128 protein-coding genes, 1 tRNA gene, 1 pseudogene and 1 riboswitch are annotated in these 168,041 nt (G+C 49.3%); of the genes and pseudogenes, 86 read left to right on the plus strand and 44 right to left on the minus strand.

All coding sequences use genetic code 11. From position 1 onward, the window contains the following. From L9G74_RS11555 to L9G74_RS11675, 25 genes are all read left to right on the plus strand, one after another. Positions 1-76, plus strand: a tRNA-Gly gene (locus tag L9G74_RS11555). A 235-nt stretch (positions 77-311) separates the two neighbouring features. Beyond that, entirely contained in the window at positions 312-767 is a 456-nt protein-coding gene (locus L9G74_RS11560) for a hypothetical protein (RefSeq protein WP_238896552.1), read from the plus strand. A gap of 283 nt (positions 768-1,050) precedes the next feature. Continuing rightward, entirely contained in the window at positions 1,051-2,529 is a 1,479-nt protein-coding gene (locus tag L9G74_RS11565) for an NAD(P)H-hydrate dehydratase (RefSeq protein ID WP_238896553.1), read from the plus strand. A 33-nt stretch (positions 2,530-2,562) separates the two neighbouring features. Then, positions 2,563-3,042, plus strand: coding sequence for a tRNA (adenosine(37)-N6)-threonylcarbamoyltransferase complex ATPase subunit type 1 TsaE (tsaE, locus tag L9G74_RS11570; RefSeq protein WP_238896555.1), 480 nt, complete (start codon positions 2,563-2,565; stop codon positions 3,040-3,042). Then, on the plus strand, positions 3,029-4,366 hold the full coding sequence (locus L9G74_RS11575) for an N-acetylmuramoyl-L-alanine amidase (RefSeq protein WP_238896557.1): 1,338 nt from the start codon (positions 3,029-3,031) through the stop codon (positions 4,364-4,366). The genes tsaE and L9G74_RS11575 overlap by 14 nt, the downstream gene beginning before the upstream one ends. Positions 4,367-4,373: 7 nt before the next feature. Then, positions 4,374-6,191 carry a DNA mismatch repair endonuclease MutL gene (gene mutL, locus L9G74_RS11580; RefSeq protein WP_238896559.1) on the plus strand — a complete coding sequence of 606 codons (1,818 nt, stop codon included), beginning with the start codon at positions 4,374-4,376 and terminating at the stop codon, positions 6,189-6,191. Continuing rightward, a complete protein-coding gene (gene miaA / locus L9G74_RS11585; RefSeq protein ID WP_238896683.1) occupies positions 6,170-7,114 on the plus strand; it encodes a tRNA (adenosine(37)-N6)-dimethylallyltransferase MiaA in 945 nt (314 codons plus the stop codon). Before mutL ends, miaA begins: the two co-directional genes overlap by 22 nt. 83 nt (positions 7,115-7,197) lie before the next feature. After that, a complete protein-coding gene (hfq, locus tag L9G74_RS11590; protein WP_238896560.1) occupies positions 7,198-7,476 on the plus strand; it encodes an RNA chaperone Hfq in 279 nt (92 codons plus the stop codon). 21 nt (positions 7,477-7,497) lie between these two features. Beyond that, a complete protein-coding gene (hflX, locus tag L9G74_RS11595) occupies positions 7,498-8,817 on the plus strand; it encodes a ribosome rescue GTPase HflX (RefSeq protein WP_238896562.1) in 1,320 nt (439 codons plus the stop codon). A gap of 32 nt (positions 8,818-8,849) precedes the next feature. Then, positions 8,850-10,010, plus strand: a complete 1,161-nt coding sequence (gene hflK, locus L9G74_RS11600; RefSeq protein ID WP_238896564.1) for an FtsH protease activity modulator HflK — start codon at positions 8,850-8,852, stop codon at positions 10,008-10,010. Between the two features lie 3 nt (positions 10,011-10,013). Continuing rightward, positions 10,014-10,928: a protease modulator HflC gene (gene hflC, locus L9G74_RS11605; protein WP_238896565.1), complete on the plus strand. Its 915-nt coding sequence runs from the start codon at positions 10,014-10,016 to the stop codon at positions 10,926-10,928. 184 nt (positions 10,929-11,112) lie between these two features. Continuing rightward, positions 11,113-11,700 (plus strand): ubiquinol-cytochrome c reductase iron-sulfur subunit, encoded by a 588-nt coding sequence (petA, locus tag L9G74_RS11610; protein WP_238896567.1) that lies wholly within the window; start codon positions 11,113-11,115, stop codon positions 11,698-11,700. Beyond that, a complete protein-coding gene (locus tag L9G74_RS11615; RefSeq protein ID WP_238896569.1) occupies positions 11,700-12,914 on the plus strand; it encodes a cytochrome b in 1,215 nt (404 codons plus the stop codon). The genes petA and L9G74_RS11615 overlap by 1 nt, the downstream gene beginning before the upstream one ends. After that, positions 12,911-13,624, plus strand: coding sequence for a cytochrome c1 (locus L9G74_RS11620; RefSeq protein ID WP_238896571.1), 714 nt, complete (start codon positions 12,911-12,913; stop codon positions 13,622-13,624). Before L9G74_RS11615 ends, L9G74_RS11620 begins: the two co-directional genes overlap by 4 nt. A 98-nt stretch (positions 13,625-13,722) precedes the next feature. Continuing rightward, the gene (gene sspA / locus L9G74_RS11625; RefSeq protein WP_238896573.1) at positions 13,723-14,352 is read left to right on the plus strand and encodes a stringent starvation protein SspA; all 630 of its coding nucleotides are present in this window, start codon (positions 13,723-13,725) and stop codon (positions 14,350-14,352) included. After that, positions 14,352-14,807, plus strand: a complete 456-nt coding sequence (locus L9G74_RS11630) for a ClpXP protease specificity-enhancing factor (RefSeq protein ID WP_238896575.1) — start codon at positions 14,352-14,354, stop codon at positions 14,805-14,807. Before sspA ends, L9G74_RS11630 begins: the two co-directional genes overlap by 1 nt. A gap of 180 nt (positions 14,808-14,987) precedes the next feature. Then, positions 14,988-15,395 carry a hypothetical protein gene (locus L9G74_RS11635; protein ID WP_238896576.1) on the plus strand — a complete coding sequence of 136 codons (408 nt, stop codon included), beginning with the start codon at positions 14,988-14,990 and terminating at the stop codon, positions 15,393-15,395. Continuing rightward, positions 15,395-16,066, plus strand: coding sequence for a glutathione S-transferase N-terminal domain-containing protein (locus tag L9G74_RS11640; protein WP_238896577.1), 672 nt, complete (start codon positions 15,395-15,397; stop codon positions 16,064-16,066). The genes L9G74_RS11635 and L9G74_RS11640 overlap by 1 nt, the downstream gene beginning before the upstream one ends. A gap of 71 nt (positions 16,067-16,137) precedes the next feature. Continuing rightward, a complete protein-coding gene (locus L9G74_RS11645; protein ID WP_238896684.1) occupies positions 16,138-16,707 on the plus strand; it encodes an anthranilate synthase component II in 570 nt (189 codons plus the stop codon). A gap of 278 nt (positions 16,708-16,985) precedes the next feature. Continuing rightward, a complete protein-coding gene (locus L9G74_RS11650) occupies positions 16,986-19,481 on the plus strand; it encodes a S9 family peptidase (protein WP_238896579.1) in 2,496 nt (831 codons plus the stop codon). Between the two features lie 211 nt (positions 19,482-19,692). Continuing rightward, complete coding sequence (locus tag L9G74_RS11655) at positions 19,693-20,829, plus strand: HDOD domain-containing protein (RefSeq protein WP_238896581.1); 1,137 nt, start codon at positions 19,693-19,695, stop codon at positions 20,827-20,829. Between the two features lie 395 nt (positions 20,830-21,224). Next, on the plus strand, positions 21,225-22,442 hold the full coding sequence (locus tag L9G74_RS11660; RefSeq protein ID WP_238896582.1) for an aspartate aminotransferase family protein: 1,218 nt from the start codon (positions 21,225-21,227) through the stop codon (positions 22,440-22,442). A 98-nt stretch (positions 22,443-22,540) separates the two neighbouring features. Next, positions 22,541-23,566, plus strand: coding sequence for an arginine N-succinyltransferase (astA, locus tag L9G74_RS11665; RefSeq protein ID WP_238896583.1), 1,026 nt, complete (start codon positions 22,541-22,543; stop codon positions 23,564-23,566). Between the two features lie 8 nt (positions 23,567-23,574). Continuing rightward, positions 23,575-25,035 carry a succinylglutamate-semialdehyde dehydrogenase gene (gene astD, locus L9G74_RS11670; RefSeq protein ID WP_238896584.1) on the plus strand — a complete coding sequence of 487 codons (1,461 nt, stop codon included), beginning with the start codon at positions 23,575-23,577 and terminating at the stop codon, positions 25,033-25,035. Between the two features lie 56 nt (positions 25,036-25,091). Continuing rightward, positions 25,092-25,898, plus strand: a complete 807-nt coding sequence (locus L9G74_RS11675) for a DUF1338 domain-containing protein (protein WP_238896585.1) — start codon at positions 25,092-25,094, stop codon at positions 25,896-25,898. Between the two features lie 51 nt (positions 25,899-25,949). On the opposite strand, the gene L9G74_RS11680 is transcribed toward L9G74_RS11675, so the two are convergent. Next, complete coding sequence (locus tag L9G74_RS11680) at positions 25,950-26,549, minus strand: TetR/AcrR family transcriptional regulator (RefSeq protein WP_238896586.1); 600 nt, start codon at positions 26,547-26,549, stop codon at positions 25,950-25,952. 100 nt (positions 26,550-26,649) lie between these two features. Between L9G74_RS11680 and L9G74_RS11685 the strand changes: the two genes are divergently transcribed. From L9G74_RS11685 to L9G74_RS11695, 3 genes are read left to right on the plus strand one after another with little or no spacing between them, the layout of a single operon-like run. Then, entirely contained in the window at positions 26,650-28,095 is a 1,446-nt protein-coding gene (locus L9G74_RS11685) for an efflux transporter outer membrane subunit (protein WP_326521516.1), read from the plus strand. A 16-nt stretch (positions 28,096-28,111) separates the two neighbouring features. Continuing rightward, positions 28,112-29,362: an HlyD family secretion protein gene (locus L9G74_RS11690; RefSeq protein WP_275297380.1), complete on the plus strand. Its 1,251-nt coding sequence runs from the start codon at positions 28,112-28,114 to the stop codon at positions 29,360-29,362. A 5-nt stretch (positions 29,363-29,367) separates the two neighbouring features. Beyond that, entirely contained in the window at positions 29,368-30,903 is a 1,536-nt protein-coding gene (locus tag L9G74_RS11695; RefSeq protein ID WP_238896587.1) for a DHA2 family efflux MFS transporter permease subunit, read from the plus strand. A gap of 24 nt (positions 30,904-30,927) precedes the next feature. Here the strand turns inward: L9G74_RS11695 and L9G74_RS11700 are convergent, their stop codons facing one another. Both L9G74_RS11700 and L9G74_RS11705 read right to left on the minus strand, forming a co-directional pair. Continuing rightward, the gene (locus L9G74_RS11700; RefSeq protein WP_238896588.1) at positions 30,928-31,866 is read right to left on the minus strand and encodes a GlxA family transcriptional regulator; all 939 of its coding nucleotides are present in this window, start codon (positions 31,864-31,866) and stop codon (positions 30,928-30,930) included. 32 nt (positions 31,867-31,898) lie between these two features. Continuing rightward, entirely contained in the window at positions 31,899-32,090 is a 192-nt protein-coding gene (locus L9G74_RS11705) for a hypothetical protein (protein ID WP_238896589.1), read from the minus strand. Between the two features lie 20 nt (positions 32,091-32,110). Between L9G74_RS11705 and L9G74_RS11710 the strand changes: the two genes are divergently transcribed. Beyond that, positions 32,111-32,977 carry a DJ-1/PfpI family protein gene (locus L9G74_RS11710; protein ID WP_238896590.1) on the plus strand — a complete coding sequence of 289 codons (867 nt, stop codon included), beginning with the start codon at positions 32,111-32,113 and terminating at the stop codon, positions 32,975-32,977. A gap of 390 nt (positions 32,978-33,367) precedes the next feature. Continuing rightward, entirely contained in the window at positions 33,368-33,811 is a 444-nt protein-coding gene (locus L9G74_RS11715) for a hypothetical protein (protein WP_238896591.1), read from the plus strand. A 90-nt stretch (positions 33,812-33,901) separates the two neighbouring features. Here L9G74_RS11715 and rimK read toward each other — a convergent pair whose 3' ends face one another. The 3 genes and pseudogenes from rimK to metH form a co-directional block, all read right to left on the minus strand. Continuing rightward, a complete protein-coding gene (gene rimK, locus L9G74_RS11720) occupies positions 33,902-34,798 on the minus strand; it encodes a 30S ribosomal protein S6--L-glutamate ligase (protein ID WP_238896686.1) in 897 nt (298 codons plus the stop codon). 135 nt (positions 34,799-34,933) lie between these two features. Next, positions 34,934-35,293 (minus strand): annotated as a pseudogene (locus L9G74_RS11725) (ATP-dependent zinc protease family protein); the annotation flags it as partial. Positions 35,294-35,578: 285 nt separating this feature from the next. Then, complete coding sequence (metH, locus tag L9G74_RS11730) at positions 35,579-39,301, minus strand: methionine synthase (RefSeq protein WP_238896592.1); 3,723 nt, start codon at positions 39,299-39,301, stop codon at positions 35,579-35,581. Between the two features lie 277 nt (positions 39,302-39,578). On the opposite strand from metH, the gene L9G74_RS11735 reads away from it, so the two are divergent. The 8 genes from L9G74_RS11735 to L9G74_RS11770 all read left to right on the plus strand — a co-directional run bounded on the left by L9G74_RS11735 (position 39,579) and on the right by L9G74_RS11770 (position 46,617). Continuing rightward, positions 39,579-40,241 carry a histidine phosphatase family protein gene (locus tag L9G74_RS11735; protein WP_238896593.1) on the plus strand — a complete coding sequence of 221 codons (663 nt, stop codon included), beginning with the start codon at positions 39,579-39,581 and terminating at the stop codon, positions 40,239-40,241. 109 nt (positions 40,242-40,350) lie between these two features. After that, entirely contained in the window at positions 40,351-41,166 is an 816-nt protein-coding gene (locus L9G74_RS11740; protein ID WP_238896594.1) for an ABC transporter ATP-binding protein, read from the plus strand. Then, the gene (locus L9G74_RS11745) at positions 41,153-42,184 is read left to right on the plus strand and encodes a FecCD family ABC transporter permease (protein ID WP_238896595.1); all 1,032 of its coding nucleotides are present in this window, start codon (positions 41,153-41,155) and stop codon (positions 42,182-42,184) included. Before L9G74_RS11740 ends, L9G74_RS11745 begins: the two co-directional genes overlap by 14 nt. A 26-nt stretch (positions 42,185-42,210) precedes the next feature. Then, a complete protein-coding gene (gene cobT / locus L9G74_RS11750) occupies positions 42,211-43,278 on the plus strand; it encodes a nicotinate-nucleotide--dimethylbenzimidazole phosphoribosyltransferase (RefSeq protein WP_238896596.1) in 1,068 nt (355 codons plus the stop codon). After that, positions 43,278-44,063 carry an adenosylcobinamide-GDP ribazoletransferase gene (locus L9G74_RS11755; protein WP_238896597.1) on the plus strand — a complete coding sequence of 262 codons (786 nt, stop codon included), beginning with the start codon at positions 43,278-43,280 and terminating at the stop codon, positions 44,061-44,063. Before cobT ends, L9G74_RS11755 begins: the two co-directional genes overlap by 1 nt. Beyond that, a complete protein-coding gene (gene cobU, locus L9G74_RS11760; RefSeq protein ID WP_238896598.1) occupies positions 44,060-44,596 on the plus strand; it encodes a bifunctional adenosylcobinamide kinase/adenosylcobinamide-phosphate guanylyltransferase in 537 nt (178 codons plus the stop codon). The genes L9G74_RS11755 and cobU overlap by 4 nt, the downstream gene beginning before the upstream one ends. Positions 44,597-44,693: 97 nt before the next feature. Beyond that, positions 44,694-45,329, plus strand: a complete 636-nt coding sequence (gene cobO, locus L9G74_RS11765; RefSeq protein ID WP_238896599.1) for a cob(I)yrinic acid a,c-diamide adenosyltransferase — start codon at positions 44,694-44,696, stop codon at positions 45,327-45,329. Between the two features lie 166 nt (positions 45,330-45,495). Further along, positions 45,496-46,617 carry a tetratricopeptide repeat protein gene (locus L9G74_RS11770; protein ID WP_238896600.1) on the plus strand — a complete coding sequence of 374 codons (1,122 nt, stop codon included), beginning with the start codon at positions 45,496-45,498 and terminating at the stop codon, positions 46,615-46,617. Between the two features lie 70 nt (positions 46,618-46,687). Here the strand turns inward: L9G74_RS11770 and L9G74_RS11775 are convergent, their stop codons facing one another. Next, positions 46,688-47,230, minus strand: a complete 543-nt coding sequence (locus tag L9G74_RS11775; RefSeq protein WP_238896601.1) for a glutathione peroxidase — start codon at positions 47,228-47,230, stop codon at positions 46,688-46,690. Between the two features lie 123 nt (positions 47,231-47,353). Beyond that, positions 47,354-49,270 (minus strand): methyl-accepting chemotaxis protein, encoded by a 1,917-nt coding sequence (locus tag L9G74_RS11780; protein WP_238896602.1) that lies wholly within the window; start codon positions 49,268-49,270, stop codon positions 47,354-47,356. Between the two features lie 550 nt (positions 49,271-49,820). Between L9G74_RS11780 and L9G74_RS11785 the strand changes: the two genes are divergently transcribed. Next, positions 49,821-51,614: a flavocytochrome c gene (locus L9G74_RS11785; RefSeq protein WP_238896603.1), complete on the plus strand. Its 1,794-nt coding sequence runs from the start codon at positions 49,821-49,823 to the stop codon at positions 51,612-51,614. Between the two features lie 170 nt (positions 51,615-51,784). Then, the gene (locus L9G74_RS11790) at positions 51,785-52,780 is read left to right on the plus strand and encodes a 2-hydroxyacid dehydrogenase (protein WP_238896604.1); all 996 of its coding nucleotides are present in this window, start codon (positions 51,785-51,787) and stop codon (positions 52,778-52,780) included. Positions 52,781-52,795: 15 nt separating this feature from the next. Here L9G74_RS11790 and L9G74_RS11795 read toward each other — a convergent pair whose 3' ends face one another. Next, complete coding sequence (locus L9G74_RS11795; protein WP_238896605.1) at positions 52,796-53,362, minus strand: mechanosensitive ion channel domain-containing protein; 567 nt, start codon at positions 53,360-53,362, stop codon at positions 52,796-52,798. Positions 53,363-53,446: 84 nt separating this feature from the next. Here L9G74_RS11795 and L9G74_RS11800 point away from each other — a divergent pair, with 84 nt between their 5' ends. The 3 genes from L9G74_RS11800 to ahpF all read left to right on the plus strand — a co-directional run bounded on the left by L9G74_RS11800 (position 53,447) and on the right by ahpF (position 56,666). Next, positions 53,447-54,190 (plus strand): spermidine synthase, encoded by a 744-nt coding sequence (locus tag L9G74_RS11800; protein WP_238896606.1) that lies wholly within the window; start codon positions 53,447-53,449, stop codon positions 54,188-54,190. Positions 54,191-54,452: 262 nt separating this feature from the next. Continuing rightward, positions 54,453-55,019 (plus strand): alkyl hydroperoxide reductase subunit C, encoded by a 567-nt coding sequence (gene ahpC / locus L9G74_RS11805; protein ID WP_238896607.1) that lies wholly within the window; start codon positions 54,453-54,455, stop codon positions 55,017-55,019. Between the two features lie 99 nt (positions 55,020-55,118). Then, on the plus strand, positions 55,119-56,666 hold the full coding sequence (gene ahpF / locus L9G74_RS11810) for an alkyl hydroperoxide reductase subunit F (RefSeq protein ID WP_238896608.1): 1,548 nt from the start codon (positions 55,119-55,121) through the stop codon (positions 56,664-56,666). Between the two features lie 78 nt (positions 56,667-56,744). Here the strand turns inward: ahpF and L9G74_RS11815 are convergent, their stop codons facing one another. Together L9G74_RS11815 and L9G74_RS11820 are read right to left on the minus strand one after the other, a co-directional pair. Beyond that, positions 56,745-56,945, minus strand: a complete 201-nt coding sequence (locus L9G74_RS11815; RefSeq protein ID WP_238896609.1) for a cytoplasmic protein — start codon at positions 56,943-56,945, stop codon at positions 56,745-56,747. Positions 56,946-57,051: 106 nt separating this feature from the next. Continuing rightward, positions 57,052-58,452 (minus strand): cytochrome C biosynthesis protein, encoded by a 1,401-nt coding sequence (locus L9G74_RS11820; protein ID WP_238896610.1) that lies wholly within the window; start codon positions 58,450-58,452, stop codon positions 57,052-57,054. A 214-nt stretch (positions 58,453-58,666) separates the two neighbouring features. Here L9G74_RS11820 and L9G74_RS11825 point away from each other — a divergent pair, with 214 nt between their 5' ends. After that, positions 58,667-60,559, plus strand: a complete 1,893-nt coding sequence (locus tag L9G74_RS11825; protein ID WP_500142657.1) for a methyl-accepting chemotaxis protein — start codon at positions 58,667-58,669, stop codon at positions 60,557-60,559. Between the two features lie 50 nt (positions 60,560-60,609). Here the strand turns inward: L9G74_RS11825 and L9G74_RS11830 are convergent, their stop codons facing one another. Together L9G74_RS11830 and L9G74_RS11835 are read right to left on the minus strand one after the other, a co-directional pair. Next, positions 60,610-61,044 (minus strand): hypothetical protein, encoded by a 435-nt coding sequence (locus tag L9G74_RS11830; RefSeq protein ID WP_238896612.1) that lies wholly within the window; start codon positions 61,042-61,044, stop codon positions 60,610-60,612. Positions 61,045-61,231: 187 nt separating this feature from the next. After that, complete coding sequence (locus tag L9G74_RS11835) at positions 61,232-61,648, minus strand: organic hydroperoxide resistance protein (RefSeq protein ID WP_238896613.1); 417 nt, start codon at positions 61,646-61,648, stop codon at positions 61,232-61,234. Between the two features lie 113 nt (positions 61,649-61,761). Here L9G74_RS11835 and ohrR point away from each other — a divergent pair, with 113 nt between their 5' ends. The 5 genes from ohrR to L9G74_RS11860 all read left to right on the plus strand — a co-directional run bounded on the left by ohrR (position 61,762) and on the right by L9G74_RS11860 (position 69,004). After that, positions 61,762-62,208 carry a transcriptional regulator OhrR gene (gene ohrR / locus L9G74_RS11840; protein ID WP_238896614.1) on the plus strand — a complete coding sequence of 149 codons (447 nt, stop codon included), beginning with the start codon at positions 61,762-61,764 and terminating at the stop codon, positions 62,206-62,208. 100 nt (positions 62,209-62,308) lie between these two features. Next, positions 62,309-63,490 carry a 23S rRNA (uracil(747)-C(5))-methyltransferase RlmC gene (gene rlmC, locus L9G74_RS11845; protein WP_438944564.1) on the plus strand — a complete coding sequence of 394 codons (1,182 nt, stop codon included), beginning with the start codon at positions 62,309-62,311 and terminating at the stop codon, positions 63,488-63,490. Between the two features lie 183 nt (positions 63,491-63,673). Next, complete coding sequence (locus tag L9G74_RS11850) at positions 63,674-65,332, plus strand: methyl-accepting chemotaxis protein (protein ID WP_238896616.1); 1,659 nt, start codon at positions 63,674-63,676, stop codon at positions 65,330-65,332. 476 nt (positions 65,333-65,808) lie between these two features. Continuing rightward, on the plus strand, positions 65,809-67,896 hold the full coding sequence (gene fusA / locus L9G74_RS11855) for an elongation factor G (RefSeq protein ID WP_238896617.1): 2,088 nt from the start codon (positions 65,809-65,811) through the stop codon (positions 67,894-67,896). A gap of 601 nt (positions 67,897-68,497) precedes the next feature. Beyond that, positions 68,498-69,004 (plus strand): hypothetical protein, encoded by a 507-nt coding sequence (locus tag L9G74_RS11860; protein ID WP_238896618.1) that lies wholly within the window; start codon positions 68,498-68,500, stop codon positions 69,002-69,004. A gap of 178 nt (positions 69,005-69,182) precedes the next feature. Here the strand turns inward: L9G74_RS11860 and arcA are convergent, their stop codons facing one another. Further along, on the minus strand, positions 69,183-69,899 hold the full coding sequence (gene arcA / locus L9G74_RS11865; protein ID WP_238896619.1) for a two-component system response regulator ArcA: 717 nt from the start codon (positions 69,897-69,899) through the stop codon (positions 69,183-69,185). Between the two features lie 515 nt (positions 69,900-70,414). On the opposite strand from arcA, the gene L9G74_RS11870 reads away from it, so the two are divergent. Beyond that, positions 70,415-70,849: a DUF3293 domain-containing protein gene (locus tag L9G74_RS11870; protein WP_238896620.1), complete on the plus strand. Its 435-nt coding sequence runs from the start codon at positions 70,415-70,417 to the stop codon at positions 70,847-70,849. Positions 70,850-70,934: 85 nt separating this feature from the next. After that, positions 70,935-71,110, plus strand: a riboswitch (Lysine riboswitch). A 132-nt stretch (positions 71,111-71,242) separates the two neighbouring features. After that, positions 71,243-72,595 carry a lysine-sensitive aspartokinase 3 gene (gene lysC / locus L9G74_RS11875; protein WP_238896621.1) on the plus strand — a complete coding sequence of 451 codons (1,353 nt, stop codon included), beginning with the start codon at positions 71,243-71,245 and terminating at the stop codon, positions 72,593-72,595. A gap of 60 nt (positions 72,596-72,655) precedes the next feature. Here lysC and asnC read toward each other — a convergent pair whose 3' ends face one another. Together asnC and rluA are read right to left on the minus strand one after the other, a co-directional pair. Next, positions 72,656-73,117 carry a transcriptional regulator AsnC gene (gene asnC / locus L9G74_RS11880; RefSeq protein WP_238896622.1) on the minus strand — a complete coding sequence of 154 codons (462 nt, stop codon included), beginning with the start codon at positions 73,115-73,117 and terminating at the stop codon, positions 72,656-72,658. Between the two features lie 171 nt (positions 73,118-73,288). Beyond that, positions 73,289-73,966, minus strand: a complete 678-nt coding sequence (rluA, locus tag L9G74_RS11885; RefSeq protein ID WP_238896623.1) for a bifunctional tRNA pseudouridine(32) synthase/23S rRNA pseudouridine(746) synthase RluA — start codon at positions 73,964-73,966, stop codon at positions 73,289-73,291. A gap of 274 nt (positions 73,967-74,240) precedes the next feature. Here rluA and L9G74_RS11890 point away from each other — a divergent pair, with 274 nt between their 5' ends. Beyond that, on the plus strand, positions 74,241-76,292 hold the full coding sequence (locus L9G74_RS11890; RefSeq protein WP_275297381.1) for a winged helix-turn-helix domain-containing protein: 2,052 nt from the start codon (positions 74,241-74,243) through the stop codon (positions 76,290-76,292). A 116-nt stretch (positions 76,293-76,408) separates the two neighbouring features. Then, positions 76,409-76,609 (plus strand): hypothetical protein, encoded by a 201-nt coding sequence (locus L9G74_RS11895; protein ID WP_238896624.1) that lies wholly within the window; start codon positions 76,409-76,411, stop codon positions 76,607-76,609. A 344-nt stretch (positions 76,610-76,953) separates the two neighbouring features. Here L9G74_RS11895 and L9G74_RS11900 read toward each other — a convergent pair whose 3' ends face one another. After that, positions 76,954-77,244: a hypothetical protein gene (locus tag L9G74_RS11900; protein ID WP_238896625.1), complete on the minus strand. Its 291-nt coding sequence runs from the start codon at positions 77,242-77,244 to the stop codon at positions 76,954-76,956. 294 nt (positions 77,245-77,538) lie between these two features. Between L9G74_RS11900 and L9G74_RS11905 the strand changes: the two genes are divergently transcribed. The 11 genes from L9G74_RS11905 (at position 77,539) to L9G74_RS11955 (ending at position 91,177) form a co-directional block, all read left to right on the plus strand. Then, a complete protein-coding gene (locus L9G74_RS11905) occupies positions 77,539-78,387 on the plus strand; it encodes an EamA family transporter (RefSeq protein WP_238896626.1) in 849 nt (282 codons plus the stop codon). A 171-nt stretch (positions 78,388-78,558) separates the two neighbouring features. Next, positions 78,559-79,827: an efflux RND transporter periplasmic adaptor subunit gene (locus L9G74_RS11910; protein ID WP_238896627.1), complete on the plus strand. Its 1,269-nt coding sequence runs from the start codon at positions 78,559-78,561 to the stop codon at positions 79,825-79,827. A gap of 135 nt (positions 79,828-79,962) precedes the next feature. Further along, on the plus strand, positions 79,963-80,646 hold the full coding sequence (locus L9G74_RS11915; protein WP_238896628.1) for an ABC transporter ATP-binding protein: 684 nt from the start codon (positions 79,963-79,965) through the stop codon (positions 80,644-80,646). Between the two features lie 10 nt (positions 80,647-80,656). Beyond that, positions 80,657-82,027, plus strand: a complete 1,371-nt coding sequence (locus tag L9G74_RS11920; RefSeq protein ID WP_238896629.1) for an ABC transporter permease — start codon at positions 80,657-80,659, stop codon at positions 82,025-82,027. 10 nt (positions 82,028-82,037) lie between these two features. Continuing rightward, positions 82,038-83,252: an ABC transporter permease gene (locus tag L9G74_RS11925; protein WP_238896630.1), complete on the plus strand. Its 1,215-nt coding sequence runs from the start codon at positions 82,038-82,040 to the stop codon at positions 83,250-83,252. Between the two features lie 13 nt (positions 83,253-83,265). After that, entirely contained in the window at positions 83,266-84,633 is a 1,368-nt protein-coding gene (locus L9G74_RS11930) for an ABC transporter permease (protein ID WP_238896631.1), read from the plus strand. 10 nt (positions 84,634-84,643) lie between these two features. Next, positions 84,644-85,879, plus strand: coding sequence for an ABC transporter permease (locus L9G74_RS11935; protein ID WP_238896632.1), 1,236 nt, complete (start codon positions 84,644-84,646; stop codon positions 85,877-85,879). A 27-nt stretch (positions 85,880-85,906) separates the two neighbouring features. After that, positions 85,907-87,262, plus strand: a complete 1,356-nt coding sequence (locus L9G74_RS11940; RefSeq protein ID WP_238896633.1) for an ABC transporter permease — start codon at positions 85,907-85,909, stop codon at positions 87,260-87,262. 12 nt (positions 87,263-87,274) lie between these two features. Continuing rightward, positions 87,275-88,480, plus strand: coding sequence for an ABC transporter permease (locus tag L9G74_RS11945; protein WP_238896634.1), 1,206 nt, complete (start codon positions 87,275-87,277; stop codon positions 88,478-88,480). 34 nt (positions 88,481-88,514) lie between these two features. Beyond that, a complete protein-coding gene (locus L9G74_RS11950) occupies positions 88,515-89,846 on the plus strand; it encodes a sigma-54-dependent transcriptional regulator (RefSeq protein ID WP_238896635.1) in 1,332 nt (443 codons plus the stop codon). Positions 89,847-89,848: 2 nt separating this feature from the next. Beyond that, positions 89,849-91,177 (plus strand): sensor histidine kinase, encoded by a 1,329-nt coding sequence (locus tag L9G74_RS11955; RefSeq protein WP_238896688.1) that lies wholly within the window; start codon positions 89,849-89,851, stop codon positions 91,175-91,177. A 99-nt stretch (positions 91,178-91,276) separates the two neighbouring features. Here the strand turns inward: L9G74_RS11955 and L9G74_RS11960 are convergent, their stop codons facing one another. After that, positions 91,277-93,187, minus strand: coding sequence for a phytase (locus L9G74_RS11960; protein WP_238896636.1), 1,911 nt, complete (start codon positions 93,185-93,187; stop codon positions 91,277-91,279). Between the two features lie 2 nt (positions 93,188-93,189). Next, the gene (locus L9G74_RS11965; protein ID WP_238896637.1) at positions 93,190-95,973 is read right to left on the minus strand and encodes a TonB-dependent receptor; all 2,784 of its coding nucleotides are present in this window, start codon (positions 95,971-95,973) and stop codon (positions 93,190-93,192) included. A 350-nt stretch (positions 95,974-96,323) separates the two neighbouring features. Between L9G74_RS11965 and L9G74_RS11970 the strand changes: the two genes are divergently transcribed. From L9G74_RS11970 to L9G74_RS11980, 3 genes are all read left to right on the plus strand, one after another. Further along, positions 96,324-97,259 carry a GGDEF domain-containing protein gene (locus L9G74_RS11970; RefSeq protein WP_238896638.1) on the plus strand — a complete coding sequence of 312 codons (936 nt, stop codon included), beginning with the start codon at positions 96,324-96,326 and terminating at the stop codon, positions 97,257-97,259. Next, complete coding sequence (locus L9G74_RS11975; protein WP_238896639.1) at positions 97,259-98,275, plus strand: AraC family transcriptional regulator; 1,017 nt, start codon at positions 97,259-97,261, stop codon at positions 98,273-98,275. The genes L9G74_RS11970 and L9G74_RS11975 overlap by 1 nt, the downstream gene beginning before the upstream one ends. Positions 98,276-98,652: 377 nt before the next feature. Then, positions 98,653-100,557, plus strand: coding sequence for a methyl-accepting chemotaxis protein (locus L9G74_RS11980; RefSeq protein WP_238896640.1), 1,905 nt, complete (start codon positions 98,653-98,655; stop codon positions 100,555-100,557). A 618-nt stretch (positions 100,558-101,175) separates the two neighbouring features. On the opposite strand, the gene L9G74_RS11985 is transcribed toward L9G74_RS11980, so the two are convergent. The 6 genes from L9G74_RS11985 to L9G74_RS12010 form a co-directional block, all read right to left on the minus strand. Continuing rightward, on the minus strand, positions 101,176-102,033 hold the full coding sequence (locus tag L9G74_RS11985; protein ID WP_238896641.1) for a hypothetical protein: 858 nt from the start codon (positions 102,031-102,033) through the stop codon (positions 101,176-101,178). Between the two features lie 34 nt (positions 102,034-102,067). After that, positions 102,068-102,523, minus strand: a complete 456-nt coding sequence (locus tag L9G74_RS11990; protein ID WP_238896642.1) for a hypothetical protein — start codon at positions 102,521-102,523, stop codon at positions 102,068-102,070. Between the two features lie 79 nt (positions 102,524-102,602). Next, positions 102,603-103,340 (minus strand): hypothetical protein, encoded by a 738-nt coding sequence (locus L9G74_RS11995; RefSeq protein WP_238896643.1) that lies wholly within the window; start codon positions 103,338-103,340, stop codon positions 102,603-102,605. A 957-nt stretch (positions 103,341-104,297) separates the two neighbouring features. Then, positions 104,298-105,839: an alpha-N-arabinofuranosidase gene (locus L9G74_RS12000; RefSeq protein ID WP_238896644.1), complete on the minus strand. Its 1,542-nt coding sequence runs from the start codon at positions 105,837-105,839 to the stop codon at positions 104,298-104,300. A gap of 17 nt (positions 105,840-105,856) precedes the next feature. After that, the gene (locus tag L9G74_RS12005) at positions 105,857-106,810 is read right to left on the minus strand and encodes a glycoside hydrolase family 43 protein (RefSeq protein ID WP_238896645.1); all 954 of its coding nucleotides are present in this window, start codon (positions 106,808-106,810) and stop codon (positions 105,857-105,859) included. Between the two features lie 258 nt (positions 106,811-107,068). Further along, on the minus strand, positions 107,069-110,449 hold the full coding sequence (locus tag L9G74_RS12010) for a LamG-like jellyroll fold domain-containing protein (protein ID WP_238896646.1): 3,381 nt from the start codon (positions 110,447-110,449) through the stop codon (positions 107,069-107,071). 558 nt (positions 110,450-111,007) lie between these two features. Between L9G74_RS12010 and L9G74_RS12015 the strand changes: the two genes are divergently transcribed. The 5 genes from L9G74_RS12015 (at position 111,008) to L9G74_RS12035 (ending at position 125,468) form a co-directional block, all read left to right on the plus strand. After that, positions 111,008-113,851, plus strand: coding sequence for a TonB-dependent receptor (locus L9G74_RS12015; protein WP_238896647.1), 2,844 nt, complete (start codon positions 111,008-111,010; stop codon positions 113,849-113,851). Positions 113,852-114,781: 930 nt separating this feature from the next. Further along, positions 114,782-117,622: a TonB-dependent receptor gene (locus L9G74_RS12020; protein ID WP_238896648.1), complete on the plus strand. Its 2,841-nt coding sequence runs from the start codon at positions 114,782-114,784 to the stop codon at positions 117,620-117,622. A gap of 813 nt (positions 117,623-118,435) precedes the next feature. Beyond that, complete coding sequence (locus L9G74_RS12025) at positions 118,436-121,231, plus strand: TonB-dependent receptor (RefSeq protein ID WP_238896649.1); 2,796 nt, start codon at positions 118,436-118,438, stop codon at positions 121,229-121,231. 314 nt (positions 121,232-121,545) lie between these two features. After that, entirely contained in the window at positions 121,546-122,955 is a 1,410-nt protein-coding gene (locus tag L9G74_RS12030) for an MFS transporter (protein WP_238896650.1), read from the plus strand. Positions 122,956-123,065: 110 nt separating this feature from the next. Next, positions 123,066-125,468 (plus strand): beta-L-arabinofuranosidase domain-containing protein, encoded by a 2,403-nt coding sequence (locus L9G74_RS12035; RefSeq protein ID WP_238896651.1) that lies wholly within the window; start codon positions 123,066-123,068, stop codon positions 125,466-125,468. Between the two features lie 369 nt (positions 125,469-125,837). Here the strand turns inward: L9G74_RS12035 and L9G74_RS12040 are convergent, their stop codons facing one another. Next, positions 125,838-126,854, minus strand: coding sequence for an arabinan endo-1,5-alpha-L-arabinosidase (locus L9G74_RS12040; RefSeq protein ID WP_238896652.1), 1,017 nt, complete (start codon positions 126,852-126,854; stop codon positions 125,838-125,840). A gap of 245 nt (positions 126,855-127,099) precedes the next feature. After that, complete coding sequence (locus L9G74_RS12045) at positions 127,100-128,749, minus strand: sodium:solute symporter (protein ID WP_238896653.1); 1,650 nt, start codon at positions 128,747-128,749, stop codon at positions 127,100-127,102. A gap of 412 nt (positions 128,750-129,161) precedes the next feature. On the opposite strand from L9G74_RS12045, the gene L9G74_RS12050 reads away from it, so the two are divergent. The 5 genes from L9G74_RS12050 to L9G74_RS12070 all read left to right on the plus strand — a co-directional run bounded on the left by L9G74_RS12050 (position 129,162) and on the right by L9G74_RS12070 (position 133,952). Then, on the plus strand, positions 129,162-129,881 hold the full coding sequence (locus L9G74_RS12050; protein ID WP_238896654.1) for a FadR/GntR family transcriptional regulator: 720 nt from the start codon (positions 129,162-129,164) through the stop codon (positions 129,879-129,881). Positions 129,882-129,929: 48 nt separating this feature from the next. Beyond that, the gene (locus L9G74_RS12055; RefSeq protein WP_238896655.1) at positions 129,930-130,709 is read left to right on the plus strand and encodes an SDR family NAD(P)-dependent oxidoreductase; all 780 of its coding nucleotides are present in this window, start codon (positions 129,930-129,932) and stop codon (positions 130,707-130,709) included. 185 nt (positions 130,710-130,894) lie between these two features. Beyond that, entirely contained in the window at positions 130,895-131,563 is a 669-nt protein-coding gene (locus L9G74_RS12060) for a sulfite exporter TauE/SafE family protein (RefSeq protein ID WP_238896689.1), read from the plus strand. A gap of 331 nt (positions 131,564-131,894) precedes the next feature. After that, positions 131,895-132,884, plus strand: a complete 990-nt coding sequence (locus tag L9G74_RS12065) for an SMP-30/gluconolactonase/LRE family protein (RefSeq protein ID WP_238896656.1) — start codon at positions 131,895-131,897, stop codon at positions 132,882-132,884. 222 nt (positions 132,885-133,106) lie between these two features. After that, entirely contained in the window at positions 133,107-133,952 is an 846-nt protein-coding gene (locus L9G74_RS12070; RefSeq protein ID WP_238896657.1) for a pirin family protein, read from the plus strand. A gap of 28 nt (positions 133,953-133,980) precedes the next feature. On the opposite strand, the gene L9G74_RS12075 is transcribed toward L9G74_RS12070, so the two are convergent. The 11 genes from L9G74_RS12075 to L9G74_RS12125 all read right to left on the minus strand — a co-directional run bounded on the left by L9G74_RS12075 (position 133,981) and on the right by L9G74_RS12125 (position 145,481). Further along, positions 133,981-135,069: a metalloprotease gene (locus L9G74_RS12075; protein ID WP_238896658.1), complete on the minus strand. Its 1,089-nt coding sequence runs from the start codon at positions 135,067-135,069 to the stop codon at positions 133,981-133,983. 62 nt (positions 135,070-135,131) lie between these two features. Continuing rightward, on the minus strand, positions 135,132-135,467 hold the full coding sequence (locus tag L9G74_RS12080; protein WP_238896690.1) for a DUF4144 family protein: 336 nt from the start codon (positions 135,465-135,467) through the stop codon (positions 135,132-135,134). After that, positions 135,454-137,124 carry a flagellar assembly protein A gene (locus tag L9G74_RS12085; protein ID WP_238896659.1) on the minus strand — a complete coding sequence of 557 codons (1,671 nt, stop codon included), beginning with the start codon at positions 137,122-137,124 and terminating at the stop codon, positions 135,454-135,456. The genes L9G74_RS12080 and L9G74_RS12085 overlap by 14 nt, the downstream gene beginning before the upstream one ends. Before the next feature lie 147 nt (positions 137,125-137,271). Further along, positions 137,272-138,300 (minus strand): methyltransferase, encoded by a 1,029-nt coding sequence (locus L9G74_RS12090; protein WP_238896660.1) that lies wholly within the window; start codon positions 138,298-138,300, stop codon positions 137,272-137,274. Between the two features lie 103 nt (positions 138,301-138,403). Further along, the gene (locus tag L9G74_RS12095; protein ID WP_238896661.1) at positions 138,404-139,717 is read right to left on the minus strand and encodes an alkaline phosphatase; all 1,314 of its coding nucleotides are present in this window, start codon (positions 139,715-139,717) and stop codon (positions 138,404-138,406) included. 3 nt (positions 139,718-139,720) lie between these two features. Beyond that, positions 139,721-140,677, minus strand: a complete 957-nt coding sequence (gene gshB / locus L9G74_RS12100) for a glutathione synthase (RefSeq protein ID WP_238896662.1) — start codon at positions 140,675-140,677, stop codon at positions 139,721-139,723. A gap of 25 nt (positions 140,678-140,702) precedes the next feature. After that, a complete protein-coding gene (gene rsmE / locus L9G74_RS12105) occupies positions 140,703-141,434 on the minus strand; it encodes a 16S rRNA (uracil(1498)-N(3))-methyltransferase (protein ID WP_238896663.1) in 732 nt (243 codons plus the stop codon). A 94-nt stretch (positions 141,435-141,528) separates the two neighbouring features. Continuing rightward, positions 141,529-142,542 (minus strand): hypothetical protein, encoded by a 1,014-nt coding sequence (locus L9G74_RS12110; RefSeq protein ID WP_238896664.1) that lies wholly within the window; start codon positions 142,540-142,542, stop codon positions 141,529-141,531. Positions 142,543-142,702: 160 nt separating this feature from the next. Further along, the gene (locus tag L9G74_RS12115; protein WP_238896665.1) at positions 142,703-143,263 is read right to left on the minus strand and encodes a SprT family zinc-dependent metalloprotease; all 561 of its coding nucleotides are present in this window, start codon (positions 143,261-143,263) and stop codon (positions 142,703-142,705) included. 53 nt (positions 143,264-143,316) lie between these two features. Continuing rightward, positions 143,317-144,465, minus strand: a complete 1,149-nt coding sequence (locus L9G74_RS12120) for a PA0049 C-terminal domain-containing protein (protein ID WP_238896666.1) — start codon at positions 144,463-144,465, stop codon at positions 143,317-143,319. Positions 144,466-144,569: 104 nt separating this feature from the next. Then, entirely contained in the window at positions 144,570-145,481 is a 912-nt protein-coding gene (locus L9G74_RS12125; protein ID WP_238896667.1) for a LysR family transcriptional regulator, read from the minus strand. A 125-nt stretch (positions 145,482-145,606) separates the two neighbouring features. On the opposite strand from L9G74_RS12125, the gene L9G74_RS12130 reads away from it, so the two are divergent. From L9G74_RS12130 to lysS, 3 genes are all read left to right on the plus strand, one after another. Further along, entirely contained in the window at positions 145,607-150,166 is a 4,560-nt protein-coding gene (locus L9G74_RS12130) for an ATP-binding protein (protein WP_238896668.1), read from the plus strand. 244 nt (positions 150,167-150,410) lie between these two features. After that, a protein-coding gene (gene prfB / locus L9G74_RS12135; protein ID WP_238896669.1) for a peptide chain release factor 2 occupies positions 150,411-151,509 on the plus strand; the annotation gives its coding sequence in 2 pieces (ribosomal slippage) (positions 150,411-150,485 and positions 150,487-151,509; 1,098 coding nt in all). A 17-nt stretch (positions 151,510-151,526) separates the two neighbouring features. Further along, a complete protein-coding gene (lysS, locus tag L9G74_RS12140) occupies positions 151,527-153,029 on the plus strand; it encodes a lysine--tRNA ligase (RefSeq protein WP_238896670.1) in 1,503 nt (500 codons plus the stop codon). A gap of 103 nt (positions 153,030-153,132) precedes the next feature. Here lysS and L9G74_RS12145 read toward each other — a convergent pair whose 3' ends face one another. The 4 genes from L9G74_RS12145 to L9G74_RS12160 form a co-directional block, all read right to left on the minus strand. Then, positions 153,133-154,617 (minus strand): SEL1-like repeat protein, encoded by a 1,485-nt coding sequence (locus tag L9G74_RS12145; RefSeq protein WP_238896671.1) that lies wholly within the window; start codon positions 154,615-154,617, stop codon positions 153,133-153,135. 238 nt (positions 154,618-154,855) lie between these two features. Then, positions 154,856-155,746, minus strand: coding sequence for a GGDEF domain-containing protein (locus L9G74_RS12150; protein WP_238896672.1), 891 nt, complete (start codon positions 155,744-155,746; stop codon positions 154,856-154,858). An 88-nt stretch (positions 155,747-155,834) separates the two neighbouring features. After that, on the minus strand, positions 155,835-156,719 hold the full coding sequence (locus L9G74_RS12155) for a DUF72 domain-containing protein (protein WP_238896673.1): 885 nt from the start codon (positions 156,717-156,719) through the stop codon (positions 155,835-155,837). Then, positions 156,703-157,596 (minus strand): LysR family transcriptional regulator, encoded by an 894-nt coding sequence (locus L9G74_RS12160; RefSeq protein WP_238896674.1) that lies wholly within the window; start codon positions 157,594-157,596, stop codon positions 156,703-156,705. Before L9G74_RS12160 ends, L9G74_RS12155 begins: the two co-directional genes overlap by 17 nt. 100 nt (positions 157,597-157,696) lie before the next feature. Between L9G74_RS12160 and L9G74_RS12165 the strand changes: the two genes are divergently transcribed. Further along, positions 157,697-158,182: a CidA/LrgA family protein gene (locus L9G74_RS12165; RefSeq protein ID WP_238896675.1), complete on the plus strand. Its 486-nt coding sequence runs from the start codon at positions 157,697-157,699 to the stop codon at positions 158,180-158,182. Further along, positions 158,182-158,874 carry an LrgB family protein gene (locus L9G74_RS12170; RefSeq protein ID WP_238896676.1) on the plus strand — a complete coding sequence of 231 codons (693 nt, stop codon included), beginning with the start codon at positions 158,182-158,184 and terminating at the stop codon, positions 158,872-158,874. Before L9G74_RS12165 ends, L9G74_RS12170 begins: the two co-directional genes overlap by 1 nt. A gap of 243 nt (positions 158,875-159,117) precedes the next feature. Here L9G74_RS12170 and L9G74_RS12175 read toward each other — a convergent pair whose 3' ends face one another. Next, positions 159,118-159,657, minus strand: coding sequence for a hypothetical protein (locus L9G74_RS12175; protein ID WP_238896677.1), 540 nt, complete (start codon positions 159,655-159,657; stop codon positions 159,118-159,120). 244 nt (positions 159,658-159,901) lie between these two features. Here L9G74_RS12175 and L9G74_RS12180 point away from each other — a divergent pair, with 244 nt between their 5' ends. Continuing rightward, complete coding sequence (locus L9G74_RS12180; protein ID WP_238896678.1) at positions 159,902-161,236, plus strand: leucine-rich repeat-containing protein kinase family protein; 1,335 nt, start codon at positions 159,902-159,904, stop codon at positions 161,234-161,236. A 30-nt stretch (positions 161,237-161,266) separates the two neighbouring features. On the opposite strand, the gene L9G74_RS12185 is transcribed toward L9G74_RS12180, so the two are convergent. Then, positions 161,267-162,451, minus strand: a complete 1,185-nt coding sequence (locus L9G74_RS12185) for a BaiN/RdsA family NAD(P)/FAD-dependent oxidoreductase (RefSeq protein WP_238896679.1) — start codon at positions 162,449-162,451, stop codon at positions 161,267-161,269. 345 nt (positions 162,452-162,796) lie between these two features. On the opposite strand from L9G74_RS12185, the gene L9G74_RS12190 reads away from it, so the two are divergent. The 3 genes from L9G74_RS12190 to L9G74_RS12200 all read left to right on the plus strand — a co-directional run bounded on the left by L9G74_RS12190 (position 162,797) and on the right by L9G74_RS12200 (position 167,924). After that, the gene (locus L9G74_RS12190) at positions 162,797-165,097 is read left to right on the plus strand and encodes a toxin-antitoxin system YwqK family antitoxin (RefSeq protein WP_238896680.1); all 2,301 of its coding nucleotides are present in this window, start codon (positions 162,797-162,799) and stop codon (positions 165,095-165,097) included. Positions 165,098-166,060: 963 nt separating this feature from the next. After that, entirely contained in the window at positions 166,061-167,185 is a 1,125-nt protein-coding gene (locus L9G74_RS12195) for an AAA family ATPase (RefSeq protein WP_238896681.1), read from the plus strand. Position 167,186: 1 nt separating this feature from the next. Then, on the plus strand, positions 167,187-167,924 hold the full coding sequence (locus L9G74_RS12200; protein WP_238896682.1) for a hypothetical protein: 738 nt from the start codon (positions 167,187-167,189) through the stop codon (positions 167,922-167,924). Positions 167,925-168,041: the final 117 nt, after the last annotated feature.

A 168,041-nucleotide genomic window follows, 5' to 3' on the forward strand; every position in this document is an offset into this window, starting at 1 on the left:
GCGACATTAGCTCAGTTGGTAGAGCGATACCTTGCCAAGGTATAGGTCATCGGTTCGAACCCGATATGTCGCTCCAATTTCTCCTCGTTTTTTCTTCCCTCAATAAGCTGTTATTTTTATCTGTAAATTCAGTCGCTAGACGCTGTAATTCCGTGATCTGCCGCTAGTTTCTTGCGCTTTCTCTAATATAGTGGTTATTTTGACCAACGAAATATGACCGCCGTCATGTATTCCTGCGGCAGTAACTTACATAATGGACACAGAATAACTGCATCTACAGCAATTACCGCTGCCAATATGGAGGGTGCCGAATGCGTATCCAACAACTGCGTGAACTACTCGATTTTGTGGCCGAATGTCATCTCGACATGGCCCAGTTGTACCATAGATTAAACGACCAAGCTGACTCCACCCGCACCAAAATGTTGTTAGATTATTTTGAACAACACCAAAAAGGTGTGGCGCGTCATTTAGAAGATTACATTGAGGCGGCGCCGAAACGTGTGCTGGAAAGTTGGTACAAAGATTTTGTGTTTGAGGATTTCAAAACCCACTGCCAGAACACCATGTTGCCACCATCAATGACTGAAGACGATGTGTTGGAACTGCATCTTGAGTTAGATAATTTGCTCATTGGGTTATTAGAGAAAACCGCTAACTCCTCCTCATCTGCTGAAGTGAAAAGCGCGTTGGAAGATCTGGTGCGAGTGCAGAAAATCCATCAGCAACGGTTGGTACATAGCACTATGCGCATGGAAGATATTTAGTAAACGTGCTGATATATCTGTCAATTTGCCCAGCCTAGCTGGGCTTTTTGTTTTATTCAGCAGTAATATGATTAACTGCTTAAATGATATACGTCATAAATCGTACTCAATAAACTTGCTAGGCTGCGAAGGAGCTGTTGCCGCAGCATGACTACAAGGCGCATTACCTGCTGTTAGCTGTAGCCAATGACTAGAACCGCTTAACAACGCTTATAAACTTCGTCGATTTTCGTGATGCAATGCAGCGACTTACGCTGCATTGGCTAGTAACAAAGGAGCCAACATGGCCCAAGACTTGTCACATCTGCCCAGCGCGTTATATCTCACCACCCAAGTGCGCCAAGCTGAGTTGGATTGGGCGCAACAGCATCAACAACCGTTATATGCGTTGGTCGAAAGTGCAGGTTTGGCGGCCTGCGATGTGCTGATGCCACATCTGGCTGCAGGAGCGCGCGTGCTGGTGGTCGCAGGGCAAGGCAATAATGGTGCTGATGCCTTGATTTGTTACTTTTGGCTGCGGCAGCGTGGCATTAATGCCACGTTATTCATCTTGCCCGCTAGCAAAGCCAGTGATGAGTGGCAACAGGCGTGGCAATTGTTAGGGCAACATGATTATTCCGCGGTTTATGAATTACCTGACGTTAGCCACTATGATGTTATCGTTGATGGTTTGCTAGGAACTGGGGTTTCCGGCGAATTACGACCAAATTGCGCTGATGTCATCGCCCGCATTAATGGCGCAAACGCTTGGGTGCTGAGTCTCGATGTACCCTCCGGTATCAATGCTGATACGGGCGCGATGGCTGGTGGTGCGGTGATTGCTGATATGACCCTGTGCATGGGGGCTCTGAAGCAAGGGCTGCTGACAGGCGATGCGCGTAACTGCGCTGGCGAGCTAGTATTTGCTGAGTTGGGACTCAGCGAATTTTTGCCCGCGAGTGATGTGCAGCGTGTTGGCCGCGACTATCTTGCTAAGGTGTTGCCCGCCAGAGCGCGTAACGCCCATAAGGGCAGTAATGGCCGCGTGACGCTCATTGGCGGCGATGTCGGTATGGCGGGTGCCATCTGCCTTGCTAGTGAAGCTTGTTTACGCAGCGGTGCAGGGCTAGTGGCCGTGGTGAGTCGACCAGAGCATCAGTTGCTGCTCAACAGTCATCGCGCCGAGTTGATGTTTTGCGGTTGCGAGTTAGTGGATATGGAAGTGTATTCCCGTCTTGGTTGGGCCAATGTGTTAGTGCTTGGTCCCGGTCTAGGTAAACAGGACTGGGGCTACAACCTATTCAAAGCGGTGGCGTTGAGTGAAAAACCGGTAGTGGTTGATGCCGATGCGCTCAATCTGCTCAGTGAGGAACCGCGGCGTGATAACCAATGGGTGCTGACACCACATCCCGGTGAAGCATCACGTTTGCTCGGCTGTGATATCAAAACGGTTGAAGCCGACCGCTTTGCCGCCGTGCGCCAGTTACAGCAACGATACGGTGGCGTCGTGTTGCTCAAAGGTGCTGGTACGCTGATTTACGACGGTCAAAGCTTGTATGTCGCGCCAGTGGGAAATCCAGGCTTAGCCAGTGGTGGGTGCGGCGATGTGTTATCTGGTATAATCGGCGCGCTAATGGCGCAGGGGCTAACTCATACTCAAGCCACTGTTGCCGGCGTTATTATTCATGGCGAAGCTGCTGATAAGGCAGCCGTTGATGGTGAACGGGGCATGCTGGCGAGCGACCTGTTCCCGTGGATCCGCCGCTTGGTCAATACTGTGTAATCGGCAGCATAGCTGCCACTATGGATGTAATAAATGTCGACTGAAATACGTGTTTTGCAGCTAGCAGATGAAACAGCCACCGTAGCGTTAGGCCGCCAATTAGCAGCAGCGATAGAAGCGCCGTTAGTGATTTATCTGACCGGCGAACTCGGTGCTGGCAAAACCACCTTCAGCCGTGGTTTGATTCAAGCATTGGGACATCAAGGCGCGGTTAAGAGTCCGACTTATACACTGGTGGAACCGTATGAACTGCCAGATCTTGACGTGTATCATTTTGATTTGTATCGATTAAGTGACCCAGAAGAGTTAGAATTTATGGGCATTCGTGACTATTTCTCTGAGCGCAGCTTATGTTTGGTGGAGTGGCCAGAGCAAGGACACGGTTGCTTACCGCCTGCTGATATACATATACACATTAAATATGTTAATACTGGCAGAGAAATAACCCTAGAAGCCTCGTCTCCTGCTGGCAAGGTGCTATTAGATAACATAAATAACAATGCCGAAAACTAATAACATCTCGTTGTTTGCCATAGCGCTGGCGCTGCTGTCATGTATCAGCACCTCGGCTTTGGCAGCCAATACCCTAAATAGTGTCCGTATCTGGGCCGCACCAGACTCTACGCGTGTGGTTTTCGATTTGGGCAGTAAACCCGATTATCAATCATTTACACTCACTAATCCCGAGCGTTTGGTGATCGACCTCGATCAAACCGTGCAAGGCAGCAAGGTCTCGTTAGATAAACTCGAAAACAACAGTGCCTTGGTTAAACGCGTGCGTTTCAGTAAACCGCCCAAAAAAGGCACCCTGCGTTTAGTGGTCGATTTAAAGCAGGCCGCGCAAGCTAACCTATTTTCATTACCGCCGACGGGGCCTTATGGCGATCGTCTGGTACTCGATTTTGAACAAGGCTCTGGCGGTCAAAGCAGTGTTAAGCAGGATCTCAATCGTAATCAGTCTACTGAACGCGACGTTATCATTGCCGTTGATGCTGGACATGGCGGTGATGATCCAGGCTCCATCGGGCCCTCTGGAACTTATGAAAAAGGGATTGCTTTAGCTATTGCAACAAAGCTGGCGGATAAACTGAATGCGGTTGATGGCATCACCGCTATCATGATTCGCAAAGGCGATTATTTTGTCGATCTTAACCATCGGTCTGAATTAGCGCGAAAGGCCAAAGCCGATTTATTGGTATCTGTGCACGCCGATGCATTTACCTCACCGCAACCGCGTGGTGCCTCGGTATGGGTGCTATCCAACCGCCGCGCTAACTCTGAGATGGGGCGCTTGTTAGAAAAAGGTGATCAAGTTTCACAGTTACTTGGTGGTGTAGGTGAAATTGTGCAAAACACAGATAGTGAACAGTATCTGATGCGCACCTTGATTGATATGTCGATGGACAACTCACGTTCAGCGGGCTACCAAGTGGCCAGCAATGTGCTGAGCCAACTAGGTAAGGTGACTGAACTGCATAAGAGTCGTCCTGAGTATGCGAGTTTAGCGGTGTTAAAAGCGCCTGATATCCCCTCTTTGTTGGTAGAGACTGGTTACATTTCTAATCCGCAAGAAGAGAAATTATTGCGTAGCTCATCGCATCAGCAGCGAGTTGCCAATGCCATTTTTAATGGCATTTCTCACTATTTCCACAGTTACCCGCCAGAAGGAACATTACTTGCGAAACGCTCATCAGTGAAACATAAAGTGAAGAGTGGCGAGTCCTTATCCATAATTTCAGCACGTTATAACGTGTCAATTGATGCAATCAAAAAGGCCAATAACCTCAAGTCAGATGTCGTGCGCATTGGCCAGCAACTCATCATACCAAGAGCCTGAGGTCGGTATGGCAATTCGCATATTACCGCCGCAACTTGCTAACCAGATTGCGGCGGGAGAGGTGGTGGAACGTCCCGCTTCTGTGGTCAAAGAGCTGGTAGAGAACAGCCTCGATGCCGGCGCAACGCGTGTCGACATTGATATCGAAAAGGGCGGCGCTAAGCTGATCCGCATCCAAGACAACGGCGGCGGTATTGCCAAGGATGAACTGGCATTGGCGTTATCGCGTCATGCCACGTCGAAACTCGGCAGCATTGATGACCTTGAAGCGATCTTAAGTTTCGGGTTCCGTGGTGAGGCACTGGCAAGTATCAGCTCCGTATCACGTTTAACGTTGACCTCCAAAACGGCTGAGCAAACCGAAGCTTGGCTGGCCTATGCCGAAGGTTCAGAAATGGCCGTTAAAGTCATGCCTGCCGCGCATCCACAAGGCACCACCATTGAAGTGGCCGACCTGTTTTTTAACACGCCAGCACGGCGGCGTTTCCTTAAAAGCGATAAAACAGAGTTTACCCATATCGATGAGTGGCTCAAACGCATCGCCATCGCGCGGCCTGAAATCCACTTAACGCTCAAACATAACGGTAAGCAGGTGCGTAATTATCGCCCCGCGCATACTGAATCACAGCTATTGCAACGGTTGACTCAAGTGTGTGGCCGCGCCTTTGCTGAGCAAGCGGTTAGCGTGAGTTGCGAGCATGACGGCCTGCGTCTTACCGGTTATTTGCAGTCACCGATGCAGCAAGACTTGGTCGATGCTCACTATTTTTATGTCAACGGCCGCCATGTGCGTGATCGTTTAGTCACTCATGCGGTGAAACAGGCATTTGCTGGACAGACCGAAGTCGAACAACCCGGTTATGTATTGATGCTACAGCTTGACCCGCACCAAGTGGATGTCAACGTGCATCCCGCCAAACATGAAGTGCGGTTTCACGAAGCACGTATGGTGCATGATTTTGTGTTGCAGGGATTGTCTTCCGCATTGGAACAATGCTGGTCATTGTCAGTGGACCAACAAGTGGTTGAGCCACAACCAATTAAGTCGCAGTTAAGCCAGCCTCCTTATCATCGCCCGCCTGAAAGTCATGGTGTGCCAGCGGCAAATCAAGCGGCGGATATCGACTATGAAACCGGTGAGTATCGACCAAGCCGCGCTAATCAGGGCTCGTTCAACAGCGGTTCAGCTGGGCGTCAATATGGTGCTAGTTCGCCTTCACGCACGGCAGTGAGAAATTACGGTGCGTTGATCAGCACGCCGATGCCATTGCATGAAGCCAAAGCGGATATGGTGGCCCCGGCGGTGAGTGATATGCCACCGCTACTTGACGGCGATTTTTGGGTGTTGGTGGATGGCTATCAACTGAGTTTGTTGGCGGTCAAGCAGGTAGCTAAACAACTGTCGCAGGCCGAGATATTAGCTAAGTTGGCCGATGGCTTGCCGATGCAACCGTTACTGATGCCAGTAGCGGTGAGCTTACAGAGCCACTGGCGACCACTGTTGCAAAAACAAGCAGAACAGTTGGAAAAACTCGGTTTATCGCTCAACCCACATCAACGGCAGTTGATAATTAAGAAAGTGCCCCCATATCTTCGGGAAACACAGTTAGCGCAAGTCATCCCCGAGTTACTGGATTGGATGGTTGAGGCAGAACGTAGTAGCAGTGAATTAGCTGCGTGGATCGCCGAACAATACGCTAAAGGTTATGTTGCTGCCCCAAGAGTTTGGCAGCAGTTTTCTCAAGCTGACGCAGCATTGCAGCAGCAAATATTGAAGTTTGTTAAGGTGCTACCTTGGCAACAATGGATGAGTACATCAGATTGACGGTTGCAGAAACGCCAAGCGTAATCACCCTAATGGGGCCAACGGCATCAGGTAAAACCGATTTAGCCATTGCGTTAGCTGAGCAGCACAATTGTGAAATTGTCTCAGTTGATTCGGCACTGATTTACCGTGAGATGGATATTGGTACCGCTAAGCCTTCTGCCGCTGAGCTAGCACGTGCTCCCCATCGATTGATTGATATTTTAGATCCAAAAGAGAGCTACTCAGCCGCCGATTTTCGGGCCGATTGTTTAGCTGAGATTGAAGCTATCATCAGTAAAGGCAAAACGCCGTTATTGGTGGGTGGCACCATGATGTACTTCAAGGCGTTACTGGAAGGTTTATCTCCGTTGCCAAGTGCTGATGACGACATCCGTGCTGACATCCAAGCCGAGGCTGACGCGATGGGTTGGCAAGCGCTGCATGAGCAACTGGCTAAAATTGACCCGGTATCCGCTGCCAGAATTCATCCCAACGATCCGCAGCGATTATCGCGGGCGTTAGAAGTTTACCGCATCAGCGGTCAATCATTGACTGAACTGACGCAAACAAAGGCAGCAGCCTTTCCCTATAAAACTGTGCAGTTTGCCATTGCACCAAGTGACCGAAAAGTACTACACGAGCGAATTGCGCTGCGATTCAAGCAGATGCTCTCACTCGGTTTTATTGAAGAAGTTGAGCGTTTACGCGCCAGAGATGATTTACACTTAGAGCTACCGTCGATGCGTTGTGTAGGATATCGACAGTGTTGGCAGTATCTCGACGGTGAATTTGACCGTGAAAATATGACAGAAAAAGCCATTGCTGCTACTAGGCAATTGGCTAAGCGTCAATTAACATGGTTGCGGGGGTGGCCAGAGTTACATTGGCTCGAAAGCGGTGAAAAAAGTAATTTAGTTACAGTGATACACCAAAGCCGCTAGCTTAATGGCCCTTGCTGTATAATACTAAAACTAAATAAGAAAGTGTCACTGTTGGATTAATATAAAGCAAAAAGGATATAAAAATGGCTAAGGGGCAATCATTACAAGACCCATTCTTGAATGCGTTACGCCGTGAGCGCGTTCCTGTTTCTATCTACCTAGTGAACGGTATTAAATTACAAGGACAGGTAGAGTCTTTTGATCAATTTGTTATTTTGTTGAAAAACACCGTTAGTCAAATGGTGTACAAGCACGCTATCTCAACAGTAGTACCTTCGCGTCCATTCAATATGGGCAGCGGAAGTCATCAAGGCGGTCAAGCTGGATATAACGGCCAGCAAGACGATAGCAGCGAACAGTAAAAGTATTAAGGAGTCCACTTCTTGTTTGAACGCTATGAGGCGGGGGAGACAGCCGTTCTGGTTCATCTGGATTTTTCCGATGAAGACAGCAGAGAAGATCTCCTTGAATTGCAACTGTTGGTTGAATCGGCAGGGGCACGTTCAGTCGGTGTTATAACAGGAAGTCGTAAAACGCCTGATCGCAAATATTTTGTTGGCACAGGTAAAGCTGAAGAGTTGGCCGCATTCGTGGCTGCCACCGAAGCTAATGTGGTGATTTTTAACCACGCATTGTCGCCAGCGCAAGAACGTAACTTGGAAGCTTTGTGCCATTGCCGGGTACTTGATCGCACCACGTTGATTCTTGATATTTTCGCTCAGCGCGCGAGAACGCACGAAGGGAAGCTACAGGTGGAGCTAGCGCAGCTTCGTCACATGTCGACGCGTTTGATTCGTGGTTGGACTCACCTTGAACGTCAGAAGGGCGGTATTGGTCTGCGTGGTCCTGGGGAAACTCAGCTGGAGACCGACCGCCGTCTGTTGCGTGGCCGCATCAAGTACATTAACCGACGCCTTGAAAAAGTCGATAAACAACGTGAACAGAGTCGTCGTGCGCGCAAGCGTAGCGATATGGCAACGGTATCGTTAGTGGGTTATACCAATGCGGGTAAATCTACGCTATTTAATACCTTAACCTCTTCTACTGTTTACGCGGCGGATCAGCTGTTTGCGACATTGGATCCAACCTTACGTAAACTCGACTTAGCACACCAATCGGTGTTTTTGGCCGATACGGTGGGCTTTATTCGCCATCTGCCGCACGAATTGGTGGCAGCATTTAAAGCCACATTGCAGGAGACGCGGCAAGCCGACCTGTTGTTACATGTGGTCGATTGTGCCGATGACAATATGGATGACAATTTCGCCCAAGTGCAACACGTGTTGCAAGAGATTGATGCAGGCGATATTCCACAACTCATTGTGTGCAACAAGATTGATTTGCTCGAAGAAGCTCAGCCAAAAATTGATGTTGACGGTGAAGGCAAACCTTACCGGGTTTGGGTGTCGGCACAGCAGCAATTAGGGTTAGATTCGCTGCTAGAGGCGGTCGAGCAACTCATTGGTCAGCATATTGTTGATCTTGATTTGAAACTACCTGCAGCGGCAGGTAAATATGTCAGTCAGTTTTTCCGTTTAGAGGCGATACAACAGCAGTCCTATGACGATGAAGGCAACTGTTTGCTGAATGTGAAATTACCAGAAGCAGATTGGAACCGCATGGTCAAACAAAGTGATGGTGAGTTGGACAGTTTTGTGGTGGAAACTGTCGCCGATGATGAAACGGATACTATTATTCAATAACCCTGTGTATTCATTCTGTTATGGAGTGTTCAATGGCTTGGAATGAGCCCGGTAACAAGGGTAAAGATCCTTGGGGAAATAAAGGTGGGAATGATAAAGGACCACCAGATGTCGATGAAGTGTTTCGCAAACTGTCGAAGCGCTTTGGTGGTTCAGGTGGCGGTAGCGGCTTTAGCTTTGGTGCGCTCGCCATTGTCGTTGTCATCGCCGTAGTTGTTTGGGGCTTGTCTGGCTTCTACACCATTAAAGAAGCACAACGTGGCGTAGTGATGCGCTTCGGACAGCACATTGGTGAAGTTGGCCCAGGTTTGCACTGGAAAGCGACGTTCGTCGATTCGGTACTGCCGGTTGATGTGTCAACCGTACGCTCAATTCCTGCGTCTGGCAGCATGCTTACTGCTGACGAAAACGTGGTGCAGGTTGAGTTGGATGTGCAGTTCAAAGTCAATAACGCCTACAACTATCTGTTTAGCGCGGTTGATCCACAATCTAGCTTAAGTGAAGCGACCGATAGTGCGCTGCGCTATGTGGTTGGTCATTCTCGTATGGATGATATTCTGACTACCGGCCGTGCCACCATTCGTGACAATACTTGGGCGGAAATCGAACGCATTATCGAACCTTATAAACTGGGTTTGACGATTGTCGACGTTAACTTCTTACCAGCGCGCCCGCCGGAAGAAGTGAAAGAAGCTTTTGATGATGCGATTTCGGCACAGGAAGACGAGCAACGCTTTATTCGTGAAGCGGAAGCTTATGAGCGTGAAATTGAGCCGAAAGCGCGTGGTCAGGTACAACGTATCAGCCAAGATGCGCGTGCTTACAAAGAGCGTGTAGTACAGGATGCAGAAGGTGCAGTAGCGCGTTTCGACAAGTTGTTGCCGGAATACAAACAAGCGCCAGAAGTGACCCGTAAACGTCTCTATTTAGACGCAATGCAAGAGGTGTTTAGCGGTACTGATAAAGTGTTGGTTGATAGTAAAAACAGCAACAACATGATGTACTTGCCGCTGGATAAAATGATGAACAAACGTGCTGCGTCAAATGCTGACAGTAACGGTCAAGTCCCCGTGACTCAGTATAACAACAGCACATCGCTCGATAGTTCATCTGGTAACAGCTCAAGCAGCTATTCAGTGAATGATGGTCGTATTCCGCGTGAAGCGCGTGTCCGTCAGGCAAGAGGAGAATAATCGATGAGAACACTTTTGATTATTGTCGCCATTGTCATTGGCGTCGGACTGTCATCATTGATGGTAGTGACTGAAGGCGAACGCGCCATTGTGTCTCGCTTTGGCGAAGTACTGAAAGATAATGTCGATGGTAAGCCTGTAACCCGCGTTTATGGTCCAGGTTTGCACGTAAAAATTCCAATGATCGATAAAATTCGTTATTTGGATGCGCGCATTCAAACCTTGGACGGTGCGGCGGATCGTTTCGTGACTTCTGAGAAAAAAGACCTGATGGTTGATTCTTATGTGAAGTGGCGTATTCAAGATTACGAAAAGTTCTACCTGTCTACCAATGGTGGTCTGAAATCTAATGCAGAAGCCTTGCTGCAACGTAAGATCAACAGCGACCTGCGTACAGAGTTTGGTAAACGCACCATTAAAGAGATCGTTTCTGGTATCAGCGAAGATCGTAATACCGAAGGTTCGAGCCGCGATGAATTGCAACGTTTAGCACTGCAAAACGCTGCGAAGAGCGCGCAAGACCTTGGTATTCAAGTGGTTGACGTACGTGTTAAGCAGATCAATCTGCCAAACAACGTTAGTAACAGTATCTTCCAACGTATGCGTGCTGAACGCCAAGCAGTAGCGAAAGAACATCGCGCCAAAGGTAAAGAGGAAGCGGAGAAAATCCGCGCTCGTACCGATGCTAACGTGGTGGTGACATTGGCTAACGCACGTCGCCAAGCGGAAGCTATTAAAGGTCAAGGTGATGCCACCGCCGCTAAGATTTATGCGGATGCATTTAATAAAGACCCAGAGTTCTACAGCTTTCTGCGTAGCTTAGATGCGTACAAAGCAAGCTTCAGCGGCCACTCTGATGTCATGGTGTTGTCACCTGACAGTGAATTCTTTAAATACTTTAAAGAAGGCGCTAAGTAAGGTTAGCTTATCTAGCAAAAGCCCAGCACAGGTTGCTGGGCTTTTTGTTTTTGTCGCTAATATGCTGTGATTTTTATCACTTTTCCTCATGAATTATTAAGTAATTTTTCTTATAATGCCGAGCCAAATATAAGCTAAGTCACCCACTGCACCGATTGAGCCGTGCAGCATTGGAGATGAATGGATGAGCAGTTCGGCAGATCTTGGGCGTAGACGCATTCTAGCGATCACCACCATTGCGGTGGGAGGTGCAGGTATTGCCACTGCAACTTTGCCTTTTATCAAATCTTGGAATCCCAGTGTTAAAGCGCAGGCTGCGGCTGTTCCCGTTGAGGTCAACATCAGCAAGCTTGATGAAGGACAACTGATCAAGGTGATGTGGCGTGGTAAGCCAATTTGGGTGGTAAAGCGCTCTGCTGCCACCTTAGCCGTGCTTGGTGCCCATGACGATAAATTGCGGGATCCGCAGTCAGAGGAACCGCAACAGCCTAAATATGCCAAAAACCCTTGGCGCTCAATTCGGCCTGAGATTTTTGTTGCCGTGGGAATCTGCACCCATTTGGGCTGCTCTCCAACGTATCAACCCGATAATTTCTCCGACCATGTCGACGGTGTCACCTCAGGCTTTTTTTGCCCTTGCCATGGCTCGGGTTTCGATATGGCGGGCCGCGTGTTTCAGGGCGTTCCTGCGCCACTCAACTTGGTGGTCCCACCACACCATTACCTCGATGACGGTCGGCTGGTGATTGGTACTGAGCGGGAGTCAAGCTAATGAAAGGTTTAGTCCGCTGGCTCGATGATCGCATTCCGATGACGGCGACCTACAAACGTCATATCGGCCAATATCCCGCACCGAAGAACTTCAACATCTGGTATCTGTTTGGTTCGTTAGCCATTCTGGTGCTGTTTAACCAGTTACTCACCGGCGTGTGGTTGACCATGAGTTATGTGCCCACCACGGATGGGGCTTTCGCTTCAATCGAGTATCTGATGCGTGATGTCGAGTACGGCTGGCTGCTGCGCTATATGCACTCCACCGGTGCCTCGGCGTTTTTTGTGGTGATCTATCTGCATATGTTCCGTGGTTTACTGTACGGTTCGTACCAAAAGCCGCGTGAATTGCTGTGGATATTCGGCATGCTGATCTTCGTCGTGGTAATGGCGGAAGCCTTTATGGGCTACCTGTTGCCGTGGGGACAGATGTCCTATTGGGGCGCGCAGGTGATTATCTCCTTGTTTGGTGCCATCCCGGTGATCGGCGATGATCTTACGCTTTGGATCCGTGGTGACTATGTGGTTTCTGGTGCCACACTGAATCGCTTCTTCGCACTACATGTGATTGCGTTGCCGTTGATTATGGTGGTGCTGATCTTTCTGCATCTTATCGCGCTGCACGAAGTGGGCTCTAATAATCCTGATGGTGTCGAAATTAAAAAACATAAAGATGAAGATGGCTGGCCGCTTGATGGTATTCCGTTTCACCCTTACTACACGGTGAAAGATCTTGTCGGCATTGCAGGTTTTTTGATGGTGTTCTGCTTCTTTGTCTTTTTCATGCCGGAAGGCGGTGGCTTGTTATTGGAAAGCCCGAATTTTGAAGCCGCTAATCCAATGAAAACGCCGGAACATATTTCACCTGTATGGTACTTCACGCCGTTCTACGCCATGTTGCGTGCGGTGCCAGATAAACTGGGTGGCATTGTGGTGATGGGAATGTCAATTGCCTTGCTGTTTGTGTTGCCTTGGTTAGATCGCTGCAAAGTGAAGTCAGTGCGTTACCGCAGCCTAGGTCACCGGATTAATCTGGCGCAATTTGCTATCTCGTTTGTCGCCTTAGGCGTGTTAGGCCTGCTGCCGGAAACCACGATACTGAAGTGGTGCGCGCGGGTGTTTACCGTGGGCTATTTTGGTTTCTTTATCGCCTTGTGGTGTTACAGCAAACGTGAGCCAACGAAGCCAGTGCCAGAGAGGGTGACATTTAAATGAGACGATTACTCACCTTGCTACTCTGCTGCATTCCGTTATGCGGCATCGCAGCCGATGTTGAATTGCAACAGGCCGATATTGCCCCTGATGATATCGCGGCACAGCAACGTGGTTTTAAAGCCTTTCAAATGCACTGCGCCTCGTGTCATAGCACCCATTTTCAACGTTATCAGCGTGTTGCTGATGATTTGGCATTGTCTGAAGCTGAACTTGAGCAATACATGTTCACGGGGGCCAAGGTCAATGATCTGATTGAAAGTGCCATGAGTGAAGAAGAAGCTGCCCGTTGGTTTGGTATGGCGCCGCCCGATTTAACCTTAGTCAGCCGCGTACGTGGCGATGATTGGGTGTACACCTTTTTGATGTCGTTTTATCAAGACGACAAACGTCGTTTCGGTGTTAACAATCTGCTATTGCCATACACCGCCATGCCACATGTATTGCAGCACGAACAGGGCCTTGCGACGGCCAACTATGTTGAAAAGAACGGCAAGACCGTTGTCGCCAGTTTAAACCCACCGCAACACGGCAGTATGACTGAGGCTGAGTATGCCGCGATGGTCAAAGACATTACCGCCTATCTAAGTTATGCCGCAGATCCAGTACAGGCGAAGCGCGAAGCGATTGGCTGGTGGGTGATGGGTTATTTAGCCCTATTTTTCCTGCTGGCGTGGTGGTTAAAGAAAGAATATTGGAAGGATGTACACTAAAGCCCACAAAAAGTGCTAAAATGCGGCATCCAAAGAACGCGAACTGAGGTATTTCACCTAGCAGTTTGCGTTTATTTTATGAAATCTGGAGGGGATCAATGGCTCTGGCTGCCAATAAACGCTCTATTATGACCCTGTTTTCCGGGGCTGATGATTTGTACAGCCATCAGGTTCGTATTGTACTGGCTGAAAAAGGGGTAACAGTGGATGTGCTGCAGGTAGACCCTAATGACTTGCCTGAAGATCTACTCGAACTGAATCCTTATAACTCAGTGCCAACGCTGGTTGACCGTGAATTAGTGCTGTATGAAAGCCGCATTATCATGGAATATCTGGATGAGCGTTTCCCTCATCCACCGTTGATGCCAGTGTATCCTGTATCTCGCGGTCAAACCCGCCTGATGATGCACCGCATTGAGAAAGACTGGTACAGCTTAGTTGAGCGTATCCGCACTGGTGACCGTGCTGATCAAGCACGTAAAGAACTGCTGGAAAGCATTCTGGCTATCGCGCCAGTATTCGCTGAAATGCCGTATTTTATGAGCGAAGAGTTTGGTTTGGCAGATTGCTATTTTGGTCCGCTGTTGTGGCGTTTGCCAGCCTTGGGCATTGAGCTTGAAGGCAAAGCGTCGAAAGAGATCAAAGCTTACATGACACGAGTGTTTGAACGTGAATCTTTCAAAGCCTCGTTGACTGAAGCCGAACGCGAAATGCGCATGGGGCTGTAATGAAAGGAATGACGCCAAGTCGCCCGTATTTGCTGCAGGCTTACTTCCAATGGTTACTGGATAACAATCTCACCCCGCATTTGGTGGTAGATGCAACCGTACCAGGAACACAAGTGCCAGTGCAGTACGTGAAAGACGGGCAGATTGTATTGAACATCGCTCCTTCGGCGGTGGGCAATTTACAGTTAGGCAATGAGTTTGTGGAATTCAGCGCTCGCTTTGGCGGTGTGCCACAACAACTGATCCTGCCAATGCAGTCTGTAGTGGCAATCTACGCACGTGAGAACGGCGCAGGTACCGTGTTTGATATGGAAGATGCCTATCTGCTCGAAGATGGCGAAGAAACCATGTTGAACGTCGTTGAGTCTGAGCCGTCAGCCACCGCTGAAGCAACACCAGCAGCAACGACTGATGACAAAGCGAAACGCCGCGCGCATTTAACCGTCGTGAAGTAATCACTACGGTACTTCAAGAAACCAGTCTTCGGACTGGTTTTTTTATGGCTAAATTTTATAGCGGAAATGGCCGGTTAACTGTTTGAATAATCAAAAAGTAGCGCTATTTTTAAGCGTGATTGTTCCGCCCAGTACTGTTGGGTAGAATGCAGCTGTATTTTTTAATCAAAGGATAGATATATGAACGGTGCAGGCGGCACAAGTGGTGGTATTGGTCAGTTTTTTCTTGGGTTAGCGATGATCTGTGGTGGCGGTTATCTGCTGCTGAATGCTATCAGTGTGACCTCCAGTTTTGGCTTCGGTACCCGTTTATATGGTGTCGGCATGATGGGCAGTCAGTGGGGTATCACTGGTGGCATGATCATGATCCCGTTTATTTTTGGCGTCGGTATGGTGTTTTACAACGCCCGCAACGTGCTTGGTTGGCTGTTGGCAGGCGGTTCATTGGTCGCAATGATCATCGGTGTGATCTCATCTATCCATTTCCACCTGCGCAATATGAGCAGTTTTGATCTGATTGTTATTCTGGTGCTGTTTGTCGGCGGCATTGGTTTGTTTTTGCGCTCACTAAAATCGATGGAAGGCTGATGTCAGACGAGCCGCAACTACCACTGTTATATAACTTTCGCCGTTGTCCTTACGCTATTCGCGCGCGCTTAGCGATTATTGCCAGTGGCATAGTGGTGAATGTGCGTGACATCGTGCTCAAACATAAACCTGAGCCGATGTTAGCTATCTCGCCGAAAGGTACGGTGCCGGTGCTGCAGTTGCCCAATGGTGTGGTGATTGATGAAAGTGCCGATATCGCGCTGTGGGCGCTGACGCAGCGTGACCCACAGCAACTCTTCAAGTTATCCACGACTGAGCAGCAGTGGACCATGGCGCAACTTGCGCGCAATGATGGCGAGTTCAAACACTGGCTTGACCGTTACAAATACTTTGACCGTTTCCCTGAGCAGTCACAAACCGAGTATTTCACTGCCGCGCTTGCCAGTTTGCAGCCGTTGGAGCAACAGCTCGCTAGTCACGCAGATGACTTTTTGCTGCAACGTTTGACTCTAGTCGATTTGCTGTTGCTGCCGTTTGTGCGGCAGTTTGCTCTGGTTGACGATGCCGCGTTTGCGGCGGCACCGTTGCCAAGAGTGCAGCAGTGGTTAGCACACGGTCTGGCACAACCTTGGTTTATTTATGCCATGCAAAAGCGGCCGATTTGGCTGGAAACCGGCACGGAATATCCGTTGTTGCTGCCGATGCACTAAGCTTGGATTGGCTCGCCCCACCGAATGGCATACAATGCGTGCCGTTTTCTGCTAACCGATATTGCCTCACTATGTTGCTGCTGATTGATAACTACGATTCGTTTACCTACAACCTAGTGCAGTATTTTCAGCAGTTGGGGCAGCAACCTGTGGTGCGACGTAATGATCAGCTGTCGTTGCAAGACATTGCCGCGTTGCAGCCCACCCATCTGGTGATTTCTCCCGGCCCCTGTACCCCTAATGAAGCAGGCATCTCGCTGGCAGCGATTGAACAATGTGCTGGCAAGTTACCCATTTTGGGCGTGTGCCTTGGGCATCAAGCGATTGCGCAAGTATTTGGTGCCAACGTGGTTCGCGCTGAGCGCGTGATGCACGGTAAAACGTCAGCCATTCGCCATAACGGTCAGCGATTATTTAAAGACTTACCCGATCCGCTCACCGTTACTCGTTACCATTCATTATTAGTGGAGCAACTGCCGCAAGGTTTTGTCGAAGATGCGTGGTTTGATGATCCAGTTCACGGCCATGAGATCATGGCACTGAGCCATACCGAGTTGCAGCTTTACGGCGTGCAGTTCCATCCAGAATCCATTTTGACCCAAGCCGGTCACCAGCTATTAAACAACTTCCTTACGTTGTAGCTGCTGGTCGATATCTCCTGTTGCCTCGTATGGGCTAATCACGCCTAACACGCTCTTACAAGTTTCTACCACGCTGTATCGCCGCAAACGGCGTTGGCTGTGGTATAAACTGCTGTTGTCGCAAACTCTCCATTCTTAGGAGCTGTTGATCTTTGTTGCGGCCAGTTTGCTTAGCTGACTAAGCGTCACTGAGTGCGGCTCGTTCATCACGTGTTTAACTTGAACAAAAAATCAAACACTAAAGGTCAACGGCGTCTAGAACAATTAAAGGATAAGGAATGAACCATTACCTTCGCCAACTTGGGCTAAGTGCCATTGCTGTGGCCGTATTATCTGGTTGTGCTGCCACGAGTGCCGAACAGACATCAGCAAGTGCCAGCAATGCCGCTGTGGTCAGCGCACCGCAGTTAGTCGCACCGCCGACCGTTAATCAACCACTGACATTAAACCAAATCATGGCCGATCCTGATTGGATGGGGCTGGCACCGTTTGGTGCTTACTGGAGTGATGATGGACAGTCAGTGTTGTTTGCGCGTAAAAAGAGTGCTTCCCCCATCGTTGATTACTACCGCCTTGGTGTGACTGGCGGCGAAGCGCAGCAACTGAGCTTGGCGCAGTTGCATTCTGCCTCACAGCAACAAGGCGTACTTAGTGCCGATAAACAGCGCAAAGCATATATCTATCAAAACAACCTGTTTGTTAAAGACCTGCGCACTGGCGACATTCAACAACTGACACGCCAAAGTGATGCTATCGGCGGCGTGCGTTTCCTCAATAATGGCGATCTGGCTTACTGGCAAGCAAATAAGGTGTACCAGATCCACCAAGCGAGCGGCATGGTCGATGTGTTGGCTGACCTGCGTTTTGAAAAGGCGCCAGAAGGTGTACAAGCGCCAACAAGCTTCCTCGCGAAACAGCAGGCTCGCTTGATCAAATATGTAGCGCAGCAGCATGACAACGCCAAAGCGCGCGAAGATTATCAGCAAGCGCTGCAAGCGGCTGATCCCACCTTAGCAGCGGAACCGTTCTACTTAGGCGAGCAAGATGCGCTGCAAGAAGTGAGTGTCTCACCTGATGGTCAATACCTGTTCTTGGTACTACAAGACAAGAATTACACCGGCCGCAGCAAAACCGACATCATGCCGAACTATGTGACCGCCGAAGGTCATATCGACCCGGTGCCAGTGCGCGCTCGCGTAGCTGAAGATGACGTGCCAGCGCAGCGTTTCGTTGTGATTGACCTTGCTAAACATGCACAGAAAAATGTCACCATCGAAGGCTTAACTGGCTACGATGAAGACGTACTAGCGAGCGTTAAAGCGGAAAATGCCAAAGCCGAAGGCAAGCGCTATAACAGCGAGAAAAAGCCGCGTAACATCCGCTTGATTGAAGATTGGGGCTGGACCCAAAGTGCCATCCAATGGCAAGCCGATAAACCGGTATTAGCGGTAATGCTGGAAGCCACCGATAACAAAGATCGCTGGATTGCCACCGTCGATCTGCAAAACGGTAAATTCCACACTGAACATCGTTTGCATGACGATGCGTGGATCAACTACGACTACAACCAGTTCGGGTGGTTACCTAACAGCAATCAACTGTACTTCCTGTCAGAGCAAACCGGTTATTCACAACTGTATCTACAAACCTTAGGTGGCAAAGCCAAAGCGCTGACTCAAGGTAACTACGTGGTGAGTGACATCACCCTCAGCCCAGATGCGAAGTACATCTACTACAAAGCTAACAAAGATCATCCAGGTAAATACAACGTTTACCGCGTGGAATTGGCGACGGGTAAAAATGAGCAACTGACGCAGTGGACTGGCACGCTGGACTACGTGTTGAATCCAACTGGTGATGCCCTGCTGCTGACTGCCTCACAACTGACTAAGCCGGATGAGCTGTATCTGCAACCGATTGGCGGCGAGCTGAAACAGCTGACCAACTACACCAGCAAAGCCTTTGCCGATTACGCATGGCAAGCCCCTGAAATTGTTGAAGTGCCATCATCACACGGCGCTGGCAAAGTGTATGCGCGCCTGTATCTGCCAGAAGGTTTTGATAAGAGTCGCGCAGATAAATACCCAGCGGTGATTTTCAACCACGGTGCCGGTTACCTACAAGAAGTGCACTACGGCTTTTCAGGTTACTTCCGTGAGTTTATGTTCAATAACCTGCTGGCGCAGCAAGGTTATGTGGTACTGGACATGGACTACCGTGGCTCTAAAGGTTACGGCCGTGACTGGCGTACTGCGATTTACCGCAACATGGGGCATCCAGAAGTGGAAGATCTGCTAGATGGTGTTAACTGGATGGTACAGAACACCAATATCGACGCAAAACGCGTGGGTACCTATGGCGGTTCTTACGGTGGCTTCTTGACCTTTATGTCCATGTTCCGCGCGCCTGATCTGTTTAAAGCCGGTGCCGCGCTGCGTCCAGTAGCGGATTGGGCGCACTACAACACTGGTTATACCTCCAACATCCTCAACCTGCCGGATGATGATGCGATTGCGTACAACCGCAGCTCGCCAATTGAACACGCCGCTGGTTTGAAAAACCATCTGCTGATCATGGGCGGTGTGGTGGATAACAACGTCTTCTTCCAAGACAGTGTGCGTTTGGTACAACACCTGATTGAGTTAGAAAACCCTAACTTTGATATGGCGTACTACCCGGTGGAATCCCACGGTTTCCGTCAGCCTTCCAGCTGGTTAGATGAGTATCGTCGTATCTTCCGTCTGTTTGAGACTGAAGTAAAACCGCAGCAGTAAGCCGTTACTGTGAATTTGAAGGCGCCCAAGTGGCGCCTTTTTGCTGGCTAAAACTCATGGGGTTCTGATAAAAGCGTCACATCCCAGCAGCAAAACGACATAACGGCTGCTGCATAAGCAACAAAATGATGAAAAATCTGCGCTGAGTTGCGGCTAAGCAGTTAGAATATAAATTGATTTTGATTATTTCTTATCTGTGCAGGAATTAACATTGGTTGCTTCTGTGGCAGGAGGGGTGAAACCCGCCTCGATTATCGACATTGAACAGCGTTTTTATCGCCAACTGATTGCTGGTCAGCAGCGTGAGCAGGGGAGCATGCCGCTTGCCGCCGAGCTAGAAGAGCTAGTGTTCAAGCTCGAAGTGGAGCGCGAAGCCGCCATGCAACGCTTAGAGAAAAAGCAACAAGCGCAAGCGTTAATCGATAATATCCGTAACCAACTGGTCAAGACCTTGCTCGGTGAATTAGATAATCATATCGCTATGCCGCAGCTGTTTTTAAAAGACAGCGCCATTTCCAATAAACAGCTGTTGTTGTTGGAGTTGATCAGCTCATCACAGCTTGATCTGAATCGGCTGCGTCCGGTCGTTGCCGATATTCCATGGCTGGGGCGCGATCTGATCACTATCGTCAACAGCCCAGCTTTTGTCGCCAAACGGCCTCAGGGGAGTGATATTCAAGTCAACGATCTCAAGCTGGTGCTCAATTACATCGGCATGGATCAACTCAGGCTATACATTCCTTATTACTTGTGCCGTCACTGGTTGTCGGCCAACCCCAGCTTAGTGTGGGTGAATCGTAAGGTATGGCGTTACCTGCAATTACAAGCTGTGGCAGCGCGCGCTTTGGCGCAGCTACATCAGCAAGATGGTATTTTGCTGTACAGCGTGGCGTTGATGCAGCAATTGGGCATGTCGTTGTTGCTTGGCGTGGCGGCCAATATCTATGAACGCTTGCGCCATACTTGGCGACGAGAAGCGATGGCGCAACGCGATGGTGAGTTGCATGATGCGGTGTCGGTGTGTCAATTCCCGTTGGAACAGTTATGGCCCATTATCGCCACACACAGCGCTAACCTCTGTTGGCAAGTGCCGAGTGCCTTAGGTTTTGCCGATGCGGCACCGATCAAATTGTTACGTGAGCGGGCTAGCTCGGTGGCATTTTCATCTCTGTCCGATACTGCAAAAATATTAGATAAATCGGCCTGTTATGCCAAATGTTTGTTGCTGGAAGAACTGCAGCAATTGAGTTTTAGTGACAAAAAATTGCTGTTCACATATTACGAATTGAGTGAGCAGGAACAGATCCGCCTTAGCGGTCAGAATTTCCGAAAAACAGAACCGGTTTAGCTGTACAGCATGCTTGCCATCATGACGCCAAAATCCTGTGGATTCTTGCGCCTCACACATCTTCTCAGCGTCAGCATACACTGCTAAAATCTGGTTAATTATTCTCTTATTGTGAATATTTAACCATCTGCGGCTGGTTGCGATTTTTTTATGACTATTTATGCCTCTAAAGTGATTCAAACTGATTTTTTAACGCACTAATTGAGTTTGTTATTCAATCTCAGCAAGTTATGGATTGGTGACAACTGTTTCAATCTGGCGTTTTGATCACAATATTGCTAATAATGTCACACAAACAAAACGCGCTCATGCAGATTCTTTTGTGCAACCACTTTACATACACTGCAACAGAAGCGCATATAAAGCCACCTTCTGCGAAGAAAGGATTAGCAATAATGACTGTAGAAATGAATTTAGATCGGGCTCAATTTGATGAAGTCATGGTGCCTAATTATGCACCATCACCGGTTATCCCTGTTAAAGGCCAAGGTAGCCGAGTGTGGGATCAACAAGGTGCGGAATATATCGACTTTGCTGGCGGCATTGCAGTAACCGCCTTGGGCCACTGTCATCCAGCTTTAGTCGCAGCACTGAAAGAACAGGGCGAAAAACTGTGGCACCTGTCGAACGTAATGACTAACGAACCGGCGCTGGCATTAGCGACTAAATTGGTTAACGCGACTTTTGCCGAAAAAGTGTTCTTTGCTAACTCTGGCGCAGAAGCCAACGAAGCGGCACTGAAACTGGCTCGCCGTTATGCGTTTGATAAATATGGTGCGGGTAAAGAGCAGATTGTCGCCTTTGATAAAGCGTTCCACGGCCGTACTTTCTTCACTGTCAGTGTTGGTGGTCAAGCGACTTACTCTGATGGTTTTGGACCAAAACCGCAGGGCATTACCCATATTCCTTTCAACGATATCGCGGCATTGGAAGCCACCATTTCTGATGCTACTTGCGCCATCATGATTGAGCCATTGCAAGGCGAGGGCGGCATTATCAGCCCAGAGCCAGAGTTTTTGAGCAAAGTGCGTGAGTTGGCTGACAAGTACAACGCTTTGGTTATTTTCGATGAAGTACAAACGGGTGTGGGCCGTACTGGCGACCTGTATGCCTACATGGGCACCGATGTTACTCCAGATATTTTGACCTCAGCCAAAGCGATTGGTGGCGGCTTCCCGCTGGCCGCAATGTTAACCACTACCGAAATTGCAGCGCACTTTAAAGTGGGCACACATGGTTCAACTTACGGCGGTAACCCGCTGGCATGTGCAATCGGTAACGCGGTACTCGATATTGTTAACACCCCTGAGGTGCTCAATGGCGTGAAACAACGTGAACAACTGTTCCGCGACGGTTTGAATGCCATTAACGACAAATACCATGTGTTCTCCCAAGTGCGCGGCAAAGGTTTGCTGCTCGGTGGCGTACTCAATGAAAAATACCAAGGCCGCAGCCGCGACTTCCTGTTAGCGGCAATCGACAACGGTTTGATGACCTTGGTGGCTGGTGCTAATGTGGTGCGTTTTGCGCCATCGCTAATTATTCCTGAAGCGGATATCGCTGAAGGCTTGAAACGCTTCGAAGCGGCAGTTGCACAAGTGGTAGCAGGTTAAACGTATTTCAACGTTTGCTCGTTCGAATTACGTATATTTCGATCCCGTCGGGGGCGTTGTCGCCCCCATGTTGTGGCTGGGGTTAGGGAGAATTAACCATGTTAGTCATTAGGCCAATTCGTCAATCCGACTTCTCTGCGCTGTATACCATTGCCGTTGAATCCGGCCATGGCTTCACTTCATTACCGGTAAACGATGAGTTATTGGCGGGCAAGATTGCTCGCTCAGTGGATTCTTTTGCCAAAACGGTCGAACAGCCGAGTAATGAAGGTTACTTGATGGTGCTAGAAGACACCGACACTGGCGAAGTGGTTGGTACTTGCGGCATCGAAGCCGCCGTTGGTCAAACCGACGCGTTTTATCATTATCGACTCGGCACCGAGGTGTATTACTCGGGCCAGATCGGCGTACGTAACGAAGTCGAAACCCTGACCTTATGCCACGACTATACCGGCTCCGCCGAGCTGTGCACCCTGTTTTTACGGCAAAATTACCGTAAAGGCCTCAATGGCCGTTTGTTATCGCGCGTTCGATTTATGCTGTTGGCGCAATTCCCTGAACGTTTTGGTGAAACCGTGATTGCCGAAATGCGCGGCATCAGCGATGAACACGGTAATTCGCCATTTTACGGCTGGCTACAACAGCACTTTCTTGGCATCGAATTCTCGCAAGCGGATTATCTCTCTGGTCTCGGCCAGAAGGCCTTTATGGCGGAGATGATGCCGCGCAGCACCGTTTATGTGTGTTTGTTGCCCGAAGCGGCACAACGCGTGATCGGCGAGGTGCATACCAATACCCGCCCGGCGTTAAGCATGTTGCAAGCCGAAGGATTTCGTTGGCGCAACTATATCGATATTTTTGATGCTGGCCCGACGGTCGAATGTGCGCGTGAGGACATTCGCTCGGTCAAAGACAGCCGCTTGCTGACGGTCAACATTGTCGATGCCCCCGCTGACAGCTGCGATACCAGCTTCATTGTGGCTAACACCCATCTGGCCGACTTCCGCGCCACCTTAGCTAAACTCAATATTACCGACGACAGTACCAGCGTGAATATCTCTTCCGAACTGGCAGAGGCTTTGCTGCTTAAAGCGGGCGAGCCACTGCGCGTAATCGCAATATAGGACCTCTTATGACACAGCTGATTAACGGAACATGGCAAGTAGGTGAAGGCGCCGCAATGGCGTCGTTTAACCCAGCCAATGGCGAGCAAATTTGGCACGGTAATGCTGCTACCGCAGCGCAGGTAGATAGTGCCGTCAGCGCTGCTGCGAGTGCCCAATTTGACTGGTTTATGCTGGGCTTTGATAAACGGTTGGCGCTGGTGGAAGCTTATAAAGCGCAGTTAGAGCAGCATCGCGATGCGTTAGCCAATTTGATTGCTGAAGAAACCGGTAAACCCTTGTGGGAAACTGCCACCGAAGCCGCGGCGATGATTGGTAAAGTGGCACTGTCTGCCAAGGCCTATCAACAACGCACTGGCACCACCACTAGCGATTTACCCGCGGCACGGGCGGTATTGCGCCATAAACCGCATGGCGTGGTGGCGGTGTTTGGCCCGTACAATTTCCCCGGCCATCTGCCTAATGGGCACATTGTGCCAGCGTTACTGGCAGGTAATACCGTGGTGTTTAAACCGTCGGAGCAAACCCCGGCAGTGGCGGAGTTGATGCTCAAGCTGTGGCAACAAGCGGGTTTGCCCGCCGGTGTGCTTAACTTAGTGCAGGGGGAAGTCGATACCGGCAAAGCGTTGGCATCGCATGCTCGCATCGACGGTTTATTCTTTACCGGCAGCTCGCGCACTGGGCAGATGTTGCATCAACAGTTTGGTGGGCGTCCGGGCAAGATTTTGGCGCTGGAGATGGGTGGTAACAATCCGTTGATCGTGCGTGATGTGGCCGACAGCAAAGCAGCTGTGCATGAAATAATCCAATCGGCGTACATCTCAGCCGGTCAGCGTTGCACCTGTGCGCGGCGTTTATTGGTGCCGCAAGGCGAACGGGGTGATGCGCTGATTGCCGAGTTAATTACGGCTATCACTCAGATCCGCGTCGCACCGTGGAACGCTGAGCCGCAACCGTTTATGGGGGCGATGATTTCCAGTAACGCTGCCAAGGCGATGCTTAAGGCGCAAACGCAACTGCAACAGTTGGGGGGCACCAGTTTGGTGACCATGACCTCACTGGCAGCAGACACTGGTTTAGTCTCGCCCGGTTTGATTGATGTAACGGCGGTGGCTGAGTTGCCCGATGAAGAATACTTCGGCCCGTTGCTGCAACTGATCCGTTATCGCGACTTTGATGAAGCGATTAACATTGCCAACAACACTCGCTATGGTTTATCCGCGGGGTTGCTGTCTGACAGCCGTGACGAGTTTGATTATTTCCTTGCCCGCAGCCGCGCTGGCATTGTGAACTGGAATAAGCAGATCACTGGTGCCGCAGGCTCGGCGCCATTTGGTGGGATCGGCGACTCAGGCAACCATCGCCCAAGCGCCTTCTACGCCGCCGACTATTGCGCCTATCCGGTGGCATCAATGGAGGCTGACAGCTTGAGTCTGCCAGCGCAGTTGAGCCCAGGTTTAACCCTATAATTTTGTGCGCATCGGCGTTGAGCTGTACCGATGCGGTGGATCTTCAAGGAGTTGCTATGCATCAGAATATCGATTCACTGTTCACCGCGATGTGGCAAGACTATCTGCGCATGACCCCGTCAGCCGCCAAAGTGCATGAGCTGTTGGCCAAAGACGGTGAGATCATCAACGATCATATTGCGCTGCGTACCTTTAACTTGCCGAAAGTGGGCTTGCCAGTATTGGCGGCTCACTTTGAAGCGCTCGGGTATCGGGCGGCGGGGGATTACGAGTTTAAACAGAAAAAGCTCAAAGCGAAGCATTATGAGCATCCTGATCCGACTCAACCTAAAGTGTTTATCTCTGAGTTGCTGGTGGAGCAGTTCAGCCCGTGGTTGCAGCAAACCGTGGCTGGCTTGGTCGAGCAAGTGACTGCGGCCGATGTGGTGGATGACGCGTTTTTGTATTCTGGCCGCCATTGGCAGTTGGACTTTGCCACCTATGAGCAACTGCTGGCTGAGAGTGAGTACGCGGCATGGTTAGCGGCATTTGGTTACCGCGCTAATCACTTTACTGTGTCAATCAATCACCTTGATGGCTATGAAACCATAGTGGCGGTGAACGATACCTTGAAACACGCGGGCATTGTGCTTAACAGTGCCGGTGGCGAGATCAAAGGCTCGCCAGCGGTGATGTTAGAGCAATCGTCCACCATGGCCGATCAAATTCCGGTCGCGTTTAGTGATGGCGGCCATACCATTCCGAGCTGTTTTTATGAATTTGCGCTGCGTTATCCGCAAGCGGACGGCACGCTCTATCGCGGTTTTGTTGAGGCGTCAGCCGATAAGATTTTTGAGAGCACTAACGCCAAGCCGATGAGCTAACGCTCTCGCGACATAATAACGCGCCCATTGGCGCGTTTTTTATGGTGGGTGCTACTGATTCAGGACGAGAAACGCTGCCACGGCGCTTTCCACGATCTCGCGAATACGCTTAGCGGCAGGTTTAGCGATCGCGCCCAAGGAGTAGGGCATCACCAACTCGGCTTCGAGCAAGCCTTTGAGTTGCATAGTGGCGTGCCATGCATCGATGTCGTGGCGTAATTCTTTGCTTTCAATCCGAGCTGACATAAAACGGCACACATCATCCCAGCCGCGTTTGGGGCCTTTTTCATAAAACTTTTTACCTAAATCACTCTTGCCTGCTTCTGCCATCACCATGCGTTGGATCGCCATGATCTCTGGTGTGAGAATCGAATCTAGGTAGTTAATGCCAAAAGCCACTAGGCTGTCACGCACGCTTTTGGCGCTGCTGAGCGAATGAAAAGCATTGGCGATCTGTTCGGTGGCGGAAGACTCCATCACCGCGTAAAAAATTTCATCTTTAGAGGAAAAATAGTTATACAGCGTGGCTTTAGAGCCGCCCACTTGCTGCGAAATATAGGACATTGAGGTTTTTTCAAATCCTTGGCTAAAAAAAGCTTCCTTGGCTATCTCTATGATTGCTTGACGTTTTTCTTCTGTCTTAACGCGCATATTCCCATCCCTTCACCCCATATGGAGCTTGAGTTTCGCTTGACTTGCTAACCCTGTCAAGAATATAACTGTACTGTTCAGTTTAATTATGGAGATCGAAGTGAACTATCGCATGGAGCCCAAGTTGCCAATGTTGGCACTCGCCGTGGTTACGGTGTTGGGGGCAATGGGGTTAAACGGCTGTGCCTTGCATGATGTCGATGGCCAAGTGCAAGCGATGCAAAGCGATAATGCGCCTGCATTTGCCGCGACATTTGCAGGGCAAACGCCGATCAGCTGGCCAACGGCCGCGTGGTGGCAACGTTATCAAGACCCGCAATTAAACGCGCTGATTGATACTGCATTACAACAAGCGCCGAGCATTAACATGGCCGCTGCGCGGGTACGGCAAGCACAGGCTCTGGCGCAGCAGGTTGGGGCAACGCGGTTGCCCGATGTTGGCATGGCCGCCTCGGTGTCGGAGTCTAAAGTCAGCTATCGTTATCAAGCCTACAACCCGCCGCGTAACTGGAATGACTACGGTTCGTTAACGCTGAATTTTAGCTATGACATCGATTTCTGGAGCAAAAACAAAAGTGCGGTCGCTGCTGCCTCTTCACAATTAGCGGCGGCTGAAGCGGAGCAAGCCGCAGCGCGTTTGATGCTGACCACGGCGATTGCCAATGCCTACGCCGAACTGGCGAGGCTGTATGCCAATTTAGACACCGTGACGGCGGCACTCGATGTGCGCCAACAAACCGTGGATTTGTTGACGCAACGCTTTGATAACGGGTTAGAAAACCGTGGCACCGTAAGCCAAGCACAAGCAGTAGCCAACAGTGCGAAAGCGGAAGTGCTGGCGGTGCAGGAGTCGATCGGCCTGCAACAACACGCGCTTGCGGCGCTGCTCGGTGCTGGGCCCGATCGCGGCTTGAGCATTCAACGTCCTCATATCCAACTGCAACAAGTGTTTGGTTTACCGGAACACGCGGGTGTCGGCTTGCTAGCGCATCGTCCCGACGTTACCGCCGCGCGTTGGCGCGCCGAAGCAGCCGCTTACCAAATTGGTGTCGCCAAGGCGCAGTTCTATCCCGATGTGAGTTTGTCCGCGTTTATCGGCGTACAGGCTTTTGGTCTCAATAGCCTGTTTGATAGTGGTAATGATGCGGGCAGTATTGGCCCAGCAATCTACTTACCGCTATTTTCTGGCGGCCGACTCGAAGGCCAACTCAGCGCCGCCGAAGCCGGATTTGACCAAGCCGCTGCCAGTTATCAGCAAACCCTCAGCAATGCCCTCAATGAGGTGGCCGATGTGCTCACCAGCACGCAAGCACTGGATGCGCAGATCGCGCAAACCCAAGCTGCCGTCGATGCCGCTGCACTGGCGCATCAAATTGCCAGCAATCGCTACAAGGGCGGTTTAGCCACTTACTTAGAAGTGCTGTCGGCAGAAGACCGCTTGCTGGGCAGTCAACGGGCACTGGTCAATCTGCAATCGCGCGCCTTCTCGCTCGACTTAGCGCTGATCCATGCGCTGGGTGGCGGTTATCAATCACAGCAGTCTTAATTCACAGGATAGATTCATGAGTTCGCAACAGGATTTAGCACAGCAGTTTGATGCTGCCAAAGCGCAGACCTCGCGCAAAAAGGGCTTCACCGTATTGTTGGCGGTGATCGTATTGGCGGTGATTGCCGCCGTGGCTTACTGGTTTTTTATCGGCTCGCGTTATATCTCAACCGATAACGCCTACGCCGCTACCGAAGTGGCGGCGGTAACGCCCGCGGTCGGTGGTATTGTCGCCCAAGTGAAGGTGGTTGATACCCAATGGGTTAACCAAGGCGATGTGTTGGTGGTGATTGATGATAGTGACGCCAAGTTAGCCTTTGAACGCGCCAAGGCTAACTTAGCCTTAGCGAAGCGCCGCGTGCAGGCGTACATCGCCAGTGATGAAGGCTTAGCCGCAATGGTGGCGGCCAGTGAAGCCGAACAACAGCGTGCCGCAGCCCAGTTAGCCATTGCCGAAGCGGATTTTGCGCGGGCGCAACTCGACCTGACACGCCGCGAGAATCTGATCCAATCCGGTTCAGTCTCTGGCGAAGAGATGAGTAATGCCAAAACCGCCTTTGCCCAAGCGCAAGCCAACTTGAATGTCGCCAAAGCGGCAGCGGCACAAGCGAAAGCTAACCGCTTATCTAGCATAGGTAACAAGAAGGCTAACGCGGTACATATTATTGATACTACGGTAGAAACTAACCCAGAAGTGCTGCAAGCCAAGGCCAATTTTGAGCAAGTGAAAATCGACTTAGCACGCACCGTCATTCACGCGCCTGTCAGCGGCATTGTGGCGCAGCGCAGTGTGCAAGTCGGCCGTCGTGTGCAAGTGGGGGAACCACTGATGGCGGTCGTGCCAGTGCAAAATATGCATGTGGATGCCAACTTCAAAGAGGTGGAATTAGGCAAACTGCAGGTGGGTCAGCCAGTGGAGATCACCGCCGATTTATATGGTGATGACATTGTTTACCACGGTGTGGTCACTGGCGTTTCCGGCGGCACGGGTTCGGCGTTCTCGGCGATTCCGGCGCAAAACGCTACCGGTAACTGGATTAAAGTGGTGCAACGTCTCCCCGTGCGCATCGGCTTAGATGCAGAAGAGTTGAGCAAACATCCACTGCATGTGGGCTTGTCGATGGAAGTGACTATCGACACCAGCGCGCCGTTAAATAAAGACGCCATTGCTGCCGTGGCCGACCGTCAGGCGGCGCCGCAAGCGGCTCAACAAACTGAGCAGGCCAATCGCCCCGCTACTGATAACCAAACTCACACTGAAGGTTAGCCGCAATGACTACAACCGATGTAGCTGAGCCGCAACCGCTCACGGGGTTGGCGCTATTTGGTGGCGTGCTGTGTTTGGCGATGGCGAACTTTCTGGCGATTTTGGATACCACTATCGCCAACGTGTCGGTGGCGAATATTGCCGGTAGCCTTGGTACCTCAACCAGCCAAGGCACCTATGTGATCACCTCCTACGCGGTCGCGGAGGCGATCTCTGTGCCGCTAACCGGCTGGTTATCACGCCGCTTTGGTTCGGTGCGGGTGTTCGTCACTTGTCTCATCATGTTTGGGGTGTTTTCTGCCTTGTGTGGCATGGCGACCAGCATGACCATGTTGGTGGCGTGCCGAGTATTTTTGGGCTTGTCTGGCGGCCCGATGATGCCACTGTCGCAAACGTTGATGATCCGTATCTTCCCCAAAGATAAAAGCCATGCGGCGATTGGTATATGGAGTATGACCACCTTGGTAGCACCGATCATGGGGCCGATCCTCGGCGGCGTGTTGTGCGATCAGTTTTCGTGGCCGTACATCTTCTACTTCAAAGTGCCGTTTGCCATTTTGGCTGGCTTAGCTTGCTGGAAAATCATCGGTGGCTTTGAAACCAAAGCGGTCAAAGCCGCCATTGATAAAATGGGGTTATTGCTGCTGGTGGTGTGGGTCGGGGCATTGCAGATCATGCTCGATGAAGGCAAAGACCACGACTGGTTCGCCTCAACCCGCATTACGGTATTGGCGATTGTGGCGCTGATTGGCTTTATCTCATTTTTGATTTGGGAGCTGACCGAGCGCAATCCAATCGTGGATTTGCGGGTGTTTCGCCATCGTGGCTTTTCCGCCAGTATGCTTACCTTGAGCTTAGGCTTTGGCGCTTTTTTTGGCATCACGGTGATCACGCCGCTGTGGCTACAGATCTACATGGGCTACACCGCCACTGAATCGGGTTATGCCACCGCCACCATGGGGATTATTGCGGTGTTTATCGCGCCAGCGATTGCCGCCGCAGTCAGCAAGTTTGATCCGCGGCCATTCGTGTTCTTTGGGGTGTTGTGGCTTGGTTTGTGGACTTGGCTGCGCGCCAGCAACAACATGGATATGACCTTCTGGCAGATCAGTATGCCGATGTTTTTCCAAGGGATTGGCATGCCGCTATTCTTTGTGCCGTTGACGGCGATCGCGCTCGGGTGTGTCAAACCAGCCGAGATGGATTCCGCCGCGGGTTTGTTCAACTTTATTCGGACCCTGTCAGGCGCGTTTGCTACTTCGATGGTGAATACCGCCTGGGAAAATGAAACCACCTATGTGCATTCAGAGCTGTCGGGGTTAACCGATCGCGTGGGTGTGGCTGCGCAGCAGATGCAGGCAAGCGGCATGACCCACGAGCAAACGCTCAACTCGCTCAATTGGATGCTACAGCAGCAAAGTTCGATGATCGCCACCAACCAGATCTTTATGTGGATAGCGGCCATTTTTGCTATCGGCGCGTTTGCGATCTGGCTATCGCCCAAACCGCTGCATGCGGTCGACCCCGGCGCCAGTCATTAGTTTCTATTTGCAAGTTTTAGCTCCTCAATTGAGGAGCTTTTTTTCGTGCGGTTGGTGAGTATGCCGCCATGCACTTGGGCTACAACCCACATGGCGTTGAAAGGTATGGCGCAGTCCCGCTGCGCTGCTATAACCACAGCTATTGGCTATTTGCTCGATCGACATATTGCTGCTTTCTAACAAGGCTTGAGCGCGGCGAATACGCAGTTGTTGCAGCCAACTCAGTGGCGATAGACCAAATTGCTGCTGCACGTGACGGGTTAAACTGCGCACGCTTAAACACACACGCTCGGCCATCATTTCCAAGGTGATGGCGCTGTGCAGTTGCTCAGTCAGCCACAGTTGCAGTTCGGCCATGCGCTCTGCGCTGGCGGGCAGTTGCTGTAACTGTTGCACTTGGCTGCCGATCCGCGCTTGCGGCATTACTAAATAGTCGGCAAGCGCTAGCGCCGCACGGGTGCCGAGATCTAGCTCCACCAGATGCAGACACAAATCCAGCCCAGCAGATAAACCGGCGGAGGTGAGCAACTGGCCGTTATCGATAAAGAGCACGTTCGGTTCTACGTGAATTTGCGGATAACGCTGCGCTAACTCGGCGGCCATCAGCCAGTGGGTGGTGGCGCGTTTACCATTAAGTAAGCCACTAGCGGCCAGCACCCAGGCGCCGCTACAGATGGAAGCAATACGGATACCTCTCGCTGCCGCCCGCTGTAAATAATCCATCACCTCGGCATCGTGAAACGTCATCGCATGGTTAATGCCGGGAATCACAATGGTGTCGGCCTCAAGCAATTGGCTCAGCGGCGCTAACCGCTGAATGACGACCGCATCACTCTGGACACTTTCCTCTTTGCCACAATAACTCAGCTGATATGCCGGTTCGCCACGGTTATGTTTGGCCGAGGTGAAACTTTGTTGCACTAAGCTGACGTCGTAATTGACGAAGTCGGGCAGCAGTAACATAGCAACCTTATGTTTAGGCGTTGTTTGTTGATTCATGGCGGCGTAGGCAGATGTGCAGCAGTTGAGAGAATGTTCTTTTTACGAGGATTGATGGGATGGCGCAAGCCACTTGTCTCAACCACAGCCGACGGCGGTAACACTTTGGCAAGAATGGCTAGATTATTGCGCTCATTGGCTGCTTGATTGCGGCGCGTTGGTGGTGTCAGTCGTAAGCTAGCTGCCATTAATCTCGAGGAGACTTGTTATGAATCGCCGCCAATTTACGCTGTCATGTTTAGCCACCGCCGCTGCCTCTAGCAGTGTGTTACTGCCCAGCGTTGCCAGTGCTAACGCGCCGGTCGCATCCTTGCCTGTTGCATCCGTGCATAGTCGCTTCGCCGAGGTGCCGCGCTCAACCAATAAACCGCATATTGCGTTTCTGGTGTATGACGGTATGACCTTGCTCGATCTGGTGGGACCGATGGAGATCCTGTCCAACAACAATTTCGATGTGGACTTTGTCGCCGCCAGTTTGGCGCCAGTGTATGCCGAGAGTAATAGCAACAAGCGGTTGGGCGTGCTGCCAACAGCAACGTTTGCGGATGTGAGCCACACCGATATTTTATTTGCCCCCGGCAGTACCAACCCACTACAGGCTGTCAAACAGCCTGAATTACTGGCGTGGGTGGCGCAAGTGGGCGCTAAGGCGACCTGGGTGACCAGCGTGTGTAGCGGCGCGATCATTCTTGGTGCGGCGGGCTTGCTCAAGGGCTATCAAGCCACTAGCCATTGGGGCTGGTTAGATAAATTGCGTTACTTTGGCGCCGTGCCAACGCAGCAACGGGTGGTGCACGATGGCAACCGCGTGACTGGTGCGGGCGTGACCTCTGGTATCGATTTTGGCTTAGTATTGTTGTCGCTGCTGCTCGGCGAAGATGTGGCGCGTGCGCGGCAACTGGGGTTGGAATACGACCCTAAACCGCCATTTACTGGCGGCTCGGTGGATACCGCACCAGTGGCGTTGGTTGAGCGTTCACGCGATGCCTATCAAGCCTTTCTCGACAAGGTGGAGCCACAGCGAATGCAGTTATTGCAGCAGTTTGCTCAACGTTTAAATGTTCAGTTGCCTTGAGCACCGCTGCAACGATATTAAATGCGTGTTTGTTGCTGCTTTCATAAACAAAATCATGGCATTATTAGCATTAGGGAAGGTGCGAATAAGTCCCGTGCGTGCTCTGCGTGAGCATACAGCTTTCAGATGCAAGGCGCAGTTTGCCGTGAATGGTGAGCCCTTTGCAAAAACTGCAACGTAGCAGATGAAGCTGTAGGCCACGCCCTACGGGGATTTGTAAGCTCATGCATTTCTTCGTTAGCCAACTTTGCCATGCTCCAGCATGCCCGCAGTTAGCTGCCTTGAACTGCTATGGCTTACCAATCCAGAGCGTCGCGAAGACTTGTTCCCACCTTCCCTTGCAAATGATTGATGCGGCGCCACTGATGCGCGCGGAATGCAAGGAATGCCATGAGTATTTGGAAAGAGCTTTACGACATTGTGGAAAAGGAGTTTGGCCGTTGGCAAAACCGTCAGCACAAGCAGCAAGCGTTACTGTTTGAAGTGCAAAGTAATCTGCTGTTTTTGGCAGAAGCGATTAAGGCCCAACTGCCCGCCAGTAAGATTGTGGCAGGATTGGAGCGCAAAGCATTCGATAAAGCGTTAGAGCAGGGGCTGGAATTGGAGCGGCGCACTGTCACTCAAGCCACCATTGGCGAGTTTGTCGAGTTCAACAAATACCTCGGCAAAGACAGCCACTACATGGTGAAAAATGCCTACGCCAAGATGAATGCGCTCAGCAAATTGGTGCAGGCGGACAGCGAACAAGACTACGACCTGAAGCTCAAATCGTTGTTTCGATTTATGGTGTTACTGGCGGCGCATTTAGAGCAGAAGCCGTTAACGCGGGCGTGATAACACTTTGTTTCACAAATAAAAATGCCACCGACAGGTGGCATCTCTTTCAATACTGCTTGTACTCAATGATGAAGACGCCTAGCGCACTCAGTTAGCAGTTTTTTTTACCGCTACTTGTTTCTCAATCGCCATAATCATCCGCGCCGCGATATCGGCGTTGGTGGCGGTTTCAATGCCTTCCAGACCCGGTGACGAGTTCACTTCCAGCAGCAACGGCCCTTTGTTGGAGCGGATCAAATCCACCCCAGCCACTTTTAGCTCCATCGCTTTGGCGGCCTTAATGGCGATACGGCGTTCTTCAGGCGTGATCTTAATCAGCTCAGCGCGGCCACCTTGGTGGATGTTGGCACGAAACTCGCCCGGCGCCGCCACGCGTTGGATCGACGCTACCACTTTGCCATCGACCACAAAGCAGCGCAGATCTTTGCCGCTCGATTCTTTAATAAATTCCTGCACCAGAATGTTGGCGTTGAGGCTCTTGAAGGCGTTGATCACGCTCTCCGCCGCCTTACGTGTTTCTGCCAACACCACGCCTTTACCTTGGGTGCCTTCCAGCAACTTGATGATCAGCGGTGCGCCGCCAACCATGTTGATCAAATCGCCAGTATCCAGCGGTGAATTAGCAAAACCGGTGGTGGGAATATCGAGGCCGTTATCCAGCAGCAGTTGCAGCGCCCGCAGTTTATCGCGCGATTGCGCAATGGCGACCGAGCTGTTTAAACAGTAGATGCCTAATGATTCAAACTGACGCAGCAGGGTACAAGCATAAAAGGTCATGCTCGGACGAATACGCGGGATCACTGCGTCCAGATCGTTCAGCACTAAACCGCCGCGATAGTGGATTTCTGGCTTAGTGGCGTCCAACTTCATGTAGCAGTTTTTAATGTTGAAAAACTGGATTTCATGGCCGCGACTTTCCGCTGCTTCAATAATGCGGCGGTTGCTGTACAAGTTTGGGTTGCTCGCTAACAAGCCGATCTTCAATCCGGTCGGGCGGATCTCTGGTGCCTTATATAAGGTTGCCAATGAGGTCGCGGGTTGTTCGCCCAGCAAACATTGACCGGCAGGATCGACCAACGTGCGGCCGTGCATCGCTTCGCGGCCGAGCAACATGCGATAGCCCATGCTATCGCGGTTGGTTAGGGTAACTTCGACATCCCAACTCAGTTCACCCAGCACCAACGGCACACGGATCACCAAGCGTTTTTCACGGTCACCGCTAGAGCTTTTGATGATGCGTTGGTCGATCACTTGCGCTTCGCAGTGCACCATCACTTTACGGTTGTCTTGCAATGGGTGGACTTCAAATGTCACCCAAGGCTCGCCGTTGCGTGAGAAAGGCTGAATATTGATGGCATGAAGTGACGAGGTTTTTGCGCCAGAATCGACCCGCGCCTTAATGGCCGGGATATTCAGCGTTGGAAACGCGCACCACTCATCGCTGCCGATAACAATTTTCGGCTCGTTGCTGTGTTTCATGTTGGGATTGTGCTCAGAAAAGTAAGGTGGAATCTTAGCTGGACGTTTGGCTGGTTGCCGACGTCAGCAAATTGGCGAGCTTTATAGCCGAAAAGCTGACATTGGCAAAGCGATTTTAGTGGGCTGACTTCAAAATTTAATCTATTCGACACATTCGCACGCCGAATGTCCAGCAAGCAGCCACTAACACTGCTGCTGGTGACGTGCTTGCTGCCCCTAGCCGAGTTAATCGGTTATGGAAAAATAAACAAGGCGCCAAGCGGCGCCTTTGCATCAGTAACCTGCTTATTGCTCCGGATCGTAATCCAGCACCGGCGCGAGCCATTTCTCAGTTTCAACAATGCTCATGCCTTTTCGGCGCGCGTAATCTTCTACCTGATCGCGGCCAATGTTAGTCACACCAAAGTAGCGCGATTGTGGATGAGCAAAGTACCAGCCAGATACCGCAGCAGTCGGATACATGGCAAAGCTTTCGGTGATGTTGAGATCGATACATTCATTCGGTTTCAGCAAATCCCACAGCAGGCCTTTCTCGGTGTGATCGGGGCAAGCAGGGTAGCCAGGTGCAGGGCGAATACCTTTGTATTTCTCGCGGATCAGCGCTTCGTTATCCAAGTTCTCATCGGCGGCATAACCCCAAAACTCTTTACGCACTCGTTCGTGCATCCGCTCAGCAAATGCTTCTGCCAAACGATCCGCCAAACACTTGAGCATGATGGAGCTGTAGTCATCGTGCGCCGCTTCAAAACGTTCAAGATGGGCATCAATGCCGTGGCCTGCGGTCACTGCAAAGCCGCCCATGTAATCGGCCACGCCGGTTTCTTTTGGCGCAACAAAGTCTGACAAACAGAAGTTGTGGTTGCCGACCCGTTCAATCTGCATCCGCAGATGGTGGGTGGTCATCAACACCTCGCTGCGGCTGTCATCGGTGTACAGTTCGATATCATCAAAGTTGACGCTGTTGGCAGGGAACAAGCCAATCACCGCTTTGGCGGTGAGCCATTTTTCGTCGATGATTTTTTGCAGCATCGCTTTGCCGTCGGCGAATACTTTCTGCGCTTCTTCACCAACAATCTTATCTTCCAAAATCTCAGGATAATGGCCGTGCAGTTCCCACGCGCGGAAGAACGGCGTCCAGTCGATACGATCAACTAAGTCTGTCAGCGGATAATCATCAAACACTTGAATGCCGAGCTGCTTCGGTTTGATCGGTGGATTTGCTGCCCAATCTTGAGTTACGCGGTTTTCCCGCGCCGCTTCAAGGCTGGCGATCTGTTTACGCTTGGTTTGCGACAGGCGTTTTTCACGCATCACCGCATATTCTTCGTATGTCGCATCAATAGTCGCTTGGCGCGTGTCGTCGTTAATGAGCTTGCTCACCATCGGCACTGCGCGCGATGCGTCGGCAATGTAGATCGCGCCGTGTGGATAATGCGGAGCGATCTTCACGGCAGTATGGATTTTCGAGCACGTGGCGCCGCCGATAATCGCTGGAATGGTCAGGCCTTCACGCTCAAAGGTTTTGACGTTGTGCACCATCTCATCAAGGCTTGGGGTAATCAGCCCCGACATGCCGATGATGTCGACTTTTTCTTTGCGGGCGGTTTCGACGATCTTTTCTACTGGCACCATCACGCCAAGATCGATCACCTCATAGCCGTTACAAGCCAGCACTACGCCGACGATGTTTTTGCCGATATCGTGCACGTCACCTTTCACGGTCACCATCAGCACTTTACCGTTGCTTTGGCCTTCGATTTTTTCCGCTTCAATGAACGGGTTGAGGTAGGCCACCGCTTTTTTCATCACGCGGGCGGATTTCACCACTTGCGGCAGGAACATCTTGCCTTCGCCGAACAGATCGCCGACCACGTTCATGCCATCCATCAACGGCCCTTCAATCACATCCAGCGGCCGGGTGGCGGCCAAGCGTGCTTCTTCGGTGTCTTCGTCGATAAATTCGGTAATGCCTTTGACCAGCGCGTGTTCGAGGCGTTTGTTCACCGGCCAGTGACGCCACTCTTGTTCTTCTGGTTTGGCTGCGCCGGCGCCATTGCCGCGATAGTTTTCGGCAATCTCCAATAGCTGTTCAGTGTTGCTGGAATCCGCGACCGGGCAGGGCAGGTTGAGCACCACCGCTTCTACGCGCTCTTTTAATGGCGGGTCGATGTCATCGTAAATCGCCAACTGACCGGCGTTAACAATGCCCATGTCCATTCCCGCTTTAATGGCGTGATAGAGGAACACCGCGTGGATCGCTTCACGCACTGGATTGTTGCCACGGAACGAGAACGACACGTTCGACACGCCGCCAGAGATCATCGCGTGCGGCAATGTCGCTTTAATATCTTTGATGGCTTCGATGAAATCGACCGCGTAGTTATCGTGCTCGTCGATACCGGTAGCCACCGCAAAAATGTTCGGGTCGAAGATGATGTCTTCCGGCGGGAAGCCGACTTGATCGACCAGAATGCGATAGGCGCGAGTACAGATCTCGGTTTTACGCGCGCGGGTATCGGCTTGGCCGGTTTCATCAAACGCCATGATGATTGCTGCTGCGCCGTAGCGTTTAACTAAAGTGGCTTGCTCGATAAACTTGGCTTCGCCCTCTTTGAGCGAAATCGAGTTAACAATGCCTTTGCCTTGAATACATTTGAGGCCAGCTTCAATCACTTCCCATTTGGACGAGTCGATCATGATCGGCACTTTACAGATATCGGGCTCAGAGGCGACCAGATAGAGGAAGCGTGTCATCACTTCCACGCCATCGAGCATGCCTTCATCCATGTTGATGTCGATGATCTGCGCGCCGCTTTCTACCTGCTCGCGGGCGACATCGAGCGCGGTTTCATAATCGCCTTCTTTGATGAGGCGCAAAAAGCGCGCCGAGCCGGTCACGTTGGTACGTTCGCCAACGTTAATAAACAGCGAGTTACTGTCGATAGTGAGTGGTTCCAAACCGGATAAGCGGCTGGCAACCGGAATATCTGGCAGTGCGCGCGGTGGATGCTGCTCTACTGCTTCACGAATCGCTTTAATATGCGCTGGCGTGGTGCCGCAGCAGCCGCCAACCAAGTTGAGCAGGCCTTCTTTGGCCCACTGGCCGATAACCTCGGCCATCTCTTCTGGCGTTTCATCGTAGCCACCAAACTCGTTCGGCAGGCCAGCGTTGGGGTGCGCCGACACAAAGGTCTCGCTGATACGCGCCAATTCTTCCACATACGGGCGCAGCTCTTTTGGCCCCAAGGCGCAGTTCAAACCGAAAGAAATCGGTTTGATGTGGCGCAGCGAGTTATAGAAGGCTTCAGTGGTTTGACCAGTCAGGGTGCGGCCCGAGGCATCGGTAATGGTGCCAGAGATCATCACTGGCAGTTGTTGGCCCAGCTTTTCAAACACTTGATCGATGGCGAACAGCGCCGCTTTGGCGTTGAGCGTATCAAAGATGGTTTCCACCATAATGATATCGGCGCCGCCGTTGATCAGCGCTTCAGTGGCTTGCATGTAAGCAGTTACTAACTGATCAAAGTGGATATTACGGAAACCTGGGTCATTCACGTCTGGGCTGATAGAGCAGGTGCGGTTGGTCGGACCAAGTACACCCGCCACATAACGCGGAATACCAGTCGCTGCCGCCACTTCATCGGCGGCTTGGCGGGCGAGTTTGGCGGCTTCGAAGTTAATCTCAGTCACCAGTTCCTGCATGTCGTAATCAGCCATCGCTACCGTGGTGGCGTTGAAGCTGTTGGTTTCGACAATATCTGCCCCCGCTTCAAGGTATTGGCGGTGAATAGTTTTGATGATGTCAGGTTGAGTTAACACAAGTAAGTCATTGTTACCTTTGACATCACAATGCCAGTCTTGGAAGCGTTCGCCGCGGTAATCTTCCTCTTCCAGCTTGTATGCTTGGATCATCGTGCCCATGGCGCCATCAATAATCAGAATGCGCTGTGAAAGTGCAGATTCGAGCTGTTGTCGAACCGGCGATGATGGGGTTTTGCAAGTTGCCATCGTTAAAAACCTTTTCTTCATGCCATGAACACAAATGTCTGCAATTGTTGTATGATCCAGATCACACTATAGGCTATCGCCAATGAGTGACTGCATAAGTATGGCTGCAGACGTTAAAACAGGGTAGTTTTGGACATATAAACGTATAGACGTCCATGATACGGATTCGTGGTAACTGCGGCAAGGTGAAATTAGTCGCTCTAACTCGTCTAGAAGAAGCCCTAGCCCCGTGCAAAGTAGGCATGAGTGTGATTCAAGTTTGAGCTTAGGAATCGAGATGACACGAACCCGTAAACTGACCATTTATCTGATGCGCCATGGCCACTGTGAAGGTGGTGAGTTGCTGCGTGGCCGTACCGATGTGCCGCTTAGCCCTGCGGGTCTTGAGCAGATGTGGGAAGCGTGGCGCTCCATCTCCGATGACATCGATGGTGCGCGCTTGACGTTGCTCAGTTCGCCGTTACGTCGTTGCACTAAGTTTGCCCAAGGCATCGCCGATGATATGGGCGAGTTTTTTGAGATGCCGCTGCAAATTGCACCTTGGCTGGCGGAACTCAATTTTGGCGAATGGGATGGTTTGCCGTTTGCGGAGCTGGAAGCGTGTCACGGCGAAGAGCTGATGGCGTTCTGGCAAGATCCACTCGATATTACCCCGCCCGGGGGCGAACCGGTCCGTGAGTTTCACCAACGTGTGGTTGCTGGCTGGCATAGTTTGCATCAACGCATGCTTAAATCCGACAAAGACACCGCGCTACTGGTGACGCACGGCGGCGTGATCCGCTCGCTGATGAATGAAGTGCTGTGCCCTGATACCCTTCCTGCCGCTGGCTTATTTACCGCGTTTGATCTGCCGTACGGTTCGATCATGAAAATCAGCGTCTTCGCCAACGAGATCGACGGCGAATGGCAGTGCAGCAGCCGCCTGCATTGGACTTTCTAAGTCATTGCCGATCAAATAATTAGCCATTTTTATTGCTTATCAGTGACTCTTTAGCCAAAACTGGTAGCCTTAGCCGTTTTTGAATGGGTCAATAAGGCGGAGGACGCGCATGAACCCTGTACTCAGGGCTGAACAACTGAGCTGGCATGCTGATGGCAAACAGATCCTCAACGATGTCAGTTTCTTACTGCAACCGGGCAAAATGCTGGGCTTAATCGGCCCCAACGGCGCTGGTAAGTCCAGTTTGTTACGCTGCCTCTACCGCTATGTGCAACCAGATAGCGGAAAAATCCTACTTAATAATAAAGAAATCAAAAGCATAGACCATAAAACCTTTGCGCAAATGGTCGCGGTCGTCCTACAGGACACACCAACCGAAATGCACAGCACTGTGCAGCAAATTGTGGCCACCGGTCTGACCCCTTACAAAGGCCTTTTCCAAGGCAATAACAAGGAGGATAATGACGCTATTCAATCAGCGTTATGCCAAGTTGGTTTGGCCGATAAAGCGGATGCCTCTTTTAGTCACCTTTCTGGCGGTGAAAAACAGCGAGCGTTAATCGCCCGAGCGATAGTGCAGCGACCCTCTTTGTTGATTTTAGATGAGCCGACGAACCATCTGGATATCCGTTATCAAATTCAAATTCTTGAGCTAGTGCGTAGTTTGGGAATAACGGTTGTCACTTCGATTCACGACTTAAACTTAGCGTCAGCATTGTGTGACGAATTGCTGCTATTAGCCGACGGACGCTGTGTCGCCGCTGGTTCGGCTGACGAGGTGCTGACCGAAGCCAGAATTTCGCAAGTGTTTGGCGTGTGCTGCCAAGTGGCTAAGCACCCGCAGCACGGCAAACCGCTGATCCATTATTACTATGGTTATACCGCTGCGGAACATCGGGGAGAGATCGCCAATGATGCGCCGTGATAATCAAGCCAGAACAGTGTTATGGCGTAGTGTGGGCTGGAGCGGATTGCTGCTGTTGCTGCTAGTTACGCCATTGCTGGCAAGCAGTTTTGGCGCGGCGCAGATTGGCGTATTCGATGTGGCGCAACTGTTGTGGCATCACCTTGTCGATGCGGAGCAGAGCAGTAGCATTAATGCACGGATCATTTGGGAACTGCGCTTACCGCGCGTGTTATTAGCGTTTACCGCGGGGGCAGGGCTGGCGCTGAGCGGTTTTGTACTGCAGAGCGTGACCCGTAATCCGCTCGCCGATCCGTACCTGTTTGGTATTAGCTCCGGCGCTTCTTTTGGTGCGGTGCTGGTAGTGACCTTAGCCGGTACCAGCGTGGTGGCCGGGTTATCTTTGCCGACAGGCGCGTTTTTAGGCGCGTGTTTATCTGTGCTGTTGGTGCTGAGTTTGTCGGGACAAAGGGTGACGACGCAAGTTGAGCGCATGTTGTTATCTGGCGTGGCTGTGTCCTTTATGTTTGGCGCGTTAACCAGCTTGTTGTTGTATTTTTCTAGCCCGTTGGCGGCGCAGTCGTTGTTGTTTTGGACCATGGGCAGTTTTGCTCAAGCCAAATGGGCTGAACTGTGGTTACCGATGGGAATTGTTGCAATAGCGCTTGCGCTAGTGATAGGGCAAAAGCGGCAACTGTTAGCGATGCAGGGCGGCGATGAGACCGCACACACTCTGGGGGTCAGGGTAGTGAAACTGCGGCTGCTGATGTTGCTGTTGTGCTCGCTGATCACCGCTACTTTGGTGGCTCATTGTGGTGGGATTGGTTTTGTGGGGCTGATGGTGCCCCATGTGGTGCGGTTACTGGTGCCGCAACGTCAGTCAATTATGCTGACGGCACTGGTAGGCGGACTGTTTATGGTGTGGGTGGATGTGCTCGCTAGAAGCGCACTACCAACGCAGGAACTGCCAGTGGGGGTGATTACCTCGGCGCTCGGCAGTGTGTTTTTCTTGTTCGTGTTGCGTAAGCGCGGGCAATAAATAAATGAAATCAGGATGGAATCGAAATGTACACAGTATCTCCAGTGAATCACACGCTTGATAGTGAGATCCACTCGCGTATTGATCATAAAACTAAGCCGTTAGGTGCGTTGGGCGAACTTGAAACGCTGGCGTTGCAACTGGCGCGTATTCAGTTAACCAAAGCCTCCGACAAGCTGGCGCTCAACAAGCCAACCATGTTGGTATTTGCTGGTGACCACGGTGTGGCTGACTACGGCGTGTCTATCGGTGGTAGTGAAATTACCGCGCAGATGGTGCAAAACTTCATCAACGGTGGAGCCGCGATCAATGTTTTCTGTCGCCAAAATAACATGGCGCTAGAAGTGATTGATTGTGGTATGAAAACGCAGTTGGACGACCCGCGTATCATCAATCAACGTCTGGGCAATGGCACTAAAGCCATGCACAAAGAGGCGGCGATGAGCATCAACACTGTGCATCAAGGTTTTGCTTTTGCGCGTGAATTAGTGCAACGCCATGTCAACAACGGCTGCAATCTGTTGGCAATCGGTGAAATGGGCATAGGTAACACCACCGCCGCCGCCGCCGTCATGGCCGCACTGACCGGTATTCCGGTGGCCGAATGTACTGGTAAAGGCACTGGTATTGATATCGTGGCATTGAAACGCAAACGTATCATCATCGAACAAGCGTTGCTGGAGCACTATTCTCACCTGACTAACCCCATTCAAATTCTGGCCTGTCTTGGTGGTTTTGAGATCGTGCAGATGACCGGCACCATCTTGGCCGCAGCTGAATTTGGCGTGCCCGTGCTGGTGGATGGCTTTATTGCATCGGTTGCGGCATTGGCGGCGGTGGAATTAGCACCAGCCGTGCGCGATTATCTGATCTTTTCGCATGAATCTGATGAAAATGGTCATCGACGCCTATTGCTGCGTTTGAACGCTCGGCCTATGCTACGTCTTGGTTTGCGCTTGGGTGAAGGTACTGGCGCAGCCTTAGCTCTGCCGCTACTGCAAGCTGCTGTGGCATTTTATAATGACATGGCGAGTTTTGCTGAAGCTGGCGTGACTTCTGTGGTTGAACCTGTGGTGAATTCTGGAGCTGCTTAATGGCCAATCGGGCTGTCTTGCTGGAACAATTTCGGCTATTGCTAATAGCTATCGGTTTTTTTACTCGTATTCCAGTGCCGTCGCAGATCAATGTCGACAGTGACAGCCTAAATCATGCCAGCCGCTATTTTGGCGTGGTCGGCACCTTGGTGGGTGCTATCGCCGCGCTGGTGATGTGGTTGGTGTCGTTGGTGATGCCGATGTCGGTGGCAATTGTGATGGCGATGTTTACCAGCGTCATCCTCACCGGCGGTTTTCATGAAGATGGCCTTGCCGACACCGCCGATGGCTTTGGTGGTGGTTGGAGTGTTGCTGACAAGCTCAGCATCATGAAAGACAGCCGTATCGGCAGTTATGGCGCGATTGCGCTAGTGCTGGTACTGCTGCTCAAATTCTGTTTGCTCACTGAGTTGGCGTTGTACGATCCGGTCTCGGCTTTGGGCGCCTTAGTGTTGGCACATACGCTTAGCCGCGTGATTGCTGCCAGCCTGATCTACACCGAAACCTATGTGCGTGATGAAGGCAAAAGCAAGCCGTTAGCCAATCAGCAAAGTTTTCACGATCTGCTGATTCTGGTTATCTCTGGCATGCTGTTAGTGCTGCTGATTTCACCTACCGCCATGCTGACTTTTATCATCTGTGGTTTCATCATCCGCACCATGCTGTGCTTCTGCTTCCGTCGCCAAATTGGTGGTTACACCGGTGATACCTTGGGCGCGGCGCAGCAGGTGAGTGAGTTGGCTATCTACATGTTGTTGCTGGTTGGGCGGACCAACGGCGCATGATGCAACTGGTGCTCGGTGGTGCCCGTAGCGGTAAAAGTCGCTTTGCCGAGCAGCAAGTCGCGGCAGTTTTACAACAACGCTCGGCAAACTCGGCGTCGGCTATCTACATTGCAACAGCTACCGCTGAAGATGATGAGATGCGCCAGCGTATCGGCCATCACCGCCAACAGCGCGATAACAGCAGCATCGACTGGCAATTGATTGAATCCCCGCTGGCATTAGCCGAAACCTTAACCGTACTCTCCGGTCGCAATCACGTGGTATTAGTCGATTGCCTCACGTTGTGGCTGACCAATCAACTATTGGCTGACGCCGACATGGCGCAGTGTCGTCAAGCCCTGTGCCAAGCGGTGCAGCAATTTGAAGGTGACTTAGTGCTGGTGAGCAACGAAGTCGGCTCCGGCATTGTGCCGCTAGGTGAACTAAGCCGCCGTTTTGTCGATGAGGCGGGTTGGCTCAATCAGCAGTTGGCGACCATCGCCGCTAAAGTCACGTTAGTTGTGGCCGGTTTGCCGTTGAATCTTAAAGGCTGAGCGCGCGTAAATTTGCTATTGTGTAGCACACATGCCGCCAACGACCATTAATCGCTGGCGCATCCTACCTATTCACTTACTGCTATGAGATGTGATTGTGACTGACGAACTGACTCCACAACCCCAGCCCGCCAACGAACAACAAAAAGCTGAACGCCATAAAGCGCGCCAGCAAAAGCTCAAACAAGCGGTTGATGCCCGCGTGGCCGCAGCTAGCGATGAAAAGGGCATCCTGTTGGTGCTGACTGGCAACGGCAAAGGGAAATCGACGGCGGGTTTTGGTACCGTCGCCCGCGCAGTCGGCCATGGGAAAAATGCCGCCGTGGTGCAATTTATCAAAGGCACTTGGGAATGCGGCGAGCGTAAACTGCTAGAAAACGCTGGCGTGCAATTTGAAGTGATGGGCACCGGTTTTACCTGGGACACCCAAGACCGCGCCAAAGACACGGCGGCGGCAGAGAAAGCGTGGCAAGTGGCTGAGCAGTGGCTACAAGATGAAACTATCGATGTGCTGTTGCTGGATGAGCTGACCTACATGGTGAGCTTTCACTACCTCGATTTGGAGCGGGTCGTTACCGCGCTGCAACAACGGCCAGCGATGCAACATGTGATTATCACTGGCCGCAATTGCCATCGGCAGTTGATAGATCTGGCTGATACCGTCAGTGAAATCAATAACGTTAAACATGCCTTTGACCACGGCATCAAAGCCCAACCTGGGTTTGATTATTGAGTTTATCCTCCCTGTTTTAGCGGAAATTTGGCGATTTACCGCAGATTTCCGCTAAATTCGATTCGTCTCACATCTATGATTTAAAAGCGTAATTTTTGGTTTCTTCGCTCGGTTTTCACCGTATGATCGCCTCAGTTTAAATGTCGTCTGTTTGCTGGGTACTGAAATGAAACGCTGGGCATTGCGAGTGTTTGCCGTCATGTTATTACTACTGTTCGTGGCGTCTGGGTTGCTGTTGATGCAGCCTGCGGGGAATCGCTTGCAACAGCTGCAATGGCAAGATTTTTATGTGTTGTCAGCCGATAAACAATTGGCCTTGGCGCAGCAATATTACGCACAAAATAGCGCACAATTTTCGGTGAAATTAGCGGAAAAATGGTTTGTGCGAGCCGCCAAAAATGGCGAGCAGGAAGCACATTACCAACTGGCGCATCTCTATTATGTTTATCCCGATATCTCTGGTTTAGGCTGGGAAGCCAACGTGGCGATGGCGACAGATGAACTTGAGCAGGCCGCGGATGCTGGCATGCTCAAAGCACAAACCGAATTGGCGGATATTCTGTTTAAACACAACAACAAAGCCGACAAAATTCGTGGTTTAGATTACCTCGCGCGCGCCGCAGATCAGCAGGATATTAAAGCCATGCTGCAATTGGGACAGCGTTATTGCACAGACAGTGACATCGTTAATCATGAGTTGGGACAAAGCTATTTTGAGCTGGCGGCTAACGCTGGCGATCAGCGCGCACCGTTGATCCTTGCTAGCTTGTTCCGCCAAGGTTCTTGCGGGCCAGCCAATAATGAACGGTATTATTATTGGGTGGAAAAGGCGGCCGCTGCCGGTATTGTAGAAGCGCAGCAATGGTTAGCGGATATCTATCTGCAGGGCGAGGGGCGTCCGGTTGATCAACTCAAGGGCGCGTTATTACTGTACCGTTCGGCTCAAGCCGATGCCTTGTATAAACTCGGCGTGCTGTTACAGCAACAGCCGGCGCTGTTTACGCAATTGCAGGCGCAAGTGACTGACGGTTTTATCCTTGATAATGATTATATTGGGACTATCGCCACCTGTTTTTATAACGCGGCGCAGCAGGGGCACCCCAAAGCGGCTTTTGCCTACGGCTTACTCAATCTGCAACACAACGACCGCGATATGGCGTTACAGGCATTTGCCATCGCGCGTGATGCGGGTTACCCCAAATATGCGGCTGACTTAGGTGATGTGCAGGCCAAGCGTGATATGGCAAGTATCAAAGCCGAAGGGCTGAGTGGCTTTTTTGGTTGGTAAGGTTCTCTGGTACTAAATAACAAAGGATGGCAAATGCCATCCTTTGGTTTTTATGTCGCGGGTATAGCGCTTATTTGAATGCTTGGTCGAATACGCTAGTGAACTCAGCAGACGTAACGGTCACGTCTGGTGCGAAGCGCGCTAACACTTGGCCATCGGCACTCACTAAGAATTTTTCAAAGTTCCACATGATGTCGCTAGCGTTTTTTGGCAACAGTTCCATCTCACCCAGTTTCTTGGCAAGGCCACCTTCCGCGGTTTTAATCGCTTCAGGTTGAGCGGCAATCAGCGTTTGATACAGCGGATGGCGGTTAGCGCCATTCACTTCCACTTTGGCAAACATGGGGAAAGTCACATCGTAGGTTAATGAGCAGAATTGTTGAATCTCCGCTTCCGTGCCGGGTTCTTGGCCCAGAAACTGATTACAAGGGAAACCCAACACTTCAAAGCCAGCTGCAGCCTTTTCTTTATACAGTGCTTCTAGCTGTTCATATTGCGGTGTTAAACCGCATTTTGATGCCACGTTAACGATCAGCAGCACTTTACCTTGATAAGCTGCCAAACTCGTTTTTTCGCCGGTGATGCTGTTGACTTCAATGTCGTAAATACTCATTGCGTTAAACCTCTATGTTTATATGACGCGGATCACACTGCCTCAGACCTTTTCTATCGTCAAGAGGCGAGAGGGCTTTGTGAACAACAGTTCATACAAATGCTGTGCAGTGGCATGTCAGCATTAAGTGCGAAACCCCTTAATGGCGTTATCGAGCTGATCCCCCAATCCTGCCAGCCGTTCGGTGGCCGCCGCTGTCTCGTTAGACGATGCCGATGTTTGGCTGGCGATTTCACTGACTTGCGAGATGCGGCGGTTGATTTCCTCCGCGACCAAGCTTTGCTCCTCGGCTGCGGCGGCGATTTGATGATTCATCTGTTGCACATGCGACACGGCTTGGGCAATCTGGCTAAATAGTTCGCCAACCTCTTGTGAGGCTTTGGCGTTAGCATTGGCGCGTTCGCGGCTGCTTTGCATCATCTGTAGCGATTGACGGGCGCCACTTTGCAGCTGTGACACAATATTTTCAATTTCTGCGGTGGACTCTTGGGTACGCTGGGCCAGGCTGCGTACTTCATCGGCAACCACCGCGAAACCACGCCCCGCTTCACCGGCGCGCGCAGCCTCAATAGCGGCATTTAATGCCAGCAGGTTGGTTTGCTCCGCCACCGATTTGATCACCTCCATCACCGTGCCAATGCCTTCCGTTTGTTTGGCTAAGGTTTGCATCGCATCGGCAGTATTATTGAGGTCTTGCAGTAAGCGGCTAACCACTTGCAGCGATTCATTCATCGCTTGTTGCCCAGCGATAGTGACCCGTTCTGCATTGCCGGTGGCCTCGGCCGCCTGTTCGGCATTGCTGGCGACTTCGTGCACTGTGGCAGTCATTTCGTTCATCGCGGTTGCCACTTGCTCGGTTTCTACTTGTTGCTCCGTCATGCCGCGACGGTTTTGTTCACTAACCGCTGACAGCTGATCGGCGGCAACCGAAAGCTCGGCAATACCGCCACTGACGTTGCCGATGAGTTCGGTCAAAGCTTTGGTCATCTCGCCAATGGCTCGTTGCAGCATACCGACCTCATCTCTACGTGAGGAGCTGATGGCATTGGTCAAATCGCCTTTAGCAATGCGGGCCGCCGCCAGTGCGGTGTCATGCAGCGGCTTGGCGATCAGGCGCGTGATCACGAGCGTGGCTGCAAGACCAATACACAGTGATACCAGCGATACGCTAATTAGGGTCCACTTGGCTTGTTGGCTAAAGCGTTGCTGCCGCGTTTGCAAACCCCCTTCCAACGTATCAACATCTTGGCGAATGTTGCGTGCTACCTCGACATATTCTTGCACTTTATCGGTGATGGCTTGGCTCTGGTTGGCGTACTGCGTTGACTCAGCGCTGATTTGGGTGAGCAACTGCTGGGCTTGGGTAAGACTGCTGTCGCCATAACGTTGACTTAGGCTAGCAAATTGTTGTGTCAACTCATTGAGTTGTTGCTTGAGGCCTGTGGGTAATTGATTGGACTCTCGACTGCTGCCGAGCCAATCCGCTAAATCGTAGGTAATGGCTAACGTTTGAATATGCGCTTGCGCAACTTGCTCAGCTTTGTACCAATCATTATTTTGCTCCGCTGTTTGCACTAATTGATGATTGAACTGAGTTAATTCAGTTTTTAATAAATCGATGTGTTGTAATACATTTTTTTTAGCTGCAAGTTTCGCATCATTTAATGGCACTAACTGCAAGAATATTTCCCGATAACGCTGAATATAGTTGGTAACGTTATTAAAAGTATTTTTTAATTCGGTATCTTGCTGATAAAACGCCTTTTGCTCCGCTAACATTGACAGCATGGTGTCAATTTCAGTGGCAAGATTATTCTTATCTTCAGCGCTGGCGCTGCGTAAATAATTTTCTCTGGCGGCTTTGGTATCGGAAATGACTTTATTAAACTTTTGAATGGCGAAGACTTGCTCACTATGGCTGGTGACATGGTTCAGTCCTATCCATCCGGTGAGTGCCAGCACCAACGACAGGAGCAGTACCACCCCAAATCCTAATGCTAGCTTGGTGGCAATGGAGAAGTTTTCAAGCAGATGCGCCATATAGAAATCCCTTAAATTGTTGCGAAGTTAGCTTCCTGCTGGCAACTGTTGTGCGCTATGCACTTGATAATAAAGCAGTTTACCTGTGCAGTGGTGTTGATGTACGCCCCAGTAATGATGGTCGATAATTCAACAACTTGCGGAAAATTTACCTGATTATCTAGATGCAAATATTATAAGTATATTCACTTTAAGAATATGGGTTGATGCTGATAACTAAATCGCAGCGGTTAATCTGCGTTATGACAATTATCAAACTTGCTGTGATTTACGCCGCGGAAATACTATTCGATGTTGTTTCTTGTTATTTCCTTGATTAGTTTTATGTTGATAAGTAATAAATTAAAAATAGTCATTGCTGAATATTTCCGCGAACAAAAGTTACGAAACTGGTTGTTATTAATAATTGTGATTTCTGCAAATACTATTTTTTAGCGTTGCTGTTAACTTATTTACAGGGAGTGAAACCATATTAACTTATTACTAATTATCACTATTGCTAATATGGTTAACTTATTTGTGATGAGCAATGTAATTCTGGAGGAAATCCATGAAACTAGCAGGTGCACTCAAAGTATCCGGCTTAGCGATGGTGTTATCTGGTCTGTTTACGGGCACTGTATATGCAGAAGCAGATAATCTGGCAAAATTTCACGCGGAAATGGGCGGATGCGAAAACTGCCACGTTTCCAAAAAAGGTCCCACTGACGACAACCTGACGCATGAAAATCAACAATGTGTCAGTTGCCATGGGTCACTGACGGAACTGGCCGCCGCCGACACTGAAGCTAAACGTAAAATCTCACCACACCAATCGCACTTGATTGGTGATATCGCCTGTACCTCATGCCATAAAGGCCATGAAGCGTCAGTCGCTTATTGCGATGCGTGCCATAGCTTCGGTTTCGATATGCCATTTGGCGGTAAATGGCAACGCAAGTTTGTGCCTGTTGATGTCAACAAAGACAAACAAGAACAAGCCATTGCTGCAGGTCCACGTGAATCTATCGACGTGGTAGTGGTGGGCTCTGGTGGTGCTGGGCTAGCTGCGGCGGTTTCTGCTGCTGAACACGGCGCCAAAGTCATTGTATTAGAGAAAGAACCACTTGCTGGTGGTAACACTAAATTGGCCGCTGGTGGGATGAACGCCGCTGAAACCAAGTTCCAGAAAAAACTGGGTATTGAAGATAAAGTCTCCATCATGATCGATGACACCATGAAGGGCGGCCATAACGTTAATGACCCAGCACTGGTCAATATCCTTGCGAAGAACTCTTCAGACTCAATTGATTGGCTCACCGCCATGGGCGCCGATATGAGCGATGTCGGCCGCATGGGGGGCGCCAGTGTTAACCGTACTCACCGCCCAACAGGTGGTGCCGGTGTTGGCGCACACGTAGCACAAGTGTTGTACACCGCCGCGAAGAAAAGCGGTGCCGATATTCGTTTTAACAGCCGCGTGGTGCGGGTGTTGGAAGACAATAACGGCAAAGTGCAAGGTGTGTTGGTTGAAGGCCAATATACTGGCTACTACGTGATTAAAACCAATGCGGTAGTCATGGCAACGGGCGGTTTTGCCAAAAACAACGAACGCGTAGCGAGCTACGATCCCAAACTGAAAGGTTTTGCTGCCACTAACCATCCAGGCGCAACCGGTGATGGTTTGGACGTCGCATTGGCGGCGGGGGCTGATACTCGCGATCTTAAATACATTCAAGCGCATCCAACCTGGTCACCTAAAGGTGGCGTGATGGTCACCGAAGCCGTTCGTGGTAATGGTGCCATTCTGGTCAACCGTGATGGCAAACGTTTCGTCAATGAAATCACCACTCGCGACAAGGCTTCTGCTGCCATTCTGCAACAGAAAGGCGCAAGTGCTTACCTGTTCTTTGATGATTCAGTGCGTAAGAGCTTGAAAAAGATCGAGAACTACATTCACCTCGGCATTGTTACTGAAGGCAGCACCATTGCTGAATTGGCGGATAAGATGCAGTTGCCTGCTGCCGAGTTGGAAAAAACCGTCGCTACATACAACGACTATGTGAAAGCCGGTAAAGATGCGCAATTTGACCGACCAAACATGCCACGCAGTTTGAGCGTAGCGCCTTACTATGTATTGGAAGTGAAACCTGCGGTACACCACAGCATGGGCGGCGTGAAAATTGATACCACTGCTGAAGTGCTCAACAAAGACGGCAAAGCGATTACTGGGCTGTTTGCCGCCGGTGAAGCCACGGGTGGTGTGCATGGTGCAAACCGTTTAGGTGGTAATGCGATTTCTGACATCGTGACGTTTGGCCGTATCGCTGGCGCACATGCAGCGGAATTTGCTAAAGCCAAGTAAACCGCCATTGCGGTAGTCATCAGCTAAAATGAAGGCGGACACTGTGTCCGCCTTTTGCGTTTGTGTGCGGCAAGTCATGTTTTAGCTTTCTTTCATATATGGCGGCCAAGACTTCGCTAGCAAATTTCCCTACACTGCCAACAACAGCAATTTTGAACTAGGTCACAGCTATGAAAATCGGCTTCTTTAGTGCCAAGCGGTACGACATTCAGCACTTTACCCAAATGAATGAAACGGGTGGCTATCACGCGGATATCGAATTTTTTGATTATCGGCTGTCGCGGCAAAACGTGCGGTTGGCGCTGGGCTTTGAAGTTATTTGTGCGTTTGTGAACGACGAACTGTGCGAAGAGGTGCTGACCAAGTTATACGCCTCCGGTACCAAAGTGATCGCCATGCGCTGTGCTGGATTTAATAACGTCGACTTAGCTGCCGCCAAGCGCCTCGGTTTGGAAGTGGTCAACGTGCCAGCATATTCGCCTGAGTCGGTGGCGGAGCATACCGTGGCGCTGATGTTAACGCTGAACCGTAAGATCCATAAAGCTTATGGTCGTACCCGTGATGCCAACTTCTCGCTGGAAGGTTTGGTCGGCTTCAACATGTTCCGCAAAACTGTCGGCGTGATTGGTACCGGTAAGATCGGGGTCGCCACCATCCGTATTTTGCGCGGCTTTGGCTGTAACGTGTTGGCATTTGATCCATTTAAAAACCCGCTGGTGGAAGAGCTGGGCGCGCACTATGCCAGCCTAGAAGAGATCTATCAGCAGAGCGATATCATCAGTTTGCATTGCCCGCTGACCAAAGAGAATCACCACCTACTCAATGCTGACACCTTTGCCAAGATGAAACCGGGCATGATGGTGATTAACACCAGCCGTGGCGGTTTGTTGAATGCACAGGACGCCATGGAAGCACTGAAACTGGGGCAGATTGGTTCATTGGGATTAGATGTGTACGAGAACGAGAAAGAGCTGTTTTTCGAAGATAAGTCGAGCGAAGTGATTATGGACGATGTGTTCCGCCGTCTATCTGCCTGTCACAATGTGATTTTTACTGGGCACCAAGCCTTTTTAACCGAGGAAGCACTCAATAACATTGCCCAAACGACGTTGGACAATGTTAGCCAAGTGGTTGCCGGTAAAAAATGCGGTAACGAACTGTTCTAAATTAAGCGCTATCCGTTAAGCGGATAGTGACGGATTGGCTTGGGTGTCGGCGCTAGTTTCTTGTTGCGCTGGCAGCTCAGCCGCGACTGGCACTGGAATACGTGGCAGTCGCATCACCGGCTTAGTTAACGCCAAGGTGTTGGGGTAGGTGATAGTGTTGCCGCTGTCGAGTTTGATCACCAGATGAAATAGCGTGACCTCTTCTAGCGTGCCAGTGGTATCAATGTCGGAATCGATGATCTTAATGCGATCGCCCAATTTATAAGGAAACATAAAGAAGATCAGAATGCCGGCGGTCACGTTCGACAGAATCGACCACTGCGCCACCAACGCCATGCCCAATACCGCAAACGCTGAGGACACAAACAGCGATACATCTTGATAGCCCAATCCGATTGAAATCGCCGTCATCGACAGCATTACCACAAACAAGATTAAGCTGACCGCCTTGCTCACCAAGCTGGTGCGGGTGGCGTTCATATGTTTGCGCTTGCTGAACTGATAGATCAAACCACTAATTCGACGTTGTACTAGCACAAAGGCGACAACATAAAGCAGAATGATGAAAATATTGGTCATCATAAAAATGTATCCTGATTACATTCCTTCGTGAGTGAGACGCTTATATTAGCGATTATCACTACGCGATGAAACGTGGAGAAATAAATGGAAGACTACCAACTGCTGGCTTCAGTAGATGATGAATTCGGCAGTGTTTCGGTATTAGAGTTAGGCGATACCCGCATTTTGACGTTTGGTCATCACGACGAGCAAAGTAAACTCAATAAAAAACTACCGCATCAACCGCAACACACCTACCTCAAAGCCATGTTGTTGTCGTTATTATACGGAACCCCAAGACGAGTGATAGTGCTTGGCCTCGGCGGTGGTTTACTTGTTCACGCTTTGCGCAATTTTGACCCGGCGATTAAGATCACCGCGGTTGAGCTGCGGCAATCGGTGATTGCGATTGCCAAGCAATATTTCATGTTGCCGCTGTCCAAAAAGCTCACCGTTGTACAGCAAGATGCCGCTGAATATATGGCTACGCGCGATGATCGTCGCGTCGATGCCATCTACTGCGATCTGTTCCATGCCGATGGTATGCAGGCGTTTCAGCGCGAGTCCGATTTTCTGGATAACTGTTTATATCAGTTAAAAGACAATGGCCTGCTCGTGCTCAACTGTTGGAAAGAAGCGCGTGGCGATGCCGAGCTGCGTCAACGCTTGCTGGAACGCTTTGCCGATGTGCGCGCTTGTTTGACGGGCAGTGGTAACTGGGTGATCTTTGCCGCACGGCGGCCACAGTTATTTAGTCAAGCCGCGCTGAAGCAGCAAGCGCAGCAGATGTCGGCAAAACTGGCATTTGATTTGAGCCAGCCGCTGACACGCTTTGAAGAGTGGCGCTAAGTTAACACCAGTCATCTCCGCGTCACCAGCAAGCGCCTACTGCCTTGGCGCTTGCTGAAATATGCAGCAATTCGCGCTATTTGCTGCTCACATCGCGTCAATCGCTGCTGTTGTGGTTTATCTCGATAATCTCGAAAAAACCGATTGGAACAATAGTTTTTATCTGGTTTAACAATATCCATGCAGGGACTAGTATTACTTCCATCGAGAGGGCAAACGGGTTGCCCATTGATTTTTAATCATTGATTACGGGAGTAATATCATGCCACAAGCACTGAACACAGCTATCAAACCGTTTAACGCAACCGCTTTCCACAAAGGCGAATTTGTCAACATCTCTGAAAAAGACCTACTGGGCAAATGGGCCGTTGTTTTCTTCTACCCAGCTGACTTCACTTTTGTATGTCCAACTGAGCTGGGTGACCTGGCTGACCACTACGAAGAGCTGCAAAAACTCGGCGTAGAAGTGTTCTCAGTATCTACTGATACCCACTTCACTCACAAAGCATGGCACGACAGCTCTGAAACTATCGGCAAAATCAACTACTACATGGTAGGCGACCAAACTGCCACTATCACCAACAACTTCGGTGTGTTGCGTGAAGGTCAAGGTCTGGCTGACCGCGCTACCTTCCTGATCGACCCAGAAGGCATCATCCAAGCCATGGAAGTGACTGCTGAAGGTATCGGTCGTGATGCAGAAGATCTGCTGCGCAAAATCAAAGCGGCACAATATGTAGCTTCTCACCCAGGTGAAGTTTGCCCAGCTAAATGGAAAGAAGGTGAAGCAACACTGGCTCCATCTCTTGACTTGGTTGGCAAAATCTAAGCTAAGCCTTCTGCAAGCTAAGTTGTAGTACTCCGGCCTACGCACCCTTTCCTCCGGTAGGCCGGAATTCTCTTCCCTTATATTTCACAGGACACGTTCATGTTAGACGCAACTTTGAAACAACAACTGGACACCTATCTGCAATACATCAAGCAGCCTATTGAAGTTAGCGTGTCCGGTGATGACAGTGCTAAATCTCAGGAAGTGACCGAGCTGGCGCAAGAGCTGGCGGGTATGTCTGCTAAAATTTCCCTGCAACAAGGCAACAATCCACGTACGCCAAGTATGTCGATTGCGCCGCAAGGCCAAGCGCCGCGCGTGCATTTTGCCGGTGTGCCATTGGGACATGAGTTCACTTCTTTAGTCTTGGCGCTGCTGCAAGCGGGTGGTCACCCATCGAAAGCCGATCCAGAGCTGTTAGCGCGGATCCGCAATTTAACGGGTGAGTTCCACTTTGAAACCTATATTTCGCTGTCGTGCCACAACTGTCCAGATGTGGTGCAAGCATTAAACTTGATGGCCAGCCTCAACCCGAACATCACCCATGTGATGATCGATGGTGGCTTGTTCCAAGACGAAGTTAATCAGCGTGGTGTGATGGCCGTACCTGCGGTTTACCTCAACGGTGAACATTTTGGTCAAGGCCGCATGACGCTGGAAGAGATCGTCGAAAAAGTTGATACCAGTGCCGCTGAAGATAAAGCTGCCGCACTGAATGAAAAAGCCCCTTACGACGTGTTAGTTGTTGGTGGTGGCCCAGCGGGCGCAGCCGCAGCTATTTACGCCGCCCGTAAAGGCATCCGAACTGCCATTGTGGCCGAGCGTTTTGGCGGTCAGGTGATGGACACAGTGGGTATTGAGAACTTTATCTCCGTTACCTACACCGAAGGACCAAAACTGTCTGCCGCGTTAGAGCAACACGTCAAAGAATACGGTGTCGATATCATCACCGGTCAACGTGCGGCGAGCATTAAACGCGATGGCTTAGTGAATGTTGAGCTAGAAAGCGGTGCCACCCTGAAAGGTAAAAGCGTGGTGTTGGCGACCGGTGCACGCTGGCGTGAGCTGGGCGTCCCGGGTGAAGAGCAATATCGCACCAAAGGTGTGGCGTATTGCCCACACTGTGATGGCCCGTTCTACAAAGGTAAAAAAGTTGCCGTTATCGGTGGTGGTAACTCAGGTATTGAAGCCGCTATCGACTTGGCCGGTATTGTGGAGCACGTTACGGTACTCGAATTTGCTGACACCCTGCGCGCTGATGAAGTATTGGTGAAAAAAGCCAAATCTATGGGCAACATCGATATCATCAAAAATGCGCAAACCACCGAAGTATTGGGTGATGGTAGCAAAGTGAACGGTATCGCCTATAAAGACCGTGTGACTGGTGACGCGCATACCATCGAACTGGCGGGGATCTTTGTCCAAATTGGTTTGGTGCCAAACACAGGCTTCTTGAAAGAAAGTGAAGTGGAACTGAGCCGCATGGGCGAAGTGATTATCGATGCTAAAGGTGCCACCTCAATGGCGGGCGTATTTGCTGCCGGTGATGCTGCCAATATTCCTTACAAGCAGATCATCATCTCCATGGGTAGCGGTGCTACCGCTGCGCTGAGCGCCTTTGATTACTTGATCCGCGAAGCTGAATAAACTGAGCTTAATAATAAAAAGCCGACCCAAATTAAATGGTCGGCTTTTTTCGTTCTTACCGCTGATCAACAAATCAGCTTAAGCCGTGACATCAATATTGTGTCCAAGGCTTCCTTCGGGTTTTGGAGCCGGTTGGCTAGGCGCAGCTGCTTGAATCAAATTAAGTGCAATCTGCCCTTCAGCTTTTTGCTGATCTTTTGCCAATTGCGCAACTCTCACTCCAACAGCACCGTTGTCTAAGTTGGGTGTGACAGCCTGAGAGCTAAGTGATATTGCCATATTGCGTCCTTTAAAAGTCACTACAGACGTTTAAGTGTTAGGCCTGACCCGATGAAAATCAAGTCAACGTATTGGTACAAGTCACCCTTGCACTAACCTTTATCGGCTAGGCTGCGCGTTTCTGCAGCATTTTTCTCACACTCACCACAATGGCGGTAACGATAACCGCACCAAAAATCAACCCCACAGATACAGTAACACTTTGTAATGCTGCAGGATTTATTGCCAAAGTACCGCCTAAACCTAACATCATAATACCGGACATTAATTTTAGGGTTTGGCCCTCTTTCTCGGTCAATTTACGTTTACCAAGCGTCATCGAGAAGGCGACCACAATGGCAATCAGCGGGATCACATACACAAGGTTGTAGTACACCAGATACATCATCCGCTCATAGGTTGGCAGGTTATGCATCGATAACACGCTGGTGTAGATCATCGGGAATCCGGCGGTACATAACAGCTCATAGGCGTTCGCTAGAATTGCTAGCACCGTGGTGCCAATAATCATCGCGGTTAAGCTGGAGGCGCTGGAGAGCTTACCCATACGCTTGATCAAGCTGGTACGGTTCTCCGCCGTCATCGATAAACTGACTTCGCCCTTGGTAAAGAAGTATTCTTTCACGTTAATGGCGCCTGCAACTAACGCCAGCAAGCCTGCTACCAAGATGATGATGCCACCATCGCTACTGGCACCGAGCAACTCAAAGATGTTCAGCCATGCAGTCATAAACAGGAAGTAGATAAAGCCAGAGAAGAATACAAAAATACCGCCGACCAGCAGCATGCGGCCGCGGCTTTTGGCGTTGACCATGATCGACAGCAAAAATAGCAGCACAAAGAAGGCACACGGGTTAAAGGCGTCGGCTCCCGCGAGCACTAAGGTGAGGATCGGCAGTGAAATGCTGTCGGGATTCACCGCGCCAACAATCGGTAACTCCACCGGTTGCACCTCGGCTTCATCGGCCCCAATGGCACAAGTACCGTCGCCACCGTCGCTACTACACGTAGCAAAAAGTGGTTCGTCGGTCGCATCTTGCACACTAGGTTGCGGCGTATCATCACTCATTGATGTGGGCATATCCTCGGGTGCCAGTTGGCCGCCGTTGGCGAGATAGCATTTTTTCAAGCGATTAAGCAGGAACTGGCCAGTCACTTCCTCACTGGAATAACCAATAATGGTTTTGCCGCAGGCGGAAATAAATGGCACTGACCGGCTTGGGCTGTTGGTGGCTTCCGCTAACTGTTGCCACGTCTCTTGGGTGCCAGCATCGCCGACGCGGAAGCTGTGTAGTTCAATCCACGGATATTTCTGTGGCAGCGAGTCGAGAAACGGATGTGCCTCTTTACAGTGGGGGCAAGTCTTTGACCAAACAAAATACAGCGGGATCTTGAGTTCCCCTTGCGGGTCCACGTTATGCCAAACAATGGGCGATTGTGGTTCGGCTTGTACGTTGCTCAAACCCGCGATAACTAGCACTAGCCCTAATATGAAGTTTCTCAACATAAAACACCTTGGTAATCGGATTGTGCATTTTTTAATCGAAATTACAGAAATTAAAGTTAACACTTTTTTAACTTTTGCCGATAAGTAATTCATCAGTTAACTGACTGACGGAATTTGTTTTCTTTTTGATGAGTGATGTTTTAGGTGTTTTGGTTTTAGCCGTCTAAACTTTATTGCGGTTATTGTGAGCAGTGTTGTATCCCAAGGAGTGTTTATGCGAACTACGTTAAAAGTTCGGTTGTTAGCTGTGAGTACCTTGTCTGTGCTGTCCACAGTCATTTTGCTTGTGGTCATGTCTTCCTACTTCATTCGAAGTAATGCTATGGAAAGCACTCAACGTGAGGTTAGGGAACTTATTAATACCTTCGCCAATGGTGTCGGTCAGTGGATGCTAGATCGCCAGAATGCGATTACCTCCTTGGGGAAAACCATTGAACATCACCCTAATGATGATGTCACCCCCTACTTGATGGAACTCCATCAAGCGATGAACTTTGGCTTGACCTATTACGGCGACGAGCAAGGCAACATGTATCGTCAGGACCCGGCGCTACAAACGGCGGATTATGATCCTCGGGTACGCCCTTGGTACAAAGGGACCAAGGAAAAAAACGCCATGTTCATCTCATCACCTTATGTCAGCGCCACTATGCAACAGCTGGTGGTGACCATTTCACAGCCTGTGCAACGCAATGGTCAATTTGTCGGTGCTGCTGCGGCTAACGTCGCCATTGATAGTTTGACCAAATCGGTACGCAAATTGATATTACCCGGTGATGGTTATGGCGTGTTGTTAGAGCGCGATGGCACGGTAATTAGTCACCCGAATGAAGCCAGAAATGGTAAGCAAATTACTGACGTTGATGCGCATTTCACTGCCAATTGGTTGCAACAACGGGCCGCATCGGACGACCTTGAGGAATACACCTTTGAAGGCGGCGCCAAGCTGTTCTACGTGCAAAATGTGCCGAATACCGACTGGGCGCTGATGTTTGTTATCGATAAAGGTAGCATCATGGCGGCTTCTACCAAGTTAGCTTGGATGATGTCGCTCGTAGGCTTAGGTTTTATCGCGCTATTTGCGGTGTTGTTATTCATCATCTTTAAAGTGCAATTTAAAGATTTGGAACGCGTCTCGAAAGCGCTGAACGACATTTCTCAAGGTGCAGGTGATCTGACCGTGCGCATCGATATCAAAAACGAACATGACGAGATTGGAGTATTGGCAACGGGCTTTAACCGCTTTGTGGCGCAACTGCACGGCATGATCAGTCGCATGGGCCAGATTGCCGATCAACTCGGTAGTCAATCGCATGAAACCCGCCGCTCGGCAGAGCAGAACAACCAAAGTATTGCGGTACAACAAGATGAAATCACCATGGTGGCAACTGCGGTGACTGAGATGGCTAGCGCTACCGAAGAGATTGCCAGCAACGCTGAACTGACCGCACAAACCTCGCAAGATGCGGTTGGCTTAGCGGTGAATGGGCAACAGCAAGTGACTCAAAGTCAGCAGTCGATTCGCAACTTGGCGGAAGAGGTGGACAACGCCAGTAAGATCATCGGTGAGTTGAATGAGCACTCACAGAAGATCAACAGCATTTTGTTAACCATCAGCGGTATTGCCGAGCAAACCAACTTGTTGGCACTCAACGCCGCGATTGAAGCCGCGCGCGCCGGTGAACAAGGTCGTGGGTTTGCGGTGGTAGCCGATGAAGTGCGGGTGTTGTCGCAACGGACGCATGCTTCAACGCAAGAGATCCAAGCGATGATCGAAACCTTGCAGCGCACCGCCTCAAAAGCGGTGACCTCGATGGAGCACAGCCATAACATGGCGGAAACCAGTGTGTTGGATGCGGAATCGGCCAGTAGCAGCCTAGAGCAGATCAACCAAGCGATTACTCAGATCTCCGATATGGCTAGTCAGATCGCCACCGCGGCCGAGGAACAAACTTCGGTGACCAGTGAAATTAACCGCAATACGGAAGCGATTCGCGAAGTGTCGATGAATCTGTCCGATGAGTCAGTGGTTGCCACCGAAAAAGCGCAACAACTGCAGGATTTAGCGCAATCATTACAGCAAGAGGTGGGGCGTTTCCGGCTGTAATCTTACCTTGCTAATCTGTACTAAAAACGGCCTCGAATGAGGCCGTTTTGTTATTCGGTCATCGCCACGTTAGTGGTGGTTGCAACGGTTTTTGGCTCGGATAAGGTGCACCATACGATATCAACTTGGCGTTGTTCGCTGGCCGCAGCCGTGTTGATGCGGGTGATGATCGGTGACGTTAGATTATTCTTGGTCAGATAAGTTTTAACGCGCTCAATGCGGCGGTTGGCGAGCCACATATTGTATTGTTGTAGTTTTTTATCGCCGACAATGGGCCGCAGGTTGAACTCCAGCATGAGGTAGCCTTCGCCTTTCTGTTGGGCTTGCTTGCTCACTTTGTCCAGTTGGCTTGATGCCGTGGATGGGAAGTAGGAGCTATTTTTGGCATAGTCGACTTGGCCAAGTTGTTCCTGTCCGTCGCAAGCTGCGGCAGCTGAATGGCTCATAGCCAAGCATAGCAATGCACCGAGTGTCATAGCACGCATCACTTTATCTCCTTGTGAAACGAAAAGCTGCATATGTCAGAGCGGGCAAAGTAGACCATATTTGCCTAAAAAGCAAACGATGTGGTCAAAAAAACGAGATAAATTAAAATTATATAAAACAAAGCGTTAGCCAGATTCCTGACTAACGCCTTATGGTTAATAGATTAGAGCATTGCAAGTGAGTTGCTTACAGCGGCTGACCGTTGACGGTAAGCGCCACCTCAATATTGCCTTTGATGGCATTGGAGTAAGGGCAAACTTGATGCGCTGTTGTTACTAATTCGCTAGCTTGCTGTTGTGGTAAATCGAGTTCAACCGCCAAAGCAACGTTCAAAGCAAAGCCGCCATCTTCCTTGTTATACAAACCAACGTTGGCCGTTACTGGCGCTTGGCTCAGTTTGATCTTCTGCTGGCTAGCAATGAACAGCACCGCATTAGAAAAACAAGCGGCATAGCCTGCAGCAAACAGTTGCTCAGGGTTGGTCGCATTGCCAGCGCCCCCCATCTGTTTTGGATAAGCTAAATCGACGGATAACAGTTGGTCGTCAGTGGCAACATGTCCTTGGCGGCCAGCACTCGCTGTAGCGGATGTTTGGTATAGCATAAAACCCCCTAATTTATATTGTGTACAATTTAATTGCTGGCAATATTAGTTCGATCTTCGAGGTGATTGCAAGTATATTGCGCACAATTTAATTGTGTTTAAGGGGGAGCACTATGGCAACGCCGCCAGATGAACAACATTTGTGTCTCGACAATCAGGTGTGTTTCTCACTTTATCGCGCCGCCAATGCAATGGTTCGCGCCTATCGGCCGTTGTTAGAGGAACTGGATCTGACCTATCCACAATATTTAGCCATGATGGTGTTGTGGAGCGACAATGGCATCAGCGTCAAATTGCTGGGCGAACAGCTAAAATTGGACTCGGGGACCTTAACACCGCTACTGAAACGTCTCGAAAGCAAAGGGCTGCTGCATCGTGGCCGCAGTGAACAAGATGAACGTGTACGAGTGATAGAGTTGACGGCAGCAGGGCAGGCGCTAAAACAACGTGCCAGCCAAGTACCGGAAAAGATGTTCTGCTTGCTCGGATTAGAAGTAGAAAAGCTACAATCATTAAAACAGCTATGCGATGAGCTTAACCAAGTGCTTGATCAGCGTTGATATGTCAGTCTGGCATGTTGTTGTGACGGTTCAACGTCGCCGAGAAAGATGATTTTCAGTGGTAAACAAGGTACATTGCCGGCCAATTTGAACTGTCGATATGCTCGACAACATTTACTATAAGCAGGTTTACGCGGTGAGTCAGTTGCTCCAGTGTCAGTTTTATCAACAACATCTCTGTCGGTCGTGCGCCTTGCTCGACTTACCACTGGTTGAGCAAGTCGAAGGTAAACAACAGCAGTTGCAGCAGTTACTCCACCCATTTGCGGTGGAAAGCTATGAGCCTGCGGTTGTTGGGCCGGTTGCCGCGTTTCGCAATAAAGCCAAAATGGTGGCACTTGGTGCCGCTCATCAGCCGATTCTTGGCATTGTTTCGCCGAGTGGTGAGCCAGTTAGCTTGGTTAATTGTCCGCTGTACCCAACCTCAATGCAGCAACTGCTGGCGCGCTTAGAACGCTTTATCCAACAAGCAGGTATTGCGCCCTACCGGGTGGATAAAGCCAAAGGTGAATTGAAGTTTGTGTTGCTGACACAAGCGCAGCACAGCGGCGAATTTATGCTGCGTTTTGTGTTGCGTTCTACCACTGCTATTGCGCGTATAGAGCGTGAGTTGGCCGGATTATTGGCCGAGTTTCCCGCCATTAAGTTGGTTACTGCCAATATCCAGCCCGTGCACATGGCGCGGTTGGAAGGTGAGGAGGAGATCTGGCTTTATGGTGAACCGCGTCTTAAAGAGGTGTTTAACCAAGTGCCGCTATATATTCGGCCGAAAAGCTTCTTTCAAACCAATCCCGAGGTGGCGGCGCAACTCTATGCCACTGCAAAAGCTTGGTTAGCGCCATTACAACTGCGTAGTTTGTGGGACCTATTTTGTGGTGTCGGCGGTTTTGGTTTGCACTGTGCGACCGCTGAAATGCAGCTTACTGGCATTGAGATTGAGGCAGAAGCGATTGCCTGTGCCAAGCTAGCGGCAGCAGAATTAGGGTTAACTCAGGTGAGTTTTCAGGCATTGGATTCCAGCAATTTTGCCGCCGGTTCGCAACAAGTGCCAGATGCGGTCATCGTTAATCCGCCACGGCGGGGTTTAGGGCGGGAGTTGTGCCAGTCATTAGCCGCTTTTGCGCCGCAACATATTCTCTATTCTAGCTGCAATCCCAAGACCTTAGCTGATGATCTGCAACACTTTAATGAGTATCGCTGCGTCAAGGTTCAGCTGTTTGATATGTTCCCACATACCGATCACTTTGAAGTGTTAGTGCTACTCACACGTAAAACTGCGTAGGTTTAACATCTTCCTTGCCGCGAGGATGTTAGCTCGCTCGCGATCTCGATGAATTCCCCCCTCGGCAACGGAATGCTGAGTAATTGCTCGATCTATTTCACTGTTGTACCAAAGTTTAGTTTGGTATGCGCACTTTATCGATATAATTAGCATTATCTAATCGTATAGCTGAGATCTAGTTTCATGAAAAACTTAGGCATCAGACAAAAGATTCTCCTGTTAGCTGTGCTTCCACTTATCCTACTGACTGCGGTTATTTTGTTTATTTCATGGCAAATGGAATCACAAACATTAACCAGTACGGTGAATGATTTCCGTGAAAAGTTAATTCACGAGCGTAAGCAAGAAATGATTCATGTCACCGAGATTGCCCGCGAAATGGTGGCGTTCCAACGTCAGCAAGGCGTCGATTTTAAAGAGCAACTGCGTACCGCCAAATTTGGTGAGTCGGGTTACTTTTATATCTACGATGGTCAAGGGCGCAACGTGTTTCACGGGCTGACGATCAAGCTAGAAGGTACTGACCAAATCGGCATGACCGACCCGAAAGGCATCAAAATTGTGCAAGGCTTATTGCAATCAGCTGCGACTGGCGATGGCTTTCTGACCTACTTTTTTCAAAAGCCGGGCAGCACTGAACTGATCGAAAAACTCGGTTACGTGGCTAAAGTGCCCGGAACGGACTGGATTATCGGTACCGGCGCCTATTTTGATGATATCGATGCTGCTGCGGCAGAATATCGCGACATGGCTCAGCAAGAGATGCTCACAAAGCTGTGGGCGGTTGTGGTGATAACTTTAATCCTCGCGGCGGTGACCGTGGTGGTGATCATGCTGGCGGCGAGCAAAATGGTGAAACCGCTGAACAACATGCTGGAGCATCTCAATGATATTGCCAAAGGTGAGGGCGATCTGACCCGACGTGTGCCGGTGAACGGTCAAGATGAGATCGCCGCCGTAGGGCGCGCCTTCAACTTGTTTGTCGAGAAGCTACAGCACACCATCCGCGATGTGGCGCAATCCACTGGGCAAGTGGTGGAAGCGGCGCATAACATTCATACCCAAACTGAAGCGATTGCCAGCCAGTTAGCGAACCACAACCACGAAACTGATCAGGTGGTTACTGCGATTACTGAGATGTCATCAACCGCTCAAGAAGTTGCCGCCAACACCAATGAGGTGGCGGATTCGACGCATGATGCCACTAACGAAGTCGCTAAAGCCCAACGCTGTGTGGATGATTCATTGACCCAAGTATCGTCGTTGATGGAAGAGATCGACAGCGCCGCAGTACATGTGCAAGCGTTGAATGAGCAATCGCAAAAGATCAACAGCGTACTGTCAGTGATTGGTGGTATCGCCGAACAAACCAACTTGTTAGCGTTGAACGCTGCCATTGAAGCTGCTCGTGCGGGTGAGCAAGGGCGCGGTTTTGCGGTGGTCGCCGACGAAGTGCGTAATCTTGCCAGCCGTACACAAGCGAGCACGCTGGAAATTAACGAGATGCTCAATGAGCTAAATAGCTCGGTCAGTCGAGCGGTGGCGGCAATGGACAAGAGCCAAAAGAACTGCCAGCAAAGTGTGTCGGCTAACCGTTTGATCTCTGAAAGCTTAGGCGCAGTAACGTCGTCGGTGACGCGTATCAATGATATGAGCACGCAAATTGCCACCGCAACCACTGAACAAAGCTCGGTCACGGAAGAGATCAACCGCAATATCTATGTGATTCAGGAGATTGTTACCGCACTAATGGCCGCCAGCCAATCAGCGGCAACCGTTAGCCAAAGTGTCTCATCCAGTGGCGATAAGTTGGGGCATCTGGTGCGGCAATTTAAAATTTAATGTGAATTTATTGAGAAAAACGGCGCTTCATAAAGCGCCGTTTTGTTATTTCAGCAGCACAATAACACTGAAATTCGCCAATATTTTACCAGCGACTACACTTGTCGGCGGCGTGTTCTGAATCGCTAATTGGGTGAACTGGCAGAGATCTGCAAGATAAATTTCCAACTAACTGTCAATTATTTTGTGCTAAGAAGTAAGGAAATGCGCCGTAACGGCGATTTTAGTGCATTAATTTCACCATATAAAAGCGAGTAGGTTTTATGTAACACCATGAAAATAAATAGATATTTATATATATTTCACTTTTTTGTCGCTCTATACAACATCCATTGGCGAAATTTGAAACTGTGGATTGCAGGAAGGTGGGATTTCGGTGTTATAATACGCGCCTTAATAAATGGGGTACCGTCTGTCGCAGCAAACGAAGTGGCACACTCCGTCTCCTATTCACTAACTCATAATGAAGTTGAATCATGACTGACTTATCGAAATACAGAAATATTGGTATTTTTGCTCACGTTGACGCGGGTAAAACTACCACCACCGAGCGTATCCTGAAACTCACTGGTAAGATCCACAAACTGGGTGAAGTACATGATGGCGCTTCAACCATGGACTTCATGGATCAGGAAGCTGAACGTGGTATCACCATTCAGTCAGCTGCGACCACCTGTTTCTGGAAAGATCACCGCTTTAACATCATCGATACCCCAGGACACGTTGACTTCACTGTTGAAGTATATCGTTCATTGAAAGTTCTGGACGGCGGCGTTGGTGTATTCTGTGGTAGCGGTGGTGTAGAACCACAATCAGAAACCAACTGGCGTTATGCGAACGAATCAGAAGTTGCGCGTATCATCTTCGTAAACAAACTGGACCGTATGGGTGCCGACTTCCTGCGCGTAGTTGGTCAAATCAAACGCGTTCTGGCAGCTAACCCATTGGTTATGACTCTGCCTATCGGTATCGAAGACGACTTCAAAGGCGTTGTAGACGTTCTGACTCGTAAAGCTTACGTGTGGGATGACTCAGGTCTGCCAGAAAACTTCACCGTAACTGACGTACCAGAAGACATGGTTGATCTGGTTGAAGAATACCGTGAACAGATGATCGAAACTGCTGTTGAGCAAGACGATGATCTGATGGAAGCTTACATGGAAGGTGAAGAACCTTCTATCGAAGACATCAAGCGTTGTATCCGTAAAGGTACTATCAACCTGGCGTTCTTCCCTACTTTCTGTGGTTCTGCGTTCAAGAACAAAGGCATGCAGTTGGTACTGGACGGCGTTGTTGATTACTTGCCTTCACCAACAGAAGTTGTACCACAACCACTGACTGACCCAGAAACTGGTGAAGAAACTGGTGAAGTTGCTACTGTTACTGTGGACGAGCCTTTCCGCGCTCTGGCGTTCAAAATCATGGACGACCGTTTCGGTGCTCTGACCTTTATCCGTATCTACTCAGGTAAGCTGAAAAAAGGCGATACCATCCTGAACAGCGCAACTGGTAAAACAGAACGTATCGGCCGTATGGTGATGATGCACGCAAACGACCGTGCTGAAATCGATAGCGCTCAAGCGGGTGACATTCTGGCTGTTGTAGGTATGAAGAACGTTCAGACAGGTCACACTCTGTGTGATCCTAAGCATGAATGTACTCTGGAACCTATGATCTTCCCAACACCAGTAATCTCTATCGCAGTAACTCCGAAGGACAAAGGTGCTTCTGAGAAACTGGGTATCGCACTGGGTAAAATGGTTGCTGAAGATCCATCATTCCAAGTTGAAACTGACCAAGAAACTGGTGACACCATCCTGAAAGGTATGGGTGAACTGCACTTGGACATTAAAGTAGACATCCTGAAACGTACTCACGGTGTTGACTTGGCTGTAGGTGCTCCTCAAGTAGCTTACCGTGAAACTATCACCAAAGCCGTTGAAGACAGCTACACCCACAAGAAACAATCTGGTGGTTCTGGTCAATTCGGTAAGATCGATTACCGCATCAAGCCAGGCGAGCCTAACTCAGGCTTCAAGTTCGTTTCATCAGTTGTTGGTGGTAACGTACCTCGTGAATTCTGGCCAGCAGTTGAGTTTGGTTTCGAATCAATGATGCAAGAAGGTCCTTTGGCTGGCTTCCCAGTATTGGACGTTGAAGTTGAACTGTTCGATGGTTCTTACCACGCAGTTGACTCATCAGCTATCGCGTTCGAAATCGCAGCAAAAGGCGCGTTCCGTCAATCTATGCCAAAAGCTGGTCCACAGCTGTTGGAGCCTATCATGAAAGTTGACGTGTTCACTCCAGATGACCACGTAGGTGACGTGATTGGTGACTTGAACCGTCGTCGCGGCATGATCAAAGACCAAGAAGCTGGTCTGACAGGCGTTCGCGTTAAAGCAGACGTACCATTGGCTGAAATGTTCGGCTATATCGGTAACCTGCGTACAATGACTTCAGGTCGTGGTCAGTTCTCTATGGAGTTCTCACACTACTCTGCATGTCCAGCTAACGTTTCTGAGAAAGTTATCGCAGAAACTAAAGCTAAAAAAGCTGCTAAATAAGCTTTGATACGCTAGATAACGAAAAGCCCGCATCACGCGGGCTTTTTTTATGTCTGAACGAGCCGTTAGGCTCGAGCTGCGAGTGACGAGAATAAAGCGATAAGCTGTAGGCGATAAGCGATAAGCGATAAGTTGTAAGCCGTAAGCGGTAAGTCATGAGCTTTAAGTGTTTAGGCGTTGCCGGTCAACAACGGCAGCATTTTGCCGTAGCGAGGAAATTCTTGTTCAGCTTATCTCAGTTTATTTGATGTTGACGCTTTGATGCAGAGACAACGGCTAGAGGCTGCTGAACCTTGGTGTTTGATGTTTATCGATAATAGCGCGTTATGAACGAGGCGCGACGTATAGTCAACTAAGCAAGCTGGGCGTAACAACGTTCAGGAGGTGTTTAAATGACCCCTTCTAGCAGCGACAGAGCGCAATTTAATTAGCGTTAGCTGCTTGTCGGTGGAGAATAACTACACGGCACATCACATCACTTGCCTTACCTACATCGCGCTTTGCCAGCCGCAAAATAACCAGTAAGGATAAACTGCCGCTAGCAACTCGATTGGTACAGTTTATGCTGCGTTTGGCGAAATTTATCATTTAGAGCAGCGATATGAATATCAACAGTGAGTACGTTTCAGTACGACAACCTAGCTCATCAACGGCTATTGCCAAAAATACGGCCAAAGCGGTGACAAATTTTGCGGATATCCTTCAAGGGCAGAAGAAAATTGCCGCAGGCACCGCGCCAGCAGTAACTGAAACTGACCGAAACAACTGGCGGAATGCCGACTTTTCTCATATGACGCCTAAGCAGATGCGAGCTATCTCTAAAGAGATGCACCAGCATGGCGATATCGATTTGGATGCAATGATTAGCCTACAGGCCATAGGCCCATTAGGAAAAGCAGGGGCTAATGGTGAATTCATCCCATTTACCAGCGAAGAACGTGAGCAAATTGATAACACCCCAATCAACTATAGACAAACCGTCGCAGATCAGCGGGACAACATTGAGCGTATGGGCAGAACATTAGACCCGACATCAGCCTATTCTATGTGGGTCAAGCTGGATCAGCTTTTGGGGCAAACTACAGCCTCTGTTGCTGCCAAGGTGTAGTTGATTAAGGTGTTGCTGCGTATCGACGTTGCCGCGCTAATTGAATGAAGCGCTATTGTGGGATGTCGTTATAGCGGTTGCTAATGAAAGCAGATGGCTTCGTCAATGACAGCTACATCGCTCTGGGGCATGAAAAAACCGGCACATGAGGCCGGTTTTTATATCGCGATGTTGTCAATTAGTCTTCTAAGTGACCGCAGAAACGATAGCCTTCGCCGTGGATGGTGGCGATGATTTCTGGTGTTTCTTGATGGTTTTCGAAGTGCTTACGGATGCGACGAATTGTCACGTCCACAGTACGATCGTGTGGCTTCAGTTCACGGCCAGTCATCTTCATCAGCAGATCAGCACGGGTCAGAATTTTGCCTGGGTTCTCAACAAAGTGCAGCATGGCACGGAATTCAGAACGTGGCAGTTTGTGTGCTTCGCCGTTAGGGTTAACCAGTGAACGGCTGTTGACATCCAGCGTCCAACCGTTGAATTTAAACGCTTCAACCGGTGATTTTTCTTCTGGCTCTGAGCTAACGCTAGTTACGCGAGTCAGCAAGTTACGTGCACGAATCGTCAGTTCACGAGGGTTAAACGGCTTAGTGATATAGTCATCCGCACCAATTTCTAAGCCCAGAATTTTATCTACTTCGTTATCGCGACCAGTCAAGAAAATTAAACCTATGTTGTTGATTTCACGCAGTTCACGCGCCAACAACAGGCCGTTTTTACCTGGCAGGTTGATATCCATTACCACCAAGTTGATTTTGTTTTCTTGCAGGGTTTTGTGCATCTCCGCGCCGTCGTTTGCTTCTGAAACGACATAACCTTCAGCTTCGAAAATGCTTCTCAGAGTATTACGGGTGACAGCTTCGTCTTCGACGATAAGAATGTGCGGATTTTGCATATTTTTTACCTAATAAATCAGTTGAGTCTAACCATGAGCAGGGCTCATGCCAGTTAGTTGTTTTACTGTTAAAACTTAGCGGTCAATGACCATTTCAGGGTACACAGTCAACACTTCATGATTAGTTGAATTCTGGTGTGCATCAAAACGTGCACGAAATGTAATATTTAAGATACTCTGCCCGGTTTTTAGTTCCGTTTGCAATTGAATACCTTATTAAAATTCTTCTTCGTTCAGGAACCGCTCAGCTTTGCGTTGGTTAAAACGTGTTGGGGGATCTTGAAGAGCAGCTTGACCTAAAAACGTCAGTTTGTGATCAATGGCGCCATTGTACTCTTATTGGACATTTGTTAACAAATGAAATGTTAACAAATTTCCCGATAACCGCTGATTTGCTGAAATAACGACACAATTTCACAAATCGAGCGGTTTGTTTGCGACAATCTTTTTAGTGCTTTGGATTTGAGAGGCCGTTTGCTAGACTTATGCGAGCTTTAATCAGAGGCAGCTTAATAATGGATGAAGGATTCAATTTGCTGTGGCAGCAATATCAAAATAGTTGTTTTTTACTTACCCAAGCGCTCACTCCTCCTTGTTCATTTGCCATCATTACCGCCTATAACCCGTTAGGCCAAACTCTTCCCGCTTCCCACAATCGATTACTCGATAAACAATTGCAGCAAGATATTATCCAGAGTGGCTGTGCTTATCGTGCCATGGTTGGTGCGTCTGTCGATCTACAACACCATGAGAAAAGTTGGGCAATCTATCTTGACCAACACGACGCTTATCAATTGGCGCACAAATATCAGCAATATGCCTTCTACTTTGTCACAGAAGGTATATTACATTTAGTGCCATGCCACTGTGAGCAACCAGCGGTTGAGATGGGCTTGTTTGCTGACTATGTGCGTATTGTAGAAGTGTTGCCTGAACCGCGTGATGAGTAACTGCTGCTCGGTTATGGCGTTGATAACTTTTTATTGACAAACTTGGGCGGATTACTGTACTTTTTTCGCCTCGCTTCCCTAGGGAAGCCACAGAAGAGGAGCGCTCACTAGGTAGTGAATTTGAGGATACCAATATCCGCTGATGATTCACGAGGGAGATGAGCGCCGAGGTTGACGCAAGATTGGTATGGCGTTAACCGGTTGGTCAGGCTGAATCCTGGCGACTGTCACCGTATTTATTGGTGGAGAGCTTCTGGTGTGTGACCATCGCTTTTCCCTTTCTAGGGTGCCTTGTACCAGCACCAGGCTCTTCGAACGAAATTTGTTCGGAGCTGACATGAATTTTTATCCTGCAACATCTCGTCCTATCTTCCAGCAATGGAGGGGCAACTAATGTCTTTAGTCGTCGCTAAATTTGGCGGTACTTCAGTGGCTGATTACGCTGCGATGAACCGTTGTGCCGATATCGTGCTTAATAATCCAGCTACTCGCATTGTGGTTGTCAGTGCTTCAAGTGGCGTTACTAACTTGCTGGTTGAGTTAGCTCAGCCCAATGTGATTGAGTCGCAGCGGTTGGCGGTGCTGAAGAAGATAGCGCAGATCCAATACGCCATTGTTGATTGTCTGGCGCGGCCAGATGATGTGACCGCGACACTGGATGGCTTGCTGAGCCGCGTTGATGCTTTGAGCCAACGTTTTCAGTTAGAGCCGACCAAAGCCATTGCCGATGAGTTGTTGTCCCTTGGCGAGCAATGTTCGTCAGCGTTGTTTGCCGCAGTGATCCGCGAGCGCGGTGTGGTGTCATCGGCGTTCGATGTGCGCCAAGTGATGCGTACCGACAGTTTGTTTGGGCGTGCAGAGCCGCAAATTGGTGAGCTAAAAACCTTAGCCACTGAGAAATTGTTGCCGCTGTTAGCACAGCAGATCATTGTTACCCAAGGTTTTATCGGCGCGGATGCTGATGGCAATACCACCACCTTAGGGCGTGGTGGCTCCGACTATTCAGCGGCATTGTTGGCCGAAGCGTTAGCGGCGGAAGCGGTAGAGATTTGGACCGACGTACCGGGCATTTTTACCACCGACCCACGTTTGGCCCCTAAAGCGACTGCGATTGCAGAAATCAGCTTTAACGAAGCGGCCGAGATGGCCACCTTCGGCGCAAAAGTGCTGCATCCTGCGACCATTCTTCCCGCAGTACGGCAGCAGATCCAAGTGTTTGTCGGTTCGAGCAAAGCGCCTGAGTTGGGCGGCACTTGGATTCGCCATGAAGTAGAAAACCCACCGGTCTATCGCGCCGTAGCATTACGCCGTGACCAAACCTTGCTGAATCTCCACAGTTTGCAGATGTTGCACGCCCAAGGCTTTCTGGCTCAGACCTTTGCAACGCTGGCGAAGCACAAGATCAGTGTTGATCTGATCACCACGTCAGAAGTTAACGTGTCGCTGACCTTAGACAAAACCGGTTCGGATTCGAGCGGCCAAGGCCTACTGACCGAAGCGCTGTTGCAAGAGTTATCGCAACATTGCCGTGTGCGAGTGGAAGACAAGTTGGCCTTGGTGGCAATTATCGGTAACCGCATTGCGACTACTGCAGGGATTTGTCAGCGGGTGTTCTCGGTATTGGCGTCTCACAATGTACGGATGATCTGCCAAGGCGCTAGCCCACATAACTTGTGTGTGCTGGTCCACGAATCAGAAGCGAATGATGTCGTAGCGGCGCTGCACCGCAGCCTGTTTGAAGAGTAAATCGCAGTAAGAAAAAGCGGGCTTGGATGCCCGCTTTCGTTTGAACTTTGGTGCGCAACGTTAGGGTTTGACTGCTCTGGATATAGGATTTTGCAGACTGATTAAGGTTTCGGTTGACTGGATCTCGTCAATCGATTGGATGCGATTAATCAGTACATGTTGCAGCGCATCAATGGATGGGCACATGACTTTAGCAAAAATACTGTAATTACCTGTGGTGTAATAAGCTTCTACCACTTCTTCCAGTGCATCAAGTTTTGCTAGTGCCGATGGGTAATCACCAGCACTTTTGAGATTGATGCCGATAAAGCAGCATACGTCATAACCCAGTGCTTTGGGATTAACGGTGATCTGCGCGCCAGTAATAATACCGGCCTGCTTCATCTTTTCCACGCGAACATGGATCGTACCGGCACTCACGTTAAAGCGCTTTGCCAGCTCTGCGAAAGGCGTTCTCGCATCCAGCATCAGGGCTTCGAGGATCTGGTTGTCCAGTTGATCTCTTTGGAATGATGTATCCACAACAACTTGCCTTATGTTCTTTAAAACAGGCACGAATTTACGTGTTTTGTTAGCTTATTGCCAGTGATCAATGTCATTTTATGACTGATTAACTGTAAAGTTTTCCTGCTAGTAGCAGTTTATCTTTGCCGTTTAAATGACCTCTTCGGGCAGTGGTAAAAACAACTGGGTCTATTGCTGTGGCTCGGCTTGCGTAAAAGGGACGGGCGCAGAGAATGTCTGTGATTCACCGGAGTAGGGATGTTTAATGGTGAGTGAGGCGGCATGTAATAACAATCGGCTCGCCATCTGCCGCGCACGATCATCAGCATAAAAACCATCGCCCAATATTGGATGACCTAACGCCATCATATGCACTCGCAGCTGGTGGGAACGGCCGGTGATCGGGGTCAGTTTGACCAGCGTTGAATACTTGCCATAACTGACCACTTCATAATGCGTCACCGAAGGTTTACCCACTTGGTGATCCACTTTTTGCCGAGGTCGATTGGGCCAATCACAGATCAACGGCAAGTCCACGGTGCCTGCTGGTTCTCGCACATGCCCAACCACGCGCGCATAGTAAGTTTTGTGGGTTTCACGATCTTGAAACTGGCGTTTGACTTCCCGTTCGGCACTGCGGCGTAATGCCAGCAAGAGCACGCCGGAGGTGGCCATATCCAAGCGATGCACCACTTGCGCTCCTTGGTGCAGCTGCAATACGCGGCTGTAGGCACTGTCGTAGTGATCTGCGGCGCGTCCAGGCACAGATAACAAACCGGACGGCTTGTTAATCACCATAATATCGCGGTCTTGATACAGAATATCGAGCCACGGTAGTGTTGGCGGCTGGTACACAAAATCACTCATAAATCACCACAATGTTGAAGCGGAGCGCAACTTTACCCTCGAACTATCTTACGCGCAAGTCAGTGTGATGGTGCGGCCGCTTGCCACCTCGCTGATTCTGTGGCTGTCGATAAAATCGCCGTCGAAGGCTTCTCATTTTTTTCTTTGGCGATTAGTATCATAGGTCAATATTTAGCTTTGGTGGCGAGCACTCTTGTGTAGTAAATACCGATTAAATGACTGGATTCTTGATCCCCAGCGCCTAACGCTGCAGCGCGGTGCCGAGGAGGTTCGGTTGGAAAGCCGAGTGATGCAGGTATTACTGTGTTTGATCCAGCATGCTGATCAGGTGGTGTCTCGCGAGATGCTGATTGATGAGGTCTGGCGCGGCGGTACGGTGTCAGATAATGCCATCAATCGTATTATCGGTTTGTTGCGACAATCGGTTGGCGATAGTGCTAAATCGCCGCTGTTCATTCGCACTGTGCCTAAAAAAGGTTATGTGTTGATTGCCGAGGTCGCGAAACTGGCAGCACCATCTGCAGTGCCTCTGCCGCCCGAGCCAACGCCAAGTGAATCGGCGCTCATCGTGCCGTCCAAGCCATTTCCCGCATATGAATTAACACAGCCGCCTGTTAAGTCTGGCGGTTTCTCGCGCCGTTATCTGGCATCGGGCTTATTGTTACTGCTGGCGCTCACGTTGACCGGAACTTGGCTATGGCAGCAAGCATTCGACCGTGAAACGACTTCCGAGAGCGCTAGCGATATCATGCGCGTCAACCCCATCACCTTTTTTGAAGGGCAGGAGATTGACCCTGCGTTATCGAATGACGGGCGCAAGTTAGCGTTCGCTCATCGCGAGCTGGCTGATAACCATTGGCGTATGCGGATTTTGTCGATCCCAGAGCAGAGCTATACCGATGTGGAGCCTACGATGCTCGGCAATATGCGCTACCCGGCGTGGAGTGATGACGGTAAATTTTTAGCGTTGTTGAATTGGGGCGGCGATGCCGGATGCCAACTGGTGGTATTGGCGATGCAGCAACCGACACTGGCACCGCGGACCTTTGCTTGTCATGCCGCGACACAGTCGACCAGTATTGCATGGGCACCATCGGGGAATGCGTTGTATTACGTCGATGCTGACGGCGAAGCCAGCTATAAGCGAATATTTCGCCTCAACTTAATTGATGGTCGGCGGGAGCAACTGAGCCAGCCGCATGTGTCTGGGCAGGGCGATTATGCCATTGCATTGGCGCCCCAAGGCAACAAGATGGCGGTATTGCGCAGTATTGACTGGTTTAATACGCAGATACTGCTATTCGATCTGGTTACCGGTGAATGGCGCAACATTGTCGAGGTTGGTTATCCACTACGATCCGTTGCTTGGAATGCAGCTGGTGACGCCATTATTTATCGCGGCGAAGCGGGGCAGTTGTATCGGCTGACACTGCAGTCTCAGCAATTGACACGCATTACCAGCGTGGTGTCCGAAATCAATTCGCCAGCCAGTAATGCCGCAGGTGAACTGACGGCGGTATCGGGCGAGCTTTTTGAAGAGGAATTGTGGCAATGGTCGGCGCCTTACAGCCAGCAACCGCAACGTTGGGTGTATAGCAGCCGACGCGATTATAGTCCGGCCATTGCCCATGATGGTAACGCGTTGGCATTTGTATCTAACCGCAGTGGCTTACCGCAATTGTGGCTGAAACGTCAAAATGGGCAAGAAATACAGCTGACCCAGTTGACTGCATTTTCGCACATCAATGAGTTAAGTTTTTCGGCGGATAATCAATTGATTGCTGGTACGCTTAACCGCCGTGCCTTTGTGTTCAACATAGCGCAGCAGCAGTTGCAGTTTCCCGAGCAGATGAACAATGTGCAAAACCTCGCGTGGGGCACCGATGCCCAGCATTTGATTGCCGCCGTATTAACTGATGGTTTGTGGCAGATAAAGTCATTTGATATCGTCACTGGTGCCCAGTCGTTGTTGGTCAACGATGCATTTACCGCCAAGTATGATCGTCATGGCGCATTGTATTTCTCCCGGCTGCATAAGCCGGGGATCTGGCGTTTACAACATGGCGCGGTAGCGCAGTTGACGGACCGATTTACCCCACATATCGGTGGTGCTTGGCAGTTGGCTGGCGATGACTTATGGCTCATCGAACCTCGGCAGGCGCAACCTCAGTTAGCGCGTGTGAACACACTTGATGGGCAAGTTACAGTGTTGCCCGTTCCGATGGCAAATGTTTCCTACCGCTCGCTATCAGTGAGTGATAATGGCGCTGTTATTTTGTCGATGCTAGCAAAGTCTAGCACCGATATTGTCTCAATATCTCACTGATATTATTTACATAATATTTTCATCATCTTTTCGTTATGGTCTTGTGTTGCCGAGTGTTTAGCTTGGACGGGCAGACCATAACTTAGCTGCTCGTTAAATCACTCAAGGGATATAAGATGATGAAAATAAACCTAGCTAAATTGAAGAAATCCATGGGATTAGCGCTGTTACCAGTGGTTGTTGCTGCACCCTTGTTTTCTGTATTTTCGCAGCTCAGTGTGCAACCAAGCGATGCCAATCAATTGCAAGAAGCGCCTTATATCCTGTGTGAGCCTTATCCAGAGTGTGTCATTTATGGTGTCGATGCCGAACTATAGGATGTGGCATGACTAATATTCTGCTCTATTTCATCGGAGCGATGAGTAGCATTAGGCTGATGTACTTGTTGTTCTACAACATATTGCTCGCTTCTGAAGAATCAAAATTAATGGAAGAGAGCTAGGGGCTGTTCACTTTGCAGCTGGCAGAGCGTGATTTAGGCAAGGCAGGTGATGTGCCGCGTGGTTATGCTCCACCAACAGCACCTAACGCCGAAGATAAACAGCCTCTCGGAATAACAAACTCCCTTACTCAATTTGAGCATGCACGTCACTGTTTGTCGGCGTGCTTTTTTTATGGGGCGGTGCAAGCGTCTAGCGCCATGCAAACATGGGGGCAAGCGTTACAGCATGTCGTTGCCAGAGATCAACATAAAGCAGAAAGTCCACACCACAAATGCCAAGGTGCAATGCACTAAACCGTAAAAAGCGTGATCGAGCCGTTTCATCCCTTCGGCAATAAACACCAGATGTAGATGCATGAGCAAAATTAGCGGAAACACCAGCGCCAATACCAAGGCGACTAACGCATTGCCATCACCGATAACCCAATGGCCCAGCAAGCTCCACATCACCATCAAAAATGTCAGTATTGGTGGCGCAGCAAGGCGATAGTGCTCGGGATAGGGAAACATGCAGCAAACCTCTTGGTTGACAGTTGCGTTAAAAGCTCACTTTGGCGGCAGTTGTCGTCAAGCGTCTTTTGACAATAGCACAGCCAGCAAACTTGGTTAAGCAACTGCTGTTAAATCATTGCCCGTTATAGCTTTATTATCGAACAGTGCGCCAACCGCTAACCCGCTTGTCGCGGGCCGGCCAAGGTGACAAATTATCATTGCCACAGCACTCATCATTTTTTGCTACACTGCCGCCACGTAAATTTAGCGCCGCACGCGGGTGTTGGCGCTTTGCTTTTTTGGATTGTACCCATGGCATTGTTATGGCTTATTACGCTCATCTGGGCGTTTTCGTTTTCTCTGATCGGCGTGTATTTGCATGGGCAGGTGGATGATTACATCGCGGTGGCGTCGCGTATGGCGTTGGCGTTGATTATCTTCGTGCCGTTTTTTCAAAAAGTGCCGCCGAAACAAGCGCTAGTGATGATGGCGACGGGAGCGATTGAGATTGCGGGCACGTATCTGTTTCTGTATCACAGCTATCAATATCTCACCGTGCCAGAGCTATTGCTGTTTACCATTTTTACGCCGTTATACGTCAGTTTGTTTGCCGACCTGTTTGCCAAACGTAAGCCGTATCAGTTGTGGTTGCCAGCGCTGCTAGCCGTGGCTGGTGCGGCGGTGATCCGTTGGACCGAACTCAGCGAACAGTATTGGCTCGGTTTTGCGTATATTCAGGGCGCCAATGCCTGTTTTGCGTTCGGCCAAGTTTGGTATCGCCACCAAACGCAATCCAATCCGTTACCGCATCGAGCGCGATTTTTCTGGTTTTTTGCCGGGGCGTTGTTGGTCAGTGGCGCGATGATGTTAGCCAAAGCGGACTGGACCTTATTGCCTGATACCACCAGCGAGATCACGGTGTTGCTGTGGTTGGGCATTGTTACCTCTGGCTTGGGCTATCTAGCGTGGAGCTATGGTTCTACCAAGGTCAATGCGCAGCAACTGGCGGTGATGAACAACATGCTGATCCCCGCTGGTATCGCCGTTAACGTGCTGTTTTGGGGTGGGCAGGTAAGTGATTGGCCAAGGCTGATTGGCGGCTGTATCTGTATGTTGCTGGCGCTGTGGGTCTCTAAACGTTACGCCGCAAACCACAGTTAATATTCCGTAAAATAAGCGTTAATCAATCGCTGTCCGGACAGATTCGGACAGCTAAAACGGACAGGTTTAAAATAAAAAATCATTATAAAACAATGAAATAAATATTGGCACGCAACTTGGTTATAGCTAAGTAACTTTGGCAAATACGAAGAAACCAAGATGAATGTCGCAATGATCCAAGATACCACTGGCCAAGATGTCATATTGTCGCCTAAACGCCACTATAAAATAGGGTACTGGGTGGCTGGCGTTGTGGTGTTGCTAGCCGTGGTGCTTTACTTAGCGCAGCAATGGCAACATGCGGTTGGCACTGATATGTCGGTCAGCCGCAGCGCCATTCGAATCGCTACCGTGGATAAGGGGGATGTACAACGTGATTTGAGTGTGCAAGGTAAAGTGGTGGCGGCCAACAGCCCAACGCTCTACAGCACGGCTCAAGGGATTGTCACCTACAACGTGAAAGCGGGTGATAAAGTCACCCAAGGCCAACTGTTGGCGGTGCTGGATAGCCCACAAACCACTTCCGAGCTGAAACAGCAGCAAGCCACGTTAGCGCAGTTACAAGGCCAACAAGCGCAACAGCAAATTACCTCCAAACGCGATCTGCTCGATAAACAACAAGCTCTGGATTTAGCCAAGGTTGATTTACTGGCGGCTAAACGTGAACTCGCCCGTAACGAAGAAGCGCGTAAAACCGAGATTGTCAGTGACCGCGAATTTCAACGCAGTAAAGATGAGTTAAGCCGCGCTGAACTGGTGGCGGCGCAGAGCCAAACCTCTCTCGCACTGGCAAAACAATCCGCTGAATTTGAAAGCCAAATTCTCAGCCAACAGATCCGCGCCCAAGAGCTGCTGGTGGCTGAACTGCAACGTCAATCCGATACCTTAAACGTCACCTCTCCCGTTAATGGCATGGTGGGCAGTTTATCTCAGGCGCAAAAAGCGGCAGTGCCCGCTTATCAATCGCTGCTGACCGTGGTTGACCTGTCCGGCTATGAAGTCGAAGTGATGGTGCCAGAAAGTTACGCCGATGACTTGAGCCTCAATATGCCAGTAGAGATCAGCAGTAACGGCACCACTTACCCCGGCGAAATCGCCGCCATCAGCCCGGAAATTACCAATAGCCAAGTGGTAGCGCGTTTACGCTTCACTGATGCAGTGCCAGCACAGATCCGTCAAAACCAACGTTTATCCGGCCGTATCTTGCTGGAAAACCGCCAAGATATATTGCGTCTGCCACGTGGCAATTTTATCGATTCAGACAGTGGTCGTAGCGCCTTTGTGGTGCAAGGCGATACCGCTACTCGCGTCCCTATTGCACTCGGTGCCAGCGGCTTCAGCTATGTGGAAGTCAGTTCTGGGCTGAGTGATGGCCAGCAGGTGATCATCTCCGACACCAGCCGCTTTAAAGAGGCCAATACCTTGTTACTTACCAAGTGACACCAAGCAACTCCCGACGCTTCGGCACAAGGATGTGCCTCTTTAATAAAGATATTCAGGTACATGGATGTACCACATTTTCTAGAAATCGCAGCCGTATAAGCGGTAACAAATTGAACTAAAAAGGAAATCGACATGCTTAAAATGGAACATATCGCGAAAGTATTTCGCACTGATACCGTCGCTACCCATGCATTACGTGATTTTAGTTTGCATGTAAAAGCGGGCGAGTTTGTCTCGGTCACTGGCCCATCTGGCTCAGGTAAAACCACCTTTTTGAACATTGCTGGATTGCTCGACAGTTTTGACGGCGGCAGCTATCAGTTAGATGGCATCAACGTCAGCGGCTTAAACGATAGTGCTCGTTCAAAACTGCGCAACGAAAAAATTGGCTTCATCTTTCAGGGCTTTAATCTGATCCCCGATCTGGACATCTTCGACAACGTGGATGTACCGCTGCGTTATCGTGGCTTTGGCCGGGCGGAACGCAAACAACGGATTGAAGAGGCGCTGCTGAAAGTGGGCTTGTCCGCGCGGGCGAAACATCTGCCATCGCAGTTAAGTGGTGGTCAGCAACAACGGGCGGCGATTGCGCGTGCTTTGGCGGGCAATCCCGCATTCCTACTCGCCGACGAACCCACCGGTAACTTAGACACCACCATGGCACGCCAAGTGATGGAGTTGTTGGAGCAGATTAACGAGCAAGGCACCACCATTGTGATGGTGACCCACGACCCGGAACTGGCGCGCCGTGCCAAACGTAATATTCAGATTGTTGATGGTGAAATGGCCGATCTAACGCTCAAGCAAGCAGTGTAAGGAGTTGGCTATGTTTGGCTATTACCTACAACTGGCGTGGCGTTCAATTAAAAAAACGCCAGTAATGTCGGCGCTGATGGTGCTGGCATTAGGTGTCGGCGTGGCCATTGTGATGACCATGCTGACCTTGCAGCATGTCGAATCTAACAATGCGTTAGCGGCAAAAAATGAGCAGTTATTTTATTTGCAGCTCAATAGTTCGCCTGCTGATGAGCTGTTTTTTGGCTCGCTTGAGAATGGCATGCCGCGAATGGTTAGTTATCGCACTGCCACAACCCTGCTTAAATCGAGCATTCCCAGTCATTCGGTTGCTATGTTCCGCTCAATGTTTGTATTGAGTATGGATGATGCTGATTACCAGCCAGGAAGCATCGTTGGTCGGGTCAGCTCGCGTGATTTTTTTAGTCTGTTTGATGTGCCTTTTATCTACGGCAAGGTGTGGAATAAGCAAGCTGATGAGTCTGCTAAATATCAAGTGGTGATTGACCAAACCCTGAATCAGCAGCTGTTTGGTGGTGGCAATTCTGTGGGTAAAACACTGCGACTGGAAGGCAAACCTTATCAGGTCATTGGGGTGGTGCATGATTTTATGCCAGTGCCTTCAGTGCAAGATTTAACTATGGGTAAAACGGGTGGCAATACCCATCTTTATCTGCCTTTTGGTCTAGTACGTGCAGAGCAATTAACGCCGTATGGTCAAAAAAGTTGCGCTGCGAGTGATGCCAATCAAGACGTTGAATTGGGTATGTCAGCCAATGAAGCGTTTGAAGTGGAGCTGCAAAACCTTTGTATTTGGCTGCAATTCTGGGCGGAACTACCTAATGCTGATGCCAAAGCGCGTTATGTGGATTATCTACAGCAGTACTTTAACGAGCAGAAAAAACTGGGCTTTTTTGCCCGTGATTTTGACTACGCCCTGTCAACGCCACAACAGTGGCTTAACCTCAATCATGTAGTGTCTAATGACACGAAAGTGACCACTTGGTTAGCACTGGTTTTCTTGGTGATTTGCATTGTAAATACCGTCGCTTTGCTCACCGCCAAATTATGGCGCCAAGCGCCTGAGGCGGGGATTCGCCAAGCACTTGGTGCCAGTCGTGGTGCCATTTTTGTGCAGAATCTCGTCGAAGCAGGCTTCGTTGGAATATTAGGCGGCGCCTTTGGCATCCTGCTATCACAAGTCATGTTGATGGTAGTGCGTTCAATTCTGGCTAATAACGGCGCTGCACTATTAGGCACTGACAGCAGTATCTACAGCACCGATAGCACCATGTTGGCGGTGACAGTGCTCGTCGCGTTGATCTCTAGTGTGCTTGCTGGACTTTACCCTGCTTGGCAAGTCAGTCGAACTCAACCTGCTCATTATCTGAAAGTTCAGTAAGGACAAGGATATGTTTGAATTTGGTCCGATATGGCGCACGATTTTGCGCAATAAAATAAGTGCGTTACTGATTGTTATTCAGGTATCGCTGACCTTGGGTGTTATCTCTAATGCCGCTTATGTCATTAATCAACGCCAGCAAAAAATGAACATCACGACCGGTATTGATGAGACTCACTTATTCACTCTGTCAGTGAAACCTATCAATAATGCGCCGATAAAAAATGTTGATATCGAGCGCGACTTAAACCATTTGCGTCAATTAGCTAATGTCGCTGATGCAACGTCGGTGACTTCTGTGCCGTTAGTCGGCGGCGGGTGGTCTGGTGGTGTCCACGTCGGTGAGCAGGGGGATACTGATTTTCAATCGGCAGCAGCAGATATGATGGCCGTTGACAGTCATGGTCTTAATACCTTGGGAGTGAACTTAGCCAGCGGTCGTTTCTTCAATGAGGATGAGATTGTTGAATGTATTGATGCGCGATGCAAATTCAATGTGGTGTTGCTATCGCGAGACCTTGCCGATGCATTGTTTGGCAAAGGCAGTAATCCATTGGGAAAGCAGTTAAATTTTGCTGGCTCTCATCCAACCATTATTGGTATCACTCAGCCGTTTTATGCGACGTACTTGGATCACTCCTATGTTAATGGGGTATTGCTGCTACCGATGACCAATGTGGTTGCTAGCTCCAGCACTTATCTCGTCCGTGCTAAAGGAGAAAGTCGTGACAGCTTGATGTTACAAGTAGCTGATGAACTGAGAAAAATTGATAGCCAACGAGTTATTGGGGACAGTGTCACTTCCAGTGCTCAAAAGGCATATGCGTTTCGTAATTCGCGTCTAACGGTTACGGTGATGCAGTTCACTATTGTCGTGGTTATCGGCATCACCATTCTCGGCATTGTTGGTCTTACCTCACTATGGGTAAATCAACGGCGGCGGCAGTTGGGCATTCGTCGTGCATTAGGTGCTACCCAAGCTGCGATAGTGCGCTACTTCCTCATTGAAAATCTGATGCTGACGACGCTAGGGATTGTTATTGGCGTGGGGCTATCGCTATTCATTAATCAACTGATGGTACAGCACTACCATGTATCGGCCTTACCAATGCGTTACATCGTTGTTGGCATGTTTGGTGTCTGGTTATTGGGGGTGCTAGCGGCACTTGTGCCAGTACTTCGTGCTGCGGCTATATCACCCGCACTAGCCACTCGTTCTGTTTAACAAGGGACTGAATATGTTTACTTACTATCTACAACTGGCGTGGCGTTCAATCAGGCGAGCGCCGATCATATCCAGTTTGATGATCCTGACCTTGGCGGTTGGCGTGGCGGTGTCGATGACCATGCTGACGTTGCAGCACGTGATGTCTAACAACGGTTTGGCGGAGCGTAACAGTCAGATTTTTGCGCTGCAACTCAATAATACTGGGAATAAGACGGGCGCTAGCGGCGACCAGTCACAAGACACCTCCAGTAATGTTATGCCGCGCTCGTTGACCTATCGTACCGTCAACACATTGTTGGATAACCCAGAAATTGCGCCACACCAGGCGGCCATGTTTAGCATGCACTACGTGCTTACCCTGCCTGATAGTGATTTAAGCCCCGCTGAGGAGTTGATCCGCGCCACCAGTCGAGACTTTTTCGCGCTGTTTGGTGTGCCATTTATTTATGGCGAAGTGTGGTCTGCCAAAGCTGACGATGAATTAACGTCGGTGGTAGTGATTGATAACACACTAAACCAGCGCTTGTTCAACGGCGAAAATTCCGTGGGGCGCCAGTTACTGTTAGACGATGTGCCTTATCAGGTGGTGGGCGTGGTGCAAGACTTTATGCCAAAGCCGTCGGTGCAAGATTTATCGATGGGCGCGTTTGGCGGCAATCGCCATATTTACCTGCCGTTTGGCATGGTTCAGCAACCTAACTTGCTGAATAACTTTAAGGGAACACTATCTTGTCAGTTTCATCAACAAGGGGTTGAGTTTCCACAAGAACGGCAAGCACAACGTGATTTTATCTTGAACAATCGTTGTTATTGGTTGCAGTACTGGGTGGAATTGCCAGATCTGCAAACCAGAGATAAATATGTCGCCTTTTTAAGTGCCTACTTTGACCAGCAAAAGAGCAACGGATTTTTTACGCAGGCGTTTGGTTACGCGCTATCTACACCAGCACAGTGGCTGCAATTAAATAACGTGGTGAGTAACGACACCAAAATCATTACTTGGCTGGCGCTGGTATTCCTAATCGTTTGCATCATCAATGCGGTGGCATTGGTATTGGCTAAGTTACTGAAACAGGCACCGGAAGCAGGCATGCGCCGTGCGCTTGGTGCCAGTAAAACAGCGATCTTTAGCCAGAGTTTGATTGAGACGCTGTTAATTGGTGTGCTCGGTGGCGTTATCGGTATTGGCTTGAGTCAACTGGGCTTATTGTTGCTGCGAGTGCTGTTGGCTAAGGACGAGGCGGCGGTATTACACAGTGATTGGTTGATGCTGGCTGTGACGGTACTGATGGCCGTTGTCGCCAGTATTGTTGCCGGGCTTTATCCCGCTTGGCGGATCAGTTACGCCCAACCTGCCAAATACCTCAATCAAAAGTAAGGAGTACGCCATGTTTGAGTTTGGACCGATTCTGCGCACCCTATGGCGTAACAAGATTGGTGCCTCGTTGATCATACTGCAAAGTGCGCTGACCTTAGCCATAGTGGCGAATGCGACCTTTGTGCTGCAACAACGCTTGCAACTGATCAACCAGCCCACCGGTATTGATGAACAACATCTATTTACTATCGACGTTAAGCCCTTGGGGCAAGGGCTGTTTAGTGTGGGCGAAATTCAGCGCGATACGCTGGAACTACGACAAATCACCGGTGTGGTGGATGCCAGCTATATCAGTGATAAACCCTTGTCAGGTAGTTACAGTCAATCTAATCGTAACGCCCAAGACGATGATACGACGTTTACTATTAGTTTAAATCAACTCACTACCGACCCTCATGGTTTGCACACGCTCGGCGTGGCGCTCGAACAGGGGCGTTTTTTCAATGACAGTGACATGGTGCGCGATCTTAAAGAGGGCAAAGTAGTGGTTATTAGCCGCGGTGTTGCCGATGCTGCATTTGGTGAAGGCGTTAACCCCATAGGTCAGCAAATTACCACCTTTGGTTTGCCGCCCACCGGAAAACATAAACAAGCGCTTAAAGATAGCCAACTGTTTACTGTGGTTGGGGTGGCCGCTGATGCCAATATCACCTCGGTGGCTAGCGTGAATGATGGCGTAATTTTTCTGCCTTTTTATCAACCAGATAAGTCAGTGACTTACCTTATCCGTTGTCAGCCAAGCCAATGTAATCAGCTGATGCTGGCGGTGCCGCAAAAACTCAAGCAATTGGATAATCACCGCATCATTACTGGCGTGAGTACTGTGATGAGCAACAAAGATGAGCTGTTGCGCGCAGACCACACCATGGTGGTGATGATGATGGCTGCGATTGTGCTGGTGTCGAGCATCACCGGCTTAGGCGTTATTGGTTTAACGCTGATTTGGGTCAATCGCCGTCGTTGGCAAATTGGTGTGCGCCGCGCATTGGGGGCCACCAGAATGGGAATTGTGCGTTACTTCCTGATGGAAAACCTGTTAGTGACCAGCATCGGCTTATGTTTCGGGGTGATATTGACGCTCGGGCTGAACCAATTGCTGGTGGAATATTACCAAATGCAGGCGCTACCGCTCAGTTACCTTTTGCTGGGAATGGCGTGCGTTTGGTTGCTCGGGCTGAGCGCGGCCTTTGTGCCCGCGTTACGCACTACCACTATTTCACCCGCCGTCGCCACCCGGTCAATTTAACGGGCTAGCGCCTCATAAGGATTAACTATGTTGACTTACTATATGCAACTGGCGTGGTTATCAGTCAAACGGACGCCGATTATCTCCAGCCTGATGATTGTCACTTTGGCAGTGGGTGTGGCGGTGTCGATGACCATGGTGACGCTGCAACACGTGATGTCAGCCAATGGTCTGGCGGAGCAAAATGATCGTGTTTATGCCTTGCAGCTCAATAATGGCTCTAAAAATCAAGGTGATGACGGTGGGTTGAAAAACGGCATGGCGGATCTACTGTCCTACCGAACCGCAAGGGCATTGTTAGCATCCCATGCTGCGCCGCATGTGGTGGCGATGCACCGTTGGGCGGCGGCTGTGTCGTTAGCGGATAACAGCATTAAACCGACTAAAGAGATGGTCCGTGTCACGTCGCGGGATTTCTTCGCCTTGTTTGGCGTGCCATTTATCTACGGCAAAGTGTGGGATAAACAAGCCGACGATGAGGCTCGCTATCAGGTGGTGATCGATCGCACCATGAATCAGCACTTGTTTAACGGTGAGAACTCGGTAGGGCGAGATGTGCAGCTCAATGGCCGACCTTATCAAGTGGTCGGTGTGGTGGAAGACTTTGCACCTAATCCCTCAGTGCAAGATCTGACACAAGGCGCGTTTGCGGGTAATGCCAATATCTATCTGCCATTTGGGCTGCACCGCGCCTTGCAGATGTTGCCCAATGGCAATATGCGTTATTCATCAAGTAAAGACGCAGACACATCAGCCAGTACTGAGGCATTAACCCCAGAACAGCAGTATGAGCGCATTCTGCAAGAGCGGTTTATCTGGTTGCAGATTTGGGTTGAATTACCGGATGAGCAAACCAAAGCCAACTTTGTCACCTTCCTGAAAAGTTACTTTGACGAGCAATATAACAACGGTTTTTATGAACGCGATTTTGACTATGCCTTGTCGTCCCCATCGGAGTGGTTAGCACTGAATGATGTGGTGAGTAACGACACGCGAGTGATGACCTTGATGGCGCTGACATTTTTACTGGTATGCATCATCAACTCCATCGCTTTACTGTTGGCTAAACTATTGCGCCAATCGTCAGAGGCGGGCGTGCGTCGTGCACTGGGAGCTAGCCGTAGTGCGATTTTCAGCCAAAACCTGATAGAGAGCGGTTTGATAGGTTTATTAGGCGGCGTATTGGGTATTGGCCTCAGCCAATTAGGCTTGAGCTTTGTGCGCATGTTGGTCAGTACTGAAGAGGCTCGGGTGGTGTATAGCGATGGTTTTACCATAACGCTAACGGTGTTGTTGGCCATTATTGCCAGCATATTGGCAGGCTGCTATCCCGCATGGCGTATCAGCCAAACCTCACTCGCCCAAGCACTAAAATCGCAGTAGGAGTACAACATCATGTTTGAATTTGGTCCGATTCTGCGTACGTTATGGCGCAGCAAAACTGGCGCGTTACTGATCATTGTGCAGGCAGCATTGACGCTGGGTATTATCTCCAATGCGGCGTTCGTAGTGCATGAGCGCCAAGCGTACATCTCTCGTCCGACGGGGTTAGATGAACAGAATATCTTTGTGTTATCGGTGGCGGCGCTATCCGATGCTGAGTACAACTATCAGGATGTGGTGCGAGATCTGCAGCAAATCCGCCAGTTGCCTGGCGTGGTGGATGCTACCTTCTCACTGACATCGCCACTGTCTAACTCTGGCAGCTCAAGCGATTTGAGTAATGAAGAAGATCCGGATCATCCGGTGTCCGCGATGACAGATATCGTGTCTAGCGATAGCCACGCGCTTAACGCGCTAGGGCTAAAACTGGTTGCCGGACGCTTTTTCAATGATGCAGAAATTGTCACCGCTTCGCCGTTAGGTAACGATGGCACCATCATGGCCGGAATCGTTATCACCCGCAGCCTTGCGGATAAACTTTACGGCAAAGGCGTCGACCCGCTGGGTAAGCTACTGCAAGATGCGCCGGTGATTGGTGTCGTTGAGTCGGCCATGGTGAGTTACGTGGCGCCGGACTATGTTGCGGGTGTGGCATTTCTTCCGCGCTTTATCTCCACCTATCCGCCGGAATATATCATTCGTTGTGAGCCCGGTGCCTTGTCGCAGTTGATGGTAAAAGTGCCAGATTTGCTGCAACGGCTCGATCCTAATCGCATGATTCGCAATGTGAAGCCATTGACTGAGGTGAAAGATGGCACCTATCGCCGTGCTAAATCCACCGTAAAAATGCTGGTGGCCACCATGGTGTTGGTCGCGTGTGTTACCGGCTTAGGCATTGTCGGGCTGACCTTACTTTGGGGCAATCGCCGCCGTCGTCAAATCGGTATTCGTCGGGCACTCGGTGCTAGCCGCGGCGACATCATTCGCTACTTCCTCACCGAAAATTTATTGATTACTGCCGTTGGTGGCATGGTGGGGATTGTGCTCGCTATCGCCGTTAACCAGTTGATGGTGCAGCAGTATCAGATGAAGGCGTTACCGATATCTTACATTTTGGTAACCACGGTAGCGGTGTTAATCTTAGGCTTAGCAGCGGCGATGATCCCCGCTTGGCGCAGTAGCCTAGTTTCACCGGCATTAGCTACTCGCAGCGTATAACACGAGATCATGCAATTGATAACCAAAGGGCAGTATGGACACCATTTTAATCATCGATGACAACAGCGCCGTGCGTGATGCACTGTCGCTCCTGTTGAATGTGAACGGTTTTCAGACCGATGTGGCTGCCACACCCACGGCGGGCGTAAAGCGGTTGGCACAAGGTGATATCGCCTTGGTGATCCAAGATATGAACTTTAGCCGTGACCAGACCGATGGCAGCGAAGGCAAACAGCTGTTTTATGCGATTCGCCAAGATTTTCCCGATCTGCCAGTCATTCTGTTAACCGCGTGGGCTGAGTTAGAAACTGCGGTGGAACTGGTGAAAGCCGGTGCGGCCGATTACCTCGGTAAACCGTGGGATGATGCCAAGCTACTGGCGACGGTGAATAATCTGCTAGAGCTGGCAGAACTCTCAGGTCAGCAGCGGCAGCAGCAGCGTGAGCTATCGGAACGGCGCCAGCACACGGCGCAAAAGTACAACGTTGCTGGGTTGATTTACCAAGCCGAAGTGATGCAACGTTTGGTGGAAACCGCACTGCAAGTGGCGCGCGCCGATGTGCCGATTTTGATCACTGGCCCCAACGGCGCTGGTAAAGAGAAAATTGCCGAACTGATCCAGCAAAACTCCGCAGTGAAAACTGGGCCGTTTATTCGCGTCAATGCCGGGGCTTTGCCCGCAGACTTGATGGAAGCGGAACTGTTTGGTGCCGAATCCGGTGCCTATACCGGCCTCAATAAAACCCGCATTGGCCGCTTTGAAGCCGCTGATGGCGGCACGCTATTTCTCGATGAAATTGGCAATCTGTCGCTTAGCGGCCAGATGAAGTTACTGCGGGTGTTGCAGACTGGCGAGTTTGAACGGCTTGGCTCATCGCAAACGCGCCACTGCCAAGTTCGGTTAATCTCGGCCACCAATACTGACTTGCCGCAAGCAATCCGCGCTGGCGCGTTTCGTGAAGATCTGTTCTACCGCCTCAATGTGATTGAGCTGCAATTGCCAGCGTTGCATCAACGCCGTGAAGATATTTTGCCGTTAGCGCGGCATTTTCTGGCGGGGCGTGAACTGAGCTTAGAGGCGGTACGCGCGCTAGAAAGCTACGACTGGCCGGGCAACGTACGCGAACTGCAAAATATCCTGACGCGTGCCTCCCTGCTGGCACCGAGTAATATCATCGGCGTAGCCGACTTAGGTTTGCCAGCGGCGCCGCAATTGGCACCTCGGCCAGCGTTTGAGCCAGATGCCGAGCAGATCCAAACCACGCTCGCCAACACCAGTTCGGTTGCCGAAGCGGCGCGGCAGCTTGGGTTATCGCGCCAAGCGCTGTATCGGCGCATGGACAAATATGGAATTAACCATTCGTGAATATGGGACTCAGTGTTGAAGGCAAGCTCACTGCCGTGTTGATTATCGCGCTGGGGGCGGCGGCCGCTAGCGTAATGGTGAGCAGCTATTGGCAGTGGCCGATTGCCCTGTCATTGCTGGTGGCGGGGTTGCTTGGCGGTGGGGTCGGCTTAGTGGTTGGTCGCAGCGTCACGCGGCGCATCAATCACGGCTTACAAGCGCTCGATACTGGGCTGATGAACTTTCAGGATAACGACTTTTCGGTGTCGCTCAGTGTCAGCGGTAACGATGAGTTAAGCCAATTAGCTCAACGGTTTAACCAAGCGTCCGACAGCATGCGCAAACAGCGCGCCGATATCTTTCAGCGTGAATTGCTGCTCGATACCGTGTTGCAAAATACCTCGCTGGCGATCCTGCTCGCCGATGAACAGGGGCGCGTGTTGTTCGCCAACATCGCCGCCCGTCATCTATTGGGGCAGGGCAGTATGTTGGAACATAAAACCTTAGCCGAGGTGAGCGCTGCCAATGAGGATGTGGCAGCGATAATCACTCAGCCGCGCGATGGCGTGTTTTCTATACTGCGTGGCGATGAACAGCAGATCTGGCATTTAAGTTACGCCAACATGCGCATGAACGGCATGGCGTTGCAGTTGTACCAATTTAAACCGTTAACGCAGGAGCTGACCCAAGCGGAGATCCAAACTTGGAAGAAGGTGATTCGGGTGATCAGCCATGAGTTGAACAACTCGTTAGCGCCGATCAGCTCAATGGCCCACTCAGGGCAAAAATTGCTGCAGCACACCGCCGATCCAGCACTGCTACAAAAAATCTTTACCACCATCGCCGAGCGCAGCGCCCATCTGCACAGCTTTTTGCAGGAGTATGCCGACTTTGCTCGCCTACCGCAGCCGCATGCCGCCGCGTTTTATTGGCGCGATTTGTTAGAAACGTTGCGCGGTATTCGGCCGTTTACCTTAGTGGGCGAACTGCCAACACAAGCCAGTTGGGGTGATCGCCGCCAGTTAGCGCAAGTGCTGGTCAATCTGTTTAAAAACGCCAGCGAAGCGGGCACCGCCGAGCAAGATATCACCTTGGAAATTCGCCAAACACCACATCGCCAGTGGTTGATGGTGTGTGATCGTGGCAGCGGCATGAGCGATGAAACCCTGCGCAATGCGCTGCTGCCGTTTTACTCCACCAAGACCGAAGGCACGGGGTTAGGGTTAGCGCTGTGTCGCGAAATCATTGAAAACCATGGCGGGCAGATGGCGATCCGCAACCGCGACGGCGGCGGCTTAGAGGTGAGTTTTTGGTTGCCGATGCCGCCAGAAGACGCCTCGGCGCGGGATTAATACCGCGCCAACCGCATTGATAACCTTGCTATAAAAAAGCAGCCGCAGCAAATGGTTGCCTGCGGCTGCTGTTACCCAGCACGATGAACGCTTGCTGGGTTAGTTGTTTGCTGGCGTAATTGCCAGCGTCTTCAGTACGGTGTTCCAATCCACATACTTAAAGTTTTGCGGCTCGTCCGGCAGACGATTGCGGCCATCTTGCACTACCAATAAGCCGTGCGGATATTGGCTGCCCACCGGCGTGCTGACCACATCGAGCCCGTCAGTTTCTGAGGCACCATCAATGCCAGTGTGGGCATCAAGGCCGATGCGGAAACTACCGCGATAGGCGTATGGCGCTATGCCGTCAAACACCGCGTAGCTGTCGTTACCTTGGCTCGACACCACTAACAGCGGATGTTCGCCGCTGGTGATCTCCATGCCCTCAATATCGGCCACCAGTGCCGGGCCAACATCGGCCACTTTGCTCAATTCAGTGCTCGCGTCTTGGTGGGCATCCGCCGTCCACACGGCTACATCTTCTTCACCGACAAACAGGCGACCGCGCTCATCATCCACCGCGCAACCTTCAGGTTGGCTAGCCACGCTTAAGCGGCGCACTCTTTGCGACGTGAGTTCACCGTTGTTGGCGCTGATCAGGTACTGGTCGATACGGCCAGTTTTGTCGTTGGCGAACACATAGAATTTACCGTCGATTTTGCCCATGCACAGGCCGTAGATCGGGGCGAGATCTGACGGTTGCTTGCCGATGCGGAACACGTCGCCGTTGTGGCGCAGGCCATAAAACATCAGCGAATCATCTTCGCGTTTACTGGCGGCGGCCAGACCAATGGTTTCGCCGTTAAAGCTAAACCCATCACGCACATCGACGTTGTTTAACTTGCCATCGCCAAAGCGGCTGACCAGTTTGGCGTCGAGGTCATACACATACAGGCCATCTTTTTTGTGGGTGCCTAAAATACGTGACTGCTGCGGATTAACTGGATTGACCCAAATGGCGGGATCGTCCATCACATCACCAGTACGATCCGCTGGCGGTGTTTCAGCGTTGGCGTGCACCATCGGCAGCACCGCTTCTGGCGCGCTGCTGGCCGAGGCCAGTTCGACACTAACGGCACTGCCATCATCGCGGTTGATGATGATGCGGCTTTGCCCTTGGCGGCTGACACTGGCGCTGAGTGTTTCGGTGTCGCTGGCGGTCATCGACAGCGCGGTGTGCGGCGTTTTTTGCTGGCGGCTAGCTTGTTGCAACGCGGTGACGCTCCAATACATCAGCTGTTTACCGGCTTCATCAATGGCAAACAGGTTGCCTTGCTCATCGGTGGTCAGGCTTTTTGGTTCGGCGGACAGCGTGCCCCAAGGTTGCAGTTGCGCCACTGGCGTGCGCTCGGCGGTGGTTTCTAGCCGTGCCGGCGTGCGCCAAATACCAATGCCTTCTTCCAAGGTGTACAGCCAGCCGTGGTTGTCATCTACCGCGCAGGCGGCCACTTTTTGCGGCTGATTGATATCGCGCATCAACAGTGGCGCGTTGAGCCATTGCTGGTCTTGCGCCAGTAACCATTGCTGCGCGTGGCTGGCACCATCCTGCACAAACAGCGACAGGGTGCGGTTTTGCGCATCGCGGAACAGACACAAGCTGTCGGGTTGCAGTTTATCCAGCCGCCATTGCAACTGTTGTTGCAGCGGCGCATTTTCGCTAAAGCTGGCAATGGTGATGCTATTGGCGCGTTCATCTAAGGTGGCCGCGACCCAATCATGCCCAAAGCGTTTGACGCTGAGTTGGTCAAACTCGCCAGCCAGTTGGCTGTTGCCGCTGTGATTACGCAACTGCATGCCCTGTTTTTCGCTGACGCTGACTAAGGTGCTGGCGTCACCACTTTGCCAACTGGCCGAAGCGGTTGGGTGATTTAACGGTGTTGCTTGGATCAGCGCACTGCTGGGTTGTTGGCAGCCCGCCAACAACAGTAACGGTAGGGCAGTGACCAGTTGAGATAAGGCAAAATTCTTCATGATTAAAATCCGCTGATGTTGATACCAATTTGATAAGTTGGGCCGTAATCCTCGTATTGTGCGTTACGGGCGGCGCTGCCTGAGTAGGTGTAGTAAGGCTCGTCGTTAATATTGAGTGCTTTGAAATAGACCATCACATCCTTACTGACAAAGCCTTTGGCGATAAAATCAAACTGCAGGTGTTCCTGCTGGTAGATGTCGTAGTCGGCATCATCTAACGCGCCAATCTCGGTCAGGTAATTCGATTTGTAGGCGGCGGAGAAACGTAAACTCAAATACTCGTTTTCGTACCCCAGCGCGATGTTACCGGTGGTATTCGACTGGCTTGGAAAACGAATGTCGCGGCGTTGTAACTCACCATCATCTAGCCAGCTAATGCTCGCCTCAGAATGGGTGAGGGTTAAGTTAGCACTGAACAGCAGGCCATTCCAAGGTTCGGGCAGACTATCCAGCTTTTGCGCAAAGTTAAATTCAGCGCCATATAACTTAGAGCTATCACCGTTGATAAAGGTGGTTGCTTTATCATAGTTTTCATAGCCGCTACGGCCGGCTAAATCCGCTTCATAGATGAAGTTGTCGATAGCTTTGTAAAACAAACCCGCCGAGAGCACACCCGATTCGCCCATGTAGTATTCGGCGGAAATGTCATAGTTGGCCGATTCCAGCGGTTGCAGCGCGGGGTTACCAAAGCTGGCTTCTGGCGCGTCGGAATTGCCTTCTAACAGATAGCCCGGGGAGACCTGTTCAAAGGTGGGACGCACTAAGGAGTTAGTCCAGGCGGCGCGCAAGATTACGTCGCTGCTGATGCCATAACGAAACTGGACTGACGGCAGCCAGTTGTCATAATCGTTGCCGACATGGCGCGCACTGAACTGGTCGTTGGGTTCATCATATTGCCAGCCATCGCCGCGCAGTGAGGTGTCTTCGTAACGTACCCCCGCCACCATGCGCAGTTTACCCCAGTCGGAGGTTGCCATCAGGTAAGCGGCGTTCACATCTTCGTGGATCACATAGTCGTTTAGCGTCGATTCGAGCGGGTCAACATTGTCGTCGCGGTTGAGTGAAGCGAGTAACTGATGGATGCTGTGATCTTGAATGCGCGGGCCAAATTTGCCGAACTCGTAGTCCACCTCGGTGCCAGCATAATCGGCGAGGGTAAGCGCGGTGCCGCTCACGCCTTGTTCGTCTAAGTCTTTATATAACCAGTGGGTTTCTTCGTTAGATTTTTTGCGGCGATTGATTTTGATGCCGCTTTTCAGTTGCAGCACCACATCGTCCAAGTAGAGATTACGGCTCAAATCGAGGCGGCCATTGTAGCTGCTGTCTTTGGCGTCGGAGTTCACCACTTCAATCTCGTCTAACTCATAGCCGCTGGCATCGTAAAATGCTTCTGGCCCGCTGATCACCGGCTTGCGGGTAGATTGGTAGCTTAGGCCGTCAGCAAATTTTTGCTCGAATGCCGCACCGGCGATGCCGTTTGGGTTAGTTTCTTCCGCTTCGCTCCAGCCGAATTGGCTGCTCAGTTGCCAATCCTCAATATCGGATTTGCTGCCGAGCACGATAGATTTGATGGTTTGCACCTCTTCGCGGGATTTCAGCTCACGGCTGACTTTGCCGCTTTGTTGGTCATCACCTAGCGCTAAACCATCACCAAATTTGCTGACAATGGCATTGCGGCTTTCTTGGTCGGCAAAACGACTGTACAGCGTGCGCAGGTAAACTTGGTTATTTTGATTGGGGCGCCAGTCAAAGTTGGCCGCGAGACCTAAACGTTCGCGCTCGATTTGATAATCGCGCATCTGCACTTTTTCCAGCAGTGGCCCTTGATCGCCCAACTGCCAATCACCGCCGGTTTCCACGTTATCGGAGCCAAACTTGCGGACCGCATTACTGGCCGCCAGCGCCATGCCAAAGTCATCATCTAAGCCGCCGATAGCAAAGCGATCGCTGTAGGTTGCGGCCAGTTTATTGCCATATTCTGATTGATGCGTGTCAAAGCTACCCTCGGCAGTCAGCTTGGTGAAACGACCGTCTTTATCGAACGCCGATAAGCTTTTGATATCCACCGCGCCACCGAGCGAGTCGGCGTCCATATCGGGGGTGAGTGTTTTTGTGACGGTAAGTGATTGCAGTAAGTCGGATGGGATCACATCTAGCGCCACCGCTCGCGAGCCAGCTTCTGGCGCGGGCAGTTGTGCGCCGTTATAGGTGACGGCGTTTAAATCTGGCGATAAACCGCGTACCCGCACAAAGCGGCCTTCGCCTTGGTCGCGCTCAATCGACAAACCAGCCATACGTTGCAGCGATTCGGCGGCGTTGGAGTCCGGGAATTCACCGATAGCATCGGCCGACGACACGGTAATAAAGTTATCCGCATTACGTTGCGCATTAAGTGAGGCACTGAGTGCGCCGCCTTGACCAATGACCGCTACGTGCTCAATGTCACTGGCATCTAAGCTGAAGTTGATGGTGGCATTTTGGCTGGCGTCGACACGCAGCTGTTTGCTCTGCTGGTGGCTGCCAGTGCCCGCCAGCAGTTGGTATTGACCCGCCGCCAGATCGCGAAACTGATAGTGTCCCGCAGCATCAGTCAGTTGCGGCCGACTTTGGCCCTGCAAGCTGACGCTAACGCCCTGAATCGGCTGACCTTGCGGGTCGGTAACTGTGCCAGTAATTTCAGCGGCAATACTTGGCATCGCTGCGGTGGTCAGAACAATGGCACAAGCCATCGCTAGTGGCGTCTTGCGGCTGCGTAGTGGTTGGCGGCCAACAGTGGTGCGGGTCATTTTTTCTCTCCGAAAAATTCTGATTGCAGGGTTCACGCCGCAACAAGCTAAAAAGGAAATGTGTCAGTAACATGTCAGCCCACTGCGGCACGGCCGATTAGCAGGCAAATTGCCGTGTTAATCGGGCGGTTTGAGCTGATTTGACCCGTGCGCTGGCGTGGCAAAACTGCTGAGTTATCGCGCAAATCGCCCCGCTGACTGCGCCCGTTCGTTTTTGTTCACGCCTGCTACCGAGTTGGCTGAGCTGGTTTGACTCGGGGTCAAACTAGCTCAGGTGAAGATGTAGTGTTTACGGTTAACCCGTGCTGGCTGTCATCGCAGCTTCATAAACACGGGCTATGCTCGCGACCATGAACACCTTATTGCCTAAAAAAACCAAGCTGCTGACATGGCCGGTGCTGCACCAAGGGAAGCTCGCCTTGACCTTGCTGGTGGCGCTGCTGCTGAGTATTGCCGCTTGCTCCTCCGGTATGCCAAAAACCTGGCAGCAGGTCGACATGTTCGATGTGGTCGGTGAGTCAGCCGCGAGCCTAATGGCGCTGTTTTGGTTGTGGTTGCTGATGATCAGTCGCCCGCGCGGCCGCGTTACCAATTGGTTGATTGTTGGCACCAGCTTGTATTGGCTAACAACGGTGCTGGACCTTATCGATGAATTTATTAAGTATCCCGCCGATATGCGGCTGTTTGCTTGGTTGGAATCGCTGCCGGTGCCGGTCGGTATGGTGATGATCTCTATCGGCTTAGTGCAGTGGCTGGCAGAGCAGCAGTCGATCAACCGACAACTGGCACAACGAGAACATTTTCAGCGTGAACACCAACTGATCGATCCGGTCACACAACTCTACAATGCGCGCTACTTTATGCTGCAACTGCAACGTGAGATCGCCCTGCATCGTCTGACGGATAAACCGCTGGCGGTGGCGATTGTCGATATTGACGGCTTCGCGCAGCTTAACCGTCGCTGGGGCATGGCGGTGGCCGATAACTGCTTGCGCTCGCTCGCGGGTGCCATTGAGTTGCGGCTGCGGGCACAAGATTTAGCTTGCCGCTTCACCAGCGATCGTTTTGTGATGCTGTTGCCGGAAACCACCACCGAGCTGGCGACAGCGGTGATCGATGGGCTGCATCAGCACAGCGAGATGCTGCAACCGCAGCCGTTGGCGGTCACCGCAGTCACCATCAACCTCAACGATAACGAATCGGCCGATGAGCTAATGACGCGCCTGACCATGCGCTTAGATTGGCAAAAGCGCTGCCGCTATGCGGACGGGCAGGGAGCGGCGTAATGGCATTAACGGCGGGCTTTGTCATGGATGATGCGGTGCTGCCGATTGCGCTGGCGCATGGGGTAGTGAGCTTAGCCGAGCAGCAACAGTTAGATATCGACAAGTTATTGCGCGGCTCGCGGCTGTTTATTGAGGATTTATCGCAGCCAGATAAGCGGCTGTCATGTCGTCAATGGTTGCAACTTATCGAGCGCTTTTGCCGTATGCACCCAGAACCAGCAACAATGGCGTTGCTGTATGGGCAGCAACAGGCACTCAATCATCACCCCTTGCTGAGCGAAGTGTGGGCCAACTCGGCTAACTTGGCGCAGGCGCTACGGCATCTGAGCCAGTTATCAGCATTACTCCCCGCGCTGGTGCAGTTACGGCCGCGCCAGCATGGTGACCGATTAGTATTAGTGCTGCAAAGCAGTATGGATTTGGGTGAGCAACAGTCTTTTATCTTCAGCGCGATACTCGCCGCGCTGCGCACTTGGCTACAGGAACAACTCGGCAAAAATCTGTTAATGCAGGTGGATTTGCCTTGGTCGGCGCCCGCATGGACGGCACCGTTGAACGCAGCGCTTGGCGAACAGTTGCGTTTTGATGCGCCATGTTGCGCTATTCACCTCAAAGCCGAGGCGTTATTTACGCCATTTGCTGCGGCTTCCTCTTGGCGCTGTCAGCAGTTTATGCGGCTGGCGCGGCAGGAAAATGGCCCGTCACTGGCGCATGAGAGCTTGCAATCACAACTGCGCCGTTTGTGCCGTCGCCAATTGCAGCAAGGGCTAACCTTGGAGCAAGCCGCGGCGTTTGTCGGCCTCAGCCCCGCAACCTTAAAACGCCGCCTCAAGCTAGATGGCGTCAGCTTTCAGCAGTTGCAAGACGATGTGCGTTGCCATGAAGTGCTGCAACGGCTCGATATCTACGGCTACAGCAATCGCCAACTTGCCGAGTGCGTTAACATCAACGATATGCACAACTTTCGCCGCGCCTTCAAACGCTGGACCGGCATGTTACCCAGTCAATTCCGTTAACAGCGCATTTTAGTCGCTCATCTTCGTGGTCACTTTTCGGCGCTGGCATCGGCCGCCGCTTGTTAGTCGCTGTCGTCTATATCACGTATTTTGTGGGTGTTGCGAAGGCGGCCGCGAATCGATGATGGGGTGTGAACTGCAACGGCTTATATAGTAGCGATTGGCGACTAAGATCACTCCTAGTCCGTGACGGCGATCATGCTTTATTCTTCAATAAAATCGGTATGTTACCGTCAGGTTGTTCTTGTTAGTTCTCATTTTGATCATATGTATGATGTTTTTTCGGTGATTGGTTAACTAACTCAAAATTTTCCTGAAAGATAGCTGTTATAGTCGCCCGCCATTGCCACAACATCTGTTCGAAAGGGGAAGCTGTGATGAATTGGCTAACGAGCAAGTTTGACAATATATCGGTGACTTACAAGTTGCATTCTGGTTTCGGCGTCATTTTGTGTTTGATGCTGCTGGTTGCCTTTGTGGGCTACCAAACAAATAACACTATCACTGAGAACATTGAGCGGCTCAATATCATCTCCCATATTGATCAAACCCTGCTTGAAGCCAAGGTGTTGCGTTTGGATGCGATGAGCGGTGGTGATAACTCAGAATTCAATCAAATCGTCGCCATTGCCGAACAAGCCAAGGCCACCCTCAAACAGCAGCAATCGTACCTTAAAGACCGCGTTGACCATCAACAGATTGACGCTGCCATTACCGCTTTAGATGGCTATGAACAGGCGGTATTAGCGTTTAAGCAGCAGATGGAGCACAAAGCCGCACTGATGGCTAATGGGCCACAAATTGGCAAACGTTTGGTTGATACCTTCACGAGCTTGGTGGAGCAAGCCAACTCGCAGGCGCAACAGCAGCAAGACCATCAACTGATGCAGCTTTCTTTGCAGATCAGCCAGCAGATGACCATGCTGCGTTATCACATTCGTGGTTACGTTTATGATGGCTCGGAAACCAACTTGCATACGGCAAAAGCCGCCATTAATGGCTTACGGCAACAGGTGAATAAACTGAACGGTTTTGAGGTCGGTAGCGCATTGGCAGTATTGGATCGTTACGACCAAGAGTTGGATGCACTAGTGGTGCTTAATAGCGACATCAACAAGGTCTCAGAACATATGGGGCAGGTGGCGCAACAGTTGCTGTCGCATATTCGTGCATTGGTTGAGCACATACAGCAACAAGGGGAACACAACAAAACGATGATGCAAAACCTGATGATCAGCATCATCGTGTTTGCCTGCCTCGTCGGTTTGTGGGCCGCGTTGTTCATCGGCCGCAAGATCACGCTGCCGCTGCAAGACACAGTTAAAGCCGCGCAAGCGATTGCCAAAGGCGATTTGTCGATCAATATCGCCTCATCCCGGCAAGACGAACTCGGCGATTTACTGCGTGCCATCGGCGAGATGAATCTCACGCTAAAAGGCGTGCTGGGGCAGATTGAAACCTCCATTGATCAGGTCAATGGTGCCGCGAGCCAATTGTCTGCCGCTACCGAACAAAACAGTGTCGGTATGCAAGAGCAGCGCAGTCAAACCGACCAAGTGGCTACCGCGGTTAATGAGATGACCGCCTCAGTGCAAGAGGTGGCCGACAACGCCGAGCAAGCCTCTTATGCCGCCAAAGAAGCCGATGAAAAGACCGGCCAAGGCGACAGCATGGTGAGCAAGGCGATTCAGCAGATTGAAGCGCTGGCAGACGGCCTAGATAAAACCTCAGTGGCCATGAACAAATTGCGCAGCGACACCGAGCAGATTGATGCGGTGCTCGACGTGATTAAAACGGTATCGGAACAAACCAACTTACTGGCGCTTAATGCCGCCATTGAAGCCGCTCGCGCCGGTGAAGCGGGGCGCGGTTTTGCGGTGGTGGCTGATGAAGTGCGTAACCTCGCCAGTCGTACTCAAAGCTCAGCGGTAGAAATTGAAAAGCTGATCAGCAACTTACAAAGCGGCAGCCAGCAATCAATGACCATGATGCAGCAAAGCATGCAGCAGTGTAGTGACGCGGTGGCGATGTCGCGCGATGCTGGCAATATGCTAAAAGAGATCACCAAAGCGGTATCGACGATTCAGGATATGAACCATCAAATTGCCGCCGCCGCAGAGCAGCAATCCGCCGTGGCCGAAGAGATTAACCAAAGTGTAGTGCGGGTGCGGGATATTGCCGAGCAGTCGGCTTCCGCCTCTGATGATATTGCCCATTCATCAGAAAACTTGGCTGGTTTGGGGAATCAGTTGAATGGTTTGATACGCCGGTTTTCGTTGTAGTGAGCTTGGCGCTCATACGTTAGCGCCTAGCAAGCTGCGCTTGCTGAAGCATTATGGCTAACGCCATATCAAACTTCGTTTGGAAAGTCGTGAGCTTTCGCGCTCACACTACGAGACAAGGGGACTGGACGGCCTCGAACAACATCCATGTTTAACGGCCAGCTCGCCATCCTTGGCTCGCGCTCATGAGCACACTCATCATCGATGAGTATTCGCCCTTCTAAATCCTCATGCCGCCCCACGGCGCAAAACGCTACGGCGCTTCTGGTTTGTCATTTTCGCAAATCGCCGCCAACTCGGAATCCATTCCTCGGCGCGGCTTCGAGGTATCGACGTACAGGATGTACTAATGCCGTGGAGCACATGGATGTGCGGGAGCGGCGAATATCTCGATTGCTCAATGCCTGCCCAACGCACCTACGCAGCGCCGAAGGGGAGTCGGTGTTGCCTGAAAGTGTGAAGTTAGAACAAGATTTTGGACAAAAGCGTGTTAGGACGTTGGCTTTATCAGGTGAATTTCGGATAAAAATTTCTACGGCTTAACGCCAGCGTAACGGGCCGGCTTGGAGCGTCAGCGGAAATCCTGTCCCGTTGACGCCATGGTTAGACGATGCAGGCTTACACCCGATACTTAATCCGATTTTCCCTTCTCTGGTGTATTTCCTCGAGCCTCCCTTGGCGCTCATGCTTATAGTCAAAGTGGGAATCGATTAAAGCGATGTAGCCATTAGCATGGAATGCCCATTCGTCCTGCCCATCTAGCGAATCTACGAGCAAGTCACCTGTAAAAGAAGGACCGATAGTTTCAAAGGTTAAAGCAACAACGATACTACATACCTCGTTGACTTCATAAGCGATATCTTTAAGCATATCAACGGTTTCCATGCCTAAAGATATACCCTGTTCCCTCAAGCGTAGCTTCTCGTCAATTCTTCTTTTGGTCAGATGAACGTAGTTGGAAGCCCTAACCCAAGCCGAACGAACACTAGTTGCAAACTGATTCTTGTGTTCACCGAACAACCGAAGGGGAAGGCCAAAAACGTGGTCAACGTTGCTTTTATTTACTTTTTTTCCCCTATAAAAAGCAACTCTCTCATCAAAAGAATCCTTCGCTCGAATTTCATCGACATAGGCAACGTTGACAGCTACTTCTAACATGTACCGTAGTTCCCGGCGTGCAGGGTTCAATGCTCCATTTTCAACCGCCAACTGTGCAGTCAAAGCCGCCTCAACTATGTCGTCAAAGTGTCGTGGCAGTAGATATTTTTCTCCAAAATCCTGCCACCTTGACGCAGCAAATTCGCATAGCCTAAGCGTATGAATAAGATCTCGAACCGTTTGTCTCAAAAAAGCGAGTTCGGATTGATATGCTTCGGATGCCCTTAGCTTTTCATGCTCAGAGGATTTCTTCTCTACCTCTTGCATCGAATTCTTCAGAGCTTCCAATAATGGATTATCTGAGTCGCCTTCCTTCATGGCTCCCTTCTTTTTTGTCAATTGCTGCGATTTGTTAGCTGCTTTTGCTCCGAATTAGCCATTGTTGCTCCGGGAGTGCCATACCGTAGCCCTCCAACTCTTGTCCCCAATGTCTAACCACCGCAATATATGCTTGTTCAAAAAAGTACCGTGGTCTTGGAAAAGCCCAATTCCATGGAAGATAAAAGTAGTTATCATCATCTTCGTAATCAGGTAAATATTTCGAAAAATCATGGTGTTGGTCATCAAGAGTTTCAATCAAACTTTTAACTATCAATACTCTATGTTCAATTGTATAACCATGTTTGTCGTCAAAACGGCTAAAAATGTACTTATCAAATAGTTTCTGGAGCTGCTTTGGATCCAATGGATCGTATTTGTTTAACGTCTCACCTAGTGTTTCTTCTCGATCATATATATCAAAAGGTCCAAGAAATAAGCTCGGCGTTGGTTCAAAATCAACTGTACTATTTGGGAACTTTAATTTCACAGAACTCTCCAGCAGCTAACGCCTAAATAATGGGCCGACCGAAGGGAGGTCCAGCCGTAAGGCGACATTGATTGATTTGTTAGGCAATTGGGCACTCGCTGATTTTACGAGCAAAGTAATATTTTTTTGCTCTCGACACAGACTCTTTATTTACCTCAGCCAACTGCTGCCGATTAATTTTCTGGTCACTTTCACCAGCCCAGAAGGCTTTCTTTGGCGAGATAGGAATAAAAGCAAAATCTCCATAACCATCTGCAACAATAAACTCCCCATCTAGAGCTTCGATTAACCCCCACTTAAAATGGCTACAAGTACCCCAATCTCGGTCAAGAGCAATTTGTATTTGAATGCCTGAAGTAAAACGGGAAGCCACAACTCCACCATCACGAACAAATCCTGCACCTTTGCTTTCTAGTATTTCTTCCTGTTCTTTAGTTAGACCAGAGCCAGACACGCCATTAAGCACCACATCGGCAGGGTTACTTAAATGATATTCATGCCTCAACCGCCATAGAAGGCAGTATCTAGATATTGCCTCATGGTTTCTTTCGGAGAATGCTTTGATATTATCAATCTCTTCGTGGAATGCATTTTCGATTGGAACCATATATCCCGTTTCAGCTCGCTGATCCCACGTTCGTTTAGTGCAGAACATTTTCGCGCGTTTATGCCTTCTAACTACTTTGCCAGAAGAAAGCTCCATCACTTCTACTTTTTCATCAGAGTCATAGAACAAAGAAATAGCGTGAGCTGTATGAAAATGCTGCTCAATTGCTAACTGTCGAGGGTTCCGCTTAATAGTTGGTTCGTAGGGCATATCTTTCCTTCTGCCTAACGATCATAACGCAACGGCGCGGTTTTCCGTGTCCGTTGCCGTGGTTTGTTTTGTGAGTAGCAGATGACGTAGGAGTTGCGCATGATGATGGGCTATTTAACTTCCTTGTATCTGAACTCTCCGTATTCCGCCAACCTTGAGAATGTTTGTTCCTCACTTGAAGCTGGCTGGCGGTGGCTGCGTGCAAGCTCGCTTCACCTGCGACGCTAACGCTTCAAGCGTGCCTGAAAACAACAAACTCAATCAACTTTGTCTCATTACTAAAATTTGGTCAATCTTTGCATGTTAGATTTAGCCTAAAATCACATGCTGAATCGTAATGGGGCAAAAGTGATTCAGCTTTTAAGAGCTAAATATTTCTCCAAAGTCCACAGGTGTACTCCGTGAATTCTCAGCACATGCGGGTCAGTGACCGTCCGAGGCAGGGAAGCCGAGGTCGAGCGCTCAGGGATGAGCTTGTAGCGTGTCACTGAACTGCATGTGCATAAGCCGCAGCAGGCGATTTACTGCGAGAAAGCAGAAAGTGATACGAGCCATTCATATAAATTCAGCAGGAACGGCAACTTGTATCTGATGTCAGCTTGATGCGGAAAACTCGAAATGCTGGGTGCATCCATGTATATCCCCGCTGCAGGCGATTTACTGCGAAAAAGCAGAAAGTGATATGAAGCTATTCATATCAACTCCGCACAGTACAGCATCGATATCTGATTTCGCTGTGAGGGGAATTATCCCAATACTAAATGCATTCATGCACGTCCCCGCCGTAGGCGATTCGCTACCACTGAAGCAAACCTGCGATAAATGAGCCGCGTGGCATGATGCCGCTGCTGGCAACACCCAAAACACCCCCGCCAAATTTTGGCAAACCCCAAAATTTGGCCAAAAAAATGGGGAATCAATGATTCCCCAACCCTTTCGGCAATGCGGACACTAAGTTTAGGGAACAAGCTCGGCCACGACCACTGACTTAGCTGGTAGTGAAAGCTTGTTCAGGGAAGAACTGAAACTTGCAGGTTGCACCTGCTGCGGGTTATCAAAGCTGTTGTGGGCATCCATTTGGTCGGCAGTCAGGATTTGGCCGACGGCTTTGCTGGCTTTGACACCGTTAACATGAAGATTGACGCTGGCGCTTTCGGTCGGATCTAAGTTCACCAAGGCGACGTAGAGTTTGCCATCGGTGCCTTTGGCGACAGAGGCGGTGACTGCTGGCACGTTGTCACCTTCGAAACTGTATTTATCCGTTTTAATGGTAAACGGAATACTGGTGGCATCTTGGAACACCTTGTACATGTCATAGACGTAGTAGGTGGGAGTGAGCACCATTTTTTCGTTATCGGTGAGGATCATTGCCTGCAACACGTTAACCATTTGCGCAATGCTGGTCATCCGTACGCGATCTGCGTGTTTGTGGAAGATATTAAAGTTAACCGCCGCCACCACTGCGTCACGCATGGAGTTTTGTTGATAGAGGAAGCCCGGTTCGCGGTCTGGCTCTGGGTTGTACCACGTACCCCATTCATCGACGTAGAAGCCCAACTTGCCGTCTGGATCGTTTTTGTCCAGTTTGGCGACGTTGTCACTGACGTATTTTTCCATGCGGTAGGTACGTTCCATGGTGGTGAACCACTCATCTTGCGAGAAGTTGAGCGCATCACCTTTATCTTTCCAGTCGTTTTTTGGCAGGGTGTAGAAGTGGTAGCTAATGCCATCCATCATACGCAATGGAATTTGGCTGCTGAGCACATCTGTCCAACTGGTATCTGCCGTGTCGCCGCCACTGGCGACCAGTTTTGGCATTTTGCCCGGTGGTGTTTTTAAGAAAGTGGCGTAGTGGCGATATAGGTCAGAGTAATACTCTGGACGCATGTTGCCACCACAGCCCCAAGCTTCGTTGCCGACACCAAAGTAGGCAATTTCGAACGGTTTATCGCGGCCATTGGCGCGGCGTTCGTTGGCTAAGGTCGAGTTTTTGTCGGAGGTCATGTACTCCAACCACTCGGCCATCTCTTGCGGTGTGCCAGTGCCTAGGTTGCCGTTGATGTAGGCTTCGGCACCCAGTAGTTCCACCAAGTCGAAAAATTCGTGAGTACCCACGGCGTTGGTTTCTTCAACGCCGCCCCAGTGGGTATTCACTTTAATTGGACGTTTGTTTTGCGGGCCAATGCCTTCGCGCCAATGATATTCATCAGCAAAGCAGCCACCGGGCCAGCGCACTAGCGGGACTTTAATTTCTTTTAACGCGGCGATGACATCATTGCGAAAGCCTTTGGTGTTGGGGATTTTTGAATCTTTACCGACCCAAAGGCCTTCGTAGATCCCCCTGCCTAAATGTTCTGCAAATTGGCCATAGATATCACGATTGATTACCGGGCCTTGCTGGCTAGCGTCAAAGGTGATGCTAGCTTGGTGAGCTTGTACACTGAGCGGTAATAATGCTGCAACGGCAAATGCGAGCACTTTGGGCTGGAGAATCTTCATCCTTGTCATCCTTATGCTTATTGAATGCCTTCGGTGGTCATGATGATGCGTTTGATAGTGCCATCTTCGTTATAGTGCAGTTTGTCTACCGCAACTGAGCGACGGAAACGACCACCACTTTCTTGTCCATCCCGAGGTGGTACGGCACCAGTGTGGTAGATAAAGTAACCTTGGCCTTTGAAGTCAATGATTGACTGGTGGTTAGTCTCGCTGTTACCAGCGATTTCATTCAAAATCCCTTTATATTCCCACGGGCCATTGATGTTTTTACTCATGGCGTAGCAGATTTTTTCAGGGAATTCACAAGCATAAGAGTAGTAGTAGTTGTCACCTTTTTTGTGCACCCATGAGGCTTCGGTGTAGTTAGGCAGGTCAACGACTTTGATATCGCCATCTAGCTCAATCATGTTTTCTTTCAACTTAACGTACTTAGCTACTAAGTTGCCGAAGAACATGTAGGCTTGGCCGTCATCATCGATAAATACCGCGGGATCGATGTCGTCCCAATCATTCGGGGTTTGCTTGGTCATGTCGTCGGTCACCAATGCGTGGCCGATGGCATCTTTGAATGGACCCAGTGGTGAGTCGGCTACGGCAACACCGATGGCAAAGCCTGGATGAGTATCGTCATGGCGCACAGTAACGAAGAAGTAGTACTTGTCGTTACGTTTAATCATGTGTGCGGCCCACGCTTGACCAGTGGCCCATTTAAAATCAATGGCTTTCAGGATAGGGCCATGTTTGGTCCACGTTTTCATATCCTTAGTAGAGAACGCCAACCAATCATGCATTTCAAAAAATACATTGTTGTTTGGAGCTTCATCGTGGCCGGTGTAAAGATAGACGGTGTCGCCATCAACCATCGCTGCGGGGTCAGCGGTAAAGACATCTTCAAACAGTGGGTTTTTGGCATAGGCGGCAGAGCTGGCAAGCAGTGCTGAAGCGATTAAAAAAGGTAATGTTTTACGCATCTTCATTCCTTTGTCCTTAGGTGAGTTGCCGGTAGCTATGTCTGTACATCCCCCGCATGACTACCGTGCAAATGGTTTTTGCTAAATATTATTGTAATACAATTATTGGGAAATACAGCTAAAAGTCAACGTTTGACGGCCTAGTATAACTGACATGTGCAGTGTTATGTGATCCCTTACACAGCTCGCTAGATTGTTGCTTTAACAAAGAAAAAAGCCATGCACGTTGGCATGGCTTTTTGTGGCTACGACTAAAGTTTAGTCAGCAGCTTGTGCACTGATGTAAAACTGTTGCACTTCATCTGCGGTCAGAGGTTCGTCAAACAGGGTTACTTCATCGAGCATACCGTTGAAGGAGTCGTCCCAGAAGTTAGCACCAAGGGCGAAGCCAATCGTGCCGCCTTTACCAAAGATATTCGGGAAGTTGACACCTGAGTATACTTGTTCACCGTTGAGATATAGCGCTACTTGTCCGGCATTGTTAACGAAGGTGACGTGTGACCAAGTGTCGAGCGGAAGTTTTTCTGAGGCGATGGCATCAAACCAGACGTTGCCAGACCACACCATAAACTTACCAGCCGCTGCATTATTACCACCAGGCACGAGGCTGACGTAGTTATCCTCGTTGGCATAGCCAAAGAAGGCGGTAGTGAACATGCTCAATGCTTTTGGATTAATCCACATAGCAAATGTATAGGTGTCATCATCCAACATATTGTTAGGCAATTTAACACCGGTGCTACCGTTCATGACTAACGCTTTGCCCACAACACCGTCTGCATAGGTAATTGTGCCGCCTGTGTCTATCAGTCTTCTTCCGGTTGGTGTACCAGCGGCAAAGTGACCTGTTGCATCAGTGAGATCATCATTATCAAAACTGAATTTTGCAATTGGCGTTGGTGTGCCTTTTGCCTTAACTGTTGCAACAAAAGTCTTGGTGTCAGTTGCGCCATCTAAGCTGATGGTGGCGGTCAATGTGACTTCTTGGTCGCCTTCAGCCGTTTCTGGACGGACAACAGTACCATCGGTAGCGATGAAGCTTGGATTAGATGATTGCCAACTGATCAATGAAGCATATGAACCGCTTACCTTAAGTCGTAGATCGTCAGTCACGTTACTGATATCGCCCAAGGTCAGCTGATTAACGGCAGACTGTAGCAGGGTTGCTGAGTCGGCATGGTCAATGTCTAATGCTTTTACATCTTCAGCACTTAGTGCTGCATCATAGACGCGTAGTTCATCGATATCACCATTAAACAGTGGATCGGCAAACAAGTTTCCACCTACCGCAAAGGTGCCTAGTACGTTGGTGTATAGATCTGGGAAGTTAGCGCCGGCAAAGGTTTCTTCGCCGTTAACGTAGATCTTAATTGCACCGTGGTCTACGGCATAAGCGAGGTGAGTCCACTGACCCGCGGTTGCTTTAACCATCGAACGGCCATCGTACCAAGTACCGTTATTGTTACTCCAAACCATGATGTTGCCGTCCCACGCTTGTGGTACTAGGCTAGCCCATGCATCGGCTGATGCCGCGCCGAAGAACACAGGTGTATGGTCGGTGAAACTGTTGGCTTTGAACCACAACGATACGGTGTATTCAGTGCTATTAATCAAACCCGCTGGCAGTTTTACTGCGTAGGAGCCATCAAGTGCCAAAGCTTGGCTTGATTGACCCGCTGCGTAGGCAGCACTCCCTTGTGCGTCAGCCAGACCCGGGCCAGCATAGGTGCCATCTGCTTTATGCTGCAAACTATCACTTAAATTGCCATCAAAGGTGTAACTCGCAACGCGGTTGTACTCGAAACGAGCTGGAATGGTAATTGTGTATTGTTTGGTTATGGTTTGACCATTTAAGGTGATGGTAGCGGTAAGCGTTACTGTTGCGTCGGCCGCACCACCCGCAGGGCGAATCACTTCTCCGTTAGGTTTCACTACTGATGGGTCACTTGAACTCCATGTGATAGTGGCATCTTGGGTACCAACATCGATCAAATTCAAATTGGTTGTTGTGCTTGTTGGCAACACAATCGCATTAGCGATATTTGTTAATGTTGCGCTAACGTCAGATTCTGGCAGCTGAATGGCGATGACAGATGAAATACCGTTCAAGGCTGAGAAGGTCGGCACCAGCTTTTGGGTATTATCATCATATTGCCATGCTAACACGCCTTCGTAGGTACCCAGATCGTCGAATATGAGGGTGATGTGGTTAGCATCATCCATTTCATAGCGACCAGTATGGGCTCCTTGAATCTCGCCACGATTGGTCCACGTGCGTTTCAACCTTATATAGTCAGAAACGTGGGCCTCTGTGTTGTTGTCGTGTTGTTGGTCAATAAATTGATAGGCGCCTTCAACGTCCACTTCATCAACAATATTGTTGCCTGTGATAGGGGCATAGCGTGTTGGCGATGCGACTAACCAGCCATCCTTGTTGATAAACATTTCGTGAACGCGTACTTCATGGCCTTCACCACGGCCTGGGAAACGCGTGTGGAATACCAGATAGTATTTACCCGTTGCTTGATCGTAATAAGCTGAGTTATGTCCTGGAGACATGTAGCCGTGATCAGTACCAGCGTCACCCGCTTGTTTATCAAACAAGAAGCCACCAAGTAACTTAGTACCGTAGTTGCCTAGAATATCTAAGTTGGTAGAGGCCGCATTAACCATATCTTGACCCGCTGCATCCAGATAAGGACCATCAGGTGAAGTTGAGCGGGCTACACGTATGTTATAGCCACCATCAGAAGCAAATCCCGCGAAGGACATAAATAGGTAGTAGTACTGGTTTTCTGGGCTATAGATAACGTAAGAGCCTTCGATTGGGGCTAAATTGCCACCGGCAATATGCGTTCCCCAACCTTGATCTGGGAGTGGTTTGCCTGAGTTTGGATCAAGCTGCAACACAAAAATACCACCAGAATATGAACCGTAGGTCATCCACAGATTGCCTTCGGAATCGTTAAATACCGCCGGATCAATCGCGTTGGGGTTAGCGTTCATATCGTAAGGCGGCGTTGCGCCATCTGGGAATTGGTCTTCTTCCCCTGCTTGCTGATCGGATTTAAGGAAAATGCCATCATTGACATAGGGGCCTGTAATACTATCTGAACTTGCTACCCCTAAATAAGAACGGCGCCAACATGCGGTACCGTTGTCACCATTCCCCGCACAATGGTCGAAGAAGAAGTGGTATTTACCATCCCCAAGTTTTTTAACATCAGGCGCCCATGAACCGACATTATTTTTTACCCACGCAATACCTTCGGCGATTTCTGATTCATATGTATTAAACAGCGGTGTGTTTTTAACGGCATAGGCGTTTGCATCTTCACCCGTTGGCGTGGTGAGGGATGGATTTAATCGTTCCCAATGCATTAGGTCGGTTGATTTGGCATACGCCATATGCGAACCGAATACATAATAAGTTCCGTCGTTATCTCGTACGATAGAAGGATCATGTACTGAAACATTTGAATAATTTACTTCTCCGCTGATGGTCGGGTCAGCGACGGTAACGGCTTCCGGAATTGCAAATGGATCTGTGTCGTTTGTACTGTTGTCGCTGTCATTCCCCCCACAGGATGCTAGCGATAGTACTATCCCCAACGACACAAGTGAGCGTTGAAATACCATAAGAATCAGTCCTTTTGGTTAATCACTTGATAGTTGTTTTGTTATTAACGTGCCAATGGCAGAATTTATATTACAATACGACATTAATATAAAAAGTAGATAAAAGTAGCAGTTTAGTAAAATAAGTTAAATCTGATATTCACCTGCTTCTCATGTCGAGGCGCATTCTAAGCCAAAAAGTTCGATAAATTGACGCTTTTCTTTAAATTGATACTTTAGTCTAATAAATTCACATTTACTGATGTTTGATGTTTTTAACCTCCGTCACAACTCCTTGATTTTATTTTTATAAAAAGCTTGCTCTAGCGACTTGCAATTTGCCTCTAAATAAAGAAACTAGCGATGTTTTTTGACAGTATTAGCTAAAAGGCCATAGTTAAATCAGTTGATCTGTTAAAAATCATACAATATTATTTTATTTGACCATACGGCACTATATTTTTATCTAACAATGTTTGGGGAAATGTTGCACAGGTAAACAATATAGTTATCAAAAAATCGTCTTACCTCGTTGGTGCTTAGAGGGAACGGTTAAAAATAACTACCGGAGATAAACAGATGTTTAAGCAAACATATCTGGCAAGTGCAGTTTTCATGGCGTTGACCAGCCATGCACTGTATGCGGCCGATGCTGAAGTCGCTGATGAACCAACCAAAACTGCTGCCGAGCAGCAAACTACACAACAAAAAGCCGCAGAAGATGAAAACATGGAGGTTATTCAGGTTGTGGGCATCCGCAGCAGTTTGAATAAATCTGTGAATCTAAAGCGCCAGAACGTCCAAGTAGTTGATGCGATTGTTGCGGAAGATGTGGGGAAATTTCCAGACAACAACGTGGTTGAAGCATTGCAACGTGTGACTGGGGTGCAGGTAACTGACCGAGCTTCAGGTGAAGTGAATACCGTAAGTATCCGTGGTTTGACAGACGTTACCACCACAGTTAACGGCCGACAGATTTTTACCTCTACTGGGCGTGAAGTGGCAATCGCCGATGTTCCAGCGGCCTTGCTGGGCAGTGTAGAGGTGTTTAAAACGCGTTCATCTTCTCAAGTTGGTAGCGGTATTGCAGGCCAAATTGATATTCGTACCCACCGCCCATTTGACTTTGACGGCAGCAAAGTGAGTTTTGCCGCCAAAGGTGTGTATTCCGACCAACCAGATAAAACTGACCCAGCGTTTAGTGGGTTAATCAGTAATCGTTGGGATACTGGCATCGGTGAAATCGGCGCCTTGTTAAACGTTTCCTATATCCGCACCAACTATAATGACCAAAGCGTTGCACCCGGAGCATCATTACCTTATTCAGCGGAAACTGGGGTTGAAATTGATGACGATTATTGGACTCGTGGTCTAGCACACGGTTTGGACACCACCTATGGCGCTACTACCAATGATGGTACTGGGGTGCCTTATTTGTTGATGCGTGATGCGGTGTTCCAAAATACCAATAGCGGTGAACGTGAACGTCCAGCACTGAATTTATCTTTGCAGTGGGCACCAAACGATACTTCTGAGTATTTGTTTGAAGCATTTTATAATGGCTACCGTAACGACAATGCTAATGCCATGCTGTTTAGCAACGTCAACAGCCCAGCAAATTGGGACCAAGTCGTTGCCGACGGCATTGAACTATACGATGGCACTAACGTAGTTAAATCTCGTACCTCATATGACGTGGGCGGTTTTAGTAGTGCGGATCATAGTCACAACGAAACTGACAGCTATGTGTTTGCGCTGGGTGGTAAATGGGAACTTGGCGATGTGACCCTGAAATCGGAATTGGTTTATCAAACCAGTACCTATAAGTCACAGTTTTTTGCGATGCGTGGTGTTGCCAACAACGATAGCCGTAAGTTTTATGGGGTAGATATCGACTATAACGATTCTCATGGCGGTGTACCTGGCTGGTCATATTTGGATGCTCCAAGCACCGCAATTGATGAATCAGATATTACTCAGTTAGCGCTTTGGAAAACCGCTGAGTTATATGACAGTGGCGCTAAGGATGAGGGTGATTCCATTGCTTGGACCTTTGACGGCGATTACTACCTTGACTGGGGCATCTTCACCAAAATGAAGTTTGGTGGTCGCTACGAAGATCGCGGTGCTAAACATAGCCTGTATGATGGCGGCTCCATGGTTAATTACACGCCATATACTGACTTAGATCCTGACATGTTCACCACCGTTAGTGGGTTCTTTGAAGGCCGTGGTGATGTACCAACGGATTGGGTGTTGCCAAGTGGTAACTACCTAAGCAGCCATCGTAGTGAAATCGAAGCCATGTATTCAGCTGATCCTGAGTTATTGGCGATGTACAAAAACTTTGATATCACTGAAAAATCTTACGCTTTATATATCCAAAGTGATTTTGAAACAGACCTATTCGGCAAGCGCTTGGATGGTCAAATTGGTTTCCGTTACGAGCATTCAAAAGCGGATATGAACTTCTGGGAACGTAAGAAATTTGACCCAGAACCGGCTGAAGGGCCTAAGTATTATTTAGATCCGTCATCAGGTGATAACAGCAGCTCAAAACTGATGCCAAGTCTGATGGTGCGCTACTGGTTAACTGATGATTTGGTGGCTCGCTTAGCGTATTCAGAAACGATTCGTCGTCCAGCATTTGGCGACTTTAGTACCGCAATTGGTTACACCGAAGATTTGACCGAGTTAGGTTTTGGTCAAGCATCAAGCGGTAACCCAAATCTGAAACCTACGACCTCTAAAAACTACGATTTCTCGTTAGAGTATTATTTCGGTACTGGATCATCAGTCTACGGAACCTATTTCCGCCGCGATATTGATGGCTTCGTCTTTAGCTCATCACGCATGATCTCTCGTGAAGTTGATGGTGAAACTCGCAACTATATTTTGAGTCAACCTGCGAATACCTCTAACGGTAAACTGACTGGATATGAAGTTGGTACCATCTATTTCCCTGAGAATCTGCCTAGCTTCCTCGACGGTTTAGGTACTCAGTTAAGTGCAACATTCCTCGACTCAGAGCAAGATATTCCGGAATTCGACACCAATAGCGGTGATCAAATCGGTACCACTACCCGCGAGTTGTTTGGCGTATCTAAGAGTTCTTACAGCGCAGTACTGATCTATGATCGAGATGTGTTCAGCACGCGTTTGTCTTATACATGGCGTGATAAGTTCTTGAATAGCTATGATGCAGGTAGCTTCGCAATGCCTCGCGGTATTTATCGTAAGCCGGAGCAAAGCTTAGACTTCCAAATGAGTTACAACGTGACTGATGATTTTGTTGTCACCTTTGATGCCACTAATATTTTGGATGACATCTATCAAGAGTACTACGAGGATTCCACCTTGTTTAACCGTACTAACAACATCTATACCCGTACTTACTCCTTGGGTGTACGCTACAGCTTCTAAGCCGTAGTTTTCGCATCTTAAACAAAGCCCTGCTACATACTAGCGGGGCTTTTTCATATCTGTTTCATCTCAGTGAGTCTGCTGCTAGTCAGACAGCATAACTATCGTGCGTGCTTGGCTTGCCTCCAATGCAATAGAAAGGGGCTGCGGTATTGCTCACCAAACGCTGCACATCGTTTTCCGTCATGATGTCGTTGGGGGTGAACAAAAATCAAACACTACAGATAAACTGCCGCTAGCTTCTCGCGTCAATATAGGTATGATGCGCGGGGCGCGTTATACGCTAATTTATCAATCTGGAATATAGACGTGTTGTAGGTGGTTTCGCTGCTAATAGCCAAGTCTGCTGCTCAGGCTGCATAACTCAAATAAATCGGTCGGCGAATTTGTTGGGGCGATTTAAGCACGCGCGGCTACTGCCTCTGTGGAAGCGTTCCATTGAGGTGATGATGTTGCCCAAGTAAGCTGTATATAAATTGTATAAAAATTACATTTATGTTTTTTATGTTAACTTTTTGTTTATACGATACGCCGCAACATATAATGAAAAACGACGCACTACATGTGTAATAAATGTTAAATATGATCGTTTTTCGCTTTAGCTTTAACATCTGCAATGGCTTTTCATGCGTTGGATAACTCATTGTTGCTTATGTAGTTACTGCTATTTTCACGATGAGTTTTTTTATTGTTCAAAAAATGAGAGCTAGGATCGATATTGACCGTTTAAGCCAGTATTCAGATTGACACTCAATTGGTCATACAATATGATTTTTTCTAACTAAAGTTTCCTTTGTTTAATCATAATTACAAAGTCGTGAATTTATAACGGCGTTTAAAGGGCTTTAGGCAGTTTAGAGATACCGGTAGTCTTAATTGGGTGTCGTGAGGCTTGCCGGTATTGATATAAAAACTACCGGAGAAAATGAGATGTTTAAGCAAACCACATTGGCAAGCGCTATCTTTCTGGCGCTGAGCAGCCAGGCAGTTTATGCCGCTGAAAACGATGTAGCTCAACAATCTGAACCATCCACTCAACAACAGCAAGCTGACGACATGGAAGTGATCCAAGTTGTTGGTATTCGCAGCAGTTTGAACAAATCTGTTAACTTAAAACGTCAAAACGTCCAAGTTGTTGACGCAATTGTCGCTGAAGATATTGGTAAGTTCCCTGATAATAACGTCGTTGAAGCATTACAACGCGTGACTGGGGTACAGGTAACTGATCGTTCTTCTGGTGAAGTTAACACCGTAAGTATTCGTGGTCTGACTGACGTCACCACGACAGTTAACGGCCGTAAGATGTTTACCGCAGCAGGCCAACAGGTTGCGGTGGCAGATATTCCAGCGTCATTACTTGAAAGTGTCGAAGTCTTTAAAACCCGTAGCGCGAGCCAATTGGCCAGCGGCTTAGCGGGCCAAATCGATATTCGTACTCACCGCCCATTTAACTTTGAAGGCGCTAAAGTCGTCGTCAACGCGCGCGGTGTTTATTCCGATCAAGCTGACAAAACCGATCCTGCCTTAAGTGCTTTACTGAGTAACCGTTGGGACACTTCCATTGGCGAAGTTGGCGCATTGATCAACGTGTCTTATACTCGCGCTAATTACCGTGACCAAAACGTGACTGCCGGTGCGGTAGTGCCGTTCTTTGCTGGTGACAATCCGCAAGATTATGGTTTTGATAATCAATATCAATTTATTAAAGATGGTTGGAACAAAGGGCTAGAGAACGGCTTACCTTACCAAATGAATGGAGAAGAGTTTCCTACATTTGATTTAGCTGGTGGCCCTTCTGACGTGCCTTATATGCTGTCCCGCGATGCCATTTTCCAAAACGACCTACACGGTGAACGTGAACGTCCAGCGTTAAATTTATCATTGCAATGGGCACCTAATGATACGTCTGAGTATCTGTTTGAAACCTTCTACAATGGCTACCGCAATAAGACTTTTAACTCGCTCTTGTTTGCCCATGCCGACGGTTGGTGGGACAACGATCCTGAAAACATTCATTTCTATCCAGGAACCAACGTAGTAAAAGACCGTATTGTTGGCTCCCCAGCAGTGTGGAGTTCTGGTGACTACTCAGAAAGTTCTACTGATAGTTATGTATTTGCTTTAGGCGGTAAATGGGATATTAGCTCCGAGCTACAGCTGAAGTCTGAAATTGTCTATCAGACCAGCAAATACAAAACAGATTTTATCGGTATGCGTGGCTCAGCAAGTGGTATACCAAACTTAACTGTCGATTTTAACCACGGTGGTGGGATCCCTAGCTGGGCAATCACTAATGATGATGGTAGTCGCGTCGATTTGTCTCAAGTGCCTTGGAACTATAACGCATACTATGACAACGGTGGTGAAGACGAAGGCGATTCCATTAGCTGGACCTTAGATGGTGATTATTACGTAGATTGGGGTATTTTCACTAAGGCTAAATTTGGCGTGCGCTACGAGAACCGTGGAGCGACCAGTAAAACTCGTGGCGTTGATAATGGCCCATTTGCCAACCACAATGCTGAAGCGTTACCTGAAGAGATTGTATATAGAAATCCTTATTTCTTTGATAATGAAGGTGATGTGCCAACCACATGGGTAGTACCTGATAGTCGTAAAGTCTTTAACAATCGCGGTACTTATCGGGACTTCTTTGGCATCCCTGCTGATGAAGTCGTGTTAAGAAAAACATTCGATATCACTGAAAAGACCTATGAGGCCTATGTTCAGTCAGACTATGAAACCGAGTTGTTGGGTAAACGTATTGATGGTCAAATCGGTGTGCGTTACACCCGCACTGATAACGATTTAACTTTCTTGCGTTACGAAAGCCCGCTGCCGAATGAAACCAATGTGGTAACAGCCATTGACTCTGGTGATAGCAGCAACGATAAGTTCTTGCCGAACTTTATTGCTCGCTTGTGGTTAACCGATGATTTAGTCGCGCGTTTTGCTTACACTCAAACATTGCGTCAGCCAGAATTTGGCCAGTTAAACCCTAATATTGTATGGAATAAAAACTTAACTGATCCAACACGAAATGGTAACGCTCGCGGCGGCAATCCAGATCTGCAGCCTGTTAAATCGAAGAACTATGATTTATCGCTAGAGTACTATTTCGGCAACGGTAGTTCTGTATATGGTACTTGGTTCCGTCGAGACATTGATGGCTTTACAGCGGATACTTTGTCTTTCGTGGAAGATCATATTGAACCTGGTGAAACCGAGGCCTATGACTATATCCTTAGCCGTCCAGGTAACACCTCTAACGGTAAGTTGGAAGGTTATGAAATCGGTGCGGTGTACTTCCCTGAAGGTCTGCCTAACTGGTTAGATGGTCTTGGTACACAAGTCAGTGGCACAATTTTGGATTCATCACAAGATATTCCACAATTTAATACTGAAACTGGCGAACTGATCGGCTACGTTACCCGTGATATGTATGGTGTGTCTGATAAGTCATTCAGTGCTGTACTGATTTACGATAAAGAAGTATTCAGTGCGCGCTTGTCTTATGTATGGCGTGATGATTTCTTGTTAACAGATGGTGAGCCGATTTTCGCTAACCCTCGCGGGATTTATCGCAAACCTGAGAAGAGCTTAGATTTGTCGGTAAGCTATGACGTAACAGATGATTTGGTTGTTACGTTTGATGCGACCAACATCACTAATGAGCTATATCAAGAGTACTATAAAGATTCAACCATCTTTAATACTGGAACAAGCTTGTATAGCCGTACGTTCTCCCTTGGGGTTCGTTACAGCTTCTAATCGTTACAGCTAAATACGATGTTCTATCTGAAGGAGTCCTGCGGGGCTCCTTTTTCGTTTGCCTATCAAATATCACCTCCTTGCTACTGCTGCGCGACGTCGCTCATGGTGGCTTGAGTTGGTCACTGTCGTCAGTGTGCGCTATCTCAAAGTTTCATCATTTCTTCGGCTTACCAAATTTTTTGACTTAACGTCTTGCGTCATGGGTGATTTGTGACGTCTTGCGCATTTACTGCACGATAGCATCGGTCCGTTTTTTGGCTAAAGATTAGCAAAACTATGGCAGTGACTTAAGAAATCTTATGGTGATTTCTCACGGATTTCGACGGTATTACTCATTGTAATATCTTGTAATATATTGAGATCTATTATTTACATTAAGATAACTCTGCATGGTTTTTCTCGCGTTTCCCTCCGGTTTATGTTGAGTATTTGTTTCATTTTTTGTGGTGGGGTGTCTGCCAGCATACCGATAATAGACCTAGGTCTAATAGATTCTTGTATTGGCCGTGATTAGCAGTTTTTTACGTTTTCAATTTAAATAAAATTATTTAAAAACAAGTGTTTATTTATATTTTGTTAGTTGCTTCAGGACGGTGAGCAGCATAGCTAAGCGTTAAGCAACTATTCACGGTAGATAGATTGACAGCCTATTAATCATACAATATTATTTAAGGTGTTAACATAAAAGTAACGCTTGTTGCATTCGTTGGGGGCAATGAGATGGCACAAGCGTTACATAAATACTGGGCAGTCTAGTTGGTGTCTAAGACTGTACCGGTGATTAATAATAACTACCGGAGAGTAAAACAGATGTTTAAGCAAACCTATCTAGCGAGTGCCGTACTGTTGGCGTTATCTAGTCACGTTGCCTTTGCAGCTGAAGATGATGCAGCGAAAAAAGAACAACAAGCTACCGATGATATGGAAGTTATTGAAGTCGTCGGTATTCGAAGCAGTTTAAACAAAGCGGTCAACCTTAAGCGTCAAAACGTGCAAGTGGTTGACGCCATCGTCGCCGAAGATATCGGTAAATTCCCTGATAACAACGTGGTTGAAGCGCTACAGCGTGTGACCGGCGTGCAGGTAACAGACCGTGCATCAGGTGAAGTTAACACTGTAACCATCCGTGGTTTGACTGACGTAACGACCACTATTAATGGTCGCGAGATGTTTACCGCAGCAGGCCGCACATTGGCGGTAGCAGATATTCCTGCTGCGTTGTTGGAAACCGTTGAAGTCTATAAAACCCGTTCCGCCAACCAACTAGAAAGTGGTATCGCAGGCCAATTAGATGTGCGTACACAACGCCCATTTAACTTTGAAGGTTCAAAGTTTGTTTTTAACGCCCGCGGCGTATATCAAGATCAAGCCGAAAAAACGGACCCAATCGTCAGTGCGCTAGCCAGTACCCGTTGGGATAGTTCAATTGGTGAAATCGGCGCGTTGCTGAACGTATCTTACACTCGCACTAACTATCGTGACCAAAGCGCTACTCCGGGGGCTTTTGTGCCATTCCGCGCTGATAACCTAGAGCGCATGTTTCCTACCGATGATAATGGCAATACTGTGTGGGATTGGACGCCAGGCTTGGAACACGGTTTAAGCACTGCGCCGGGGTCAACAATCACCAATGCGCAGACCGGCGAAGTCGCTGAATACATTCTGTCGCGTGATGCGGTGTTCCAAAGTGACTATACCGGTAAGCGTGAACGCCCAGCGGTGAACTTGTCGCTGCAATGGGCACCGAATGATTACTCCGAATATCTGTTTGAAGGTTTCTACAACGGTTATCGCAACGAAAGTTTTAACAACTTGCTGTTCTCTTTTGCTGATTGGTGGGGCGCTCCAAGCAGTCAATATCCGGATCTCTATGAGGGTACCAACGTGGTGCACTCTCGTGGTTTAGGCGCGCCATATTCATTCACCTCAGGTGACTTAACCAAAAGCCAGACTGATAGCTACATGTTTGCTTTGGGTGGTAAATGGGATTTAGATGCCAACACCACTATCAAGTCAGAAGTGGTTTATCAGACCAGTGAATATAAAACTGAATTTTTAGCCATGCGTACCGACACTGTGCTGCCATATTTGGACGTTAATTTTAACGAAAAAGATGGCACGCTAGGATGGGATGTATTGACTGGCGAAGGTGGTGAATCGGTTGATTTAACCAATGCAGCGATGTGGAACACCGCGCAGATGTATGACAACGGCGGCAAAGCCAAAGGTGATGCACTGACCTTTACCCTAGATGCAGATCTGTATCTGGACTGGGGGATCTTCACTAAAGCTAAAGCAGGGGTACGTTATGACCTCCGTACCGCAGAAGACTACACTCGCGGCATCGATGGCTATAACCAGCAGAACTTGGCAACCCTTGACCCAAGTATGCTGCATACCAATAGCGGTTTCTTCGATGGTGAAGCCAATATTCCAAGCTCTTGGGTCACCATCAATGGTCACTCCTTATGGAATAACCGCGAAGCTTACCGTGAGTTATATGGGTTCTACGCCACCGAAGCACAGGCTGCCAAATTAAACCTGAAACAGACGTTTGATATTGAGCAAACCACTTTGTCAGCTTATGCGCAAAGTGACTTTGAAACCGAATTGTTTGGCAAACGTTTAGATGGTCAAATTGGTGTGCGTTACTCACATGCCAAAGCCGACATGACCTTCTTTGATGTTGATGCACCGATTGGACAGATTATCTCTGAAGATGCCACCAACAGCAGCAGTAAATTCCTGCCAAACTTGGTGGTGCGTTATCACTTAACCGATGATTTGCTGGCTCGTTTTGCTTATACCGAAACTTTGCGTCGTCCTAACTTTGACCAACTGAACAGCTTTGTGCGCTATTTCGATGATGTCACTAATATCGGTTATGGCACGGGCAGTGGTGGTAACAAAGATCTGAAGCCGATTGAATCGAAAAACTACGACTTCTCGTTGGAATACTACTTCGGCAAAGGCAGCTCTATTTACGGGACTTACTTCTACCGTGACATCGAAGGCTTCGTATATAGCTCACTGCGTCGCGTAATGCATGAAAACGATGAAGGCGTGATGTATCCATACATCGTCGGCATGCCAGACAACTCATCCAACGGTGTGCTGAAAGGCGTTGAAGTGGGTGGCGTTTATTTTCTTGAAAATGTGCCTAACTGGCTCGATGGCTTAGGTCTTCAAGCGAGTGCGACCTTCTTGGACTCATCACAAGATCTGCCTAACTACGAGGCTGATGGTACTCTGAATGGCTACAGCACCCGTGATATCTTCGGTGTGTCTGACTCTTCATACAGCGCAGTATTGATTTATGAGAAAGAGTCTTTCAGTACCCGTCTGTCATATGTATGGCGTGATGCATTCTTGAATGGTTACGACTCAGGCTCATTTGCTAACCCACGTGGTGTCTACCGCCGTCCGGAAAAGAGCTTGGACTTCCAGTTTAGCTACAACGTGACTGATGATTTAGTGGTGACTTTCGATGCCACTAACATCACTAACGAGAAGTTCCAAGAATACTATGAAGACCAAGATGTGTTTAACGCGGGCACAGCGATTTACAGTCGCACTTATGGTTTAGGTATTCGTTATTCCATGTAATTGAGTTTTAGTTGCACATTTCCCCAGTCAAGCCCCGCATTGCGGGGCTTTTTACTGCGAGAAACAAATGCTGTAGTTGATTCACTTATAAAGCATTTCGCTGATATGTGAACAATGTGGCAAACCCACGGGATAAGCACGATAAAGCATTGTCTTTCAATTGGTATGATAATAGTATTTAAAGATTGCTAATGCTTCTTGATATCTGCTAGATTTCGGCAGTTATGCAGAACACTGAGGAACCAGCAGTGGTACTATAAGCGCCCTGTTTATGGTGAGCTGTCCTTGGACAAAGTCAGAATGGAAGAGTAATCATGAGTTCATTCAAGTTGTCAACGTTTGAGAAGGTCGGATTTGGTGCTGGTGATATGGCGGTTAACGTCGTTATCTCGTCATTCTTCCTGATTATCTCTTATTTTTATACTGATATATTTGGCCTTAAACCTACTGACATGGGTTTAATGTTCCTGATTGTACGTATTCTGGACGGTATTGCCGATCCAATTATGGGTACTATCACAGATAAGGTAACCACCCGTTGGGGACGTTATCGCCCATATTTGGCGTTTTTATCTGTACCTTTTGGGGTGTCAATCTTCCTGACGTTCAGCACGCCGGACTTAGATTATAACCTGAAGCTGGCGTACGCCTACGCGACCTACATGCTGGTGACGCTGATGTTTACCGGCGTGACCATTCCGTATATTTCACTGATTGGTGTGTTGACCGATGACCCGAAAGAGCGTCTGTCTGCCAACGGCTATCGGTTGTTCTTCGCCAAAATTGCCGCCTTTATGGTCTCTATCGTGGTGCCAAAATTGGCCGACTGGAGCTACTGGGAAGGTGATAAAGCCCTTGGCTATAAAATGTCGATGGGCGCCATGGCAATTCTCGGTATCGCGCTGTTATTGTTCTGTTTCTTCTCGACTAAAGAACGTTTAGAACACCACGTTGATCCAAAATCTATCTGGACTCAAATGAAGTTCTTGGTCAAAAACGACCAGATGATGATTCTATGCGGCGTGTGTTTGTTGGGCACCATTGGCTACGTTATCCGTAACTCGGTAGCGATGTACTATGCCAAATACTATCTAAACACAGATCAAGGCTATTTCCTTGGTACTGGCGTGCTCGCAGCGATTTTGGCTATGGTTGCCTCCACGTGGATCACCAAACGTTTCTGTAAGCTCAAGTTGTTCCGCTATAGCCAAATGGCGGTCGGTGTGATCAGTGTAGCGATGTTCTACTTGGTCAGCGGCCCAGATGACGTTGTGCTGGCGTTTGTACTGTATTTCTTGCTGTCGTTTGTGGTGGATTTGCATGCGCCTGTGTTCTGGTCAGCCATTGTTGAAGCGGTAGACTACGGCGAAGTAAAAACCGGTGAGCGTGTGGCAGGTTTGGCCTTTGGTGGTATCTCATTCTTCCAGAAAGCCGGTATGGGCGTTGCTGGTGCTGTGGTCGGTGTATTGTTGACCTACTACGGTTATGAAGCTGACACCGTACAAAGTGAAACGTCACTGCTGGGTATTACCCTGATGCTGACGGTTATTCCGGGCGTGTTCCACTTCATCAACGGCTCATTGATGATGAAATATCACATCACCGATGAAGAATACCGTGAGCTGGCAACCCAATTAGATATGGACGTTGATACGTCAGAACTGGAAACCTCGACAGTGCCACCAAGCACTGATAATGCCAATCTGGTTACAGGAGCTAAGTAACACATGATGAATTGCTACGAGCCGATTCGGAACTCTGAGCGTCACTGTATTATTCAACTCAATAACTACCATGAGGCCGGGATGCCAGTGTTTGGCACTCTCGGACACGCATGAACCGTCCACAAGCTGCCCGTATCGGGCGGCTTGTGTCACCATTAGCGTTAGCGGTTGCTTTAGCCACTAGCGCTAATGTGCAAGCGATGGACCTGTTCTCTCTTGAGCAGGTTCGCTTGACCTCCGGTAGTCCTTTCTCTCACGCGCAACAAACCAACATTCGCTACATCGAACAACTGCAGCCAGACAAACTACTGTCGCCGTTTTTACGTGAAGCGGGCTTGCCAGTAAAAGCAGAATCGTACGGCAACTGGGAAAACACCGGTTTAGATGGTCACATCGGCGGTCATTATCTGTCGGCATTGAGTTTGGCATATGAAGCTACTGGCGATGCCGAGATGAAGCGCCGCCTTGACTATATGATCAATGAACTGCGCCGTGCTCAGTTGAAAAACGGTAACGGTTACGTTGGTGGTATTCCCGGCGGTATGCAGATGTGGGCTGATATCAAGGCGGGCAAAATCAAAGCCGACTTGTTTAGCCTCAACGACCATTGGGTGCCTTGGTACAACATCCACAAAACCTTTGCCGGTATTCGTGATGCCTATCAGCTAGGCCACAACGAGTTAGCCAAAGTGATGTTGGTTGACTTAGGTAAATGGGCGAAGGATTTAGTGGCGCACTTGAGTGATGAGCAGATCCAAACCATGTTGATCTCTGAACATGGCGGTATGAACGAAGTGTTTGCCGACATGTATCAGATTACCGGCGATAAGGACTATCTCAAGTTAGCAGAGCAGTTCTCGCAAAAGATTATTCTTGACCCATTGCTGAAGCATGAAGACAAGCTCAATGGCTTACATGCCAATACCCAGATCCCCAAAGTGATTGGTTATCTGCGGGTCAGCGAAGAGGAACATAAACAAGATTGGCACGACGCGGCCGAGTTCTTCTGGGAAACGGTGACCAAACATCGTTCCGTGTCGATTGGCGGTAACAGTGTGCGTGAGCACTTCCACGATTCAAAAGATTTCTCCAGCATGATGGAGGATGTGGAAGGGCCCGAAACCTGCAACACCTACAACATGCTCAAGCTCAGTAAAATGCTGTATCAAGAGAGCGGCGATAGCCGTTATCTCGACTTCTATGAGCGTGCTACCTTCAACCATATTTTATCATCGCAGAACCCAGACAATGGCGGCTTGGTGTACTTTACCGCTATGCGCCCCGGCCACTATCGCATGTACTCTAATGTGGATAAATCGATGTGGTGCTGTGTGGGCTCTGGCATTGAAAACCATAGCAAATATGGCGAGATGATTTATGCCCATGAGGACAACGAGCTACTGATAAACATGTTTATCGGCTCCACTCTCGATTGGGCAGAGCAGGGCTTAAGTGTCACCCAGAGCACCCATTTCCCTGATCAAAATGCCATGACGCTGACCATAGATAAAGCGTCAGGCAAGGGCAAACAAGCGATCAGTATTCGTGTGCCGGCGTGGATGAACGGCGTGGCGCCACAACTGCTGCTTAACAGTAAAGTGGTAAAAGCAGAGCAACGTCGTGCTGGTTATCTAACGTTAGAGCGTAGTTGGCAAGCAGGCGACAAGCTGGAGTTTTCGTTCGGTGTCCAACCTACTTTGGAGCAACTGCCTGATGGCAGCAACTACTATTCTGTGCTTTATGGACCAGTAGTCTTGGCTTCTAAAGTGGAACCATTCGCCAATGAAAAGCTCGACTTTATCGCCAACGATAGTCGCATGGGGCACATTGCTGCTGGGCCAACTTGTCCACCAGATGCTCTACCTATCATGGTGGGTGAACCACAGAGCTTCTTGAAAGGCCTCAAACGTCTGCCGGGCGAGCATTTGGCATTTGAAGCAGAGCAGGGCGTTCGTGAAAAAGACCAGCCGAAAAAAATCGATCTGGTGCCGTTTTTCCGTATTCATGAAAGCCGCTACGAAGTGTATCTGCCGCAGATGTCCGTTGCTGAATATCCGCAGTTTATGGCAGAAGCCAGAGCCAAAGAGGCGGCGGCAGAACAGCTAGCGCAGCAAACCTTGGATAAGATTAATCCGGGTGAGCAGCAGCCAGAAGCCGAGCATAACTTTGCTGGTGAAGGTAGCCGTGCTGGGGTGAACAAAGGCGTGCATTGGCGTGATAGTAGCGACTGGTTTGCTTATGATTTAGCGGATAAGCAAGGCGAGGCGAAAACGCTGCGGATCACCTATTTTGGTGGTGATGTGCATCGAACCTTCGACATTCTGCTTAACGACCAACTGCTGCAAACAGTAGAGATGAAAGAAGGTCATGGCGATAGCATGTATGAGGTTGATTATGCTATTCCAGCCAGTATGGTGAGCAAGCAGGGGTATCGCCTCAAGTTTGTGGCGAAACCAGGCTCCATCGCCGGTGGTATTTATGGGATCCGTTTGCTTAAGTCGACGGCTAAATAGCGTTAGTGATATGGCTTAGCCAACCCGTTTAAACAGCCTCGCTTATGCGGGGCTGTTTGTTATGCATGGTCAGGCAGCCAATGATGAGATTGGAGCAGATACGGTAATTGCCTCACACGTAGCGAAGCAAGCGGCATCTGCCGCATTATACCCTTATAGTTAAGAGACGGCATCTTGCATTCGCAGTGTTTTGCCGCCTCTAATCACCGAGTTGACTAAGCATCACTGCGGTCATTGTGTGCATCATGCGATTGATGTAGCCGAGATTAAACACTACAACTTAGTCGTTACTATTTTTCGAAGATGCTGACGACACCAATGAAAAAGCCCCTGAGCAGGGGCTTTTGCGTTGATCACCAAACAGATGGACTATTTCTCTAACACTGTGGTGTTTTTGTTGAGGTCGGCGGGATCAACCACTGGCCAATCGTTGTCCCACTTCATCTCGAGAATACGCAGTTTTTGCAGCGCATTATCAGCTGTTTCATAAGCGTGGAACACTAAATAGTCTTTACCATCAAAGGTGTACGCTGCGTTATGGCCCAAGGCAACCCAATCTTTGTTACCTTTAAGTACCAGCGAACCGCCACCTTGCAGCATGTCATTGCCATTCTTATCTAGGTAAGGGCCTTGTACGTTTTTACTGCGGCCAACCATGATGTGATAGGTGCTGTCCATCTGGCGGCAGCACAGATCGAACGACACGAACAGATAGTAGTAGCCGTTTTTCTTGAAGATATAAGGTGCTTCAATCGCACCGTTGCCTGCTTCACTGTCGGCTAAACTTACATCACGTGGACGCTTAGCAATGCTGTACCACTCTTGTGGCTCAGCCACTTTGGTCATACTGTTATCGAGCTTGACCAGCTTCAGACCATCCCAAAATGAGCCAAAACTCATCCATGGTGTACCGTTGTCGTCTTCAACAATGGCTGGATCAATAGCGTTCCAATCATCGCGATTCGGTACTGATTCGATCACAATGCCCTTATCTTCCCATTTGAAATCTGGCGATTTCGGGTCAAGGGTCTTATTGACGGTAACGCCAATGGCGGAGGTGTTTTTACCAAACGCAGAGATGGAGTAATACACATAAAATTTACCATCTTTGTGGTAAACGTCTGGTGCCCAAATGTGGCCATCAAAGCTTGGTGCCACACCTTTTGCCCAAGTCGGTTGATCCTGGAATACACGTCCCACCTTTTTCCAGTGTTTCATGTCTTTAGAGCTGTAATAGGTAATGCCTGGGCCAGTACTGAAGACGTAATAGGTGTCGCCTTCTTTAGCCATTACCGGGTCATGAACTTCTACTTGAGTTGCTTGTGCAATGTGGCTGATGCCTAATGCCATCACAGTGGCAGCGGCAAGTTTTGCTATCGCCTTCATGAATCGTTTCCTATCAAATAATAATTCGTCCGAAACCTCAAATCCCCCAGCTCCGGATGGTAGCACATAAGTAATACAATAATAATTATTATGATGCATTACGCGATCTTGCTCTGCCATCGCGGTGGTTAGCGACGAAGGTGCAACTGCATCTTAACTGTTGTAGCTCGAGCGTCAAACTTTCTCAAATAGAAAAGAAAAAGGCCGTCGTGAGACGGCCTTAGCAGTTAATCGCGCGATGCTGATTACCAGAAGCGCCAGTAAATAAAGGCGGTAATACCAAGGATGCCGACAGTGTGGATATAGTCCCATTTGTCTAGGCCGTTGATCACTTCCTTCATGGTGCCTTTACCAAGGGTGCCAAAGGTCAACCCTTGGATCTGCTCTTCAGTCGCAGCTTTGGTGAACATGCTGACCACTACAATCACGGCACAAACGATGATGAACAACATGACGCAGTAATACAGCCAGTTCATATCGACGATCCACGCAAATGAAGTGCCTGCAACGCTGTCTTTGAATGGCAGTAACACCAGACGCACCATACCGAGCACAAAGCCGACCAACATACCGATGAATCCAGCGCTTGGGGTGATCTTACGGCTGAGCAAGCCCATGACGAACACCGCAGCAATCCCCGGAGCGATCAGTGACTGTACGCTTTGTAAATATTCATACAGTACATCGGCGATGGCCTTCATCACCGGGATCCACACAATCCCCAACACCACCACCGCAACGGTGGCAATACGGCCAACTTGCAGCAGTTTTTTCTCACTGCACTCTGGGCGATATTTTTTGTAGAAGTCGATGGTAAACAGCGTCGCTGATGAGTTGAACAGCGACGCTAACGAACTCATCAGTGCCGCTACCAAGCCGCCAATCACAATACCTTTTACCCCAGCTGGCAGCAGTTGCGCTACCAATGTAGGGAATGCTTGGTCAGAGGTATCATAGCTGATCGCACCGGTTTGCTTCAGTGCCACCGCAATCATGCCCGGTACCAAGAAGATAAACACGGGTAACAGTTTCAGATAACCAGCGAACATGGTGCCGCGGCGAGCTTCTTTGATGCCCTTCGCAGATAGGACGCGCTGCACTATGTATTGGTCGGTACAGAAATACCAGAAACCGATAATGAACGAGCCAAAAATGATGCCCGGCCAAGGGAAATTCGGATCTGAAGCGGCCCGCATCAGATGCATATTGTCGCCGTTAACGCGCTCAACAACATCCCAACCTGCCATCATGCCATTGCCACCACCTAAGGTTTCTAAGCCGACGACCAGAATCACCAATGAACCGATAATCAACACCGGTGTTTGTAGAACTGAGGTCCACATGATGGCCTTCATCCCACCGAGTACCGTGTAGATACCGGTAACGACTACCAGACCGATGGCCGAAATCCAGAAGAAATCGATGCCCCAAATGGAGTCGATCCCCAGAATCGTTTTAAAAGCCACCCCGCCAGCATAAACGGTCACCGCCACCTTGGTTAACACGTAGCTGACAAGGGATATCACCGAGAGGAAGGTACGACATTGCGAGTTGAAGCGACGCTCCAGAAACTCCGGCATGGTGTAGACTTTAGAGCTCCAATAAAAGGGCACAAAGATCCAACCGAGCAACAGGATAATCCATGACTGTAGCTCCCAGTGCGCCATAGCCATACCAGTTTCAGCGCCTGAACCGGACAAGCCTACTAGATGCTCAGAGCCGATATTTGAGGCAAAAATTGACGCACCAATCACCACCCAACTGGCGTTGCGCCCAGCAAGGAAGTAGTCAGCGGTATCTTCCTCTTTTTGTCTTAACGACATGACGACCACACCCGCTAGCAATATAAAAAAGCCACCGAGTACCAGCCAGTCTAAGGTACTTAGTTCAACCATACTTTTATTTCCGTTTGTGCTTTAGTATTAAGTGTCAGTTCCCACCACCAACACCTTAGTTAATTCTTAATTAGAACATATTATATTATAAAATAAAGTTATTTAAGGGCCTCAAGCATTATCATTAAGCCATTTTCATGCTGAGATCTAGCAGCGGTTTGCTATCATATTGTCGCAGTTGCTCTGGCATACGTGGCAAGTTGCGCAACTGTATCTTGCCACTAAAAACAGTGCATGATCACCAAGTTACACGCGAATGATTCTCATCCACCATCGCTAATATGGGCGATGTGTAAAATTCATGCAAATATTCTGTGAGCTAGCGCTTAAGAAAAGTGTAACTAATTGACTTGTTGTATAAAAAAACTATTGTACTACTATTGATTTAACCCCACTGAACCAAGGACATCCGATGGCAAGGTTAGAAAATTTGAATTTGTCACAGCGAGTCACCAATGAACTCGGCAAAGCGATTGTCGCTGGCAAATATAATATGGAAACTGGACTGCCTACCGAAGCACAACTGTGTGATATGTACGGCATCAGTCGGACTGCCATCCGCGAAGCGGTAAAAATGTTAGCTGCCAAGGGGTTAATCTCTTCTCGCCCACGTCAGGGCATTCGTGTTGAGGCGGCAGCAAGCTGGAACCTTTACGACACCAACGTCTTAAATTGGATGTTGCAAAGCGGTCCATCACTGCAAGTGTTGAAAGAGTTTTTACAAGTGCGTTTGGCGATTGAGCCGCAGGCAGCCGCATTGGCAGCACAGTACGGTAAAGATGAAGATATTGCCAAAATTGCAGAATCGTTGGAAAGCATGCGCAAAGCTGCTCGCACACCGAATCAGACCTTGCATGAATCCGATTTGGCATTTCATACCAGTATTCTGCTAGCCAGCGGTAACCGTTTCTTCTTTCATTTACGTGATTTTATTAATACAGCGTTAGGTGTAAGTATTCAGCACACCACTCCAGCGAAAGGGAGTGATTCAAGCGTCGCAGAAGAGCATGCTGCTGTTTATGATGCTATTTTGGCGCGCCAACCTGAACTGGCCCGTTCACTCATGAGCCGGTTGATTGAAGAAGCGATGCAGGTGATTGATAGAGAATTGCAAGCAAAGCTGGAGGCGTAATCGCTTTCTCGGTAGTATGTTGTCATTGCCTTACAAGTTGTTTAGAAAATGAGTGATCAGTTAATGGGTCGCACTCGCTATCCCTGTCTAAAAGACAAAAGCGTGTTCATTACTGGTGGTGGTGCTGGCATTGGTGCCGTGTTAGTAGAGCGTTTTTGCCAGCAGGGCGCACAGGTAACGTTTGTCGATATCGATGATGCAAGCAGTGTTGCGCTGTGTGACCGCCTCGCTAAACAATATGACCTTAAGCCTCGGTTTATTCATTGTGACATTCGCGATGTCGCCGCATTGCAAGCAGCTATTGCACAGACGCAAGCAACACAAGGTGATATCTCGGTGTTGATCAACAATGCCGCCGATGATACTCGTCATGAAGTGGCGGATGTGTCAGTTGAGTATTGGGATGACCGCATGGCGATCAACCTCCGTCCATGTTTTTTTACCGCTCAGGCCGTAGAGCCGCAAATGCGTCGTCGCGGCGGTGGTAGCATTATTAACTTAGGCTCAATCAGCTGGCACATTAAGCAAGCTTGCATGCCGGCGTACACCACGGCAAAAGCGGGCTTAGAAGGCTTGACCCGTACCCTCGCCAAACAGTTTGGCAAACATCATATCCGTGTGAATACTTTGATCCCTGGTTGGGTGATCACTGAGCGACAGCTATCTCACTGGTTAACGCCAGAAATGCTGCAAGAAATTCAAGATAATCAATGCCTGAAAGACAGTCTAACGCCCGATGATATCGCTAACGCGGCATTATTTTTAGCATCGGACGAAAGCGCGATGCTGACTGCGCAAACATTAATTGTTGATGGCGGTTGGATATAATAATCCGAGTCAGTTCTCAATACCTAACATTTGTTTAACCTAATACGTTGCACACACATTTAATTATATTATAATAATTTTATTATATTGCTGAGTTTATTATTATGGGGATTAATTAACTCAGTCATATTGAATAATAAATAGGTGTCGCATTGGTTGATATGGTGTGGGTGTATTTGGTGCTAATGATTGGCGCCTGTTTGCAAAGTGTCATAGGTTTTGGCCTAGGCTTATTGTGCGCGCCGATATTATTTCTTATTTATCCGCAACTTGTTCCCGCTCCGATGATCCTCAATGCGTTGTTTTTAACGCTGTTATTATCTGTTCGTCATATGCGATCTATCGATGTTCGGCAGACCTCTATTTCGGTAATCGGGGGAACTGTGGGCGTCGCAATCGCAGGGATTGTGATGTTGTACATCGAACCGCATCACTACAAATACTTACTCGGTGCGAGCATCATTATCGGCGTGGTCGCCTCCTTTGTGGGCCATAAACCGGCGATCAATGTCGGCAATAACTTGTTTGCTAGTACGCTATCTGGCTTTATGGGCACCACAACATCGGCGGGTGGCGCACCAATGGGATTGCTTTACCAATCAGCCGAACACCATAAAATCAAAGCTAACCTTAGTGTTTTCTTCTTATACATCAATGTGTTTGGCTTGTGTGTGTTGTGGGCGGCGGGTTCTGCTGGATATTCCGACATCGTGTTATTTATCCAATGCATTCCCGCAATATTACTGGGGTGGTTGTTGTCTGAGTTCTTGCAGGGCTACATTAACAACGACATCGTAAGAAAATTGACGCTACTGGCCGCATTTTTCTCTGGTGTTGCCTCCTTCTTCTCATAATGGCCTTCAGTTGTGAGAGTTGTCGCATATTTAAGCAAAAGGTTTAATTAAGACTAAAGTGTATTTTAATAAAATCATACAGTTATAAGTATTTCCTTCAAATTTACACTTTTATTTAGACCAAAGTCTAACGATTCTCGTCCCAAAAAGATTCAATTTATTCTCATTTACAGGCATTATCTACTGCATATATTTGGGGAGCGATTGCAGCTTTTAGTCAATTAATAAAATGTTGTAATGCTTATTAAAAAGTCCATTTGGTAATTTTATTACTCGGACAACAATATAATTTTACCATTAGGTAAGATTTTAATTTAGCAGTAGTGATATTGTGAAAGTTAATAACCTTTTTGATAAAGAGATTCAGTCTGTGCCTATGGGGGGCGAACAGGCATTTAGGTTCTCCGGTTTACATCGGAGAACCCATTTTTTATCGAACTATCATCAAGATTTGTTTCATGCACGCAAATGCTGGGGGTTTTCCTGCCAGTTGGGTGAAGGCTTGCATTGGAACACGTTTGACAATTGTCTCTACTGGGTAGATATCCGCCGTAATCGCATCCATCAATTCAATCCTGAAAGCCAATTACATCAATATCGGACCTTTACGGAATCCGTATGTTGGGTTGTACATAATCAGCAAGGGGAAATGGTTGCTGGCTTTGCTAGTGGTATTTACCGTGTTGATTTTACTCGCGGCGAGCGGACGGTGATTGTACAGCCACCCGAACCCACATCTAACCGCCTTAACGATGCCTCGGTTGATCCGTCTGGATGTTTATGGTTTGGCTCTATGGACAACAGCGAACAGATGCCAACGGGTAAGTTGTATCGTATGGCTAGTATGTCTGAACGCCCGCAAGTGGTTGATGATGGTTATGTGGTGAGTAACGGGCCCGTCATTACGCCTGATGGTCGACTGATGTATCACAACTCATCATCAGAACGCACTATTTACCGGTTTATTTTAGATTCCCGCGGCATACCGTTAACTAAAGAACCTTTCGCGCAATTTGATGAAGAGATGGGCTGCCCGGATGGCATGGTCATGGACGCTGAAGGCGGTCTGTGGGTGGCACAATGGGGCGGTCATGGCATTGTGCGTTACACTGCCGACGGCAATATTGATGTGCGCGTTGAATTGCCCGTTCCGTTGGTAACTAACGTGTGTTTTGGCGGTAAAAATCTTGATCGGTTGTTTGTGACCACTGCATATCAAGGGTTAAGCCTACAACAGCGACTCAAATACCCGCAAGCAGGCTGTCTATTTGAGCTTAATGTTGGGGTGAAAGGGTTAGCGGCGACGCCATTTAATTGTTAGGCGATTGACCCCTTGGCCGAGTACCTGCCTCGTTCATAATGCGTTTGATTTGAAGAAAAATTAAACACTAAAGATAAACAGCCCCTAGCTGTAAACCTGCAACACAGCCTAATAACGGCTAATATTCTAATTAGTTGATCTATTCGTTCAGTATAAAGCGCTTTAAGTGTCAATTTTTTGCCGTTATTCTGGCGCGGTTGTTTTTTAACGCGGAACAGAGTAATGCGCCTAGTTAACATCATTAATGCCCAGCCAACTCAAGATGGCGACGGTGTTAATATCCAGCGAGTGGCTGATTTTCAGCGTCTCACCTTAGATCCTTACCTGATGCTTGATGAAATCCGCTCTGATGATGAGCAGGACTACGTTGGTGGTTTTCCTCCACATCCACATCGTGGCATGGAAACCTTTACCTATATTCGTAAAGGTGGTTTTGAACATCGTGATCAGTTGGGACATGTTAAAGCCATTCGTGCGGGCAAGGTGCAGTGGATGAGTACTGGCCGTGGTGTAGTGCACTCTGAAATGCCATTAGCGGATGCAACGGATGGCCTGCATGGTTTCCAGATTTGGATCAACATGCCCGCTAAGGACAAAATGCGTCCGCCGCGATACCGCGACAGTGGCGATGTTAGCCATGCGATTATTGCTGGAGAGGGCAGTTTACTGTACTTGCTTGCTGGCGATTGGCAGTTTGCTGGGCAGTCTGCGGTGGGACCGTTGACCGATTTAGCCGCCAATAGTGCGTTAGCTGACCTGATGTTGGGGGTGAATGCGGAGGCAAAACTGACCTTGCCGCAATACTCATTTGTCGCGCTGTATTTATATGATGGTTCGCTGTTACTCGACAACGGCCAAGTGGCGCACGCTGGGCAGATGTTGGTGGTTGATCCTCAAACCGTGATCAAACTTCACAGTCAGGCGCAAGGCGCTGGCATGTTAGTGTTGGCCGGCAATCGTATTGGCGAGAAAATCGTGCAAATGGGACCGTTTGTGATGAATACCCAAGCAGAAATCGTGCAGGCGATTCAGGATTACCAGAATGGCAAATTCGGTGACATCGTTTAATTTATCCAACGCTGCCACCGAAGGTTAATTAGCCGCGTAAAATATGCAAAGGGAGTTGCATTACGGGGTTGTCGCTGGATTGTGCCAATACGGCAATAATGCCAGCCAATACCGCTATCGTCAGTAGATACCACACCGCCGAAACGATTTGACCATAACGGTCCATCGGTAACAAATCACTCTGGTGGCGATAACGCCACTCCATAATGATCTCTAAGCTACCCACAGCAAGTAGAATCCCCAATAAGGTCAAGCCAAGCGCATAGCTGATATACACGCCCAGCGCTGCTCCAGCGATACAGACGATCAACCCGGTTAAATGATTCTGCGAGTAACCAATACTCTTGATGATGTGGCCGCCATCTAGCGGCAGGATGGGTAATAAGTTAAAGATATTTAGCAGCGCATTGAATACCGCTAAGCCCGCCAGCAATTCCATGCCCGTGACTTCATAAGCGATAAACGCGATTATGGATAACAACATGCCGTAGGTTGGCCCCATGATGGAAATCACCACGTTCTGCCAGCGGGTGTTGAGCTTGCTGTCAGATACCGCTAAACCACCAAGAAACGGAATTAAGTAGATACCTTTGGTTTGCAGGCCGAAGCGTTTCATGGCGCGGATATGGCCGTACTCGTGGATCACCAAGCAAAGGATCAAGGCAATGGCGAACTCAAAGGAAAACAGCCAACTATAGGCTGCCACACTGGCACCGGCCAATACCACTTTGATGACTTTAGCGCTTTTAAACAGCTTAAAACCGAGCGCCAGTAATCCCCAAGGTTTGATTGGCGTCTTGCTTGTTGCGGCGGGTTTCGTCGGGCGCTGTTGTTCAATATCCTTGGCAACTCGTTGGCCGCTGGTGATCACTTCATCTTCAATGACTAAGCGGTAGTCCAATACAAACGGCTGCCAGCGTAAGTCGATTTCTAATCTGACCTCGATATCTGTTTGCCGCCCCGGATGATGTAAGCGGAAAATATGCACTTTCAGCCCATCGGCTGGGCCTTGTTTTTGCGAGACGATCTGTTCGTCCCACGATAATTGTTGCCAACCAACGGGCGAGCCTTCAAGCCGGAGTGATTTGCCAAAGCAATCAATATTCAGGAGTTCCACAAAAAATCCTAGCGTTCACATCAATGCGGCGATTATGCCTGTTCAGCATTGGCGGTAGAAGCCTAATCCATCGATTTTAATGCGTTTATTAGCGTGGCAAAGTCAGGAAATGTCAGTTTTTCTAAACAGCACACATTACATAATGCGGCATGGCGACGAAAGTGATGGGTGAGTTCCGTAAGCGTGATGGGTTCTGGCTGTGGTTGCCAGCAATTATGCAGCCACAGCCATTGTTGCAATTGACTATCGATCAAACGGTCATTGGGGCTGACGAAGCTGCTCTGTGCGCCTGTTAAGGCTACTAAGTCAGCATCATCTGTTATTACCACCAACTCATCAGCCTGCGCCGCTAACCAGAGCGCAGGCCAACAAATGCCGTCTAACTCACTTCTTTGCACTGTAGTCAAAATTCAGTTCACCGTGTTGATGATGGACATGACAAGGGCCGTGTTCTCGCTGCGTGCGTTGAATGGCGCTACCAATATGCACCTCAACATTGGAGTAGATGTGTGTCTTTGCTTCGATGAAATAGTTGGCGTAATAATCTTCGGTTTCTTTTCCGAGTAGATCTTTCTCAGTTTCTTCGCGCGCCAGTTCCGCTTCCACACGGTGCTTCTGCGCCAGCATCATTTTCACTTGATCGACCATGTTTGGATCGTTCTGCCACTCCTCTTTGGGCGGTAAACGACGCAACCGTGCTTCCAAATCCAGCTTGGCAACAAACAAACTGCGGCTGCTGTCTTCCAGATCTTTAAGCCGCAGTTTCAGCGTCTCTAAGTTCATGGCACATAGTACTTCAGTTTTGGTATCGGCGGTTGCCCCAATGGTGACCGCTTCAATGCCTTTTTCGGCATAGGCTCTACCACCGATAAGATCGCCGCGGCGACCCGTTGCATCGCTGACAATGAGTTTACTTTCGGTATTGGTGTGGCTGTGCAGCAGTTGCTTGGTGATGAGAATATCTTTTTGGCTGGTCAAGGCGGAGTATTGCACAAATTGGGCGGATATTTGCCCTTTCGCCGTGAGTTTGGTCGACAGCTCGTTGCCGCCTAACTGACGGCCGAGAACGCCTTTACTCACAGTAATGTCGCCATCAGCTTCTAAGGTAGCGGACTCGACGAAGCCCATCACCGTGATATCCCCCGAGCTGCGTACCTGCATCCCTTCGCATACATCGCCGGTGATCAGCACACTGCCTTTAAAATCAACATTGCCATAGCCAACGTTAACTTCTTTTATCTGTAGTACGTCGTCAACTTGCATGCCGTTATTGATTTCAACCGGTTGACCGGCCACTGTGGCAATCAATTTTGTTTCGTCATCTGGATCAATGTGTGTGCCCGGGCCAGCATTCAATGTAAGGTCTTTTCCCACCTTAGGTTGCAGCACATCGCCGTAGACGGTGTAACCTAGCGTGCCCGGCGTTGCATGTGTTATCTCCATCAGTACATCGTTAGGACTGACCATCACCACCGAGCCAAGGTTGCGCATATCAACGGTGCCATCTTCGCGTTCCTGCGGATGTAATAGACGTTCACGGGCGAGCGGGACTTTTCGAATTAATGATGCATGTATGCCATTAATGGCGGGCTTACCAATGGCAATGACGCCACTGACACTTTCGCCTGCTTTGAGTTGGGGCAACTTGTGCAGCATGGCCTCGATTTTAGCGCGCGATAAGCCCATGTTAATGCCTTTTTCTTTCAGGCTGCGCAGAATATCGGGCAAAGTTGGTTGTTTGCCTCCCCAAGGCGCAACCAATGTCATGCTGGCTTGCATCTTGTCATTGCTGGTCTCCAGCAAAATTTGGCCGTCGCGTCGTTCGGCAATTTTGAAGACGATCGGTGTTTTGCCTTCGCCATCATTGGCGAGTGCGTTGATGTCTTTAACCGCTTGTTTTATATTAAAATCAATAGGGAATAGCTTATTGAACTCTGGAAGTGTCAATAATTCTCGGACGGCCTCTTCAGACACTGGGCCGTCGCTATTTGGGATCAGCTTCAGCTCAGCAAATAGGCCGTCGCCGCTAAAATTGAGCAGATCGGGTGTCAGCATGTTGTTATCCAGTAAAGATTTTTTTATCGCCGGAACCTACTTTAACCCCTCGAGTATATCAATTGTTATATAACAGCAGCACTCTTTTGTTAACAAACGTATAAGGAATGTCTCAAAATTTGTGGTATTACAATATTACTTATTGTTTTATCGAAGATTTTTATAAATCTTATAGCGATTATTCTCCGCGACAACATTTACATTTCCAAAGCTGGCGGCAATAGCATCTGCGTAGGGCAGATGGCGGTTGGCGACTATCTGCCACAGTCCACCTTTGCGTAGCTGTTGTTGGCTATCTTTGACAAACTGGGTGGCAATATCCGTGGTACTCATTAAGCCGTCATGAAATGGTGGGTTGGAGATAATGGCATCAAACACACCGTCGCATTGGCTCAATCCATCTGATGCATAAATCTTGGCTTGCATCCCGTTGGCAGCTAAGGTTTTTTCACAAGACAATAAGGCCATCGCGTTGATGTCGACACATTCCATGTCAAGGCTGGGAAAACGCGCCAGCAGTGCCGCGGTTATCACACCTGCACCACAGCCGAAATCCAACACTCGCCCATTCAGCGGCGGCAGATGTTGCAGCAATAAGGCGGTGCCTTGGTCGAGTTGTTTTTCACTGAAGGTGCCGACCATATTGCAGATTGTTAGTGGTCGATTATCGATCTCTAGCGTGTATTGGCTTACGAAGCGTTCTACATTGATGGTGGCTGGATGCGCCAATACTGTGCTGGCAAACAGCAAACAGTGGCGGGCATTATCTAGTTTGATTGGTGGGCTAAAGTCGGTCGATTTCAGTTTATTGAACGAACGAATACCACCTTTGTTATCGCCAACGACTAACAGTTCGCCATCGGCTTTCAAATAATACGCCGCTAGGTGCAGCAGGTAGTCCAGTAGTGGTTTCGCTTTCGGATAGTAGATCACCACAGTATCAAATCTATGGCGGCTATCTGCGGTTAACTTATGGCCAAACTCAGCATGCAGGTTAGTTTTATTGCGCGGCTGTAGCTGAAAGTGGGGGTAATCCAAGGCTAACGTGGTGACGTTGTCGCATACTGCTAGCAGTTGCTCAGCGCAGCGGTCAGCTTCATGGTTAAGCAGCAGCACCTGTTTACCAGCCAATAACGATTGATTACGAATAAGTAGTTCAGATGGTGCAGTTAACACGATGTTCGATTCCTGAAATGAGATTGGCGGGCATTATAAGCTAGCTTGGCGGAGAAATGAAAAAGGGCTCAAATGAGCCCTTTTAGCATGTATTCAGTCAAGATTATTTGGCAGCTTTGGCCTTGGGCATCAAGCTGATAATCTTATTGGCGATGTCGGTATTATCCTGACTCCCAATAAACAGCTCTGAGCCAGGACCGGCGGCGAACACTTGCACATCGACACCTGTATGGCCGGGGGTGGTCCAACCGGTATTGGTGCGCAGGTCGATCTCTTGTTTGATGGCGGTCGTCAGCGCCTTTTTACCTTGCATGCGTGCGACTTCAAACTTGCTGTACAGCTCGTCGTCGATAGCAAAGCCGAGGCTGGCACTCAGTGGTTCGCGCCACTGTTCGTTCGCTACCGCTTGCGCTGCCATGGTTTCAGGGCTGCCAGTCATTTTGTGCAGCACCTCAGGGTGCCATTCATATTTACCATTGGCGCCGATAGAGAGGCCACCCGTGCTGTGATCGGCAGTGATTACCATCAGCGTGTCTGGGTGGTTACGCACAAACTGCTCAACCACTTCTATGCTGTGGGCAAACTCATCCATTTCGCCCATCGCCGCCGCGATGTCATTAGCGTGGCCGCCCCAGTCAATCTGGCTCCCTTCAACCAGCAGTACAAAACCTTGCTGATTCTGTGATAGCAGCTCTAATGACTTGCTGGTGAGTTGGCTCAAACGGTGTACTTCGGGTTCATCCAACGACCAAGGCAACTGCACATCGGCGAACAAGCCCAATACTTTGGGTTGGCTGACGGCGTCCAATTGGCTGAAATCCGTCAGCACTTGGTAGCCTTTAGCGGTGAACTCGTCGCGCATGGGTTGGGTGAAGTATTTCTGCCCGCCGCCCAAAATCACATCGGCATCAGTATTGATGTAGGTGGCGGCAATCGCGTCGTAATTTTTACGGCTTTCATCATGGGATAAAAATGCTGCTGGTGTGGCATGGTTCACTTGGCAAGTCACCGCCACACCTGTGCTCAAACCGCGCTGTTTAGCGCGTTCTAGCATGGTAGTGAGCGGGCGCTTGTTGACGTCAACGCTGATGGCTCCGTTGTAGCTTTTAAAGCCAGTAGACAAAGCTGTCGCCGCCGCAGCGGAGTCGGTGACATAACCACTGACGTTGGCTGGATAGGTGGATGCCATGCCCACAAGCAAACGGTCAAATACGGTTTGCTCGATCTCTTCCGTATCGGGATTGTCTTTATAGTAGCGGTAGGCCGTGGTGTATGACGGGCCCATACCATCACCAATCATGATGACGATATTCTTTGGCCGGGCTGGTGCCGCCGTAGGATTTAGCGGCGCTTCAGCATAGGTAGATAACGGCAGCCAGCAGGCAACTGCGATTAGGCATAATTGCTTGAATTTCATTATTTATCCTTTGATTTCACTGATGCGACGCTCAATGGCATCCATCAATTTGCCGGTGATATCCACGTCAAATGCTGCTTCAATCTCACGTACGCAGGTTGGGCTGGTGACGTTGATTTCGGTCAACTTATCGCCGATGACATCGAGGCCAACGAAGATCAAACCGCGGCGTTTCAGTTCAGGCGCGATGGCGTTAGCAATTTTCCAGTCGCTGTCTGACAACGGTTGTGCCCGGCCACTACCACCGGCAGCGAGGTTGCCACGGGTTTCACCTTTTTGTGGAATACGTGCCAAGCAATAAGGCATTGGTTCGCCATCAACCACCAGAATGCGCTTATCACCATCAACAATCTCAGGAATGTATTTTTGCGCCATGGCGTAGCGTTTACCGTGGTCGGTCAGGGTCTCAATGATCACGCCGACGTTGGCGTCGTCTTGTTTCAGACGGAAGATCGAGGCGCCGCCCATACCGTCTAACGGTTTAAGAATCACGTCGCCGTGTTCTTGGTGGAAGGCGCGCAGGCGTTTGGCATCGCGAGTCACTACCGTGATCGGGGTGAATTCGTTAAACCAAGCGGTGAACAGTTTTTCGTTGGCGTCCCGCAGGCTTTGTGGCTTGTTAACAATCAAGGTGCCCGCTTCTTCTGCGCGTTCCAACATGTAGGTGGCGTAGATAAATTCAGTGTCGAATGGTGGGTCTTTACGCATCAGAATAACGTCAAGATCGCTTAGCGGCAGCTCTTGCGCTTCAGCTAAGGTAAACCAGTCGTTGGCGTCTTGGCGCACGGTCAACTTACGCATGTTAGCGCGGGCTTCACCTTGCACCATGGCGAGGTCAGCCATTTCCATGTAAAACAGCTCATAGCCGCGGCTTTGGGCGGCGAGCAACATAGCAAAGCTGGTGTCTTTTTTGATGTTGATGTCCGCAATGGGGTCCATCACGATGCCAAGTTTAATCATTTATTTATCCTTACTTCATTCTGACTTAGCCCAAATCACCGAATCTGGATTGCAGCACGGAGATGGCGGTTAATGCGGCGGTTTCGGTACGCAATACGCGCGGGCCGAGTAACACATCGGTAAAGCCTTGTTGTTCAGTCATCGCAATTTCCGCTTCTGACAGGCCGCCCTCGGGGCCGATCAACAAACGTACACGACCACTATCTAGCGCCAAGCTACTGATGCCACCTTGGGCGCGCGGGTGGAGATTCAATTTTACTGCGTTGCTGGCTTCGCTACACCAGTCGAGCAGGTTCATCGCTGGGCGTACCGTTGGCACGACACTGCGGCCTGATTGCTCACAAGCACTAATGACGATTTTTTGCCACTGCTGAATCTTTTTCTCTAACCTTTCGCCGTCCAGTTTGACGCCACAACGTTCTGAAAACAATGGCGTTATCGTATTAACGCCTAATTCAACTGACTTTTGGATGGTGAAGTCCATGCGGTCACCACGGGAGATCACTTGACCCAAATGCAGATTAAGTGGCGATTCAGACGGATTGGCATCACAGCCTTCAATCCGCACGTCGACAGTTTTCTTGCCCGCAGCGGTAATGATAGCCGGATAGTCATTACCATCGCCATTGAACAGGCTAATGGCTTGACCTTCGCTCATGCGCAGTACGCGGCCTATATGGGCGCTGGCATCGGCATCTAAGCTAATCTCGGTGTTGGGCGAAATTGTTCTCGCTTGATGAACACGGGGAACTCGCATTTTCGCTCCTGTTAAACTGAAAAATTTCAGGAATGGTTAATATTTTTTGACTTGTTGGCGTATTTTAACCTGTTACATGTAGTCTTTAAACTTTTTAATGGGATAACTTGCTTAAGCTACTTTTTAACCACAACCAAAAATATTGTATATAGTCCCAGCTGCTGACAGTTGTCACTGTTTTAGGTCTCGGCTGTTGTAATACGTCTAATACATGTAAGTACTGTTTTGATACGGATGTAATATCAAATTTATCCGTTGCTTGTTGTTTTAACTGATCGCCATATTGTTTCAGCTGTGACAGTGATAGTTTTTTTACATCTTCAACAGTTAATAAATTAATGTTGAATTTGGATAAGTATTCGATCGCTGGATGCGTAGTATTTACGGCAACCGGTATACCTGAACTGACATAAATCTGGCATTTTGTTGGTGGTTTTGTCTGCTGTCTAAAACTATCATCTTTGATGTCCAGCACATAACGGCAGCAGGCTATTAGCTGGCTCTGGCTGCTTTCGCTCCACTGGTCTATGCGTATGCCATTGATCGTTACGTACTCATCGCAGCGGCTAAAATTAAACGGTATTCCGAGTCGAGAAAACTCATGAGCAAGTTTGCGAATACGGCGACTTGTTAACATGTTGATGTTAGATAATAGTTTGATATTTTTTAAAATATCTTCGTTATTACCGTGTAGGAATTTAAACGTACAAGGTAAATATTCATAAACGCCAATCCAAGCTACCGGCGCATCATCTGAAATTTCGCTATCGCTTCTTGTTACTTGATATTTGGTGTAGTGATCAATATTAAATTGATAACTTGGACAATATAGGTGCTTAGCTAATATGTCGCTATGGAATAATATACCTTCGAACTGCTGCAGTTTAATATTGATAAGGGGAATTTTCCCTAGGTGTGAAATTTGATCTACCGGAATATAAAATAGTCTTTGAGAACGTAAACGGCGAAGCTGCTGCAACGTTGGCAGCGCTTTGACAAATATCACGGCGTCGCATTGCTGCGGAATTTTTTCGACTGATTCAAAATAATGGATGTGGTGTGTGGTTAACTTATTGATTTCTAAGTAATCTAAAATATCACGACTCACCCATGTGAAACTTTCATTACTCGATATTGGACCAACCGCTATGTGATAAGAATGCATATGATTTAGCTATTTCAGGTATTGGTGGTAGTGAATGGACGTTATTTTATTAGAACATTTTATCTTATTGGTATTTGGTATAAAAATCCCTTGTTCTAATAATTTACGTTTTGGTTAACTGCTCACCACAGCGGCGGCACAGGTACTGCGCTTGTTGGCGTACCACTTTATTGTGGCGGCGAATACTCAACTCAACGGTGCCACAGCGGCAATGATAGGCGATCCCTTTGGGCGTCACTGAGCTGACATCCAATTGATGGGTGACATCGCCGCTTAGCCCGAACACTTGTTGCATCAAGCCTTTCCACTCGTGGCCATGGGGTTTGACACGGCCAAACAACTGCGCGGTTAATAGATGACACACTTCGTGCGGCACCACATCAGTTAAAAAATGCTGTGGGTTTTCCTCAAGCAGCACGGCATTAAAGCGCAACTGTTGGGTAACTGGATGCGCGGTGCCAGCGGCTTTACCACGCAGTTTGAAATTAATACTGGGGCGCGTAAACACGCGGTCAAGTTGCTGCTCCGCTTGTTGATAACAGGCTTCCACGCGCGCAATCACTGCGGCTTGCTGTTCGCTTGTGGGGAGGGCAACCACTGGACGAGCGGTTGCGGGAGAAGAAGACTTTGCCAAACTGGCAAAGCGTTTTACGCGTGCGAACAAAGATGACACTCCAATAAAGCAAAAAGCCCGACGCAAATCGTCGGACTATTACCTTAGCGAGTTGCGGCTGCGGCGGCAATCATCTGCTGCACTTGTTCGACAATCTGTTGTTCCATCTCGGCATCGTAACCTTGCAAACGCGGAGTATGAATGTGACCAGTCGGGATGGTGCTGTTCAGTTGGTTTTTCAGCAAAATGGCGCGGTAAGAGATCTCGTTGGAGAGATACCCGCCGCCAGAACCTTCTACTGAGGTTTCGTTTTGCAGTTCCGCTAACGAGCCCGAGGCAAAGCTACCACGCGATAGGGTAGTGACTTGGTGGTTGTCATTCACTGTCCAGCGGCCAGTAACTTGTTGCATGGCCGTAACTGGTAGTGAAAACTCGACAAATTCTGGGCCGTTTAGAGTTTTACCATCAAGCTTGGGTGCCTGCGGATGTTCTTTATCAGCGCCAGTATAAACGTTGCGGTTATCGGGCGCTTTGGCCGAACGATTGCGTCCGGGGAAACGCTCGATATCAAAATTGTCACGCCCCATGCTGACGGTAAATACCATGTCGAGTTGGTTGCGACGATACGCTGGCGTCAGCAGCGATTCGATAATACCAGCGTCAAAGTCTTCATAGCGCACCGGGATCATCACGGTTTCTATCTGGGCTTTTTTACCGTTGACCTCAAAGCGGTAACCATCAAGCGCTAAAGCGACTACGCCTGACGGATTACTTTGGTCGATGTGACGGTCGAGGAAGAATGGATCAAAGCCGGTCAGCAGAATTTTGATTTGGCTGTCTTCTGCAAAGTTGATATCGCTAAACCCACGTGAGGCACGCTCGACCGCATTCAGTAATACCTCTTGCTGCCAGCCGGCAATATTAAAGGCAGGCTTTTGCTTGCTGAGCGCATCACGCATCTGCAACCGTGACCAATAGAGCGAGCGATCATCAGGATGACCCGATTGCACATCGCGCACCGCCTGCTGCCAAACGCGTTGCCCCAACTTAGCCACGGTTTGTGTGACTTTAAGTTCATCGTTGGCTTGCGCATATTGTTTGCTTAAGTCATCCACAAATGCTGAATAACGGCTCACCACCTCTGGCATGGCAGCGTTAGCCGTGGGAATACGTTGCTCCTCAACACCTGCCGTAGCAGCTAATGCAACACAATTGCTGCTGAGTAGGGCGGCGAATATCAGCGGCTTAGGCATGATCGATTCCTTCAATAATATCGAATGACTTGGCCGTTAAGTATGCACTAGCCTGCGTCGAGCGCAAAGTGCGATAAGCCGCTAATTGCTCATAGATCTGATAGTTACATCATTAATGCTTGTAGCGATTCTTGGCTACCGAAGCGTTTAGTAAAGAAGTCGAGGAACACGCTGATGTTGGTGGCTAACTGGCGGCGGCTGGAATACACGCCGTAGACTTTAAAAGACTCAATTGGCCATTCTTGCAGCACAGGAACTAAGGCGCCGCTGGCAATTTCATTCTTGCAGACCGAGTTAGACAAAATGGCGATGCCAAAATCATCTATCGCCATGCGTTTTACCATCACTGAACTGTTGGCTCTTACCCGGCGGCGAAACGATGCCATGGTTTTACGGTTACCTTTACCCAAAGGCCAAATGGGGGCGGAACGCAGTGTGCCCAACAAAATGCCATCATGCTCAGCTAAATCTTTTGGCGTGGCGGGTGTGCCGCGGGCTTTGAGATATCCGGGACCAGCGACTAAGATAGGTTGGCGTTCAAACAGTAATCTGGCGACTAAGTCTGAGGATTGCAGCGGCCCATATTTGATAGCTATGTCGTAACCTTCACCCACCAGTCCCACTTCGGCGTCGGTAAATTGCACGTCGAGTTCAATGCTGGGGTAGAGATGCATAAAGCCGCTACATAAGTTAGCGATCACTTCTTGGTTAAATGAAACCGGCACCGCAATGCGTAGCAACCCCGACACATCATTATGGGTGTATTCGATGGTGGCTTTGGCGGCTTCTACTTCATTGGTGATATTTTCGCAGTGCTGGTAAAATAGCGCACCGATTTGTGTCAGACTGATTGAACGGGTATTTCGCTGTAGCAGGCGGACACCGAGTTCTTGCTCTAATTGAGCAATTTTACGGCTGATCGTTGATTTTGGGAGTCCAGTTTCTCGCGCTGCTTGTGAGAATCCCTCTGCTCTGACCACTGCCGCAAATAGCAGCATCCCATTCAAATCTGGCATGTTTTTCTTACTGTCTCAAATATGGAACAAAGTGTCTAAGGTAGTTTAATGGTAATTTTGAGTCCATCAAAGTTATATTTGACCGCTATATCATAAGTAAAGAGGCTTAGCAGAGGATCGATTCGATGACCAGCACCAAGCAGCCCGCAAACATGACTCAGGTACAAACCCCAGATCCGCTATTTTTACAAGCGGAGCATCTGGCTAAAGATTTCTCCCTTTTTCCGAAACATAGCAAGCGTAGCTTGTCAGATGAAATCAATGGTTTGCTGGGTGATGAAGATATTCAGGCAAACCTAAAATCGTTAGCTCAATTAGACGTTGACGGTTATGTCAACAAAGTGATTCAACCGACGCTGGACAAAAACCGTCCCGGCGCCAAGCGCATTATTGCCGAACTGAAAGGCAAGATGATCTCTGAAGAGGTTCACGGCCCATTTTATCGTGCCGAAATTGAACTGAACTTTGGTGGTCGTAATCGCCGTATCGGTTTCATCGCCCAAGAACGTACCACCTCTAACGGTGCGTGGATGCCAGAGCATCACTTAATGTGTTGTGAAGCTGTGCGCCACTTCGCTGAATTGTCGATGCCAATCGTATTTATGATTGACACCCCAGGGGCAGACGCTGGCGAAGAAGCTAACAGCCACAACCAAGCACACTCTATTTCTCGCGCTATCGCTGAAAGCGTTAACGTTGACGTACCGACACTCGGTATCGTTATTGGTGCTGGCTACTCAGGTGGCGCGATTCCACTGGCGGCGGCTAACATCCTGTTGTCACTGCGCGACGGTATCTTCAACACCATTCAACCTCAGGGCTTACAAAGCATTGCACGTAAGTTCAACTTGTCTTGGCAGGAATGTGCTAAGTCAGTGGGTGTTTCTCCGGAAGAGCTGTACACCGCAGGTTGCATCGATGGCATCATCGACTTCTCTCCAAGCGACCGCGACGAGCGTCAGCACAACCTGCGCCGCGCAATTATCAGCGGTATCGAAGCGATTGAACGCGCTGCGGTGGAGTTTGTGAAAGAGTCAGACGACTTGAAAGAACACTATCGTCGCAGTCTCAACCGTTTCTTGAACCCATCTAAGAATTTGAAAGCACTCGACAGCGCTGTGCATATGTCGTTGGCAAGCAGCCCGACCATGCATATGAACCTGTTCGGCAGTGCTTACCGTTATCTGCGTTATTTGACGCTGCGTAGCCGTATCCATTCTATCTCTATGGAACAATATGGCCGCCTGTCAAAAGTGAGCGTGCCTGAAGGTGACTTGCTGCTGCGTATTCAAAAAGAGCAGGAAAAAGTCTTCCAAACTTGGCTGTCTAGCCCAGATAAAGTGATTTACGACGAAGAGTTGGCCAAGCTGTGGAACAACTTTGTTGCTAAGCGTGGTGACGTTAGCACTGAACGTAACATGCTGACGCGTCTGATTTTGGGTGAACCAAAAGAGAACTACAAAAAAGCGCGTAAGGCGTTGTTGTTCAACATCTGTTGGTCACTCTATCACCGCTGGAAAGCCAACGCGGCAAACAACTTCAAAGGCTTGATCCAATATTTGGAAACCCTGCCAACAGAAGTGACGCAAAAGCCTTGGCCTGAGCTGAACGATCTCACGGTACTCGACGTCGTAGTCAACCAAGAGCTGCGTGAAGACTTCATTTGGCAATGCTACAACATCCTGATCTTCAACGCGTTGTATGACAACGTAGTAGGCAATCTGGCGTCTATCGCGAAAGAAGCGATGATGAACAAGAGCCTGTCTCGCAGTTCAGTCGATGGCTTGTTGCACAAGTCGATTGACCGCGCGTTATCTACCCAAGATGTGGCGAACGACAAGAGCAAGTTCTACAAGTGGTTGAAGTACTTCATGTCTCAGTCTAACCGTGCTGAGCTGTTGACCAAAACCGAACAGTGGAAGAGCGTGGGTTTCCCACAACTGAACAACAGTCTGTTCGTTATCCTGACTTACTTCTTCGAACGTTTGCTGCCGGAATATTTCGACAGTGAAGAAGACAACACACAGTACACTGGTGCCATTAACCCGGTACGTATCGGTCGTCGTAAAGACTTCTGGAACCGTCTGACCATGGGTTATCAAGACTTGCTGATCCAGAAAGTGCTGCGTGAAGAGAAGAAAACCGGCAAGATGACGTGGAACAACATTGTTGACACATTCTTCAAAAATTTTGATGAGTTGAATGGCGACAAGATGACCGCTAACTCATTGAACTTCCCAGGTTTCCGTCTTTCTATCGAAGATGCATTGGACAAAGGTATTCGCCCATGTGGTTTGATTACCGGTCTGGCAGACTTTAAACACAACGGCAAAAAACTGCGCGTGGGTGTGGCGGTATCTAACACGGCATTCCAAGCGGGTGCGTTCGACATGGCCAGTGCTGAGAAATTCTCTGCATTGCTGATCGAATGTGCTAAGCGTCGTCTGCCTGTTATCTGCTTTATCAGCTCCGGTGGTATGCAAACTAAAGAGGGTGGTGCTGCACTGTTCTCTATGGCCGTGGTGAACGACCGTATCACTCGCTTCATTCGTGACAACGAATTGCCAGTGATGATGTTTGGTTTCGGTGACTGTACCGGTGGTGCGCAAGCGTCATTTGTCACTCACCCATTGGTGCAAAGCTATTACCTGTCTGGTACTAACATGCCATTCGCAGGGCAAATGGTGGTACCGGCTTACCTGCCATCAACATCCACCCTGTCTAACTACTTGTCAAAAGTACCGGGTGCGATGAATGGTCTGGTGAACAACCCATTCAGCGATACGCTGAACGATGCGCTGGCAGGTATCGACCCACTGATGCCAATGCCAACTGAAAACATTGAAGATGTGATCAGCAGCGCGCTGTCATCTTTGGTGCCAGAAGCGCACGAGCAGTTGACCGATGAAATCGTTCAAGATGATCCACGTAAACTGATGAAGCCGATCGACAAAGTGTTGATCCACGCTCGCGGTTGTACGGCGGTGAAACTGATCCGTAAAGCGCACGATAACGACATCAAAGTGGTACTGGTAGCGTCAGATCCTGACATGACTTCTGTACCAGCAGACATGCTGAATGACAACGACAAGCTGGTTTGTTTGGGTGGTAACACCTCAGACGAATCTTACTTGAATGCCTACTCAGTGCTGCGTGTAGCCGACTACGAAAAAGTTGATGCACTGCACCCAGGTATCGGCTTCTTGTCTGAAAGCCCACAGTTTGCGGCTTTGTGCGTAAACAACGGCGTGAACTTTGTTGGCCCAAGCGTGAACTCAATGACCACCATGGGTAACAAATCGAACGCGATTAAGACCTCGCAATCGCAAAACGTACCGGTTGTTCCCGGTTCACACGGTATTTTGACTAACGCTGAGCAAGCGGTGAACGTGGCTAACGAAATCGGTTACCCAGTATTGCTTAAAGCGGTACAAGGCGGTGGCGGTAAAGGTATTCAGGTGGTGCGTCGTCCAGAAGAGATGATTGGTCTGTTCCAAAAAACCTCGACTGAAGCGGCAGCTGCGTTTGGTAACGGCGACCTGTACCTCGAAAAATATGTGACTTCACTGCGTCACATCGAAGTGCAGTTGCTGCGTGACCAATTTGGTAACGCCAAAGTGCTGGGTCTGCGTGACTGTTCAGTACAACGTAACAACCAGAAAGTGATTGAAGAATCTGGTTCAACCATGTTGCCAGATGAACTGAAAGCGAAAGTGTTGGATTACACCAAAGCACTGGGTAACGCCACTGACTACATGGGCGCCGGTACTGTTGAGTTCATCTACAACTTGGATGCTAACGAAGTGTACTTCATGGAGATGAACACTCGTCTGCAAGTAGAACACCCAGTGACTGAACTGACTTCAGGTATCGACATTGTAAGTGCACAGTTTGACATCGCTTCAGGCCGTTCAATTGAACACCTTGAGCCAAAACAACTGGGCTACGCGCTGGAAGTTCGTGTCACCGCAGAAAAAGCGGCACTGGACAGCCATGGCGTACTGCAATTGCTGCCTAACCCAGGTTTGATTACTGAATGTGTGATGCCTGAGCGTGACGATATCGACGTGATTTCTATCGCGGCCGAAGGCAAAGAAGTATCGCCTTACTACGATAGCTTGATTGCGCAGATCATCGTACATGGTGAAGACCGTGAAGACGCCATCAACCGTATGTTGAGCTACCTCGATAGCGTATCTATCAAAGGTATTGCGACCAACATTCCGTTGCTGAAACGTATTCTGGCTGACCGTACCTTCCGTGAAGGTGTGTACGACACCAACTACTTGCCACGTCTGATGGCTGAGTTGGACATTCCAGCATTGATTGCTGAGATGGAAGCAGCGGCAGAAGCCAAAGCGGTAGACACTGAGTCACTGCGCGTTGGTGAGTCGAACGAGCTGAAAGTATTGGCGCAAGGCGCAGGTATCTTCTACAGCTCACCTGCACCGGGTGAAGCCGACTTCGTTAAAGAAGGCGACATTGTGACTGTGGATCAAACCTTAGCGCTGACTGAAGCGATGAAGATGTTCTCACAAATCACGCTGGCAGGGTTCAACCGTAAAAACGCGGTACTGTACCCAGAAGACAAGCAATATCGCATCGAGCGTATTCTGAACGGTAACGGTCAGCAAGTATCGCAAGGTGACCTGCTGTTTGTTATCTCGCCAGTAGAGAACGACTAAGCATTCGCTTTAGCACATTGAAAAAGCCCGCATTGCGGGCTTTTTTGTGGCCGAAATTTACCACGGCGGCCGGCATCCGCTTTCGCTCAGCGAGAGGCGCATTTGCGGCAGCGCCAACTTTTGCCGTCAGATGCTGATTTTTTCGATCTAAATGGGGCGCTGGCATAGGTTTTAACGGTCATTTGAGTTAAAATCCCGCGTTTGCATTATCCAGTAAACATTCCAATCAGGTAATTGAAATCACATGTTTGAAGTGAATCCTGTCAAAAACAAAATCAAGGAGCTGTCAGAGCGTACAGAACTCCTGAGGGGGTATCTTTGACTATGACGCCAAGAAAGAGCGTCTAGAAGAAGTAGTCAGAGAGTTAGAAGGCTCAGAAGTTTGGAACAATCCTGAACGTGCCCAAGCCCTTGGTAAAGAACGCGTCGCGTTAGAAACCGTAGTAGAAACCATCGACGAGCTCGAATCGGGCCTCGAAGACGTAGAAGGCCTGCTTGAGTTAGCGATTGAAGAGGAAGATGAAGACACCTTCAACGAAACTTCAAACGACCTCAACGAGCTAGAAAAACGTCTGGAAGAACTTGAATTCCGTCGTATGTTCTCTGGCGATAGCGATGCCTCAGATTGTTACCTCGATATTCAATCGGGTTCCGGCGGTACTGAAGCGCAAGACTGGGCCAACATGGTACTGCGTATGTACCTGCGTTGGGGTGAAGATCATGGCTTTAGCCCAGAGTTGATTGAAGTTTCTGACGGTGACGTAGCGGGTATCAAGAGTGCCACTATCAAGTTCACTGGTGAATATGCTTATGGCTGGTTGCGCACCGAAACGGGCGTGCATCGCTTAGTGCGTAAGTCACCGTTTGACTCAGGTGGTCGTCGTCATACCTCGTTCTGCTCAGTGTTCGTTTACCCTGAAATTGACGATTCTATCGACATCGATATCAATCCTGCCGATCTGCGTATCGACGTTTACCGCGCCTCGGGTGCCGGTGGTCAGCACGTTAACCGTACCGAATCTGCGGTGCGTATTACCCACGTGCCAACCAATACTGTGGTGCAGTGTCAAAACGACCGCTCACAGCATAAAAACAAAGACACCGCGATGAAACAGCTGAAAGCTAAGTTGTTTGAGCTGGAGCTGAAAAAGCAGAATGCGGAAAAACAAGCGGCGGAAGATCTCAAGTCGGATATCGGCTGGGGTAGCCAGATCCGTTCTTATGTACTGGATGATTCACGCATCAAAGATTTGCGCACCAGTGTAGAAACCCGCAACACGCAAGCCGTTCTAGACGGCGATTTAGACAAGTTTATTGAAGCCAGCCTCAAATCAGGGCTGTAACAGAGAAGACGCTGAAAATGACTGAACATTTGGATGAAAACAAACTGATCGCGGAACGTCGTGCCAAGCTCGATCAAATCCGTACTAGCAGTCCGGCTAACGGTCACCCTAACACTTTCCGTCGTAGCCACAAGGCTGCCGAGCTGCAAGCTCAATACGGCGATAAGACCAAGGAAGAGCTGGAATCTCTGGGCTTCACCACTGCCATTGCTGGCCGTGTCATGGCTAAACGTGGCCCGTTCATCGTGCTGCAAGATGTCTCTGGTCGTATCCAAGCTTACGCAGAAAAAAGCGTACAAGCAGATTTGAAAGAGCGTTACAAAGGCTTGGACATCGGTGACATCATCGGCGTTAAAGGCCAACTGCACTTGTCTGGTAAAGGCGAACTGTACGTGCACATGGACGAATACGAGCTGCTGACTAAAGCACTGCGTCCACTGCCAGAAAAATTCCACGGTCTGACTGACCAAGAGATGCGTTATCGTCAACGCTACGTTGACCTGATCGTCAACGAAGAATCACGCAACGCGTTCCAAATGCGTTCTAAAGTGGTTGGTGCCATCCGTAGCTTTATGGAAGGCAAAGAGTTTATGGAAGTAGAAACCCCAATGATGCACGTCATCCCTGGTGGTGCTTCTGCGCGTCCATTTATCACACACCACAATGCGCTGGATATCGATATGTACCTGCGTATCGCGCCAGAATTGTACCTGAAACGTTTGGTCGTGGGCGGTTTCGAGCGTGTGTTCGAAATCAACCGTAACTTCCGTAACGAAGGTCTGTCACCACGTCACAACCCAGAATTCACCATGATGGAATTCTATATGGCGTACGCTGACTACAAAGATCTGATGGATCTGACCGAAGAGATGCTGTCTTCTATCGCCCTGAAACTGACTGGCGACACTAAGCTGCCATACGGTGAAGATGTGATTGACTTCGGTGGCCCATATGCTCGTATGAGCATGCTGGAAGCGATTCAACACTACAATCCAAACAATGCCAAAATCCAAGCAATGACTTACGAACAAGTCAAAGACTTGGACTTCATGCGCACCTTGGGTAAAGAAGTAGGCTTGGAAATCGAAAGCTTCTGGACTTGTGGTCAACTGCTGGAAGAGATCTTCGGTGAAACCGCAGAGCCTAAACTGATGCAGCCTACCTTCATCACTGGCTACCCAGCGGACATTTCGCCACTGGCACGTCGTAGCGATGACAACGACTTCATTACCGACCGTTTTGAATTCTTCATCGGTGGCCGCGAAGTGGCTAACGGCTTTAGCGAGCTGAATGATGCTGAAGACCAAGACAGCCGCTTTAAAGCACAGGTTGCTGCGAAAGATGCGGGTGACGACGAAGCGATGTTCTACGATGCAGACTACATCACTGCACTGGAACACGGTCTGCCACCAACAGCAGGTCAAGGTATCGGTATCGACCGTTTGGTCATGCTGTTTACCAACAGCCACACCATCCGTGACGTGATCCTGTTCCCAGCGATGCGTCCACAAGCGCAATAAGCGTTAGCTAGTTTTAGCCGCTTAAAAACATTAAAGCCTTGCAGTTGACTGCCAGGCTTTATTTTTTGAGACAAACGGCTGAACCGCTAAAGATGCCTGCGGTTTAGCGACACTGCGTTAGCTTGCCGGTAGTGCGTAGTTGTTGTAATTGCGCCTGAGCCGTTTCGCTGCCTAACTTCGCTGCTTTATCTAGCCAATGGCGTCCCTCAATTTCATTATGTTGACAAAACATCAGTGTGCCCAAGGTCTCAGCACCTTTCACATGGTTATGTTTTGCCGCTTGTCGCAAATATTCCAGTGCGCGCGTGGCATCCGCTTTCGCTAACTTGAAAAACAGTTTGTATGCCGCATCGGCATCCTCAAACTTGGTTGCTAACTGCTGCAACACCGCTATTTGCTGGGGCTCAGTCGCGGTGACATTGATGCTGCCAGAATAGTAACTGCTTGCAGGCAGATCGGCATTGAAGTCGCTAATGTAATAGTTGTAGCTGCCTTCCTCGACAGCAAACAATAGGTTACTTAAGTCGTCCAAGTTCAACGCATCAAGGTCGTTTAGTCGTTGTTGATATTGGGCGTTAATATCATCGTTGCTGATAAGCTTATTAGCGGCAATGTCTAACTTGTCAGACTCTGGCATATCGGCGGCCTTTAGTTGCTCCGCAAATGACAGCGCCTGCCGTTTAAATCGCGTCTCTACCACTTTATCTGATAGTGCCTGATAGCGAGTCAATTCTTGTTTAAGTGCCGACGTATTGCCATATAACGCCGCTTGTTGGCGCCATTTAGTTGCTTCGTGTTCAAATTCTGCACTGCCTACGTATTCCTTGCTGAGACTATCGGCATCTCGGTAAATCGTGTCGACAACTATCCACCAAATCTGTTGGAATTGAGGGCTACCTGATTCGGCTTTGCTTTTAATCGCTAATGCTTCCGCTGAGGGGGCGTCATAGTTACCAAATTTGTAGGCGGATATTGCTTCTTGGGTATTGTCCCAATGCAATATCGAATCAAACGGACTCAGTTGGCAGGACGTTAACACCGACTCATAATCATCGGCTTCGATATTCGCTAGGCAGGCTTTATCTGCGTGAACTTGATAGAAGTAGCAGCCGCCGCAAAGCATTACAGCAAAGAGTAACGGCAATCCCATTTTCTGCCAACGAGGTGCCGTTGTTACCTGAAAAGGCTGCAGATCGTGCTCACTGATGGCCTGTTCTTCTAACTCCGTGAGCGCTTTTTTGCTGGTTAGATGCACTATGATGGCGGCCACAGGTAAGCCAATGAACCATGAAGCGTTGACGTTTAGCCACATGCCAAGAGCGAGGTAACCTAGACTAGCAATGATAGTCGTAGGGATCCGCGCTGATGATGAATATAGTCGGCCGACATATCTGGCGAATAGGCCGATGATTGCTGGAAATACAATCCAAGCCATCCCACGACTGATAATCGCATGAGTTTCTATATAGCGCATCAAGACTGCGGCTAACACAAATCCAATGATTGCGCCGAGCAGCGCTAAAATGGGGCGTTCTTCTTTGACGAGTTTTATATAAGCTTGTTCTAATTCCGCTCTTTGGTACTGCATGGGTATCCTACCTCTACTTCATATCCCAGCGTGTTAATGACGCAGGTTGCTATCTTATCCAGAATAAAAAAGGTAGGAAATTCATTTTGTTAATAATAAGCGGTTTTTGTTAGGCGGAGCTACAATGATTGAACGGCGATAGCCGACCATGCCGTATCAAATACCGCCAACAATGATGATTCGTCAGTGCCACTTTTAACGGCAAGCTGAGCTGCTAAGCGAATGCGTTAGCACGGTTTCAATGCAACTGCTCCACGCAGATACGGTCGCAGCCGAGCGCTTTGGCGGCGGCGAGCCCTTGGCTGGCGCGGTTGAGGAGATCTTGGCTGCGTTGATCATCGTCGGCAAACTGGCTCAGGCCACCACTGATGGAGGTGCACGCTTGCGGCAGATCGAGTGATAACAGTTGTTGATGGATATCTTTACGCAGGCGGTCGATAAGCCCCCACGCTTGTTCGGTTTCGGTGTGCGGCAGCAAAATCACAAAGCTATTGTGTTGGTAACGAAAGGCGCGATCCTCTTGGCGCAAATCGCTCAGGCAGACATTGCCGACGGTGGACACCACACAGGCTTCTGTCGTCTCGCCACATTGCTGCTGTAACTGATGAAAGTAGTCCAATTCGAACAATACCAAGCTGCACTGAATATGATGTCGATGGAACAAGCTGAAATGGGCCGCCAGCTCTTTGCTCATACGCCGTTGGCTGTACAGGTGTGATACTAAATCTACCTCACCATAATTGGCCCAGCGCTGCGCTTGCTTGTGGTAATGGGTCACGTCATGGCTAAGCCATAATACGGCCGCTTCTCCGTCCACGGTAAAACCCAGTGGCTGAATATGTCCCTCCCACCAACTGTTGTGATGTGGTTTGGATTGCTGCCAGTCTTGATGGCTCAACGCAAACTCGACTCTGTGTGGCCGTGCAGTGGCTAACGCATGGTCAATTTGTGCCAATAACCAAGGCGTTTTATTCAGCGTAAATACGTGACTAATACTTGGTGATGGCATAAACCCTTGATAGCCATTTTCGCAGCCAAAGACCTGCACACAGCGGCCGCTGCGTGTGAGCACAAACGCTGGGATCGGTAAGGCATTAGCCAGTTGGCTGAGTTGCTGCGGCGTCAGCATAGCGGGGCATCCAAGCATGTTGAGGGCATAGATTGATCTTAGTCGAAATCAGCGTGCTTGCAGCAGCAAATGCTAATTTTAATGCGGCTTAGAATAGACTCGCTTGCGCGACGGGATGCAGTGGCACAAGGTCATCCAACTGCCACGGCTGCTGGGTGGCAATATGTTGCTGTAACTGCTGATAAAGCCGATGCGCCAGTTCAGGTGCATGGATATTATCCGGCGTATGCACAAACAGATGCGGCGTCTTACCTTCGCTCAACCATTGCGGCAACTTACTCAGCCACGGCGTAAAAAAGGCATCGTTATTTTCTGGCACTAAATCACCAATAAAACGCACTACTGGCATGTTGGCGGTGGCAATGGCATGAACTGGCACACGTGGCTTCTTACTTTGTGCGTCGCGCATGATCTCGGTGGTTGCTGGTTGGGCGAAGATCGGCCGACTGTCCATAATGATGCGGTCACAACTATGCTGCATCAGCAAACGGTTGAGCTGTTGTTCGGCAGCACCTTTGGCAAAAAAGGCTTGATGGCGTAGCTCGACACCGTAATGAAGGCCAGCGGGTAAACGTGCAATAAATGCGGCCAGTATTGGCAATGATTCAGGGCCAAAGCTGGCGGGCAGTTGGATTTTCCAAACTGAAGTGTGCGCTTGCAACGGCTGCATACGGTTGAAAAACTCGCTTAGCTCGCCATCGCAATGTTGCAGTTGTTTATCGTGGGTAATGGTGCGTGGCAGTTTAAACGTAAACCGAAAAGACGCTGGCACATTGGCTGCCCACATCGCCACGGTGTTGGCATCGGGCAGGGCGTAAAAACTGGTGTTGCCTTCGACGGTATCAAACTTTTCGGCGTAACCAGCGAGACGAGCAGCGGGCGTTTGGCAACCTTGTAAAATCGACTTCTGCCACTGCGGCAACGACCACATTGCCATACCGACCCGCAATAATGGTTTATGAGCTAACGGCATGGTACTCCCGCACTAATTCCACCATCGCCTGCGCCGCAAATGACAGCGGCTGGCCTTTACGCCAATAGATGGATAACTCCCAAATCAGGTCATCTTGTTGCAGTGGCACATTCACCACCCCCGGCACTTGGTGACGATTGGCTAAAAAGCTCGGCATGATCATCACGCCAGTGCCCGCCGCTACCAAGGCCACGCCGAAATCAGGATGGCTGACTTTAGTGACAATTTTGGGCATAAAACCGCGTTGCACACAGCCGTTGAGGACCAGATCGTGCAGCGCATACTCCTCGTTAAAAATGATCTGCGGATCGTCGCTCAGTTGCTGCAAGCTGAGTTCTTCGGCATCAGCAAACGGATGTTGTTGCGGTAGCACCACCATCATCGGGTCGCGGCGAATACAGAAACCATCAAACTCATCGGCCAGCGAGATGATACCGGTCGCCAGTTCGACTTCGCCTTTTTTCAGCTTTTGGGTCTGCTCAGTGCCGCCGCGTACCAGCAGTTGCATTTTGATATGCGGATATAAGCTACGGTAGCGGCTGATCACTGGCGTGAACAGTTCGGCGCTGCCTAACGGGGCCAGCCCTAAATGCAGCTCGCCAGTGAGTAAACTGCGCTGCGCCGCCAGCTCGGTTAGCATTTCATCACGGGTATTCAGTAGCGATTTACCATAGCGGTACACCACTTGACCAGAAGGCGTTGGCCGCAGTTGGCTGCCGCGTTTACCGCGCTCTAGCAGTACTAAATCGAGATCGGCTTCCAGTTGTGTGATGGCTTTTGACAGGGCTGGTTGGGTGATATGGATCGCCTCGGCGGCCTTGGCAAAACCGCCATGGTCAATAATTTCGATGAAATAGCGAATAACCTTAAGATCCACTAATATAACCCTTTGGAATACTTTGTATTAATAAGATTCATTTTTTTTATCTAAAATAGCACCCTAGAATGGCACTATCAATTTTATGAAGAGACGCATCATGCAACTGGCCCATTCGGCGGCGCGATTTCAGCTACTACGGCAGCAAAGTAAACATGTGAGTTTGGCGTTGCTACAAATCGGCATTATCTGTTTGTTTGCTTGGGGCGCTCATGCAGTGGCTACCGCGCTGCATTCGCCGATCCCCGGTAGTGTACTCGGTTTAGCGGTGGTGCTATTGGCGCTGGCGCTCAAAATCATTCCCGAAAAAGCGATTCAGGTCGGGGCCGCGTGGTTTATCGGTGACTTGTTGCTGTTTTTCATTCCGCCGATGATCTCAGTGATCAAATACGAAGATCTACTGCGGCAGTACGGTTTCAATATCCTGTTGACCATTGTGCTCGGGGTCATCTCTGTGCTGCTTGGCACCGGTTTTGTGGTGGATCGCGTGTTTCGTTTTGAGCGCAAACAGCATCTGAAGCGGCAGATGGCTAAGCATCTAAAAGCACAGCAACTGCAAAAAACTCACGACACAAAGGCAGAATAATGAGCCAGTCAACTCTGTTAGCGCTGATCAGCTTACTGATTACCGTTGGCAGTTATTACATCGCTAAGGCTTTGTATAAACGCCATAAAACTTGGTGGTTACTGCCCAGTATTCTCGCGCCTGTCGTGGTGGTGTTTATTGTGGTGTGGTTGTCGATTCCGCTGCCCACCTATTTTGAATATACCCACTGGTTAGTGACCTTGTTAGCGCCAGCTACTGTGGCGTTTGCCGTGCCGATTTACCGCGAGCGTCAGTTGATTCGCCAATATCCGCTCACCATCAGTTGCGGCGTGATTGCCGGGGTGATGTTTGGCTTAACCTCAACTTGGTTACTGACCAAGGTGATCCCGTTGCCGGAAGAGTTGATCCACAGTGTATTGGTGCGTTCGGTATCAACACCGTTTGCCCTGGAAGCCACCAGCGCCTTTGGCGGCGTGCCTGAGTTGACCGCCTTGATGGTGATGCTCACTGGCATCATTGGCATGGTGATTGGCGAACCGTTGATGAAGCTATTTCGTATCCATACATCGCTTGGACGCGGTGTCGCATTAGGTGCTAGCGCCCATGGTTCTGGTACGGCGATTGCGACAGAGATTGGTCAGCAAGAAGGGGTGGTCGCCAGTCTCACCATGATTTTTGCTGGTATTGTGATGGTCATTTGTGCGCCATTTTTTGCTTGGGTGTTTTCGTAAACCTCTCGATAAAAACGGGCATAGACTAGAAAGTGAAACGATTTTTAACCACAGCTTCCCCAGAGTTTAGTGGTTAGCCGCTCAAGTCATTGAGCACCTACTTACCTGAGTTCGCTCAGGACTTCATGTTGCGTTAAGCCGATGTTCCCTCATCGGCTTTTTTTTGCCTGAAATTTGAAGATTTTTTACGGTGTTTGTCGCAGTTTTAATTGCCACGTTTACGTTATTCGCGCTGCTGGTGTATCACTTATGCTCGGCCGTCGTCAGCAGCTTTAGCGCCTCTTCCACTACGTCATCTTGACCGTCGTTGGTAAATACACTGAATGCCAAAACCAAGCTATCTAACTTGAGCAGACCCTTTGTCATATACATGAATTCATCAGGTTGTGGCGCTGGGTCTGTCACCGTGAAGTAATAACCGTGTCCATCGATTCCGGTAATTTCTGTTACCTGAATATCCGTTTCCGCTGCACTGTCCTCCATCTCTTTAGCACTGGCAGTAACTTGTTGCTGCAGGCCTGATTCATCGATGGTTTGGTCGTCACCTGTGGGCCACCATAGATTCACGTAAACCTCAAATGGCTGACCATTTTTAGGAGCTAAAAAAACTGTCGGCGGTACAGCGCCTTTAGGTTGGTTGAATTGACTTGCCCAACCATCAGGAATACTGAGCTGTACTGCCCCATGTTCAGGGACGGGAAATGTTGCTAAGTGAGGCGCTGCGACTACGGCGCTACTGACAAATAGTGATAAGGCGAAGAGTAACTGAATGCGTTTTAGCATGAACTTAATTCCTTGTTTTATCGGCGATGTTAGGTTCCATTGCTGGTCGCTTAGTAATCTATGCCGTTGCTTAGTACTGCGCAATAAATGTTGCTAGTGATTCCACGGCTTTGTGCGTTATCGCAGCCTTGCTGCATTAGCCCATTCGCATTTAGCCAGATGACTGATTAGGTTATACTGCCCGCGCTAATTGTGGTCATAACCCGCTTCGGCGGGTTTGTTGTTGATTGGGTAATCAAAATAAATGCACACACTGGAACAACTGCGCGCAGGCGAACTACAAGGGATCCGTCAGCTATCACTGTCTTGTGGATTAACTGAGTTTCCGCGCGAGATTTTCTCACTGGCTGACTCGTTAGAAATCCTCGATCTCAGCGGCAATCAACTGTCATCACTACCGGACGATTTGCCAAAGCTCAGCAAGCTCAAAGTGATCTTTTGCTCGCAAAATTACTTCACCGAGTTACCGCAAGTGCTGGGGCGTTGTGAGTCACTAAGCATGGTCGGCTTTAAGTCGAATCAAATTGTCGATGTGCCACCGGCAGCGTTACCAGCCAAATTACGTTGGCTGATTTTGACCGATAACCGTGTGCAACAACTGCCAGACAACATTGGTGCCTGCGTTGAATTGCAAAAGCTGATGCTGGCGGGCAATCAATTGACCAGCTTGCCAGACACCTTGAGCAACTGTCACAAGTTGGAGCTAATTCGCCTCGCTGCTAATCGGCTCGAACATCTGCCGCAATGGCTATTCACTCTGCCACGGTTAACTTGGTTGGCGTACGCCGGTAATCCGCTCAGTGCCCAGTTAGAAGCGCAAGCGTTGAACGTCGCGCTGCCTGAAATTCACTGGCAACAACTGGCGGTAAACGAGTTGCTAGGCGAGGGTGCTTCTGGGCTGATTTATCGCGCAGACTTAATGAGTGCTGCAACTAGCACGCCAGTGGCGGTGAAATTGTTTAAAGGCGCGATGACCAGTGATGGCCTGCCGCTATGCGAAATGGCCTCGACCATTAAAGCAGGGCAACATGTGGCGCTCACGCAAACTCTTGGCCGTGTGGCAGCGCATCCACAAGGTACTGATGGCTTGGTAATGCAGTTGATCCCCAGCGATTTTGCTAACTTGGCTGGCCCGCCAAGCTTGTCCTCTTGCACCCGCGATGTGTATGCGCCAGAGCAACGGTTTACGCCAGCGGTGATGTTCAATATCGCCACTGCGATTGCTAGCGCGGCCCAGCATCTGCACCAGCAGGGCATGATGCATGGTGATTTGTACGCGCACAATATTCTCACCACGGAGATTGGCGATGCATTGCTGAGTGATTACGGCGCCGCCTCATTTTACGATGTGGCGGATGCCGCGTTGGCTGCACGTTTGTCGCGTTTAGAAGTGCGCGCGTTCGGCTGTTTGCTGGAAGAGTTGTTGGCGCGTTGTGATGGTTTGGCGGATTCGACGCAGCAAGGACTGGGAGCGTTGCTCGCTGATTGTTTGCAAGCACAACTGCTGTCGCGCCCCAGCTTTGAAGACATTTGTCAGCGCCTTAACCAACTGCAAGCGCAGCAAGTCATGGCCGCCTGATGGCCGTTGGCTTGCCGCGTGGTGGTTTAGTTAAACAAATTGGCCTGCGGCAAAGCCACTGCTCCAGCAATACTGGAAATTGTAACCGCCGAGCCAACCGGTAACATCGGTGACTTCGCCGATGAAATATAATCCCGGCGCTTTTTTCGCCTCAAAGGTTTTTGAACTCAGTTCGTCAGTATCTACGCCGCCTAAAGTGACTTCGGCAGTACGGTAGCCCTCGGTGCCATTGGGCTTGATTTGCCATGCGTGTAACGTTGCATGTAACTCATCAATTTGGCGATGAGTCAGTTGGTTGACGTTGGCATCGGGCAGCAAGTTGCTGTCATACAGTATCTCGACAAAGCGCTTAGGCAATACGCTGGCGAGGCAGTTTTTCAGCGACTTTTGCCCCTGAGTTTCGCGCCACTGTTGTATCTGTGTTTTTAACTCCATATCCGGCAGTAAGTTAATACTGACCGATTGGCCTGCCCGCCAAAACGAGCTGATCTGTAACACCGCAGGGCCTGATATGCCGCGATGGGTAAACAGCAGATTCTCTTTAAAACTGGTGCCATTGTCACTGGTGATGCTGCACGGAATACTGATGCCCGCTAACGCGGCAAAACGCTCTTTATCATGCTGATGCAGGGTAAAAGGCACCAGTGCGGCGGTGGTCGGAAACACCTTGAGGCCAAACTGGGCGGCAATTTGGTAACCTATCGGCGTTGCGCCTAATTTCGGCATAGTCAGACCGCCAGAGGCGACCACGAGAGACTGGCATTGATAACTTTCTTGAGTGGTTTGCACTAGATAGCCGCCTTCATTAGCTGCCACCGACAAGACTTCACTGCGCAGCGCAATATTCACTCCAGCCCAATCGCATTCGGTCAGCAGCATATCGACGATATCTTGCGCGGAATTATCACAAAACAGCTGCCCCAAGGTTTTGTGGTGGTATTGCAGGCCGTGGCGCTCGACCAACTCAATAAAGTCGTGTTGGCTGTAGCGGCTGAGACATGATTTAACAAAGTGGGGATTGTTGCACAGGTAATTGGCTGGGCTAGCATTCACGTTGGTGAAGTTACAGCGGCCGCCACCGCTGATCAAAATTTTGCGCCCAGGCTTTTTACCCATATCTAGTACGGTGACTTGGCGACCACGGTAGCCCGCCTGCGCGGCACACATTAACCCGGCAGCCCCCGCACCTATCACGATGACATCGACATGCGTCATTATTTGTTCCCCAATAAAATTTGGCGGCATTGTAGCAAACCTAGCAGGCTTCGCCATGCCAAGCTGCACTTGGTGAGTGTGTGCGTTATGGTGCTGACACGACGAGACGGAATGGCCGCGAATAATATCCATGTTTAACGGTCTGCTCGCCGTCCATGGTTGCTTTGACTGCCGCTATGCCTGTTGTTTTATGGCGACATTTTATTTCTCGCAAATTCAGCTGGTTAGTTATTGTTGCGTCGGTGGTCATGCCAGTTTTTTCATCAGGTAAACCTTACTTACACCGTAACGGCTTTGTGTTAATATTCGCCACTTTCATGTTGGCTTATATAGGGACAAATGCCAGTGAATTGTTTATTGCGCGTGATTTTATTGTGGTTGGGCTCGCAGTTAGCTTGGCCGGTATTGGCGAATCAAACCTTGGCGGATCGTATGTTGGACGTGCGTAAAGTCGAAGGGGTTGATGTTTACTATAACCTCAGTAATGGCATGCCGTTACAGGGCGAATACCGCTTGGTACGCGATACCCAAGGTTACACCTTAGCAAGTTTTGATCAGGGCTTGGTCAGCGGTAACTGGCAGGTATTCGACCAGCGCAATCAACCGGTGTTAAGCGGCCAATATCAAGCCGGTAAACAGCACGGTGAATGGCAGTATTTTAGCGTTGATGGTGCGGTAGAGCAGACCGAGTATTATGACGCTGGCGTGCCTACTGGCGAGTGGCGGCGTTTTAATACTGAACGTCAGATCATCGAAACCACAAAGTATGAAAATGGCGAAAAAGTCGAAGTTAATCGCTTTTACAGCAATGGCAAACCGCAAAGTGTAGAAACCTATCAAGCAAACTTACGTCATGGTGTTTGGCAAACATTTCACGCCAATGGTGAGGTGGCTGAACTGTGGCACTATGCCAACAACCAACTCAATGGCTTATACCAAAGTAAGAATGAACAAGGTGAAGTCATCCTCGAAGGCCAATACAACGCCAACGGCCAACAGCAAGGCGAATGGGTACAGTATTACGGCGCCAACAGCCGCGCAGCGACTGTGTTATACAACGATGGCAAGCGCCATGGCCTAAGTGAACAATTCAGCCCCGATGGCTCGTTGACGGTGAGCTGTAATTATCAGCAGGGGGTTAAGCACGGCGAGTGCAAAGAATTTAACAACAACCAACTGGTGAGCGTTACACATTACCTGCAAGGCAAATTAGACGGTGAGTTGCTGCGCTACAATGTCGAAGGCCAGTTACTGCAACAGCAAAATTACCACAACGACATGCTCTCTGGTGAGCAACTGCAATACCACCCTAACGGCAAATTAGCAAAGCGCGCTAATTACCACACCAGCGAAGTTGGGGCGAATGGTCAATACCCACTGCATGGCGCTTTTGGCTATTACGATGACAAAGGCTTACCGATTGAAACCGCCAATTTTGCCATGGGCGAACGTGACGGCACCCACAAGCGCTACTCTGGTGAAACCTTACTAGAAGAGACCGAATACAAGCAGGGTAAACGCCACGGTCTATCAAAAACATTTTACAGCTCTGGCGAGCCACGCGAGCAAAATACTTATGTTGAGGGCAAGCTCAATGGCCCATTCAAGAGCTGGCACATCAACGGCGCCCTGCGTGAAGAAGGGCAACGCAAAGATGGTCAATTGATCGGGCGCTATCAACTGTTTTATGACACAGGCAAACCACAAAAGCTGGAAAATTACGCCAGCGAAAAAGCCGCCTCTGACTATAAGTTTGACCTCAATGGTAAGTATCAGCAGTGGACCGCCAATGGTGATCTATCGCAAGAAGGCAACTACGTTGACAACAAACGCCATGGCAACTGGATCACTTATCAGCAAGGTGAAAAAAGCCGTGAACAGGAGTTTATTGCCGGTAAAGCCGAAGGTCGGTTTATTGATTACTATCAGGGGCGTCGTCGCACCAGCGGCTATTTTCTGAATAACCAAAAAACCGGCGAATGGATTGAATACTATTATCAGGCAGACGATCCGACTTACGGCTTTATTCCAGAAGGCACCGTCAGGTACAAATCCAATTGGCTGGAAAACAAACAGCACGGCAAAACCGAGTTCTACACCGCCAAAAATATTCTCTACAAAGTTGAAACTTGGGAGAAAGGGCAAAAGACCGGTGACTATAAAGAGTTTTATGTCAGCAACGGCGAACCCAAAATCGCGGGTAAAATGCAAAAAGGGCAATGGTTTGGTTTATGGCAAGCCTGGTATGAAGACGGCACGTTAGCGCAGGCGGTGAACTACGATGACAGCCGCAAACATGGCCTCGCGCAGGAATATTATGAAAATGGTCAGATGAAGAGCGAGATCGAATACGAGTACGACAAACCCCATGGCCGCTATAAACTGTTCCATTCCAACGGTCGCCCGCAGCAAAATGAAAAGTATGTCAAAGGCTTAAAAGAAGGCCCAGCGGAGTATTTTCATAACAACGGCAAACCGTCGGAGCAAGGCAGCTATTTGCATGATCGCAAAGAAGGCGAATGGTTTGAGTATTGGACCAATGGTCAGGTGAGAACGCAAGGCAGTTACATCAGCGGCCGCCCGTCTGGTGACTGGCAGTATTTTGATCAGCACGGCAAATTGATTAAAACCGAATATAAGGGCTAGTCAATGAGTGGCACAGCGTTATTCAGTTAACGCTGTGCTTGGTGAGATTTATCACTGCGTGATTGCAACCTGCGGTTGGCTTCTATGGCTTGCAGCCATTGCAAACTACGTTTGCGAAAGTCGTGGAACTACTCGTTCCACACCAGAGGACAAGGTGATGCTTGCCAGCACTGATGTGCTAAATCGCCTGCAGCGGGCTTATGCACTGGCGATCCAGATCCAGTGGCACGCGGTAAACTCATCCCTGAGCGCTCTACGCCAGCATCCATGCTGGCGAAGGCCACTGGTCCGCCAGTGCTGGGAATTCACGGAGTTATCCTGTGAATCACAATGTGTTTTCTGGTTTTGTTGAAAAGCGAAAACCTCGATTGCTCAATGTCTGCCCAACGTACCTACGCTGCGCCGAAGGGGAATTGGTGTTGCCTGTTCCAGTTACGTTTGAACGTTGCACAGTTCGTGCTTGTTAGGCTTTATGGCTTCGCCATACCAAGCTGCGCTTGGCAAAGTCGTGAGCTTTCGCGCTCACACTACGAGACAAGGGGGCTGTTCAGCCTTGTCCCCTTGTCAAACCCCATACCGCCCCACGGCGTAAAACGCTACGGCGCTTCTGGTTTGCCATTTTCGCAAATCGCTCTGATTCGCGGTCCCTCGCTCACCATCGCTTCTCGGCGTCCATGCCTCGATTGCTCAATGTCTGCCCAACGCACCTGCGCTGCGCCGAAGGGGATTGGCAGTTTGGTGAGCTTGCAATGGAAATTGAGTTCTATCCACCTATTGGTGCCAATAAAATGAAGCTAGCCATATCAATGGCAAGAAGGTGACTATAGTTCGTATCTGAAAATTTAAGTTCCTCTTTGTAATCGATAGAAAAATTGTTAACCTAAAGTATATGAAATAAGTAAAATAACTGAACAAGTAAAAAGTTGTTTTTATCTTTAGTTTGTTCTTATCTAGGAAAAATCGATGATTAATTCAATATGGGTTGATAACTTTAAGTCATTAGTTGATTTTTATCTTCCTTTAGATAAGTTTAACTGTATTGTAGGACTTAATGGGGCCGGAAAATCGACAGTTTTGCAGTCGCTCGATTTTGTATCGCAACTAATGATTGGTGATATTGATACGTGGCTAAAAAGTAGGCATTGGGATAGTTCAGATTTAAATTCAAAATTAACAAAAAAAAGTAATATTGATTTTAGGATAGAACTCAATATTGATGGTGGAGTAGTTACTTGGTCTGGTAGTTTTAACCGTTCATCACTTAGTTGTACAAAAGAATATATTGTTGAGAAAGGTAAAAAGATACTGTCCGTTGAGGATGGTTCATATACATTTAGAGATAAGAAACATGATATTGTTTTTGATTATCAAGGTTCAATTCTTTCTAGATTAAAGGAGAATGAACAATGGAAAACTTTAAAGATTGTTAAAGATTTAATTCTTAATATTCGCTCGCTTGATTTGATAAGCCCTGAATTACTTAGAAGTCAAAGTAGAACATCTGAAGGAAAATTAGGTTTAGGTGGCGAAAAGTTATCCGCATTTGTTCATGAGTCTGGAGTGAATGTTCAGGAACAATTAAGGAAAGAACTTGTCAAAGTTTATCCGCAGTTAAAATCTATAACAACAAAGTCTCTGCGTTCGGGGTGGAAACAGTTAGAGATTGATGAGTCATTTGAAAATATGAAGTTAATATCTTCAGCTAGGCATATAAATGATGGAATGTTAAGGTTGATGGCTATTTTGCTCCAACTTAATATTGGTAATGCATTTCTATTATTCGATGAAATCGAGAATGGGATTAATCCAGAATTAATCGAATATTTGATAGATCATCTTGTCTCCTCGAACGATCAAATCTTAGTTACCACCCATAGCCCTATGGTTCTTAACTTTATTGAAGATGAAGTTGCTAGGAAAGGGGTGAAATATATATATAAAACAAAAGAAGGATTTTCGCGATCAATTAGATTTTTTGATATACCATCTATTTCCAAGAAGTTAGATTTTATGGGGCCTGGTGAAGCATTTATTGATACCGATTTGACAAAGTTATATGAAGAGATTTCCTTGGTAAAGGACGCGTGAAATGTATTTACTTCTTAGTGGTGAAGGCTCTAGTGATATCGGCAACTGTAATTTAGCTATTAACTTCTGTGATAGAGATAATTTTGTGGAGGGGCCTATGACGGTGATCGTTGACCAACTAATAGAGATATTTCAAGGTTATGAAATGTCTCATTTAGATACTAGTAGGGTCTCATTTGTTTCTGAACGTCATCTTGCAGATAACAAACTTCCAGCTAAGAAAAAGAGCATGTCCATGAGAGGGAAAAAGAAGGCTGTAGAAACTAAATACTATTATGAAAATGCTCGTGCTCTAGCTTCGTTAGCAAAGCAAAAGAGCATAGAGGTTCAGGATAAAGTTATTGCAGTTTTATTCAGGGATTCTGATGGGACCGCTTCTGCGAATCGTGGGAATTGGAGTGATAAAAGAGAATCAATGCTCCGAGGTTTTAACGATGAAGAATATTCTTTAGGTGTAGCGATGGTGCCAAAACCCAAATCTGAGGCATGGTTGCTATGCGCGACAAAAGATACCAAATATCAAAACTGTATTGTTTTAGAAGATGAATCAGGAAATGATGATTCACCTAATCCCTTAAAAGAACAATTACTTCATTCATTAGATAGAAATTTTGATGGTAATAATGATATTTGCCAGCTAATTAGAGAAAAGTTAATAGATATTGAGAAGATAGATATGCCATCTTTTTCTGCGTTTAAGGAAAATCTCAAGACAGCTGTTGAGAAGGCATTGAGTTGAAGTATATGAATCTGTTACGCATAGCATTTGTGGCTAATGCGAGGGTGTTCAATATTCTGTGTCAGCCTATTCACAGATCTATATGAGCGTCTAAGCGCCCCTCGAAGTGTATCGACA

It is taken from the genome of Shewanella electrica (assembly GCF_022321485.1).
GTDB lineage: Bacteria > Pseudomonadota > Gammaproteobacteria > Enterobacterales > Shewanellaceae > Shewanella > Shewanella electrica.

Bases quoted from the DNA above. Each gene is read 5' to 3' on its own strand.
- L9G74_RS11560 (WP_238896552.1), top strand. From the start codon at position 312: ATGCGTATCCAACAACTGCGTGAACTACTCGATTTTGTGGCCGAATGT.
- L9G74_RS11565 (WP_238896553.1), top strand. From the start codon at position 1,051: ATGGCCCAAGACTTGTCACATCTGCCCAGCGCGTTATATCTCACCACC.
- tsaE (WP_238896555.1), top strand. From the start codon at position 2,563: ATGTCGACTGAAATACGTGTTTTGCAGCTAGCAGATGAAACAGCCACC.
- L9G74_RS11575 (WP_238896557.1), top strand. From the start codon at position 3,029: ATGCCGAAAACTAATAACATCTCGTTGTTTGCCATAGCGCTGGCGCTG.
- mutL (WP_238896559.1), top strand. From the start codon at position 4,374: ATGGCAATTCGCATATTACCGCCGCAACTTGCTAACCAGATTGCGGCG.
- miaA (WP_238896683.1), top strand. From the start codon at position 6,170: ATGGATGAGTACATCAGATTGACGGTTGCAGAAACGCCAAGCGTAATC.
- hfq (WP_238896560.1), top strand. From the start codon at position 7,198: ATGGCTAAGGGGCAATCATTACAAGACCCATTCTTGAATGCGTTACGC.
- hflK (WP_238896564.1), top strand. From the start codon at position 8,850: ATGGCTTGGAATGAGCCCGGTAACAAGGGTAAAGATCCTTGGGGAAAT.
- hflC (WP_238896565.1), top strand. From the start codon at position 10,014: ATGAGAACACTTTTGATTATTGTCGCCATTGTCATTGGCGTCGGACTG.
- petA (WP_238896567.1), top strand. From the start codon at position 11,113: ATGAGCAGTTCGGCAGATCTTGGGCGTAGACGCATTCTAGCGATCACC.
- L9G74_RS11615 (WP_238896569.1), top strand. From the start codon at position 11,700: ATGAAAGGTTTAGTCCGCTGGCTCGATGATCGCATTCCGATGACGGCG.
- L9G74_RS11620 (WP_238896571.1), top strand. From the start codon at position 12,911: ATGAGACGATTACTCACCTTGCTACTCTGCTGCATTCCGTTATGCGGC.
- sspA (WP_238896573.1), top strand. From the start codon at position 13,723: ATGGCTCTGGCTGCCAATAAACGCTCTATTATGACCCTGTTTTCCGGG.
- L9G74_RS11630 (WP_238896575.1), top strand. From the start codon at position 14,352: ATGAAAGGAATGACGCCAAGTCGCCCGTATTTGCTGCAGGCTTACTTC.
- L9G74_RS11635 (WP_238896576.1), top strand. From the start codon at position 14,988: ATGAACGGTGCAGGCGGCACAAGTGGTGGTATTGGTCAGTTTTTTCTT.
- L9G74_RS11640 (WP_238896577.1), top strand. From the start codon at position 15,395: ATGTCAGACGAGCCGCAACTACCACTGTTATATAACTTTCGCCGTTGT.
- L9G74_RS11645 (WP_238896684.1), top strand. From the start codon at position 16,138: ATGTTGCTGCTGATTGATAACTACGATTCGTTTACCTACAACCTAGTG.
- L9G74_RS11650 (WP_238896579.1), top strand. From the start codon at position 16,986: ATGAACCATTACCTTCGCCAACTTGGGCTAAGTGCCATTGCTGTGGCC.
- L9G74_RS11660 (WP_238896582.1), top strand. From the start codon at position 21,225: ATGACTGTAGAAATGAATTTAGATCGGGCTCAATTTGATGAAGTCATG.
- astA (WP_238896583.1), top strand. From the start codon at position 22,541: ATGTTAGTCATTAGGCCAATTCGTCAATCCGACTTCTCTGCGCTGTAT.
- astD (WP_238896584.1), top strand. From the start codon at position 23,575: ATGACACAGCTGATTAACGGAACATGGCAAGTAGGTGAAGGCGCCGCA.
- L9G74_RS11675 (WP_238896585.1), top strand. From the start codon at position 25,092: ATGCATCAGAATATCGATTCACTGTTCACCGCGATGTGGCAAGACTAT.
- L9G74_RS11680 (WP_238896586.1), bottom strand. From the start codon at position 26,549: ATGCGCGTTAAGACAGAAGAAAAACGTCAAGCAATCATAGAGATAGCC.
- L9G74_RS11690 (WP_275297380.1), top strand. From the start codon at position 28,112: ATGAGTTCGCAACAGGATTTAGCACAGCAGTTTGATGCTGCCAAAGCG.
- L9G74_RS11695 (WP_238896587.1), top strand. From the start codon at position 29,368: ATGACTACAACCGATGTAGCTGAGCCGCAACCGCTCACGGGGTTGGCG.
- L9G74_RS11700 (WP_238896588.1), bottom strand. From the start codon at position 31,866: ATGTTACTGCTGCCCGACTTCGTCAATTACGACGTCAGCTTAGTGCAA.
- L9G74_RS11705 (WP_238896589.1), bottom strand. From the start codon at position 32,090: ATGGCAGCTAGCTTACGACTGACACCACCAACGCGCCGCAATCAAGCA.
- L9G74_RS11710 (WP_238896590.1), top strand. From the start codon at position 32,111: ATGAATCGCCGCCAATTTACGCTGTCATGTTTAGCCACCGCCGCTGCC.
- L9G74_RS11715 (WP_238896591.1), top strand. From the start codon at position 33,368: ATGAGTATTTGGAAAGAGCTTTACGACATTGTGGAAAAGGAGTTTGGC.
- metH (WP_238896592.1), bottom strand. From the start codon at position 39,301: ATGGCAACTTGCAAAACCCCATCATCGCCGGTTCGACAACAGCTCGAA.
- L9G74_RS11735 (WP_238896593.1), top strand. From the start codon at position 39,579: ATGACACGAACCCGTAAACTGACCATTTATCTGATGCGCCATGGCCAC.
- L9G74_RS11740 (WP_238896594.1), top strand. From the start codon at position 40,351: ATGAACCCTGTACTCAGGGCTGAACAACTGAGCTGGCATGCTGATGGC.
- L9G74_RS11745 (WP_238896595.1), top strand. From the start codon at position 41,153: ATGATGCGCCGTGATAATCAAGCCAGAACAGTGTTATGGCGTAGTGTG.
- cobT (WP_238896596.1), top strand. From the start codon at position 42,211: ATGTACACAGTATCTCCAGTGAATCACACGCTTGATAGTGAGATCCAC.
- L9G74_RS11755 (WP_238896597.1), top strand. From the start codon at position 43,278: ATGGCCAATCGGGCTGTCTTGCTGGAACAATTTCGGCTATTGCTAATA.
- cobU (WP_238896598.1), top strand. From the start codon at position 44,060: ATGATGCAACTGGTGCTCGGTGGTGCCCGTAGCGGTAAAAGTCGCTTT.
- L9G74_RS11770 (WP_238896600.1), top strand. From the start codon at position 45,496: ATGAAACGCTGGGCATTGCGAGTGTTTGCCGTCATGTTATTACTACTG.
- L9G74_RS11775 (WP_238896601.1), bottom strand. From the start codon at position 47,230: ATGAGTATTTACGACATTGAAGTCAACAGCATCACCGGCGAAAAAACG.
- L9G74_RS11780 (WP_238896602.1), bottom strand. From the start codon at position 49,270: ATGGCGCATCTGCTTGAAAACTTCTCCATTGCCACCAAGCTAGCATTA.
- L9G74_RS11785 (WP_238896603.1), top strand. From the start codon at position 49,821: ATGAAACTAGCAGGTGCACTCAAAGTATCCGGCTTAGCGATGGTGTTA.
- L9G74_RS11790 (WP_238896604.1), top strand. From the start codon at position 51,785: ATGAAAATCGGCTTCTTTAGTGCCAAGCGGTACGACATTCAGCACTTT.
- L9G74_RS11795 (WP_238896605.1), bottom strand. From the start codon at position 53,362: ATGATGACCAATATTTTCATCATTCTGCTTTATGTTGTCGCCTTTGTG.
- L9G74_RS11800 (WP_238896606.1), top strand. From the start codon at position 53,447: ATGGAAGACTACCAACTGCTGGCTTCAGTAGATGATGAATTCGGCAGT.
- ahpC (WP_238896607.1), top strand. From the start codon at position 54,453: ATGCCACAAGCACTGAACACAGCTATCAAACCGTTTAACGCAACCGCT.
- ahpF (WP_238896608.1), top strand. From the start codon at position 55,119: ATGTTAGACGCAACTTTGAAACAACAACTGGACACCTATCTGCAATAC.
- L9G74_RS11815 (WP_238896609.1), bottom strand. From the start codon at position 56,945: ATGGCAATATCACTTAGCTCTCAGGCTGTCACACCCAACTTAGACAAC.
- L9G74_RS11820 (WP_238896610.1), bottom strand. From the start codon at position 58,452: ATGTTGAGAAACTTCATATTAGGGCTAGTGCTAGTTATCGCGGGTTTG.
- L9G74_RS11825 (WP_500142657.1), top strand. From the start codon at position 58,667: ATGCGAACTACGTTAAAAGTTCGGTTGTTAGCTGTGAGTACCTTGTCT.
- L9G74_RS11830 (WP_238896612.1), bottom strand. From the start codon at position 61,044: ATGCGTGCTATGACACTCGGTGCATTGCTATGCTTGGCTATGAGCCAT.
- L9G74_RS11835 (WP_238896613.1), bottom strand. From the start codon at position 61,648: ATGCTATACCAAACATCCGCTACAGCGAGTGCTGGCCGCCAAGGACAT.
- ohrR (WP_238896614.1), top strand. From the start codon at position 61,762: ATGGCAACGCCGCCAGATGAACAACATTTGTGTCTCGACAATCAGGTG.
- rlmC (WP_438944564.1), top strand. From the start codon at position 62,309: ATGCTCGACAACATTTACTATAAGCAGGTTTACGCGGTGAGTCAGTTG.
- L9G74_RS11850 (WP_238896616.1), top strand. From the start codon at position 63,674: ATGAAAAACTTAGGCATCAGACAAAAGATTCTCCTGTTAGCTGTGCTT.
- fusA (WP_238896617.1), top strand. From the start codon at position 65,809: ATGACTGACTTATCGAAATACAGAAATATTGGTATTTTTGCTCACGTT.
- L9G74_RS11860 (WP_238896618.1), top strand. From the start codon at position 68,498: ATGAATATCAACAGTGAGTACGTTTCAGTACGACAACCTAGCTCATCA.
- arcA (WP_238896619.1), bottom strand. From the start codon at position 69,899: ATGCAAAATCCGCACATTCTTATCGTCGAAGACGAAGCTGTCACCCGT.
- L9G74_RS11870 (WP_238896620.1), top strand. From the start codon at position 70,415: ATGGATGAAGGATTCAATTTGCTGTGGCAGCAATATCAAAATAGTTGT.
- lysC (WP_238896621.1), top strand. From the start codon at position 71,243: ATGTCTTTAGTCGTCGCTAAATTTGGCGGTACTTCAGTGGCTGATTAC.
- rluA (WP_238896623.1), bottom strand. From the start codon at position 73,966: ATGAGTGATTTTGTGTACCAGCCGCCAACACTACCGTGGCTCGATATT.
- L9G74_RS11895 (WP_238896624.1), top strand. From the start codon at position 76,409: ATGATGAAAATAAACCTAGCTAAATTGAAGAAATCCATGGGATTAGCG.
- L9G74_RS11900 (WP_238896625.1), bottom strand. From the start codon at position 77,244: ATGTTTCCCTATCCCGAGCACTATCGCCTTGCTGCGCCACCAATACTG.
- L9G74_RS11905 (WP_238896626.1), top strand. From the start codon at position 77,539: ATGGCATTGTTATGGCTTATTACGCTCATCTGGGCGTTTTCGTTTTCT.
- L9G74_RS11910 (WP_238896627.1), top strand. From the start codon at position 78,559: ATGATCCAAGATACCACTGGCCAAGATGTCATATTGTCGCCTAAACGC.
- L9G74_RS11915 (WP_238896628.1), top strand. From the start codon at position 79,963: ATGCTTAAAATGGAACATATCGCGAAAGTATTTCGCACTGATACCGTC.
- L9G74_RS11920 (WP_238896629.1), top strand. From the start codon at position 80,657: ATGTTTGGCTATTACCTACAACTGGCGTGGCGTTCAATTAAAAAAACG.
- L9G74_RS11925 (WP_238896630.1), top strand. From the start codon at position 82,038: ATGTTTGAATTTGGTCCGATATGGCGCACGATTTTGCGCAATAAAATA.
- L9G74_RS11930 (WP_238896631.1), top strand. From the start codon at position 83,266: ATGTTTACTTACTATCTACAACTGGCGTGGCGTTCAATCAGGCGAGCG.
- L9G74_RS11935 (WP_238896632.1), top strand. From the start codon at position 84,644: ATGTTTGAGTTTGGACCGATTCTGCGCACCCTATGGCGTAACAAGATT.
- L9G74_RS11940 (WP_238896633.1), top strand. From the start codon at position 85,907: ATGTTGACTTACTATATGCAACTGGCGTGGTTATCAGTCAAACGGACG.
- L9G74_RS11945 (WP_238896634.1), top strand. From the start codon at position 87,275: ATGTTTGAATTTGGTCCGATTCTGCGTACGTTATGGCGCAGCAAAACT.
- L9G74_RS11950 (WP_238896635.1), top strand. From the start codon at position 88,515: ATGGACACCATTTTAATCATCGATGACAACAGCGCCGTGCGTGATGCA.
- L9G74_RS11955 (WP_238896688.1), top strand. From the start codon at position 89,849: ATGGGACTCAGTGTTGAAGGCAAGCTCACTGCCGTGTTGATTATCGCG.
- L9G74_RS11960 (WP_238896636.1), bottom strand. From the start codon at position 93,187: ATGAAGAATTTTGCCTTATCTCAACTGGTCACTGCCCTACCGTTACTG.
- L9G74_RS11965 (WP_238896637.1), bottom strand. From the start codon at position 95,973: ATGACCCGCACCACTGTTGGCCGCCAACCACTACGCAGCCGCAAGACG.
- L9G74_RS11970 (WP_238896638.1), top strand. From the start codon at position 96,324: ATGAACACCTTATTGCCTAAAAAAACCAAGCTGCTGACATGGCCGGTG.
- L9G74_RS11975 (WP_238896639.1), top strand. From the start codon at position 97,259: ATGGCATTAACGGCGGGCTTTGTCATGGATGATGCGGTGCTGCCGATT.
- L9G74_RS11980 (WP_238896640.1), top strand. From the start codon at position 98,653: ATGAATTGGCTAACGAGCAAGTTTGACAATATATCGGTGACTTACAAG.
- L9G74_RS11985 (WP_238896641.1), bottom strand. From the start codon at position 102,033: ATGAAGGAAGGCGACTCAGATAATCCATTATTGGAAGCTCTGAAGAAT.
- L9G74_RS11995 (WP_238896643.1), bottom strand. From the start codon at position 103,340: ATGCCCTACGAACCAACTATTAAGCGGAACCCTCGACAGTTAGCAATT.
- L9G74_RS12000 (WP_238896644.1), bottom strand. From the start codon at position 105,839: ATGAAGATTCTCCAGCCCAAAGTGCTCGCATTTGCCGTTGCAGCATTA.
- L9G74_RS12005 (WP_238896645.1), bottom strand. From the start codon at position 106,810: ATGCGTAAAACATTACCTTTTTTAATCGCTTCAGCACTGCTTGCCAGC.
- L9G74_RS12010 (WP_238896646.1), bottom strand. From the start codon at position 110,449: ATGGTATTTCAACGCTCACTTGTGTCGTTGGGGATAGTACTATCGCTA.
- L9G74_RS12015 (WP_238896647.1), top strand. From the start codon at position 111,008: ATGTTTAAGCAAACATATCTGGCAAGTGCAGTTTTCATGGCGTTGACC.
- L9G74_RS12020 (WP_238896648.1), top strand. From the start codon at position 114,782: ATGTTTAAGCAAACCACATTGGCAAGCGCTATCTTTCTGGCGCTGAGC.
- L9G74_RS12025 (WP_238896649.1), top strand. From the start codon at position 118,436: ATGTTTAAGCAAACCTATCTAGCGAGTGCCGTACTGTTGGCGTTATCT.
- L9G74_RS12030 (WP_238896650.1), top strand. From the start codon at position 121,546: ATGAGTTCATTCAAGTTGTCAACGTTTGAGAAGGTCGGATTTGGTGCT.
- L9G74_RS12035 (WP_238896651.1), top strand. From the start codon at position 123,066: ATGAACCGTCCACAAGCTGCCCGTATCGGGCGGCTTGTGTCACCATTA.
- L9G74_RS12040 (WP_238896652.1), bottom strand. From the start codon at position 126,854: ATGAAGGCGATAGCAAAACTTGCCGCTGCCACTGTGATGGCATTAGGC.
- L9G74_RS12045 (WP_238896653.1), bottom strand. From the start codon at position 128,749: ATGGTTGAACTAAGTACCTTAGACTGGCTGGTACTCGGTGGCTTTTTT.
- L9G74_RS12050 (WP_238896654.1), top strand. From the start codon at position 129,162: ATGGCAAGGTTAGAAAATTTGAATTTGTCACAGCGAGTCACCAATGAA.
- L9G74_RS12055 (WP_238896655.1), top strand. From the start codon at position 129,930: ATGAGTGATCAGTTAATGGGTCGCACTCGCTATCCCTGTCTAAAAGAC.
- L9G74_RS12060 (WP_238896689.1), top strand. From the start codon at position 130,895: ATGATTGGCGCCTGTTTGCAAAGTGTCATAGGTTTTGGCCTAGGCTTA.
- L9G74_RS12070 (WP_238896657.1), top strand. From the start codon at position 133,107: ATGCGCCTAGTTAACATCATTAATGCCCAGCCAACTCAAGATGGCGAC.
- L9G74_RS12085 (WP_238896659.1), bottom strand. From the start codon at position 137,124: ATGCTGACACCCGATCTGCTCAATTTTAGCGGCGACGGCCTATTTGCT.
- L9G74_RS12095 (WP_238896661.1), bottom strand. From the start codon at position 139,717: ATGAAATTCAAGCAATTATGCCTAATCGCAGTTGCCTGCTGGCTGCCG.
- gshB (WP_238896662.1), bottom strand. From the start codon at position 140,677: ATGATTAAACTTGGCATCGTGATGGACCCCATTGCGGACATCAACATC.
- rsmE (WP_238896663.1), bottom strand. From the start codon at position 141,434: ATGCGAGTTCCCCGTGTTCATCAAGCGAGAACAATTTCGCCCAACACC.
- L9G74_RS12120 (WP_238896666.1), bottom strand. From the start codon at position 144,465: ATGCCTAAGCCGCTGATATTCGCCGCCCTACTCAGCAGCAATTGTGTT.
- L9G74_RS12125 (WP_238896667.1), bottom strand. From the start codon at position 145,481: ATGCCAGATTTGAATGGGATGCTGCTATTTGCGGCAGTGGTCAGAGCA.
- L9G74_RS12130 (WP_238896668.1), top strand. From the start codon at position 145,607: ATGACCAGCACCAAGCAGCCCGCAAACATGACTCAGGTACAAACCCCA.
- lysS (WP_238896670.1), top strand. From the start codon at position 151,527: ATGACTGAACATTTGGATGAAAACAAACTGATCGCGGAACGTCGTGCC.
- L9G74_RS12145 (WP_238896671.1), bottom strand. From the start codon at position 154,617: ATGCAGTACCAAAGAGCGGAATTAGAACAAGCTTATATAAAACTCGTC.
- L9G74_RS12150 (WP_238896672.1), bottom strand. From the start codon at position 155,746: ATGCTGACGCCGCAGCAACTCAGCCAACTGGCTAATGCCTTACCGATC.
- L9G74_RS12155 (WP_238896673.1), bottom strand. From the start codon at position 156,719: ATGCCGTTAGCTCATAAACCATTATTGCGGGTCGGTATGGCAATGTGG.
- L9G74_RS12165 (WP_238896675.1), top strand. From the start codon at position 157,697: ATGCAACTGGCCCATTCGGCGGCGCGATTTCAGCTACTACGGCAGCAA.
- L9G74_RS12170 (WP_238896676.1), top strand. From the start codon at position 158,182: ATGAGCCAGTCAACTCTGTTAGCGCTGATCAGCTTACTGATTACCGTT.
- L9G74_RS12175 (WP_238896677.1), bottom strand. From the start codon at position 159,657: ATGCTAAAACGCATTCAGTTACTCTTCGCCTTATCACTATTTGTCAGT.
- L9G74_RS12180 (WP_238896678.1), top strand. From the start codon at position 159,902: ATGCACACACTGGAACAACTGCGCGCAGGCGAACTACAAGGGATCCGT.
- L9G74_RS12185 (WP_238896679.1), bottom strand. From the start codon at position 162,451: ATGACGCATGTCGATGTCATCGTGATAGGTGCGGGGGCTGCCGGGTTA.
- L9G74_RS12195 (WP_238896681.1), top strand. From the start codon at position 166,061: ATGATTAATTCAATATGGGTTGATAACTTTAAGTCATTAGTTGATTTT.
- L9G74_RS12200 (WP_238896682.1), top strand. From the start codon at position 167,187: ATGTATTTACTTCTTAGTGGTGAAGGCTCTAGTGATATCGGCAACTGT.